This window comes from Tautonia rosea, from assembly GCF_012958305.1.
Taxonomy (GTDB): Bacteria; Planctomycetota; Planctomycetia; order Isosphaerales; family Isosphaeraceae; genus Tautonia; species Tautonia rosea.
Genome location: NZ_JABBYO010000002.1, coordinates 57,246 through 287,931, shown reverse-complemented (window position 1 = coordinate 287,931; position 230,686 = coordinate 57,246). Strand labels below are relative to the sequence as shown.

Here is a 230,686-nt window from a genome sequence, read left to right as displayed (position 1 = left end):
GCGGGCTCAAGGGGGACAAGAACGCGATCGCCGAGACGATCGAGAACAACGTCCGCCGCAAGATCATCAAGGAGCACCTCAACGACCCGGCGTTCTTCGAGAAGATGTCCGCGCTCCTGGACGAGATCATCGCCGCCCGGAAGGCCAGGGCCGTCGAGTACGAGGAATACTTGAAGCGCATCGCCGAGTTGGCGAAGAAGGTCGAGGCCGGCCAGGGCGAGGACACCCCCGCGGCTTTGGACACCCCGGGCAAGCGGGCCCTCTACAGCAACCTGAACCAGGACGAGGGGCTGGCGCTCCGCATCGACGAGGCGGTGAAGGCGAAGCGGCCCGACGGCTGGCGGGGGGTCGAGCCCCGCGAGAAGGTCATCAAGATGGCCCTCTACGATATCCTGAAGGACTTCGGGGAAGTCGAGCGCATCTTCCTCATCATCGAGGCGCAGAGGGAATACTGATGGGTATGGAGATCCGACTCGGCGACATCGCGGTGGACGTGGAGCTCAAGGACATCAAGAACGTCCACCTGAGCGTCTACCCCCCGACCGGCCGGGTCCGGATCGCCGCCCCCTCGCGCATGAGCCTGGACACCATCCGCGTCTTCGCCATCTCCAAGCTCGGGTGGATCAAGCGCCAGCAGGCCAAGATCCGCTCGCAGGAACGCGAGACGCCGCGCGAATTCATCGACCGCGAGAGCCACTACCTCTGGGGCAGGCGTTACCTGCTCGAGGTGTTTGAGCGGAATGCCCCTCCGGCCATCGAGGTGAAGCACAACCGATTGATCCTGGGAGTCCGACCCGGGACCTCCGAAGCGCGGAGAGGGGAGATCGTCGAAGACTGGTATCGCGAGCAGCTCAGGGCCGCTGCCGTGCCGCTCGTCGCGAGGTGGGAGCCCATCCTGGGCGTGCGGGCCAATCGCGTCTTCGTCCAGCGGATGAAGACCAAGTGGGGCGGTTGCAACCCCAGGACGCGGAACATCCGCCTGAACACCGACCTCGCGAAGAAACCACGCGGCTGCCTCGAGTACATCGTTGTCCACGAGCTGGTGCACCTGATCGAGCCGACGCACAACCCCCGGTTCGTCTCCATCATGGACGCCCACATGCCCCAGTGGCGGTCACTGCGCGATCAACTCAACCGACTCCCCGTGCGGCACGAGGAGTGGGGATACTGAGCTTGGGAACTTGTGGCCCATGGCCTATCACCAGGCCCTCCGAACTTCCCCCTCGTGTTTGACGGGAGTTGTCGGAATTCCTCGACGACCTGCGGCAAGAGTGAGCAAGGGTTCCCGAAAGCGCTCACATCGTCCTGCCTGACATCGTTGCGTGAGTAACCTACGTTTCGAGAAGGGAAGACCGAACGCGGCGCGTATTCAGGCACCGATCAGGCCGGCGCCCCGCCGCAATTCCCCGGGATGTGCACCGGCCGGGCGGGCCGGGGAGGGGCGGCATGTGCAACGCCTGGAATCACCACGCCGACTGCTCCTGCGGCTTCGGCGGCGAGAACTATTCGACGTCAACCACACTAACCGCAACGGGCGGGCTGACCTCCTATGAACGCTACCTGAATCCCTTCGCCAGGTGTCCCGTCTGTCAGGCTCCCGTCTTCTTCTATCAGGACACGAACGGAGGGCGAGTCTTCTTCGACGAGCTGGGCCCTCCCTGGCCCAAGCACCCGTGTACCGATCATTCCACATCTGGACTTGCCATCCCGATCGATCGCTCGCTCCGCCGCCCTCCGGACGCTCCACCCCCGGACTGGGCACGCGAGGGATGGTTACCCTTCATCCTCGTCGACGTCTCTTTGCCCAACGGGGATTGGCATTATTGTGTCGCCGGGACAGTCCTTTCAGAAGATAATTCATACTATGTCTCGATCCGCATGGACGCTCGCTACATGAGGGGCGTCAGCAAGTGGGCGACACTCTGGCAGCCTACTGATCCGACATTCTATCGCAGATCCGGCGAGGTCTGCGAAGTCTCCGGCATCACGAAGCGGGACAAGATCAGGGAGTTCCTGCTGAAAGGAACCACCTATTTCTGATATCCGGGGGGCATGGTGGCCTGAAAATCCAGGGAGAACCGGGTTAAGACCTGCAGACCATCCTCCCACCCCCCGGAGCCGTCGGGCGCAAATGGCCGTGATCACCGCATCGCTTCCGGGTCGCTCCCGCCGAATGAGCGGACGGGTTCAGGATGAATGCCGGCGAAAACGCTGGTAGAAACGCCGGTACGGAGTCTTGCCTCGCACCGGGAGGATCCCCCAGACGCTCGATGCACATTCGTCCCGAACCGACGAATCCCCGGGACTCCGGCTTATGCTCGGGCCTGATCGCACTCCGAACGCTGCCCGCACGCGCGGCACTGGGAGGGGCGGGGATCGACCGGCAGGGGGCTGGAGAGGGCCCTGCGTGCCTCCCGGATCTGCTCGGCCAGGTCGAGCACCCAGCCCCGGAGCCTCGCATCGTTCTCAATCCGGTGCCGCTTGCCCGTGCCCAGCACGACGAAGCCGTGGGACGGACGCACGCCGTAACGCTCCTCGATGAGCAGGAAGTAGACCCCCATCTGGGCGACGTGGCCGGGCCAGAGGCGTCGCGCCGACTTCCATTCCTCCGGGATGATCGCGCGGCCCACCCGCAAGATACGGTCGGGCCTCCCGGCCAGCCCGAGCCGCGCGGAGTGCAGGGTGACGTTATCAAGGGCCATGGTCCGCCCGGCGGAAAGGCCGCGCGTCCGCCTCATGCGGACAGCCGCGACCACGAACACCACCCCCAGCAGCAGAAGAACGGCGGCGAGCGGCCAAGCCCATTCGGAAGGGTAGTGCATCATCGGCCCAAGATCCAGAGGATAAGCAGCAGGATGCCCGCGGCGGCCAGGAGGCTCTTGCCGAGGGCCAGCAACCGGCTCGCGGATCGCTCAACCTCCGCCTTGCGTGCATGATGCCGGCTGCCGGTCTGCAGGGCAGGCCGGTTCTCCGGCTCCAGCCCCAGGCCGTACTCGAGCCGCCATTGCTCCGGGCAGAAGACGTAGATCCCCACCTCGTGGGCCATCACCATCTCTCCACTATTCCTCCACATACCGCCTCTTGTGCATTATTTTTCGTAATTCGTTGCAATTAAGCAAGAAGTGGCACACAAGTCGAGTGATTTCTCCGTGCTGTGGAGAGCCGCCGTCATTATCTGCGCACGGCCTGGGGAGAAACCGGGCCACGTTCATCTCGGCGAATGTTGACGAGGCATCGGGGTATCGTAAGGCGAGGGATTGCCAGATGCTGTTGGGAGGCAAATTCAGCTAGTTGGATCCCGACACCTAAACCCTGCAATCAGACTAATCGCTGTCTGCCCTCATCTTGACTAAGGGGTCTGTCCGGGCGTCTGGGCCTCCTCCAGCACCCCGTGGGTGAACTCGATAAGCCGGTTAACCATGTCGCCGTTCAGCCCGACGGGCGCAAGGCCGTGCGCCGCGGCCGTCCGCATCTGCCGCAGCATCTCGAGCCAGCGATGCTCCTCTTTCTTCAACCGTCCGGATGCAACCAGCTCGCGAAGCAGAATGTTTGGCGGGATGCCGACCTTGCCTTGCCGACCCTCCCGGATTGCCAAGCGGCGGAGGGTCGCCTCCAGGCCGGCCCAACCGATCAGGAGAGCAGCCCGGTAAGCACCAAACATCATCGCATGCTCGGCTTCGATGAGCATCCCCTGGATTTGATCGAGAGTCGCTTCCCGATCGTCAATCACGGGAGCGGGCGTCGGGGCCTTCGTTTCCCTTTGCTGTAGCCGGAGGCTGTGAAGCTTCCCGTCCGAGACCAGTGCGGCGACCCCAGACAGGAACGTGAGAGCCTTGTCGTTCGGCCCCTCAACCAAGTGGACGGGCGGGTAATCGATCCGCTTGATGAATGATCGAAACTCTGCCTCGGTAGGCGGCTCGACCGGGTTCCAATCCATGAAGGCAAGCGATTCCGGCAGGCGCTCGAACTCGGGCTGGAAGGCGATGGCGATCTCGCGGAGCTGGGGTGCCCTCCGTCCCGGCGTCTTCCAGAAGGAGAGCTGGACAGGGCCGTATTTCAGGATCAGCGGATTCGACTTACGCGAGATGTCGTCCGGGTCGCCCAGCGCCGTCATCGCGTCGTTGGACGGCATTCCCAGGACGACGGGTCCGAGGTGGCCGGTCCGCATGAATTCCTCAAGCGTTGCCATGCTTGGCCCCCCAGCGTTCGATCGCTATTCGGAGGAACTTGAATTCCAGCATACGGCCATTAGCCTTCTCTGCGAGCTCGCCCTCGTAACCATCCATATAGGCGCGTGCCATGTCCAATTTTTGGAGCCACGCCACTCGCACCCGGTCATCGGGCAGGCAGACTTCCCTTGCCTTTCTGATCGCTGCTGCCAGCCGGCTCTGATGGGTTTTCGAAAAGACTTCCCGGAATCCTATGCCCCCTTCGTGGTCGGGATAGATGTTGAGCTCGACCCCATCTACATGGATGTGACAGCCCTTGACCACCCAATCTGGGGACATCTTCGACGGCTGGCACATGGAAGCTCCACGACCAATTACCAGATCGGAAGCTCGGGTAGCGGCAAGGGTCCGGGACGTCGCTTCCCGTCCAAGTGCTTAGAAGGCTAAACCCGAAGCCACTTTAACATGCAACACGAGAGTGAGCGAGCCGGCTGGAGCCCACGGTCTGTTGCAGGCTCCCTATGCGCTCAGGCGGCTGAAGACGGCTTCATTCTGCAGACGCTCGTGGCCACTTGGAACGATGATAGTATGAATAGTCTGCGCAGAGTTGACTGGCTATTGAGAGTTCGCTGGCCCCGTCCCGTCCTTGCCCTTTTCCTTCGCACCAGGCTCCGCTTTCTTGGACTCGATAGCGTGTGATTGGGAAACGGAGGCGGGCTCCGTGTTCGGCTCTGCTCGAAACTGCACTGGGGAGGCAGCGGGCTGAGGTTGGAGGACCGGTGACGGCGGTGAGCTTGGCAATTCCTGTGGAGACTGTGTATATGCGGCTGGAGCCGCTGGATCCGGCTTCCTAAGACCCTGATAAGCGTCGTAAGCAATTCTCATCACGACACCGGAGATGATGAAGCCCATAAGCCACATCATCGTGGTCATCTGATGCTGAAGTGCATCGATTCGTTTCTTGAGTTCTGCCGGTGACGCGACCTCCCCCTGGATTTTCCTCACCCTTTCCGAGTCAATGATGTACCTGCCCGGATTCTTGTTCTTATACGGCTCGTCGTCGACGTCGTCGAGTTCGCTGAACCAGATCATGAAGACGGGCTCCCCTTGGTCCAGAACGACCTGCTGACTGCCCGCGTTGTAGACCGCAAACGTCAGGTTGCCGCTGAAGCCGGGATCGACATGGAACCCTGACACATTGACGAGTCCGCGAAACTTGATGCCTGCACGGATTGAAATGAAGGCGATCCCGTCCACCGGCACGGTAACGATCTCGCGCGTCGTCAGCAGCCCGAACTGTCCGGGCGGGATAGCAATCTTCTCGCCGAGCGGCACGCGCGTCTTCACGCGAGACTTCTTGTTGAAGTCGGAGGTGATGTAGGCCTCCCGACCCACGCCCATTTCGTATGCGGAGTGCTTTACTCGCTGCGGATCATAGGGGACGATAAGCTTCTCCGCTTCGACACGTTCCCGGAGCGTCTTGGTGCACCAAAATGCCATCGCGTGTGCCCTCGCTCGACAGACTTAAGTACGCCGCTCGCCTTCTTGTTGCGGTATCGAATTCCAACATGTTAGCGCACGGGAGCCGAAAATGATCGTCGGCCATGGCGTCGACGTCCAGGACGTCGCCAGGATCAGGAAACTCCTCGATTTCGCGGAAGAGGATTTCCTCCTGTCCACCTTCACCGAGGCCGAGCGGGCGATCGAATACGGCGATCAGGAGCGGGCCGAGTTCTACGCCGGGCGCCTCGCCGCGAAGGAGGCCATCGCTAAGGCGATCGGGACGGGGTTCGCCACAGGGGTCGCACCTCTGCAGATCCAGGTTCTGCGCAAGGACGGAGGCCAACCCGAGGTTCATTTGTCGCGGGCCGCGCTCGAAGTCGCCAACGCGCTCGGCATCAATCGCTGGGTCGTTAGCATCAGCCACAACGAAGCGGTCGCCTTCGCAAGTGCGATAGCCGTTCACGATTAAATCTCCCCGTGTTCGGTGGCGCCGGCTGTGATGGTCCTGCTGTCAAGATCGAGCGTCAGCACGCCCCCCTGGTGATTGTGGATAAGCCGCCACGCGGCGAACCCCTGGAGGATGGCGTCCTCCCACTCGCCGCTCGAACACAGTGACACCTCCAGGCCGTTTGCCATCCGCCGCACTGATCGCAGCATCTCGGAACTCACGCTCGCGTTGCCTACTAACCAGTTGTATTCCTTCGCGTGGCTGAACACGAACAGCGAGATCGCCTCCTCAGCCGCCTTCGCCCGTGCCCCGTCCTCTACCTCATCCACTTCCGGCCGAGATTTCCGCTTCCGATTTAGCAGCCATCGTGTGATCGGTGACCACCCCAGAACCGCCGCGAAGGCGAAGTGGAAGGTGTCGTGAAATCGGTACCCGTCGCCGACATAGGCGTTGTCGGTGAGGTGGTCGCCGAGGGGCTTGTCGTCGATGTAGGCGCGGCCGACCTGCTTGCCGTCCGGGGTTACGCCCGGCTTGATGACGACGGTCAGCTTCCGGGGAAGGCGCTCGTGTTCAGGGTAGGCTTCGTCGAACGCAGGGCGATCCTCTACCAACCCTGTACGGCGCCCCCACCGGTCCCTGGCTTTCTCCAGGTTCTGGGCGGCGATTTCGTCCAGGTCGAACCCCAGCTTTGTCGCCAGGTTGGCCACATACCAGAGCACATCGCCCAGCTCCTCGGCGAACCGGGCGCGGTACGGGTTCGCGGTGTCACCGTCCCGCAGCGCTTTCTTGTATTCGTTTTGGAGCTCGCCGACTTCGCCGGCCAGCCCAAGCAGCGGGACCATGACGTCCCCATCCGTTCCGAGGCAATCGGTTTGCGAAACGGCGTACTGGAAGTCGCTCAAGTCCATGGTGAGCCTCCGGTTGGGAGCGGCTGTGGTGTCATCGCTCAGTGATCTTCCCGTTGATTCCCCATTTCGGCGGATACCAATAGTCGATCGGTTCCTTTGAGGGCCGGAATTTCTGTTTGATCCGGGTCCGTCCGGAGATGCCCGTAATCTCGGGATGCCGGATACGGGCGTACTTGCTCAGTTCGCAGAAGACGTTCTGGCAGTCGATTAACTGGAGCCGCCTCCCCCAGAGCGACTCGAAATGAAGGTCCAGGCGGGCGAACTCGGCCTCTTGGCGGTCAGTCATGAACCGGATGATCTCCGGCGCGTTGAGACCGGCCGTGTCCGTGAAACACTTGCTGATGCCGTCCAAAGCGCCAGGACCGGCTACCACGAACTCCATCTCCGAGAATTGAGTTATCTCGCTGTAATTGATGTCGGTGATGTACTGGTAGGCCAGGAAGTCGCCCAGCGACGGATACCTCAGCAGCAGCTCGAAGCCGTGTTGCATATCGGTTGCGCGGGTTAGCTTGTGTGGCACGCTATCACGCATCATTCGTTCCAGCAGCGCCAGGTGGTTGCTATGTTTCCGCTCATGCCCCATCGACCCCGCCGACGGCATGATGTAAGCTGCCGAATAGACCCGCCGCCCCGCCGCCATGGCACGGCTCAGTATGGTGTCGAGCCTTCTAAAGTCGTAACCCTTCCAGGTGATCGCTCCGACCGCCTCCTCCAGCAATTCCCAAGTTTCGATCTTGTTGAAGAACTTGAACAAGATGATCCGAAAGAATGTTTCCTCGGCGGTCGCGGGCAGGTCGTCGCGGTAGATCACACGGCGGATGAGGTACTGGCTGACGCGGTCCGAAGCGCGATATGCGTTTGTAAATTTGTGTTCATTAATGATGTCGTCGTCGCTCCAGGGTGGGCGGCAGCCCCTCATCCTGGCGAAGAAGACGCGTTGTCTCTCGGCAGCGAATCGCCAGTAGCTGTCGTAGGCGACCGTCGGCTTCAGCGGTGCAATGTCAGGTGGTTCGGTTTCCGGGTAGAGCCTCAACGATCGTCCCTCGAGATCAAAGAAGGTCGATTGATCGGGGCTCGGGCGTCGCTCAACTGACATTGGCCGTCACCAGCCTCTCGGACTCGACGGGCTTTCCCATGATGGCCTCCGCGGCGCGAATGAGGCTGTCACGCTCGGCGCCACGCCTCGGGGCGTCGTCCATTTTCTGGACGCCGACGAAGCATGTGAACCGGGAAAGCCGGAGGCCAGACTGCCCGGCTACGAATCGGCCGAGCCGGCAGAGCCCCAGCCAGTTGCCGAATGCTTTAACGAATAGCTTCTGGGTGGCATAGAACGCGTTCATCGCCAGCGTCCCGGCCCGGACGTCGAGGTCGAAGGTGAGATGCTGGAGGCACGGGAACTTAGGCTGACCAGTTAGCGTAAGATCGCGAAACGGATCGAATGTCGTGGCCTGCAGCTGCATGCGCGGGACGCGACGCCCCAGCTCCACGCTCCGCTGGCAGCGTCGGATCACGTGCTCGATTTGATTGCCCTCCCTACCTAGCGTCGACGATCCGGCGGAGGGCAGTAACTCCCGCGTCTTGTGATGCACGCCGAACCCGATCAGGCGGCCGAAATACGTGCCGCCCTGGTTTTTATGCGGCTCCCACGACACATAGGTCGGCTGATCACGCAGGTATTCAGCGTAAAACTCATGGCGATCCGGGTCGAAAAATCGCCAGACGCGTTCGGGAAAAAGCGGGAAGGCGACTTCCTCAACGGGTCGCTTATTGTTCGCGCCCAGGCAGGCGTCCAACGCCCGAACAAGCGGGTGCGTCAACGTATCAGGCAGCACCAGCCCCGAATCCGAGGCAATGGTCATCGTGAACGGCGCTAGCTCACAGCTTGGGTGCGCCACGGCCTTCAAAAAGACATGCGACCACGCCCGCTCGATGCTGGATTCCCTGAAGTCATTGCGTTCCTCACTACTCATCGTCCTCGTCGCCCTCCTCGCGGGGAAAGTGCCGGTACTGGCTCAGACCGTGGTATTTGTCCTGCATGACCCGGATGAACGCCGCCCAAGAGCCGTCGGGGCAGAATACGCGGGCTGTGCCCGGCGCGGCCGCCGTAAAGAGCCGGCCACGCGGCGTGTCGACGCCATCTCCTAGAACCTTGCCTTCGGCGACCGTGCCCATCGGGAGTAGAACGCCCGTGCCGACCTCGGTGTCGATTGACTGGAGTGTCTGATGGGTATCCACCGCCAGGAGCCGAGCGGGAGCCAAGTCGCCCAGCATCACCTTGCGGATGGCCGGCAGGCCTGGCTTGTTGATGAGTTGCCGGTAGGCCGCCTCGCCGATCAAGCCGAGGCTGAAGAAACTGTGGCTCGCCAGCGTCTCGAAGCCGACTCCCAGGCTGCACGATACGACGAAGAACTGCTGGGGGTTGGCGTCTTCGATCTTCCAGGCTCGCCGGGCGAAGGCATTCAGGACCGCGATCCGCGGCATGAGAAGGAAGCCAGCGAACGTGTCGACCAAGAATTCATTGGGCTCGAACGACCGGCCGGATTCCCCCTCGGCTGTCAGCTCGTCCACCGTTGAGCCGTGGCCGAAGACGTGGTGGCCGAGCTCGTGGGCGCAATTAAACACGCGGCGTACAAGCGGCCTGTCGCCGAGCCAGATCTCCGGGGGGGTCTGCCGCAGGTAAAGCCCCTCCATGCTCTTTATGTCAGTAAATCGAATGATGATCCGCGGCTCGAATCGCTCACCGCAGAGGTCGAAGACGTTGACGGCGGATTCGGGCGAGATGTCAAACTTGTCCCGGACCTCGTCGGCCTTAATCATCGCCTTTCGCGCCAGCTCTCGCCGTGTGGGAGGCATCCGTCACTTCTCCTCGCGCCGGATGGCCGCCAGCGCCGTCAAGACCTTATCCAGATCCTCTGGCTTGAGCTTCTTCAGGTCGCGGAAAGCAAGCTGGAGACGGTCGTCATGTGGGTCGAGCTTTTCGGCGCCCTCGCCGGCGAGCCAGGAGACGCTCACCTCGTACATCGACGCAAACGCCTTCAGTTCCTCCCCAGCGACGGAGCGATGTCCGGCCTCAATCTCGGAGATCGTGGGCCGGTGCAGCCCCATTTGCGTCGCAACCTGCCCCTGCGTAAGCCCCGCTCGCTTCCTCGCCTCCTTGAGGCGGCTCGCGATGATTAGCTTCTGCTCCACTTGATCGCTCATTAGTTGCCCCCTTGTGTCCGTATCGCGAGAGGAAGCGGTCGGCCGATTCGTCGATCGTCAGCTTCCGTTGCTTGTCTTCCGAGACGAAGATGTTGACGATATCGACGTCGTCCGGGATCTGATGGCCCAGGTTCTTCGCCACCCTGCGGGCAATCGGCGGCGTAATGTCGCTCTGGAAGCCCTTCAGGCCGCCATGGGGCTGAACTGAAGGCGTTACGGCATCGGCGTCGTCGTACCCCATCTTGGTTTGAAACTCTTTCAGAACAGCGACGAGCTCGTCAACGACCTGCTGCTTGTCCATAAGACCTCCTTTGGTAAGAAAATCTTACCATCCGTAAGACGCAGGTCAAGGACCCGAGGTTCGCTTTTTCCCCGTCGGTTCAAACTGGGAAGGGCGGACCACCTTCAACGACCGCGTGGAGGCGAACAGACCTTATCGAAGCGGCGATTCCGTCTCCGTTTCTTTCCCTTCTCGAGCCAGTACCATAATTGCCCCCCTGACGGAAGGCGTCAGGAGCTGCCACCTTGCAACCAATTCCCGAAGTGCCGTGTCAGTGCAGACACTTTGCAGACAGGGGAAGGGCGGATCGCCGCAAGTTGCCTTGGGATATTGTGTTTCTTGCGATGGCTCCGCGGGTGCAATTCCCGCCGCCTCCACTCCAAAGCCCTTTGCAGCACTTGCAAAGGGCTTTCTTTGTTGAAAAAGCGACCGATCGGCGCGTTGAAATGGCTTGATCCTCTGGTCGAGGCAGCCAGCAGTTGATCGGAAGCGCGCTTCATCCTCGAATGGCTTTGACGGCTCCACGGAAGATGCGAAGGCCATCGCCTTCGGGTCGGGGAGCGATTCGGGTCCATTGAGGGTGGTGAATGAACTCGACAAACCGTTCCGGGTGAGGCATCAAGCCGAAGATTCGACCGGTTGGGTCAATCACACCCGCAACTCCAGCGGGGGAACCGTTTGGGTTACTTGGATAGGACTCGGTAGGACGATTCGAATCGTCGATGTAGCGGAGGGCAAGTTGGCCGGCAGAGTCCAGGGCGTCTAATGCCTCCTGGCTCTCCGTGACAAACTTCCCTTCGCCGTGAGCCACGGGCAGTTCGATCGGATCGCCGTCGGGAAGAAAGGGAGAGCGCCCTGGGGAACTCGCAAGGAGACGGACCCATCGGCATTCGAAACGGCCGGAATCGTTATGGGTGATCGTCGCCCGATGCCCTCCGGGCAAGAGCCCGGCCTTCACGAGAACCTGGAATCCGTTGCAGATTCCGAGAATCAGCCCTCCTCGGTCATGGAAGCGGCGCAACGCATCGTCGAGCGCTCCAAGCCGGGTAGCCAGGATGCGGCCGGCTCCCAGATCATCTCCGTAACTGAACCCACCAGGGATCGTCAGAAGTTGGAAGGCATCAAGGATTCCGGGAGACTCCAGAACGCGGTCAACGTGGGCCGTCTCAACGTCGGCCCCGGCAAGTTGCCAGGCCGCGACGGTTTCCTCATCGCAGTTCGTACCGGGAGCCCGAAGGACGATCGCGCGGGGCAAAGGCATGGTTCCACGGGGAAAAAGGCCGATCAACGAAAAAAGACGCAACGTGATCTGGATGCAGCGACGTTTGTGAGAGAAACGATGACGTCCGTCGAGACCGATTGCGTAGCAAGGGACGCAGAAGCGATGAGCCGTGAGCTTGACTCAGACTGTTTTTGTAACCCCGAACCGGCGACTACCACCACGGAGGACAGATTCAATCATCGTCTTGATCGTCGTCGAGATCAAAGCTGGAATCGAATCCTCGGTAGCGGTAGCGATTCGGGGCAGCTCTCTAGTAATCGCCCGTATTGTCGTACTCGGGATTAGCACGGTAGGAGAGATCGCGGCGAATTAGATCAGCCTCGTAGATCTGTACCACGAAGTCGGCTGCGATTTTCAGCCGAGAACTGGCCCCCTTGAGTGATTCATCGCGAGAACCGCGTCGGAATTCGACGACGCCCACGTGTTTGGCCTTGTTCTTGACATAGTTGATTCCGGGGATGCCATCAGCGTCTCCGGAAATCAAGAGAGCCACATCGTAGGTATCTTGAAGCGCGACCATATCAACAGCCATGCTGGTGTCGAGCCCCTTTTCGGTGAGATTGTGGTGCAAGAGGTCGACCTTCCAGTGACCTTCCTGACGAATCTCGACGAAGTCGGTGGCCGACTGTACCCCGTGATAAAACCGCTTCTTCCGTTCCAGGGCTCGCCGTTTTCCTTCGTACCATTCGCGTGTCTCGGCGAAGCAGAGGCCCCAGGCCTCGTCGAGTCGTCGCTCGGGGGAAATGTCGGGAGTCTTGCGAATGACGTCTTCGACGTAACTGTCTCGAAGTCTCGGATTCAATTCGAATCGGTTCCGAAGCCGGCTTTCAGCCTTGGGATCATTCAAGTCCCATTCATCCATTTTGCCGACAACGTACCAGTAGATCCGAGCATGCTGAGCCGATTCCCAGGGGGCTCCCTCGGCAAAGGTTCGTCCCCAGTGACTGACACTTTGCTCAAAAATATAGCGATAGAAGGAACCGTAGTCGTCGACGCGGAGGTTCAAATGTTTCAGGACACCGTCGAGGTTCGAGCCATCGACAAAGGTGACAAAGCGCTGCATCTGCGCATTCCTTCCGGGCGGGTCACCGGTTCAAGAGGTGATGATTAACAGAATCGAAACCATGATCATCGATCGGACGAAGCCATCGTGTCCGTAACTCAGCGACGGACGCATCGATTACCATTTGGCCAAGCAGGCCACGAACGGTCAGCCGGGGGCCGTTTTCCGGGGCGGCAACGACGGATCCGAGGCGTCCCACGGGGAGTCCCTCGAACCGGTCGAAGACCTCGGCAACGTGCTCCAGAGGAACTTCAAGGAGAAATCGTGACGGCGATTCGGAGAACAGGAGAATCGGATCGCTTGCCGCATCATTGAGACAGGGAACATCACGAATGGAGCACTCGGCCCCAAGTGAGCCGGCCAGGCACATTTCGGCGATAGCAACGGCGAGGCCTCCCTCGCTCAGATCGTGGCAAGATCTCAGCCAACCGCGAACCGTGCAATCGTGAACCGCTTTGAAGATGGCCAGCCCAAGTTCAGGGTCGACCTGAGGAACCCGGCCGCCGACCTCTCCCAGGTATTTCAGATAAGCCGAGCCTCCGACTTCATTGCGTGTTTGTCCGACGATCAGGAGGAGATTTCCCGAGGATTTCAGGTCCATCGTGAGACACTGGCGTACGTCGGGGACCTGACCGATCGCGGAGATCAGCAAGGTGGGAGGGATTGCAAGGCTTTCTCCCTGATGCGAGTATTCGTTATAAAGACTATCTTTCCCCGAAATGAACGGAGTTCGATACGAAAGGGCCAGATCGTGACACCCCTGGGCAGCCAGGACGAGTGCGCCGAGCGTTTCCGGCCGTTCCGGATTGCCCCAGCAGAAGTTGTCGAGCAGCGCGATCTGCTCGGGATCGGCACCGACGGCGACGACATTGCGAATCGCCTCGTCAATCACAGAGCCTGCCATGGCATAGGGGTCGAGATCGCCATATCTGGGGTTGAGGCCGCAACCCACTGCAAGGCCGCGGAGCGAGCCACGAACGGGCAACACGACTGAGGCGTTTCCAGGGCCCTCCTCGTGGTCGCCAACGAGCGGTTTGATCACGGTCCGGGCCTGCACCTCGTGATCGTACTGACGAATGATCCACTCCTTCGAGCAGATGTCCCAGTCGTGCAGGAGTGCGAGAAGATCGACGGTATAGTCGTTTCGCTCCGGAAGCGAGGGTACGGTCTCGACGGGAGGCGTGAAGGAAGCCTTGCGTGTGACCTTGGGCCTGCCCTCGTGGAGAAAATGCATGGAAAGATCGCCGACCACCTCACCGTGATAGCGAAGTGTCAACCGTCCGGTATCGACGAACTGCCCGAGATCGGTTGCCTCAACCCCCTCTGAGGCACAGAGAGAGACCAGCGCATCGAGATGCTCGGGGGGAACGGCAAGAACCATCCGCTCCTGAGCCTCGGAAATCCAGATTTCCGTGTATGAGAGGCCTTCATACTTGAGTGGAGCGCGTTCCAGGTCGACCTCGGCTCCGAGCTCCGCCCCCATCTCACCGACGGCCGAACTGAAGCCACCCGCCCCGCAATCGGTGATCGCGCGATAGAGGCCGCGGGATCGGGCTTGCAGGAGGGCATCGAGCACCATTTTTTCCGTGATGGCATTGCCAATCTGGACGGCTCCGCCGGAAAGCTGTTCGCTTTCTCCGGTCAATTCGGCCGAGCTAAACGTCGCGCCATGGATCCCATCCCGTCCGGTCTTGCCCCCAACAGCGACGATCCGATCCCCGGGATGGACGGCCTTGAATGCCAAGCCTTTCGGCAACACGCCGACCGTTCCGCAAAAGACGAGCGGGTTGGCAAGATAGCGTTCGTCGGTGACGACTGCGCCATTGACGGTCGGAATCCCCATACGGTTGCCGTAGTCTCGGACTCCGGCGACCACACCCTTGAGCACTCGGCGAGGGTGAAGGACTCCGGTCGGCAGGACATCGACTGGAGAATCGGGAGGGGCAACGCAGAAGACGTCGGTATTGCAGATCGGCTTTGCACCGAGTCCAGTCCCCATTGGGTCGCGAATCACACCGCCGATCCCGGTATTCGCACCGCCGTAGGGGTCGATCGCGGACGGGTGGTTGTGCGTCTCGACCTTGAAGCAAACGTCATGCTGGTCGTCGAACCGGATCACCCCGGCGTTGTCCTCGAAGACGGAGACAAGCCAGTCAAGCCCATCAGCTTCAAGATCCTTGGTTGCCTTGAAGATTGTTTGCTTGAGCAGATTCTCGATCACTTCACCTGCAAACTCGACCCGACCGCGAAGGGTCTTGTGAGAGCAGTGCTCGCTCCAGGTCTGGGCAAGGGTTTCCAACTCGACATCGGTCGGGTCTCGTCCGAGTTCAACGAAGTGAGCCTGAATCGCTCTCATTTCGTCAATCGAGAGAGAGAGTTGTCCCTCGCGACTGGTGCGCATCAAGGTCTCATCATTCATGTCCCGCAAGGGAACATCAATTCGACGAAACACGTAAGGGCTTCCCTGGCCAAGATGGTCCAGGGTCAACGGTCCGACAATGGCCTGTTCAACTGCATCGTTGGACAGGACTCGGCGGGTTAACGCTTCCAAAGAATGCTCGGGACCGTCGATCATGTACGTGCGAACCGAGCGAACCTCGGAGACGGAAAGACCCAGATCCCGAAGGACCGCCCGAGCACTTTCCGCAACCGGATCAGTAACCCCGGGTCGCGGCAACACATGAACCAGCGCATTTCCGAACGCGGCTTGAAACGCGTTCGTTGCTTCCTTCTGAGAGGCTCGGATCGCAAAGGTCTCGACGATCGGATCAGCGAGAACCTGTTCGGCCGCGCTTCGAAGATCGGATTCCGAGAGCTCTCCTTCGACGAGAAAACCGCGAGCCGAGCGTATCGTCCAGGGGCCGCCGAGTCCCAGGTCAGCGGCCTCAGCCGACACCCGATGGCCCTCGGAATCGGCCAGGCCGGGAGCGGGATCGATCTGAAGATGCCAGAGCATGAAGACGTTGCAATTCCAGGTCAGAGTCGTACAAATCGGCAACGGTTTCGATCAATGACGCTGACTCAGGCGCCGTTCCAGGATCGAATTGCCGCACGAGAGAAGCCAAACGCATGGCTCGAAACGGTTCATGGAAGGATCAATGCAAACTGAGATCGTGTCCAGGTCGCCGTTTGAAGAGCAGAGATTTCCATCGAGTATCGGTGAGGGGAAGTCTTCACGTCAAGGTCTCAGTGGATTCGAACAACGACAAAAGCCCTTCCGACACAATTGTGTCGGAAGGGCTTGATCATTCGTGATGCAATTCAGAATGAACTTATTCAGCGGCAGGCAGAATCACCGAGTCGATGACGTGGATCACGCCGTTGGAGCACTCGATGTCAGTCTTGACGACCTTGGCCTTGTCAACCATGACCGTGCTGCCGGCGACAGTGATGGTCGCCTTGACACCCGCGGCGGTATCAACCTTCTTGCCATCAAGCTTGACAACGTCAGCAGCCATCACCTTGCCAGGAACAACGTGGTAGGTCAGGATTTTGACGAGGGTTTCTTTGTTCTCGGGCTTCAGAAGGTTCTCGAGGGTACCTTCGGGAAGCTTGGCAAACGCTTCGTCGGTGGGTGCGAAGACCGTGAACGGCCCTTCGCTGGAAAGGACCTCAACGAGGTCAGCAGCCTTGACAGCGGCTACCAGGGTGCTGAAGGCTTCGTTGCCGGCGGCAGTTTCAACGATCGTCTTGTCCGCAGCAATCGCCGAAGAACCGAGAACCAGCGACAAGGTCAGGGCGGCAAGCATACGCATGGGTAACGCTCCGAGGTGTGTTGATAAAGGGACTCGTCTGGATCGCGTTCGAGGTTTTTTCCTCGAGTTCGTCTCTTACGATCAGCCGACGGTGTTGTAGTCCACCATGCGGACCCGTCCAGATTCGTGACCCGTTTTTCTCGATTTTTCTTTTCGCAAAGTCATCCCCCAGCGCGCAAAAAACGACCCCGCTCAGGGCGGGGTCTTCAGACTGAGAATCACATGTGGAGCCATGACCCGGTGCGACTACTTGGAGCGTGGCGAGCGACTCCGGGTCGGTTTTGAGGTTCCTTCGTCGGACGCAGAGGCTCGACGCCGAGAGCCGGAGGACGACTCTTTGCCTGAGGCGGGAAGAGCCTTTTCGGAGTTCACGTACCGCTGTCCGGTTGGGCAAAGCTTGACGAGCACACATTCCGGACAGTTGGGGTCGTCGGCAACGCAAGGATCATGAGCAAGTTCTTCGAGCAAGTCCGTAAACTCAGGACCTCGCGTCTTGGGAACAGCCCGTTCGAGTGTCGCACGGATGGACTCGACTGGCGTCTCCTCCTCGGCGAAACCGAGACGGACGAGGCAGCGGCGAATCGGATCGTCGACCGGCATTGCATGGCCGCCGAGGGCTTGCTGGATGACGGTCGCAAGCACAAAATCCGACTGCATCGCCTCAAACTCTTGAAGCGTCTTGATCGACTCCTTCAGAGGTTTCTTACCGAGATGGTCGAGATCGAACTTATAAGTCTTCGAGAAGAGCTGGCGAAGAAAGCGACGGATGCGCTGTGCTTTGACTTCAGGCTGGGGGAGTCCGGTCAGGGTATCTTGAATTTCACCGACGGAACTGACGCGCAGTTCATTCCAATCAAAGAAGGCATCGCGGAATCGACTCATTGCCTGGTTGGCTTGCTCGCGAGTCGTGCCCTCGTGGCAAATGCCGAACAGAACCGCTTCCAGCACCGACATCTTCGCCTCGCGCGGGCCGGGCTTATAGCGCTTGGCCAGCAGGGGCTGAATCTTGTCGAGCATCTGCGATTTGCTGGGTGCGGCCATGTGTGTGTTCGGGGTCAGTCGAGGGGGTGGGTTAAGATCGTTGTCTGCACGGTCAGTCGGTCGCTGGCTGGTCTGGGTCACTGCAAGCATCGTGGTGCGTTTGATTCGCATGATCGAGGTCTGCGTCCTCGGGACGTTCCCCACGGGCGAGTCGGTCGGCGGCGAGGGTCTCGTCGATCAGCCGAGACATGGCGACTGAATTCTTGACACCTTGATCGAGTTCGAATCGAAGGATCGGGGTATAGCGCGTCTTTAATCGAGCGGCGAGTCGCGACTGGAGAAAGCCGGCAGCCGACTGGAGCCCTCGAAGGGCAAGCCGTTGCGCGGTTTCATCTCCCATCACCGAGACGAACACGGTCGCATGCTTCAGGTCTGAAGCGACCTCGGCCTCCAGGACGGTCACCCCCTTGACCCTGGGATCGGCCACCTCGAACAGCACGGCCGAGGAGACAACCTCGCGGACGGCCTCGTTCAGGCGCTCGATGCGGTGCGAGGACATGGGAGCGAACCTCGATCGGAATCGTCAAGAAAAGGAATAAGGTGATCAGGAACCGTTACGGCCGCTCCTCACATGGCTCACCAAGGGAGCAAGAGAGGAGCGGCCGAGAAGGACAACTCTGAGAGATCAAAGGGTTCGACGAATGACTTCGACCCGGTAGGCTTCGATCACGTCGTCAACCTTGATATCGTCGAACTTGGCGATCTTGATGCCGCACTCGAAGTTCTCACGGACTTCACGAACATCGTCCTTGAAGCGCCGGAGTGCCTCGATGGCACCCTTGTAGATCTCTCGGCCTTCTCGAATGATCCGAGCCTGGCCGTTGCGTTCGATGACTCCCTGGGTGACGAAGCAACCGGCCACGGTACCGGCACCTCCCCGAGAAATCTTGAAGACCTGGCGGACAACTGCCCGTCCGAGATGGACTTCCTTGATCTCCGGTTCGAGGCGACCCTCGATGGCTTGCTTGATCTCGTCGGAAACCTGGTAAATGATGTCGTAGCGACGAATGTCGATCGACTTTTCTTCGGCGAGGGTCACGGCCCGATCTTCCGGAGCGACGCGGAAACCGATGACGATCGCCTGGCTGGCATCGGCCAGCATGACGTCGCTTTCGGTGATTCCTCCCACGCCCTTATGTAGAATCCGGACGGGAACCTCATCATTCTCAAGTTTCTCAATCTCCTTGAGCAAGGCTTCAAGTGAACCCTGCACATCGGCTTTGAGAATGACGTTGAGACTCTTGACCTTCTGCTCTGCCATCTTGCTGTAGAGATTCTCCAGCGTGATGGCTTTGGTCTCACCAAGGTTGACGCCGCGAGATCGGGTCCGACGGGTTTCGGCCACCTCGCGAGCTTGACCGATATCTTCGAGGACCGCGAATTTCTCGCCGGCGGTCGGCACGGCGTCGAGCCCGGAAATTTCCACCGGAGTCGAAGGGCCTGCTTCCTGAATCGGTTGGCCCTTATCATCGAAGAGGGCCCGAACCCGTCCGAATCCTTCGCCGCAGGCCAGAGCATCACCCACCCGCAAGGTTCCATCCTGGACCAAAACGGTGGCAATCACGCCACGGCCCTCGGAAACCTCGGACTCCAGGCAGGTGCCGGTCGCCGGTCGATCAGGATTGGCCTTGTACTCGTAAACCTCGGCGATGGTGGCCAGCGTCGCCAGCAGGTCATCAACACCCAGACCGGAAAGGGCTGAGGTACGGACCACTGGCACGTCGCCGCCATATTCTTCGGGAATCAGACCTTCGGCGCTGATTTCGCCGAGAATCCGGTTGAGATTGGCCTCAACACCGGGCAGGTCTATCTTGTTGAGGGCCACAACGATTTGAACGCCGGCAGCCTTGGCATGGGCGATCGCCTCCTTGGTCTGAGGCATCACACCGTCATCGGCAGCGACCACCACCACGGCGATGTCGGTGACATTCGCCCCTCGGGCTCGCATCGCTGTGAAGGCTTCGTGGCCAGGGGTATCGACGAAGGTTACGGGGTGGCCGTCGTGCTCGACCTGATAGGCACCAATGTGCTGGGTGATGCCACCTGTTTCACTGGCCACGACGTTCGCCTTGCGGATGTAATCCAGCAAGGAGGTTTTTCCGTGGTCCACATGGCCGAGAATCGTGACGATCGGAGGCCGGGCTTGAAGATGCTCCGGTGCAGTCTCGTCGACGCGGGCGTCTTCAAGCAGACGGTCGAACTCATCTTCAGCGGTTTCTTCGTGGGCGATCGAAAGCTCGACGCCAAACTCCATGGCCAGTTCGATGGCGGCGTCTTCTTCGAGCGAAGTGTTGATCGTCACGAGTTGGCCGGTCAGATCCATCATCCGACGCATGAGCTGGTTGGCCTTGACGCCGATCGCCTCGGAGAGGGAGCGTAGGGTGATGGGGTATTCAATCTCGGCGCTGGTCTTCCGAGGGGCGACCGTGGGACCTCGGCTCTTGTGGCGTTTCGGTCCGCGACGACGCCCACTATCCTCATCACCATCGAGCAACGCCGCAGCAGGGACCGGAGAGACCACACGATCCTTGGCCCGTTCCTGACGTGCTTTTCGACGGCCGGCACGGTCGGCTGCGCCGCCAAATCGACCACCGGGACCGGCAGCACCACCCTTGCCCTTGCGTTCTTCCTCGTCGAAATCGGCGCCAGACTTACGCGAAGGGGCACCTGGGACACCCCCTCGAGCCGTCGGACCGGTTGGCAAGGGGCCGGTCGGCAAACCTTCCGGTCGGGAACCGCGGGAAGGTCCCGCGTCTCGACCCGTGGGAGGGGCGGTGGGAAGCTGCCCTCTGCGCATCATCTCCAGCATTTCTTCGCGGGTAAACCGCTGCTGGGGTTGCACATGGCCTCCTGATGGAGGGCTGGCGGGCCTGGGTCCTGCTGGCCGTTTCGGAGGACCACCTGGGGGTGCGACCGGAGGCAACGGACGACCACCCCCCGAAGCGACTGGGGGCAAGGGACGACCACCCGGTCGGGGTCCTTCACGCCGTCCTGAAGACTCGCCCGCATCGCCTGAAGGACGACGGGGAGGCGGCGAGGCGGGACGACCCGTCGAACCGGGTCGAGTCCCGGCGGGACCGATGTAGTCGCTCCGATCGATCGGACGCGACGGCTGAGGTCCCTGACCAGGGCGGGGCCGTTGTTCTGTTGCCGTGTTGGTGGCCGGCGGGGGAGCCGGAGCAGGACCGGCAGGTCGAGCGGTCGTGCCCCGGGTATGCCCGGCCAAGGGGCCAGCTTGTCTGGAAGATTGGGAAGACGCAGGAGGAGTTTGCGACATAGGGGGAGCTGGACGGGAAGCGGGAGGACCCGCGGGCGGGGAAGCGGACGGAGTGGCACGAACGGAAGCCGAGCCGGGTTCCGGTGATTGAGTCGATTCGGCCGGGGCCGAGGCGGGTTTGGACGGCTGCGGCGGCTTGGACGCCTGAGGCGGAGCCGAATCACGCGAGTCGGCTGCCGCAGTCTTGGGAGAGGCGGCGGTCGGGCTGATGGCGGGGGCCTCCGCGGTCGGGGAATTCGGTGCCGATTCCGATTTTGGTTCCGGTGTGGGCCGGTGGGGGGGTGGTACGGCTTGGGGTGTTGGTCCCGAGGTCGATGCGATCATGCGCTGCCGGATCTCATCGGCGAGGTCGTCACCGACGCTCGCCAGAGGGCTCGCTTTGACATCAAGGCCCCATTCCTGAATACGATCGATAAGGTCTTGGGCTTTATCCAGCCCGAGTTCTTTCGCTAACGCGTGGACACGGATCGACAACGGCTCCTCCTCCTGGCTTGGGACATCCGAGCCCATCGGGATGTCCCGGTCGGTATTGTGGTTTCGACCGACCGGTCGTGCCAGGCCAATTTTCCGAAACCTCCGGGCCGCATGCTGGCCGGGAGAGCCCGGAACAGGCGGATTAGGAGGAGGGAACGGCAGGGGCGGCGACTCGGCCGGTTCGCGGCGGTCTTGGCCGGACCGTCGCGGGGATCATGGTTCTTCGCGGTCCATAGCTGAGGGCTCCGGAGAGTCCGACCCCGAACCATCGGCCGAATTGGCGGTCGGGGGTTCGGGGGCAGAATGCGGGGAGGCCGGGCGATCGTCTGATTCCGTCGTCGAGGAGTCGGTTTCAGCGTCGGCCTCGGCCGGGGGTGGGACAACGTGACCGATGCGAATCTCGAACGGTGGGACGTCGGTTTCGTCGGGGTCTTCCTCGTCATCGACCGGTGGGTGGGTCACTTCGTGGCCGCGATGCTCGAGATGTCCTGCCTCGTCGGCCAGGTCAAGATCATGCGAGTCGTAGCTCGCACTGGTTTCAGTTTCGTCAGCCGAGTCACCATACTCGGGGGCCGGGGATTCGGGTAACTCCTGAGACTCGGCAGATTCGGTTGAGGACGAAGCACTTACGGCATCTTCGGAATCGAGACCGATAGCAACAGGCTCTTGATCACCCCCCGCGGAGGGTTCCTCGGGCAGTTCGGTCGATTCATCGCCTGCCGGAGGCTCATGACGGGATTCGACCGAGGCAGCACTTGCCAGTGACCTGGCACCTTTACGGCGAGGCGTCTCGTCTTGTTCGGCCAGTTCGGCCAGGTGCTCCGCCTGTGACACAAGACTTTGAGCCAGCGGTTCGTCGAAGCCTTCCACCGTGCTGACCAGATGGTCGATCTCCATGATCGACAGGTCATCGTAACTCAAGATGCCCTGCTCGACGAGTCGGTTGGCGAGGTCGGTGTCGCAACCATCCAGGGCTGAGAAAAGGCCAACGGCCTTGTCGATCAGCTCGTCCAGCTCCTCGCTGGTCATGATCTCAATGTCCCAGCCAACGAGCTTTGATGCGAGCCGAACATTCTGACCGCGACGACCGATGGCAAGCGAAAGTTGATCATCCCGGACTAGAACGATCGCCCGGCCGAGAAGATTGCAGAGAAGGACTTCCTCGATCTCCGCCGGCTGTAAGGCGTTGGGAATGAGTACCTGAAGCGCTTCATTCCAGCGGACGATGTCAATCCGCTCGCCACCCAGTTCGTCAACGATATTCTTGATGCGGGTTCCGCGAACACCAACACACGCGCCAACCGCATCCACTTTCTGGTCGAGGGAGCTGACTGCGACCTTGGACCGATACCCAGCTTCTCGGGCAAGGGCCCGGATCTGGATTGTCTGGTCGGCGATCTCGGGAATTTCCAGTTCGAACAGCCGTCTCACGAAGTCAGGATGAGTCCGACTGAGAATGATTTTCACCCGCTGGCCGACCTTACGGACATCGAGCACAATGGCCCGGACTCGCTCGCCGGGGTGATGGCTCTCCCCCGGAATCGATTCACTACGGGGAAGCAAACCATCCGTCTTCCCGAGATTGACCGTGACGGCTCCACCTTCAAACCGCTGAATGGTCCCCGTAACCATCTCGCCTCGGAGCACCTCGAACTCATCGAACAAGGTGTCACGTTCGGCTTCGCGAATCTTCTGAATGATGACCTGTTTGGCCGTCTGGGCGGCGATCCGACCGAAGTCGGGCGGTTCGACGGAGACACCATCCTTGAGCGTCGCGATTCGACCAGTATCCGGGTCAATCGTGACCTGAATCTCCTGAGCGTCCGGATAATGCTTCCGCGCGGCCGTTGCGAGTGCCGATTGAAGCCCATCAAAGAGGACTTCTTTCGGGATGTTTTTTTCCCGATGGATACTCTCAACAATCCGGACCAGATCGACGCTCATCCAACTCCTCCGAGGCGAGTGGCGGGCAGCCTGCATAGGGGCAGCCCGACCCTCCGGTACGAAACACCAGGCCGGGCTTTATCGCGAAAGCCCAAACCCAATCTTTCGCGACCGAACGCCGCTGGAGCAGCGTTGCAGGACCTCGACCGCTCCGGCCCCCGAGCCGGGCAATCCGCCACCCGACGGTCGCCACAATACCTTCGAGAAGGTGTGTGCGACCCGAAACCAGATGCGCCCCGACCCAGAACCAAGGCTCACAATCCGAACCTCAGCCCAGCAATCACTCTACCGACGATCTGAGGACACTGTCAAGCGACGGTCCGTCACGCATTCAGGGCCTGAGCAATCCCCGCCAGAACCAGGTGATTCCAGGTCGACTCCAGGGGGCAATTCGCCAGCGGATTGCACCGTCTCTCCGATGTCGGACACGAGATCAACGGATCACATACTGCGACACGCCATGAGTCAAACCACGCCACCACCACCCCGAGAACGCACCAACCAGCCAACTGCTGAATAATTTCCACCCAATTTGCCCAATTACCCCAAATCGGTTACCTTACACCATCGTCGATGGTCGTTGCGTTGTGGTGTCTGATCAACGTCGATTGGAAAAACGGCAGGTCAATCGGATAGCATAGACCGTCTTCGATTCGGCAAGGAGGTCGAGAATGACTGCAGAAACAAGCGTCCGTGGCACAGAGGTCGTTTCGAGTAAACCTGAGGGACGGGCTGATGAGTCGAGTGATCCGGAGACGGATAAGACAGTGGATCAACTTGGAATGTTTAGAAGGACGTACACTGCTTGACGGAGGGGCTCCGAACGTCCAGTTCGCTGAAGCACTCGTCGGCTCCGGTAACTCGCAGGATCCCTTTTTCTCGGTTGGAGGCGCGATCCAAGCCACGCTCGCCGATGATCAAGGACGGTTGTATCTTGCCGGCAGGTTTGACGGCACGGTGAATTTCAATCCGTTCCTCAGCCAAGCGCCGAATTCGCTCACGAACACGTCGGGGCCTGCGGATGGCTTTTTAGCACGGTATTCCGCCGATGGGAGTTTGGACTGGGTTTATCAGATCCATGTTGGCAACGGAGAGTCGTTCAATTTTACCAACATGGCTCTCTCGCCTGATGGTGACGTGCTGGCGGTGGGTAGTGCCTCCTCGGGGGTCGACCTCAGTGGAGCAGTCCCTCCAACTGGAACACCCTTCGACGCGGGTGGATTTCTGCTGAGCGTTGACGCCGACCAGGGGCAGTTTCAGTCCGTCGCCCGCTTCCGCGATCTGGCTGGGAACGCCAACAACAACTTGCCTCAGGCGGTGGGCGTGAACTCCTCAGGGACAATCATTGTTGCAGGTCTCCTCATCGGAGGAACAACTGACTTCGATCCGGGTCAGAATGAGGAGAATATTGCTGGCAGTAACGATTCGTTCGTCGCCAGGTTAAATGCGAATGGCAATTTCATCGATGTCTCAATCCTGGCATCGGATACAGGAAGTGCCGCGAATCGATTACGTGTCCAGAATCTTGCGATCGCTTCAGGAAATTCGGACATCTATCTCGTTGGATCGTACGGTGGAACGGTTGACTTTGATCCCGGCCCGGGACGAGTGGAACGCGTAGGGTCGGGAACGAGCGATCTCTTCCTCCTCCGACTTTCCAGTACAGGCGTTTTTCAGAACGTAACGACTCTGACCGGCCCAGGGGCGGGGCTGATGTCGAATGTCGCCCTGCTCGAGACGGGAACGTCTGTTGAAGGCGTTCTTGCTGCCGGCAACTTCAATTCGAACCTGACTCTGGAGAACTCCTCGATCGTTCTGTCGAGTCAGGGTTCGATCGATACGGTTGTTGGACGTTGGAGCCCGGATCTTTCTCAGGTGGATTGGGCTCATTCGATTGGCAATGCTCAACCTGTCTTCCCCGCTCCTGCGGGAGGACTGGCCATTGATTCCGGTGGAAACGTCATCGTTGGCGGCAATTTCGAGGGCACACTCGATTTAAGCTCGATCGGGGGAGATGTCTTCGTTTCCCAAAGCCAGGTTTCGTCAGGAACCAACAGCTATTACGCAGTCTTTAACGGAGATGGCGTCTATCAGCGTGGGTTCCAATTTGGCGGTCCTTCATCCTCGGTTTTTGCAGGTTTCTCCAGTCTGGACGTGGACACGTTGCTCGTCGCCGGATGGTATTTCGGGAATCAATTCCAGGTTGCAAATCAGACCCTTGCGACCCCGACGACAGATGCACAAAACCTCTTCATATCGAGACTGACCTATCAGGATCTTCCTGATCCCAACAGGCTCATCGGCGATTACGATGGCGACGGTGTGGCCGATCTTGCCCTCTATCGGTACAACCCGGCTTCCGGAGCGGCGGTGTTCCACCTCCGACTGTCGAACAACGATAACCCGAGTGTCTCGACCGTCTCGATCCCCAACGTCAGCCCGAACGTGATTCCGATCGCGGGCGACTTTGATGGGGACGGGAAGACGGACGTGGCGGTGGTCGATCCCTTTGCCCGGCTCTTCAACAGTCCGTCTCCAAATGCGACGGAATGGATCATTCGCCTCTCCACGACGGACCAACTGCGAAGGGTTCCTTTCGGTGGTCCCGGCAGCCTCGACCGACCCGCCCCGGCGGATTTCGACGGCGACGGCAGGACCGATATCGCCACGTTCCGCGCCAACAGCGACCTTGTTCCGGGTGCCGCCCAGTGGTTCATCTTACCATCGCTAAGTAACAGTGCCTTCAGTGTTGTCTTTGGTGCACCGGGAGGCACCGACCTACCGGCACCGGACGATTACGATGGGGACGGCCGGGCCGACATTGTCACGTTCCGCCCGGTGAGGACCCCGCAAGATGTTTCGAACGGGGTGCCCAACGCCGCCCAGTGGTTTATTCTTCCGTCCGTAAGCAATGACCTCACCTTTAGTGAACGACGGGGAGCCTTCGGTATTCTCTTTGGTGCCTCGGGCAACGCTGACCAACCCTCTCCCGCAGATTTTAATGGCGACGGGAGAGCCGAGATCGTCGGATTTCGGTCAAATAGTGATTTGAATCCTGGATCCGCAGACTGGTTCATCTTGCAGTCATCACCACCTAGCCCCGGCTTTTCGAATGGTATCGGAAGAACCTTCGGGGTTGCCAATGAGATTGCCGCCGTCGCTGACTATACCGGCGATGGGACTCCCGACCTGACGGTGTTTAATCGTTCCACCGGTGTCTGGACGATCCGCAGCGGGACCGATGGTCCAACGCAGTCCATCACGTTCAATCACCCGTTGGGTCAAGCCGTGCCGGTGCTCTCTCCGTTGTTCTTCCGTCTTCAGGCCTCAGGTAATCTTCCCACGCAAACGTCCGGAGTTGCTGTGGCGGCTCAATCGTCCCGTCGGAATGATGGCCTCTTGCTGTTTGACTCGGGAGGATCAACCTCCCCCTCTCCGATCGAATCAATCCGATCGCAGCGGGGCAGTCTGATTGACTCGGCCCTTGATTCCTTGATGGACGATCCGCTGGTCTGACCTGGAATTTCCGAACGATCAAGGACTCACTGCCCGACGGACTGAGGCTCGCTCAGTCCGTCGGCGGTTGACTTGAATCGCTTCTGATTCCCACAATGAGGATCGACGAGCTTGCGCCGGGCGATGGTCCCCGCTGGCGGCGGTTTGAGCGTCCATCGACCCTAACGCCGGGCTTCCCGGTGAAGTGATGGCAGTGGATCACGATGACCTCCACCGGATGCGGTCCAGCCTGGAGTCGGCTGGCCGCCGATCAACACGCCAGCGCGAGGAGATCTACACCTATCTCCTCCGTTCCGAAGACCATCCGACAGCAGAGCAGGTGTTCGAAGCCGTCCGACAGTCGATCCCGAACCTGAGCCTTGCAACCGTTTACAATGCGCTCGAAGCTCTGGCCGACGCGGGCCTGGTGATCAAGTTACCCTCGAGCGAGGGCTCAACCCGCTACGATGGGCGAGCGGATGGTCATTATCACCTGCGATGTCTGCGCTCCGGAGCAGTTGCGGACCTCTCGACCCCGTACGAGCCGGACCTGATCGAGTCGCTTGATCCGGGCCTTGCCGACCGCCTCGGTCGGCAAGGCTTCCGGGTGACCGGCTATCGACTGGAAGTGGTCGGCTACTTTGAGGACTGCTCGACCCACAGGATCGACGACCCTCAGGAGAACTGACGCCTTGGCTGAGACTTCGATCACCGCGATCGGTCCATTGGTCGATACTCACGCCCACCTCGACGACTCAAGGATGGCCCGCGACCTTCCCGGGGTCCTTTCTCGGGCCCGACAGGCAGGCGTGACTCAGGTCGTGGCCATTGGCACGACTGCGGAGTCATCGCAAGACACGGTGGCCCTGGCCCAGGCACACCGCGGAGTCGTCGCTGCGATCGGTATCCAACCGAACCACGGGTCCGAGGCTCAACCGGGCGACTGGGAGCGGATTGTTGAACTGACCGATGCGCCGAAGGTTGTCGCCATTGGTGAGACGGGACTCGACCGCTATTGGGATCGCACCCCGTTCTCGCTGCAGCAAGACCTGTTTGACCGACACCTCGCCCTGGCCTTCGAGCATGAGCTGCCAGTGATCATTCATTGCCGCCAGTGCGAGGCCGACACTATTGCCCAGCTTGAGCGACTTGGTCGTCCCGTCTCGGGAATCCTGCACTCGTTCACCGGCAACTGGGACGATGCTCAAGCATTCCTGGCGCTGGGACTTCACCTCTCCTTTGCCGGAATGGTCACGTTCCGCAACGAATCTCTCGACCCGCTACGCGAAGTTGCAGCTCGGATGCCCATTGATCGGCTCTTGGTCGAGACCGATAGCCCGTACCTGAGCCCCCACCCCTTCCGAGGGAAGACAAATGAGCCGGCTCGGGTCGCCTTGACCTGCAGTCGAATCGCCGAACTCCGAGGAATGGGGGCGGAAACACTGGCTCTCCAGACGACCCGAAATGCGCGTCATCTGTTCCGTCTCGATGACACCGAAACGATCTGAGGGCGAACCTTCACAAACGCCACCTACTCGCATGGATGAAGGACCTCGGTCTCGATGATCGATCCCACGCACCGTCGAGACCTTCTTTCAGAAAGAAAGGCCATTACCGATCGCCACGCCGTCCGCACCAATCGGACTCGGAATGGCGATCGGCAATGGCCTGTTACGGGATTCCCCCCGTTGCAAAACGCAACTCAGGTGGGATCCGCTCAGGAACCATCCCCGAGAGAGAGTTCCGTCAACTGTTCGGGAGTCGCTTCATGAAAGCTCAACCCACGTCGACGAAGCTCAAAATGCAAGCGAAGCGCGAGCAGGTGCAACTCGGGTGAATCAATCCGCCAGGCGATGTCGACCAGGTCGGGAGGGGAAACGTCGCCGAGGGCCTGCCCGCGTCGCTCGAGCTCGGCTTCGAGCCGGAGCACCATTTCAAGGGTCTCGGCATGAGCCTGTTCCGAGCCGCCGACAATCAGGCATTGCTCGCCGTTGATGATGCGACGGGGCGCGTCAGAATCTGAGTCATCGAGGCCCAGCCCGAGCAGCATGGCGCGCATCCGTCGACGGGGCCGGTGCCCCGGGGGGTGCATCGTCATCAAAGGTCGGCCTTTCACGAGTGGGAAGTCGGTCTCGGAAACCACCAGGGAGACCCAGATCGCGGGAGAGGCACCTTGAAGAGATTCCTCTCGTGATCAGGATCACCACGGGATTCATATCGGCTCCACACCGGCGACGGGCCAGTACCGAGGCAGGGGAATCCGCCCTCCTGACCGGAACAAGGCGGAACCCTGCTCATGCCTCTTACGACCCGCCCAAGAGGTCCCGAACGGTTGACTTGGCTACCCGGTACGCATGGCGCACTGTGATCGCTCGCGCCTCAATTTGCTCCTCATTGAATAAACGACCCTCACTCGGCGGTAATCCGGCCAGTGAGATCGTCAGCGGCAAGAGATCGAGGAACTGACGATATTTCTGTTGAATATCGCTGCCGGGGGTTGGTTGATCGGCCATGGCGCGGTCGCTCCAGAAGCTCGAGGAAAGACGTGATTGAACGAGCGTATCGGCACAAGCCGTCGTCGGGTCTGAACCGCTCGCGAGAATCCATCGTACCACCTGCAAAGCCTATCGCCGCCGATAGCTGCCTCGCAAGAGGCCGACCCTCGTGAACACAGCGTGTCACCAAGACAAGGTCGAAGTGACTTGACCGTCGGTCATCGGCAGGATAGGTTGGAAGAATCGATGTGATCCGTCCCATTGATGGGGCATTGTTCGCCTCATCTTCATTTTGTTGATCCTGACCACTCCCACGAGGAGGTCTTGTTTGATTCAGCGAGCTGTTGAGGAGCCCGACCTTGGCTTCTCTGACCTGGGGCTGAGCCCCGAGATGCTCGACGCTTTGCGACGTGTCCGCTACGCAACTCCCTCCCCGATCCAGGCCGCTGTCATTCCTGAAGCCCTTGAAGGAAATGACGTCATCGGCCAGGCCAAGACCGGCACCGGGAAAACCGCGGCTTTCGGCATTCCTCTCATTGAAATGCTCGAAGAACGCGGAAAAGGGCCTCAGGCTCTGATCCTCGCCCCGACCCGGGAACTGGCCCAGCAGATTGTCAGCGAGATGCAAACTCTCGCCGTAAATCACGATGCGGCCATCTGTGCCGTCTATGGCGGCCAGCCGATCGAGAAGCAGTTGCGAGTGTTGCAGCGCGGCGTCGACATTGTTGTCGGCACCCCCGGTCGTATCATCGACCACATTCGACGCGGTTCCCTTTACCTGGGTGACGTGGTTCACGTCGTCCTGGACGAAGCCGACCGCATGCTCGACATCGGGTTTCGGCCCGACATCGAGAAAATCCTCCGGCGGGTTCCCGACCCGCACCAGACGTTGCTCCTCTCGGCCACACTGGACACGGAAATTCGTCGTCTGGCCGACAAGTACATGTACAAACCGGTCGAACTGCTTCTGTCGAAGGACGAGCCTTCCGCCGAAACCGTCAATCAGTTCTATGTGACGGTTGATCAGGAAAAAAAGACCGAACTCCTGCTGCATCTGCTTCGTCGCGAGCGACCCGAGCAATGCCTCGTCTTCACTCGCACCAAGCGTGGTGCGGATAAACTGGCTGATCGGATCAAGCGCGTGGTGAAGGGCGTGGCCGTGATTCACGGCGATTTGCCCCAGAGCGCCCGAGAGAAGGTGATGAAGGCTTTCCGGACGGGTGACATTCCTGTTTTGGTTGCCACCGACGTGGTCGGTCGAGGCATCGACGTCAACGGCATCAGCCACGTCATCAACTACGATATTCCGGACGACCCGGAGAACTACGTTCACCGGATTGGCCGGACTGGCCGGATGGGCCGTAACGGTGTCGCCTACCTGTTCGTCACCCCCGACCAGGGCGAACCGCTGACCAACATCGAAATGCTCATGAACCGAACCATTCCGCCTCTGCCGCTCGGTGAGTTCGAAGCACATGATGCCTCGGGCAAGCTTCAGCAGAAACGTGGTGCGTTCAAAGAGTTATTCAGTTATCTTTGAGCATTCGCTTTCCCTCCCTGCCCTCTCCAGGCGGCAATCGCTGCCTTGATTCGGTATCCATGCCTGCGGGCCGATGACGGATCCAGCGGATCAATTCTGCCAGGCGATCGAACCATCGGCCTTCGACTTTCGTGGGGGTCTGTCACTCCTGGTGGCCCCCACGCGGTGCCGTGTGTGTTGCTTACGATGATACCGACGACTCAGGATCGTCGGTCCCCGATCGCCCAGTGTCTGTTCGCGATGCATTCAGGCGCACCCGAGCCAGTGCCCGAAAGATTGCGGGCGCATCCTCCAGGAGCGATCGCTGAGTCTCATCGTCGGATGATCGACCGGAATAGCGCATCGCATCACTCGTCTCCATCATCGTCTTGACCCGGTCGGCGAGCGAGAGGTCGTCTGTGAGGGTCGCGATCGCCTCATGAGCCTCGGGGGGGGTCAACACCCCTTCCGGACGGCCAGTTGCCAGGTGGAGATACGCAACCAGTGAAGCCGCTGCGAAGTCGGCGCGGGCCAACCCTTCCATGGAGCGCATCGCACGCGCGGCCCGAACCGCCATTCGGTTCGGCGAACGGTGCCAGCGGCGAACGGTTCGCCACAGGACCCCCATCACGATCGTTCCGACTCCGGTGATCCCAATGGCGTTGAGGAGCCAATTCCAGTCACCCTGGCTCGCCTGAGGTTCCTCGTCGAAGTGGGCCACTTCGATCATGCCAGGGTCGAACCGAGGGGGATCGGCGACGCGAAGGGAAACACCTTCGGTACTGACGGTTTGATAACGCCGTGTTTCAGGATTAAACCAGGCTACGAGAACCGGAGCGAGCTTGAGTGTTCCAGCCTCTGTGGGCCGCACTCGATAGGAAACCGTTCGAGTCGGAGGAGAGAGATCGAGTCTCGACGCTTCCGGCTCGACCGCTGCAGGAAGCGTTCCACCGTCCGATCCTCGGAGCCTAGGCCGAACCGTCGAGCCCAGCGCTCCGTCACCCTTCATCCGAACGGAAATCAGGAAGGATTCGCCGAGACGGATTGCTCCTGCCTGGGTCGCCCATTCGAGTTCGATTGGCCCGATCCCTCCGAGAAACCAGGGGGGTCTGCCGAAGGCCGGAGGCGAGACCGCATTGAGCCGGATCGGTTTGCTTACTCCATGACGGTCGCCCACTCTCGCCCGGAACGCCGGCACAATCACACTGCCACTCGTCCTGGGAATAAGCAAGAGCTCAAAACGATAAAGATTCGTCTCGTGAACCATCGCTCCGATCGATCCGGCCGTGATCGGTCGAACATCACTCCCAACCAAGAACAGATCGACTTGGGCAACATCTGGGAGATCAATCAACGGCGTCTCCTCTTCCGCCGTGACCAGAAGTCGGACCGGGATTGCCTGGCCAACGTAATGCGGGCCTTCCGGGATGTCCTCAAGTCGAACCGGTAGCCGGCTCTCCTGAGCAGCTAGAACTCCCGATCCGAACACCATGGCCAGGATCCCTACTCTGAGCCAGCACACGCGACAAATCATCGGCGGATTCACCACTCGAGGTCGCTGGCGATACCCTTTGTTCAGCCCTCGCCTGGGGGAACCGATTCGGGAGTCGTGCATGAATTCGGCGATGTGGGGTCCGAGAAATGGTCTTCCCAATGGCCGTTACCAGTTGGGGGCGTCTCGTAGAGCTGACGGGACACGCGGCAGGTCAGGAAAACGCCGTTCTCGGGCATCTCGAATGGAATCGAGCGCGCGGGTAAGCCTGTCGGCGGGAGAGCCCGACCGGGGGGAGGAACGTCCTGAGGCGGTACCGAATCCGGGGGAAGCGGTTGTCCCAGTAGGCCCCTGACTGCCTGGATCCGTCTCCGGCAGATCGGCGTTCGCTGAATCGGCCATTCCGGCATCCTCGTCTGATGGTCGATCCTCGGGGATCTCGGAGGAGTCGTCCCGGTCAGGATCACCCGGGGTCTGAGCAGGTCCAGGCGGGGTGCCTCCCTGGGAGGGGGGCTCGACAGATTCCGACTGTCGAAGCGCAAACAACCGATTCTCTCTCGCAAAGGAGCGAATCAGATCGTAACGCTCACCGGCAACGGTTGAACCGAGGCAATCATCATAATGACCGATGGCCGCAGACAGATCACCCAGAGTGAGGGAGCAATTCCCCATGGCATAATCAATTTTGAGTTTGAGTCCTTCGTCGGCGCGATTCTGGGCAAAGCGATAACGTGCTTGGGCTTCCTCGAATCGACCGAGCTGATACAGCGTTGCAGCAACATTGTATGAAGGGATCGCAGCTTCGGGGGCAAGTCGCTCCGCCAGTTCAAAGGCGTTGAGCGCGGCGTCATAATCACCCTGATCAAACGCTGATCGTCCAGCAGTGATGGCCTCAGCCACCGATCGGAATTCATCGGAACTCTCCTGGACCATCCCCACCGAAACCGCGGTCATACCCATCACAAGCATCCAGGACGTCCACCAGGGTTTGCGCCGAGGGATGGGCTGCGGCCAGGGCCAGGCACCCATCAGACCAATGGCCAGCCCGAGGAGGAGAAACAGGCGGAAACGCTCGGACCGTTCCGGCCTTAAGAAGGCCTCTCTCGCCCGTTGTTGCACCGGAATTATGTGCTGTTCGTAGAGTTCAGAAAGGTCTGCTGAGGCAAGTCCGATCGGCAAGAAGGCGCCTCCGGTGGCCAGGGCGAGGCCTCGGAGTTCACGATCGACCCGTTGCGATTCGACCAACTCGCCGCGGAACCGCAGCAGAGGCCGATCCTCACCTCGAAGCGGACCGATGGGAATCGGATGGCCTTGATCGCGGTCACCAAGGGCGATCGTATGAACCACCACACCACGGTTCCGGGCTTGCTCTGCTCCTTGTTCCCATTGCCTCGCATGATCTTCACCATCCGAAATGATGATCGCAATACGGCCCCCGTCTCGGGGCTCATCATCGAAAGCGTCGAGTACGGTTTCGAGTGCTGCACCGAGGTTTGTTCCCGAGGGTTCGACACCGCCGGGTCGAAGGGATTGCAAGACCTCGACAACCGCTCCCAGATTGGTCGTCAAGGGGCATCGAATCACCCCTCTGTCGGAGAACGCGACGACCCCCACTCGATCGCCAGACTCGCGTCCGATGACTCGGGTCAGCCCCTCCGCGACGAACACAGCATTTCCGAGCCGATTGGGGCTCACGTCCTCGGCCGCCATGCTCCAACTGACATCGATTGCCAGGATCACATCTCTCCCGGGTGGTAGAAGCGCAGTCGGTTCTCGCCCCCAGCGAGGCTGGGCCAGTGCGACAATGAAGGTCGACATCGCCAAGAGCCACACGCCCCCCCCATCGCCTGGCGACCGCCCCGACTGCGTAAGTGCCTTCCAGGCCAATCGACGGCGGCGATCGGCAACGATGACCGTCACACCAACCATCGGCAACAGCGCAAAGCACCAAAGCCATTGAGGCTGAGCAAAGTCCAAGAGAATCGGGGCTCCCGGGTTGGCTGGATCGAAGGCCGTCATCGAGGGTTGGGCGAATCCCCAAACTCGAGGTCAGCCCCTCTGATCGGCATCGAACGTTGGTGTCGAAACGCGAATCATCGGTGATCTCAAATCAAGCATGTCCAATCGTTCTGGGCTCTGACCAAGAAAGCCTTCAGGAAACTGGCAGGCGGCTGGTGCGCTCGTCGAGTTCAGGGAAGTCGTCGGGCTCGGGTTGCGGAAGCAACGCGATCCAGCGCAAGCAGCACCAGTGCGGCGGCGACCCAGGGCGGATACTCCTCGCGATATCGGGTCAGGATTTCTCCGGTGAAGGGCCGTTGTTCCAGGGTGTTGATGCGTTCGAACACCTGTTCGAGCATCTCGGCACTCTCGGCAGAGAACGCCTCTCCATCTCCAAGTTCGGCCCAACGGTCGAGTGCGATGGGATCATACCCCTCCTGAAGTTGCTCAGGGTACGAAATCCCTGTACCGGGCACGTCGACGCGGACCATTCCTCCAGGAGCCCCAACCCCGATGGTGTAGAGTCGGGCGCCAAGTCGCCGGACCAGCGTGGCGGCCTCGTCAGGGTCGAGCCAGTCGGGTGTTGCCGCGACGTCGGGCTCATTCTGACCATCCGTCAAAAGCACAATGACTCGTTCGGACGGCTCCGTCTCAAGAACCGACTGGAGCGACCAGGCAATTGCATCGCCGATATTCGTGGCGTTCTCACCAGGGCGAGCCGGGCCAAGCGTGGCCAGGAGTGCTCGAAGCACATCATGATCAAGGGTTGGGGGACAGATCAGATCCGGGTAGGTACCGAAACCGACCAGCCCGATCAGGTCATCGGGCCGTCCCATAATGAAGCGATCAATCGTTCTCCGGGCGGCTTCGAGCCGGGTGATGAAGGTCCCATCGCCGCTCGGAACATCCTCGGCCGTCATGGTCAGGCTCTGATCGACCGCGAGCAGAATGGACACCCCTCGGCCGGCGAGAATCGTCCGACCGGCCACCGTCTGAGGCCTCGCAATTGCCACGACCAGACAGGCGATTGCCATCGCCCTGAAAGTCAAGCAAACCTGTCTGAGCCAGCCCGAACCACCCGACCTCCAGGATCGTGGAGGAATAATTCTCAGCGATGACCACTGCATACGTGGCCGAACTCGCTCCGCGACCCAGGGCATGGCCACGAACAGAAGCAAGATCAAGCACCAGGGATCGGCAAGACGCATCATTCCATCACGGTGCGGCGATCGGATCGGGAAGTCTCTTCCATTGAGGAGCCGTAAAGCTCCCGCGTGATCATGTCCAGCAATCAGATCGGCTATTGTCCAACTCTGGAGGAGTGTCGAGCAGCCAGGGCTCGGGCAAGGGCCGCCTCCGGATCGGGGTCGAGGGTCGTTAAATGGCCCATCTTGCGGCCAATCGGCGCCGCCCCTTTGCCGTAGAGATGCAGTGAGGCCGACGGGTCGGTTTTCAGAGTGTTCGACCAGTCGGGCGAACCCCCTTCCCAGAGGTCTCCAAGCAGATTGACCATTGCCGCGGGCGAGCGCAGCGTGGTTGGCCCGATGGGTAATCCGCAAAGCGCCCGGACCTGCTGCTCGAACTGACTGGTCGTCGCCGCCTCGATCGTGAGGTGACCGGAGTTGTGCGGACGAGGGGCGATCTCGTTAACCCTCAGCGTCCCCTCGCGTGCCAGGAAAAACTCAGCACAGAGGACCCCAACGTAGCCCATTGCCTCGGCAATCGTCCCGGCCATGTCTCGGGCTTCTTGCGAGACGATCGGCCCGACTGGAGCCGGCATGATCGTCGAATCAAGAATGTGCCGCTCATGGCGGTTCATACCAACGGGAAAGGTCTCGATCTGACCATCCTGCCCCCTGGTAACGATTACGGAAATCTCGGCCATGAAGCTGACGACTCCCTCGGCCACACAGGGAACCCGGCCGAGCGACTCCCAGGCAGCGATCGCCTCGCCAGGCTGCTCGATTCGAACCTGCCCCTTGCCGTCATACCCTGAAGATGCCGTTTTGAGAATCATCGAAGGCCCGACTTCAGCCAAGGCATTTGCCAGTTCGTCTTCGGAACGGACCGGCTTCCAGGGAGCTGTTGGCAGGCCATGCTGTGAGAGAAACGTTTTTTCCCGCAAGCGATTCTGGCTGATACGAACCGCTCGCCAGTCGGGCCGGGTCGGAATCCTCGCGGCAAGCCACCGAAGGGCCGCGCTGGAAACATTCTCAAACTCGACGGTGATCGCCTCAACCCGAGTGATGAAACGCTGAAGCGTCCGGAGGTCGTCGTCCTTGCCCCTGACCACTTCGTGCGCGACCTGAGCAGCCGGACTGTCGGGTTCGTCAGTCAGCACGACGGTGCGGTAACCCATGCGTTGCGCGGCCTGGATAAACATCCGGCCGAGCTGGCCTCCACCGACGACACCCAACGCCGTGGGTGGCAAAAGAATCTCGGTTCCAGCACGAGAACTCATACCGGAGACTCCGGGACCGACTCGGTTTGCGAGGCTCGAAATGCGGTCAGGGCCGCTCGGATCGCGGGATGTTGCCTCGCGAGGATCGCGGCGGCAAGCAGTGCCGCATTCGCGGCGCCGGCCGCACCGATGGCCAGGGTGCCGACGGGAATCCCTCGAGGCATCTGGACAATCGACAAAAGCGAATCGACCCCCTGAAGCGTCTTCGACTCGACCGGCACGCCAAGCACAGGCAATTCCGATACCGCCGCCAGCATTCCCGGCAAATGGGCCGCGCCTCCGGCTCCAGCGATGATCACCTGGAGTCCCCTCCCCTCCGCTTCCCGACCATAAGTGACCAGGCGATCGGGGGTTCGATGGGCCGAGACAACGCGCACCTCATGAGGAACCTCCAGACTGGTGAGGAGTTCCGATGCATGACGCATCGTTTCCCAGTCGGACGTACTGCCCATGACGACGCCAACCATCGGGTTCACAGCGTTTGGGAAAGAGTGCTCGCCCATGTAGATGCCAATCGCCTGCTCTGCTCGATCTGGGGCCAGTCCGAACCGTCTCCATCCGTCGACGGTCCTCCGTTACCCCGAGTGTCAACGTCGGGGCTGACCTACAATTCTATCAGGGAAGACGAGACGATGCCCTCTCCCTGCCTTTGCATGATCAGCCGGGCCGGTTTGACCCAAACCCAACAAATGGTTCCCGGCTCGGGATTCGGTTTGCCCAATTGCGCAAGTCCAGCACACATCAGGACCCCGGGTTCTGAGCCGTCGAAACCTAGGTCTCGCCCCCCGTCGATCGCCCTTGCCGCAGCCGGAGGTGGAGGTGTACAGTTAGCCGTAATGTTGGTCAATCGAGCGCTCAACCGAGCGTTCACCAGACCGACAATGCTCAATTGATCTCGCCAACACATCGTTCTCTCGGACCAATGCTAAAGGGGGGTTAACGACCGGAAATGTCGACCGATCTTCCCCCTTCGTTTGAGGTGTATCTCCTGGGACTTATCGATTTTGATGAGGCCCAACTGCTCCAGCAACGTCTTGTTTACGATCTGGGAGAATCGGAGGCCGCCGGAGCCCTGGTGCTCTGTGAGCATCCTCCCACGATCAGCATTGGCCGCTCGGGAAGCCGGGCGCACATCGTGGCCGACGACGAGGAACTGAAACGACTTGGGATTGGTGTGCGATGGGTCAACCGCGGCGGGGGCACCAGCCTCCACCTTCCCGGTCAGCTCAATGCCTACCTGACGCTGGATCTCTCCCGAGCGGGTCTGGACCTCCGAACCTACATCGATGGACTTCACCGGGCGATCATTGATTTACTGGCCGAATTCGACCTGAAGGGTTCAGCCCGATCTCCCCTGCCCGGTGTCTTTATCGGCAACGCTCGGGTCGCGTCGGTCGGCGTGGCCGTGAAGCGCTGGATCGCCTATCATGGATTGACGCTCAACGTTGGCCCGTATCTGGAACCATTCCAGATTCTCGACGAGCCTGGTCTTGAGGGTCGCTCGCTTCGACTGACCTCGCTGGAAGCCCAGCGACAGCGTCCTGCCCCGATGCCAAAGGTCCGGGAATCGTTGATCCGGCACCTGGAGAAGACCTTCGGGCTCAGCCGGCATCACATCTACACCGATCACCCGATGGTCCGCCGCAAGGCCCGATTGCATGCCTACGCTCAAAGCCTCGGATAAGAATGCTGTTCCCACCTCAATACCCTCCTTGCCGATCGTTGGACCCGACGGTCGAGCCGTAGCGGAGGTGCCGCATCGACGGCTTCCCTCCTGGCTCAAACGACCCTTGCCTGCCTCCGGCGGAATGGGACCAACGGCTCAATTGATCGAGGAACTCGGCCTCGAAACGATTTGCGAGTCGGGAAAGTGTCCGAACCGCTCCGAGTGCTGGACGCGCAAGACCGCCTCGTTCATGATCCTCGGCGAGGTTTGCACGCGACCTTGTGGCTTCTGCTCGGTTCCCCGAGGCAAGCCCGACGCCCCCGCAAGTGATGAGCCCGATCGCCTGGCCGAAGCCTGCGCGCGGCTCGGCCTGAGGCACGTGGTCATCACCTCCGTCACCCGAGACGATCTGCCCGACGGCGGTGCCGAGCACTTCCGCCGTTGCATTCTTGCTGTCCGAGAACGCACCGGAGCCGTCGTCGAGGTTCTGACCCCGGACTTTGATGGTGATACCACAGCCATCGACATCGTCCTGTCGGCATCTCCCGAGGTCTTCAACCACAACCTCGAAACCGTGGCTCGGTTGCAGCGTTACGTACGCCGGAAAAGCCAGTACGCCGTCAGCCTCGCCGTGTTGAACCATGCCAAGCACGCCCGGCCCGATCTTTTGACCAAGAGCGGCCTGATGCTGGGCCTCGGCGAAACAACCGAGGAGGTCATCGAAACAATGAGCGACCTCCGCGATGTTGGTTGTGACCTGCTAACGATCGGTCAATACCTTCGCCCTTCGCCGAAACACCTTCCGGTCGAGCGTTACCTCCCCCCCGAAGAATTCGACGAACTGGGCCAGATTGCCCGTTCCCTCGGCTTCCTGGATGTTGCCAGTGGTCCGTTCGTGCGCTCAAGCTATCATGCCGACCGAATGGCAGCATCGTCTTCAGGGGATCAACCTTCTGAACAACTGGCCCCCGCAACCTTTCCGATCCTTCCCACTTCGATGGAATCATGATCTCGATTCCTTCAAAGTCCCGATCGATGAGGATCGTTCCTCTCCTCTTCACATTGATCGTTTGAGGTCTCCCCGTTCAAGAGAGAGCCACAACGCCATGAATTCCCTTCTCAGAAGCTCGACCCTCCTGCTGGCCCTGCTCACGCCCATGATGCTCATCTCGGGATGTGGCGGCAACGATCCTGCGCCGATCGCCGCCGAGCCAGACGAACCGCTGAAACTTGGCGATGATTCACCGCTCGATCAGCTCGGCGCCGATCCGAATCAGAACTGAGGGTTTCCGGGCCTCCCCGTCACGATTCGCTGCTTCAAGCAGCCTCGTCAGTGAGGCCTTCCTCGAACTCTGGGTTCGATTCGTCACCGGCTCGAGGAACCGATGGGAAGCGTTGTCACTCTAGGAATCGGATCCGGAACGAATTCCTAAAACCAGCGAAACGAAGGCTGTCGATGCGTTGCCCAGCTTGCGCGATCTTCTTCAACAAATCTTCGCAGTTTGCACACACGATTCTGGCTTGAACATGGTAATTTAGTCAGACCCGAGATAAATTGGTAATCCAAGTCTCCATCCTCGAGACTTGCCTGGGCACGTTGACGGTTATCCCTCCTCGGGGTCACCCGCCTCCAGGTTTTTCTCAGGCCAGCGAGTGAGCGACGATGTTCCGAAAGATGCTGGTAATGGCAACCACGACGAGCATGCTTCTCTTGGCGTTTCTGCTTCCCGGCTGCGGTTCCAATTCAGGGCGGGCTCCGGTGAACGGTGAGCCCCCTGTTCCGACAGCTGAAGAGAAAGCAGAACTCAAGGTTGATTACAGTCAAAAGTAATTCGCAGACCGAAATTGACCGTCAGTTTTCCTGCCTCGAAGATCACTTCCCATCCTCCGCCCAAGATTCCCCGAGAGGAAACCATGAATCCTGCTGTCCGCAACCGGACCAGACGATCCGGCTTTACACTCATCGAACTTCTCGTCGTCATTGCCATCATCGGTGTCCTGATCGCCCTGCTCTTGCCGGCTGTGCAATCGGCCCGAGAGGCCGCCCGTCGCAGCCAGTGTATTAATAACCTGAAGCAACTGGCCCTTGCAGCGAACAATTACGAAAGCACCTATGGGAGCCTTCCGCCCGGCAATTTGAATCAGCGATGGGCCGGCGGCGGGAACCGTTGGTACACCGGCGTAAATAGCTTCGCCTTCATGCTTCACTTCGTCGAGGCCGGCTCACTCTTCGAAGCGTATAATTTCGATCTCTCCATGAGAGACGGTGCGAATGTCACGGCCGCGGCAACGAACCTTTCGGTTCTTTGGTGCCCAAGCGACCCGGAAGTCTCCGAACTTAATCCGTTGCACCCCTGGTACGACTTCCAGCCTCCTGGCTTTACCCAGGCTGCTCGAAGCTATGTGGGCAACCGCGGCACATTCTGGATGACCGACTTCCGCTACAACACCCTCGATCCCTGCTATGCGACCGTGACCCGAACGGCGACCGGCACGATCTATGACGGTAGCTCGGTCAAGCTTGCCGAAGTGCGAGACGGCACCAGCAACACCTTCCTGTTCAGTGAAGCTGCGTTCGGTGAACTCTGGCCCGACTCCCGCAAATACTGGAATCGTTGGTGGCACTCCGGCTGGATGGAAGATGCCTTCTTCGACACGACCGCCCCGATCAACAAGGCTGGTCGTGGTAAGACCCCCCATAGCTGGCACAGCGTGACTGCGGCCTCCAGCTATCATCCTGGCGGTGCCAACTTCGCGTTCGTCGACGGCTCGGTTCGTTTCCTCAAGGACACAATCAATACCTGGCAGCTCGGGACTGACGGTTTGCCGATTGGCCACCAGTACCAGACTTGCGGTGGCTGGGGATATTACACCCAGGGCACGGCTGTCCCGGGTGTCTATCAGGCCCTCTCGACCCGTCGAGGTGGTGAGGTCATCAGCGCCGATCAGTTCTGAAGATTCGCCTGATCCAGTTCCGCTGAATCTCTGCTGAATTCCACGCCGGGACTTCCTTGATGGCAGTCCCGGCGTGTTTTTGCGCGAACCCTGTCGTGCCCTGCGATTTCTGCTAGATGTATCCCGCGGACCAATCCGGTATGATAACCGTTGCTCTGCGTTTCGTCTGTCGGCCTATCCCCGTGATTGATCCCCAGCGAGCCTGAACGATCGAGACCCGCCCGATGCCCGCGACGCTGTTCGAGAAGGTCTGGAACCGCCACGTCGTGACCTCGACCGAGGACGCGACCTTGCTTTACATTGACCGGCACCTCGTTCACGAGGTCACAAGCCCTCAGGCGTTCGAGGGGCTCCGCCTCACGGGCCGGAAGGTTCGTCGGCCCGACCTGACCTTCGCGACCCCCGACCACAATATTCCGACCGACGACCAGCTCAACATCAAGGACGCGCTTTCTCGCCGACAGGTTGAGGCCCTTCGCGCTAACTGCCGCGAATTCGGCGTCCGCCTGTACGACGTCGGCAGCGGCCACCAGGGGATTGTTCACGTCGTCGGCCCCGAACTGGGCATCACACTCCCGGGCCTGACGATCGTCTGCGGCGATAGTCATACCAGCACCCACGGCGCCTTCGGCGCGCTCGCCTTCGGCATCGGCACCAGCGAGGTCGAGCACGTCCTGGCCACCCAGACGCTCTGGCAAGGGCTCCGGCCGAAGTCGTACGGCATCGAGGTCACCGGGCGGCTCGCTCCCGGCCTGGAACCGAAGGACATCATCCTGGCGATCATCCGGGCCATCGGTACCGGTGGCGGTACCGGGACCGTCTTCGAATACTATGGCCCGGCCATCGAAGCCCTCTCGATGGAAGGCCGTATGACCATTTGCAACATGTCGATCGAGGCCGGAGCCCGTGCCGGGATGATCGGGCCCGACGACACCACCTTTGCCTTCCTCTCACGGGAAGACCGCCCCTTTGCCCCCAAGGGAGCAGCGTTCGACGCCGCTGTCAAGGACTGGCAGGCCATCCGAACCGACGACCCTTCGGCGTTCGACAAGCACCTGACTATCGACGCCTCCTCGCTCGTCCCTCAGGTGACCTGGGGAACGAATCCTGGGATGACCGTCGATGTGACCGGCGTGATCCCCGACCCAAACGACGTTCCCTTCGCCTCTCGCGAGGATGCCGAGCGAGCCCTTGCCTACATGGGCCTGAAGCCCGGGACGCCGATCAACGAGATCCCGGTCGACGTCGTCTTCATCGGCTCCTGTACGAACGGACGCATCGAAGACCTCCGCTCGGCCGCCGCCGTGCTCCAGGGGCGCAAGGTGTGTCCGAGTGTTCGGGCCATGGTCGTACCCGGCAGCGAGGCCGTCCGCGCCCAGGCCGAGGCCGAAGGGCTCGGCCGCATCTTCACCGAGGCCGGGGCCGAGTGGCGAATGTCCGGCTGCTCGATGTGCCTGGCGATGAATCCGGACAAGCTCACCCCCGGGCAGCGATCCGCCAGCACCTCGAACCGAAACTTCGAAGGCCGTCAGGGGCCCGGAGGCCGTACCCATCTCGTCAGCCCCGCCATGGCCGCCGCCGCCGCCGTCGCGGGCCATTTCACCGATGTTCGTACGCTCCTGAACGGGGGAAACTGACGCACATGGACGCCTTCACCACCCACCTCGGCAAGGTCGCCCTGCTCGACTGGAGCGACGTCAACACCGACCTGATCATCCCGGCCCGCTACCTGAAGCGGGTTGAGCGAACCGGGTACGGCCCCCTGCTCTTTGCCGACAAGAAATACGTGCCCGGCGGTGCTCCAGAGCCTGACGCCCCCGAGCGGCACGGCCCACTTGCCGACGACTTCCCGCTCAACCGGACCGAGGCCAAGGGAGCGACCATCCTCGTCGTCGGCCGAAACTTCGGCTGCGGATCGAGCCGAGAACATGCGGTCTGGGCCGTCCAGCAAGCCGGCTATCGTGCCCTGATCGCCCCGATCAAAGGGGAGGGGTTCGCCGATATTTTCGAGGGGAACGCCTACAATAATGGTCTTCTGCCCATCGAACTACCCGAGGCCGATTGGAAAGCAATTGCCGATCTGTCTCGATCAGATCCTGATCTCGAAGCAACGATCGATCTGAAGGCTGGGACAATCCATCTTCACCCGTCAAAGGAGGGAGAGCCCGCAGCGATCTCATTTGACGTTTCCGAGGGAGACCGTCATCGCTTGCTTCTCGGACTCGACGCCATCGGCGAGACCCTGCAGCACGACGCCAAGATCACTTCCTACGAGCAGCAGGCGGCGGCCTGGGCAGCGTCTCCCGGCGCGTGATGCGATTCCAGTTCAATCAAGTATTGCTTGCGCCAAAGGCCTCCACTGTAACCACACAGCCGGCCTCCTGACGCAATCACGCGGTGGCAAGGGACTACAATCGCCAATCGATTCCGGCCGTTCGCTCGTCCCACCGCGCGAACGGCCTTCGCTCGACCAATCGATCGTGCTTGCTCGGCGTACGATCGTGTTTCGCCGTACGGAATCGCTTGCAATGCTCCCCAGGCGTCTCGTTCGAATGAAGTACCGGCAAGCACCAGGGGGATCGTAAATGCTTCACGACGTCCCTCAAAATATTCGTCCAGTTCGGTCGCAAGCTGCTCAAGGAGCAGATGAGTACCGTCCTCGACAGTACAACCCAGCCACCGCTTCGTGGCCAGAAGCTGTGCCGTTAACCGCTCGGGGTCGGTAAATTCGAGCAGCGCGAGCCCTTCGTCCGTGAGACCGGCGAGCATCGGACCGATCGGCGTGTTGAGTTGAGCCGTGGTCAGGACGGTCGGCTTCTTGAGTCCGAGGATGCGTTTTTCGAAACCTGGCATGAATCCTCGATCTCCTGGAGGAACAACGGGGGGCCTCTCTCTCGAACTTTATAGCACGAACCGAGAGGCAAACCGGTAGCGATCACCGCGCATCTGACGCTACGATCAACCTCCACACCATCCCCGAACTACTGGAGAACTTGGTCATGCGTGATCGGATTGTTCCGCCTTTCCTGCCCATCGCCCTCATTACGCTGACCATGATGACCGCAACCCGAGGCGAAGAACTCTCGGACGTGGCTCCCGGTTACGACATTCCGCTGATCGATTTGGCCGACCAATCGGACCGCCAGGTGGTCGTGGACCGTGAACCGGGTCAGTACCTCGGCCATCCGACGACCGTCCTGCTCGAAGACGGCCAGACGATGATCATCGTCTACCCCAAAGGACACGGTCGAGGACCGATCGTCATGAAACGGAGCGAGGATGGGGGCCGATCCTGGTCGGATCGCCTGCCGGTCCCCGAGAACTGGACAACCTCTCAGGAAACTCCCACGATTCACCGCGTGATCGATGATGAAGGAACCAAACGGCTGATCCTCTTCTCTGGACTCTATCCCATTCGGATGGCGGTCAGCGAAGACGACGGCCGGAACTGGACACCGCTTGAGCCGATCGGTGACTTCGGGGGCATTGTCGCCATGTCGTCGGTTGAACGCCTGAAGGACGGCAGTTACATGGCCCTTTTTCACGACGACGGCCGGTTCCTTCGAGGAGACGGTCAGCGCAAACCCTTCCAGGTCTTCAAAACCCTTTCCACCGACGGCGGCCTGAAGTGGAGTGAACCGGTGGTCATCGCCGAGCATCCGACCGCTCACCTTTGCGAGCCCGGCCTGATCCGATCACCAGACGGTTCCCAAATCGCCGTCCTTCTCCGAGAAAACAGCAGGCAGCACAATTCCTTCCTGATCGTTTCCGACGACGAAGGGGCCACCTGGAGCAAACCCAGAGAACTCCCAGGCGCATTGACCGGCGACCGCCACGTGGGCAAATACGCCCCCGATGGACGACTGTTCCTCTCCTTCCGAGACACCACACGCGAGAGTCCAACTCAAGGAGATTGGGTCGGCTGGGTCGGGACCTACGAAGACATCGTCGAGGGGCGAGAGGGTCAGTATCGCGTTCGCCTGATGAAGAACCATCGGGCTGCAGACTGTGCCTACCCGGGAGTTGAGGTCCTTCCCGATGGCACGATCGTCACCACGACGTACGGCCACTGGACCGAGGGAGAGGCTCCGTACATCGTCAGCGTTCGCTTCTCACTCGACGAACTCGACGCGATGCACAACTGATCGACACCAAGCCCCCGCGGTTGATCTCAGAGTCCGGTGAGGCAATGTGAAAAAACCGGAGAGGGATGCGAGTCGTCCAAGAGAAATGAGCAAGCTACCCGGCCAGGACTCGAACCTGGAAAAACAGGACCAAAACCTGTTGTGATACCAATTTCACCACCGGGTAAATGACGGTCAGTCAACTGAGAGATTTAGTGTATCAGATGAGGCGGGCGTCGAAAAGGTTCGACCCCTCCTCATCCGTCAACTTGCCGCGGAGATGTCACCGGCTTCTCGATTCGAGGATTGCAGGTTGTGGACGGAATAGGCCAGATGTTCCAGTTGAACACTCAGGTCGACCGCGACGACGCTGACGTCCTGCGGAACAAAGAGTGCCGTGGGCGTGAAGTTTAACAAGCCCCGGATCCCGGCGGCTACCAACTGATCCGCCACTCGCTGAGCAGACTCGGCCGGAACACAAATAATGGCCAGACGCAGTCCCTCGGATGCAACGGTCTGAGGAAGCTCGTCGAGATGTTTGACAGTCAAACCCTCAATGCAATGGCCCAATTTCTTGGGATCATTGTCAAAAAGCGAGACGATATGAAATCGTCGAACCCGGAACCCTTTATATCCGAGTAAGGCTCGACCCAGATTTCCGAGTCCCACCAGGGCGGTCGGCCAGTCACGATCCACGCCGAGTATGGTGCGAAGTTCAGTGATCAGGTCAGCAATGCGGTAGCCCAAACCGGGTTGCCCAAACTGGCCGAAATACGCCAGGTCCTTTCGAACCTGCGCATCATTGAGCCCCAAGGATTTGCCGAGTTGACTGCTCGATATTGTTTCTCGTCCTTGACGGGCAAAGGTTTCCAGCTGCCGGAGGTAAAGGCTCAATCGCCCGACCACAGCCTTGGGCGCAGGCTTGGGTGACGGATTGTCGTGATGAGGCTCCCGCACCAGACCGGACCCTCCTGGTTGGGGACGGGGCGATCGATGGCCGATTCGTTCTGCCGTTCCGTTTGCGAGGGCATCGGTCCGCCAGGATGATCGGAAACGGGCCACAACCGCGATCCTGTGTCGTGCCGCCAAAACGCGTTGTTCGCCTAACAAAAAACCAGTCTTTTCTGACGAATCAACCCTATTGAGATTATCGGGAAGCCAGGCGAGTGGTCAAGCGCTGTCGGTCAGTTGCCACCACGGGCGAGCGATCTGACCACTCAACGAAACATCGCCATCAAGCAACGAAACACGGTGTCGAGTGAGTCGAAGTGCCTCGGCCATCCGGGTCACTCCCAGGCCCCGAAAGGGAGTGAAGTGATGCGAGCCGCCTTCAAGAGTCGGCGCGATGAAGACCTCGACCGCGTCGACCTCTCCGGCGTCGAGGAAGGCACCGAGAACCCGGCCTCCCCCTTCGACAAGGACATTGGTAAGGCCACGACGCCCTAATTCGTCGAGCAAATCGGGAATCGGAATCGGGCCATCGCCCTGCATTGGAATCAGCTCGACTCCCATCTGCTGAAGCGAATGGACCCGATCAGGGGGGGCCATTTGGGAAACGACAACCCAGACCGGAACGCGAAGAGCCGTCAGGGCAAGCTTTGAATCGATCGGCAATCGAGCGGTTGAATCAAGGATAATGCGGGTCGGACTTCTCGGCCCATTGGGACGAGCGGTTAGTTCGGGATCGTCGAGCAAGACGGTGCCAATTCCGGCCAGGATTCCATCCATTCGACCTCGCAACGCATGCACAACGCTTCGGGACCTCGGGTTCGAGATCCACTTGCTGTCTCCGGATTGGCAAGCTGTTTTCCCATCGAGCGTCATGGCCCATTTGGCCGTTACGAAGGGCCGACCGACCGTTAAGCGTTTGAGATAGGGAGCATTCAGGAACCTGGCCTCCGTCTCCTCGACCCCCCATTGCACCTTCAGGCCTGCGTCACGCAGTCGGGCAAACCCACCACCGGCGACCCGTGGAAAGGGGTCTCGCATCGCGGCGACAACCCTCGTGATGCCCGAGGCAATGACAGCATCGGTACACGGAGGCGTTTTTCCAACGTGGCAACACGGCTCGAGCGTGACATAGAGCGTCGCACCTTGAGCAGCCTCGCCTGCCGCCTGCAGGGCAACGACCTCGGCATGGGGACCTCCATACCGAGCGTGATGTCCGACCGCCACCAGCTTACCGTCGCGGACGACCACGGCGCCGACCATCGGATTCGGTTCAACCCATCCAAGCCCTCGGCCTGCTTCGGCCAGAGCAAGCCGCATCCAGCGGCGGTCTTCCTCAGTGACGATTGGCACGGCAGATCCACACTCCGAACGCTTCAAAACGGCCTGACCAGCGAGGGGCGATCCTCGGAAGGCGAAGCAGTACCATCGGCTCCAGGAGCGGAGACAGGCGTAATCTGCTCAAGCCATCGCATCAGATCGGGATCGTTGAGCGCGAGTTGCCGAAGCGCTCGCAAACGCAGTCGAACGACCTCGGGAGGAAGTGGGTCGAGGAGATCACGATACCATTGGGGCAGTCGCGCCTCGAATAAGGGCAGTACGGCAAGTGCCGCCCCATCAGCCTGATCTCGAAGCACTCGAAGATATTCCATTTCGGCGATGCGGAGGAGCGATAACCGGGCCGCACTCAATCGAGCGGCATTGATTCGCATTCCCTCGGCTTGGGGCCCCGAAGGACCAGGAGGTCGTCTTGGGAAGTTGCCTGGCCCACCTCCGAAAGGCCGGTTCTCACTCGGATCTTCACCATCGAGCAGCCAGGCTCCCAGGTCGGGGACTTCGGGCAACAAACGGACTCCTCGCTGGCCGAGTCTCCCCTGGTCCTCAAGGATCGCTCGAAAGGCTTCGCGCACCTCGGGAGATGGTTCGATTTGGCGATCACGAGCAAACTGACGAAGCAAGGTGATCGTCTCGTCCAGAGAGCGCGCTACTTCGACCTGACGACGTGCCGCGTCATCGAGTAAAGCCCAGACCCGCATCAAGGTCACTGCATCGTAGAGCGGGACGGGATTAAAGGTGTCGGCCCGAAACCAGACGGCCATATCGAGTCCAGGCGACTCGGGAGCTGAGTCGGGACCAAGCTCCTGGCGGAGGATGACAAACCGATCTTCGGAGGAGGCCGACTGAAACGCGAGGCGGGTTTCTTCATCAAGTCGGTGGAACCAGGCTCCGAAGCGTCGCATCAGGTCGAGGTATCGCTTGCGCTCCTCGGGATCAAGCTTCGACAGTTCGCGGTCGAGTTCCCGGATTGCCTGTTGCTCGGCAGTCGGCAGCTGTTCAAAGCGTTCGAGTGATTTAGACAGCTCCAGCCTGGTCTGCAGCGGCATACCGGCCAATCGATCGATGGCAGGCGACAGGGGCGTCAGCACCACTGGCAACGCCGTGGCCGAGAGCATCATTGCGGCAAATGTCCGCAGACCGATCATCATCACTCCACCATCGCCGGTCAGTCCGACGCCTCCTTGAACAGGGTTGATTCGTCAAGGCGCCGGAGAAAATCGAACTGACCCACTGCTTGATAATCGTCCAGGCGTTCAGCGATCGTCAGATCATGAGCAAGCCGAGCGGTGCGATCTGGCCAGACCCATCGGGTTACGGTGTATCCAACCAGAGAACTCAGAGTCAGCACTGCGAGAACGATCAATAGACTGACACACCGACGGACAAACGTCCGAGCAGCCCCGACGAGTCGGTCATCTCCAGCAGGACGTTCCGAAGCAAGTGTGATCGTCCGTTCTGTAAACGCGTCGTCTGCCGGAGATCGAGGCAAAAGGTCGAGAAGATCCCAGGTCGATTTGAGCGATTCGATCTCCCGACGTCCCGAGAGACTCCGAGTCAGCTTCTCCTCAAGGAGACGAACCCGCTCCTCAGCGAGTTCACCATCGAGAAACGCAACGAGGTCGGCGCGCTCGTCGGCGGTAAGTCTCAGATGATCCGCCATGGTGCCAACCTCAAGACGTTCAGGAGGAAGCTTCGAACACGTTCGAATCCTTCCTCCAGATCATTCTCCGACCACTCGAATGCGATCCCATGAAGCGTTGACTTTGACCTGAGCGATTGAGTCAGAAATCGATTGGATTTCCCTTCTCGACAGATCGGATCGGCAAGAGAACGCTCACGTGCGAGGACTCAACGGAATCCCCCTCCGAATCCTCCCATTCCTCGCCCGAACCCGCCCATCCCGCCCATCCCGCCCATCCCGCCCATGCCTCCGCCCATCCCGCCCATGCCTCCGCCCATCCCACCCATGCGACCACCCATCCCACCCATGCGGCCGACGCCACGTGCCTGGGGGACCCGAGCCGACGAAGCGCCCCGTGTTTCTCCCGGTGCTCCTGTACGAGCGCCATAGAAGTAACGCTGAGATCGGCCGAAATATCCGCCGGGAGCGGGGCCAGCAGCCTGTCCGGGTAGAAGCACGGTGGCAGGGCGCGTGTATGGCCGGTCTTCGAGGGGGACCATCCGATAGGGATCCTCCATCTCATACAACGCGCTGGCACGCGCGGATTCCGCATTCGCACGCCGAGCCTGGGAATAAAGGTTAATGGCTTCGTTCGATCCACCGGCCAACTGCGCGGCGATGGCCTGGTTTCTTGGCAAGTAGTACCCGTAGTAAGCGCTGAACGGGTCGAATTGACCCGTACCAAACCCAGGAGGCAAATTCGGGATGAACTGAGCCCGAGCCGAAGGGGAGATGGCCAGAATGCCAATCGCGACGACGAGACCGATCCGGAATCGAGCCATAAGAGCCACCTCACTCGGTTCGAGGCGGGAGGGGCAATCGGCCGGGGACCATCCCCGGTTGCAAAACCTCGCCGATTTGAGCAGGACACGGTATTTTGAGTATATCGCCCACCCCGCCTCAGGCCAACCACTCCCATCGGTGTGCTTTGGGATCCGAGTTGGCGCAACGCGCGGATCATGACGGGTGAGCAGGTCATCCCTGATTGAGATCCATGATCGATGCCAGAATTTGACCCCAAGACCTGGGAATTACTCAAGGCCATGCTTCTGATGGCCACTCTACTCGTCATCGTCGCGCTGGGCATCCAGTTGATCACCATCTCTCGGAGACGGCTCACGACCCGATCGTCCGATTCCAGGGCTGAGCAGGCTGATTTGTTCCGGGATGCCTATGAATCCGGAGAAATCAGCACCGAGGAGTACCGCCAGATTCAAGATGCCCTCGACCGAGGTCAGACCCCTCCCCCAGGAGGCCTTGATTCTCTGGGCGACAGGTCTCCCTCCCCGTTGAATGACGCCGAAGCGCAGACCGAGACCGACGCAGAAAACGCCAAGAATGCTCCGGGATTGGAACCTGCTGACGAGCGCGGAACCGAAGACCCCGATTCCCTTCGGTCAGGATGACGATCGGACTGGATTTCTGCGACGAGGCGTCAGCGTCGATTCCCGTCACGTCTCACCCCGATTGACTTCCCCATCGCAGCCGTCCCGAAGGTCGCTTTAGAACGTTCGATGGATCCGGTCGGCATCTCGGGCCGGATTGATCCCAAGACTGCTCTGACGGATGAACGAGACGAACTCGGACACCTCGGCAACGTGGCCGAGATCGGCTTCGATCTGATCCATGGCTGTTGTCCGGGTCCGGCCCTCCTTGTAGAGAATCCGATACGCATCACGCAGCGCATTAATTGCTTTGACCGAGAAGCCTGCCCGTCGCAATCCAACCAGGTTCAGCCCGGAGACGGCGTTGTACCCTTGCAACAGGACAAAGGGAGGAACATCCTTGGTCGTCGAGCCCAACCCGCCGATCATGGCGAGTCGGCCGATCCGAACGTGCTGCTGCACGGCGGCGTGAGCCGAGAGAATACAACCGTCCTGAAGTTCGGCATGCCCCCCGATCAAGGCACCATTGACGATCGTACAACCGTCTCCGACGATCGCATCATGCCCGATGTGGCAACCGATCATCAGGTAGTTGCGATGGCCGATTCGGGTCTCACCTCGGGCCGCGGTGCCCCGGTGAATCGTCACATATTCCCGCATGACATTCCCATCACCTATGACCAGGCGGGTGGAATCACCAGGATCGCGACGATGCTGGGGAGCCTTGCCTAACACGGCACCATGACCGATAAAGTTGTCGCGCCCCAACTCCATCGGGCCAGTCAGGCAGGCGTGGCCTTCGATCACACACCCTGGACCGATAGAGACCGGCCCTTCAACAATTGCAAAGGGACCGACCTGGACGTCAGGGGCCAGAACGGCCTCAGCGCTAATGACGGCCGTCGGGTGGATCAGTTCCGAGTCCGCGAGTGTCATCGGCATCGCCAGTGCCTCCTGCTGCGGCCGCGGGCAACATCCTGTCGCCCTCTTGCGAACGAAATCATCGGCAGTCCGACCACCGTGATTACGACTGATTGAGACCGAGATGCGGTCTAGATCAGGTGAGTCGCTTTCGAATCACCGAACGAGGTCATCAAAAGCAATCGGTCTGACCCGCCCCCGCTCATGACAAAGGGACCGGTTGACCCGACCGGGCGCTCTGCACCTCGGCATGACAGAGGACAAGGGCTTGTCGAGCCAGTTCTCCTGAAAGTTCGGCTGCGGGCACTCCCGATTGGACCGACGCCACGGCGGCACCGATCTCCTGAGCGAACGCGTCGATCGGGTCTCCACTCCCCAGTTCCGGGTGTTCAACCTGACCATTCGGTAAGATCACCGAGACGGGCATCGCCAAATGGAACTGATCGCCGAGGGTTGCGGACTCGAAGGCGAGGGTCGCCCCTTCCAGGTAAAGTTCGTAACCGTGAGTAAAGGGGCGGCCCGACTGGCTCAAGGCCCCGGAAACGGCCGAGACGGCCAGGTCCGGATCTTCGTAGAGGTACTGAGTGGTCAGATGAAGCGCCACACCATCCTCAGACACGCCTCTGCTCTGCACGGCCTTCGGTACACCGCACACGAGTCCGATGAAATGAGTGTCGTGAATGTGCAGGTCAATCGCGGGTCCGCCGTTACTTTGAAGATCGGCCACACCGCTTGACCAGTCCGGCTTGGAGATGACTCGCTTAAAGTGCGCCGCCTTGAGCCGACCGTAACGTCCCGAGGCCACTGCGTCTCGGGCAAAGGCGAATTCCGGGAAGTATGGCAAGACGTGAGCAACCATCAAGAGTCGGCCTGCCTTCTGAGCGGCGGCGACCATGCGGTCGGCATCGTCGGTTGACAGAGCGATCGGCTTTTCGACGAGCACATGCTTGCCGGCCTCAAGGGCCTTGATCGCCATGTCCGCATGCTGCTCGTTCGGCAGGCAGAGATCGACCAGTTGAACGCGATCGTCAGCGAGGAGTTCATCGAACTCCGCGTAGGCACTGATTCCCGAAAGGTCCATCTGTGTGCCTTTCGGTCCGAAATTTCCCTGGATCCCGGTCCAGTCACCCGATCGTTTCTTGGGGTCACGGCTGCAGATGGCAACCACTTCAGCATCCGCGAGTTTGCGGGATGCCAGGAAGTGGATCATGCCCATGAAGCCGATGCCGACGATCCCGATCCCGACCATCGCACCATCCCGGAGTCGCGAGACATCGTTCGAACCGGACAGAACCTCCTCAAGAGGAAGCCCTGACCTATGATGGAGGGCACCATAGCACGCCGTCGATGCCCTGACAAGGCCGGGCGTCGGCAGGTCCGGAAGCTTCGTCTTGGAATCGGATTGCACGAGAGAAAGCCATTGGAATCTCCGGAGATCTCCTCCGGAGCCTTGCTCCCAGGGAGTCCCTCGCGATGATTTGCATCACTCGACTGGTCCTCATCATTTCCGTGGTCACACTTACCGGTCTTCCGTCCTCAGCGGTTCAAGCCGAGGATCCCGCTGCAGAACAGAATCGCCGCCTGGGTCGCGGCATCAATCTCGGCAATGCCCTGGAAGCCCCTCGGGAAGGGGAATGGGGAATGGTCCTGGAGGAATCATTTTTTGAAGCGATCCAGCAAGCCGGATTCGACTCGGTTCGTATTCCGATTCGCTGGTCGAATCATGCGAAGCGAGAGGCTCCCTACATCATCGATCCCGCCTTTTTCGATCGCGTGGACTGGGCCATTGACCAGGCGATCTCTCGGGGATTGCAAACGGTGGTCAACGTTCACCACTTCGAGGAACTTTATGAGCACCCGGAGGCCGAGCGATCGCGGTTCCTGAGCCTCTGGACGCAGGTGGCCGAGCGTTATCAGGATCTGCCCGGCTCGGTCGTCTTCGAACTGCTCAACGAGCCGCACGGCAACCTCGACACCGAGCGGTGGAACTCCTTGCTCGTCGAGGCTTTGGAGGTGATCCGCGTGTCGAATCCGGATCGGATCGTCATGCTTGGGCCCGCCTCCTGGAATAATTATCGGTCGCTCGAGTCGCTTCAACTCCCCGAGGACGACCGCCGTCTGATCGCCACCTTCCACTACTACGATCCGTTCCCGTTCACCCACCAGGGGGCCGAATGGGTCGAAAACTCCGGTCGGTGGCTCGGAACTTCCTGGGACGGTTCGGACTCGGAAAAAGCCGAGGTCACGTCGGCCTTCGACCAGGTCGTCGCGTGGGCAAAGCAGCACGATCGACCGATTTACCTCGGCGAATTCGGGGCCTATTCCAGGGCCGACCTCGCTTCTCGAGCCCGATGGACCGCGTTCATCGCCAGGCAGGCAGAAGAGCGGGGGTTTTCATGGGCCTACTGGGAGTTCGGCTCGGGCTTCGGCGCATTCGATCGGGAAGAAGGGCGCTGGAGACCGGAACTCCTGAACGCCCTGATTCCGACGAGCAGGGTGGGAGATTGCCCCTGAAGTCAAACGAAGACCGGCTCACCCATCGCTCGAAGATCAAGGGCGGTGGCGGGTTTCCTCCGACGGATTCGCGCGGGATTATGGTGCGACTTCATCCCAGGAGGAGCACCATGACCGATCCGATTTCCCGTCGCAATTTCCTCGCATCCTCAGCCCTGGCAACCGGAGCCCTTGCGGCCGGTGCCGTCTCAGCAGCAACCCCGAGTCCGCACCCGAGGCCCCGACACCCTGGGCCAAACGAGCAGATCACGCTCGGATTTATCGGCACGGGAGGCATGGGGCGAGGCTTGATCAATACGTTCAAGCGCTTCGACGACGTTCGGATTGCCGCCGTCTGCGATGTGTACGAACCGCACGCTCTGGAGGCTGTCTCCACCTCCGGCGGGAACCCGGACGTTTACGACGATTTCCGCCGCGTCATCGACCGAGAGGACATTGACGCGGTCGTCATCGCCACGCCCGACCACTGGCACGCAATCCCGAGCATCCTCGCCTGTCAGGCTGACAAGGATGTCTACTGCGAGAAGCCGCTTGCCTGGTCGATCGGCGAGGGAAGCCTCGTCGCAAAGGCTTCGGAAAAACACCAGCGCGTGACCCAGATGGGCAACCTGATCCACGCGACCGACAACTACCATCGGATCGCCGAGATCGTCCAGTCGGGCTGCCTCGGGAAGATCACCAAGGCTCGGGTCTGGATGGCCCGCGATGGCAAGAGCGACTTCCTCGGCACGCCAGAGAACGGCACGCCTCCAGCGGGATGCAATTACGACATGTGGCTTGGGCCGGCGCCTGAGCGTCCATTCAACCCCAATCGGTTCACCTTCAACTGGCGGTTTTTCTGGGACTATGGCGGCGGGTTCCTGTCGGACTTCGTCTGCCACCTGGTCGATCCGGTCCTCTGGGGGATGAAGGCCAAGGCCCCGGAATTCATCGTGGCCAGCGGAGGCCGCTACGCGCTCGATGACAACGGCGAAACGCCCGACACGCTGGAAGTCATCTACCGATTCCCGACGGACTGGCAACTCATCTGGAGTCTTCAGACCAGCGCACCCCACGGATTCCGAGGCCGATCGTCTGGGATCGAGTTCGTCGGCACCAAGGGAACGCTTCACGGCCACTACAACGATTACGTGATCATTCCCAATCCCGGCGAGGAGATCGTCGAGCCTGAGCCGACCCTGCCGCGATCTCCGGGGCACCATCGCGAGTGGCTCAACAAGATCAAATCTCGTGAACTCTGCTCCTGCAACTTCCGCTATGGCCACGAGCTGACGGCGGTCGGTCACCTCGGCAACATCGCCCTCCGAACGCAAGAGGCGTTGCAGTGGGACAGCGGAGCCGAACGCTTCACGAACTCTGAAGAAGCGAACGGCCATTTGTTCCGGAACGAATACCGCAAGCCCTGGGACTTGCCGAAGGTTTGATCCCCGAACCCTTCCCATGCCCGATGACCGCTGCCTTGGGCCAACGCATCCGGGGAGAGCCCGGCATGATCTGCCGGCGCTCCCCTGTTGACGTTTCTCAGGATTTTGAATGAGAAGGGAGGGAGAGGCTTCAGCCGGTTTTCTCGAACCCAGTGAGCGACCTCAGACGAGTCCGATGGCGAGTCATCCACCGCTCCCAGCGCTCAGACGCTTGGGGCAGTTCAACCGGGGCAGAGGCAAGGCGGCTTACAGAGGCCATCGACCCCGTCATCGCCGCGTTTCCCGAGAGCGGAAACAATCCTGGGAAGGCAGGCAAGCCGATCGCTCCGAAGCTGCCGAAGCGAACGGTTCTCGCCGGTGCTCCTCCCGAGGGAAGGATGGCAAAGCGGTGAAATCCGTTGTTCGGGCTAAAGCCGAACACAGCCAGATCGGTGCGACCGTCTCCATCGTAATCCCCGGCAACGGGCACGTCGCCCGAGCCTCCGAAGGGAAAGGTCATTGTCGGGTGGCCGGAGCTGAAAAGAATTCCGAATCGAGAAAAGTCATTGCGCGGGCTATACCCATAGACGGCCAGATCGGTACGTCCATCACCGTCAAAATCCCCAACCACGGGAGAGTCGTTCAGCCCCCCGAACGGCACAGGATAAGCGCCAACCGCCTGGGAAAACGTCAGATCATTCGGCATCGAAGGAAGAATGGCGAAGCGACTGTACCCATTCCTAGGACTGTAGCCGTAGACGGCGATGTCGGTTCGCCAGTCCCCGTCGAAATCGCCGGTCACCGGGAAATCGAATGGTCCCCCAAAAGGTCGGCTAAATGCCTGCCTGGTGTCCGAGAGCAGGATGCCAAATCGGCTGAACCCTTCATTCGGGCTGAATCCAAAAACGGCAATGTCGGTGAGTCCATCACCGTCGAAGTCTCCTGCGAGGGGAAAGTCAAAGGGACCTCCGAAGGGAATCGAACGGGTCGCTCCATCGCTTGATTGTCGATAAAGGAACCGAGCATAGCCGAGAGAAGGGGTGTAGCCGAACACAGCCAGATCGATGATCCCGTCGCCATCGAAGTCCGCGTCGACCGGAAAATCGCCCGATGACCCAAGTTCCTCGACTCGAAATCGCTGATCGGATGATTGCCAGATCTCGAAGCGGCCGATCCCTCCGACGACCGAATAGGTCGAGACATCTGAAATGCCATCGCCATCATAATCGGCCGGCACCGCCTTGCGACGGACAGAGTAGACGGTTGAGGACGCTCCTTGCCCCGGGTTTCCGGCCAGATCTTGGACTCCACTGGCATCGACCCACAGCTCGTAAGTTCCAGACCGGGCAGTTGCTTCAGAAAGTCCATCAATCCGAAAAATCGCGGGAGACCCGGGCGAGTTCACCAGAGTCACCCCGGGACCAAGAGGCACTTGTTCGCCGTTTCGAAGCAATCGGAGTGCGGAGACCTGGAAACTGGACGGGAGAATCGCTTCACTGAATTGAACGTCGACCGAGGACACAGGGAACCGCCTTACATCGGGCACAACCGGCCCAACGCGGAGGACGGTTGTTGGGCTACGGTCCACAAAAAGCCGAGTGATTCCAGCCAGCAGATCGCCTTGACCATCGTCCACCTGACCGGCAACCAGAAGGGCCCCATTACCGTCCAAACCTGCACCCCGAGTTCGGTCGTGATCAAATGATCGCGGCCCGAGATTGAACGGGATGATCACCCGGCCGTTCTGCCCGAACGTTCCCACAAGTTGGCCGGTCGAGGACAGTTGAATCACCCCAAAATCCGAATCACCACGGGCACTTTGGACGTCCCCAGCAACGAGGAGCCGGCCATCTCCCTGGTGTGCCAACGCAACGGCGAGATCGCGATCACCGGCACCGACATTGACGTGGACTCGGCCGTTCTGACCAAACGACGGGTCCGGGGTTCCGTTGGCGTTGAGCCTGAGAATGCCAAAATCGCTCTGGCCGTTGTCACGCAGGATCGTGCCGGCGGCGACAACCTTGCCATCTGGCTGGATGACAAGTGCGGTCGGATCATCATGCCGCCGATCGGGAGTGCTGCCGAGGTCAAACCCCAGAACGACCTTACCGTTTTGCCCGAACGAGAGATCGAGATCACCTTCCGGCCTCAGTCTCGCGAAACCGAAATCGCGATGTCGCTGCATGGTGCGTACGGAACCCGTGACCACAATCCGTCCATCAGATTGCACAGCCACCCCTGTTGCATCATCATCTTGATCCTCGGCAGAGGCACCGAGATCAAACGCGATGACGGCTCGACCACTCTCGGCAAAGGTCGAATCAAGGGCCCCGTCGGGGTTCAGGCGTACCAGGCCGAAATCGTTCTCGTCTCCGAGATCATCGACCGAACCTACGACCAGGATTTTGCCATCAGGCTGCACAACGACCGCCCTGGCAATGTCGTCTTGCTCGGTAACAATCGGACTCCGATTGAATCCCACCACGATGCGGCCAGCGATCCCGAACTGGAGGTCAATCTGGCCGTTGGCCTCGAGCCTCGCGATTCCAAAATCCCGCTGGCCACCCGGCTGCTCGACAGGTCCGACCACAAGGATTTTCCCATCGGGCTGGACCGCAACCCCCTGAGCACGGTCGCTCTCGTTGGCACCCAGATCAAAGGCAATGATGGTCATCCCCATCGTGCCGAAGCTCGTGTCGAGCTGACCATTTGGCTCAAAGCGGATCACGACGAAATCATCGTTTCCAGCGCGACTGATCGTGCCCACCAGAACCGAACCGCCATCAGCCTGCACCGCCATGCCCTTGATTTCCGCGAGGTCGGCAATCACCGCCGTACCCCTACCTGGAAGATCGGCCCGACCGAAGTTGAGGTCGATCGAGCCGTCGAGAAGCGTGCGTCCTTCCAGCGGCTCAAGGCATGGTCGAAGAACGTTTCGACGGCGAGAGTGGCCCCTCGAGGTCCTGGACCGTTCACGAACAACGCCCGAGCCAGTCGGCGAGGCAATCATCGAAACATTCCCGAATCAGGCGAGACGGGCGGAGGAAAGTGATCGACGTCATGCGAGCGGACAGGAAACGTGGGTCGCCATGACGCCAATGAATCACGGAACGATTGAGAGAGGTAGGGACGAAACAGTGCCGAAGCCATCGCTGGAATGGGCCGGTTGCCCATCTTTTGAATCGGCGCACCTGAAGCATCGACTAAAAGCACCCTTAATATTGATTGAGAATTCTCATCAAATCAATGGCCTTGGGTTCGACAGGTTGAAGTTCTCCGCCCGGCCGTTTTCGAATCGAACACTCACGAGTTTCTCGGAGTCGACGGCGTCCGGGCAAAGTTCCCTGTCCTGAAATCAGGTCACCCTCGAACTGATCCTCAAGACTTGGGAGCAGGAATTGCGTAAGCTGTACGACACTTCTTGGACGACTTGACCCACGAGACAAGATCCTGTGATCGAGCGACTCTTGATTCCCGCCTGGAATGCTCCCTCCCGGTCGATCGACGACTGGAAAAAACAGTTCGAACAGCTCGGATATCCGCCTTCGATTCACGCTGAGGATCATGAAGAAACCTGGCTCCTGATTGACTCGATCGAAACCCGTTTACTGGCCGTGGTCGAAGGATCGATCCTGACTGCCCTGCATGCCGAACTCCGAGCCCATGATCCCTCAATCGCACTTGGTCTGCTTGATCAAGCAGCGACCGGACTCAACTGGGAAGTCCACGACACCGAAGACGATGAGGATGACGAGAGATGACCCCTCATCGCTCAGGATTCGGGATCAAAGCGGATTCCCGGTAACTCCTGAACAGCTTGCTGCAAGGCGTGCTCCCATTGCTCATGAATGGCCGCGAGGTCTGGATCTCGTTCGGCAAAGCGACGACGACGGCACAGTTGAAGCTCGTCGCGCGTGTAGATCAAGAGGTCAATCGGGGGCCCGACGGTAACGTTCGATCGCATCGTTGAATCGAGCGAGATCAGCGCATACAAGGCTGCATCCTCAAGCGTCGTTCGCTCGAAGCGAACCCCACGATCGAGAATCGGCCGACCATATTTGCACTCACCAATTTGCAAGTAGGGCGATTCCTCGGAGGCTCGAAGCGGATTGCCCTGCGGATAGATCAGGTACAGATCGTGTGGCTGACCACGGATCTGCCCGGCGAGCACTGTGTGGACGTTGAACCGGTATTTGTCCTGTTCCAACGCGTCTCGATCCAGCTCGGCAACTCGACGTACCTTGGCACCAACCACCCGAGCGGCATCGTACATCGTCTCGCACGAGGCGAGCCCGTTCCCCTGTTCAAAATCCTGTCGAAGCAACGCCATCAGCGACTGACTGCAGGAGAGGCTCCCGCTCGTCATCAGCACGAATACCCGACTGCCAGGAACCTCAAATGTGTGCATTTTTTTACACACATTAACCTGATCGTATCCCGCATTGGTTCGTGAGTCCGACGCGACGACGAAACCGTCCTTCGTGATTATTCCCAGGCAGTACGTCATCCGGGCCATCTCCTCCGTCGTGATTGAGTCATCGCTGCTGAACGGGTCGTCGAAGTCCTTGGAGGACGCCACCCCATTTTCTCGGAGTGAAGGGTCGGGACCTTTCGTGGAATCGCCTTCACCAGCGAACCTGAATACCACGGTGCCGCCACGCTTCGCAAGCCGACGTGGACAAACGGGAACGATCTCCTCGATAAACCGCAACCTGGACGAAGGGAATGTTGAGTGCAGCACGCGTTGCAGAGTCCGGCTCGCGGAAGGGGATGAGCGGATACGTCAGTGGTGGCGAAGAAATAGGACCCCTCTGCATTCGATCGATGCAATGAACCGGCTGAACCGTTAAACTTTAATGGAGGAGACCAACCCGAGAGGACTTCGCAATGACAGCTTTGATTTCTCACGTGGCGATGGTGTCGATGATCCTGGTCGGTTCATCGAATCCCGCAACATCAACCGATGCATCGGGATGGACGAAGCACACGATCAACGACCGCAGCCCGTTTGAAGCGGCGGGCGCATTCGACGTCGACGGAGACGGCATCCTCGACGTCGTCTGTGGCGAAACCTGGTATCGAGGTCCGGAGTTTCAGACCTCGTACAAGGTTCGAGAGGTCACGCAACGAGGCACGTACTTCAACTGCTTCGCCACCTTGCCAGTCGATGTGAACGGCGATGGCTTGATGGATTACGTCACGTGCTCTTACTTCGGCCGCGATGTGGGCTGGGTCGAGAATCCGGGAGAGTTCGGAGCGCTCTGGACCTATCACGAGATCGACCTTCCGGGACCGAGTGAAGCTGCCTGGATGGTTGATCTGACCGGCGACGGCCAGCTTGAAGTCCTGCCGAACCCGGTGAACGTGGTCGTGTTCTACCGCCTTGAGAATCCGGGGCCGAACGCCTCGTGGACCAAGGTCGAGCTGGGAGCCGAGCAGGCTGGACACGGCGTTGGCTCCGGGGATGTCAATGGCGATGGAAGGATCGACATCCTCACACCAAAGGGTTGGTTCGAGTCTCCTGAAGCTCCGTTGAGCGAGTCCTGGACCTTCCATTCGGAGTGGTCCCTGCTTGGCGGCCATCCGGATCGACCCAACGATATGGCCACCGGAATTCAAATTCTCGCCAAGGACGTCGATGGGGACGATCTCTCAGATGTGATTTACGGGATGGGCCACAACTATGGCCTCTACTGGATCAAGCAAGAGCAAGACGACGAGGGCCGCCGAAGCTGGTCTGAGCCGATGTTCATTGATGATTCGATCCACCAGGCTCACACCTTGCTCTGGGCTGATCTCGACGGGAGCGGGCAAGAGGATCATCTGGTCACCGGCACCCGAATCTACGGCCACGAGGTCGAGCCGGGAGATACCGACGCGCCGATCATCGCCTCGTATCAATTCGATCGCGAGGCGGGCCAGTGGACCCGATCGCTGATCTATCAGGGCGAACCGGCGACGAATGCCCCTCCCCCAGACCGCGCCGGCGATCGGAATGCGCTCAATGATTTTCCCCGAGGTACCGCCGGGACAGGCTTACAAATGATGGCGGTCGATCTCGACGGAGACGGCGACCTCGACCTGCTCTGCCCCGGCAAGAGCGGGCTCTACTGGCTTGAGAATCCAGAGACGTCATGAACACTCTCTCCCCGCGTCGATCGTCGGTGATTCGTCCCCACCGAGGATCGACGCCTTTGAGAGCCAAGAAACCTCAGACTTGAACTGAGGTCGCACGTCACTGATCGGGTCGGTCTCCCAAACGATTCAGGGATTCCATCCCAGGGGACGAGGCATTCGATCCACAGAACGGAAAAACAGAAATCAACGCACTTTGACCTCATCTGTTTGGGTTCGGACCGACCGGCCTGGCTTCGACTCGGCTCGTCTTTTGCGGTATTGTGGAAGTTGATTCGAGGAACCGATCTTTGTTGAAATTCGCGCTCAGGAGTGTTCCAAACATGGCAACCGCCTCTGCCTCGACCCCCCTGTCAAAGCTCCAGGCCCAGAAGCAAAGCGTCTGGATTGATTTTATGAGCCGTGCGTTCGTCCGCCAGGGAGAGCTGGCCAGGCTGATTGAGGAGGACGGCCTTCAGGGAGCCACCTCGAACCCGACCATCTTTGAGAAGGCGATCGGCCATAGTGCAGATTACAACGATGACACCCGGCAACTGGTTTCTGAAGGGGCCGATGTCGACACGATTTACCAGAATTTGGTCGTCGCCGATATTCAGGGTGCGCTTGAGCTGTTCCGTACCGTTTACGACCGAACCGATGGCCTCGACGGATATGTGAGCCTCGAAGTTTCCCCTTTGCTTGCTCACGATCGCGAAAAGACGACCGAGGAGGCCAAGCATTACTGGCAACGCCTCGACCGGCCAAACGCGATGATCAAAATTCCTGGGACTCCCGAATGCGTTCCAGCTATTGAGGACTCGCTGGCGGATGGCCTCAATATCAACGTCACCTTGCTGTTCAGTGTTGAGGCGTACGAGGCCGTGGCTCAGGCCTACGTTCGTGCCCTGAAGCGTCGAATCGATGCAGGGCAATCGGTTGATCACATTGCTTCGGTCGCCAGTTTCTTCGTCTCTCGGATCGATACCGAAGTCGATAAGCGGCTCGACGCATTGATTGCCCAGGAAACGGACGAAGGCCGCAAGGCTCTTCTCGAATCGCTTCAGGGTAAAGCCGCGATCGCCAACGCCAAGAATGCCTATGCGGTTTACGAGCGAATCTTCTCCGGTCCAGAATGGGAGGCCCTGGCCGCAAAGGGGGCTCGTGTCCAGCGGCTGCTCTGGGCCTCAGTCGGCACCAAGAATCCAAGCTATCCGGATACTCTCTACATCGATGAACTGATCGGTCCGGACACCGTCAGCACCATGCCACCCGAAACGTACAACGCCTTCCGCGATCACGGCCGGATCGTCGATCAGCCCACCCTCACCACGGAGATGGCCGAAGCCCAAAGCCTCGTGGCCCAACTTGCCGAGGTCGGTATCGACCTGAACGATGTCACCGACTTCCTCTTGAAGGACGGCGTGGAAAAGTTCGCCCAGTCGTTCGACGACCTCTACGGTGCCGTCCGCGCGAAGCGTGAGCAATTCGCCCGCTGAGGAACGTCTTTACCGCATTTGAATGACGGCTTGAGCGCGACAGACAAAACGGCCGGCGAACTTCTCGATTGCTCGGGAAGGTCGCCGGCCGTCATCATGTGCGGCTCAAACTCGGAGTGATCCCGGTCCGAAATGATCAGGGACCGAGGCCACCGTGGGTCCGGAAGGGCGTCATGTGAGACGGTTGATCAAGAAACCAGAACCGCTCCCACTCGTCGCCAATTTGCCTCAGGTTTTCCGAGTCGACGAGCAATTGCTCGACTCGCCTGGGCGGATAGGCCGCGTAGCGCGGCAGGGGGACGGGCGCACAACCCTCGCTCGTGACGAGGACCGCCCCCAGCAGGGCTAGGGCCAAATACGGTTTCCGCATGAGAGATACCTCCCGCCTCCGTTCGGGATCGACCGGACCGGGGCAATCCTCCTGAACCCGGTTGCTGCCTGGTGACAGCAACCGAGCCGGTCCGGTGGGGGCGTTCCGAAATCGGGACGCGACCCGGCTGGAGCCGGTCTCGCCCATCGCGACGCACGCCCACCGCCCGATGGGCGTCCTGTCCGATCCAACCCGGCCCGGACGTCGCGAACCGCTCAGCGTTTCGCGTCTGCCCCAGCGGATGAAGGCACCCGAGGGGTTCCCGAACCCGGATCGACAGACCCGTCACCTTCAAAATCGGAATCTCCGTCGTCTTTCTCCAGCGGAAGTTTTGAAGGGTCCATGTTGCGGACCAATTCTTCCATTTCCTTGCCCGGCTTGAAGGTCACGACATTCTTGGCCGGAACCGAAACCTTGTCGCCGGTCCGAGGATTCCGTGCCTTGCGGGGAGCGCGTCGCTTGACCTCGAAGACGCCGAAGTTGCGAAGCTCGATCCGACCCTCCTCGACCAAGGTTTTTATGATCTCATTCAGCGTGCGCTGAACGATGTCTTTGGTCTTGAGCTGCGTCAGCCCGATCTCCTCGGAGATCTTCTTCACGATCTCTTTCTTCGTCACGATGGCAGTCTCCAGCGGGAGCAGCTCGGCCCGACCCCAAGGGGGACGTTCGGCTCAACTTTATTGGTCACTTGGACTAATGTCAAGCGGATCCCAACTGGGAACCGCATCTGGGCCGTCGGACTGTGCCTCGGGGAACCCGTCACCTGCCGCCTCAATCCGCAGTCGGCCCGAGGCCACGGCAGCGTGGAGGTGATGATGCAGCCTCGCATAGTTCCAGGGAAGACCAAGCGAGTCGACCAGATTCCGGACCTGAGCCAGAAACCGTTCGGTCAAGCGTTCCGCGTGTCCGTCATAATTCGGATCGCAGAAATAAACACGACAGCCCAGGGGTCGAGCAGTCCGAGCACCACAACGCCCCTGCTCATCTTGCCAGGGACAGGTCGCACCGTCGTCGAGCGGTCGCGTCGGTGGTGGAGCGTCAGCGATCAACACCGACGCTTCGGCCTCTGACAGAAAGAGCGTGTGATCGTACTCCTTGAACCGGCAGCAGCGACCACTCACCAAGCAGACGGGACCGTGGGCGGTGATCTCAGAATCGAGTTTTGCATAGAGCGCCTGGAGCGGGCCTCGGACGTGATCAGGATCAATCCACGAGCCAGTGTCTGCAATTGAGTTCTCGATCTCGCTCATGAGACCGTCCGCGATGCGGCGGCCTCAATGGCCTCGACACTGTACCATTGCCCCTGGCCGGATCCGGGGCAAGTCTGGCGGACGTCATCCCAGTCCTGGGGGGTTTCAAGATTCTCGGACCAGAAAGGCCAGGTCCGGCACTGGATCGGCCGGGCCTCGTAGACGGTGCAACCGGCGGTGCGATCCCAGAAAATACAATCGCCGTTGGGCCGCTCGACAAGACTGTAGCGCCGGCCGACCTGACGGACGTACTGCTGGGCGAACTGTTCGACCGAAAGTCCGGTCTGCTCAGCCAGCCGCGCGATTTCGTCGCCGCTGACCCAGACGTAACCGGGAGCTCCCGTACAGCAGTTGCCGCACTGAGTGCAGGTGAACCGCAAGCCGTCTCGATACCAGGGTGCGCCGGTTTCGGAGTTCATGATCGGGCCGGGATCGTGCAAGTCAATTGGGGGCGTTCTCAGGAGGAACGTTCAGCGATCCGAGCATATCAACCGCCCGCGAAAGGCTCAAGGCCGATCATCACAAGTCGTCAATTCGGAGCAGTTTGCGTACGGAAACGTCTTTCCCAGGTTGCCCGATCGACGGCGTTGATCCTCCTCACACGGCCGATCCGTCCACACGGGATTCTCCAAAGAGATCCCGAATGACCCGACACGGATTGCCGACAGCGAGAACATTCGGCGGCACGTTCTTCGTCACCACACTCCCAGCGCCGATGGTCGAGCCTTCGCCGATCGTCACCCCCGGACAGATGATTGCCCCGCCGCCGATCCAGACATCGCTGCCGATCGTCACCGGATACGCCATCTCCGGCCCCTTGCGTCGCTCGGCGGCCGAAACCGGATGTGAGGCCGTGTAGACCTGAACCGCGGGCCCGAACATCGTCCGGTCGCCGACCCGGATCCAGTTGCAGTCGAGAAAGATGCAGTGGAAGTTCAGATAGACTCCGTCCCCGAGTTCAATGAACTCTCCGTAGTCGCACGAGAACGGCGGCTCGATCCAGACACCGGATCCAACCTTTCCGATCAGCCGGCGAAGGATCTGCTCCCGCTTTTCCTCCTCGTCTGGCCCTGAACTGTTATAGGCAGCCATCAGGACCCGGGCACGCCTCCGAGCCGCCACAAGGGCCGGATCGAAACCGAGATACAGTTCTCCAGCGAGCATTTTGTCGCGTTCGGTCCGGATCGGTTCCAAGGCTTCGCTCCAAGAGGAGAACAACTGCGTCACGATCACCGAGGACCAAGTTGATCGTCAGAGTGACCGACAAGTGAACGACGGAACAAGGTCCACCAACCGATGCTTGCCGTGACAAACCCAATCAGAGCGCAGACCCCGAGAACCATGAGGAGGAGACCACCGACCAGGCCCGGAACATCCCCTCCGGACTGATAAGCCATCCCAGGAAGAACCCCGCAAGGCTGATCAGAGCGAGCAGTCTGGAAGCTCGAAAAAGGCGAAAGACGGGGAGCCTCACCGCAAGGGCAAGTCCCGTCCCGAACCAGGCCAGGAAAAACGCATATCCGAACACCGGAACACGATTGGCCCGACTCCCTCCCTCCCAAACGCTCCACGACACAAGACCGAGAGTCGCAACGATTCCCGAGACCACGATTGCCAGGGCAATCGGTTGACCAAGCATCGAGACCGCTCGGTTCATCCCAGATCCCCCCGTGTCAGCCGCCGATCGAGTGCATCAGACGCTCTGGCTTGATGAAGTTCGCCGCATTGATTTGATGCCCCTCCCATTTGGCGGCCACGCTGTCTCGCAGGGCGCTGGCCAGGTCGAGGTCGGAGGCTCCACCACGGATCAAGGCCCGTATGTCCGTTTCATCGAGGGCAAACAGGCAGTTGCGAAGCTTTCCATCGGCCGTAATCCGCACTCGGTTGCAACTACCGCAAAAAGGGCGGCTCACGGAGGCGATCAGACCGACCCGCCCACCGCCATCGACGTAATCATAGTCAACGGCTGGCGCTCTTGGATCCTGATCAGGTGCTGGGGTGAGTGGACCGAAAGTGTTTGAAAGCAACTCCAGTATCTCTGACGCAAAGAGCACCTTATCCCGCTCCCAGGCATTGCCGGCGTCGAGGGGCATGTACTCAATGAATCGAAGTTCCAGCCTGTGCTCGCGAGCGAATCGGCCCAGCGGAACGACATCCTCATCCGTCTCGCCCTTAATCGCCACCGCGTTGACCTTCACGGGGTCAAACCCGGCCTCCTTGGCAGCAAGAATGCCTTCGATGACCTTCTCAAACCCCGGTCGGCGGGTCAGCCGCTCGAAACGATCGGGGTCCATCGTGTCGAGGCTGACGTTAATCCGCCTCAGCCCCGCGTCAAAGAGGGTTCGGGCCATCGGGGCAAGGAGAATGCCGTTTGTCGTCAGACCAACATCGATGATGCCGGGTATTTGCGCCAGCTTCTCGATCAGAACAGGCAAGTCTCGACGCACAAGCGGTTCGCCTCCAGTGAGGCGAAGCTTCGTAATGCCGAGGGTCGTCGCCACCCGAACGAAACGCTCGATCTCCTCGAAGCTCAGCAATTCCTTACGCGGGAGGAACTGGACCTGCTCGGGCATGCAGTAGGTGCAGCGAATGTTGCAACGGTCGGTGACACTGATCCGGAGGTTGTTGTGAAGCCGTCCGAAGCGGTCAATGAGCCGATCGGTTGCCATGGCGTCAAGCTCGCGGTTCGGGTCGCAGTCTTGGGTCTTCGATTCGAGCCTACCTGATCTGCGCCGGAAATTCACGAATCCGCCCGACCGCTTTCGGGGCCGAGTCCCGGATGGACCCACTCTTCCGTTCCATCGGCCCAGGTCTCCTTCTTCCAGATCGGCACAACCTCTTTAATCGTGTCCATGAGCCACTGACAGGCCTCGAACGCGGCCTTCCGGTGGGGAGCGCTCACGGCGACCACAACACTGATCTCTCCCAGTTCGAGGCGGCCGACGCGATGAACCACCGCCACATCAATCAGTTCCCAGCGGCTCCTGGCCTGTTCTTCCAGGTTTCGGAGGGTTCGCTCGGCCATTCCGGGATAGGCTTCGTAATCGAGGTGATTCGTGGTCCGATCTCCGGTGAATTCGCGGGTCGTTCCCAGGAAGCTGCAGACGGCTCCTGCTCGGGTTGAGCGAACCTGTTCCGTGACGGCGGTGTGATCAATCGGCTGGTCAGTGATGGCGATCATGGGTCTTCACGACGTTGACGAGGAGACGGACGAGGGGACACAGGAAGGAATCGAACACTCGATTCACGGGTCTTGCTTCACATCGACGGATTCTTCAAACGCATCCGATCCCCCGCTCACCGGAGGAATCAAGGCGATCTCGTTGCCGTCGGCAATCGTCACGTCATCACCGACGTACGCGTTTTCGACCGCAACCATCATGGCTGGCAAGAGCAAGGCAAGATCCGGGTATTGCTCGGCCGTGGCTCGTCTCAGGTCCCCGACGGTTGCCGGTTTGGGCAGGGTGACGACAATCTCGGGACTGCCGACCCGCTGTCGGGCGATGGCAAAGAGGTGGATCGTCACGGTCACGGCATCGACTCCCGTCGTTCGATCGAGCAAGGGCGAAGATCGGGCGATCTCTTGCCGCCCCGATTCCCGCAAGGCTAGTCTGAACCGATTCTGGATCAGGTTCAATCGCCCTTCGGGAGTTGCGGACGGATGATGCAGCGGATCGGGCGATCGGACCGAGCCGAGTTCAACACGAAAGACGCGATTCTGGTCCGAGGCGCGCGGGTTCACAATCTGCGTGATCTCGATGTGGACTTACCGCGCGACCGGCTCGTCGTGCTCACCGGCGTCTCGGGATCGGGGAAAAGCTCCCTGGCCTTCGATACGCTTCACGCCGAAGGACAACGGCGCTACATCGAAGGGCTGTCAGCCTATGCCAGGCAGTTTCTCGAACAGCTTGAACCCCCCGACGTCGAGCTGATCGACGGCTTGCCGCCGACCGTTGCCATCGACCAGAAATCCGGGGCCGCCAGCCCCCGAAGTACGGTCGCCACCATCACCGAGATTCACGACTACCTCCGCCTGCTCTATGCTCGGGCCGGAACCCCCCACTGCCCGAACTGCGGTGAGGCGATTCGATCGCAAACGGCCGAGCAAATGGTCAGCTCGTCGCTCGGACTGGGAGAAGGTCGTAAGGTCATCGTGCTGGCACCCATTGTCAGAGGGCGGAAGGGCCAACATCTCGACGCCTTTCGAGCCATCCGCCGCGCCGGCCTGATCCGGGCTCGCGTCAACGGAGAAACGACTGAACTGACCGACGAGCCTCCCAAACTCGCCAAAACAAAGACCCATGACATTGAAGCTGTGGTCGATCGTCTGGTCGTTCGGGAGGGGATCCGATCGCGCCTGGCCGACAGCATCGACCTGGCCCTCTCGCTCGGCGACGGGTCGTTGATCTTGATGATCCAGCAGGACGATGGCTCGTGGGTCGATCGTTCCCTGAGTACCCGCCTTGCCTGTCTCCGATGCGACCTGGGCTTGCCGGAAATTGAGCCTCGAACCTTCAGTTTTAACAGCCCTTATGGAGCATGCCCCTCGTGCGACGGCCTCGGAATCGTCTCGGCGTTCGATCCGGAACTGGTCATCCCGGACCGATCTCGGTCGATTGCCAATGGGGCCGTCGCCGCCTGGGACGCCCTGCCGCCAAAGTCTCGCAACGAAGTCCATCAGGATGAGCGGCTTCTCGGATTCTTGAACCACCATTCGTTGACCGTCGAAACACCGCTGGCCTCCTGGCCTCCCCGCAGTGTTCGAGCGCTTCTTGAGGGAGGTTCGACGGGTAAGGGGAAACCATCCTTCAGTGGGATCCTTCGGGAATTGCAGGCCGTCTATGACGCCACGAACGAACGCCGACGAGACACGCTCAACGGCTTCCGATCGAATCTCCCTTGCTCCGCGTGCCGGGGTGCCCGTCTTCGCCCTGAAGCTCGTGCCGTGACCCTCGACGGTACTCCGATTCACGCATTGACCGCCCTGACGATCTCCCGCTGCCGGAGCGTCCTCCTCTCGCTCCAGTTCGAACCACCGCTGGACCGCGTTGGCCCCCCCTTGATTGCGGAAGTGGTCAGCAGGTTAACGTTTCTGGAGCGGGTCGGGCTCGAGTATTTGACGCTCGATCGACCTGCGGACACGCTCTCGGGTGGCGAGTTGCAGCGTGTTCGGCTGGCGACCCAGATCGGCTCGGGACTGGTCGGCGTTTGCTATGTCCTGGACGAGCCCACCGCCGGCCTCCATCCGAGAGACACCGATCGCTTGATTCAGAGCCTGTTCGACCTGCGCGACCGGGGGAACACGGTTCTTGTCGTCGAGCATGACGAATCCATGATCCGGGCTGCCGACTGGCTGGTTGATCTCGGCCCCGGTGCCGGTCCCGAAGGAGGATCAATCGTCGCCCAGGGCCCACCCGAAGCCCTCGTCGAATCCGAACCCGGAGTGTCGGTCACACTGCCCTATCTGGTCGGAGTGTCATCCCCGGCCTCATCGTCAAACGATCGTCTCTCCCGAAGTCCAGGCACCCTCACCATTCTGGGAGCCACCGAACATAACCTGAAGTCCATTGATGTCGAGATTCCCACAGGAACCCTGACCTGCGTCTCCGGTGTCAGCGGTTCTGGCAAGAGCACGCTCGTGCTGGATATTCTTGCAAACGCCGTCCGGAGAGCCCTGGAGCAGACCGGCCCCAAACCCGGTGCCCATCGCGCAATCACGGGCCTCGAACACATCGACAAACTCATTGTCGTCGACCAGTCTCCCATCGGACGCACCCCGCGATCGACCCCTGCGACATACACCGGCGTGTTTGACGAGATTCGCCGTGTGTACGCCACCACTCGTGAGGCCCGCGTCCGAGGCTATGGCCCCGGACGGTTCAGTTTCAACGTCAAGGGAGGACGATGTGGCGCCTGCGAAGGCCAGGGGGTTCGGCGGATCGAAATGACCTTTCTCCCCGATCTCGACATTCCGTGCGAGTCTTGCCGGGGGCTTCGCTTCGATCGGGCAACACTCGAATGCCGGTACAAGGGAAAATCAATTGGCGAAGTTTTGCTCATGCGAGTTGATCAGGCGCGTGATCTGTTCGACAATGTCCCCCGAGTGGCCCGAGGGTTGGAGTCCCTTCATGAGGCCGGACTTGGCTACGTCACGCTTGGGCAGTCGAGCACCACCCTTTCCGGAGGAGAGTCTCAGCGGGTAAAGCTTGCTGCCGAGTTGGGACGGGTCGCCACGGGTCGAACCCTCTACATTCTGGATGAGCCGACCACAGGGCTGCACTTCTCCGACGTGGCCAACTTGCTCCGGCTGCTCAACCGGCTTGCCGACCTGGGCAACACGGTGGTCGTCATCGAACACAATCCCGAAGTCCTTCGCGCTGCGGACTGGCTCATCGACCTCGGCCCTGATGCGGGGGAGAATGGAGGAACCGTGGTCGCCATGAGCCCCCCTCTGGCCGTCGCCGCTGCCGGAATCGGCCATACGAGCCGATCGCTCTGAACGGCTCACGCGCCGGAAGAACAGGGCGGCTCCCCTGGCTCCGAACCCCGTTTTTTCTTGATCTCTCGGAATTCTCTCGATGACCATCCTTGTCTCGCTGACCTGCAGCGCAATCCTGGCTCTGCTCGGAACGCTGCCCCAGGAAACGCAGAGCGCTCTGGAAGTCGATTCAGAGGGCTGGACCGATTTGCTCGCCGACGCCGGTCCCATGCTCAATGGCTGGACCCGCGTTCCCATCCCACCAGAGGGAACTCTCGATCCCTCATCACAGTGGGTACTCGATCCGGACACCGGGATGCTCGTCTGCACGGGAGACAAGGGCCACGAGTGGCTTCGGTGGGAAAAACCGAGCACCGACGGCATCTTCCATGTGGAGTGGCGTTTCGTTCCGGTGACCGAAGGACCAGACCGCTACAACTCCGGCGTTTATGTGCGCAACTCGATTGACGGAAGCCTCTGGCACCAGGCCCAAACCGGCGGCGCGTCGGGAGGCTATCTGTTCGGACAAACGCTCGTTGATGGCCAGGTGCAACGCGTCTCGACCCGCGAAGAGATGACTGAGCAGCGGGTCAAGCCGGCCGGAGAGTGGAATGTCTATGAAATCATCTTCGATGGACCTCGCATCGCCCTCTGGGTCAACGGAGCCATCACGTCGGAGTGGGATGCCTGCGAGGTTCGCTCCGGTCATGTCGGCCTGGAGTCCGAAGGGTACCGGATCGAGTTTCGTCGCGTCTTGCTGAAGTCCCGATAACCAGGCAAGCCAGGTCGATTGGGCTCGACTCGTCAGCGCTCTATTGCATGTCTCGACGCTCAGGAGCCCCTGTGGCCATTGAGGCGACAAAGAAACACACGGCCACCCCCCGACCGATCGTCCCGATCGGCGAGGGGGTGTGTCGTGTGCCAAGCTGGTCGATCAAATGGGGCGGGGTGCTAGCAACAACCGCCCCGATCGACAGGATGGGCCAGGGTGCTAGCAACAGCCGGCCCATATCTTCAACACCGAGATTCCTTGCCCGCGGCGACAGACCAAGAATCCCGCGTTGCAAAAACACCTCATCTGAGAGGAATGACCGATACCGTAGGTCGCTCGCGACCCACCGGCGTACCTTTTCAGCTTCCACTGTTGGCGAAGGCGTTTGTTGAGACGTGATGGACCTGGGAAGGTCCATCGGAAACTGGAGAAGCCCCCAGCGATCAGAAGGGGCTTCCGCACAGCACCCGGGTGCTGGCGTAGGGGGTGAATTCGCCGGTCCGGATGATTCCCTTGGCTTCGAGTCCCTTTTCCTTGAACTCGTGGTGGGGTTCCTCATCGACGTCGATGTCACTACCCAGCACCTCGAGCATTTGCTGGTACATCTCGGGGCTGTAGTCGTGGATCTCAGAGGGGACGGTCACAGATTCGATCACCAGTTCGTCAGCGATCGCTTTCAACACATCGAGGAACCGGGGGATGCCGGGGGTGAGGGTCAGGTCGATGACATGCCCATCCGGCGGCAGCGGGTATCCGGCGTCGACGATGAGCAACTCGTCCAGATGGCCGAGTTCGGCCAGCAACGAGCAGATCGCCGGATTAAGGATGCCGCGCTTCTTCATCGATTTCGGGTCCTCGTCGCTCGCAGAATGCAATCGCCCCAACCCAAGGGACGGTGGGGCGGAGGGAACGTGCAAGGTTTCCCCGATTCTACCGGGTTGTGGCTCGGTTCTCCATCCTCGACCGACGGACGGTGTTCAATCATCACGTGCCCCCCCGGCTCGACACACCAGTACAAACCGGCTTCTGGCAATATTGAACGTTGTTCCTAAGGGGAACGCTTCTCACGAACGTCGAGGTTCGCAGGGGGGTAAAACTGACTCTTCACCCTTGCGTCCAGTGCATTATTGATGTTTAATTTCCTTTGGGTCGAAACTGAGGCAAATGTAACACATATCCTATCTCTCGTTGTTCCGCGGAAGACCAGAGGAGTCCGTTATTGCTTGGCGATCGCGGCATCGCGAATTGCGCCTCTGAATTGCGGTGAGATCCGACGGGATGTCGGTCGACCCCCCCGTCTGATCGGGCCTCCTGATGGTTTTCTCCATTCGAGGAAGGGAATCGACCATGATCAGTGGGTTTCGTAAGCGTTCGGATTCGGGCGGCTTCACCCTCATCGAGCTCTTGGTCGTCATCGCCATCATTGGCGTCCTGATCGCCTTGCTCTTGCCGGCGGTTCAATCAGCCCGAGAAGCGGCCCGGCGCGCGCAGTGCACCAACAACCTGAAACAGTTGGCCCTTGCGGCGCACAATTATCACGACCAGGTGGGTAAGTTCCCCACGGGCATGTACTTGCACCCCGTGTTCGGACCAACGACCGGCCTGGCCTGGAATAATTCGAGCTGGCTTGTGTTGCTGCTTCCGCAGATGGAACAGCAATCGATCTTTAATGCTGTGAATTTCAGCATCATGTGGGGTGAGAACCGCGGCGGCGGCTGGCGCTGGAACCCCATTTATATGGGCCAGCAGAATTCCACCGTCCGAGTCACGGTCATTAACTCGCTGATCTGCCCGTCAGATGACAGCGAGAACATCGACACCACCAACGCCGACGACATCTGGAACGACCCGGCTGCCGGGACGTCTTACGTCGGCAACATGGGCGACAACTGCCTGGCCTGCGCCGGCAGCCTGGGCGACCCGCGCAATGGCCAGTTGATCCTCTGCAGCGATACGGGACGCCTCTGCCGTTTGCCCCAGTTGGGCCACAACCGCCTCTCCGGTGAGCAGCAGCAAAACGGGACGACCGCCGGCAGTGGCATTTTCTGGGCGTGGGGGTCGAACGTCGGGATCGAAAGCGTTCGTGACGGCACCTCCAACACGTTCCTTGCCGGCGAGCAAATCCGCCGTGTGACGCGATGGAACTCCTGGGTCCATGCCAACCAATCGGTTGGCTCGACCGCCGTGCCACTCAACTTCCGACAGGTCGGTTCTGACGGCTCCTGGCCTGTGGTCGGCAACTGGACCCGGCAAATCAGTTTCCGGAGCTTCCACCCTGGTGGTGCGAACTTCGCCATGGCCGACGGCTCGGTGAAGTTCATCAAGGAAACGATCAACTTCAATATCTACCAGGCTCTGAGCACTCGGAATCAGGGTGAAATCATCTCGGCTGATTCCTACTGAGTCCTGGAATCGGCGAAAGACCTGGCCAATCCAAGGGACGGGCTTGACCCGGTTGGGTCAGTCCGTCCTCAACGTATCGAAACCGATTCCACCCTGGTCCTTGTGTTATTCAGGAACCAGGGTGGTTTCGTAATTCTCTTAGAGGGGCTTGCTCGTGATTGCACGCACGTTCAGACGACGACCGTACCACCATCTTGCCAGTTCCGTATTCTTTAGTGTTCTTATTCTTCCCTTTGCAGGATGCGGCAGCAGTGGACCAGAAATGGCCCGGGTCTCAGGCAAGGTCACCTATCAAGGCCAACCACTGGAAACCGGGACTATCTCGTTCATTTCCACCGATCCGGCCCGACCGAATGCCAACGGGACGCTCGGTCCAGGAGGCGAATATCAACTCCAGACCCGAGAACCCTTCGATGGCGCCGAACTCGGGGAATACCAGATCGTCATCTCCGACATCGACCCCGATGCCATGAATTCCGAGTTACCAGGGGAACCACTGGAACTGACCTCGAACCTCCCGGAGAAGTACCAGAGCCCGACCACCTCGGGCCTGACCCGTACCGTGGAGCGTGGCCGGAATACGTTCGACTTCGACCTTGAGTGAGCGATCGGCCGTTGCAACCCCAACGCAACGGCCTCCTAGGTCAAAGCGTTTCTTCAAGCCAACAGAATCGTCACCCTATCTGAGGCGTGCTCCAACCGATTTCCGCTCGAATGCCGCCCTTTCGTGCTGTACGATCACTTGAATGAAGAGATTCGTCGAGGCGTTTCGATGTCCCTCTTCGAACCTCCTCCGCTCGCAGGCCGAGTACCGAGGTACGACGGTGAAGCACTCTCTCCGAATTGGCAACTGCTTGCTTGTCGCCCTCATCCTGGGACCCGGCGGCAATCATCCTGTTCATGCTCAGGAGTCCCCTTCCCCCTCTACCGACGGCGGCTTTTCAGAAACGATCCGCCCGATCCTTGAAGGCAAGTGTTTAAAGTGCCACGGTCTCGGCAAATACAAGGGTGGTCTCTCGCTTGAAAACCGCGAAGCAATGCTCCGAGGGGGTGAGGGCGGACCCGCCGCCGAACCGGGCGATCCTGAGGCAAGCCTGATCTTCGAACGGGTGATCGAATCAGACCCCCTCCTCCGCATGCCTTCCAACGGCGATCCTCTTTCCCAGGAAGAGATTGAGCATCTCCGCCAGTGGATCGAGCAAGGGCTTCCCTGGCCGAAGGATGTTGATTTCGGCTTTCGGCAAGCCTCGCTCGCCCCCCGGTCTCCCGAAGTTCCTCCTTCTCCAGGGACCATCTCTCTGGATCATCCGATCGATCGCCTGATCGCACGGCACCTGGCCGATCGAGGAGAGGCCCTTGACTGGACTCCAGTTTCCGACTCGATCTTCATGCGACGGGTGTCGCTCGATCTGGTCGGCCTGCTTCCCGATCCGGAAGACCTCGACACGTTCGAGCAGGATGACCGGCCCGACAAGCGGGAACGCCTCGTGGAACGACTGCTCAGCGATCGTCGCGCCTATGCCGATCACTGGCTGACGTTCTGGAACGACCTGCTCCGCAACGAATATCGAGGGACCGGATTCATCGACGACGGACGATCGACCATTACCGAATGGCTCTATCGAGCGCTCTATGAGAACCTCCCATACGATCAGTTCGCTCACCAGCTTGTCAGCCCGGTTCCGGGTTCGCAGGGGTTCACCAAGGGAATCATCTGGCGTGGGGTCGTCAACGCGAGCCAGGCCCCCCCGGTTCAGGCAGCTCAGAACGTCTCTCAGGTCTTTCTGGGGACGAACATCAAGTGCGCGAGTTGTCACGACAGTTTTGTCAACCACTGGAAGCTGGACGACGCGTATGCCCTGTCCGCGGTCTTCGCCGAGGAGTCGCTGGAGATTCATCGCTGCGATCGTCCCGTGGGTCGGATCGCCGAGCCCGGCTTCATCTATCCGGAACTGGGCACGATCGACCCGAACGCCCCTCGAAGCGAACGGATGGAACGGCTCGCCGACCTGCTCGTCTTACCCGAAAACGGCCGCTTCGCTCGGACAATCGTCAATCGTCTCTGGGCCCATCTGATGGGCCGAGGACTGGTTGAGCCCCTCGACGACCTCGATCAGGAACCTTGGAATCAGGACCTTCTGGACTGGCTGGCAACCGATTTCGTCCGGAACGGCCACGACCTGAAACACACGATGGTCTTGATCGCGACGTCCCGAGCCTATCAGCTTGCCGGGGCTCAACTGGATGATGGAGCGGAATCTGAAGGAAACTTCACGTTTAAAGGCCCACTGGTCAAACGCATGACCGCTGAGGAGTTTCTCGACGCCTTCTCAACCATCACCGGCTCCTGGCCAGTGGCTTCGGGGGAGATGCTCAAGGTCGATGGCCGCGGTCAAGGAGGACAGCTCCAGGCCGTCCGAGCCGCGATCGCCAGGGCTGAGGGAGCCGAAGCGACCGCTGGTCCCGTCGCCCCCAAAATCGAAGCAACCTGGATCTGGCGTCATGACAATGCGTTGAAAGACCCAGGTGGAACCATCTTCCTGCGGAAGGTCATTCAGTTGGATGAGCTTCCCGAGCGAGCCCTGATCGCCGGCACCTGCGACAACGAACTGGTCCTTTATGTCAATGGCCAACGCGTCGCTGGCGGAGACGATTGGAGTCGCCCTGTTGCCGCTGACATCAGCAGCTTGCTTCGTCAGGGAGAAAACGTGATCGCCGCTGAAGCGACTAACTGGCCCGATCCCGCGCGGGGCCGAGGGGTCCGCAAGGCGAGCGGGCCCAATCCGGCCGCATTTCTCGCCTGGGTCGGCGGTTTCAATGGCTCGAACCTCGCCTGGGCAATGGGATCCGATGAATCGTGGCTCTGGTCAACCTCCGACAACGGCGACTGGACTGAGCCCGGCTTCGACGATTCCTCCTGGAAACATGCCGTTGCCCTGCCGATGGCGCGACGCACCTATCCCGGCATCGACCTCTCGGCGACCTTGTTAGAAACCAACCGTGAGCGAAACGAACCCATTCGGGCCGTTCTGACCTTCAACGACCCACTGCTCACCGCCCTTGGCCGTCCCAACCGAGAGCAGGTCGTGACCCGCCGTGACTCGATTGCCTCGACCATTCAGGCTCTCGAACTGACCAACGGTGAGACGCTCGCCATTCGTCTCGCTGAAGGCGCACAAGTCGTCTTTGATCGCCTCGACGGCAATCCAAACGCCATTGTCCTCGACCTGTTCCGTCGGTCGTTCGGTCGACCTCCGACCGCCGAGGAGAAGGAAATCGCCCAGCAACTTCTGGGGCCGAATCCCACCTCGGAAGGGGTAGAGGACCTGCTCTGGGTGATTCTGATGTTACCGGAATTCCAACTCATTCCTTGATCCCATCCCAACCCATTCCATTCCTCCGGAATCGAGACGCTGGGGATATTGATCATGGCTCCCGATAGCTCCCGACGCGACTTCCTGAAGACCGCCAGCGCAGCGACCCTTGCCTCCCTGGCCGCTCAGCACTCCGGATCGTTGCTCGGTCAGGACGAATTGGAGATGGCCCGGCGTGAAGCCAAGGCCGACGCGGTCATCGTGCTCTGGATGGGGGGTGGTATGGCCCATGCCGAGACCTTCGATCCCAAACGGTACACCCCCTTCCGTCCTGGCATGAAGGCCGAAGAGGTCGAGAGCACCTTCCCCAGCGTGCCAACAGTCGTCGAAGGCCTCTCTTTCAGTGCCGGGCTGGAGCGAATCGGCCGGGTGATGGATCGAGGAAGCTTGATCAAGACTCACGTTGCGGCAGACCTCGGCGCGATCCTGCATTCCCGGCATCAGTACCACTGGCACACCGGCTATGAGCCACCGGTCAGTGTCGCAGCCCCTCATCTCGGAGCCTGGATCGCCCATGCGCTCGGCCCGAACAACCCGGCCGTCCCCGCGTACATCGACATCGGCCAGCGTTACGAGGGCAATGGCGAAGCCGAGGAGTTGAAAGCATTCCAAACGGGAGGCGTCCTCGGCACCGAGTTCGGTCCCTTTCGCGTCCCCAATCCGACCGATGCGGTTGCCAGTGTCCGCCCGCCGGCCGGGATGACGGAAGAGCGGTTCCGAAACCGATACGCCGCGTACCAAAAATTGCTGGCGGCCAGCCCGAGTCGTTCCTTTGGCTCCGACCTGCAAAAGGAATCGCTGCTGCGATCGCTCGAAAACGCCGACCGTCTGCTCAATTCGGAGGCCTCGCTCGCGTTCGACCTGTCCAACGAGCCCTCAACGTCGTACGAGACCTACAACACCGGCCGATTCGGGCTTGGATGCCTCTTGGCCCGACGTCTGATCGAGGTCGGGGCGCGGTACGTTGAGGTCACCAGCGAATATATTCCGTTCCTCAACTGGGACACGCACGACAACGGACACACGCGGGCTGCCGACATGAAGCATCAGATTGATGGGCCGATCGCCCAGCTTGTGCTCGACCTGGAAGAACGCGGCTTGCTCGACCGAACCCTCATTGTGCTTGCGAGCGAGTTTAGCCGATCGGTCCTGGTGGAAGGGAAAGCCGACAAACTCGTGCCGAATCAGGTTGAGCAGCCCAACGTGATCAACGAACTGGCCCACTTCGGACACCACCGGCACTTCACTGGAGCCGGCTCGGTCTTGATGTTTGGAGGCGGCGTCAAGCAAGGGCATGTGCACGGTGAAACCTCCGACGAGAAACCGTACACCTCGATCACAACGCCAGTCACCGTGACCGATCTCCATGCCACAATCTGCCACCTGCTCGGAATCTCTCCGCGATACGGGATCATTACCGAGGAACGCCCGTTTTACGTCACCCAGGACGGCCTCGGCAAACCAGTCCTTGATTTGATTGCCTGAAGCTGTTCTCAGCAACTTGGGTTACCCCCGGCCCCGCGCTGACGTTCTGCCACGCAGGATTGGATTCGCCGCACGCAACAGCAAGACACCGCCGGGACGATGGCGTACACTTATCCGAGTGCTCCCGTCTCAGGTGGAGGCGGATTCGGATCGGAGGAGAGCTCGGCCCGGAGGGAAGTTGATGGTCGGTGATCGCGCGAATCGATGGCGAAGGGGACTGCTCGCGGTCCTTTTGCTGGTGATGCTGGTCGCACCAGCCCCAGGAATCCAGGACGCGGACACCAAACCGGCCATCTCGCTCGACGATCCACGGCTCCAGCGACTGCGCCAGGCTGCGGCGGCCTGGGAATTCAGGACCGGACCTCGACGCGAGGTGGTTGACGTGGTCTGCCTCGTGCCTGACACGGCCTCATTTATCGAGGTCCTCGGCACCTGGGACAGCGGCCACTGGTTCCCCATCCTGATTGAGGACGTGGAATACACCTCCAAGTTCCTCCGCGCCTTCCGTCCCTCTCGAGTCGTTCGTTATCCAACTTCAGCCAAGCCTGTTACGGGAGAGCAATTGTGGTCAGCCGCCACCACCGCCGTCGGTCGTACCTGGACCTCCGGAGACGACCGCGACGCCAATGCCGGTAACCGACCACCGATCAGACCGCGACGGTCGCCGCCAGGCGTCGTGATTTCCAATCCCGATTCCCAATCGCTTCCCGGCGCGGCCGCGCTGGCCGCCGGAAGATTTCAACCTTTGATCCGCTGGGACGCCAAGGGACGTTTCGATTCGCTCCTCTCCAACGCAGAGGCTCAAGCGCTCGCTCGAGACCTTCAATCCACCGTGGCCCAGGTGGTGCCCGCGTTTCAGCGTCTTGGAGACGATTGTGACTTCTTGACGCTGGCCCTTGGAATCCCTTACCGCTACGAGGGCCAAGGGGTCACGGCAGAAAAGGGTCCGGCTGCCTTCGACGACCTGATCGGTCGACATCTCGATGTCGCCCAGCCAAACCATGTGCGTGAGCGATGGGCCTTTGCGGGCCGCTTACTCGGCGATGAGGTCCGCTCGGTCTATGCGGCCATGTGCAGCCTGTTCCTGCAGCCGGACGAAGCGACCCTTATCAACATTTACAACACCAATGGACACCCTTTTGGTGATTATCAGCATGGACTGGTCGCCGATCGCTTGAAGGCGTTGATGCCGGTCACGCAACGGACCAAGAATCAGACTGGCCTGACAGGATGGCACACCACCTTCGAACCGGTAAATCGCTCCAGTCTGGTAATGATCAATTCCTCTGGCGGGAACCGCCAGTTTAACCTCGGTCAATCCGAGACGGGCTGGACCTGGGATGTTCCCCTGACCGAACCCTCCATCGTGTACAAGGTTCACAGTTTCTCAGCCGCCAATCCCATGGATTCCAGCACCATCGCAGGTCGATGGTTGGCGAACGGGGCGTTCATCTATTTTGGTTCCGCGCATGAGCCATATTTACAATCGTTCCGGACTCCGGAACTGCTCGTCGATCTGATGCTCCGAGGGCTTCCACTCGGCGCTGCCGTTCGGATGTTACCCGAGGAATTGCCTCCCTTCGGGAATTGCTGGCGACTGGCGTATCTGGGCGATCCCCTGTTTCGATTCGACCCGAACCCCCTTCACCCTCGTCTCGACCAGTGGGCTCGGCTGGCCGATTGGCCAGTTTACGGACTGCCCAGCGCCCCCACTTCTCCTGACGATCCGCTCGCCGTGCTCAAATGGGTTGTTCAGCTCACGCTGGACGCATCTCGGCGCGGAGAACCGGCACCAGAAGAAGCCATAAGCAAACTTCTGTCTTTCGATCGACAACGGTTCAAGGGTCCGCTTCGAGACGTTCGAGACATGCTTATTGCCGATTCGTTCGCTCAGCGAAATCAGTGGGAAGCGTTGCGCACCGAATTTGGACGATGGCCCAGCGCCTCACTCGGTTCATCCGCAAAGCGTTGGCTGGAATCAGCTCGGGTTCGGCTCCTCCAGCGTGCCCTCGCCGAAGATGACTGGTCCGAAGCCACGTCGATCTGGATCGAGATCGTCGGCTCCGAACCTTCGGTTGCCCTACTCCGCTCCCTCTCGGAACGAGTTCGGCCCAAAAAGGATCAGGCTGATCGACTTGCAGACTGGCGAAGACTGCTTCAGTCCGCAAAACAAACGGTGAAGCGTGAGAACCTCACCAAGGTTATTGATCAGGAATGGTCACGTCTTGATGGCAAAAGTGATTGAAGGGTCATGGACCGCCAAACAGAGGAGCCTTCTGTCCGTGGCGTCCGAGGCCCGCGAAGCCGGAGACAACCTGGGGCATTGCTGCCAGGTGAAGATGAATGAGACTGCCGAACGCATTGCGACGAAAACAGACGTCGTGCTCGGCAGTCAGATACCCGGAGCGCGCTGAGCAATCATCCGGTTCGGGGGCGGGCAACAATTTCCAGCGATTTGAGTGATAGCCGCGCAGGACCGTACCCGCCTCACCGAGCATACCCGATCGGATCAAGGTACGGGAAACCGGGGTCGGAGGCTCAGGATTCGGCAAGAGGGCCGCATCGAACGGGAAGACTCCGACTCCGGGCACATTCCAATCCCCGAGCCGCATCAACCGGCCCAGGTATGCACATCCCCCCCCTTCGGCGAAGACCGGCCGGCCGCGACAGACCCACGCCCGAAGCGAGGCGATTAGGCACGCATTGGCCGAAAGTTCCTCGGCAAAGCGATCCGGGAACCCACAGCCGATCATGACCAGATCAACGCCAGGCGGGAGATCGCCATCGGAGAGCGGGGAAAACTCCACAAGTTCCGCCCCGAGCGCCTCCAGTGTTTCCAGCGTGTCGGGGAAGTAGTCGCCAAAGGCATCATCGTGGGCATAAGCGACTTTGAACCTTGGCCCGGTCGGAACCAGGGCTTCCGCGTCGAAAAGCGGGGGCAAGGGGCGGGAGCAAGCCAGTTCCCTCAGTGCTTCGAGGTCCGAGAACTGACGAAACCCAGAGACAAGGGATGCGACAACGCAAGGGTCGAGGGGGCAATCGCGGGGAGCGTCTTGAAGCGCAGCCCGCACCTCGGCGAGGGCCGGCAACGCACCCAGAACCGGTCGACCCAGGACCAGTTCCACCATGCGACGCATGTCAGCAAACTCTCGACGATCACACAACCCGTCGAGAATGACGGCTTCAACCCTGGAAGGAAGAAAAGGCAGATGGAACCGCTTGAGCCAGTCACATGAGATTGCAGCAACGATCGGAGCGTCAAGGGCTTCGGCTAACGGCATCAAGGCCCCGGGCCGACCGCAGGTTGAGGTGCAGGACTCCTCGTAACTGGACGTCGCGGCTAGCGGTCTGGGGATCGTCTCAATCGTCCCCTCGATGATAGCAAGGTCTGCTGATTGGGTCCCTCGGGCAAAGACCGAGCGACAAACTTCAGGAGGCATCAACCAGGCGTCCAGATGACGACCAGGGAGCCCGGTCAGGGCCCCGATCGCCCGGGTGCCGATCGGACACGCCCAGGACCGAAAATGTTGAACCCGCAATCCCTGTTCAGCCATCGCGGCCAGCAACGCAATCCCCACTGCAGCGGGATCGGGGCCAGAACCGGGAATTGCCAGGGCCAATCGAGTCATCAAAGGACTCATCATGAGCACCGAAGGCACTGTCGAGTGTGGATTGCCATGACGGCTGTCACTCCCGAGCAGGAACCTGGGGGGATCACACGTCTCGGTCTCACCAAGATGTCAACCGGAATCTTCCGGTCGAACTTCCTGGCCACCTCCAATGATAGAACGATCCACGAACCGGTCAAGATCGCCGCGCATCGCTTGGCCTAGCGTGCCGGGCCATTCCTGCCAATTCCTTCGATTGCATCCGAGGGGCGACCGGACGCGTTTCTGATCGTTGGTCCCACCGACGGGTTGGTCTGCCGTGGTTGCTGAGGAAGCTGCGAGGCTGCCGATTGTGGTTCTGTGGACTGATCCTCATAAAACGCTTCGCAAAGGGCCCCCAACACACGAGACGCCGAGAGATTCGTCACCCCTCGTTCGGAGGTCTCTGCTGAAGTCGGAACATCGTTCACGAAGAATGCGAAGACAAGATCGCGACCTGAGGCAGTCTCCAGATAGCCGGCAAGCGCTTTGCTCAGCAATAACGGCTTACCTGTAGCTTCATCAATCGTCCAGGCCGTCCCGGCATGAGCTCGCCCATGCCCCCGAGCGGGGCTGTCGGCTGCCACAATGTCCAGAGCCGTCCCCTCCCGACCAATCACTGGCAACGCTGTTTCGAAAGCTTGAGCGGTGGGACGCCCTTGCATCGCTCTGAGCAAGGTCACGACCGCCTGCGGAGAAACCCGATCCGTTCGATGAGTGCCAACCCCCGCGGTCAGGCTGATTCCTTCGCCCGGCACTCCCAGTTGCTGGAAGATCGTTCCCTGACGACGTAACCCGTCGGTCAAGGTGCGAGAATCATTGTTTGAGGTCAGCAGGAGCGGTAGCGACGCAGCATGAGAGTGATGTCCAACCTTGAGAATCACTCGAATATATTCCCGAAGCGGCGGTGAGGTGTAGAGAGCCACCCTGGGAAGCGAGTCGACCTCGTCGCTCGCGGGGAGACGATCCGAAGGGTTGTCGCCCAGCGGAGTCGCTTCAACCCGAACACCCCGGCCGCGGAGTTGTTCGATGAACGCGGCTCGAGCAAAATCGGCAGGCCGATCGATCTCAAACACCTGAATCATTGGCGGATGACCGACCGGCACCTGGCCCCGGATCGAGAACCGTCGCGGTCCTTCTCGGCGGATTTCGATCCGAGGAGCCTCTCCTTCGGCAACGGTGTCGATTTGAGCCTCGGCCGAATAATATCGAGACGGCGGAACGGTGCGAATCTCCGCTTGCATCCCGGGTTCCGGAGCCGGAGTGATCAAGACATCGACAAGATTGTCATTGACTGCAATGCTCGATACCTTGGAGGGCAATCCGCTCTCGATCGGAGTTTCCGGAAACAGCCGATCATCGACGATCACCTCTCCGGTGATAGTGAGAATACCGGCCGCCTTGACCTCCCTTGCCAGGTGATCGAGACCGGCAAGGGGGTCGGCCTCAACAAGCATGGCTCCGAGGGTCGTTGAGGCTCGGGAATGGTCGACGTCTCGGTAAAGGAGTGATCCGTCCTGAGGGCTCGTTCGACCTCCCAGGCTTGGGTCCCCCCCGGCGACGAGGATCAAATCCCCGTGAAGCGTTCCGTCAGGACCGACTTCGCCTCGACGAAAGACGGGGGTCTGAAATCGATAGTCACCACCCAGCCCCTCCAAAACCGCTACGGCCGAGAAAAGCTGACCGACCTCCGCCGGAACAAACAGGTGATTCGGTTGATGCTCGAAGACAACCTCTCCCGAACGGCGATCGACGACGAGCACCCCCCAGTGGCCGATCTCAAAACCTGGCGTCTCCAGAATCTTCCGAACCCGATCCGCGGTCGCATCCGTCCCGGCCATGACCGGAGTCGCCAGGAGCAACGCGATCCAGGCTCCCCATGCCCCGCGATTGCGTCGCATGTCGTCTCCTCCCTGGGTCGGATTCCCGGGTCCCGTTCGTCGTCTTAACGCGCCCCGGCCGCAATGCCTTCTTGGCCAGAATCAAATCGCAGCAAGGATGACTCGCGTCCCGTCACCCTCATCTTACCCGCGTCAGGAATCTCGGGGAGTCCGATCCTGGCTCGATTTTTCTAACGGAATCGTACGGACATCCACCCGTCCCGCCCAGGGCACCCGTGCCTGAATCTGGAGGATTCTCTGATACAACTGGGACATCGGGTATCTTGGTCGTCGCACAAATACATCACCAAGACCCTTGGCTGGTCTAAGCTCGTTCGTTAGGACTCAGAAACGGTTTCCCTCGCTTCGATACAAACCCCGGATGTAGGCCGTTTTGTTGACATAGGTTGGCGACGCGAGCAAAAACTGCACAATATCTGTTTCCGTTGCTCCTGCCTGCATCGCACCCACAAGTGCCTGAATGAGGGCCGGATCGGGATTGTTTGGTGGACTTCCTGGTGTCTCGATCGGGACGCGAAGCACCCCTTTGTCCTCGGCCGGAATGTAGCGGATCATGTGAGTGACGACGACCTTTTCGTAACCAATCGTGCTGAAGATCAGGTTTCTCGCGAGCCCGGTACGGGTCTGACGTCCTTGGTTCAGGAGCCTGACCTCGTTATCCAGGACGGACTGAGGGACTGGATCGACTCCGTAAAGGTCTCGGAATACGGCCCTGACGAAGCCGGTATTGGTGCCACCATGACGGGCGAAGTACTCCGGAGAGGCAATCAGAGCGATCTTCAGCTCCTCTCGACTCGCGTAATTTCGGAGTGACACAATCGTTTCGGGTTCGGGCTCTCGACCGAGCAAGAGGCGAAACAGATCGCGGACATACAAGGTCCGGGCTTCAGCGCTCTTGACGATCGTGGTAATGAACTGCTGAGGCGTTATTTTCCCGGTGGTGAACCCTCGAATCCAGGAGGCGACTTCGCCAGGGCCCGCCTCCCGCATGAGCACGTCGCCATAGAGTGATCGAACCAGACCAGCGGCGACCGACGTTCGTTCGTAACGGCCGCCGCTGGCAATCAGACCGGCACGGATCTGTTCCTCACGGCGACCTCCCTGGCGATCCATCAAGACGGCCGCAACCCCGGCCTCATCAAACGGAGCGTTCGGGAACTCGGTTCGGTAGGCAATCACCGTGGGAGCGGCGATCTCCAGCAAGACGAATTCCTCGGATCGTAGCAGCATCCGAGCAATTTCCGGCAATGAGACATACCCTCTCTGAACCACCGGCTCAAGGATTCCCACCTCCCGAGCGGTGATCGGCCGTCGAAGAATCGTTTCGTAAAAGCGACCGAGCACCCCCGCGATCGAACCGTCCGTTTTGGCGAGCGACTCCTCAGAGAGGAGCAACGAGCGTGCGAGTTCTTCCGCTCGATCCTGGGCCAAACGATTCTGCCCCTCCGCCAGTTCTTCGGGGCTGGGTGATCGTTGAAGGTAGCTCTGATACAGCTGGCGGATGACCACCGAGCGAGCCTCGGCTGTCAGAGCGACGGTCTCGGCCAGCGTTTTCGGTGTCCAGATGTTAGCCTGAATCAATCGAGGGAAAAAGGCCAGGTCGGAGGCACTCGCTTCCCGACCGAGCAAGGCACGGAAGGTCGCCCGGACATATCGTTCCAGGAACGCCGGGCTGTGAGACATGGCCTGTCCGCTCGGAGTCTTGCGGTGCATCGGCCAGGGAGGCGTGAGTGAACTTTCGGGAAGCTGGTAGACCCCCAGCATGCTCGGTGGGTTGGGTTCGCCATATACAAGCGTGACCGTGATAAGTTCCAGACCACCGAGACCATCAAGTTGCCCGATCGCCGCGGCGTTGGCATGTCCTCCCGGAATCCCGTTGCGCCCCTGAGGAGCCTGGAGCGTCCAGAGCCGTTCTCCCAATCGGTCCATCGCCACAAGGTACTGATCGGTCGCCACAAGGATGTCTGCGGCGCCGTCGCCATTCACATCGGCGATGATCGCTGAGGTGAAGGTATCGACCTGCAATCCTTCGGGGGGAGCAATTCGTCGGCCCCCTTCAAACCCTGGTAACGGCTGGCCGTTGGCTTTCACAACATGCACGAACCCGCCGAAATCGACCGCCACCACTTCGAGCTGACCATCACCGGTCAGATCGCCCACGGCGGGCGACCCGTACACCTGACGATTGGCTGATCCGTCACTCCAGGTCCGGTACGGCCATCCGGGAACGACCTGGCCACGATGGTCATAGGCAAGAACTTGATTGGAAAACGATCGAGCCTCGGCCTTGCGTTCTGGTGTGAACACGTTGTCAACTTGCGCGACCATCGAGAAGTGCAAGCCCGTCCCGACGACGATTTCAAGAAAGCCATCGCCGTTGAGATCCGCCAGCACCGGTGATGACCAGATGACCTCCTGCGTCGGAATGCGGAATTTGGCCGAGCCGTTGGCATTGAGGATATTGACGAAACCTCCTGCCGAGAAATAAGGGTTGTCGCTGATGTCGGACCCGAAGACCACCTCAGGTTTTCCATCCCGGTCGATGTCTCCGATCACGGCCCCAGAGAGAATCGTATCGTCGTTGCGAAACCGCCAGAGCAACGAACCGTCTTGCCGAAAGGCGCTCACGTCGCCGAAGTAGGAGATCGCGATGATCTCCGCGGTTCCGTCCCCGGTGAGATCTCCCGAGGTCAGGGGGGACGTGACTCCTCCGACCCCTGCTTGTTGGGGCCATCCGGGAAGCAATTGCCCTGTCACGGCATCCCAGGCGTAGACACGTCCATCTTCCTGAGAACCAGGATTCGAGAACTCATCCCGGCTGAGACCGGCTACGATCATCTTCGAACCGTTGCGTCGGGTGACGACAATCGGCGTCGACTTCACATCAGTGGTGGCGTTGGTCTCGTATCGGCGAAATTCGCGCAATCGGCCATCGCTGCCGGTTGTGTAAGCAATCAGCCGTCCCCCTTCAACAGCGGTGAGAATCTCCTCACGGCCATCGTTGTTGAGGTCCGCCACCACGGGAGAGCCGATGAATGGCGTGTTTCGCCAGGCCCCCTCTTGAGGAAGCTCCAGCGGGGCCCCGGGGAACGAGGGAGGCGCCGTCGTGCTGAGCACAAGGCGACGTTCCAGTGTCTCAAGCGAGAGGTGGCGATGGTGGCGATGCGTAAGCCTCATGAATCGTCCTCGTGAGCGCGCGATCATCTGAGAATTGAAGACCCGCAACGCACTTTCACTCCGTCGTCTGGGACGAGGCTTCTATTGCCGTTAACAATTCCGATACTTCGGCAAACGCAACCTCTTCAACTGCCCCTCCAACCCTAGGTTCCGATCGGTTCATCAACAACCAAGTTCAGCCGAAATTCGTTCACACCGATCGCGTTCTGCTACCTCACACCTCGCGTATCAGGAACGACCGAACCTCATCTGGGTGAGGCGGGTGTCGAGTGGACGGGGCGGATGGAAGGAAGATGAGCCTTCTCGACCTCGACGAAGTGATTCGCTTCCGGGTCGTAGGCCGAGAGTTCGCCCGTCTCGAACCGATAGACCCATCCATGCAAGTTCACCTCGCCGCGCATCAGGCGAGGGGCTACGCTGGGAAGTGTCATCAAATGTTCGAGTTGCACCAAGACATTGATCTCGATCGCAGCGTCCAGTTTCGCCTCACCTTCCAGGTCACCGTAATTTTCCTGGATGATCTGCCGGGTCGAATCGGCGTACTGAAGCCACCGGGCCACCGAAGGTAATGTGGAAAGGTGCTCCGGATTCAAGACAGCTTCCATGGCTCCGCAATGGGAATGGCCGCAAACAATGATGTGTTTGACGCCGAGCACCCGGATTGAGTACTCGACCGCCGCCTCAACACTGTTGTCCGCGCCGTGAGGCGGCACAAGATTGCCGATATTCCGAAGAATGAACAGATCCCCCGGATTGGCCTGCAACACCACCTCGGGCTGCACGCGAGAGTCACAGCAGGTGATGAACAGAAAGTCCGGATCTTGCCCACTTGCCAGCGTTTCGAAGAACGCTTTCCGATCGGGAAAGACACTTTCTCGGAAACGATGCAATCCGTCAATCAACCTGTGCATAACGTTCGATCCAGTGTGGGGGGGGGGTAGATAGGACTCCGACTTCGATCTGCATTCATCGGCGAACATCCCTCAGGCAAGAGATTGCAGGCATTCCGTATGCCAGTCCAGATGGTCGACTAACGACCGTGGCCCTGGCGGACAAGCGGTTCCGTCCGGGTACGACGGGCGAGGTACTCGACCAGATCGCGGAGATCTCGTTTCGAGAGATACTTGAGCAGGTCAACCGGCATCGCGGAAATTCCGCGTTGACTCTCCTCGATCTGCGCCTTGGCAAGAGTCAGTGTCTTACCGTCGGCATCCATCAAGGTAATGGAATCATTCGAATCGTCCTTGACAATTCCGGTCAGAACCTGACCTTCGGTTGTCGCAATCACCAACGATTCGAACCCCTCGGCAATGCGAGCGTCCGGGGCAACGATCGATTCGAGGATGTAGGTGCGATCCTGCCTGGCCCCGATGTCCGAGAGCACAGGACCGACCTCTCCCCCCTGCCCGTCGATCGCGTGGCATCGCAGACACTGAGCCTCGGTTCGCTCGAAGAAAATCTGACGGCCTCGCCGAGCATCCCCCCCGAGCAGCGTCTCGCGATAGGGTGCCAGGGGATCGTCCTCCGGTCGCGAGGCTTCAACCTGGGCAAGCCGCTCCCGGATACCTTCGGCCAATCGCTTTTCGGCCGCCTCGATCAACTCAAGCTGGATCTCACCGGGGACCTCTCCAGCCAAGTAGCGGTCAAGCCAGGAGGCGAGCACGTGATCGGCCCGTTCCGATTCCAGGGTGCCGAGTGTCTCGAAGGCCCCCTGACGCTCCGTCATCGTCCCTTGCTCCAACACCGACTCCAGGATCGGGAGCGCTTCGTCGGGGTCCAGGCCCGAGAGCAACCGCAAGCCTTCGGTGCGCACCAGGGCTTCGGGATCGCTCGTCGATCGGCGGGCAACGTCGACAAGCCGCGAATCGCCAATCGCTTCCATGGCTCGGATCGCCTCGACTCGGGCCTCGGCTCCGATCTGAGTGTTCGCAAACAGATCGAACAGCGCCGGCCCCGCCTCCGTGATGTTGAGCGAGGCAACTGTTTCGGCAGAAGCCAACCGGATCTGATCCGTCCCCGCCTCAAGCAATTCCGCTACAATCGGCCGGATCGCATCGGCCGCCGCTTCTGGCGATCGGCTCGGCACAGGACGCCAGAGACCAACGACTCGGTCGCGTCCGCTCGGATTGGCCCAGTCGGCCAGGATGTTCAGCGCTTCGACGCGGATCGGCTCCGGAATCGCGCCGTTCGCCGCGATCCGGGCGATCTGCCCGGCCGCCTCTGGCCCGCCGACCTTCAGGTTCGCGTTCAGGACCCGTCGAAGCAACGGCAAAGGCATCTCGGGGGTCAAATCCAGGGCTGCCAGCTTTGTCGTCGCGCTCTCGATTGGGGAATCGTTGATCGCTCGGGCCGCCTCCAGGACGAGCCGGGGCTCAGGGTCAGCGAGGAACCGGGCGACCTTCGGGTCGTGCTCGCGACGGTAGACCAGCAAGGTCGCTAGCCGGACGGCGGTCGAATCGTCCGTTGCCAGGCGATCGAGTTGCTCATCCCCCGCGGCGCCGAGGAGGCCCATGACACCGGCGTGGCGGAGATACGGGTCGCGGTCGGCATTCTCTCCAAGCATCGCGGCGAGGGCCGGGACCGCCTCGGTTGCTCCGATCTTGCCCAGGGCAATCGCGGCGAACATTCGCACGCGGAGCGATTGGTCGTCAAGAAGGGCGGTCAGCGCGCCGGCGGCGGCCGAGAACCGGGCGTCGCCCAGCACTCGGGCCGCCTGCCCTCGGAGGTGCTCGGAATGATCCTCCAAGCGACCGGCGACCACAGTTAGCGCCGAGGGTGACTTCCAGCCAAGCTGCCCGAGTGCCCAGACGGCATGTAACCGGGTCATCTCGTCTCCGGAGACGGCGGGGATCTCAAGCGCCTTGATCACGTCGGTCCCTCGGCTCGCCAAGGCGAATTGCGCCCGCTGCCGGACACGCTGATCGGAATGGCCGAGCAAGGCGATCAACTCGTCCGTCGCTCGCCCGTCAAACCCATCGGTCAGCAATGAAGCGACCGCAGCAGTCACCGCCTCGTCCGCGTCGTCAAAGGTCAGATGGTAAATCCGCCCTTTTCCAGGCTGGCCCCAGCCTTCGATCCAGTCACTAACGTACATACCTCCCGAAGGCGGGAAATCGACGTCGGTGGCAAGAATCGACCAGAGGAACTGGTGCTGATCAACGGGTTTGAAGCTCGCGCCGTTGGCTTCGACCGCAAACGATCGAACACCGCTGTTGCCGGGAGTCCCGCGGAAATCGGCCAGGAAGAAGTGGTCGTCGTAGCGTCCTGGAAGGCCGGCGACTCCGGGGTTGAAGGCGAGCCCCGAAGGACCGTCGCTGAAATTTGCAAGGGGGGGAAGGAGGTAGGCTGCGTCGTTTCCCTCCGACTGGGGCTTCCAAAGATTCTCCGAGTTCCAGGGGCCGCGGGCGACCGGCTCGGTGAGGTATTGCCAGCCCATGTGCCAGCCGCTGTCACCGCCTTCGACGATGTCGATCAGTCGGGCCTGGTCGCCGCCATCGCTGTTGTTGTCCACGGTGAACAGATTGCCGAAACGGTCGAAGGCCAGCTCCTGCGGGTTGCGCAGGCCGGTCGCGAAGATCTCCAGGTTGGAGCCGTCCGGATCACATCGCAGGACGGCCCCAGTATGTGGCAGTTCGAGCCGTGTGCCTTCCTTCGTTTCGACGTTCAGGCCTCGGTCGCCGATCGAGAAGTAGAGCTTCCCGTCCGGTCCGAAGACCAGGCCGTGCAGGTCGTGGCCGAGGAAGGCGACGTGGACGCCGTAACCCGTGTGGAGTGATTCGCGGACATCGGCAACTCCATCGCCTGTCGTGTCGCGGAGCTTCCAGAGGTCGGGGATGCAAGTGTACCAGACGTCGCCGTCTCGGGCGATCACCCCCGCGCCGATGCCCGCGGCCACGTCGTCAAATCCGTCGGCGAACACGGTCGAGGTGTCGGCCACGCCGTCGCCGTCGGAATCGACGACCAGACGAAGCCGATCGGTGGCGACGCCGTAGCTCTGGAAGGTCGCCTCGTCGAAGTGTTTGCGGTACATCGCCACGCGGCCTTCGACGGTCGTCAGGGCCAGATCGTCGTCGAGCCAGTACATATGACTGCGGTTGTCGGTCACCCCCTCATGGAGGCGGAAGGTCTCGGCGACGTACACCCGTCCCTGGTCATCCACCGCAAAGGCCACCGGGTTGGCCAGCAACGGCTCAGCCGCCCAGGGGCGGATCGAGGCACCATCAGGGATCCGGAATCCGGCGATGGCTCGGGTCGGCTCGTCCGAGGGGGGAGCGACGGTCTGCTCCAAGGAGTCGGTGTCGCCTGCAACGGCCAACCTGCTCCCTGCACCAGCCCAACTCACCGAAACGAACAGCCCGATCACCAGCGCTCGGGCGATGGCCCGTGACCTCGCAACCTGATGCATGGAACGCCTTAGCCTCGATCACGCGAAAGAAAAAGGAGGTGTCCCCGGCCTTCCTCAGCATCGCGGTTTCTGGCCGGGATGAGTCGAAGGCTTCGATCTTAACGGACCCCAAGACGAACTCCCACCCCCCCGCAACCTTGCCCGGCATCGACCGGAACGTCTATCATGGGATGATCGTTCACCGTGCCTCGCTTCCGGGCGGTGAAGCGTTTCTTCTCTCGACGGAGCCCAATTGACGATGCCCGTAACCGCCCACAAGACGATTCTTCTGGTGGACGACGACCCCGAGATTATCGACTCGATGCGGACAGTCCTCGAGGGTAAGGGCTACCGGGTCCTCGTCGCCCGAGACGGCAATGCCGGCCTGACGGTAGCCGAACGGGAAGAACCGGACCTGATTATCCTAGACATGATGATGCCTCGAAAAAGCGGCTTCCTTGTTCTCGAAAAGCTTCGCACCCGCCCCGAAGGTCTGATCCCGACGATCATGATCACAGGCAACGAGGGAAGTCGACACCGAGCGTATGCCGAATTTCTCGGCGTCAAGGATTACATTCGGAAGCCGTTCGCCATGGAGAAACTGCTCCGCTCCGTTGATGCCATCCTCCAGGGCACAGAGAGCACCGGAACGGCCAAGACCAAGTCGAAAAGCTGATCCTTTTGCGAATTGCAAGGTTTGAGTTCCGACTCGCTCCGATTACCATTGACGTCCAGGGCTTCAGGCGGAAGTCAACGACCGCTCCAGGCATCGTTCTCGATCCCCTGAACAACCCTTGTCAGGATTCTCAGCCGATCTCTCGCATGGTGCTTCTGCACGGTGATTCGACGACTGCATTGTGCATTGGCGTCACAGCGTTTCTGATCCAGTCGTGCATCCTCCCGACGCTGTCGAAATCGACCCGACCTTTAGACTGATTCCCGACGGCTCCTCTCAGTGCGACCCTGGATGTTCTGGACCCTGTCATCAATTACACCACGACTGGCACCCATTGCCGCATCGGGCTCATCCCCTCCGAAGCCGCACCTCGGGGCCGTCGATCAACGAATGAGCGATCGCCATGCGCGTTCTCGTCACCGGTGGAGACGGTTACTGCGGTTGGGCCACTGCGCTGCACATGGCCAACCGCGGCCACGAAGTAGCCATCCTCGATAACTTGATCCGTCGGCACTGGGATAACCAGCTCCGGATCGAAACCTTAACGCCGATTGCTCCGCTCCAGCGGCGCCTCGAACGCTGGGAACAGCTGACCGGCAAGCCAATCGAGCTGTTCGTCGGCGATTGCTGCGACTATCCCTTTCTCTCCGACGCCATCCGCCGCTTCCAGCCCGAGTCCATCGTTCACTTCGGCGAGCAGCGCTCGGCTCCATTCTCCATGATCAGCCGCGAGCGGGCGGTGGAAACGCAAGTCAACAACGTCGTTGGCAACTTGAACATCCTCTTCGCGATGCGCGACATCGTGCCCGATTGCCATTTGGTCAAACTCGGCACAATGGGCGAATACGGCACGCCGAACATCGACATCGAGGAAGGGTATATCACGATCGAACACAACGGGCGCAAGGATACGCTCCCCTATCCCAAACAACCCGGCTCGTTCTATCACCTGAGCAAGGTTCACGACACCCATAATATCCACTTCACCTGCCGTATCTGGGGCCTCCGAGCAACGGACCTGAACCAGGGTGTCGTCTACGGCGTGATTACCGAAGAAACCGAGATGGATGAACTCCTCATCAACCGTCTCGACTATGATGGCGTCTTCGGTACCGCCTTGAACCGCTTCTGCATCCAGGCTGCCATCGGCCACCCGCTGACCGTCTATGGCAAAGGGGGCCAGACCCGCGGCTTCCTCGACATTCGAGACACCGTCCGCTGCATTGAGATCGCCTGCAACAACCCGGCCGACGCCGGCGAGTTCCGCGTCTACAACCAGTTCACCGAGCAATTCTCAGTCGGAGAACTGGCTGAAAAGGTGAAGGAAGCCGGGGCCAAACTCGGCCTCGACGTCTCCATTGAGCACTTCGAAAACCCCCGCGTCGAACGCGAGGAACACTACTACAACGCCAAGAACACCAAGCTTCTCGACCTCGGGCTTCAGCCGCACTACCTTTCCGATTCCTTACTCGACTCTCTCCTGAACTTCGCCATCAAGTATCGCGATCGGGTGGACATGAAGGAGATTCTCCCGAAAGTTTCCTGGAAGACGGGGGCGGCCGAACTCGCCTCGGGAGTGAAGGTCAGCTAACGATCGGGTTTCGCTTCGGGTACCGGACACGCACGGGTCCGGCACCCGAAGCCTTCTCAATCCCCACCATGAACCGCTCCCTGTCTCCGCGCAGCGGTGAGATGTTCACGAGATCGACGGATCCCCTCTCCACCGTCCCCATTGACCCAATCTCATGCGAATCGCGCTGTTCACCGAGACGTTTCTGCCGAAGATCGACGGAATCGTCACGCGACTGACACAGACCATCACCCACCTGAAACGGGCGGGAGACGAAGTGCTCGTCATCGCCCCGGCGGGTGCCCCGAAGCGATTCGAAGGTGCGCGGGTGATCGGCGTCCCGGCAGTCCCCTTTGCCCTCTATCCTGAGCTGAAACTCGCCATCACGGGCAAGAAAATCGGTACCAGGCTCGTGAAGTTCGAGCCGGACATCGTGCACGTGGTCAATCCCGCCGTGCTTGGTGCCTGTGGGGTCGCCCATGCCATCAAGCGGGACCGGCCTCTGGTGGCATCGTATCACACTCATGTGCCGAAATATCTGAAGCACTACAAGCTCGGAGCACTGGAAGGGCTTTGCTGGAAGCTGATCCGTTCCATGCACAACAAGGCCCGCCTGAATTTGTGTACGTCGACGGCCATGATTGACGAGCTGAATGTCCGAGGCTTTCATAATCTCGCGCTCTGGCCCAGAGCGGTCGATACTGACCTGTTTCGGCCGGAGTTGAAGTCAGACGCCATGCGGGAGGAACTCTCTGGCGGGCAATCGGACGGGCCGCTCTTGCTTTACGTGGGCCGACTCGCCGCTGAGAAAGAAATCGAACAGATTCGCCCCGTCCTGAAGGCCATGCCCGAAGCGACGCTAGCGCTCGTTGGCGATGGGCCAGCCCGGGAGAAACTGAAACGTCATTTTCAGGGAACCCGGACTCGTTTCATCGGCTATCTCAGGGGAGAACGCCTGGCCTCCGCCTTCGCTTCTGCCGATGCCCTGCTCTTCCCTTCTCGGACCGAGACGCTTGGCCTGGTGTTACTGGAAGCCATGGCCGCCGGTTGCCCGGTCGTCGCCGCCAGGGCCGGTGGCATCCCTGACATCGTGACCGATGGCCTCAACGGCTGTCTGTTCGACCCGGCCGATCCCGACGGCCTGACCCGAGCCACCCGGCGCTTGCTTGAATCGTCCTCATTTCGCCAAAGTCTGCATCAGAATGCGAGGTTGGAAGCCGAGCGATGGAGCTGGGCTGCCGCAACCGATTCCTTACGATCCTTTTATCATTCCGTGCTTACGGGTGAGCCGATCTCCCCCACTTCGCACCACGAAACGTCTGTGCCTCCGGCCCATTCTGGCCCTTGATGGGCGTTCAATCGCCACCGATCGTCCTTCACGTGTTCCCATCGTCAACACGCCTTGCTCAACACAAGAGGATTCTCCTCATGGATCGAGGCTCTGAGGTGGTTCGCTACTTCCCCGATCGAGGGAAGTTCATCACGCTCGCGATCGGCTGTGCCCTGCTCAGTCTGACATGCTTGATGAAGTTGGTGATCGTAGGGTTTTCGGTGGCGGCAACGCTCGGGGCGGGGTTCTTCCTGCTCGGATCGATCAACTGTTTGCAATCGCTCGATCGCACACGATGCCATATCGAGCTTACTCCCGTCGGATTCATTGAACGCTCCCCCCTGCGACAACGGTTGGTTCGATGGTCGGAGGTTGATCGGTTCGAGCTGATTCCGCTGCCTCAGAAGTATGTCTGGGTCGGGTATCGACTGGCAGAATGCGATGACCCTCGGATTCCCCGCTGGGTTCGCCGATCGCGTCGGCGAGACGTCAGTCTGGCCGACACCTATGGTCTTGATGCGAGAGAGCTCGTCGAGCAGCTCAACACCTGGCGCCGGCAGTTTCGTCAGGGAAACGCGACGATCTCGTTCGAATGACCTGACCACGATCGTCTTGCCAACGCGAGCCTGGGCGGTTGGAATCGAGTGCGCCTCGGAACCGAGTTTCGTGCCCGCACCGGAGGACCGCCCGATGGCTTGCCACGTCCGCACCGAACAACGCGGTGACCGTACCGTCTGGATCTTGAACGACACAGAATCGGAAGCGTCGGCCTCGATCCTGCCGTCGTGTGGGTTCAACCTGTTCGACCTGAAGCTCCCGGCGGCTGGTGCGTTACGATCACTGGTCGTCGCCGAGCCAGGATGGGAACGAATCCCTCAACATCCGGCCAAGCACGGCTTCCCCGTGTTGTTTCCGTTCCCGAACCGGATCAATCAGGGACATTTTGAATGGGAGGGAACTTCGTACCGGCTCCCCCTCACCAAACCACCCCATGCCATTCACGGTTTCGCACTCGATGCCGACTGGGAAGTGACCGACCACGGCGAGGGGCCGGATGGGGCCTTTCTCAGCGGGCGGTATCGTCTGTCGAAGACCTTCCCTGGCGGCAAACCTCGATGGCCAAGCGAAGGCTACCTTGACCTCCGCTATGCCCTCTATGGGCGGACCCTGGTCTTAGACGCCACCGTGGCGAACGAGTCCGAAGGTGATCTTCCCTATGGACTGGGCTTCCACCCTTACTTCCGTTTGCCCTTCGGAAACGGAGGCGACCTGACTCGCACGAAGGTCGTGATCCCGGCCGCTCAGACATGGGTCCTCGATGAAACGATCCCGACCGGAGAAGTCCGTCCTGTTCCTGAGGAACTCGACTTCCGGCAGGGGAAGTCGATGCAGGGGCTTCAGGTCGACGCCGTCCTGACCGGTCTGGAGCACAACGCTGAAGGATTCGTCGTCTGCCGACTGATTGACGAGGCCCTGGGAGCCGAGTTCCGAATCGGTTTCGACGCCATCCCCTTCCGAGAAATCGTCGTCTTCACCCCACCCTTCGGCGACGACATCATCGCCATCGAGCCGTACACCCAGACCACCGACGCGATCAACCTGCACCAACGAGGGATCGACGCTGGCCTTCGCATCCTGAAACCAGGCCAACAGGAAAGCATGCGCATCACGATGGGAACGGTCGATTGCTGACCCAACGCTCACCAACCACGCCCCAATCCGCGGGACGACTCTTCCGAGACTCACCCATGACGCCGTTGCTCGCACCGATTGCATTCGCCGCCCTGGTTCTGACCGCTTCGCTCGCAATGGCGGACCCCCCGGTCAGGTCCAGGCGCCCGGTCGACCTGGAGGCGGCATCGAAGCATCCGGCGCCCGGCACCACGGTTCCGACGGCCCTCGCCTTCTCGGCCGACAGTGGGTTCGTTTCGTATCTCCTGCCCGAAGGAGACGGAACCGCTCGGGTGCTCTGGAGGGCCTCAGCCAGCGAGAACACGACGCCGCAAGTCATCGCCCGGCCGCCCGATGAAGGGAACACCGACGAGAACGTTTCTCAAGAAGAGGCGCTCCGCCGGGAGCGCCTTCGGCTTCGAGACACCGGGATCAGCCAGATTGTCCGTGCTCCGCAGTCCGACCGAAGCATCCTCCCCCTGAAAGGCGACCTCTATCTTCTGGAAGGAACTGAGCCGCTTCGACGATTGACCGAGTCGGACGCCCCCGAGATTGATCCCAAATTCTCACCAGACGGCAAGCGGGTCGCATTTGTTCGAGAAGGAGAACTCTTCGTTCTTGACCTCTCCTCCGGAACCGAAACCCGACTGACGCAAGGTGCCACCGAGGGGAGATCGTTTGGTCTCGCCGAGTTCATCGCCCAAGAAGAACTTGGACGATCGACCGGCTTCTGGTGGTCACCGGACGGCAACCATCTTGCCTACCAGGAAACCGACGAACGAGCCATACCCGAATATACGATTGTCCATCAAGGCGAATCAGACATTGTGACCGAGTCGCACCGCTACCCCTTCGCAGGGGCCGCCAATGCAAACGTGCGTCTCGGGGTCGTTTCCTTGTCGGGAGGGGAAACGCAGTGGCTCAAACTCTCCGACGAGGACGAGGAGTGGTATCTGGCCCGAGTCAATTGGGAAGACGCTCATCATCTGTTGGTGCAACTCTTGTCCAGGGATCAGCAATCCCTCCGCCTGATGCGGATTCATCGAAAAACAGGGGAGCGTTCGATCCTGATCGAAGAAACCGCCGAATCCTGGGTCAACCTGCACGATGATCTCACCACGGTGCCGGGGACCCGGGAAATCCTCTGGGCGAGCGAGCGATCAGGGTTCAAGCATCTCCTGCTACTCGATCGCTACGGTCAACCGCTCCGGACCCTGACTTCGGGAGCCTGGCCGGTCGATGCGGTCGTCCACCTTGACCACCTGCGTCGAGAGGTCTGGTTTCTGGCCGGGAGGGAGTCGCCTTTGGATCGAGACCTCTATCGAGTGTCGCTCGATGGAGGGCCTATCGAGCGATTTACCGAGGGACGAGGATTCTGCAGCGATGCCGTCGTCTCACCCGACGGGACGAAGGTCGCCGTGACGATCTCAAACTCCGATCAACCTCCGGTAACGACCCTTCGCGACCGTACCGGCCAGGTGCTTGCCACGCTTGCCGATGCCGGTGATGACCCGCAACTGGCCCAACTTACGCTTGTCACTCCCCAGCGAACTCAGTTCAATACCCGCGACGGAACCACTCTTTACGGCGCTTATTACGCCCCAAAAGGAATTGCCCCAAGGACGAAAACACCTCTGATCGTGCTCGTCTACGGAGGCCCCCATGTGCAACGCGTCACGAATTCCTGGGGCCTGACGGCCGACCTGACGGCGCAGTTTCTGGCAGCGCGTGGGTTCGCCGTCTGGAAATGCGATAACCGAGGATCGTCGCGTCGCGGCTTGGCGTTTGAGGCGGCCCTGAACCGTCGAATGGGAACCGTCGAGGTCCAAGATCAGGTCGACGGGGTCCACTTCGTCGCCGCAGCCTATCCGGAGGCCGATCCGGAACGGGTCGGAATTACGGGCGGAAGCTACGGCGGATACATGACCATTCGCTGCCTTCTGCTGGCTCCCGAAACCTTCAAGGCGGGGGTAGCGATCGCCCCCGTCACCGACTGGGACGGCTACGACACCGGCTACACCGAACGATACATGGGCACCCCGGAAACCAATCCCGACGGCTATGCCGAATCCAGCGTGCTCGACAAGGCCAGTCAACTGGAGGGCGCGTTGTTACTCGTCCACGGCCTGCTCGATGAGAATGTTCACTTCCGACACTCTGCCCGATTCATCGCGTCATTGATTCGGGCCAACAAGCCCTTCGAGATATTCCCGATCCCCGACGAACGGCATTCGACCCGAAAAGAGGAAAATCGGCGGGCGATCCTGGGTCGGATGGCCTCGTGGTTCGAACAGCACCTTGGGCACGATTGAGTCGTCGGATCATTTGTGACGGCAGGTCATTGCATCGTCGGCCCGGTTGTGAGAGAAGTGTGAAACCAATCGCCGAACGCTCTCCCGTTCGGTCTAAAAGACCCTCCTTCTGCTTGCCCCGGACCCCATCCAGGACAAGGAACGCCCGCCGATGGCCGAACCGGACGACGACCCCGTTTTTCGCGATTCGAAACGGGAAACCCTTATCATTTTGCTGGCCTGGGCCGCCTGCATGGTCTGGTCGGTGTCGTACTGCTACCTCAACGGTTACACCCGACACGACCGCGTGCCGGGAGAGGTCTCGGCGCTGCTGCCGACGCTCGACCAGCACGACCGGACGCTGGAATCGCTGACGACCCCGCTGGGACTGGGGATTCCCGATTGGGCCTTCTGGGGAATCGTCGTCCCCTGGATCCTCTGCGTTTTCTTCAGCGCCTGGTTTTGCTTCGTTTACATGACCGACGACCCCGAACCGCAAGACCGGGGCGAGGACGAACGGATGGTCAATCCGGCCGTCGAGGACTGAGACGCTCATGACCCACGAATTGGCGACCGGCTTGGTCTTCCTCGGTTACATGGTCGGAGTCTTCGGACTGGCGATCCTGTCCAACCGCCTATTGCAGAAGAAGTCGTTCCTGGCGGAATACTTCCTCGGGAGCCGAGGGCTTGGCGTCTGGGCCCTGGCCTTCACCTTTGCGGCCACGAGTGCCAGCGGGGGGAGTTTCACCGGCTATCCGTCGTTGGTTTATACCTACGGCTGGATCGTCGCGCTTTGGATCGGCAGCTACATGATCGTGCCCGTGGTCACCATGGGCTTGATGGGCAAACGCCTCAATCAGGTCGCCCGACGGGCCGGCGCGCTCACCATTCCCGATGTGATTCGCGAGCGATTTGCCTCGCCAGGCCTGGGCCTGTTCTCCTCGATCGTGATCGTCTTCTTCACGCTGACGAACCTGATCGCACAGTTCAAGGCCGGGGGGATCATCCTTGACGTTCTCCTTGAAGGTACACCCGGCTATCGGGATCAAATCGTCCCTTGGGTGGAGCAAACCGGGCTGCTTTCGCCACTGCTCGCCATCGCTGGGTCCAACACGGGTTATGTGATCGGCCTGCTGCTCTTTTCATTCACCGTCATTGTCTACACGGCTTACGGCGGCTTCCGGGCGGTCGTCTGGACCGACGTCATGCAGGGGATCGTCATGGGAATCGGCGTCTTGATCCTGATTCCCTTTACGATGATGGCTGTAGGCGGATTGAACAAGGCGACCAAGGATCTGGCTGAGCGTCCTCCCCGCCTGGTGGTCGGACTGGCAGCCCAAGACAACGCGATCGAGTATCTTGGCAACACTCGGTCCGATGTCATCGTTCACCACAAGACACTGCCTCCGGCCGTCGCCCTCGACATCGATGGGCCACCCCTGACGGTTGAGGTTTTTGAAGACGAGCAGGACCGCATCCAGATTGACGTCAACCTGGCTGCCCCGACGGGCAGCATCCAGGCCACCGCCCAGGACGTGGTCAAGGCGGTCAACGCCTCTCCCGAGGCAAGCAGATGGGTTTCGGCCTCAATTCCTAAACTCGAACGGTACCCCGATCTGACAGGCGGCGGGACCGCTCCCGTGATGGACGCGCCAAACCACCTGAGGCCCGGCAGCGATCTGGTCTTCGGCCCCGGTTTGAAGCAGAAAGGTCAAGGAGCCGGCGACCCGTTCCATCCGATCGGCATGGCCATCTCGTTCTTCTTCATGTGGGCGATCTCCGGCGCGGGCCAACCAGGAACCATGGTTCGCTTGATGGCCTTTCGAGATAGTAAAACATTGCGCTACGCAATGTTTACCGTCACCATCTATTTCGGCTGTATCTACCTGCCAATTATCTTCCTCTTTACTGCCGCGCAGCAGATCATTCACCCGGCCGAACTGACAGCAGGCTCTGACCAGATCATGCCCCAGCTTGCCAGCCGGGTCGCCCCCTGGTGGCTGGCGGGAATCTTGATCGCTGCCCCGTTCGCGGCGGTCATGTCAACGGTTGACTCCTTCTTGCTTCTGATCAGCTCAGCGGTGGTGCGTGATATTTACCAGAGGAGTATCAACCCCGATCTCTCCGAGCGATCCGTCAAGATCATCAGCTACTCGACGACCGCCATCAGTGGCATCCTCGTGACCCTGATGGCCCTGAACCCTCCTCGGTTCTTGCAAGATTTCATTGTGATGACCGGCGGCGGCTTTGCGGCGACCTTCCTCGCACCTGTCTTTCTCGGCATTTACTGGAAACGGATGACCCGCATCGGGGCCTGGCTGGCGATGGCTGCAGGCTTCATCACGACGGTGATCCTGTTCTCTCCCGTGCTCCTGGCCGCCCCCCTGGCAGCGTTGAATGTCAGCTGGCGAAGCGAGGAAATCCATCTGTTCGGCCTTCATCCGTTGATCTGGGGACTGATCGCCTCATTCGGCCTGGGAATCCTTGGAAGCCTGGCCAGTCCGAAGCCTCCGCAATCGCTCATCAAGCGCTACTTCGCGAATCCCGAGCAGGCGGGACTGAACGAGTCTCCGTCAGCCCAGGTTTGACCGTCTTGAGCCCTCCGCGCTACAATCAGCGAACCGATCCGCCGAACGCAACGGGAATGGTACTCGGGCGATGGCCCTGGTCTGGGCCAGGGCCATCGCCGATCGCTCGCCAGGGAAGGAGCCCCGCCCATGAGGCTAACCTTCGACGAACACGGCACGGGGCCGGCCGTCGTCTTGCTGCATGGATTCCCGCTCGATCGCTCCATGTGGTCCTCACAACTCGGAATGCTCTCCAATCATCATCGAGTGATCGCGCCTGACCTCCGAGGACATGGACAGTCTCCGACTCCTTCCGGTCCTTACCCCATGGAGGACCTGGCGGCCGATGTGATCGAGACACTCGACACCGTCGGCGTCGAACCGCCTTACGTTGTCGGTGGCCTCTCGATGGGGGGCTACGTCGCCCTGGCGATGGCCGATCGGTATCCCGATCGCCTTCGAGGGCTGATCCTCCTGAATACCCGTGCCGGAGCCGACAGCACCGAGGCCGCCGCCAATCGCGAAGTCAGGGCCGCAGCGATTGAGCGGGAAGGCTCCACCGAATCCCTCACGGCCATGGTGGATCTCCTCATTCCCGAGACGTCGCGGCAAGCACGTCCGGAACTTGTCGAGCACGTTGCGGCGATGATCCGTCAGACCTCTCCCATCGGTGCGGCCGGGGTCCTTCGAGGCATGGCCCTTCGGCCCGATCGCCTTGATGTCCTTCGAACGCTGGCCGTTCCAGTCCTCGTGATCGCCGGATCCGAGGATGCCATCGTTCCTGAGGAAGATGCCCAGGCGATGGCCGAAGCCGCTCCGCTCGGAGAGTTGATCATGATCCCCGGGGCCGGGCATCTCACCCCCATGGAAACTCCCGGCGCGACCGACGCGGCCATTCGGTCGTTTCTGGACCGACTGACATGACACGCACTCGGTCTGGCCAGGATGGCCAGCCTACGCCTCCGGCGGCCAGGACGCCGTCACTGGCCCTCGCGATGGTCCTGGCGATCTTGCCGGGTGGGATTGCCTGCGCACCGAGGGACGCTGCCTCCCGAGATCGCGTCGGGGCGCTCGCCGCGTCCAATCCCCGGGCACTGGCCCCTCCTGCAGGCCGCCCCTCGGCCATCGAAGCTCTTTCGTGGGGAGGTTCGCCCGGAGATCGCCGCCTCGGAGCACTCTTTAACGACGGTCGGTTCGCCATCTACCGCCCTATCAGTGGACCAAGTCCGGTTTCGGTCGGGTTGGTTGTCCCAGACCGAGGCACCCTGTCCAGCCTGGCCGTTTTGGCGCCTGACCGTGCCGTGACGGCAGATGACGCGGGACTCGTGCTCTGGGACACCTCCCAGGCGATGGCCCGGCCCATTGATCAAGTGGATTGCGGCTCCGTCGGGACACTTGTGGTGGAACCGATCGGACCGAACGATCTGCTTGCCGGCCTCGAAGACGGTCGGCTCCTCCGATTTCGTCCCGATCGCGACCGGATCGGTGATCCTCGGGCCGAAGCCCGTTCCTCGGGTCGAGCCTCGGGGGTTCGGGCCTTGAGCTTTCTCGACAGCGGCCGTTCCATCGTGGCACTCCGGCAAGACGGGCAAGGCGAGCGCAGACCCAGGCAGCTCAACGGCCCTCCCGAACCGATCGGTCCTGCCCTGGCCGTGACCGAGGTTCGGGATCGGATCGTCCGCATCCTCGGCCCCCTCGAAGACGGCCCAGCGCTCGTCGCGATCGAACGCGACGGAACTCCTTGCTGGAGGTTTCCGCTGCCCGCCAAGGGAGTCGACCTCGCCCCCGTTCTCGGTGGAGACGGTCTGATTGTCTGCTGTGAAGGCCGGATCTTGCTGATGAGACCACCCCGAGAAGGCCCTCCCTTGCCGGCCGAGGTCCGGGGAATCCCCGCCGAAGGCATCACTCGCGTGGCGGTCGATCCCGCCGATCCCTCCAGTCGTCGCGTCGCTCTGGCCGACGGCGGCGGACGACTCCTCGTTTACGATGCAGAGGATCTCGCCCAATCTGCTGCCCCTATTCCCCTGGATAGCGCCGCAGATCTCGCATTTCGACCCCAGCAACGAGCCTATCACACCCGGCCATTGACGGTGCCGGAGGCTTCGACCTCGAGCTCGTTCTCAACCTCCCAGCGACTGGCTGACCGGATCGCGGAGGCCCGTCGCCTGCTGGATCGAGGGGAACTGGACACCTTGCGTCCCTTGTTGCGAGATCTCGAAGCCGACCCGGCCCTTGATCGTAATACTTCGGCCGAGATCGCCACGCTGACCGCGGCCATCCGACAGGAAACTGGCTGGCCTGATCTAGCGATCCGTCATCCGCTCAACCTCGCCCGTGAAGCCTTTACGCTCCGAGGCCGGCTTGACCGCGAAGCCGATCTAAGACTCTGGTCCGGCTCCCTCCTGGTCCCCTCCTTCGACGGCCGAAGGGAGGCCGGCAATGCCGTTCGGATCGAGGAGGCTCTGACCGAGTTTCGTCTTGCCGCCGAACGATATCGCCAGGCCGACCCGAGCCTGGAACGACAGGCCCGAATCGCCGAGGCCATGACCGCCTGGGGACTCCTCGCCCTTGGACGTCCGCAAGCGGCTCAGGCGGCGTTCCTCCCGGTGGACGAGTATGCCAGGCAAGACCCCGTCCTTCGGCAAGCTCCCGAGTTCGACCGTATTGGTGCAGCGCTCGCGGTGGCCCGACGCGACTGGGAAGCGGCCGATCTGGCCAGCCATCGATTCCTCCAACGATTGAATCCGATTCGGGACCACCAACTCGGAATGGCCCGAGAAGCCACCCTGGAGCGGGTGAGTATCCTGGCTGCTCTGGGACGCTGGACCGAGGCCGCGCTCGTTCTGGAGACCGAGCGTCCCGACGACCCCGAATGGACGCTTCGACGCGAGACCGTCCGTCGCCGGGCTGGGCTTGAGACCGAGGCACCAGCCATTGCTCCACCGGAGGGTCCCGCAGATGCCCCGGAAACCGCCGCAATCGCCCACATCCGGGGACGGATCGCGGTCGCCTCCGAGTCGACTCGAGGCGCGGGTGTCTCGCTGCTCGCCGAGGCAGCTGAAGCTCATCGTCGGGCTCGTCGATCAGACCTGGCAATCGAGGCCGATCTGGAGCGTGCCGAGGCTCTGGAACGACTCGACCGCCCCGGAGAAGCCATCGAACTGTTCGCTCGGGCGGCCCGCACACTTGTTACTGAAACGGATCAGACCCGTACGAGAGGTGCGTCTCGTCCGATCGGCGTTGCCACCGGAAGGGCCTTTCGGGGCCTCGCCCGCTGTCAACTTGCCCTGGGCCAGCCCGAGCGAGCCCTCGGAGCCCTCGATCAGGCGGCCCTGGTCGACTGGTTTGAGCGATCGGGAGAGGCCCGCGTTCGATCTTCTGTACTGGTCGCTCCTCCAGGAGGCTCGACGGCTCCTCGCCTCGACGCCGCTCGTCGCAAATCGATCGGGTCCAACCCGAGGCCGTCAGTCGACTCGGATGCCGATGCCCTGGTTCGACAGCTTGAAGTCCGCCACGCCGCTGAGCATCGCGAACTGGCCCTGACCGATCCGATCCGCCCCTTCGATCTGGCCTCACTCCGTCTCTCTGATGGAGAGGCGATTCTGGTCGTGGCGGGGATCGGTCCCGAGTCGCTTAGCGGATTTCTGATCCGCCCTGCTCAGCCAGTCCTCGTCCGAACGCTTCCAATTCGACGGTCGGACCTCCGACGATCCGCGAGACTCTGGCGAGCCGCCCTTGGAGACTCTGGCCGCCCCGACGAGTTGGAACAGGCCGCTTTGCCTGACGGCCTACTTTCCCTCGCTCCCGAGCCGGACCTCGTTCTCCCTCCTACTGCAGAAATTCCAGCTCTGTCGGATGCCCCTCCCGGATCGGCGTTGACCAACGCGGTCTTCGGTCCGTTCCTCGAATCACTGGAAGGCGTTGATCGGCTGATCGTCGTGCCGGACGATGCCCTGGCCGCACTACCACTCGAAGGGCTTTGGGACGAGCGATTCTCTCAGGAATCACCGAGCCTTCAATACGTTCCAAGCCTCTCACTGCTCCGCCGATCCCGGGCGGAACTTCGTGAAGTCAAACCCGCCGGTGCATCAGTGCTGGTTGCTTCAACGGCTGATCCAGTCCTCGGTCTGGCCGTGCGATCCACCTATCGGACCGAGACGACTCAGGTCGACGTGACGAGCTCATCAACGGAACTTCTGACCCGACTAGTCGATGCCAATCGGGTACCACGTATTCTCCACCTTTCAACCATTGCCCTGCTTGATCCGGCCACCTCGCGTTTTGGTCAGCCGGAACTAGTGCTCAGCTCCGATGGAATAGTCACGACTGACACGGAGGAGTCCCGACTCTCGGACTCCGACATCCTCGGTCTCAACCTCAAAGGCTCGCTCATCTTGCTTTGGCTGGAACATCAGCCGAAACCCGCAGTCGCCGAACCGACCGCCTGGCGTGACCTGGCCGCCTGCTGGCTTGCCGCCGGGGCCGACGCCGTGATCCTGAGTCTTTGGGATCCGCCAGCCGACTCCGCTCCTCTCTTTGCCGCCGAACTGCACCAGGGGCTCTCACGGAACCTCTCTCCCGCTGAGGCCCTCGATCGGGCTCGCCAGTCGCTCTCTGCTCGATCCGCGACCGCTGATCCTGTTCACTGGGCCGGTTACGTCCTTTATAAAGCGGGCTCAAGGAATCAATAATCGATTCCTCGCCATCGTCGAGCTCTCGGCATCGCCGTGCGGGCCTTGCACGAGGGGCGCTGTCATGCGATAACGGGCCAACATCGGAACGAGATCGGCTCCTGAGTCCCACTGAGAAGTCGCGTTTCCGCTGCAAAATTGCTGGCATCGACGATCGTGTCGTCGTGCGCGGCAATTGCCGACACTTCAACCTCCTCCGATCCGGACCGCTGACCAATATCGATGCCGGGACGTCACCTCGAACCCTTGCTCTCCACCGACGCCGACCTGGCCGAACTCATCGGCCATCTCCGCGATCAGGGCCGCTTCGCCTTCGATACCGAATTCGTCTCAGAGGAAACCTTCGAGCCGGTCCTTTGTCTCGTCCAGATTGCCACGAAAGAGCGATTGGTCGCCGTCGATCCCCTGGCACGTGGCCTCAATCTCGACCCCCTCTGGGAACTGGTGCTCGACCCTTCGGTCGAGGTTGTAATGCACGCCGCTGGAGAAGATCTTCGCATCTGCCGCCTTCGCACCGGCCGATTGCCCGAGCGTGTCTTCGATACCCAGCTCGCCGCCGGACTGGCCGGTTACGGCTACCCCATGTCGCTGACTAACCTCGTCAATCAATCGCTCGGCATTGCGCTCGCAGGGAGTGAGACGCGTACCGACTGGCGCCGCCGCCCTCTAAGCGAGGCTCAAATCCAGTACGCCCTGGACGATGTCGCCCATTTGCTTGACGTGGCTGACCATCTGCTCGACCGCCTCGAACGCTTCAACCGACGCTCCTGTGCTGAAGGAGAGTTTGCTGCCTTTCTCGAATCGGTCCGCCGACGGGTCGAGGAGGATCGATGGCGTCGGCTCCCTGGTGTGGGTGGATTGAACCGCCGGTCACTGGAAATTGCGCGCCGGCTTTACGATTGGCGGGTCGAGGAAGCACGTGCCAGCAATCGCCCGATCCGCCAGATCATGCGCGATGACCTGATTGTCGGCATCGCCCGCCGTCAGCCGAAGTCGCGACGCGACCTGGAAGCACTGCGAGATTTCAATCGCCCGGCCCTGGTGGCGCGATCGCGAGAGTTGCTCGACGTGATCGCCGAGGCCCTGGCCGTTCCCGATGATCGCCTTCCCGAACCGGGTGAACGCCAAGAGGATTTACCCGGTCTGTCGATGTTGACTTCCTTGCTCAACGCGACGATGGCTCATTGCGCCGCCCGCCATCAGATTTCGACCGGGCTGGTCGGATCAACCAACGACCTGAAAGCCTTGATCCGATGGCACCTCGATGGGCAACCCGAAGGCCGAGAGCCATCCATTCTTCAAGGGTGGCGAGCCGAGGTCTGCGGACGTGTCCTGCTTGATGTCCTGTCCGGCCGCCTGGCCTTGCGCATCGATGACCTTGGCTCCGAAGTCCCGGTCGCCCTGGAGCCTGTTGTCTCCTCCCGTCCCATTGAATCGAACCCGCCCGACGGATCGCCATGAATCGCATCATCAGTTGCTTCACGAACTGCTACGGCCCCTCCGGCGTCCGCACCGCGGCCGAGAAAATCCGCGATGCCGGCATTGAGCACCTCGAACTCGCCCTCCGTGGTCACAACTTCGGCGGCCTGATCATCCCTGAGGACGTCGTCGTCACCGAAAAGGCCGACGACGCCACCGCCTCGGCCTTCTGCGACCTCTTGAACCGCCTCGGCGTGAAGATCAGCGGCTGCAACGTCGGCGGCGGCGATATGCGCACCGACGAAGGAACCGCCCTGACCGAGCGCCGGATCCGGTTCGCTCGCAAATGGTTCAACGTCGACATTGTTGTCTCCGGAGCCAGCCAGCCGACGACCCCCGAAGAGCGCCGGGCCGTCGTCGAGAACCTTCGCAAGGTCGGCGACGTCGCCCAGGAACTCGGCATTATCATCGCGTTGGAAACGCATAAAGGGCCGACCCAGAACGCGGACGAAATGCTCACCTTGATGTTCGAGGTCCATCACCCCGCCGTCCGACTGAACTACGACACCGGCAACATTCTCTACTACAACCCTGGCGCCGACGTCTACGAACAGCTTGAGCGGGTCAAGGATTACGTCCGAAACGTCCACCTGAAAGATTCTCGGGGCCAGCCCGAAGACTGGTACTTTCCCGCCGTTGGCGATGGCGGTGCCATCGATTTCCGACGCATCCGCGAGCAACTCGACGCCATCGGCTTTGCCGGCCCCTACACCATCGAGATCGAGGGGATCGGCGGTGAGCCCGAGCCCGGCCTCGACGAGCGGCATAACCGGATCCAACGAAGCGTGGAACACCTGAAAGCGTGCGGCTATTTCGACTAACTTGCCACCACTTACGCGAGAGGGGGACGGCGTGATGGATCCGGTCGATATCCTGACCATGTCGGTGCGGGTCGCGCAAAGGATCCGGTCGTCCTCCGACCCCGAGCTCACCATCCTTCATGCCTATAGTGCGCTCGGGCTCGATCCTCCGGACGATCGCGATGAGCCGATGGCCGTGCGGGTCGCTCGCCTCGTCGAATGCGCGGGAGACAACCGGCGAGAGTTAGACGAGTTCCTCCAGGAACGTTCCGGCCCCTTGCCCTGGAACCGGACCATCGAGCCCGAGCCCTCGGAACTCCTTGACGCGGACCCGGAGGCCGTTCGTCTGGTCGAGTTCGTCGAAGATCCCTCGGCCGAGGCATCTGCGTTCGATCTCTTCTCCGGTTCCTTCCCTCCCTTCAGCATCGCCGAACGCGCCGCGGTCAGCTATTTCGACCGCGAATTGATGCTCCAGCAACTGATTGAGCAAGCGGCCGGGGCGGGGGCCTCGGTCGATCCGGGACTTAAGGATCTGGCTAGTCGACCGCTCGCCGTCTCCGTTCGAGGCCTGATTGACTATCCGACTGAAATTCCGGTCCTCTTCACGATCGAGACTGGAGAGGAGCCCTGGAACGTCTGGGAGATCTGCTGTGCCTTCGCCGAGCAGTACCGCACGATATACGAGTCGGCCGGGGTGTACGGTGTTTGGGGTCATGACCTTACCGATCTCTGGATCGAACGCCTCTTTTACTATCCGACCGAGCGACTGATCTATCCGTTCATCGGCTCCTGATTGATCATCCCACCCGATTTGACCCTGACGGCTTGTCAGGTCAAGACGATCATCCAGTGCCTCGATCGGGACGACCCCTTCTGGTAAAATCAGCATTTTTCGGCGGGCCATCGGCTCGCTCCGTCGATCGCCACCGACGAGCGTCGGTCAGCGCAGAGCCCGAGTCACGAATGCCCCAAGATCGCATGCCGACCCCGACCGCCTCTCCCCAGCTTGCGAAAATGGATTACGAGGTGGTCCGGACCCTGGGGACCGGTGCAGGAAGCACCATCTTGCTGATCCGAGACACCTCCACCGGTCGCCGCTACGCGATGAAGGTCGTTCGTCGTCAGGGGCCGGACGACGAGATTTACGTCAACCAGGCGATGCAGGAGTACAACGTCTCCCGGATGCTCAACCATCCGAACATCGCCAAGGTGCTCGACTGCAGAATTCGGAAATCATGGTTTCGCACCACGGGCATCGAATTGCTGATGGAGTTTGTCGACGGTTTTGTCCTCGACGACGTGGCATCCTTGCCGATCCCGAAACTGGTCGCCGTCTTTCGCCGTGTAGCTGATGCCCTCGCCCACATGCACCGCCGAGGGGTCTACCACGGTGACCTCAAGCCGGGGAACCTGATGATCTCGAAGGCCGGTGAGGTCAAGGTCATCGACTTCGGCACCGCCTGGATTCGAGGAGAGGACAAGGCCCGTGTCCAGGGCACGCCCTACTACATGGCCCCCGAGCAAGCCTCGGATCGCATTGTCGATGAGAAAACCGATCTGTATAACTTCGGCGCGACGATGTATCGCATGTTCACTGGCGAGTATGCCAACCTCGGCATCCCGGGGCTCGACAACGGCCGGGTCAATCGAGCCCGGATGAAAACCCCCGCCTCACTGGTGGCCGCGATTCCGAAATCCCTCAGCGACCTGATCATGCAGTGCATCGCCCCGAAACCCGACCGCCGACCTTCGGGGATGACCGAGGTGCGCGACCGACTCGATGCCATCGCCTCGGAAATTGGCCCCGAAGCCGATGACCCGATCGATTCTGACGAACTTGGGTAACGTGTTGCCATGACTGCACCCTCGCATGGCATCGGTACGGGGTTCTCCCTTTGGGGGCCTTTCCTCACCGATCAACCTGTCTGTGAGTGTCATCCAGCCGATCGAATCAGGGCGAACCACGAGAGCTCTCGCTTGAGCCGAAACCCTGGGTCATGGTACAGTAAATCTCTTCCCCTTCGGCTGTAAGGGGGTTCAGACTCGTTTTGCACCGGTTTTTCTCGAGATCTTTCACACAATCCAAGGGAGGGCTCATGGCTAGCCGCCGTCGAGGCAAGGGCCGTCGCAAGGTCGGTCGCAAGAAGCGCCGCATGCGCAGCAAGATCCGTCACCGCAAGAAGTAATCTGATCGGGACGGCCCACCCCTCAGACCGGCCGCCCCGAGTCGTCACGGCACGGCCGATTCACCCGCGTCGTACCGCTCTGTCAGGAGCGAGGCCCCGTCGATGGCGGACGGGGTCCTTTCCGTGTTGGAATTCTTCCGGTTATGCAGCCGGTTCGCCCTTCGGAAGCTTCGCGGGGCAATTCATCGAGATGCTATGAATAGGTTGGTCGTTTCGGCGAAGAACTTCCGCCGAGAACCGATCGTCTCCCCACTCCAAACCGTGCGGGGAGAGTCGGTTTCCACGTCCGACCTTGGAGCACATCGATGGCATCAATTGATCGACGCGGTCCGCTTGGCCGCGGCTCAGGGGGGGCACCCTCTCGCTGGTCCGGTCTCATGGTCGGCCTGGTCGTCGCACTGGTTGTCGGCGGTTGGGTCCTGTATGGTGCATGCCGCATCGAGGTCGGCAAAGGCCAACAGGCCGTCTTAATCCGCAAGGTCGGCCACAACCTCGAACCCGGCATGGAAATCGCTGCGGCCTGGACCAAGGAGCGAGGCTATACCAAGGGCGTCCAGCCCGACGTCCTGACCGAGGGCCGTTTTTTCTATAACCCATTTTTTTGGGACTGGGAAATCACCGACCAGTTTCAGGTTCCCGAAGGGAAGTGTGCGGTGATGGTCTCGCTGGTTGGCGAGGAGTTGCCCGAAGGCCGAGTTCTGGCCGATGACACCCAGAAAGGCATCCGCCCGGGCGTCATCGAAGCGGGAGCCCGAGTGGCCTACAACCCTTACGCCACCGAGTTCCTTGTGTTCGATCCGGTCGATGTCCCGACCGGATCCCGAGGCGTTGTGACCTTGCTCTCTGGTCGATCGCCGAAAGACCCAAACGTCGTTTTGGTCGATGAAGGGGAACGTGGGGTTCAGCTTACGACGCTGCCGCCTGGGAAGTACTTCATCAACCCCTTCGAACAGCGCATCAGTGTCGTCGATTGCCGGACCCGAATTTTCGGGCTCAACGACGATGCCGACATCACCTTCCTCTCAGCCGACGGCTTCAATATCTCGCTCGATGGCGCGGTCACCTTCCGTGTTTCCGAGGAGCGGGCTGCCGAGGTTTTCGTTCTTTACAACGAGGATTTCAACGGCGACGCAATCGACGATGAAATCATTGCCAAGATCATCACACCGTACGCCCGATCCATCTGCCGGGTCAACGGCTCGAAGCTCGACGCAGTGCAGTTCATCTCGGGCGACGACCGCGAGATCTTTCAGCAGGATCTGGAGAGCACGCTCTCATCCCGATGTGAGGATCAGGGCATCGAAATTCTTCAGGTCGCCGTCACGTCAGCCTCGGCCCCCGAAGAAATTCGAGCTCCGGTCCGAGCCCGAGAAGTCGCCAAGCAGCAACTCGAGCAATTTCTTCAAGAAAAACTCCAGCAGGAATCGCAGGCGGAACTGCGGGTGAAGAACCTGCTTGCCGAGCAAAAGGCCCGCCTGATCGAGGCCGAGCAAGAGGTCGTCGAGAAGACCACCAAGGCCATGCAGGACCAACAGGTCGCTGTGACCGAGGGAGAGCAGCGGCTCTCTGTCACCCAGACCCAGCTTGAAGCAGCCAAGAACCGGGCTGCCGCCCTGCTGTCCGAGGCCCAGGCCTCGGCCGATGTCATCCGGTTCAAGAACGAGGCAGAGCTGGCTGGCCTTGCCCTCCGTGTCACCGCATTCGGCGGTGATGGCGGATCGCTTGCCCGAAACGTCCTCATCGGGAAACTCGCCCCCGCGTTCCAGTCGATCCTATCGAACTCCGACGGTCCGTTTATGGAGTTGTTCGGCTCCTTCGTCTCGGACACCCCGACTCCCGATTTGACTCCGATGCCAGCACAATCCCCCCGAACTCCCGACCCGTCCGCAGAGGTTGACCCCCTGGCCGGTGGTGACACCGGCGATTCCGAGTCGCTCCCGAAGAACCCCTTCCGAACTGCGGAGACGAACCGATGAACCCCCGAACGCTTCAACGCCTGATCGGGGTGGCCGCGGCCCTGGTGGCCCTCTTTGTCGGCGGCTACCTGATCGCCTGGAAGTGGGTCGTTTGCCGCGTCGAAGTCCCTCCTGGCGAGAGCCTCTTGCTCACCTACCGAGGGCCCTTCCCACCCCTCCGATCGGTGCCGACCGCTCCTCGAGGAACGCTCGTCGAAGTGGACACGCGCGGTCGCCCTCAACAGGTCGGCATTCTTCAAAACATGCTCGGACCGGGGCGACATTTCATCAATCCGCTTGAATACAAGTACGAGCGGATCAAGGATACCATCGTCAAGCCTGGCGAAATCGGTGTCCTTACTGCCAAGTTCGGCGAGCAATTACCACAAGGCCAGTATCTTGCCGATCGGGAAGGGCAGCGCGGGATTCAGCGTAAGGTTTTGACTCCCGGTCGATACCGGATCAATTCCTACGCCTTCGACACGGAGATCCTTCCGGTCAACGCCTGCGTCAAAACCAATGGTGGCGTTCAACACCAGGCGGGAGACGCCCTGCTGATCCCCGCAGGCTATGTCGGCGTCGTCACCAACCGCTCGGAAGATCTTCGGACCTCCGCCCGGCGAGGAACGCTCGATGACGTGCTTCAGCCTGGCATCTATTACCTGAACCCGTACGCCACTCAGATCGACATCCTCAGTATCGGCTACAACGAAACAACCCTCTCAGTCGAGCCGGAAGTTGGCCCCGATGGCAAGCCTCTCTACAAGGCAATCGATTCCGTTCGAGTCGATGCAGCAGCCCCCCTCGGCCGCGATCCGGTTTATCGGAAGGACAAAGGCATTTGGTTCCTCTCGCGCGACGGCTTCGATATCTTCCTGGACTTCACGACCATCTGGGGCATCCTTCCCGACCAGGCCCCCGACGTCATTCGACGATTTGGAAAGGCCAGTGAAGCGGAGCAAAATGTCTTGAAGGTGGTCGAGGAACAGGTCGTTCTGCCGGATATCGGATCGATTTGCCGGATCAACGGTTCTCGTCATGGTGCCGTCGATTTGCTCATCGGCGACAGCCGAGAAGCTTTCCAGACAGACACCTCCGAGGAGCTGGAAGCCTCGCTCAAGCAAAAGAATATGACACTTCTATTCGGCCTGCCTCGTCAGATTTATGTCCCGGCCGAGGTCCGCGAGCCGATTCAACGCTCGAAGATCGCGACGGAAGTGAAGCTGACCAACGACCAGAAACAGCTCACCGCCGAGGCCGAAGGCGACCTGCTGGAGGCCAAGGCCAAGGTCACCCTTGAGGAGCGTCGGGTCGCCGCCGAAACCGAAAAACTGTTCGCCTCTGCACTGGCCGAAGGCGAAAAACAGGCCCGGCAAATCGAGGCCGAAACTGAAAAACTCGTCGCCGAACTCGACGCCCAAACGGCCGCCATTCAGGCGGACATCACCACGACGATCGGCGAGGCCGAGGCCAAGAAGGTCGAGCTCACCAACGCGGCCCAGGCCGAGCGTTACCAGCGTTACGTCGAGACCCTAGGCGGCCCTGAAGCCTACAATCGTTACCTCTTCGCCGAGAATCTTCCCGACGAGCTCCGCCTCGGCATCTTCCACGCCGGGCCCGGCACGTTCTGGACTGATCTTCGGGGCTTCGAGCAAGCATTGCTCGGGAAGCTTGCATCTGACTCGATCGCGCCGGGGGCTTCGACCGACGATCTCCCGGCGGCAAGCCCACCCACTCCCCGTCCCGCATCGGTCCGTAGCTCGGATCGCCGCTAAACCACGTTGATCAAGTCAATTCGATTCGATCCGCTTCAACCCTCGGCCGGAGGCAATCCCCCCGGCCGCGGGTTGTTCACTTTCCAACATGACGGATGACTCAGGCTTCGGATGGCAGTGAAGGAACCGCCACGCCAAGCGCCTCGGCCAGTTCGACTAGCTTCGACCAGTGGCCGTCAGAAAGCGGAATCCCTTCGCGTGATCGGGTTTCCATGACCTTGCGTTCCGGATCCCCGGGCAAGGTAATCGTGTCCACTCCCTCGGCCGTCGGGGTGTTTCGGACGAACCGAGACACACAGGTCGACTCCTTGAGCATCGTCTCCCGACCTGCAAACCGCGCCGGATCGAGCAGGATAAACAACAGGTTGTTCCCTCGGGCTGGCGGAGCCCCCTCGTGGCAAGCCCTCCCCCCGGAAAAACCGGCGGCGAGCATGTCGAACACCAGGGCCAGGCCGAACCCCTTGTACGCCTGCGTTCCCCCCATCGGTAAAATCGAACCCGAGGGTTCGGTATACAAGACGCTGGGATCGGTGGTCGGCTTTCCCTGATGATCGAGCAGCCAACCCTCAGGGACCGGCTGCTTGTTAATATGATAAACACGAACTTTTCCTTCGGCAGCGACACTCGTGCCAAAATCGAGCACGACCGGCCCATCCTCCGTCGGCACAGCGGCGCACAGGGGGTTGGTCCCGAGTCTCGGCTCCAGCCCTCCCGGTGGCGACACCCGCTGACCGGCTCCATTGTTATTGACCGTGGCCAGCAAGACCAGATCGAGGGCCGCCGCTCGTTCAGCGTACTCACCCAATCGTCCGATATGTCCGCAATCCTTCGCTGCTCCGGCCGCGATCCCTAGCTCCTGCGCCTTCGGGATCAGGTGATCCAGCAATCGGTGCGCCTGCACCTGTCCGAATCCCCAGCGTCCATCGGCCACGATCAGGGCCGGTCCCTCACTCTCGATCTGGAGCGCAACGCCCGGCTTATAGGTTCCGTCTTGCACAAAGCTCACATATTGAGGCACGCGCATGACGCCATGCGAGTCGTGCCCTCGAAGGTTTGCACCGACCAGACCCTCGGCAACCACCTTCGCGTCCTCGACAGGCACTCCGACCGCCTCGAAGATCCGGACGGTGAACTCAGTAAGGGACTCGGATCGGATCGTCGGCACGGTATCGGCTCCCTGGTGGCAGTGCGAAGGATCACTTGGGCCCTCGATCATACTTCGCCTTGCCGCGATTTCAACGGCCGCCAGCAGGAGTGAGCCGATCCCCGCGCACGCCTCACGATTCCACCAACTCCCCTCGCATCACCGTGACCGCCCGACCGGCCAGCTCCACCCGATCACCAAGCACCCGAACATGAACCCGGCCACCTCGCATCGAGACCTGTTCGCCTATCAGCACACTTCGTCCCAGCCGATCGTTCCAAAAAGGGCCCAGCGCACAATGGGCCGAACCCGTCACCGGATCTTCGTCCACTCCCGCGGCTGGCGCGAAGAATCGGGAGACAAAATCAATGCCCGGCCGCTCCGCTGCCGCCGTCACGATCAATCCTCGCATCGGTAAACGTCGAAGGCGTCCCAGATCGGGCGACAGGGCGCGAACCTCGGCCTCGTTGTTCAACTCGACGAGCAGATCCATTCGGTTCCCTCCCACGAATCGAGGGGTCGTTCCCAACGCATCGAGCAGGGCGAGTGGCGCCTCTTGACTGCGAATCGGCTCGGTTGGGAAGTCCAGTGCGATCAAGTCACCCGATCGTTGGGCCGCGAGTCTCCCCGATCGTGTCAGAAACACGGCCGGCGCTCCAAGAGGAAGGTGCTGATCTTCCCAAAGCACGTGTGCCGCGGCCAGGGTAGCGTGGCCGCAGAGATCGACCTCGATCGTGGGAGTGAACCATCGCAAGCGATACACCCCGGACTCATCCAGTTTGGGTTCCGGGACCACAAATGCGGTTTCTGACAGGTTCATCTCCCGAGCAACCATCTGCATCCACGATTCGTCCGCCGGACCATTCAGCACACAGACTGCCGCAGGATTTCCCGTAAACGGACGATCCGCAAATGCATCGACCTGAACGACTCGCTGTCCCATCGTATCCGCTTTCCTGAACATACGTAATTCTGGCCCGTGCGCAGTGCACGCGCTTACGTGAAAGAACGTTACACCTCGTCCAGAAAGGGTTCGCGTGCTGGCTTTTGATTTCCCTGACCGGCCAGGAATTGGTCGAGCGCCTGGGGGATTTGCTCGGCAATCTCACGCATGGTCAGTGTGCGATGGCTGGCGTGTGGCTCAAGAGCCCTACGCACGAGATGCGCGAAGGGGGCCGGAACCTGCGCGGCCAGGGTCTCGGGTTCGATCCTGCGGATTGCGTCGAGTGCCTGTAAGATATTGCCCGCTTGAATCGTTGGGCGGCCAGTCAAGAGCTCGAATAGGATCGAGCCCATTGCGAACAGGTCCGACGCAATCGAGGAAGGTTCCCCTCGAACCTGTTCCGGTGCCATGTAACCAGGAGTCCCTGTTAAACCGGCAGAGGTCGCGAGGTCGTCGCTGTCCACCGTCTCCATCGGGTCGGTGGTATGCTCGATCCGTCGCGCTAACCCAAAATCCACGATCTTCGCATGCCCCGTGGCGTCGACCAGGATGTTTTGCGGTTTCAGGTCCCCATGCACGACTCCCGCCTCATGAGCCGCGGCCATGCCCAAGGCGACCTGTCGAGCTATCTCGACCACCTGGGCAATGGTTAACGATCCTGAAGCGATGAGTCGGTCGAGTCGCGTTCCGTCGAGATATTCCATCGCGATGATCGGAACACCATCGCTGTCGTCCACCGCATACACCGTGCAGATGTTTGGATGGTTCAATCCTGCCGCGACCCGAGCTTCATCGAGCAATGACCGCGGATGAGTGCCGACGCCTGGCCGAAGCACCTTCAAGGCCACCGGCCGTTGGAGCGTCTCATCAATGGCCAGAAAAACCGCGGCAAAGCTCCCCTCCCCCAGGTGGCGCTCAATCCGATACTGCCCCAGAACCCGGCCAGGAGCGAGAAGTCGGGTCGGGTCAAGAACCGGGTCGCCGAGTGCCCATCCCGAGGGGCACATCCCGCCGCTCTGGAATGCACCAAGCACGCGGAGCACCTCGTCCGCTCGTCGGCCAACTGCAAGCGCATGAATCGTTTGATACTGAATCCTTCCATCCGGATCAATCAGGAACAAACCTCGTAAGGCTACCCCAGGGGGGTCCTGGTACACTCCGAACTCTCGGCTGACACCTCCTCCCTCGTCGCTGGCCAGCGGAAACGCAAGGGCCCCAAGCCCCCCGCGTTCCGGATCCATTTCAAGCCATCGGCGATGCGAGTCAATGGAATCGCAGCTGATTCCGAGAACCGCGCAATTCATTCGATCAAATTGATCGATGCGATCCGCCAGTGCCGTCAGTTCGGTCGGACAGATCAGGGAGAAATCATTCGGATAAAAGATCAGTACCAACCAACGTCCCTGATAGTCCAAGAGACGGACCCGCCTTGCTCCATAATCCGCCGAGACTGCCGGCAGATCAAAGGTCGGGGCGGGGCGGCCGATCATTGGCTCGACAACGGACATCCGACCATCTCCATCGCAAACGTTTCCGAACGCTCGCTTCACGCGGGAATTCGTGCAATCGCCCTGACGGTTCTACCATAGCGCAACTTCGGTGCGTACGATCCAGCACCTGGCTCCTCACCCAGGCTCCTGATTGGAGCACAAGCGGCAAGCGATGCAGTCCCCTCGTAACTCCCGTTTCCAAAACAACGGAGTTCCCTCGAGTGGTCGCTTGGTCGATCAGCCGGGAACGACGCAGCCCACCCCCTTGTTGACAGCGAGACCTTTTCCTGGTCAATAGAATCGTGGTCAGAAAGCTTCGCTCCGTTCGACCGAAGGAGACACATACGATGATCAGACAGCGAGCATCTATTGGACTTCTTTTATTCGTTGGATCAGCCTCGATGCTTGGATGCGGGGGCAGTGGAGGCCCCAAACCTCCCATGGGCAAGGTCTCAGGAACCGTGTCCTATAACGGGAGTCCCTTGACGGAAGGATCCGTGGTCTTCTCCCCCGCCCAGGGCAAAGGCTCGGACACAGGCCACGTCGCAATCGGTCAAATCGAGACCAATGGTCGTTTTACGCTCACGACATTTAATACAAACGATGGTGCGGTTCTCGGCCAGCACGTCGTGACGATTCAAGTCAAGCCCGCTCCCAAGACGACCCCGGAACCAAATCCGGACGGCACGATTACGTTCGATTATTCCCTCGGAGACAGCTCAACGATTCCTTCAAAATATGAAAATCCCGAGCAATCCCCGCTTCGTTACACGGTCGAATCCGGCTCGAACTCGTTTGACATCGAACTGACGGACTGAACGAGTACCGTCCACGCTCCGATCAGAACGGGACGAGCGGCTTCATCTCCATTGAAGGCTGAGAAGTCCTTGCCGAGCGGCCTCGTGATTCGGGTCGCAAGCCAGCGCAGCCTGGTACCAGGCTGCTGCCATCTTCGAATCATTTAATTCGAGACAGAGGGTCCCGAGCCGATAGCGCACCTCAGCCTGTTCGGGAAACTGGTCGGCCTCCCGAATCAGGTTCGAAATGGTGGTCATCACCTCCGTTAACTCACGGGAGCGGGCCAGATCCTGGTCGGCCTGCTCCGTTTGCCCAAGGCGCCGGTGGGCCTGGCTCCGCAGATAGAACCAGTCTGCATTGGCCGGTTCCGCGGCCAGCGCCTGATCGAGCGCCTCCACCGCCGCCGCGAGGTCGGCTTCCGCCAGGTCAATTCGTGCGCGCTCGGCAAGCATGGCCGCGTTGCCAGGAGCCTCCTTCAGGCCCTGCTCAAGATGTTGCCGCGCAGTGGCTCGATCTCCCACTTCATACAGGCTTCGGGCCAACAAGACCAACCGATCGGGCTCGCTGACTCGTCCCCGACAGACTTCGAGCAAGCCGATCGCCTCCTCATGGCGGCTCAGTTCCATCAAGACTTCCGCCAGTTCCATACGCACATCCGGTTGATCGGCATTGGCCTGCAACGCGGCACGATACGCGTCGCGGGCAGCCTCAAACTCGGCATGTTCTTTTTGGATCAATCCGATGGTTCGCCATCCAGGCGCATCGTTAGGCTGGAGTTGAGTCAAGGTGTTGAGTGACTCAAGAGCAGTTGAAATATCTCCAAGTTCATACGAAGCCGCGGCCAGCCACCGAAGCGTCTCAATCTGGTCCGGACGTCTGCGAAGCGCATCTTGAAACCAGACAGCCGCACGCAGGGTTTGGCCCGCCGCCATCAGCGTTCGGCCTTTCCAGAACGCCACCTCGGCAGCCAGGGGACCCTCCGGGTCAAGCTGGTCGAGTGGCTCGACAGCCTCCGACGGTCTCCCCCGTTCCACTGCGGCCCGAGCACGAAGCAACAAGGCTCTGTCTCGTGTCTCCGGGACCTCGACGGGTACGTCAAGCCATCGCCAAGCCTGAATGGGATCCCCAGCCTCCAGCGCTCGCTCGGCACGGTCGAGATGACGCGCGGGACGCCCTCGCCACCAGAACGCTGATACGACAATCATCACGGCGACTGTAAGCACAAGCCATCCAATTCCTTTCTGAATGCACATCCGCCAATCCAAAAAAAGAGGTTAGCAAGCTTTTTTTGTTGACTCAACCGTAAGTAGGTCCCAGCATAAGTAACGCCTTTCATTATGAGTCGTGCAAGAAGGTCTGACAAGCGAATCAAGGAGACGTTTCGGCATGGTCCATACTCCTCTTCCCAGAAGGACCAAGGCGGGCTCCAGCCCCTCTCGATCCCCAGGGTTCACCTTGATCGAGCTCCTGGTTGTCATCGCCATTATTGGTGTCCTGATCGCGCTCCTGCTGCCCGCCGTCCAGGCAGCCCGCGAAGCGGCTCGGCGAGCGCAATGCACCAACAACATGAAGCAGATCGGCATCGCACTTCACAATTATCATGACACCGTCGGCGCCTTTCCGACCTCCTTTTGGCGTGCCACGCCCGTGTACAATACGGCCGCACCCGGCGTCCACCCAACGGCACGTTGGGGACATAGTTGGATCGCCATGACGCTGCCTTATCTGGAACAACAGCCGATCTTCAACGCGATTAATTTCGATGTTGGTGTCGCTGGCGGTCCGGGTGGATTGCATACACAAATGAATCATACCGGAACAATGACACCGATTAGCACCTTGATGTGCCCCAGCGACCCGTCTCCCACCTTCTCTCGCTACACCCGCGTTGACACGGGGGTCGGCTGGAACTTCACCAACAACACCGCCCTGAACTCTGGACCGAAGCTCAGCTATCTCGGCAGCCTGGGTGACAATCACCCTGATGATCCGAACTGGTGGCCGTATACCACCAGCCTTCCCGTCGCTCGAAACAATGGCTTTGGCGAAGGCAATACCCACACGGGAATCATGAATCGTTCTGGTGGAACCACTTCGATTCGAGATATCACCGACGGTACGAGCAACACGTTCGCAGTTGGTGAAACCCTCTTCGAATCGTGCGATTGGTTTACCTGGCCAAACCCGAACGGCACAACCGGCACGGTCAATGTTCCGATTAACTTCGATGTGACCCAGCATAACGGCGATGCGGGCGGCGTCCGAGACAGTCGCAACTGGCGGGTTGGGTTCGGCTATCGCAGCCAGCACTCCGGCGTCGTGAACTTCCTTTTCGCCGACGGAAGCGTGCGGGGAATCAAGGAAACGATCAATCGCGATGTCTACCGATGGCTCAGCACTCGGGCCGAGAACGAGCTGGTCTCCAGTGACCAGTACTGATCGGGAGCGCGGCGAATCATGACGCTCCTGGCGTCCTGAAAAACCGCAATTAAGATCCTACGTGAATATGATTGGCCACAACCCCATTTCCCCCGGTCGTTGTGGCCAATCGCTTCCTTCCTGGTGCAACCTCTCTCTCGCTTCTGACTTCAGGTGAACTTGCCGTGAGCCCTCTCCGAGCCCGAACGCCTGTCTTCGTGATGTCGATCTCGCTCTCGCTTCTGGTCAATGGTTGCGGTGCGCCATCGAGTGACGAGCCGTCCGCTGGCGGATCCGTGGCCATGCAATCCAATCCCGAGCTCTTTCGCGAGTTGCAGAGCGAGCTCAGTAAGATGATCAACGACATCAGCATTACCTATCAGCAACTTGACTACGATTACGCCGAAGATCTTCTCGACCGGCTCGATCAGTACGAAGCCTTTTTGGCCAGCGACGCAACCGGAGATCCACCTCGATTCATGCCCAAGCTTGAAGCTGAGGAAGAACTCGACCATATCCGAGAGGTGATTCGCCGCTGGGAAGAGCAGACGGGGAAAAACCTCCGAGAGGAGGTTGACGCCCTGAAAGCCGATGTCGCGGCCCGCACCGGCGAGGAACAATTTTATCCCGAGTTTCAGAAAAAGTTTTCTCTCGCGTTTGACGACTTCATCAAGATTGAAGTTGCTGAGATCCTTGAACGCAGGAATCGGATCATCCACCAGAAGGCCGAAACCCTCTTTGCACCTCACCGCGAATCTCACCCCGAGATCATCGAACACTTTGAGGCGATGCTCTCGACCCCTCAGTATGCCCATCCCGATCAGGGTGTTCGATCCTCTGCCCCTTGATCCTGTTCCCGGAGACCGAGGTCCAGGATTCGCCAGTAAAGAAGTGGGGGATCTCGACGTCGAGCGTCCCAAGAACAAGGTCCTTCTCCGCGTCATTGGGTTTCCCAAATGACGGCCAGGGTGTTGCACAATCAGCGATCGCGTCGCATGATCCCTCCGACGCCATGTGTTCCAGGATCGTCGTGGGGTTATTGACCGATGTCGACCGATTCGAAAGGGGAAGTCGCAAGCCTCTGGACCTTCGTGCCGTACGTTGCTCCGATGCTTGCCTATCTTCTGTTGACTCAGGCTGAAGCCTTCATCCCGGAGAATCTCCACGCGTCGTGGTACCCGGTCGCCTATGCCACGAAGGCCGTATTGACCGCGGTCATCATGGTCCTCTTCGGCCGATCGGCCTGGGCCGACCTGAAGAAGACTCCGGCGATCGGGGGATGGCTGCTTGCAGTTGTGCTCGGAGTGGTCGTCACCGCCGTCTGGGTCGGAATCGATGGCCGCTATCCCCCACTTCCTTTTCTCGGCGGGGGAACCCGCGAAGGGTTTGACCCGACCGTGCTCAGCCCGGCGGCCTACTGGGGGTTCGTCTCGATCCGCATGATCGGCCTGGTGGTGCTCGTCCCAGTCTTTGAGGAGTTGTTCTGGCGATCGTTCCTCATGCGCGTGGTGATCGATCCCGATGATTTCCGGCGTGTGCCGATTGGCCGGGTTACCCTCCTGGCCGCGGCCATCACCTCAGCCGCGTTCATGATGGTCCATCCCGAATGGCTCCCAGCCCTCCTGACCGGTCTGGCCTGGGCCGGTTTGCTCGCCCTGACTCGGAGCGTTTCGGCCTGCGTTCTGAGCCACGCCGTGGCAAATTTCCTCCTCGGAATTTATGTGCTTACCACCGGCCAGTATCATTTTTGGTAACGACCACCCATTTCCAGCTAATCAACCCATTGCTCGATGAGAGGCGATGCGATGACGCGACGATCGTCATTTCGACCCTTCTCCCCGGGCACATGCGTCGGCATAATAGAGTTATCTGGCGAGCATGCTACGTCCCCGGGCCGATTCCCTCCGATCTCGTGGTCAGCCCGCTTCTGACGTGATGGCTCCCCCAACCCCGATCTCTTCATCGAGCAGGAGGACGAAGACCGATGAGACGCATCGATGCCTGGCGGGCCGGCTTCCCGGCAATCGCCCTCTGCCTGTTCGTGGGGGGGTGTGGAGGAGGATCGGGAGAAGGTGGCGAGGTCCCGGTCGTCGATATGAGGGACCCAAGCTTTGGGGGTCCCACGGCCCCACCTCCCGCTGCAGCCCCTCCGGCTGCTGCCCCGGCGGTTCCCCAGGGGGCTCCCCTTGCCGGTGCTCCCGTCGGATTCGCTCCTGATGCCGGGAACCCCGGCCCGGGAGCAGTCAGTCCCCTTGCCGGCCAACCCGGAGCCGCAACCACCGCCGTCTCACCCATGGCAGGCGGTCTGACGGCTGCTCCCGAAGGAAACGTGGCCGGTGACGCGGCTCTGAACGAAATGCTCGCCGCAGCCAACTCCGCAAACGACCCGGCCGCCGCCCGAGGACGCAGCGGAGGCCCCCCCGCAGCAGCCCCCGGCCCGGACGGATCTGCCGGGCAAGCCGACGGCATGATGGCCATGATGATGGGCAGTCAGGGCGGTGCCATGCCCGGAGCCCCTCCCCCTGGTTATGAAGGGATGATGCCCGGCATGGGTGGCCCTCCCGGTGGCTTCGAGGCCGGTGGCTTCGGCGGGTTCGAAGCTGGTGGACCTCCCGGCTTCCCGGGCGGACCGGACGGCTTCCCGGGTGGACCCGGATCGTCTGAACCTGCGAATTTCGACTCTCCTCGCGGCGCTGTCGACGCCTTCCTCAATGCCATTAAGGCCAAGGACATCCAGGGGCTTCACGACGCCACTGCGCTTCGTGCTCCTCGCGAAGCCGAAACCGCCACTCGGCGAAAAACCTTCCAGGCGATTCGCGAAATGAGCCTCTCCGAGGAAGAACTCACCACCATTGCCGATGGGTTTGAAGGCTTTGAGGTCGCTCAGATGAGTCGCCCCACCGCCGCCGGCATCGTGAGTTTCATTCTCCGCAAACAAGGCGACTATGGCAGCATCCTTCAGCGCCGGGTCGATGTCCGCAAGGAACGGAGCGGGTGGAAAATCAACGACGTCACAGGCGTCTCCGAGATCAAGCAGATGGGCGGCCGGGCCATGGAACAGCGTTTCAATCGCAACCAAAACCAGGGCAATCGCCCTTGAGCCAACTCGCCAGCGGATTGGATAAACGAGGCTGTCTGCGCACCTTGTTCGAATGAAATCGATTGAAAGAATGACGTTGAGCGTTGTTCGAAATCGACCCCCTTTCCCTGACAAAAAAATGGGAGAGGGGGTTCTTTTTTCTCAAGAATTCCCCTTGATTTGACGGGGATGGCCTCGAACTTTCCCCCTCGACCGATTTTGGCACCGTGTCTGCTTAGGAGCCAAACATCACCTCTTGCCATTCCGACGCAGGATGCGATGGAATCGGATCACGGAGTCCGCCCCGGAGTTCTCCCGGGTCGCCGACCAACGTCTGCCCAAGGAGGGAATGCGCATGGACTTGATCCCGGTCCACCACGGTTTCGTCTTCGATTCTCTGGTCATTCTCTTTCAGGTCTTCGGTGTACTGGCCTTGTGTTTGACCCGATTGTTCGCCGGGCCTCGGTGGGTTGAACGTGGGCAGCTGGCCTTTGTGGTGGCCGTCGTGGGACTCGGCATCGCTGGTGCTTTGTGTGGTCATCATGATTCGGAATTCGGCCTGTTTGCAGGACTCACCATGACGACCTTACTGATTGGAATGACGGTCGGAGGTGGTCGAGAATCCTCCGACCCTCCGGCGGTTTGGGTCGCCCCTGAAGGATCGGCCACGTCCTGAGTCGAAGCCGAGGCCGGGGATGGATAACCGGCCAGGTCTGCCTGATCGATCCGATCCTCATCGGGGCCGCCTGGCCCCGATTTTTTTTCCGCCGACAGGGTCCATCTCGTTCCGATCATTGCAGCAGCGTTCGCTCGTCGGCTCGTTCTGTTCTCCCTCTCACTCTCGGGTGCCGGTCCCAACAGACTGCTGCGTCTGCCGAGGGATTTCGGAAGAGTCCGACATTGAGCCTTACGACCTCGGCGCGGTGCCGTCGGACTCGGCCCGGGCCGAGTCCCGGACTTTCCGGGACTGCGTGCGACGGGAACCGGTCGTCTCCCCGCTCGACGACCGGTCCCGGAGAACGATCGGCCATCGGCGGGAAAGGATGGACCTAATGATCGCGATGCTGAAACGGATTTCGATCGCATCGGGCGTGCTTGCCGCGGCCCTCGTCGCGGCGGCCCCGGCCATGGCCGGAGACCGCGTTTCGAACCAGCAAGCCGCCGATGACGTGGCAGCGGCCCTGCGTTCGCTCCCGGCGCTTACGGGGCAGCAACTTTCGATCTCTGCGAAGGATGGGGTTGTGACCCTCTCCGGCACCGTCTCGAACGCCGCACAGCGTTCGGCGGCCATCGAGCGCGTTCGTTACCTTCCGGGTGTGAACACGGTCCTCGATGGAATCCTCGTCTCCAACGACGAGAGCGTGCAGGCAACCCAGTATCAGGTTGCTCACAATGGAATGCGTTCGGCTACCACCTTCGACAGTGGTCCAATCGGCACCCCGATGATGGGAGCCTCTCCCATGATCGGTGATGCCGGCATGGGCGGTCCGCTGCCCGAAGGCCCTGCAGGATTTGGTGGTGGTACCCAGGCTTCATCTCCTGGATATCCGAACTATGCCTGGCCGAGCTACGCTCCTTACCCCAACTTCTCTGCGGTCGGCTACCCGACGGCGTACCCCTGGCAGGCATGGCCGAATATCGGCCCGATCCATCCGTATCCGGAAGTCCCCCTCGATTGGCGCGCGGTGACGCTGCGGTGGGATGACGGCATTTGGTTCCTCGACTTCAAGAAGCACTACACCCGGCCGTTCTTCACGCCCTACCCGTTCGGCTTGTTCGCGTACTGAGATCGGACCCCGGACCCGATCCGACAAGAATGTGTCTGATGAGTCGTTTCCCAACGAAATGTCAGGTCTCTTGTCCTCGGAAATGGACCGGTCTGCCGTGCGGGGCCCCGTGCAAGAGCGGGGGGAGGCACTTCCGAACCCGAGGGTCAGGCATCGCTTTGGCGGTGTTCTGGCCCTCGGGTCGTTTCTCGGAATCAACTGAGTGGTCATCGCCTCAGCTCAACGAGCGTTGGACACTCGCAAAACGAAACGACCCGCTCGAGGAAACCTCGGGCGGGTCGTCGCATTCCTGGATGTCCCGACACCATCAGTCCAATCAATCCGGGAGAGAGCGATCGATCGAAGGTTTCGGAAGCGTGCCAAGCATTCCAATCAAGGGGTTTCGGCCTCGGCTTCCGGAACGTCCAGGGCGTCGAGATCGCCCGCAGGACCTTCCATCGCCTCGGTTTCGCCGGTCCCTTCGAGCATGATTTCATCGCCGGGCATCGGCTCGATCGTGGCCCCTTCATCGGCGGGAGGAACGGCTTCATCGCTACCACCACAACCGGGCAGGACGACCAGGGCGGCAAACAAGGCAGCGATCGAGAATGCGGAGGTAAGAGCCTTCACGGTGCACCTTCTTGAGTCAAGGATCGATCCGGGGAAGACGCCACCCTTTCCAATTCAGGTGGTCTTCTCTCTCCCCAGGCATAGTAGCTTGGCGACCCCAGACCTGTTCCGCAAGGCTCGACCCGGCCTTTTCTCGCGGGATTTCGTTCCTTTGATCCGGAACCTGTATTCCATAATCCTGATCGGCGAGGACCCCTCGACCAAGAATGGCCCCACCATTCGGTTCATCTCACGCGGCCACCCAACGACCGACCGCCAACGAAAAAGCCCCGGACACCTCGTTCGACGAAGCATCCGGGGCCATAAGGATCGTCACAGAAACCAGGCTCAGAACTGGTCGCTGCTGACCACCTCGCCGCCATCTCGGGAGCCGAGCGACATCCAGACATTAATATTGACGGTGTCTTTCACAAAGCGTACCGAACCATCGGCGAACAGCACATTGATGCCGCCGGGATGGAGACTGGACGGCACAAAGAGGTGTCCGAAGTCCGTCCCGCAGCCTGGGCCGCAATCCCAACGACAGGCGCTGAACGGAAATTGGTCCGAGTTCGGCGTGAGGATGATGTTGGTCAACGTCAGCCCCGGGGAACCGGTCTGCCAGCGGGCGCCTCGGTTGGAATTCGAGCCGGGGGTCGTCCGCATTCTCTGCAGGCACTCCTGACCCTGTTCAAAGATCAGCTGCATGTTCTGCCGGGCGTCGAACATCAGCATGTTCGAAGGCAGGCCACCGCCGGGCACACCGGAGGCCATCATGCGATAATTCTGGCCGAGCCTCCGGTAATCGCCGGTCAGTGCCTCGACGTGGGAGATCGTGTTGGAGCTTCCGTCGACGAGGTCTTGCACCCCGTAGGCGGTGAACCGCGGCGCGAACACGCCATTGGTCTGCGTCGCCCAGGGGTCGGTTCCCGTGCCGAAATTGCCGTGATAGTTGTTGAAGTGGTCTTTCCCGGAATTCGGATCCGAGGGGCACTGGAAACTCGAAACCCGAACATTCCAGACCGTGAGGTTGATCTGGTTCCCCACGCCGTACCAGACGGTCCAGTCGAAGTTGCAAGCCTGGGCCACCTGGTTCTGTTCCAGGAACGGCAACATCATGGCGTGAGCGCTGAAGGTGCCCCAGTCGGTGACCACACCGGGGTTGGAGAACGCTCGGGCATTGCCCATCGGAAACACGCCGACCGCCTGGTGATAATTATGCATGGCCAGGCCCATCTGCTTCATGTTGTTGACGCACTGTGAGCGTCGAGCGGCTTCACGGGCCGATTGTACTGCCGGAAGCAAAAGTGCGATAAGAACGCCAATAATGGCAATGACCACCAGAAGCTCGATCAGTGTGAAACCGCGGCGGCGAGAATCTGTCATAGGGAAAAGCTCCGTGGATTGAAATGAACGACGTATCCCCTGAGGAAGCTCAGGGTTGACCACCGGGCATGGACTTCATGTACTCTTCCATGGCCTTCTGACCGGCATCGTCAGCCGCTTCGGCCTCGGGAGACACCTGAATGTCGCCAACTTCGGTCCCGCCACCACAACCGGGAAGAATCGGGAGCAGAAGCATCAATGGCAGGAAGCCTGCAGACAGCAGAAAGCGACGCATCGCGTAAAGGCTCCAGGAAGACGTAGAAAATGCGCGGTCCATTCTCATCGATGAGAGAATGGGATCTCATGATCGACATCGACAACGAGAATTCCGCTTCCGACCCTGCAATGCACTTCTCTGAAGAATTGAAGTACTAACTTCAATCCTATCCAGAATGGTCACAAATTCCTCTACTATTTTCCTCTTTTTTTCGACAAAGTGAGATTTTCCACACTCCCACACGCAACGCATCACTGATGAGTCGAGGTCAACCAACCCAGGTCGCGCTCGGCGAATCCTCAAGTGCTCGGTTCCCCCCCTTTGGAGTTGATCTGGAATTCGATCTCGGCAAGAGCCTCTTGAGTCGCCGCGTCGAACGGATCACGAGCCAGGGCGAGTTGAAACCAGGCACGCGCCTCGGGCCGCAACTCGGCCGCCCGAGCGGCCTCGCCGAGGCGGCGGTACAGTGCGGCGTCGTCGTCCGATCGAGGCGCGCTGACGACCACCTCGACCAGTTGATTGAACCGGGTCAACGCCTCGGCCCGATCAAGAGCCGCTCGGGCTTCCTCTTCCTGACCCAGGCGTCGCATCGCCGTTGCAAGATTCCGAAGAATCTTCTCTTGATCGAGTGGGCCGGCGTTTAGTGCTTGCTCCAGCGCCTCGAAGGCTTCGGCATCACGACCTCGGGCCAGGGCAAGTCGGCCCCGGACATACTCCAGCTCGGGGTGGCCCCGAGGGGCCTCCGCGAGCAAGGCTTCTGCCCGATCGATGTGCTGTTCCTCCAGAGCCAATTCCACGCGCAATGCAATTGCTTCGGGATCAGAACCCGAGAGCTGTTCCAGATGTCTGCGTGCCTCATCGAATCGGACCAAGGTCAATTCATTCCGGATCAGCGCCAGCCGAGACCAACGATCTCCGCGATCGGCCTCGACGGCTCGGGCAAGCGTCTGCGCAGCCTCCTCCGGGTTCCAGGTAGTTCGTCGAAGCAAGCACCAGACAAGGACTTCTGACGGCTCAAGCCGCATGGGATCGGCCAGCTCGAGAAATTGCTCGCGAGCCTCGCCGCGGCGAAGTTGATACCCATAGAGGTAAATCAACTCTCGCCGAGCGGGATCGATCGTCGGGTCGATGCGAAGTGCCTCGGCCAGGGCGAGTTCCGCCTGTCGGAAGCGGTGGTTGCGCAACTCCGTCTGGCCGGTGCGAAGCCAGGCAACCGCAATCGTCGGGTGATCGTCGGGAACGCGTCGAAGCCAGTCTTGGACCTCCTCAAACCGATCCCGGCCCAGCGCAATGCGAGCCCGAAGAATCCACTCCTCCGGGCTCGAAACGCCTGTGCTTAGCAATTGATCGAGCAACACCTCGGCCTGATCCAGCTGATCGGCCTGGATCAATTGCTCAACCTGAGTCCTGACGGAAACCGGGTCGCGATCGCCCCAAGCGATCCAGAACAGAACGACCCCGACAATCGCCAGCGCGATCGGCCAGACCCACGATGAATAACGTGTCCGCTGTTGTCGAACAGGTTGCCGATCCCCGGACGCCGTCGTACCTGATCGCCCCTCGCCCGACATCCTGGGGCCTCCGATCGGTCGGATCATGGCGGTACGTCATCGCGAATGCCATGAGCCGATCCGCCCATCGGCTCCCAGCATCCTGCGGTCTCTCCTCAGAGAACCCCGGCTGTCATCTCCGTGAGTGCCTTGAGCAGCATCTCGATGTCTTCCGAGGTATTGAACGGTCCAGGACTCACCCGCAACGTCCCGTCGGGATAGGTCCCGAGTGCCCGGTGGATATACGGAGCACAGTGCAAGCCGGCCCGCACGGCAATGCCGTGGCTCGCATCCAGGCCGAGCGCCAGATCCTGCGAAGGAAAGACATCCTGATCAGGGGGAATGAGCGACAAGGCGCCGACATGAGTGGCCGGCTCCCATCGGCCGGCGACCCGCCAGCCATCGCCGTTGCCTTCGACCCAGTCGACCACCCGTTGCAACAGATCGACCTCGTGGCGGCGGTTGGCCTCGATCGTCTGACCGGCCACCCAGCGAACCCCCTCCGCCAGGCCGGCGATTCCCAGGACGTTCGGCGTGCCACCTTCCAGGCGATAAGGAAGCTCCTCCGGCTGGACCGGATGCTTCGAATCACCACCCGTGCCGCCTTCTCGCCAGACTCGGACCGAGGCCCGAGAACCGACGTAAAGCACCCCCGTCCCTGTCGGTCCGTAAAGAGCCTTGTGCCCGGGGAATGCCAGCAGATCGATCGGCGTCTTCCTCAGGTCAATCGGCACGACCCCAGCCGACTGTGCGGCATCGACCAGAAGAAGCGCATTGGCCTCCCGGACGACCGGAGCGATCAGCTCGATCGGCTGGACGGTCCCGAGCACGTTGGCGGCATGAGTCAGGGCCACCAGCTTCGTCCTGGGCGTGATCGCTGCCCGAAGTTCGTCCGGGTCGAGGTAGCCATCGTGCGAGCTGAGCCGGGTCAAAGAAATCATCCCGGATCGTTCCATCGCGACCAGGGGGCGACTGACGGAATTGTGCTCCAGATCGGACGTGATCACATGATCTCCCGGATTGACCACCCCCTTGATCGCCATGTTCAGCGCATCGGTGCAATTGAGGGTGAAAATCCAGCGCTCCGGTTCCTCGCCGTTGAAGAATTGGTTGAGCGTGTGCCGGGCCTGATCAAGCGTCCGCTCGGCTTCCGTCGCCATCCGGTGTCCCGACCGACCCGGGTTCGCCAGTTGCGTCCGGGCGAAGCGGTCGAGTGTCTGATAGACCGGTTCAGGCTTCGGGAAGCTGGTTGCGGCGTTGTCGAGATAAATCATCAGCGCAATCCCAGAAAGGATGGTCCGGGCGGGGACGGCAAGGCAGCAGCGAGGTCGAGATTACGATCGTCAACTTCCAACGAATTGAGCGTAAAGCGTCCGAGCCTTGGCAATGTCGTTCGTTCCCTTGATGATGGCCCGACCATCCGGAAACACCGTGAACTCGTAGCCCTCGGTCGCGAACCGAAGCATATAGGCATTATGCCGCACCTCACCAAGCGGCGAGAGCCGGCCGCCGAGTTCGGCGAAATCGAGGGGCGAATCCCGCCGAGCGGCCACCTGGACGGCATTGCGACCGCAAAGGGCCGTCGTATGCGATCCCATCCTCCCTTCGAGCCACTCGAAGTTCTGTTGGCCGCAACAAGGGCAGTCCACCTTTCCCTTCAGCGAAGCAATCTTCAGGCGGCGGAATGACCAGTCCCAGATGTCAAACATGATCAACTCTCGGTTGATCGACGTATGCTTGTCGCCCAGGATCTTGATCGCCTCGACCGCCTCGAACGACGCCACCACCGCCACCGCCGGCCCGAGCACTCCGGCCGTCTCGCAGGTCGGTGTCATTCCCGGAGGAGGGCTTGTCTCGACGACGCATCGCAAACAGGGTGTCTCGCCGGGCAAGATCGTCATCGTTTGCCCTTCGCTGCCGATCACCCCACCGAAGACCCAGGGCTTGCCCAGCTTGACGGCCGCGTCGTTGATCAGGTAGCGCGTCTCGAAATTGTCGGTCCCGTCGAGAATCAGATCCGCGTCGGAAACAAGATCGAGAATGTTCGTATGATCGATGTCCGTGACAACCGGCTCGATCGTCACCTGGCTATTGATTGCCCGCAGCTTCCGAGCGGCCGCTTCGGCCTTGGGCAGATTGTCGGCAACGTCGTTCTCATCAAAGAGAATCTGACGTTGCAGGTTGTGGGTTTCGATGAAGTCGCGATCGACCACTCGCACGAAGCCGACCCCGGCCCGCACCAGGTGATTCGCCAGCACGGTGCCAAGCGCCCCGCAGCCGCAAATGGTCACCCGACTGTTGATCAGTTTGCGCTGGCCGTCCTCGCCCAGGTTCTGGAAGCGAATCTGACGGCTGTAGCGTTCGAGTTCGGCGGGAACGTCGGCAAAGGGTTGCATGGTCAGTGTCGATTCAATTCGGTTCGGGAAAATGAGTGTTCCGCAGCAGCCGATCGCTCAGGCCAGACACAATGTCCCGACGGAGCAGATCGGACCTTCCCCGTCGGGCTTCGTCCGAGCCGAGCGCGGATCAGCCACCGGCAATCGCCGGAATGATGCCAATCTCGTCGCTCTCCTTCACAGGAGTGTCCAGCTCGTCCATGAATCGAATGTCCTCGTCGTTCACGAAAACATTCACATACTGATGCAATTGCCCCTCTGCCGCGAAGAGCCGCTTGTGCAGGTCAGGATACTGACGACCGACATCGGCGAGAACCTCGCCAACGGTGGTTCCAGCGCCTTCGAGCGACGCCTGGCCATCGGCTGCCGGGCGGAGGGGGGTGGGAATGCTAACCTTGGCCATCGGGGGCGCTGCCTCACTTCAATGAGCACTTGAGAGCGATTCTTGAAAAACCGTGCCAACGTGGCTTCGCGGTGGGTCCCCTCCCAGGCCAGGGGCTTGGCTCGACCAGGAGGGAACCAACCCTCGGAACTCAGGCACCGACCGGGGCCAGTTCCGAATCGGCCGGGGCGGACGCTCCGACCAGCGATTCAAACTCGGCCAGGTTCGGCGCGATCACCGGGGGAAGGGCAATGCGGTCGATGATGGCTTCCTGCGTCTTCAAGCCGTTCCCCGTGATACAGATGACCGTCGAGCCGTTGCGGTCGATCTTCCCCTGCTCGATCAGCTTCCGGGTCACCGCCAGGGTCACGCCGCCGGCCGTCTCGGCCCAAATACCTTCAGTCTCGGCCAGCAGCTTCATGGCGTCGACGATCGCATCATCGTCCACGTCTTCACCCCAGCCACCGGTTTCCCTCATCAGCTTCGACGCGAAGAAGCCGTCGGCCGGATCGCCAATGGCCAGGCTCTTGGCGATCGTCTGCGGGTCTCGAACCGGCTTGACCCGTTTGGCGTCGGTTTTGACCGTGTTCGTGATCGGATTGCAGCCGGTCGCCTGGGCGCCGAACATCCGGGTCTTGACCGGATCGACCCAGCCCAACCCTTCCAGCTCCTTGAATGCCTTGAAGATCTTGCCGATCAGGCTGCCACCGGCCATCGGCGCGACGACGTGGTCCGGCGTTCGCCAGCCCAGGTCCTCGGCAATCTCGAAGCCCATCGACTTCGACCCCTCGGCGTAGAACGGCCGGAGATTCACGTTGACGAACCCCCAGCCGAACCGGAAGGCAATCTGCGAGCAAAGCCGGTTGACGTGGTCGTAATTTCCCTTGATCGCCACAACCTTGGCGCCGTAAATCGTCGCGCCCAGGACCTTTCCTTGCTCCAGGTTGTCCGGGATCAGGACGTAGGCATTCAGCCCCGCCGCCGAGGCGTTCGCGGCCACTGATCCGGCCAGGTTCCCTGTCGAAGCGCAGCCGACGGTGTCGAAGCCCAGTTCCACGGCTTTCGACAGGGCAACGGCCACCACCCGATCCTTGAACGAGAGGGTCGGATGATTGACCGCGTCGTTCTTGATGTACAGCTCTCGAACCCCGAGGGCCTCGGCCAGGCGCCTGGCCTTGATGAGCGGTGTGCAGCCGACCTGTAAGCCCACGGTCGGCTCGCCGTCGATTGGCAAGAGCTCCTTGTAACGCCACATCGTCCGAGGGCGGCGCTCGATCGCCTCGCGGCTCAGGGCTCGGCCAATCGCCTCGTAGTCGTATTCGACCTCAAGCGGGCCGAAGTCTTCCGTGCAAAAATTCAGGGCTTCCTTGGGGTACTGCTTCCCGCAAAGGCGACAGGTCAGGCCGCGGACGAATTCGGAACTCACCGGTGGTTCTCCCGAGGTCGGCTCGGCAGCTCCAGCACGTGTCACTCAACACCGAGACGACGTGGACGTATCTCGGTCGCACGAGGGGAGCGCCGGCACGGGTCCGGGCGCCGGCCATCACGTCGCGGAACGTTTCCGCAACGGAACCAGACGCCATGATCCGTTCCGATCCGGCAGCGCCGTCTCAATCCAGAGTTGATGGTGGGCAGGGCGGCGAGTCGATGGGGCAGGGCTGATCCGGGAGACCTGTGGGTCGAAGCCGACGGGTCATGGAAGCCATCTCATCTCTCCCCAAGAAAACAGCCGACACGGCGACCCGCTGGGGTCGATCGTTCGGTGGGCGGGAATTAGCACCAGCATCCGCCCAGGTTGGCGGATCGGTTGCTGTGGCGTCGCAGGGCCCGTCCCTCAGCCACTCTGGATAAGATGCGTGCCGGATTGAGAAAGTTGCACAAGAGTACCGCGGCGGAGGGCGGAGAGTCAAGGGCTCGGCACGCTCGCGACTCTCGGCCGAGGCCCTCCAATCGGTCCCCGAGCCTTGGTCGCGGTCCCCTTTTGCTCGCCCGGGCTGTCCGAAGCCGGCCAGGTAAACAGGTAGCGGAACCCGATCGCCTTGCTGACCGCCACCAAGGCTAGCGGCACGATCAACCCAGCCGCAGTCCCCAGGACGATGTGCATCGGCAACCCCGTGAAATTCAACCCACGAGACAACAGAATCCTGGTCGCCACCGACGCATGACCGCTTGCCACATAGATTTGCAGCGAATGTCTCCCGCAATACCGCAACGCCTCGACCCCCGGCAAGCGATCCAGCACCATCGCCACCCCGAACATCCCGAGTGTTCCAAAGAGGGCGGGAACCAGATCCAGCCAGGCATGTTCGTCCCATCCCATCGCCACGGCCCCCTTCATCAATCCGAAGGCCAACGGCACGAACCAGACGAGCCGCCGAGGCTTGAGCCACTCGCCGAGCAACCGGATGTGATCGGCCACAACCAGGCCCAGACCAAAATACACAGCGAACAGTCCGACCTGCACCAAGAGTGACGGAGCGCCGACCCAGAGCGGTACCAGGAAGTGCAAGACCACCCCGATCGCCAGGAAGCCTGCCCGGTTCCCCCCCTTTGCCGTCCAGAGGCCAAAGGCCATCATCACCGCAAACAGGACGTACAGGAACCAGACCCCCTGCATCGGGTCGTAGAGCATCTTCAGCGGGGTCAGCGGGTCGGCCTGCGAGTTAGTCATCCCCGAGACGAGGGAGTGGCATCCCCAGGCGATCAACGACCAGAGCAAGTACGGATAGGCCAGTGTCCGGGCCTTGTCTCCCGCGAATTTCGGCCACCCTTTTCGCACCGATCGCGCGGCAAAGAGCCCCGACGCCAGAAACAAGGCGGGCATTCGAAACGTGTAAAGCAGGTCATACGCCGCCCAGAGCCGCTCCTTGCCCGCTTCAGGGACGAACGCCGCAAACGCCAGTCCCCCAAGCACGTGGCCAAGCACGACCAGGACGATGGAGAGCCCCCGGAACGTGTCGATCCAGCTCATCCTTGGGTTCGCCGGGGCCGGCGATACCGGCGGAGCGATCTCGGGAGCCGTTGCGGTACTCATCGGCGGGGACCTCCGTGTCGCGCGTCGTCGAGTCAGATCAAGTCGAGGGGATTCCCTTCCGGCCGCGGCATCCGTTCCTCGCGGCCCAAGGTCTCGGAAGATTGACTTCTGCAGCGTGCGGAGACGCCGCCGCATCGGGTTATCGCGGCGACGCCCTCAACCGTCAAGGCCAGTCGGGCCGTGACAGATTAGTCGGCCGCGTTGCCTTTCTTCTTGGGCGGCGTCACGGTGATCTTCGATGCCACGCCGTCTTTGTGCTCGATCCTGACCTTGGCTTTCCCCTCGCGCTTCTTGAAGTTTTTGAGATCGAACTTCTTGGCCTGCTTGCCCTTGGCGTTGATGAACACGGTCTCGTTCGTCACCGTGACTGTGACCTCGTTACCGGTGGTCTTCTCGACGACGATCAGGGTCTTCTCGTCCGGATTGACCGTCTTCACCGTGCCAAACAGCTCGGCCGCGAGGGCCGGAACCACGGCCACCAGCAACGCCATTCCCGTCGTTGCCGCCACCATCAGCCAGGATCGTCGGTTACGCATCGGGATCGTTGAAACCTCCACACGCTCGGCATTCCCCTTGCCTGTTCGGCCAGGCTCCCCCCGAACTGGGGAGAAGATACTCCGGCTCAAACCGTAGGGCAAAGGGTCCTTGAAGAGGAACACCGCCGACCGGCCCAGGGTAGCGGGCTTCCTCGAAGCTGGCACGATTTTCTCTCCACCATTCTCGCTCCCCGACGCTTGCAACGCCGATCCGAAACCCTCCCCGAAACGTACAATAACCAGAGAGCTTGCCCGGCGAAGACCTGGAAGGGGTGATTGTGATGGCGACCGTTGTGAAAACACCACCTGTCCCCGGATCACACGCCGTCGAGGAGCGCACCCGGGAAATTGGCCGCGCCTTGTTTCGGCAAATCGGTCGAGGCCCCTCCCCCTTCGATCGTTCCTGGTGGGACGATCAATTGATGGGCCTGACGATGGAGGATCCCGAGGTCAAGGTCCAGCTCTTTCGATTCATCGATGCCTTGCCGACGCTCGTCGAGCCAGCCTCCGTCCGCCGCCACCTGAATGAATATCTCCAGGAGGCGGGCGACCGCGTCCCAAACCTCATCTCCATGCCCCTCTCCCTGGCCCCTTCCGGCGCCGTGGGCGACCGAATGCTTGCCCGAATGGCCCGAGCCGCCGCGACGCGGATGGCCCGACGGTTTATCACCGGGAGCACTCCCGAGGAAGCCTTTCGAACCGTCCTCAGTCTCCGCCGCAAGGGCGTTGCCTTCACCGCCGACCTGCTCGGCGAGGCTGTCATCACCGATCGCGAGGCCGAGGTCTATCAGCGCACCTGTCTTGAGTTGATCCAGGGGCTCGCCGAACCGCTCGCCGCCGAGCCCGAAATTCCGAGAATCGACCGCGACAATCGTGGCCCGATCCCCCGCGTCAACCTCTCGCTGAAGCTGACGAGCCTCACCCCTCGCTTCGACCCAACCGCTGCCGAGGCCACAACCGATCGCGTGCTCAATCGCCTTCGACCGATCCTTCGGGAAGCCATGACTTGCCACGCGTTCGTCAACGTCGACATGGAGCAGTACGCGTTCAAGGACCTGACTTACGCGATCTTCCGCCGCGCCCTCGACGAGCCCGAGTTCCGCGACTACCCCCATTTCGGCATCGTCTGCCAGGCCTACCTGATCGACGCCGAGACCGATTTGCGGAACCTCCGCGACTGGGCCGAGACCCGAGGCACTCCGATCACAATCCGCCTAGTCAAGGGAGCCTACTGGGATTACGAGGTCCTGCTTGCCCATCAGGTCGGTTGGCCACTGCCTGTTTATTCCCGGAAGTGGGAAACCGACGCCTGCTTTGAACGCTGCTCGGAGTTCCTGCTCGATCATCACCAGTGGCTCCGCCCCGCCTTCGGCAGCCACAACGTGCGAAGCCTCGCCCACGCGATGGCCTCGGCCGAGGTCCGTGAGATTCCGATCGACGCCTACGAGGTTCAGATCCTTCACGGCATGGGTGATCCGATCCGCCGCGCCCTGGTCGGCCGGGGCCATCGGGTCCGCGTTTATTCCCCGTACGGAGCCATGTTGCCCGGCATGGCCTACCTGGTCCGTCGCCTGCTCGAAAACACGTCGAACGAGTCGTTCCTCCGGGCCAGTGCCCACGGCGACGTGCCGGTCGAGGAACTCTTGAGAAACCCCCAGGAGGTCGGAACCATGCGAGCCGTCGTCACCCGGCCTCGGAACGAGGCCAAGCCTTCAGGCAAGCTTCCTCCCTTTACCAATCAGCCCCCGATCGACTTCGCGAGAGCCGAGAATCGGGATCGCATGCGATCGGCCCTCGATCACGTCCGTGCTCAGCTCGGCCGCGAGTACCCGTTGCAAATCGGCCGCGATGAGATTCGGACCGATGATCGACTCGTCTCCGAGAGCCCCAACGACGTGTCCCTCATCGTCGGACGCACCGCGAAGGCCAAACCTGAACACGCCGACCGCGCATTGACGATCGCCGAATCGGTCTATCCGTCCTGGTCTTCAACCCCCGCCCAAACCCGCGCCGACGTCCTGTTCAAGGCCGCCGCGATCATGCGAGCCCACCTCTTCGAGCTGGCCGCCTGGGAAGTCTTCGAGTGTGCCAAGCCCTGGGCCGAGGCCACCTCCGACGTCGACGAGGCGATCGACTTCTGCGAGTTCTACGCCCGTCGGATGCTCGACCTGGCCGACCCACGTCATCGAGACGTTCCCGGCGAAACGAACCGCCTCGAATACTTCGGCCGAGGGGTCGCTGTGGTCATCCCTCCCTGGAATTTTCCGCTGGCCATCCCTTGCGGCATGACCGTCGCGGCCCTGGTTGCCGGATGCCCAGTGATCCTAAAGCCGGCCGAGCAATCGCCGATCATCGCCTGGCACCTTGTCCAGATTCTCCGAGAGGCCGGTGCGCCTCCCGAGGTCATCCAGTACCTCCCCGGCGTCGGCGAAGAGGTCGGGGCCGCCCTCGTCGATGACCCGAGAACCGCCGTCGTCGCCTTCACCGGCTCGAAGGCCGTCGGCCTGACCATCAACCGCGTTGCCGCCGAGACCAAGGCCGGCCAGTCCCACGTCAAGCGCGTCATCGCCGAGATGGGGGGCAAGAACGCGATCATCATCGACGACGACGCCGACCTCGACGAAGCCGTCGTCGGCGTGCTCACGAGCGCCTTCGGCTACGCCGGCCAGAAGTGCTCTGCCGCCTCCCGAGCCATCGTGCTCGACGGTATCTACGACGCCTTCGTTCAGCGACTGGCCGAAGCCCTGCCCTCCTGGACCGTCGGCCCAGCCGACGACCCCGATCCGGCCATCCCCCCGGTCATCAGCGCCGAGGCTCGTCATCGGATCAACGATTACAAGCAGATTGCCCGCTCCGAGGGCCGCGTCGTCGCTGAGCTCGACATCGGCTCGCTCGCCGATCGCGGCCACTACGTCGGGCCGATGATCGTCGCCGATGTGGCCCCGAAGGCCCGGATCGCCCAGGAAGAAGTCTTCGGCCCAATCCTAACGGTCATCCGCGCGCGGGATCTCGACGACGCCCTGCGGATCACCACCGAGGTTGAATACGCCCTGACCGCCGGCCTCTATTCCCGGAGCCCCGCGCACATTGACCGCGTCTCGCGATCGCTTCGGGTTGGCAACCTCTACATCAACCGCCCCTGCACCGGCGCGCTCGTCGACCGCCAGCCATTCGGCGGTTTCAAGATGTCGGGCATCGGCACCAAGGCCGGAGGCCCCGATTATCTCCTCGAATTCCTGCTCGCCCGCTCGATTACCGAGAACACCATGAGGCGAGGATTTGCTCCCGACATCGAGGAGCTGGCCGATCGCGAACCCTCGACCTTCGCCCAGCCCTGAGCCAATCTCATCCTCCCCAATCGTCCCCCGAGCCCCATTGTCGATTGGCTCGGGGGCATCCACGTTGCCCAACCAATTCGTTGGCGCAAACCATCCGTGCCTCACAATCCGCTGCGATCAACCGGCCTGACGCCCGGCGGATCGCGACCGCTTCGGAACAATCGGCCTGGCAAACCGAGCCCGGAGCGGTTCCTCAACCGCCTCGTAATCCCGGTACCGCAGCCTCAAATCTTCATGCCTGAGATTGGCCTCAACCACAATCTCGGCCCACGCCGCCAGACTGGTGTCGACCACCGTCATGACTCCGTAGAGCCTGCCGAACGGAGGCACAGCTCCCCGCTCGCAATCGACAAACACCTGGCTTACCTCATCCTCGGTCGCCAATCGAACACGGTTTGCCTCCAATACCAGGGCCAGTCGTTCCAGGTCCACCCGGTGCGTGCTTGGCAAGACGGTCAGCACGAACCGATCGTCTGCCCGAATCAAAACCCCTTTGGCCACCTGATCCCCTGGAACATGGACACTGTGCGCCCGTCGCGATGCGGTCGATTCAGGGCGGTGGAGCATCGCCTCAAATCGCACCCGGTGCTGTTGCAAGTATCCCTGGATGCACATCGTACGACCCTCCCAATCGGTGCGGTTACCCCTTGTCAGTATAGTCGATCTAGGAAGTTTGGGTAACATTTTTTGCCATACAAGTCACAGTTCAACTCAGATTTCTGCAATGGGTGACCGATTCAAGAACCGATCACTGGGTTGAATTGCTCCGGGCCCTCCCGGCTGCTAAAATGATTATACGGTTCGAGACGGGCTGATGACCGCCTCGGGGCCTGGGATTCGTTTGAAAAACAACGGGCCAGGACCATCCCGGGGAGGAAAGTCCGGACTCCTCAGGGCACGATGGTGGGTAACGCCCACCGCTCGGTCTGGAGACGGATCGGGCAGGGACAGTGCAACAGAAAGGAAACCGCCTCCCCGACCCTTTTTTGGTGTCGGGGCGGTAAGGGTGAAACGGTGAGGTAAGAGCTCACCAGCAGGTCGGGTGACCGACCTGGCTCGGTAAACCCCATCGGGAGCAAGACCAAATAAGGGGGCAGTGGAGAGTTCGAGCAATCGGACACTTCCGCGGGTTAGCCCGACCCGCTCACGACTCCCGGGTAGGTCGCTTGAGGCGCCGGGTAACTGGCGTCCCAGAGAAATGGTCATCCGGCCGCCGTTTCGGCGTCCGACAGAATCCGGCTTACTGCCCGTCTGGAACCGATCCAACTGTCTGAGAATCCCGGTCTTCCTTCCGACGACCAGGATGGTCACGATCCTTGCCGACTCCTGCTCACCACGACCGCGATTGCGGAGCCTCGATCGCTCTCCGGACTTTCCGCTTGTCGAGCCGACGACCGCGCACTATGATGGATGCATCAGGGACCGAGAGTTCTGATTCCCCTGTTCAATCTTCCGAGTGCCGGTCCGATCAGCAAGGAGCTCGTCGCATGAGTGCACTCGCACCCAGCGCTGTTGATCGAATGGTTCGACCGACTCCCTCCACGTCCTCCTCCTTGAGTGTGGAATTGCGGGTCATCGGCGCGATTGTGGATTCCTGGGTCGAGCCGGCGGGGCGTTGCGACTGGAATTCCAAAGTTGTTCTCCAAATCGCTCCCCGGGGCAGAAGCCGAGAACTCGTCATCGCCGAGGCGAAGGCTACCCTCGTGCCCGATCTGGGATGGCTGGCCGATCTGGCGGAGAACCTATGTCACGGCAGCCCGGTTTCCATCCGGCTTCGCCGAGGTCCGGATGGTGTGTTGCAGGTCACTCAACTTGAACTCGACCGATAAGCGTCTCCAGCCCACCCCAGGAACGCCTTCTGCAAACGCCGCCTGGCCCGAAATTGCTTGACTCCCCTGTTCTGTTCCCTAAAACAGACTTGAGAAGAATGCGACCGTTCGCCGAGATTCCAGTTCTCGTCCGATCGTCGTCCGCCACAATCTCCTTCCCAGTTCCGCCCTTCCCCGTGATGACCTCGCGACGTTTCACCGAGCGATGGTAATTCGGTCGACGACGCATTACGATACGCAAAGCAACCTCTCGCCACTCCGGGTGATCGCATGCTCCGCCGCCCCTTCAAGGTGGATCGGGGTCGATCCGTCCATCGAGGCCGACGACGGCTTCGCGTCCGCGACGTTCGGAAGTCCGGCTCAATCCCAGGTTCGGGAGGCTGCTCGGTATCGGGGATGTTTTCCTCTGTAGGGTGCTGGCATGATCCGCTCATCGATTGCGAAGAAGGCCGTGGTGGCGATCACCGGCCTCTTGCTGTTTGGCTTCGTCATTGGCCACATGGTGGGGAACCTCCAGATCTTTCTCGGCCGCGAGACGATCAACAACTACGCCGAGTTCCTCCACTCCATGCCCGAATTGCTCTGGGTCGCCCGCATCGGCCTGCTCGTTGCCGTGACCTTGCACATTACCTTCACCATCTGGGTCTGGCGCGAGAATCGCTCCTCTCGACCCCAACGCTACGTGATGGAGCGCACCACGCGAGCCTCCTCCGCCTCGCGATGGATGCTGCTCTCCGGCAGCCTGGTCCTGTTCTTCATCGTTTATCACCTGCTCCACTTCACCGTCCAGTGGACCAATCCTGACTACAAGCAGTACTACGAACATCACGGCCAGCCCGTTACCCTCGTCAGCTTCGAGCCCAATCAAATCGGCCCCGGCCAGGAAGCGGCCGACCTCAACGCCGCCGTCGAGGCTCAAACACCAGGCGACGACATCGCCTCCGAGGCTGCCCGAGCCATTCAGGAAATTCCAGCCGATTCCGTCGCCGAATCGGAACGCCGAGAATACCGCCGAGATGTCTACCGAATGGTCATCCTCGGATTTCGCGACCCCTTGATCGCCTTGACGTACATCGTCGCCCAGGTCTTGCTCGGCTGGCATCTCAGCCACGGGGCCAGCGCCATGTTCCAGACCCTCGGCCTGACCATTCCCAAGTACCGCCGAGGCATCTTCCTCGTCGGTCCAATCGCCGCGACGATCATCGTCCTGGGGAACGTCTCCATCCCGGCATTCATCCTGCTCGACTACTGGACCAACTTCGGCTACTTCACCATCTGAGCCTGAGGCCGTGGCCGAGCCCCGCCCGATCCCGCCCAAGATCGCCTCGCCGGGCCGCTCTGCTTCGCTCAACTCGACCGATCAGGAAAGGCACGCGTATGAAGGTCCTTGAAGAGACGCTCGACGCCCGGATCCCCGACGGTCCGATCGACCAGAAATGGACTCGGCGCCAGGGCGAACTGAAGCTGGTCTCGCCGAACAACAAGCGAAAGTACTCGGTCATCGTTGTCGGCACCGGGCTGGCCGGAGGCTCCGCCGCCGCCACTCTGGCCGAACTCGGCTACAACGTCCGGGCCTTCTGCTACCAGGATAGCCCCCGACGCGCCCACTCGATTGCCGCTCAGGGTGGCATCAACGCTTGCAAGAACTATCAGAACGACGGCGACTCCATCCAACGCTTTTTTATCGACACCATCAAGGGTGGCGACTTCCGCAGCCGAGAAGCCAACGTCTACCGCCTCACCGAACTCTCGACCAACATCATCGACCAGTGCGTCGCCCAGGGCGTCCCTTTTGCCCGAGAGTACGGCGGCACGCTCGATAACCGCAGTTTCGGCGGTGCTCAGGTCTCCCGAACCTTCTACGCCCGAGGCCAGACCGGCCAGCAATTGCTGCTTGGCTGCTACCAGGCGATGATGCGGCAGGTCAACGCGGGTAAGATCAAAATGTACCCGCGCACCGAGATGCTTGAGCTCGTCATCGCCAACGGACGCGCGATCGGCATCATCACTCGTGACATGGTCACCGGCAAAATCGAAAAGCACTGCGCCGATGCCGTCGTCCTGGCCACTGGCGGCTACGGCAACGTCTTCTACCTCTCAACCAACGCCAAGGGGTGCAACGTCACCGCCGCGTTCCGTGCCTACCAGCAAGGGGCCTATTTCGCCAACCCCTGCTACACCCAGATCCACCCGACCTGCATCCCCCCGCACGGCGAGCACCAGTCAAAGCTGACGTTGATGAGCGAATCGCTCCGCAACGACGGCCGCGTCTGGGTTCCGATCAAAGTCGGCGACAAGCGCCACCCCGACCAGATCCCCGAGAACGAACGCGACTATTACCTCGAACGCCTTTACCCTTCCTACGGCAACCTCGCTCCCCGCGACATCTCCAGCCGGGCCGCCAAGAAGGTCTGCGACGAAGGCCGAGGTGTCGGCCCCTCCGGCGTCGGGGTCTACCTCGACTTCCGAGACTCGATCAAGCGCCTCGGCCAGAAAACCATCGCCGCGAAGTACGGCAATCTGTTCGATATGTATCAGCGCATCACCGACGAGGACCCCTACAAGGTCCCCATGCGCATCTACCCGGCCAGCCACTACACGATGGGCGGGCTCTGGGTCGATTACAACCTGATGAGCAACATTCCCGGTCTCTTCGTTATCGGCGAGGCAAACTTCTCCGATCACGGCGCCAACCGGCTCGGCGCCAGTGCGTTGCTCCAGGGTCTGGTTGACGGTTACTTCGTCCTGCCCTACACAATCGGTGATTATTTCGCCCGCTTCAAAAAGCTCGACGCCAGCGTCGATCACCCCGAGTTCGACCAGGCCGAAGCCCGCGCCAAGGATCGGGTCCGCACCTTGCTCTCCATCGATGGCAAGCGCACGCCCGACTCCTTCCACCGGGAGCTTGGCAAAATCGTCTGGGACAAGTGCGGCATGGCTCGCAACGCCGACGGCCTTCGCGAAGCCATCGCCAGGATCCCCGAAATCCGCCAGGAATTCTGGGAAAACGTCAAGGTCACCGGCTCCGGTGAGGAGTTGAACATCGCCCTCGAACAGGCTGGCCGCGTGGCCGACTTCATCGAACTCGGCGAACTGATGTGCCGAGACGCCCTCGCCCGAGAAGAAAGCTGCGGTGGACACTTCCGCGAGGAACACCAAACCGATGAAGGCGAGGCGCTCCGCGATGACGAACATTTCTGTCACGTCTCGAACTGGAAGTCCAACGGCCCCGACGCCGAACCTGACCTGGTGATCGAACCCCTCGTTTTCGAGAACGTCGAACTTGTGACCCGGAGCTACAAGTAATCCCATGAACCTGACACTGCACATCTGGCGGCAGAAGGGCCCCTCCGATCCGGGCCGCATGGTCACGTATCAGGCCAAGGACGTCAGCCCCGACCAGTCGTTCCTCGAAATGCTCGATCGCCTCAATGAGGACTTGATTCTCCGAGGCGAAGACCCGGTCGTCTTCGACCACGACTGCCGCGAAGGCATTTGCGGCTCCTGTGGCATGGTCATCAACGGGGTCGCCCACGGCCCCGAGCAAACCACCACCTGCCAGCTCCACATGCGGAGCTTCAAGGATGGCGAGTCGATTTACATCGAACCCTGGCGCGCCGATCCGTTCCCGGTCATTCGCGACCTGATGGTCGATCGCTCCGCCTTCGACCGTGTCATCTCGGCCGGCGGCTACGTGTCGATCAATACTGGCTCGGCCCCCGAAGCCAACTCCATCCCTGTCCGCAAGGAAGACGCCGACCTCGCCTTCGACTCGGCCACCTGCATCGGATGCGGGGCCTGCGTCGCGGCCTGCAAGAACGCCTCGGCCATGCTCTTCACCTCAGCTAAGGTCGCCCAGCTTTCCCGACTGCCTCAGGGACAGGTCGAACGCAAGCGCCGCGTCCTCAACATGGTCGAGCAAATGGACAAGGAAGGCTTCGGCAACTGCTCCAACTACCAGGAGTGCGAGGCCGTTTGCCCGAAGGGCATCAGCACCCAGAACATCACCGTCATGAACCGCGAATATCTCCGCGCGAGTCTCTCCGGCGCCTGAGCCGGGCCTCAGCCCCTCACAGTTTGTTCCGATCTTCCTCGGGGTCGTCCTTCTCTTGGGTGAAGGCCGACCCCGATTTCGTGCGTAGGGACGGGGCGATCGCCGTTTCGGCCTCAGGACCGATCAATCGATCCTTGGTCAGCCGACCATCTTCGGTGGCCGCTCGAACGCGACGAGCTGTTGCCTCAGAATGCGCAGGAGTGACACAAACACCGCCGCCACGATCGGCCCGACGAAAATCCCCACCACTCCCAGCAATTGCACCCCACCTAGAATCGAGATTAATCCCATCAAGGGGTGCATTTGGGTGGTTCCCTTCAACACCATCATCCGCACCAGATAATCCAGGTTTCCGATCACAACCGCTCCCAGGACGCTCAAGATAATCGCCGGAGCATACTTTCCCTCGTACAGCAGATAACCCGCCAGCGGAATCCAGACCACCGGGGGGCCAACGAAGGGAATCATCGCCGCAATCGCCGTCAGCAGCATCAGCAGAAAGATCCAGGGTCCGATCCCGATCCCGAAGATCAGATCGAGGATCGCAATGATCAGGCCTAGACCGATGGATTGCACCATCGCCGCCAGCAAGATCGCCAGCACCACCCCCCGGCAGACCTCGGCAAATCGCCAGCGAATCTGACGGTCTTGCTCCGGATCAAGCGGCGTCAGTTCCTCCCAGGCCTTCAAGAGCGCTTCACCATCCTTCAGGAAGAAAAAGCCCGAGATCAAGAACAGCAGCGACCCGATGACAAACGCCGTTGCGCTGCCGAGCGCTTTCATGGCCCGCTGGAACAGCAGCGCCTCGCCATCACGCAAGAGCCGCACTACCTGCTCCTCCAGGGTCTCGGCGTCGATCGGCAACCGATTCCCGACCAATTCCAGCAGTCGCTCACGAGCAACCGGATCGAGTGCTGCCTGCTCAACCTGATCGATGGCTCGTTGCGCCTGGTCCTTGATCAAAAAGAACCCGGCCGTTGTCGGAATCACCACCACCAGAACCACCACCACCGTGATGATGAGTGAGGCCAGCCAGGCGGGCATTCGCCCCCGTCGGATCAGATCGCGCTGAAGCGGCATCGCCAGCAGAGCGAAGACCGCCCCCAGAAACAACGGCAGAAACAGCGGCCGGATCACCTGATAGAACAGAACCGCGACAGTCAAGCTCACCCCAATCAGCATAACAAGCGAGACGATCTGGCGTGATCGACTCGGTCGTTCCACAAACTTCGGTGAACTCGAATCGCTTGGCTGTGTCATGATCAACCTGACTCTTGCAAACGATGGACCACGCCCCTCGGCAACCGGACCCACTCAAACCAAAGTCCACTGCGCGACAGTGTGATTTGAACTCAACCGTCCAGGGATCCGCGAGGCTGATCCCTCGTCAAGCAGTGCAACGTCCCCAGACCCCAGACCAAATCGACGGCATGAATCCCCACCACTGTCCGATCGGGAAACACCTCCGCGAGAATCCCCAGTGCAACGCGGTCCTTCGGGTCATTGAACGTCGGGACCAGCACTACGGAATTTCCGACGTAAAAATTTGCATAACTTGCCGGAACCTGCTGCCCGTCGAACACGACCGGCTCGGGCATCGGTAGCTCAACAATGCGTAACGGCCGGTTGTCCTGATCGGTGGCGTCTCTGAGCCGTTCCAGATTCTCCTGAAGCCTCGCGTGGTTCGGATCGTTCGGGTTCTCCTCAACACACGTCACCACCGTCGTCGGATCTACAAATCGCGTGATGTCGTCGACATGCCCGTGTGTATCGTCTCCCTCGATCCCCTGCCCCAGCCAGATCACCTTCGTCACGCCGAGGTACTGCCCCAGCAACCGCTCGTAATCCGCTCGGTCAAGCCCGGGGTTGCGTTCCTGTTGCTTCGAGAGCAAGCATTCTTCGGTCGTGATCAAGGTTCCTCGACCGTTGACATCAATCGCCCCGCCTTCCAGAACGATTCGCTTGGGCGTCCCGTCGATCGGAGTCCGTGGCTCCCATCGGGTCAAGGCAAGTGTCTCGGCTACGACCCGAGGGACGCGGTTGTCCCGCTTGAATTGGTGGTACTTGGACCAGGCGTTGAACTTCCAGTCGATCAGCGAGACAGGAGGCAATTCCCCGTTCTCGCCGTGCGAGCGGTCCCGCACCACGAACATCGGCCCCGAGTCGCGCAGCCAACCTCGATCGGTCTTTTTCCTCACCCACTCGACCCGGCTCAGATCGACCCCCGACTTTGTCAGGGCCTCATTCGCCTTCCGCTCGACCTTCTTCGAGCCGACAAAAATTCGGACCAGCTCCGATCGGCTGAGATGTCGCACAATCTCCGCATAAACCCACCGAATCGGCTCGAATTTTCCCGGCCAATCCTCCCGATTCTGCGGCCACGCAATCCAGGTCGCCTCGTGAGGTTCCCACTCCGCGGGCAAGCGATAGCCGAGCGCAGCCGGGGTCTCGGTGGTGGTCGGTTCGTCACTCAACGATTCGTTGCTCATTGACATGATTCGGCCCGTTCGAGACAAGGTCGCGCGAGGGTCCCGTCTGCCCAGCCTCCGCGATCGGATCATCCTAACCGATCATCCGTCTTCGGTCATTGGTGCGTCTCTTCCCTCTGGGTTCCTCGCGCTGATGGTCGATCATCGTTGGCTTCCCGGGCAATCGAGTCGCTGCCTTCGACTCCCAATCATCTCAGAGTTCCCCTTGCCACGAATCGCCATCAGACTAGACTGGCGTCATCGAGAATCAAATCGCGTGCCTTTTTTTCTGGCCGAGGAGCACGGAGGCTTCCCGATGGACGACCTGCTCACCCCTGCCCAGCGCTCCTGGTTCGACGCTGCCGTCACCTTCGCCCGCTCCGAACTTTGCGACGACGTCGCCGGTCGCGACCGCCTCGGCACCTTCCATCGCGAGGGCTACCGCAAGTGCGGATCGCTCGGCCTGCTCGGCCTTCCCGTGCCCAAGGAATATGGAGGTGGTGCGGATGACCTCGTCTCCGCCGTCGCCGCCGTCGAGGGACTCGGCTACGGCTGCCACGACACTGGCCTCGTCTTCGCCCTCGGCGCCTCGCTCTGGACGGTGACGATGCCGATCCTCGCCTTCGGCACCGAGGAGCAGAAACGCCGGTGGCTCCCCGGCCTCTGCGACGGCTCCCTCTTCGGCGCCAACGCCGCCAGCGAGCCCGAGGCCGGCTCCGACATCTTCAGCATGAGCACGAAGGCCGATCGCCGCGGCGACCGCTGGGTCCTCAACGGTCGCAAGGTCTGGATCACCGGCGGCGCGATCGCCGACGTCCTCGTCGTCTTCGCCACGGTCGATCCCGGCAAGGGAGCACTTGGCCTCACCTCCTTCATCGTCCCGAAGGACACCCCCGGCCTCCGCGTCGTCCGCGAGATCCCGAAGCTCGGCATGCGCACCGCCCCCATGGCCGAACTTGCCTTCGAAGACTGCGAGCTACCGCTCGACGCCATCCTCGAACGCGAAGGCCGAGGCGCCCGCGTCTTCAACGCCGCGCTCGAATGGGAACGCGGCGCGATTCTCGCCGGCACGCTCGGCACCATGCGACGACAACTCGAACGCTGCGTCGATCACGCCCGCAAGCGCAAGCAGTTCGGCCAGTCGATCGGCAAGTTCCAGGCCGTTTCCCATCGACTCGTCGACATGAAACTCCGCTACGAAACCTCTCGCCCCCTCGTCTACGGTTTCGCCCGCAAGAAAGCCCGAGGCGAGGACGCCACACTCGAAGCCGCCATGGCCAAGCTCCACGTCTCCGAGTGCTTCGTCGCCAACTCCCTCGACGCCGTCCGCCACTTCGGTGCCCAGGGCTATGTCACCGAGAACGGCATCGAACGCGACCTCCGCGACAGCGTCGGCGGCGTCATTTTCTCAGGCACCAACGACATCCAACGGAACATCATCGCCGCCCGAATGAAAATCTGATCATGTGATTTTCCACCCAGCCGAGTCGACCTGATCGATTTTCCCTCAACCAGAGGCCAGCGAATCGATCCCCTGGCCTCTCTCGATCTCACGACAAGAATCGCTCCACGATCGGCGCATACGCGTCGATCCTCCGATCCCTCAAGAACGGCCAGTGCCGCCGTGTCGTCTCCATGAGCTTCGGGTCGCACTCCACGACCAGGACCTCCTCCGTGTCGTGCCCCGCCTTCGCCAGAATACGGCCGAACGGATCGGCCAGGAACGAGCCGCCCCAGAACTCGATCCCGCCGGCCGGGTCCCCCTCGTGGCCGATCCGGTTCACGCCGGCGACGAACACGCCGTTGGCGATTGCGTGGGCACGTTGCATGGTCATCCAGGCGTCGGCCTGGGCCTCGCCGTACTCGTCCTTCTCGCTCGGATGCCAGCCGATGGCCGTCGGATAGAACAAAATATCCGCACCCCTCAGCGCCGTCAGGCGGGCCGCCTCGGGATACCACTGGTCCCAGCACACCAAGGTCCCGACGTTCGCCCGGCTCGTCCGGAACGACTGGAACCCGAGGTCGCCGGGCGTGAAATAAAACTTCTCATAGTAGAGCGGATCGTCGGGAATGTGCATCTTTCGATACCTCCCTCGGATCGACCCATCGGCATCAATCACCACCGCCGTATTATGATAGAGTCCCGCCGCCCTCCACTCAAAGAGCGAAGCGACGATCACCATGCCCGTCTCCTTCGCCACCGCGCCGATCGCCTCGGTCGAGGGGCCGGGAATCGGCTCGGCCAGGTCGAAATTGGCGTGATCCTCGGTCTGGCAGAAATACTGCGATCGGAACAGTTCGGGCAGGCACGTCACCTGCGCCCCCTTGCTCGCGGCCTCTCGAAGGAAATCGCAAGCACGCTGGAGATTCTCGTCCGGGTCGGTCGAACAACGCATCTGCACAAGACCGACGGTGAAGGGCTGGGGCGATCGGCTCATCAAAAGGGCTTCCGTCGCGAGAGATCGAGGGACCAGGACATACATCCTACCACGAATCGCCATCGCCCGCGTAAACAGCACCGCCGAGACTGCTGGCAGCCACTCAGCTTGATGGCGTGGTGAGAGGACGACACAGCTCTCAGCGGCAGCCCCCGAAGGTCTCGGCCAGCGTCACAAGATCAGGAAACACCCCCGGCCGATCCCCTTGCCTTCCCGACCGATCCACGAGCGCCGCCTGAAGGCCTGCCCTCCCGGCTCCGGCAACGTCATTCTCGGGGTCGTCGCCCACCGACAGCACCCGGTGCGGAGGCATGGCCAGATGGTCGCACGCGGTCCGATAGAACGACGGGTGCGGCTTCCGATAGCCGACCTCCGACGAGATCAAGACCGCCTCGGCCAGCTCCGCCACCTCGGGCAATCCTCGCAGCACCCCTCGCAACCGCCCGTCGAAGTTCGAGCCGACCCGGATCGCCAGCCCGACCGCTCGCAAGGACCGCAGTGCCGGGGCCACGTCCTCGAAACATCGCCAGGCATCGGCGCGGCCGAAATGCTCCCAGAGTTCCAGGAAGGCCCGGTCCGGATCGGGCAAATCGGGCAAGACCCCGCCGACGATCCTCCGCCATCGGCGATACTCGATCGCCTCATCCGTGACCATCGGACCGCGCAGGTCATCAAGCTCATCGCGCCGGAAATGCTCCTTGAAACGCACCCGCACCACGTCGGGATCGGCCTCGATCCCCTGCCGATGAGCTGCCGCGGCATAGACCTCCGCCACCGAGGGGCTCGGCTCGATCAAGGTGCCCACCGCGTCGAGCACCACCGCGTCGATTCCGTCGAACCTCCTCCCGTCATCGGCCATCGCTGCTCCCTCGCCCTGCGTCAATGGGTCGCTGCAATTGCCCGCAATCGCAGCCTCAACTTCCTATTGTGAACCCTCTCAGCCAATCGAAAAGGGTTCCGGGACTCCGACATCGAGCCCAGGATCGAGGAATACTCCCCGCTTCCGCACTTCCCGGCCGGGTCAGTCAGCGACGGGTCGGCCGCACGAGTCCGGCGGTCACGTCGATGTCAAGCTCGGCCCCCTGGCCTGCGGCGAGCTTTGGGAACGCGACGCCGAGCATCGCTGCGTTGTCGGTGCACAACGCCATCGGCGGGATGAACAGCTCAATTCCTTCATCGCTCGCCATTGCGGCTACCTGATCACGGAACCTCCCATTTGCCGCGACCCCACCGCCGATCCCGAGCTTCCTCAGGTCCGTCTGCTGCAAGGCCTGGCGGCACTTCGCCACCAGGACCTCCACCACAGCCTCCTGAAAACTCGCCGCCAGATCGGCCACGACCTCCGGCGAGGGAGTTCCCGGATCGGCCCCCGTCCGCCCCCTCGAATCCTGCCCTCGAAGGGCATATAGCACGGCCGTTTTCAGGCCCGAGAAGCTGAAATCGAGCCGATCCTCACGCAGAAAGGCCCTCGGAAACGCATAGGCTTTCGGATTTCCGCCCTTCGCGGCTCGCTCGACCCCGGGCCCCCCCGGATATCCGAGGCCCAGCAGACTGGCGACCTTATCAAACGCCTCTCCCGCCGCGTCGTCGATCGTGCCGCCGAGCAGTTCCGCCTCAATCGGCCCTTCGCATCGAAAGAGGCTCGTATGCCCCCCCGACACCACCAGGCCGACGCACGGATACACCACCCGCTCCGGCGCTGCCAACTGACAGGCATACAAATGCGCTTCCAGATGATCAACTGCCACCAGTGGGACGTCGAGCGTCATCGCCAGCATTTTGGCCGCCGTCAGGCCAACCACCAACGAACCGACCAGACCGGGACGAGTCGCTACCGCCACCGCGCCGATCTGATCAAGCCCAACCCCCGCTTGCCGAAGCGCCTCGTCCACAATGGGCAACAGCTGCCTCACATGCTCTCTTGAGGCAATCTCGGGGACCACACCGCCAAAGCGGTCATGCAATTCCACCTGAGACGCCACGACGCTCGACCGCACTCGCGGCACCCCGCCTCCCGGGGGCCTCGGGCCTTCGAGCACGGCGGCACCGGTTTCATCACAAGTTGTCTCAATCGCCAGGAGCAAGAGGGGATCGGTCACGGTCGCATTCGGCTCGCAGGTTACGGCATCAATCCACAATTCCCGACTGAACATCCGGCTCGAGCAACAACCCGTCAGGACTCCGGATCAGAAATCGGGCTCCTCGACGAAGGGAGTCAAGCTGGCGGTCCGCTTCCTCGCCTCGCCAGCTTGTCACGAGAAAATCCGCCTGGAGCTCCTAATCCACCACCTCCTGCAAGCCATCCGGCTGCTGGATCACCGGCAGGGCTCCCTCCGTCATCGCCTGGGCCTGGGCATGATCGAGCGGGAGACCAGTCGACGGAATGCGAAAGCTCCAGAAGGGACGATTCGTCGGGCTTCCGACCACTCCGGATCGTGATCCACGCGGTCCTGGAACCGTCGAGCGACCACCAGCTGGTCCTGCAGGAATCGCCAGATGTCGAAAGCCTCATCCATGGGTCGCCTTGCTCTCCGATCGGTCCAGGAACGCTGGCAGAGAGGCCCCCCAGGAATCGCTCGGGGCGCGGGCCCCGAGCGTTCTTCCGCTCAACGCGTCGACGGTTCGGGCTCCTCCTCCGTCACCGAGTCGTCCGACTCCTTGGCCTGATCGTCCGATTCCGGCCCACCCAGCTCAGCACGGAGGAATTCCAGGGCCTTGTCAAGTTGACGGTCGGCCGTTACTTCACCTTCGTCCTGTTCTTCTTCTGCCACCCGTCGCGCAATTCGTGAGGTGACGTCCTTGCGCCGTCGGGAGAGTTCCCAACGAACGTATTCCTCGGGCGACAATTCGACGGCCAGCCCTTCGCTGGGAGAGACACCCCACTCATCCTCGTCGGTCATGTCCGGGAACTTGTGGATGTTCCCTCCCGATGGGCGGAAGTAGCTCTCGACCGTCAGCTTCAGGAAACTGGCCCCGCCTTCGAGTGGGATGATGTTCTGCACCGACCCCTTACCGAACGATCGCTCCCCCACCACCTTCGCCCGGCCGGCGTCTTGCAGGCAGGCCGAAACGATTTCCGCGGCCGAGGCCGAGTGGCTGTTCACAAGGATGACCATCGCGAAGCCGTCGTAGGTACCGCTGCTGTTGGCCATGAAACGACGCTCTCGCGTATTCCTCCCCTTCGTGCTGACGATCACGCCCCCGTCAACGAACAGGTCGGACACCTCCACCGCCGCCGAGAGGAGGCCGCCGGGATTGGTCCGCAGGTCGAGAATCAAGGCTTCCATTCCTTCGCTCTTGAGCTGTTCCAGGGCGCGGCGGATATCGGCCGCGGTCGACTGGTAGAAGCTGCTCACGCGGATGTAGCCGATCTTCGCCTCGGGATCGACGAAGTATTCCCAGGAGTCGTCCGCCCGGCGGTCCACGCCCAGCACACTCTCCGAGGCAATCACCTCGCGGGTCACTTCCAGGGTTTCCGACTTCTCGCTCCCCGGATGCAAGACTGTCAATTTCACCGAGGTCCCCGGCCTTCCCTGGAGCATCTCCACGGCCTTGTCCTGGGTGATCCCTTCGGTCGATTCGCCATCGACCTCGAGAATCAGGTCGCCAGCCAGAATTCCCGCCTGATAGGCAGGAGTCCCGATGAGCGGCGCAAGCACTTTCAACCGCTTGCTCTTGGCGTCCACCTCAACCTGAATGCCAATCCCGCTGAAGCTGCCTTCAAACGTGCGCTGAAACTTCTTCCACTCCGACTCGCTGTAATAGGTCGAGTGCGGGTCGAGGTTCTGGAGCATCCCTTGAAGGGCCGATTCCAGAAGCTCCCGTCGCGAGACGTCCCGGACGTAATTCGACTCGACCTGTTCAACGGCATCAATGAAGACGCCGTACAGCTCCATCAGCTCATCTTTCGAATCCTTCGAATCACCCCGGCTCGTCTGCCAGCAGGCGATCGAGGCAAGGCCGACGGCCGCGATGGCCAGCAGGTTGCGTTGCGGCATGGGCCGGAATCCTCCTCAATGAGGGGCCGATCAGGTCGTTTTGCGGTCGTCGAGACGCTCCCCGATCATCCGATCACGCCTCAGGGTGGTGCGATTCTCGACGGTCGAACGTTATAATCCTAGTCTTCAAAGGGCAGGACGGGCAAGCGCTCGCGAAAAGGACCTGGATGGATGACGGAACGAACCAGGCGAACCATTCCCGACCTTCCCCCGCTGACCGAGGCGGACGTGACCCGGTTGCTTCGAGCCATCCACGGCTCGACCGAAGGCCTCTGGGAGTGGGACGTGCCGACCGGGATGGTCTGGTTCTCCCCTCGGGCCTCGGTGTTGCTCGGAGGTTCCTCCTCTAGCCCCTTGCCTCCCACCTGGGATGCCGTCCGGAGTCGAATGCTCGCGGACGATGCCGCCGCCTTTGAGTCGGCACTCGATCATGCGACAACCCGAGGCGAGCTGGACGTCACCTTCCGCCTTCAGACCGAATCCGGAGCCCAGTGGTTCCGCGTCCGGGGTGCTCCACCTTCCGAGGATCGCCCCATCGTCACGTTTGCCGGCTCCATCCAGGATACGGACGATCTGCGCCGCGCTCTCGACCGCAACGCCTACCTCGCCGCGATCATCAACGCGGACGACGACGCCATCCTCGGCCTCGATCATGACGGCGTCGTGATTGCCTGCGATGGCGGGTCCGAACGCCTCTTCGGCCAACCTTCCGACATCATGCTCGGTCAGTCGGCCGCCTCGCTCGCCCCCTGGATCCGGCTCGATCTCTTGCCCGATCTCCTCCCTCGAGTCCTTCGCGGCGAAACCATCTCGGGGCATGTCGTCGAACATCGCCGAGACAACGGCGACCGCCTCGAACTCTCGCTTCGCATGGCACCGATCCGAGATACTCGCTCGGCAATCGTCGGCGCTTCAATCATTGCCCAGGACGTGACCAGCCGCCGAGCGATGGAACGTCGGCTGGTCTCCATCGGCCGCGATCTTCGTCGCCGGAGCGACGAGCTGGAACAGTTCGTCTACACCGTCTCGCACGACCTGAAAAGTCCCCTGGTCACCTGCACCGGCTACGTCGGACTCCTCGAAGAAGACCTCGAAGCCGGCGACACCGAATCGGCCCTCGACGCCGCCCGACGGGTCCGGAACGCCGTGACTCGAATGAACCAGCTCATCGACGACCTGCTGGAACTGAGCCGAATCGGCCGCTCCGACTCCCCGCCGAAATCGCTCGACCTGCCCCGACTCGTCCACGAGGTCGCCGAAGTCTTGCGCCCTCGATTCGAAGAACGCGAGGCCCGGCTGGAGGTCGATCCCGAGCTACCCGAGGGGGTCTTCGCCGTCGATCGCGACCTCTCCCGAGCCCTCGAAAACCTCCTTGAAAACGCCCTGAAATACGCCTGCGATCAACCCGGCACGCTCGTGACGCTCGGCGGTCGTCACGAGGAGGGTCAGGTCCTTATGTTCGTCCGCGACACCGGACCGGGCATTGCCCCGGAATATCATCAGAAGATCTTTGGTCTGTTCCAGCGGCTCGATACCGCCAAGCCTGGCACTGGTGTCGGCCTGGCCTCGGTGGCCAAGGTTGCCTCGGTGCTTCGCGGCCGCGCCTGGGTCGATTCCGAACCGGGCCAGGGAGCAACCTTCTGGATCGCCTTGCCTGATCACTCCGATCCCGACGGCCCGGAATGTGGATCGCCGTGATCGGAACCCTGCTCCTGTCCCGGTGTTCCTCCCCAATCCCCTCAAGCCGTCGCCTCGCCGAGCAATCGTGTTCTCCTGGAAAGGATCTCCTCACCAATGAGCCGCATGGTCAAATTCCTGCTCGTGGAAGACGACGAGGACCACGCCGAACTCGTCAAACGAAACCTCCGACGCGCCCGGGTGGCCAACTCCGTGACCCACGTCTCCGATGGGGTCGAGGCCCTGGCCTTCCTCCGCCGCGAAGAAAAGTACCCCGACGCCGAGCGGCCCGACGTCGTCCTGCTCGACCTGAAGCTGCCAAAGCTCGACGGCCTTGAAGTCCTCGCTGCCATTCGGGCCGACGACGACCTGCGCGACCTGCCCGTCGTCATCCTTACCACCTCCGACGCCGAGGCCGACCGCGAACGGGCCTACGAGCACCACGTCAACAGCTATCTGGTCAAGCCCGTCGACTTCGAGAAATTCCGCCAGATGGTCAATGACCTCAGCCTTTACTGGGGAGTCTGGAACGTCCTCCCACCCCGGACCGACGAGTGAAACCCCTCATGGCCTCGCAACCCCTGCGCGTGCTGCTCGTCGAGGATGACCCGGACCACGCCGACTTGATCCGACAGCATCTTGTCCGATCGCGGCCCAAGGGTCGTCCCGTCATCCTCGAACACGTTGATTGCCTCGCCGGAGCCCGGCAACGCCTGGCACAGGCCGACGAGTTGCATGCGCTGCTTCTCGACCTGGTCTTGCCCGATAGCAGCCTCGCCCACACACTTGCCGCTGTCCTGGAAGCCCGACCCGAGCTGCCGGTCGTCGTCCTGACCTCGCTCGATGATCTCGATTTCGCCGCCGATGCCCTCCAGCGCGGCGCGCAAGACTTCCTCGTGAAATCCGAGATCACCGGCGCGATCCTCTTGCGATCAATCCGCTACGCCATCGAACGCAAGACCGCCCAGCGCCAGCTTCAGGACTATGCCGCCCAGCTCGAACGCCGCAACGAGGAGCTGCGACGCTTCGCCCACCTGATGGCTCACGAGGTCCGCAACCCTCTGAATGTCGTCTCGCTGAACCTCATGCTCGCCCGACGCGCCGCCGACGATCCGAAGCGTCTTTCCGACGTCCTCGGCCAGGCCGAAGGATCGATCCGAAGCCTGAGCGAACTCGTCGCCGAACTGCTTCGCTTCGCTGATGCCGAGAACGACGAACGCCAGGGAACCGAGATCGTTCCCATGGAGCGTGTCCTCTCCGACGCCTTGAAGGTCCTTTGCGAAACCCTCCGCGAAGGTCGAGCGTCCGTCTCAAACGGTCCCTTACCCGCCGTCCGAGGCCAGCGCACACAGCTTGACCACCTGATGCAGAACCTCATCGGCAACGCCGTCAAGTACCGCAGCGATGCCCCACCCTCCATCCGCATCGAGGCCGAGCCTACCGAGGGCAGCTTCACCCGCTTCCGCGTCATCGACAACGGGCTTGGCATCAACCCCGAAGATCGCGAACGTGTCTTCGAGATGTTTTGCCGCCTCCACCAGCCGACCCGGATTTCCGGCACCGGCATCGGCCTGGCCTTCTGCAAGCGCGTGGTCGAGGCTCACGGCGGACGCATCTGGGTCGAACCTTCCCCGTACGGCTCCGGAAGCGCCTTCTGCTTCACCCTCCCCACCGTCGATTGACCACTCGGCCCGACGCAGCGCAGATCGTCAACGCTCCCCTTCAGACATTTCCAGATATGAGGCCGGGACCCGATCCGTCAGCCAGACCCCGTTGTCCGATCGAAAGAACACAAACCCATCGGCGACCATCCTCCCGGCCGCCACCCGCAGAATCACCGGTGCTCCATGCCGTCGGCCGACCGTGACGGCCGTCCCCTCATCGCCCGAGAGATGGACGTGCTGCCTCCCCGACGGCCGGAGCCCTTCTCGCAGTATCGCGTCAAGGAATCGCGTCGCCGTGCCATGGTAGAGCACTTCGGGGGGCGAAACCGGTTCCAGCCCCAGATCGACTGCAATCGAGTGACCCTGGCTCGCCCGGATGCGCAGCCCGTCGTCGCTGATGCGGAATCGCTGCTTGTCGTTCGACGCGACAACCTTGGCGATCAGATCCCGATCGAGCTTCGTCCCATTTCTCGCGGCGCAAGAGATCAGCTCATCGACCGACGCCCAGCCCCCCTCGTCGAGGGTCAGGCCGATCGCCTCCGGCTGATGTCGCAGAACAAGGCTCAGGAATTGACTCACCCGGATCATTTGCGACGACATGGCGGAAGGCCCTCCCTCTTCTCAGGGACTCGCAAAGGCGCTCCAGGGTTCACCAGGATCGTCATTCGTCCCCAAGGGCTGATTCGAGCCGATCCAGGAAGACCGGCTCCTGGCAGGTGAAGTTCTCGCAAACATAGATCGTTGTCTTCCCCTCCCTCACTGGCCGATCCGCCAGCAACGGCACGATCTGCGCCGCTTCGGCCTGCTCGCCCTCATCCGGAGCCGTCGGCGCGACAACCGCATGGGGGAGGAAGCGCCCTCGAATCCGCCGCAAGACCTCAACCAGTTCACCCCGATCCTCTCCCGCCACGACGGCAATCTCCTTCGATCGGGAGAGCAGGAAATCCAGCGCAATCAGGCTCTGCCCCGCCGCCGTCGGGGCCTTCTCCAGGACCAGGCGCACGGATTGAATCGTCCGACGCGCAAGTTCGTCCAGATCACCTCGACCCGTCAATGCGGCCAGCCGAGCAAGCGCCGTCGCGGCCATCGCATTGCCCGAAGGGGTTGCATTGTCATATGCATCTTTCGTCCGGGTAATGAGTGCCTCGTGATCGACGCCGGTATAGAAGAACCCGCCGTCTTCCGCATCGAAGAACTGAGCGATCATCACCTCCGTCAAATCCAGAGCCAATGCAACCCAGCGCACCTTCCCCGTCGCCTCGTAAAGCCGAGTCAGACCGTCAATCAAGTTCGCATAATCGTCGAGATACGCATTGAACTTTGCCTGACCATCCTTGAAGCTATGCAGCAATCGGCCGTCGTCGCCCCGCATCCGATCCAGCAAGAAGGCTGCCGCCTTCTCTGCAGCGTCGAGGTAGCGATCGTCCCTCAAGGCATGACCTCCGTCGGCCATCGCGGCAATCATCAATCCGTTCCACGACGTAAGTACCTTCGTATCCTTCCCCGGCGGGATCCGTTGCTCCCGGACGGCCAGGAGCATTGCCTGATCCTCATCCAGCTCGGAGCGGAGTTCGTCCACGTCTCGGCCAATTGCCGCCGCAGCCTGATCTAGCGGTTTGGGCATGTTCAAGATGGTATGCCCCTCCCAGTTCCCCTGCTCCGTCACGTCAAAGACCATCGCGAACGTCTCGGCCCGATCGGCCCCGAGCACCTCTCGAATCTCATCGAGCGTCCAGACGTAGTATTTCCCTTCCTCGCCTTCGCTATCGGCGTCCTCGGTAGCGTAGAAGCCCCCCTCAGGATCCGTCATTCGCCCGAGGGTGTAGTCGAAGATCTTCCGAGCCACGCGGGCGAACTCCGGATCCTTCGTCAATTGATACGCCTCGATGTAGGTCGAGGCCAGCAACGCATTGTCATAAAGCATCTTCTCGAAGTGGGGCACTAACCACTCGTTGTCGGTCGAGTACCGCGCAAAGCCGCCGCCAAGGTGGTCGTAGATTCCTCCTCTCGCCATCTTCCCAAGCGTGTGGCGAACCATGTACAGCGAGTGGTCATCTCCTTTGTACCGATGCAAACGCAACAGTAAACGCAAATCCATCGGATGCGGAAACTTGGGCGCCGATCCGAACCCCCCGTCCTTCGGCTCAAACGCCCGCTCCAGTTGCTTGAGCGCATGATCGAGCAAGCCCGAGTCCAGTTCCCCCTCCGACGGCGGCACCCGGCCTGCGGCTCCCAGGTGGTCGGTCAATTCCCTGGCCGAGTTCATCAGGGCCTCGCGGCGATCGGTCCAGGCATCATGAATACTGGTCAAGACGCGGGCAAACCCCGGCATCCCCCGAGCGTCTCGGGGAGGGAAATAGGTCCCCCCCCAAAAGGGCTTTCCCTCGGGTGTGAGAAAAACCGACATCGGCCAGCCGCCATGACCGCTCAGGGCCTGGATCGCCGCCATGTAGATCTGATCCACGTCGGGCCGTTCTTCCCGATCAACCTTCACGTTAATGAAGTGCTCGTTCATGATCCGAGCGATCGCGTCATTCTCGAAGCTCTCCCGCTCCATCACGTGGCACCAGTGGCAGGCCGAGTAACCGACCGACAGGAAGATCGGCTTGTCCTCGGCCCTGGCCCTGGCAAAGGCTTCCTCGCCCCAAGGATACCAGTCCACCGGGTTATACTGATGCTGAAGCAGGTACGGACTCGTCTCCCCGGCAAGGCGGTTGGCGGGTCGGTCGGCAGCGTGGGTCATGGCAATCGCCTCGTCGTCAGAGCCAAAGTCCCCACCACTCGCGGCCGATCAGACCGGATCGAACCTCCTTGGCGGGCCTTCGTGACAGAGTCACCTTGATAAGTCCCGGTTTCCAGGTCATCCTGAAACGACGTTCGGGACGATCTGATTATAGTCAGAGGACGCGGCCGGACTCGCCCCCCCTTCATGTTTCCCTCGGGCCGTCCTCGTCCCCAGCGATTCCGAGGTCGTGCGCAACGATCATCTCAGGTGACGGACGCCCTGTTCCTGTCTCCCAGAGTTCCGTGAAAACGGTCGCGGGAGCCGCTTCGAGGAACGGCCCCCCGTCTCGACCCCTCATCTCGGTCCCAGGTCCAGCAGGTCGCCATGTCCTTTCGCGGTGTCTTTCTTGCCGTCTTTCTCGGCACGGCCATGATCGTGGCCGCCTTTGTCGTCAACAGCCGCCGCCCGGCCGTCGAGGTCGCCCGAACCACCCCGGCGATGGTCAAGGCCACCGGCCGCTGTGCTCAGTGCCACGAACACGAAACCGGCGCGGTCGTCCATGAATTCGAGATGAGCGCCCACGCTTCCGCCGGACTCAACTGCATGGATTGCCACACCCCCCAGGAAGGCCAGGAGGTCCTGCCGCATCAGGGCTTCGAGATCGTCAAGCAGGTCACCGCCCTGAACTGCTCCGGCTGCCACAAGGACCAGTACGATCAGTACCTCCGCAGCCGGCACGCCGCCCCCTCCTGGGCCGCCGTCACCGGCGCCGAGGATTTCACCGCCGAGCAAATCGCCTTTGCCGAGCAGTACCACCCCGGCTGGGTCGATCGCGAGCCGAACGCCCTGGCCATGCTCCAGGGTCCCGCTTCGATCACCAAGGGCTGCCAGAAGTGCCACGACATTGGGAAGCCGAACGCCGACGGCTCGATCGGCTCGTGTACCTCGTGCCACGCCCGCCACGTCGCCTCGGTCGAGCTGGCCCGATCTCCCCAGACCTGCGGCCAGTGCCACATGGGGCCCGATCATTCGCAGCTCGAAATCTACAACGAATCGAAGCACGGCGTCCTCTTCCACGCCCAGCGCCACGACATGAACCTCGGGGCTGATCCCAAGACCCTCACCTCGAAGGACATGCCAGTCCCCACCTGCTCCACCTGCCACATGAGCGGCATCGGAGATCGCCTCGACCCCACCCACGACGTCGGCGAACGCCTCTCCTACTTCCTCTTTGCCGAGGTCTCCGACCGTCGCGACGACTTCCGCAAAAAGCAGATCGAGATGAAGGCGTCCTGCCTCGAATGCCACACGAACAATAACATCAGCACCTTCTACCGAGAGGCCGAAAGCGTCCTCAAGTCCACCAACTCCCTCGTCAAGCAGGCCCGAGAGGTCATGGAAGGGCTTTACGAGGAAAATCTCCTCACCCCCGCCCCCTTCGACGAGCCAATCGAGTTCCTCTACTTCGACCTCTGGCACTACTACGGCCGCACGGCCAAACACGGCGCCTTCATGGGCGGAGCCGACTTCGTCCAGTGGCACGGCTTCTACGAACTCGTCGCCAAGCTCGCCGAAATCAAGCACCATGCCGCCGAGTTGCGCGGGGAGGGCAAGGAGGATGCCGACTCATCCGACACCGCCACCGACGCCGAGTGAGATCGTCACCCACGCCGACTCCTCCGCCCCCTGGTGGACCCGCCCTTTGCCCTGGCTCGAACTGTTCGCCGCCGGAAACTTTGCCTTCCTGGCGCTTGATATTTTCATGGCCCACTCGATGAACCGCTTCGCCGAGGCGAGCGAGTGGATCCCCTTCCTTTTCTCCCTCGCGGCTCCTCCGGTCCTGGTCGTCTGCTGGCTGCTCCAGGGACGGCTCCGCCCGTACCTTTCGACCGACCCGATCGCTGACGGCCCCCCCGGCTGGCGTCGATGGCTCGCCCGATGGCTCGGCCACCTTGTCGGAGCCCTTGCCATCGTCGTCGGGGTGGCCGGCATGCTCCTTCACCTGCAAAGCCACTTCTTCGAATCGCAGACAATCCACAACCTCGTCTACACCGCCCCGTTTGCCGCCCCCCTGGCCTATGCCGGCCTCGGCCTGCTCGTCATCCTCAACCGGACCGAGCACGCCCCAAGCCTCGAATGGGCCCGATGGGTCGTCCTGCTGGCGATGGGGGGCTTCCTCGGCAACTTCGTCCTCTGCCTGGCCGACCACGCCCAGAACGGTTTCTTCTACTCCTCCGAGTGGATCGGCGTCATCTCCGCCGCCTATGCCGTGGGAGCCCTGTTCGCCGTCGCCACCTTCCCCACCAGCCGATTGACCTGGCGATTCGCCGCCGTCGTCATGATCACCCAGGTGATCGTCGGCCTCGTCGGCTTCCTCTTCCACCTGATCCCCAACCTCCGCAGCCCGATGCCCACCTTCTGGGAATCGTTCGTCTACGGCGCCCCGATCTTCGCCCCCCTGCTCTTCGCCGACCTCGCCATCCTCGCCACCTTCGGCCTCTGGGCCATCGCCCTCGCGTGCCCCGAGGTCCTCAGCCGCTCCGCCACCTCCCCCTCACCGGAGATCGCCCCCTCGTAGTCATCAGTCAGACTTGCTGGGCCTGAATTCAATCCGTCATGGGGAACAACAACCTGGGTGTTGAGGACTCTCGCTTCAGGATGTCTTGCGCGATCTTGATTGCAAGTCTCGAGGCCTTCGGGTCGGGATTCGCCACCGCAAAGCAAAGCAGGAATAGTGGCACTCCGCGCGTGTTCCTGAGCGTGTACGGATTCGACGCAACGTCGGCGAAAATCGTACTGAGGCGATCGTTAAAATACTTACCGATTAGTGTCATGTCGGCCAATTTCCGACGCGAGTCAATGTTGTCAAAAAGAGTTGCCCTTGGCCTAGGGAAAAACACATCGTACCAGTCGGGTTCGCCAAACATACTGTCAAGACGGTAACGCCATGAGTCACGCATCTCACCGTCCCGTTTAAGCAAACGGTTCACAGCGCTAACTGGGAACAGGATCCACGTATCGATGGCCTCAGTGACCGCTACGGCTTTCAGAGTCTCCCAGGAAAGCTGCATCCCGAACGGGTCGATGAACATCACGGCTCGATGCTGCCGAGAACCAGTCCGCCATGGCGTTATTCGGCAAATATCTTGAAGACAAGCGTTGGCCTCAACCGGCTTGATTTCGATGTCATCGCGTTTATCAGGAAACTCATCACGCAACTTGTGAAGTTCCGCGGCCTTTTTTCGACTCTTTTCTATGAACACATATCTCTGAAATCGAGGTTCCACCTGAAGGGCAATGCGGGCCGAGCCGTCGAGAAACTTCTTGACTTCGGGCTCCTCGGCCTCTGGAAAGAGGCGATCGCCTCCGTCATCTTTTTCCTGCTTCAACTCGTGATAGCCGGTACCCGCAAAACCATCTATATACATATAATTAAAATTTAAATTATTCATGATTTTGCTGTAGGCGACCAGATACTTCCGCACACGTTCCAGTTTGTCCTGGGTCCAGCTCTGGTTGCCGAATTGTTGCAAAGACGAAATCAAGGGGTCACCCTCCGTAAGCCCGAGTTCCTACCAAGATGGTATTGAAAATCGTTTATCATTGAGAGGCGTTCCTCGGTCGTTGCCATCGCCACCCGACTTGCTTCAGGCCGATCATCGTGGGTCCGCCCATCGAGTTCCCGCCCCGCCACCTTCTTCCGCACGCCGCCCCACTGCTTGAAGAAGAACGGCACCCCCGCCGCTGCGCACTGATCGCGAACGTTCCTCACCCACTCCGCCTGCATCGGTCGAGCACCATGCCCGCTCTCCCCGCCGACGATCACCCACGCAATCCCCGACAGATCCAACTCGCCCAGGTCTTCCAGCAACGGTTCCACCGAGAGAAACCTGACCGCGCCCGGCGCCTCTCTCAAATGCTCAATCCTCGGCAAGCCGTGCTTCCTGTTCTCGACACTCACCCCCCACCAGATGTGCGATGCGCCCGCGAGGTCGCTCAAGCTCGTCCGCAGCATTTCCCTCAACCGTTCCGATCGTTTCGTCAACACCTGAAACGTATGCCACTTCGCCTGCCTCATCACCTCCGCGACCGCTCGCACATACTCCTCGGGCACATCTTTGTGAAACAGGTCGCTCATCGAGTTCACGAACACCATCTTCGGCTTCGACCACCTCAGTGGCTCCACCAACTTCCCCGGAATCAGCTTCAGATCAAACCCCTGCTCATACGGATGCCCCCGCACCCCCCGGAACCGCTCCGCAAACGTCTCCGCATAGCAATGCGCGCACCCCGGACTGATCTTCGTGCACCCCCTCACCGGGTTCCACGTCGCATCCGTCCATTCGATCTTCGAGTGATCCGCCATCCCACCCTACCTTGCTGGTCGCGACGAGGCATGGAGAACCATTGATCAATGCACCTCATCCCGACATGCTCACCAGGCCACTTCCGATCAAGAGAGGCGGCCAAACACCTGAATTCACTCCGAGCCTCTCCCGGGAATCTCGGTTCCGTTCAGAACAGACTCGCCACGGGCACCTGGAATCGCGGCAGGAGGGGCTCGGCGGTCAATTCGTGCGTCTCATTGAACTGCTCTGGGGGAGCGTCGGGTCGGTAAACCGTCACCGTCTTGAACCGGGGGTTGATGATCCAGACCCGCGCAACCCCCGTCTCCAGATACAGCACGATCTTCTCATCAATCTCCTGCTGCGTGTCCGACGGCGACAGGATCTCCACCGCCAGCACCGGCGGCCCTTCAAAATACGCCCCTTCCGGATCCCTCGCCGTCACCTCGGCCGACACATACGCCACGTCGATCCCCACCCCCGAATCCGGATCGCGCTGCAAGATGAACCCCGCCTCCCCCGAGACGATCAAACCCCTCGGCTCCGGCTGCGTGTCGAGCCAGACGGAAAGTGCCGCGACCACCCGGCTCTCCACACTGCTATGCCATCGATTGCGACGGGGCATCTCCTTCTCCCGCAGCTCCCCCCGGATCAGTTCCCGCCGCATCCCATCCTCGGGCAGCGCCAGGAACGCCTCGATCGTCATCAGCTCCGATGGGGTCGCGGTGGTCATGATGTCATCTCCCCAAAGAGACGTTCTGGAGCGGGATTCTTATGATGCGTTGATCATGCCGGATCAAGCTGATAAGGTCCAGGGTTCCTCCGGTCCGGCCCGGGACCCTCGGTTTTGGGGCAGCGCGCGAGTTGCCCCGCGCATCACAGCGATTGACAGTCCCGTCTTCAACACGCTGCAATGAAGTTGAGGGACCGGCCAGTTCTCTGGGCTCCTCAGCGTCATCCCTCCGAGACGTCCCGGTTCTTTCGCCAGTCAAGGACAGTCCATCATGTCGATCACAGTGGTCGAGGCAGTCTATCAGAACGGCGTTCTCCGCCTGGCGAAGCCCATCGACCTGGCCGAAGGCACGAGGGTTGAGGTCGTCGTAACCCCGAAGGCCGTGGAACAGCCCTCCTCCCGCAACGTGAACGAAATCCTCGACGAACTGACCTCGCTTGCCCGGGTCGAACACGTACCGACGCAGGTCGGACGTGACCACGATACCCACCTCTACGGCGAGGGGGACGCACAATGATCTTCGTGGATACCGGGGCCTGGTACTCCAGGCTGGTACCCTCGGAGGTGGATCATCTCCAGGTTGTTCGCTGGCTTGCAACCCAGACCGAACCACTCCTGACCACAGATTACGTGGTGGATGAAACGCTGACTCTCTTCCGATCGCGAGGGCACACAACCCTGGCGATCGCCTTCGGTGATCACATCTTCAGAGGGGATCTGGCCCGACTTTACGTCCTGAGTGAGACGGAAATCCGCCTCGCCTGGGAGACATTCCGTCGCTTCGACGACAAGGGATGGAGCTTCACCGACTGTACAAGCAAGGTGGTGATCGAGCGCCTTGAGATCACGACAGCGCTCGCGCTCGATCAGCACTTCCGACAGTTTGGCTCCGTCACCGTCGTCCCCTGATGGTTCACGAACCCAATCCTTCGGGTCGATTCTCGCGCCGGACCACCCGCCCGAGCGCAATGACCTCCGCAAACGCCGGCTCGTCCTTGAACGCCCCCCGAAATCGCTCGACCCAAGCCGCCTCGGGCTCGTTCCCTTTCAGCCGTCGGTGAATCTCCGCGATCGCGACCTCCACCGCCGCGACCCGCTGCTCAAGCACCTCATCCGTCGGCATGTTCACCTCCTCGGCACCGAACCGTCATCGGCAAGGATCCGGTCGCCCTCACCACCTTTGATCCGAAGCCGCCTGCCCGACCAGGCCAAGTAGTCGTCGCATGTTCAAGGGTGCCCCTCAACCCTCCGCGCCGCCATTGGCGAGGATCGCATCGGCAAACTCGCAAAACTGCCGCAAATCGTTCGCTCGATCGGTCGGCATGGCGTTGGCCTCCTCGTTCGGATTCCTCGGAATGAGTTTCTCATCACCCCCGACGGCTCGGAAACGCCAGGACTCCCCATTCCCTTTTGCCGAGTCTTCCCGCTGGGCGCGTCAGGTCCCTGAGAATCGTCCTCGGGGATCGACTCAGAACCCGGTTCCTCCTCCCTCGTCCCCGGCTGGGTCCGGTTGTGGCTCGATCCGCTCCATCAACGCATCCAGCTTGTCTTCCAGCCTTCGCATCGTCCGCTCGACTTCCGGCAGGGTCATCTCATTCGTTCCCGGATCGCCCAAGGTCTCCGCCGGCGCATCCCTCGACTCATTCTCGATGGCCGGCGGACCACCTTTCATCCAGACCGGGTCCCAGTCCAACCCGAACTCGTCGGCAAGCCTGGAGCGATATTCAGGCTCCCGAGCGGACCAAAGGTCAAAATACCGTTTCAACCGAAATTGGCGATCGACTTCCAGGCGTTTGAAGGCCGGGGCATCCGTATTGCGAGTGCGTTGTCGGGTCTCCTGATATTGACGATCGAGGTCAAGCACCGCCTCCCGCGTGCTCCGAACCTCCTCATCCTCCAGGAACCAAGCCTCAACGATCTGCCGGGCGTCGGGCTGCTCGGTCTTTCGACCCACCAGGATGCGATCCCCCGGCTTCAGCGTGTAGTTCGTCTCGGATTCGCCCCGCTCGACGATCCCCTCCCAGTCGATCGGCAGCACCTCGGCCTCTCCCTCGCCCCTTTCCGAAGGAGGCCGGACCAGCCGGATGTTCCCCGGATCGGCCGACGGCAGAAGGCCGCCCGCCTGGATGATCACGTCGAGGACGGTCTCCCGGAAATTCATCACAATCCTGCCCGGCTGGACCACGTCTCCATGGAGGTAAATCACCTTGCTGTTGTATCCGGTCACATCCACGAACACGCGGTTCGTGTCTCTTGGGTGGATCATCACATATTCGGATGTCCTCGGATTAAACTCGATCAGCCCGAGCGAATCGTCGCTCAGGAACCGACGAAGGTGGAGGACCACCTTCTCCTTGATCTCCGGCACGGTCAGTCCCTCGACGTACAGTTCTCCGTAGAATTCGAGCGACACCCTCCCGTCGGGCTGCACCAGACGTTCCCCGGTGATCGGCCGACCCGGCAACGCCTCCAGGACCTCAACGCGGAGCAGGTCCGGCGGTTCCACCACGTACTCGGGAGCGGCATTCTCCGATCGCTCCCACTTCCGAGGAGCCTCGGGCGACACCCACTCCGGCGGTTCGGGCAATCGGCCCTTCTCCCGATCCGCCTCGGGGTTCCGCCGGGCGCCGATCTCGGGCTTCACATCGTCCTCATCGAAGGGTGATCGTTCCGGCGGCAGATCGAAGGGACCATCCCCTTGCCCGGCCGGTGGCATTGCCTCTCGCTCCGCCTTCTGAAGGTCGTTCAACTCCTCTTCGAGGTCACGAATCTGGATCTCCAGAGACTCGATCTCCAGTTCTCCCAGACGTTTCGACCGTTCGAGGAGTTGGAGGTTCTTCTGAACCTCGGCCAGTAACTCCTTCCTGAACTCGATTTGATCGGCAACAAACGCCGCATCTCGAGGCGGGATCTTATTCCCGTCGACGGGCGAGACTCCCGCCGGTTGACCCGTCCCCTGGGGGACGGCAACCGCGTCCCCAAGCTCCCCGTCCCCCCCTCCCGCCGTCAGGCCCCCGACCGCCGCGACCGTCACCCCGAGCGAAAGCAACGCCACGCCCGCGCCCTGAACCTTCGCCCATGCCATCATCGTGATTGCTCCTTCCGCAAGTGTGACCACCGCCCCGGAACCGAACGCCCCCAACCCCGCCACCCCGGCCGATCGGAAGGTGTCCACCGCCACCACCCGGACCGTCCGGGCGATCAAGGCCGCCGGCACGACCGGCAGGGGATCGGGGGAAAGCCCCCGACGACTCAATCGAACGCGAAGCAAGGCCCGAGCCCGAGCCAGGCGGACCTTGATCGTCCCGCTCGGGCGGCCGAGCGCCGCGGCGGCCTCGTCGATGCTCTGGCCTTCCAGGTGGCACAGCTCCACCGCCTGCCGGTAATGCTCCGGCAGCCGAGCCACCTCGTTCCGCAGCAGGACGGCCCGCTCCCGAGACTCCGCCGCCTCGATCGGCCCCGAGGCCGTCGACACGACCTCGGGCACGATCGATCCGCGACCGTCCGGCCGCCGCATCGCCTGACAATGCGCCTTGCGAGCCACCTTCCGCGCGACGCCTCGGAGCCACGGCCCGAGCGATCCATCCCTCACCCGGACCGATCGGGCCTTTCTCGCCAGCACGAGGAACGTCGCCTGGAAGGCATCCTCCGCGTCGGCCGGGTCCGAAAGCGATCGTCGGCAGACGGACAGGACCATCGGCCCGTGCCGGGTGACGATCGCCTGGAAGGCGGCCTCGGCCACCGCGCGGTCGTCCCGATCGACGAAGCGCTCCAGCAGCTCCTCATCCCCGAGGCCCACGACCGTGCCCCCTCGGAAGATCACCCCGATCTGCCGGATCACATCCCCCGACAACCGTCTTGACATCCGGCCGCCCCCTTGTTGCCGATCACCCCCACGCCGATCCACGACGCCCGGCGCTGGTGCTCGTGTGCGCTCCTCCCTTTGCTATGCCCGGTTCTCCTCCTCCGGTTTCAAGGAATGCGGCATGATCCTTCGATCCGAGTTCCAGGGATTCTCCCGATTTTCCTATTTTGGCTGCCCAAAATCACGATACTTACAATGACGGACGATTCCCACTGTTTCCTGATCAGGACACCCCTGCTCCCTTGCCAACCGATCGTCCTCGGAACCCCGATCACCTCTCAACCGTCACCCTCGCGAGTGACCTCATCGCTCTTTGAAAACCCGGAGCAGCCTACCTTGCAACCTCCACCAGAGGCGCAGCCGTCTGCGCCCACAACGCGTACCCGACGGCGCACCGAACACGCCCCAGCCAATGATCGAGCGCACCGAGAGCCCATCCGATCCAAGCCGACGTCTTCCGTCCCGATCCTTCCCTTCACCGACAACCCTGACTTCAGCGCACCGTGACGGAGCGAACCCATTTTCGCGCCGCAACCTCGTACGAGACAAAAGATTCCCTTCGGAATCTTCAGCGCACCGACCCGCGCACCGGCCGCGTCGAACCCCGCTCGGGATCGATTTCCGCGAAGGATCGGGCCCCTGGCTCCGGATCAACCCGGCCTGGACCGACCCTCACAACGCTTCCCCAGTGCACCGTGACGGAGCGAACCCATTATTGCGACGTAAGTCCTTTCCAGGACACAAAGTCGCCCTGCGCACCGAAGCGCACCGATCCCGTTCCCAGCCCCGTTCACACCGGCTCGTCGCTCGCAGCCGGAAGCTCGATCAGGAAGCAGGCCCCGGAGCCGTTGGACGGAGCGAGGCTAAGGGTCCCGCCCTGGGCCTGGATGGAGTCGGAAGCGATCGCCAGGCCTCGGCCGCGACCAGCACCCTTGGTGGAGGTGCCGGCCTGGAAGAGGCGGGGGGCGACGGCATCGGGAACGCCGGGGCCATTGTCGCGCACACCGATCCGGACGAGGGGGCCGTGCCGGTCGCTCGAAAGGGTGATCCGGGGCGGGGCGCCGGACGGGGTCGTCGAGGTGGCCTCCAGGGCGTTCTTGAACAGGTTGACCAGAGCATGGACGAGCAACCGACGATCGGCCCGGACCCGCAGCTCAAGCCCCTCGGCCGAAGGGCGATCGACCGTGGCCGAGGCCGACTCGATCCGGGGGCCGAGCAGGGTCAGGGCCTCGTCGATCGCCTCGCCCACGGGCATCGGCACCGGCTCGACCGGAAGGGATGACTGCTTCAGGTAGCCGTCCAGTTCCCGGACCGTCAGGGCGATGTACTGCGAGCAGACGCTGATCTGTCGGGCCACGTCTCGGGCAATGTCCGAGCCGGTCCGCAGATCCACCTCGGGGTCGAGCCCCTCGTCGGCCAGGCGACGCTCGAAGGCGCGTCGGACCCGGGTGACCTTCGAGGGGTCGATCCCGGCATCGAGCAGGGCATCGGCCAGGGCATCGGGGAGGCGGTCGAGCAGGAGGTCGAACTGGTCGAGGTGGTTGGCCAGGTTTCGGCGCTCGTTGGCCAGGACGAAGACGACGTTGCCCAGCTCGTGACAGGTCCGATCGGCCAGGTCGAGCGTCGCCCGCTGGGCCGACTCGCGGGCCGCCCGGTCACTGAGCACCCGGACCTGAAGGACCATCGCCAGCAGGCAGAGCAACGAGTATCCCGACAACCCCAGCACCGCCAGCAGGAGCCTCCGATACGACGTTTCCAGACCCGCAAGCGTCTCCTCGACCAACGCCCCCGCTCGGTAGCTGACGACCAGCCCGACCGCCGGCACCGCCCCCGACTCCGACTGGCCGTCGAGCAGAATCAACCGACGTTCCTCCGCCGCGATCCCCGGCATCGAGGGGGTCTGGCTGAACCACGAGGCCTGCGGAGTGCCGTCAGCAAGCGTCAGCTCCAGCCGCTCGATCGCCACAACCGCAAACCGAGGGTCGCTCAGCTCGGCCGACCCTCCGAGGGCGGCCAACGCTTCGCGAACCCGACCGAGCAAGACCGGGTCGTCCGGCTGCGATCGCCAGGCGTCGGCATAATCGGCCAGGGTCCGGCCCACCTCATCGACCGGAGTCGCCCGAGCCCACGACTCGATCGAACGCTCCGAGACCTCGCGCCCGGTTCTCCGCAGCCGGTCGTACTCACGGGCCAGCACGATCAAACTGAACCCGAGGGCCGCCACCGAGACCACCCCCACGATCATCCCCGGCGCACCGAGCGTCTCCACCGGTTTCCGGGTCGCAGTCGCCAGGCGTCGCGCAAGAGACATCGGGCAAAGGTCCAGGCCGAGGAGCAGCCATCGGGGCCCTCGAACGGATCACCACCGAACGGAGCCAGACCCCGAACGAGAACCGCAACCCCAATGAACCCGTACCAGTCTACTGGGTTGGATCGCTTCGCGGAGGATCCCACCCGTCCCTTCTCACACTCCCAGGTCGAGGTCCGCTCAACGGGTCGCCCGGGAGGGATTATCCGGAGAGGCTCCGGCCAGCGATCGGCGGGATCGCGGCTCACCCCCCAGGTCTTCCACGCGAGGAGGTCCAAAGGCAAGCACTTCGGATTGACCCGGCACAATCGCCAGGACATGCCCCAGATCCGCTGCCCGGCGCTCTCCCGAAGGTTCGAAGGCCAGCGATCGTCCAAAGGCTGCCGGGTCTTCGGCCGACAGGTCCAGTTCGGCCAGAGCCGAGGCCAAATCCGGCGGCGAATCGGGCTGATCGAGCACCCGAACCAGGGCAGCAATGATCTCGGCCGGAATCTGAGCGGCCCCCAGGTCAAGCATTGCTCCTTCGACCTCGGGCAGTGTCCCCGACGAGACGCACCAGACCGGCAACGTGCAACGACCGGCCAGCGTATCCAGGGTCGTCCGACCGATCCCGTCGCCGCAAAGCACCTGCAACCGCGAGAGGTCTCGAGGACCAATCGGCCCGGAACGATCGACCAACGCCCGGATCATCCGGCGAGTCGGACTCCCTTGCAACGGCAAGACGGCCCAGACCGGCTCCTCTCCCGGCGATTCGGCCACGAACCGCCAGATGCGGTCGGCCTCCTCCAGCTCGGCAGGCCCCGGTCGGTCGTCCGAGCCCAGCAGGCCGGGAGACGACAGGTCGAGCCGTCGGATCACCACCTTCGCCTCCGGAGCGACCAGGCCAATCGCTCGCTCGAACCCCTCGGCCAGATCGCGGGAGTACGGGTCGTTACCATCGACCATCAAAACCACACCGGTCGGTTCCCCCTCCTGATCCGCCACGACCCGAGAGACCAGCTCCGCCTCCTGCCGGTTGTTCGGGCAGAACCGGAAGGTCCGCCCCGGGTACAGGTCGAGCAACGGCAAGGACGCCGCCCCCGGCCGGTCGACCCGGACCGTCGTTGCCCAGGGAACCAGCAAGACCGGGTCCGGCCGCAGACCCGACCCTCGTCGGCGATCGACCGCCCCGTGAAGCGCCTCAGCCAGCCCGGCGGTCAGCACCGTGTTGTTGGACCCGATGAAGGCGATGGGTGCGATCGGCCGGTCGATCAACCGATTGACCCGATCCCGAGTCGTGACCACCCCCGAACCCTCAAACCAGGAGAGTCGCACCGCTCGGCCATGCTCGGCGGTCCGGAAGGTCATCGTCTCGGGTTGCTCCACCACGTCGCCGAGCAATCCCCGGCGCTGGCTGATGAGCACTCCCTCACGGAAGTCGGCCCAGTCGGAGCGGTCGGGGAGAAAGACCGCCACGTCTACCACGCCGCTCGCCCGGCGATCGGAGCCGGACGACTCCCCCTGGTAGGTCAGGGCATAGCCCATCCAACCCACCAGGGCCAGTCCGCCGATCAGCAGGAGCAGAGTGCCGGCTCGGCTTCTCAGGGGCATGGCTCGGACCTCGTTCGAGGAACTCAACTCATCCGACGGATCCGGTCGCGATCGCGGCATCGCGACCCAGCCGGAAGATCCGTTTCCTTCCGCTCCGAAAGCATAAGGCAGGAGTTGTGCCGAGCCACCGAACATTCGGTTGCCCACCCTGGCGGCTGCGCCCAACCCCTTGCTGTTCCAGCAGTTGGGCATGGTCGAATTCTCGAAGACTTCGGCCAAGACCCTTGTGGCTTCCAACGCCACGCAAGCTTTCTGGTGCCGACACCCGGAATCTCACGAGAGCACCAACCAAAGGCCTGCCGGCTCGATGGCTTGAGGTCGCCATTGGCTTGCCCGTTCGGGGCACCGTTTCTTAGAGTTTGGTGAGTGGGTCCGACCGGGTCGGCTCGGCCCGCGTCTCTCCGAAAGGCAGCAAGGCATGGGGACTCGGATCGCCAGCATCTCGGGACTTCGAGGGATCATCGGTGATGGCCTCGATCCGGTCGACGTGACCGCCTTTGCGGCGGCCTATGCGGCCGAGGTTGTCGCCCGGTCGGGCAAGGACGCTCCCACGATCCTCGTCGGTCACGACGGCCGACGATCGGCCGAGATGATGCTCGGCGCCGTCCTGTCGGGCCTCTCCGCCTCGGGTTGTCACGCCCAGGCACTTGGTCCGGCCATGACACCGACGGTTGGTTTCCTCGTCCGGGAGGAGGGTGCCGACGGTGGGATCCAGATCTCCGCCTCGCACAACCCGAGCGAATACAACGGCCTGAAATTCTTCCAGGCCAGCGGCTCGGTCCTCGGCCGGGACGCGGGGCGGGCCATGCTCGACCGCTTCGAGCGTCGGGCGTTCCGATGGGTTCCCTTCGACCGCCTCGGACGGATTGATCGCGACGCCGGCGACCAGGCCATTCACGCCGCGAAGGTCCTTGGGCTGATCGATCCGCTGGCAATCACCCGACGCCGGTTCCGGGTCGTGGTCGATGCCAACCACGGCGCGGGGGGGTACCTGGCCTCGTGGATGCTCCGACAGCTCAACTGCGACCTTCGCCTCCTCGGAGGCGATCCGGACGGCCTGTACGACCACACTCCAGAGCCGACCGAGGAGAACCTCCGCGAGTTGACGGCCATCATCCCGGCGATCGGGGCCGACATCGGCTTCGCGCTCGACCCCGATGCAGACCGGCTGGCCATCATCGACGAGACCGGCCGTTACATTGGCGAGGAACTGACGCTCGCCCTGTGCGTCCGGCATCGACTCGGCCAGCAGACAGGCCCGGTCGTCATGAACCTCTCGACCTCCCGAGCCGCCGAGGAGGTCGCCCGTGGGTTCGGTTGCGAGGTGATCCGAACCCCGGTGGGTGAAATCAATGTGGTCGAGGGAATGCAGGCATCGCAGGCCGTGATCGGGGGCGAGGGTAACGGAGGGGTGATCGACCCCCGGATCGGTTGGGTCCGCGATTCGCTGGTGGGCATGGCCCTGGTGCTCGACTTGATGGCAGCGATCGGCAAACCCCTCTCGAACCTGGTCGATGAATTGCCGCGGTTTTCCATGCTCAAAACGAAGTTCCCGACCGGATCGGAGCCGATCGCCGCGATTCTCGATCGCATTTCCAACACCCACCCCGAGGCGACCGCCGAGCGTCGCGACGGTCTTCGGCTCGACTGGCCGGACGCCTGGGTCCACATCCGAGCGAGCAACACCGAGCCGATTATCCGGGTTATCGCCGAGGCCGCCGAGGCCGATCGCGCCCGGAGCCTGGCCGAGACAATTGGTCGTCTCGCGGGCGGCGGGGGAGGGTCATCGTGACCTGGCCAAGCTTTGACGCTCCCCCTGCGGTGGCCTTTCTTGACGTCGATGGCACCTTGCTGGCCGAGACGACCAGTTATCTCTACGGCAAGCTGCTCCGACGCCGAGGGATGATCGACCAGTCGCTCCTGTTTCGGGCCGCCCTGCACGGGTTCCGGCACAAGTTCGGTCGGCTCGACTACGGCAGGTTGCTCGACTACGGCTTACAACTCATCCGGGAGATTCCCCTGGTCGAACTCGAACGTGCGGCCTATGAGAATTTCAAGCACCATGTGAAGCCCAGGCTCTACGAAGGCGTGGTCGAGCATCTGAACCACCTTCGCTATTCCGGCACGCCGCTGGTGCTCGTCTCATCGTCTCCGGCCCCGGTCATCGCCCCGCTGAGCATCTATCTCGGATGCACCGACATGTTGACCACTCCGTTCCGAGTCGAGCAAGGGAGGATCGCGGGCATCGGCCCCGGCCCCCCCTGTTATGGCGAAGGGAAACTGCACTGGGCCGAACGCTGGGCCGAAGAACGCGGGATCGACATGGACTTGGCGGTCGCTTACGCAGATAATTGGAGCGACCGAGCCTTGCTGCAGCGCGTTGGACGTGCAGTAGTCGTACGTCCCGGGCGCAAGCTCAGGAAACTCGCCCTTCAGCAAGACTGGACGATCGTGACCCCCCGACGCCCCCGACTCGATCGTCAATTCCCCTCGGAGGATTGAAGCTCACTGGGCAGTCTTCCCTTGACTTCCCGAGAAAACCCCGGACAAATCAGCCAGATTGAGCGGTCAGGCTGTCCGATGGATCCGAGGACGGCTCAGGACCGCAACGGTCGCACGACGCGGCCCCTGATCGGATCGAGGAGGAGTTCAGCGATTGATGAGTGATTCACCCCAACACCCTCCAGTGACGAAGCCTTCGCCGTCGAGTCCAAGCCCGAGCCGGAGCATTCGCCAGTCGGCCCCGGCCGTCACGGCGCTGGTCATCGGCCTGGCCGCCTTCACGGCGAACGCCCGGGAATCGGACCTGGTGCGCGACATCCAGCGGTACTGCACCGTCTGCTGGAAGAACGCGCACCTGGACCCGAGCCTCTGGGACGATTGCACCCAGGAGGTCTGTGTCCGATTGCTGGGCAAGGCCCGCGATGGGCAGCTTGACCTGAACCTCGTGCTGGCCGACGACACCCCCGAGCGTCGCGAGCTGGTCCGGGCTATCGACATGGTCCGCAAACGTGTGCAACGGTCGAAGAAGTATCAACCGCTTGATGAGACCGCCTCGGCCTTTGCTTCGGACGACGACCGCAATCGTCTGGAGTTGGGTGAGATTCTGGAAGCCGCCCGCCGAGCCGTGCTGTCTCCTCGACAGGATCGGATCGTCGAGTTGTGGACCCGCGGCTGGACCGTTCCCGAGATTGCCGAGACGCTCGCCCTGAATCCGGCCCGCGTCAGCGACGAGAAGTACAAGGCGCTCCGAAAGCTCGAACGCCACCTGGCCGGTCGTCGCGACGAGTTGGACCTGCCCGTTGCGATCGACGCGGAAGACGAGTACGTCCGATTCGTCGGCTGACGGATCGACGAATCGATCAAGGCTGGTCTCGACCGAAGCCCCTCGCTGTTTTCGAACGGGCCGGCGAGGGGATCCCTTCGAGAGGTCAGCGTGATTCTCATGCCCTTGCTCCCTCGCACCCCATGCCGGCGGCGACCGGGCTTCACGCTGATCGAGCTGCTGGTGGTCATCGCGATCATCGGTGTCTTGATCGCCCTGTTGCTGCCCGCCGTGCAGGCCACCCGAGAGGCAGCGAATCGGATGCGGTGCGCCAACCACCTGAAGCAGATCGGCCTGGCGATTCACAACCGCTCCAAGTTCCCGGCCGGCTATGCAAGCGCTGTCAGCCCGGACACCAACGCGGACCTCGGCCCCGGATGGGCCTGGGGGACGGAGATCCTCGGGCAGATCGAGCAAGAGGCGCTGTACGACGCAATCAACCTGGAGCTGCTCCCGGCCAACCCGGCCAACTGGACGCCCCGGACGGTGCGGGGCTCGACATTCCTCTGCCCCTCGGACGACATGCCGTCCCTCGTGCCGGTCCGAGACGCGGACAACTCGGTGACGCTCACCGAGCTGCCGGCATCGAACTACGTCGGCGTTTATGGCATAGGCCGGATCGCCGATGCGCCCGGCGAGGGGACGGGAGTCTTCTACCGTAACAGCGGCGTCCGCTTCCGAGACATCCGAGACGGGACGAGCCAGACGATCGCCGTCGGCGAGCGGAGCCAGGAACTGAGCTATGCCACCTGGGCCGCCCGCCAGCGGGGCGGCTGGCTGTACAAGACCTCGATGATCGTCGGAAGCGGTGGCGACACGTTTGTTCCCGAGCCCGAGGAAGCGTGGGCGATGGTCCTCGGCACGGCGGGGATTATCCGACCCTCCCCGCACGCCGAATCACCCGAATCGTCATGTCGAGGACTTCGGGAGCCGGCATCCCGGAGGGGCCAATTTCCTTCTTGCCGATGGCTCGGTCCGGTTCATCAAGGAAACGATTCGGCAACAGACGTTCCAGGCGCTCTGCACTCGGGATGGCAACGAAGTCATCTCGGCTGATGAGTTCTGAGACGCCCGTCCAGGGTGATTCGAGCTGAGGGGGGGTATCCCACGCTCCCAGGAGATCGAGCCGCTCAGAGGCAAGGGCCGACGGGGTCTTCTGTTGCTCTTTGGCTGCCACTGGCCCAGACTGGGTCCTCGAACACTGCCGCCCTTGGCGTGACTCGGCAGTGAGAATTCGTGACTCGTCTCCCAAAAAGGGCCTTGATGATGAGACGTTCGAGTTGGGCACCGATGCTCGGTATCCTGGGGCTGTTTCTCTCCACAAGCTCGGCCATCGCCGCCGATCCGGCACAGGAAGGTGAGCGCTACCTGCGGTTTCAGGTGGGGGAAACCACAAGTTATGGCATTCTGGAAGGGGACCGCGTTCGAGCGCTGGACGGTGACCTGTTCGGCTCCTTCTCCAAGACCGACCGCACCTATGCGCTCGAAGATGTGACGGTCTTGATCCCGACCGAGCCGACGCAGGTGCTCGCCCTGGCCGGCAACTACCGGAGCCACCTGGGAGACGAGGAAATCCCGCCGCTTTTCCGCATCCCGCAGCCGTTCTACAAGAGCCCGTCGAGCCTCGTGGCCGACGGCGGGAACATTGTCATTCCCAAGGATTCCCCCGGCCCGGTCCACTTTGAGGCCGAGCTGGTCATCGTCATCGGCAAGACCACCCGCAAGGTGTCGAAGGAGGAGGCGCACGAGTACGTCTTCGGGGTGACCTGCGGCAACGACGTGAGCGAGCGTTACTGGCAGAACGACCCCGAGAACAAGGACGTGCAGTGGTGGCGAGCCAAGGGGGCCGACACCTTCGGGCCGGTCGGGCCTTACATCGCCACGGGGCTGAACCCGGACGACCTGCTCATGACGCTGCGTCTGAATGGTGAGGTGATGCAGCAAGAGCGAACCGACCACCTGATCCACGATGTCGCCACCATGGTCAGCTACATCAGCCAGTACGTCACCTTGCAACCGGGCGACCTGATCTTCACCGGAACGCCAGGGGAAACCTCGGAGATCAAGCCGGGAGACGTGGTTGAAGTCGAGTTGGAAGGGGTCGGCGTGCTCCGCAATCCCGTGGTGGGCGAAGAGTAACCGGATGGACGCTCACTCCAAGAGGCCGGGCCTGGCCCCACGGGTCGCCCGACCTGATCAGGTCCTTGGATGACACGATTCCGAGAGGCAGGGGGAGCATGACGCCCCCTGCCGAGGCCCCAGAGGGCGACGCGAGGCCGCCGGCTGGACCTCGGTGGCCTCCTCGACCAGCGTCTCGGGCACGAGGGCAAGTCCTCGGCCCCTTCCTACTGTCGCCGGATGGCCGGGGCCGACCTCAGAGCGTCTGCAGGACCTCAAGGATCTTCTCACTGTGTCCGTCAACGCGGACCTTCGGAAAGATCTTTCGGACGACTCCCTTGCTGTCAATGACGACAGTGGTCCGCTCCACCCCCATCGACTTCTTGCCGTACATGTTCTTCTCCTTCCAGACCCCATAGGCCTGGATGACCTCCTTGTCCGGGTCGGCCAGGAGGGTGAACGGCAGTTCGTACTTCTCGGCGAACTTCCGATGCGACTCGACGGTGTCGGGGCTAACGCCGAGCACCACGGCTCCGGCCGCCTCGTAATCGGCTCGGGCATCGCGAAAGGCACAGGCCTCCTTGGTACAGCCGGGAGTGTCGTCTTTCGGGTAGAAATAGAGGACGATGACCTTTCCCTTGAGCTTCTTGAGCGAAACCTTCTTGCCGTGCTGATCGGCCAAGCTGAAATCGGGGGCAGCGCTGCCTTCTTCGATCATCGGGAATCCCTCCCTGGTGGGGGTGTGTCCGACACCTTGGGCCGCCGTGGCCCAGGTCGGAACTCGGACTTAATCTAGTCGGTCGACCAGCACTCGGAAAGGATCGGGACGACTCCCTGGAGGACGGACAATGCCGAAGACAACGGTTCGTATCGGTCCGGCCGATCACGGCCAGCGCATGACCCTCGACGAGTTCGAGCTTGCCGAGGTGGTGGAGGGCTATCACTATGAACTGGGCAAGGGAGCAATCGTCGTGACGGATCTTCCGAAGCCGAAACATCTCCGCATCCTGACCGCAATCCGCCGACAGTTCGCGGCTTACGATCTTGCCCATCCAGGGAGCATCGATACGATCGCCGGGGGAGGCGAATGCAAGATTCTCCTCGAAGACCAGCAATCGGAGCGGCATCCGGACCTGGCGGTCTACCTGACCCCGGCGCCGGTGGAAGGCAATGCGGTCTGGGGTCTCTGGATTCCGGAAGTGGTTGTCGAGGTCGTCTCTCCCGGTTCGGAAGAGCGGGATTACCGGGAGAAGCGCGAGGAGTATCTGGCATTCGGAGTCAAGGAGTACTGGATCGTTGATCCGGGGAAGCGGTCGATGCTCGTCCTTCGTCGCGAGCGGGGGCGCTGGACTGAACAGCGGTTTGGTCCGTCGGAAACGTGTGAGACGCCGCTGCTGCCGGGCCTCCGGTTTGCGTGTGGACCGGTCTTCGAAGCGGCAGGCGAGTGAGACGTGAGGGGAGCCGAGTCATGGGGACCGTTGAGCATTTCGAGCACACGGCCGACGTCGGGTTTCGGGTCCGAGCGGGGGACTTGACCGACCTGTTCCGGACGGCCGCCGAAGGGCTCTTTGATTACATCGTCGTGAACCGAGCACAGGTGCGAGCGGCCGAGACCGAGACCGTTTCTCTTCAGGCTGACACGCCGGGCGATCTGCTCATCGACTGGCTCAACGAGCTGATCTTCCGGTGTGAGACAACGCACCGACTCTATACCCGGTTTGAGCTGACGCTCTCTGAGGACGGCCGGGACCTCCAGGCCACGATCGCCGGAGAACCGATCGACCGCGAGCGGCACGTCCTGGATCACGAGGTCAAGGCCGTGACCCAGCATGGGGCATCACTGACGCTCGACGGGGCCGATTGGGTTGCGGAGCTGATCCTGGATATCTGAATTGGAACCGATCGCGGCAAGGCACTTGACCGGGTGAGAACGCGGTCAGATCGACTCGACCGGCAAGTCGTGCTCGGCGATGAAGCGGTCGGCCTCGGCTCGGGAGAAGATGCCGGCGGTGGTGCCGACGGCCCGGACGCAACTGGCACCGAGAGCGCTGGCGAGCTTCAGGCAACCGGGCTCGTCGAGGCCGGAGATGATCGCGGCGATGTAACCGGCGTCGAAGGCGTCGCCGCTGCCGGTGCCGTCGACGTAATCGACCGGGTAGACGCCGAGCTTCAGGCGGTGGGAGTCGGAGAGGGAGATCGAGCCGTGCTCGCCTCGGGTGATCACGACTCGAGCGGCACCGAGGGCGCGGAAGGCCTCGGCCTGTCGGATCGCGTCGGTCTCGCCGTTGAGGATGAGGGCGGCCTCGTCGGAGTTCGGCAGAAAAACATCGGTGTGAGGGAGGACCGGCTTGAGTTTCGAGAGGTAGTCGGCCGGGCCGGGACAGGCGACGTCGAGGACGGTGGTGATCCCCTGGGATCGGGCCCGGGCGAAGCGGTCGGCGAGGGCGTCCGGGTCGAGGCCGGGGAGGATCAGGTAGCCGCCGACGTAAAGAACGCGGGCCTCGGGGGTGATCGCCGCATCGAGGTCGGCGGCCGAGAGGGCGGCATTGGCCCCAAAGCTGTGGATGAACCGGCGATCCTCACCCTTGACGTTGACGATGAGGGTCTGGCTGGTGTCGCGGTCGGGGTCGACGATGAGGCTCGACGTCTCGACGCCGGCGTGTTCCAGGGTTTCCGCGACGAATCGGCCGAAGGCGTCGCCACCGACCCGGCAGCAAATGCGGGCCCCTACACCGAGCTTCGAGAGGACGACGGCCACATTTGCGGCCAGGCCGCCGATGTTCAGGACGAGTTCGTCAACCTTGACGAGCTCTCCCGGTTGGGGGAATCGGTCGATGGGCGGGGTCAGGTGATCGGCGACGATCACCCCGGCGCAGACGACCGGGGTGCCCTTCGGAGCGGTTGCGGACATCGTAAACTCGGACCTCGCACGGTGCGGGGGGCAGGGAGCAAGCCAACGCCCCCAAGGCTACCAAGCGGGGAGGGAGTCGGGAAGCGTTTGGCCCGGCCTCTCGGTTGAGTGCCAGGCCAAGAGCCCTTTGATTAACCCGCCGCGCCGTTCTGATCGACGGATCGGGGGGAGAGGTTGCCGGGATGGGCGTCGGTCGAGGCGACGACCTCGTCGGAGCGCTGGTCGGCCGGGTCGAGGGCTCGCTTGCCGATCATCTCCTCGATCTCGACGTCGGTGATGACCTCGCGTTCGATGAGGGAATCGGTCATGCGTTCGAGATGTTCTCGGTTGTCTTCGAGGAGGCGGAAGGCGCGGGTATCGGCCTCGCGAAGGATGCGGGCAACCTCCTCGTCGATGACCTGCTGGGTGTGCTCGGAGTGGTCGCGGGCCTCGGTCATTTCGCGGCCGAGGAAGGGGTGTTCCTCGGCCCCCTGAACGTAAACGGGTCCGACGCGGGGACTCATGCCCCACTGGGTGACCATCATCCGGGCCAGCCGGGTCGCTTGTTTCAGGTCTTCGGCCGCGCCGGTGGAGAGGTCGTCGTAGACGAGCTTCTCGGCGGCTCGACCGCCGAGCAAGACATCAAGGCGAGCCTTGATCTGGCTCTCGGAGTAGCCGAGGCGATCTTCTTCGGGAATGAACTGGGTGACGCCGAGCGATCGGCCTCGGGGAATGATCGTGACCTTGTGAACGGGGTCGGTCTTGGGCGTCATCCAGGCGACAAGGGCGTGCCCAGCCTCGTGGTAGGCAGTGGCTCGCTTGTCTTTCTGGGTGATGAATTCCTCACGCTTGGCGCCCATCATGACCTTGTCTCGGGCGGCCTCGAAGTCCTGCATATCGACCTTGTCTTTGTTTTCCCGGGTGGCGATGAGTGCCGCCTCATTGACAAGGTTGGCCAGATCGGCGCCGGACATGCCAACGGAACCGCGGGCGATGGAGTCGAGATCGACCTCGTCGGCCAGGGGAACGTTTCGGGTGTGGACCTTGAGAATTTCAAAGCGTCCCTTGCGGGTCGGGCGATCGACGGTGACATGACGATCGAAGCGGCCGGGACGCAACAGTGCCGGATCGAGCACGTCGGGCCGGTTGGTGGCGGCCAGGACGATGACGGTTTCGCTCGGGGTGAAGCCATCCATCTCGGTGAGAATCTGGTTGAGCGTCTGTTCGCGTTCGTCGTGTCCGCCGCCAAGGCCAGCCCCCCGGACGCGACCGACGGCGTCGATCTCGTCGATGAAGAGGATGCAGGGTGAGTTTTCCTTGGCGGTTTTGAACATGTCTCGGACGCGGCTGGCACCGACGCCGACGAACATCTGGATGAATTCCGAGCCGGAGATCGAGAAGAACGGCGCACCGGCTTCGCCAGCGACGGCCCGGGCGAGCAGAGTCTTTCCCGAGCCGGGAGGGCCGATCAGGAGGACACCCTTGGGAATCCGGCCTCCGAGGCGCTGGAATTTTTCGGGGGTCTTGAGGAACTCGACGATTTCCTGGAGCTCGGCCTTGGCGTTCTCAAGGCCGGCGACCTCGTCGAACGTGGTTCGCTGCTTGGACTTATCGTGACGCTTGGCCTGGCTTTTTGTGAAGTTGCCGAGGATGCCCCCGTCGAACTGATCACGAGCGCGACGCATCATGAAGAAGATCAGGCCGCCGATCAGGAGCATTGGCAGCAGGAAGCTGAGCCAGAGCAAGGTGGTAGGGGCCTGCGGCTCAAGGACCTCGATCCGAGGCGGGGGGTTCGAGCGGACCTCACCGGAGGCGGGGATGGTCTCGCCCTGGAGTACCGCCATGACCCGATCGAGCGCGTCTTCGGTCGGAATGGTGGTGGTGAACTGAGAGACGGTCTGAGCCTTGGCGCTGTCGGTGGCCTTGTATTGCTCGTCGGGGGTGCGGAGTTTGCCGCGAACGTCGCGTCCCTGGAAGGTGATCGACTCGACGTTGTCGGTGTTGACCTGATCGAGGAACCAGGGGTAGTAGCTGACGCGGATCTCGGACTTGAACGGGTTCCACATCAGGAAGACGAGAACCATCGCCGCGATCAGGAACAAGAGCGACCACGGGGGGGTCGGCGTGCCGGTCGCTCCGCCACCACTGCCGCCGCCGTTGCTACCGGGCTTGCGGCGATCAGCGGGCTTGCGGTCGGTGTCGCCGTCTTTGGGGGTTCTCGAATTCTCCATCGGCTCGTTGTTCCGTCCTTAAATGGGGCAGCCCGACGGGGGCACTTCGGGCGCGTGGCTGGCGTGCGAGTGGGTTGCCGGCCGTTCCTCGATATCACAATTGTAGACCGGGCGGCGTTCCAGGTCGACCGCCGCCGGGTGTTCGAAGCAGAATCAAGGGATCAATGACCGGCGCCGGTGGCTTCGAGCCATTTCTCGGCATCCATGGCCGCGGCACATCCGGAGCCGGCGGCGGTGATCGCCTGTCGATAATGGGTATCAACCACGTCTCCGCAGGCGAAGACCCCCTCGACATCCGTGGCGGAACTGTAGTTGGGCATCCGATCGCGGAGATCGGCCGGGGCCTCGATCCCGTCCCAGGCCAGGGCGGCGCGAGTCAGGAGGTAGCCCTCGGGGGTCGTGGCCAGTTTCCCCTTGAAGATGCCGGTGTTCGGGATGTGGCCGATCGCCAGGAACAGGCCGGAGATGTTCAGATCGGAAACGGCGTCGGTGTCCTCGGTTGAGCGGAGCTTGACCCCTTTGAGTACTGGCCGGGGGTCGGTCTCGCCGTAAACCTCGTCGACCACGGAGTTCCAGGCGTAGGCGATCTTTTTGTTGGCGAAGAGCTTGTCCTGCATGATCTTCGAGGCCCGCAGCTCCTCGCGGCGGTGGATCAAGGTGACCTTCGAGGCGAAGCGGGTGAGGAAGGTGGCTTCCTCGACCGCCGAATCGCCGCCGCCGACGACGGCGATTTCCTTTCCCTTATAGAAGTGGCCGTCGCAGGTGGCACAGGTGCTCACACCGGCCCCCTTGAAGGGGCCTTCGTTGCCGAGCCAACGGGCCGAGGCGCCGGTGGCGACGATCAGGGCGTCGGCGGTGTACTCGGTGATGGTGCCGCTTTCGGGGTCGCCGCTGGGGTCGTCGGTCGTCTTGACGCGAAAGGGGCGCTTCGAGAGATCGACACCGACGACGGTTTCCCAGCGGGTGTCGGCCCCGAATCGCTGGGCCTGCTCGCGCATCTTGTTCATCAGGTCGGGGCCGTTGATGGCCTCGGGGAAGCCGGGAAAATTCTCGACGTCGGTCGTTAGGGTGAGCTGGCCACCGGGCTCTCGGCCTTCGAAGACGATCGGGGAGAGGTTGGCGCGGGCCGAGTAGAGCGCGGCGGTCAGGCCGGCGGAGCCCGAACCGATGATGATCACGGCGGAGTGCTGCGGCATCGTTTCCTCACCTTGATTCGATCGATCGACGAGCCATCGGCGGCCCGATTCTCCGTCACCAGAATCTCGACGCGAGTACCTTGGAGACCGGATGAACGGTCCGGGGACTCGACGACCTGCGACCGGACTGCAAGCCGATCCGACCAGGCGGCGGCCGTTGGGCCGGATCGCGTCAGCGAGCATTATACGGGAATTCGAGGGCCTTCGCCCAGAGATGGCCGGCAAGAGTCGTAGAGAAGTGGGAGAACGGAGCGATTGCGTTGACCAAGCGTGACCTAGGGTTCCTGAAGACTCACCTCGACCCCGCGAGCACGAACCACGATTTGCCCTTGCCGCAGGGGTGGCAGGGCGGCCGGTTTGTGGCTCCCAGGAGCATGCCAACGATGCTCGTTCTGACGCGCAAACGCATGGAAAAACTCTACATCGGCCGCGACATTTGTGTCACGGTCGTGCGGCTCGAAGGCGGACAGGTCCGCCTCGGGATCGACGCACCAAGACATGTGCCCGTGGTGCGGGCCGAGTTGCGGCAGCGAGACGAGGCCGAGGCGGCCCTGGCTCGCCTGAGCGGTGAGATGGTCACAATCGAGGAACCGACGGCTGTTGCAGCGACCGCGGCGGAATGCTGGCCGTCGATCGAGGCCCCGCTGGGACATCGGCTCAGGGCCGAACCGGGACCGGCCAGTCCTCAGTCGTGCGCCACGAGATCGGCTTCTCGGAAGCGATAACCGACGCCCCGGACCGTTTCGATCAGATCGGAGCCGGCGCCGAGCTTCTTTCGAAGGCTCTTGATATGGACATCAATGGTCCGCTCCAGAACCATGGCATCTTCGCCAATCGCGGCGTCCATCAATTCGTGACGGGTGAAGGCCCGACCGGCCTGTCGTAGCAGGACCTCCAGAAGCCGGAACTCGGTGGGGGTCAAGGGTAGCTCCGCGCCTTGAAACAAGGCGCGGTGACGATGCTTGTCGATCGTCACCCCCTGGACCTCGAAGACGACGGCCGAGGCGGTCGCCGCGTGGCTGGCACGGCGGCGGAGGACGTTCTTGATGCGTTGGATGAGGACCTTGAGGCTGTAGGGCTTGGTGACATAGTCATCGGCCCCGACGGCCAGGCCGATCAGTTCGTCACTTTCCTCGGCCTTGGCCGTGAGCATGAGAATAGGGATGTCTCGGGTCTGGGAGCCGGATCGGAGTTCTCGGCAGACTTCCAGGCCGGGTTTGACCGGGAGCATCAGGTCGAGCACGATCAGGTCGGGCAGTCGGAGCTGGGCCTGTCGAAGACCGTCCTGGCCATCGTAAGCGATTAGGACATCAAAGCCTTCGCGGCGGAGGTTCATCGCCAGCGTGTCGGCCAGGTGATGTTCGTCTTCGACGATCAGAATTTGCGTGTTGGCCATGGAGGAATCCGTCGCCCGGAGGTTGCGGACCGGAGGAATTGAGAGGCTTCGGATCGATCGGGCGGCGAATGCTCGTCCCGAGGGCTCCGGGAACGAGGGGCTCCGTCCCTCGATCAGGCCTCGACGGCCACCGTCCACTCCGACCAATCCCTCGTTATCGTACCCGGAGACGAACAGGCATCTTATGAAAAACGCGCGAAGAACTCATGAAGTCACCAGAGGCTCGAAGGGTCGTCTGTCGAGCATCTGACGGACGACTTCCTGGAGGTCGCCGGTCTGCTCGAAGATGGCGACCTGGCGTTCGGAGCCGGTCGGCTGCTCCGCCATGTCGAGGACCATTTCGAGTTCTCGAAGGCAGCCGAGTTCCTCGGGGACACCGCGACGGACCAGGGTTTCGACGAGATCGGCGACGATCCGGCGGGCGGGCCGGGCCTCGGCGGTGAAGGGGTCGACCAGTTCGGCGGCCATGCCGTAGCGGCACGCACGCCACTTGTTCTGGCGATTCATGAAGGGGTGGCCGTCGGGAAGGTAGGTTCCCTCGTCGATCTGCCGGGAAAGGTCGTGAACGATGCACTGGATCAAGGCGGCGAGGCCGACGACGGTCGGCAGGTCGGGCGGCATGTCGCAGACGCGGACCTCGACCGTGCCGAAGTTATGGTGCGGGCGGATATCCCACCAGACTTCTCGCAAGGTGCGGATGAAGCCGGTGTCGATGAGGTGGTTGAGCAGCCAGACGTATTCGCTCCAGTTCCGCATCACGGGAGGGAGTCCGGCCGTGGGCAGGTCGTCCATAACCTTGCTGCGCTGCGAGTGCAGGCCAGTATTGCGACCGGACCAGAAGGGGCTGTTGACCGAGAGGGCAAGCAAGGTCGGCAGGTGCCGGAGCATGCGATCGCAAATCATGATGGCCTTGTCGCCCGAATCGACCCCAACGTGAACATGGAGGCCGAAGGTGACCAGGCGTCGGGCCGTTTCCTGAAGCAAGTCGACGAGACCGTGATATCGGTCATCGGGCGAAATCTGCTGCTCGTGCCAGTGGGAGAAGGGATGCGTGGCGGCCCAGAACAGGCGAAGTCCGTGACGATCGACAATTTGCTCAACGACGCCGAGCTTCTCGGAGAGATCGCGGTTGACGTCGGCGGCGGTCTGGCAGATCTCGGTGTTGATCTCCAGGTAGCACTGCATGATCTCGGGCTTGACCCGCTCGGACAGGGCGGCGGGGACCTCGGGGAGAATGTCGCCGATCGCATTGCGCAGGGCGAGGGTCTGCGCGTCGACGAGCTGGAGCTCGATCTCAACGCCCAGGCTCGGCCAGTTGTTGCGGACGAATTCCAGGCGATCGGCCATGACCTCACCCCTTTTCGGAAAGCAAGACAACGGAACGGGCCAGGATCTTGGCCCCCAGAACCAGAGCCCGCTCGTCGATGTCGAAGCGGGGGGAGTGCAGCGTGGGCCATCCGGCGGCCCCTGCCACACCGAGGCGAAGCATCGCACCGGGGGCAAGGGCCAGGTAGGCTGCAAAATCCTCGCCACCGAGACTCGGGTGAGGGATCGCTCCGACCCGATCCGCCCCGAGGATCTCGGCCGAGGCATGGGCCATGACGGCAATGACCGACGGATCGTTGATCACCGGATCGATGCCGTGGAGGAACTCGACATGCACCTCGGCCCCGGTGGCAACGCTCACGGCCCGGGCAACGCTCTGAATGGCGGCACTGGCACGTTCACGGGCCGACTGGCTGAGCGATCGAATGGTGCCGTCGATCTCGACATGATCGGGGATGACATTATTGGCTTCCCCGCCGTGAATCGAACCGAAGCTCACGACAACCGGCTCTCGCACATCAACAGCTCGGGGCACGCACTGGTACACACCGGTGATGAACTGAGCGGCCGCGGCGATCGGGTCGATGGACAGGTGAGGCCGAGCGGCGTGGCCCCCGCGTCCCCGAATGATGATCCGGATGTCTCGGCAATCGGCCGTCAGGACCCCGGCACGCTGGGCCACGCGGCCGACTTCCAGCTCCGGATCGACGTGCAGCGCGACGATGGCACTGACCCCTTCCATCGCACCAGCCCGGATCATCTCAACGGCCCCTTCGGCCGTTTCCTCCGCGGGCTGGAAGATGGCTCGCCAGGCGATCGGCCGAGGCAAGTGGGCCTGGCAGCGATGCAGCGCCAGGGCGGCGCCGAGGGCCATGGTCGAATGCGCGTCGTGACCGCAGGCGTGCATGACGCCATCTCGGGTTGAGCGATAGGGGACGGCAAGCTTTCCTTCTTGCAAGGGAAGGGCGTCCATATCGGCCCGAAAGGCGATCCGAGGTTGGCCGTCGATTCCGATTTCCGGTCCGGCGATGATGCCCCGGCCGGTGGGGGCGATTTCGTGGGGAATTCCGGCGTCGGTCAGATGGCGGGAGAGTTCCAGAGTTGTCTGATACTCTTCCCGGCTCGGTTCGGGATGCGCATGAAAATACCGCCGGACGGTCCGGAGGAACTCTCCCATTTCGTCGATCGAGGCGTCGAGCGCCTCGCAAAGCGTTTTGACCATGAGTCCATGTTAACCGGGAATCTGGTAAGGACGGAAGCGGACCGAGCCGCCGGATCCTCCCGAAGGTTGTCTTCGGACCTCGATCGGGCAATCATCAGAGAGAGCAATGGACCGGAACCGTCGCCCCGGCCGAATCGAAAGAGGAAGAGGGACTGTTGTAGCATCCCGATGTTCTGATCGGCCTTCGACCTGCACGAGATGCGACGATGACCGAGATTACCTACTTCGAGGAAGTCCGTTGCGAACTCTCTCCCGGCCTTCGGGACGACCACCTGACCGCCTGCGTGACCGACGAGGACGGCCGGACCCAGTATCTTGACGTGACACCGACCTTGATCAATCGGCATGAAGGGGTTCCGTTCCTGCCGGTCGGATTCGTGCAAATCGACCGAGAGCGGCGACGAGTTCTGGTCGAATTTCCGTGTGAGGCATACTCCGGGGCCAATCGGGCCTGGATTAGCTTCGAACACCTGAGACACGTGGACAGGCCCATCCCATGATTCTCTCGGACCGGGAGATCGAGGCGGCGATCCGACACGGATTTCTCAGGATCGACCCGGTTCCCGACGAGCATCTCTGGACCTCGACGGCGGTCGATCTGACGCTCGACGCCACCCTCGTCCGCTGGAAGCCGGGAGGCCCGGCGGTGCGACCGGGAATGCCAGGGTTCAATGTCCGTCGCTTGCTCGAAGACCCAGATCGGGCCGAGCGCGTGCCGATCTCAACCGAAGGGTATGAACTCCAACCGGGGCAGTTTGTGCTCGGTTACACGCAACAGGCGATCCATCTGCCCAAAGGCGCTCGACTGGCGGCGCGCGTGGAGGGAAAGAGCAGCCTGGCGAGGCTGGGCGTCGGGGTTCACGTGACCGCGCCAACGATTCACGCCGGGTTCGGCGACAATCCAGAAGACCCGAACGAGCGAGGCCTTCCCATTCAGCTCGAAATCTTCAACCTCGGACACCTGATCGTCGCCCTGGATGTGGGGATGCCGATCTGCCAGGTCATTCTGGAGGAAGTTCGAGAGGCCCCGGTCAAAGGGTACGCGGGGCAATTCTCAGGGCAGAAAAGTTTTACCGAGCTGAGGCCCTGAACGGGGACCGGGGGTGGGGTTCTCAGCCGATGCGGCCGGTGATGTAGGCTTCGGTGCGGCGGTCCTTGGGGGTGGTGAAGAGGAGATCGGTTGGGCTGAACTCGGCCAAGACGCCGGGGCGGTGGGCGTTGCCACGGTCCTCGTCAAGCATGAGGCAGGCAGTCATGTCGCTCGTGCGGCGAGCCTGCTGCATGTTGTGGGTGACGATGACAATGGTGTAGTCGTCCTTCAGGTCTTCCATCAGGTCTTCGACGCGGGCCGTTGAGATGGGGTCGAGTGCCGAGCAGGGTTCGTCCATGAGGATCACCTCGGGCTCGACGGCCAGGGTGCGGGCGATACAGAGGCGCTGCTGCTGGCCCCCGGAAAGATCGAGGCCGGAGCGATGGAGCTTGTCCTTGACCTCGTCCCAAAGCGCGGCCCGCCGGAGGGACCGCTCGACGAGTTCATCCATGTCTCCGATATAGCCGTTGATGCGGGCTCCCCAGGCCACGTTCTGATAGACGGTTTTCGGGAACGGATTGGGCTTCTGGAAGACCATCCCCACGCGACGACGAAGCGCGACCGGATCGACCTGATCGCCGACAATCTCTTCGCCGTCAAATTCCAGTCGGCCTTCCATGCGGAAGGTCGGAATCAGGTCGTTCATCCGGTTGAAGCAGCGCAGCAAGGTGCTCTTGCCGCAGCCTGACGGACCGATCAGGGCGGTGATCCGGTTGCGAGGGATGGCGATATTGATCTGGTGGAGGGCCTCCGTGGAGCCGTACCAGACGCTCAGATCGCGTGCCTCAAGAACCACGGCCGACGTCTCGGGCGAGGGAAGGTCGAGCGAGGTGGGGGGCGACTGCTGATCAATGCTCATTTCGAATGCGGATCCCCAGGGTTGGTGATCGAGGGATTCGAAGGAGGTCCGGGGACGCCAAGCTCGGAGTCACCGTTTGCAAAGGTTCGCTGCGAGGGGTGCAAGCTCTGGCTCACGGCCCAGCCCATCCGGCTGATTTGAGTGATCCCCCGTCCCGCGAGCCGACGACCGGTCGGGGTTCTCAGGAAGATGGCCACGGCGTTCATGGAAAGCAACAAGGCGAGCAAAATCAGAATGCCACCAGCGGCAACGGTCCGGAACTCCTCTCGGGGGAGCGTGGCGAAATTGTAGATCTCGACCGGTAAGGCCGTGTAGTAGTCCGACGGACTCGACGGGGTGTAGAGGATCGAATTTGCGGCTCCGACCATCAAGAGCGGGGCCGTCTCCCCAATGGCTCGGGAGACGGACAGAATCGTTCCGGTGAGAATGCCTGGTAAGGCCGAGGGCAGGACGTGATCGCGGATCACCTGCCAGCGGGTCGCCCCGAGCGCCAGGGCGGCCTGACGAAGTGACGACGGCACGGCACGGAGCGATTCCTGAGTGGCGATGACCACGATCGGCAGGACAAGCAGGCTGAGCGTCAGGGCTCCGGCCCAGAGCATCTTGCCCAGGGCGAGGGGGTCGAACCCGAACGCCCGGCTGAAAACGACCAGGCCAAGAATGCCGTAGACAATTGACGGCACGCCGGCCAGGTTGGCAATGTTCGTCTGGATGATCCGCCGGATTCGGCCAGGAGGGGCATATTCCTCCAAATAAAGCCCGGCACCGACCCCGGTTGGAATGGCGATCAGGGTCACCAGGACGAGGAGCCAGAGACTGCCGACGATCCCGGCCTTGAACCCAGCCTCGCTGGGCTCGGGAGAGTTCGTCGAGGTCGCGATCCGGGTCATGAAGCGCCAGAACTCAGTGACGTGGTGCCCCAACTCGTACCAGGGAGGGTTCGGCGGATGAGACAGCGCCTTGGCCAGCACCGAACCGAGCAAGACAGCCAGGATGACCACCCCGCTGAGTGTGGCCACCAGGCAAAGCCCGGCGAACAGCACGCCAAAGAGGCGGCGGCGGACCTGGCGGGGCCGGTACATCCGATCGCTCGGCCGGCTCACTGGTACTCCTCCCGGAAGTGCCGCAGGATGATCCCCGAGATGATATTCATCACCAGCGTGACCACGAACAGCGCCAATCCCACGGCATAAAGTGAAAGATGCTCGGGGGTTCCGACCGCGGCTTCACCCTTCATCGTGTTGACGATGTAGGCGGTCATTGTCTCGACCGATCGCAGGGGGTTGAGCACGATCTGAGGTTTCACTCCCGCGGCCAGTAAGACGGCCATCGTCTCGCCAACGGCTCGGCTGATCGCCAGGATGAACGAGGCGAGGACCCCCGAAAGCCCGGCCGGCAAGACCACCCGCGTCGAGACCTCGAATTTGGTGGCCCCGAGACCATAGGCCGCCTCGCGCAGCCCCCGAGGGACGGCCGACAGGACGTCTTCGGAGAGGGACGAGACCATCGGAATGATCATGACCCCCACGACGATGCTCGCGCTCAGGGCGTTGTAGAATTCGACCCGGACCATCGGCTCCAGCACCGCCTTGAGCACGGGAGTCACCAGCAGCAAGGCGAGGTAGCCATAGACGATCGACGGCACCCCGGCCAGAAGCTCCAGGGTCGGTTTCAGCACCGCCCGGAGCCGAGCGGGAGCGTACTCGCTGAGATAGATCGCGCTGAGCAGGCCAATCGGCAAGGCCACCACCGAGGAGCCGAGGGCGATGACGAACGTTCCCCAGATCAACGGGAGGATGCCGAACTTCGGCGGGTCGGCCTTGGGATTGAGGGTCGTCCCGGTCAGGAATTCGAGAACGCCCACGCCGGACATCTGAAAGAACCGGATCGACTCAACGCCGAGTACCGCGACGATCCCGATGGTCGTCAGCACCGTGACGAGGGCACAGAGAAAGATCAACGGGGGGATGATGAATTCCTGGCCCTTCTGGAACCAGGACTGCCCCATCCAGAAGCGTCTGGGGGGCAGGCTGGGAGATCCCGGAGTGGTCTGAGGCAGTTGGGTCACGGCCGGCCTACAGGGGAAAAAGTGGCCTCAAGCACGAGGAGGGAGGGAATCGGGTCAGTCGACTGGGGTGGAGGTCGTCTCGGCCATCGAGATCGAGGCCTTCACCTGACTGAGGGTGGCCAGATTCTCGGATCGTTCCTGCGAGTTCGGTGGGACATAGCCAGCTTGTTCGGCAAGTTTCGCAACATGATCGAGGTAAAAGGTGACGAACTCGGCGGTGACGGGGCGTTTCATCGCCTCGTCCTTGACATAGATAAACAGAGGGCGGGAAAGGGGGACGTACGAGCCGTCGTAAATGGTCTCGATCAAGGGGGCGATCGGCTCCGCGTCGTCGGACTTTCGAATCGGGACAGCCCGGAGGCGGTCCTGATTGGCCATGTAGTACGCGAACCCGAAGTAACCGAGCGAGTTCACATCACCGGCGATCCCGTTGACGAGCACATTATCGTCGGCGCTCGGCTGGATGTCTTCACGTTGCTCGGAGAGGTCGAGGGCTTCGTGCACGAACGTGTCGTAGGTGCCCGAATCGGGATCGGGGGTGTAGAAGGAGATCGGCTGATCGGGCCACTCGGGGTTCAGGTCTCGCCAGGTTGTGATGGTGCTGCCTCGCTCAAACAGGGCTTGAAGCTGAGCGATGGACAGGGCGTCGACGAAGGTGTTTGCCGGGTTGACCGCGACGGTGATTCCGTCGTGACCGACCAGGTAACGAGTCCAGAGGAATCCTCTGGCCCAGGCCTTTTCTTGCTCGATGGCCTTGGCGGGCCGAGAGGCGTTGACAATATCGACCTCACCCTCGATGTAGCGTCCGAAGCCGCCCCCGGTTCCATGGTAATCGACCGTGATCTTCGGCACACCCTCGACGGCCCTTGTATACGCGACCTGAGCGGCAACGCTAATCGGAAAGACCGTGCTCGACCCATCCACAACGACCGGGAGTTCTCCTCCGCATCCGGACACGACCCCCAGAGACAAGGTCATCACGACGAGGGTCGAGCGCACGCCGAACCTCCGACGAAGGCAAGCACCACGACGATTGAAGATGGCCAACTCTTGCATGGAATGAGAGGCGATCGTCGCCATGAAGGACTCGCAAAGATAGGACAGCGATCTCGACCGCCCAACAACCACGGACCTGGGATCGGAACGCCCTGGAAACCCGAGCCGATGGAATCAGGCTACCAGAAGAGCTTAACGAAAGACGGTGAATATCTTATGAAGAACCAGGCCGATCGGAAAACCGGGGCGAACTTCGACCGTGCAATCCCGTCAATCCGGCTGCGGCTCGGCTTGCCAAGCGGCAACGGGTCGCGATAATCGGTCGAAAGCCAACGGGGGTTCCGAGATGAGAGACTTGGTCTCGCCAGGATGACGGGGAAAGGGACGGATCGGCCAGGCGGTTCCGATTTCGTCTTCACCGTCGACGATCAGGGAGGTGATCTGGTGCGCGTTGAACTCCGATCCTCCGACTGGCAGCGACCGTCGGTGGCGGGAGCGATCTTCGTGGTCGTATTGCTAGCCGGATCGGCCGTGATGGGACCGGCGGTCGAGGCCCAAGGTCCGGTCTCGCCTGCTCGGACCGAGGCCGAGGCGGTGCCCGAGGCACTCAACTTCGCCAACGGACTCTTCCGAGCCCGTCGATTCGATCTGGCGGTCCAGGAATATCAGGCGTTTCTCGCCACCAATCCGTCCGCTTCCTTTCGGGCTGAGGCCCTTTACGGCCTGGCGAACGCGCATCACTTTCTTCAAGAATATGCAGAGGCCCGCGCCACCTTCGAGCAGTTTCTGGAGGTCGCGCCGAAGGACCACCCGAGCGTGCCAACGGCCCTGTTCCGGGTCGGAGAACTGGCTTACGTCCTCGGTGATCTGCCCGTCGCGCTCAAGGCGTTGGAATCGTACACGAAGGGTTCGCAGAACCATCGGTATCAGGAGCTTGCCTGGCCCTACCTCGGCGATGTCCGGTTTCAGCGAGGTGATCTTCAAGGGGCTCGGGCGGCTTACGAACACGCATTGAGCACCTTCCCGGACGGTCGGCTCTCAGACCGAGCCCGGCTGTCTCTGGGGCGTGTGCTGGTTCGCCAGGGAGAGTCGAAGCTTGCTCTCACTCGGTTTCGGGAGCTGCTCGACCGCCCCGAGGCCCCCCAGCGCGACGAGGCCTTTTATCAGGTTGGTCGCCTCCAGTTGGAGGCTGGGGCCTTTGAAGAGGCCATTACCGCCTTTTCGGCGCTGGAGAAGGCGATTCCTCAAAGCGCGTATGTCGCTCGGAGCCGCCTGGGTAAGGCCGAGGCCTTGCTGGCGCTCGATCGGTTTGACGAGATGATCGAGGTGCTCGAACCGCTCCGGAACGACCCGTCTCCCGAACTGGCTGCGAGGGCCTCGTACACGGTCGGCCTCGGAGCGTTGAAGCAACGTCGGCTGGATGAGGCGATGACCGTTCTCGACGAGGCCCTGCAACGCTTCCCGGAAACCTCGACCGCCCCGGCGCTGCTCTTTCGATCGGCCGAGGCGGCGGAACGATCCGGTGATCTTGCCGACGCTCTCACCCGATTCGAGCGGTTAGTGGCGACCTACCCTGAAGATCGATGGGTCGATGACGCGCTGCTTCAGGCCGCTTCACTGGCTCTGAAGCTCGGCAAGAACGAACAGGCAATCGAACTGGCCCGACGGGTTCGGCAGGAGTCGAACGACGGCCCACTCAGCTCCCCTGCGCTTTTGATTGAAGCCCGAGCAACCCTCGATGCCCAGCACGCCGAAAAAGCTATTCCCTTACTCGACCTTTTACTGGACCGTGAGGATGCCGCTCCGGAGACGGCGCAGGCCGCCCGTTATTATCTTGGGCTCGCCTACAAAGCAGCCGGACGGGAGGAGGAGGCGATCCGACACCTCGACGAACTAGCGAAAGCACCCGACACCCCCTATGCGGTCGATGCGCTCTACCTGGTCGGTCAAGGGCACTTCGATGCCGGTCGGTACGAGGAAGCTATCGCGGCCCTGAGCCGATTTGTCGAAGCTCGCCCCGATGGTGAAGCGGCCGACCACGCGATGGCTCGGATCGCCCTCGGACTGTCAGAAACCGGCCAGGAGGATCGGGCAAACGAGACGATCGCCCAGCTCTCTGAACGCTTTCCCGACAGTCCGGTCGTGGGACCAACCCGTCTCCGTGTGGCGGAGACAGCCCTGGCAGCCGAGCAGTGGGACCGGGCCGAGCAGCACTTTCGCGCCCTGGCCGAAACAGAGCACGCCGATCCGAATCAGCAGACACGAGCCTGGTCGGGCCTCGGATGGGCCTTGATGGGTTCGGGCAAGCTGGAACAGGCCATCAAGGCGTTTGACGAGGTTCTCAAGAGAGCTCCGGAAGACCCTCTCGCAGCCGAGGCGTCCTATGTCCGAGGGCGAGCGCTACGTGATCTCAATCGGCCCAACGAGGCGATCGAGGCATTCGCCTGGGTGGTCTCGCACCATCCCGGTTCGATCGATGCTCCCAAGGCCGACCTTGCCCGTGCCCGATTGCTGGTCGAGACGGGCCAGCCGGATCAGGCAATCTCACTCTTTGAAACGCTGCTTGATTCGGAGCATCCCGAACCAGTCGAGGCGACCGATCTCTTGCTCGCAGAGTTGGCCTGGGCCTTGCTCGATGGAGATCGGGTTGAAGAAGCCGATCAGGTGTTTGAGCGTCTGCTCAGGGAGTATCCGGAGTCTTCCCAGGCGGAGGACGCCAGGTTGAACCTGGCAGAATCGGCCTTTCAAGCAGGACAGTTCGAGGAGGTTCTCAGCTGGCTCGAACCCCTGACGGATGAGACCGAAGAGACGGAGCCTCGGATTCGTCAGGCCGCGCTGTACCGGGCAGGGCGGACTCGGGTCGAGCGGCAGGAGTGGGACGAAGCAAGCCAAGCCTTCGATCGGCTAGTGAGCGGTTTCCCAGACGGAACGTACGTGCGGGAGGCCGGGTTCTGGTCGGCCGAGGTGGCGTTCCGACGAGGTGATCCCGAGGCGGCCGAGGCCGGATTCCGAACGTTAATCGAGGCGACCCCAGAGGATCGGGAGTCGGAATCGTGGCTGCCAACCGCCCGGTTGCGACTCATTCAGGCTCTAGTGCAGCAAGAGCGCTGGTCGGATGTGTTGACGCTGGCCGATTCGCTCAAGGCCGAGGTTCCCGACCTGCCGCAGATGGCTGACCTCGACTATGCGAGGGGCCGAGCCTTGCAAAGTCAGGCCCCTCCTCAGTTCGAAGAGGCCCGAGAAGCCTACCAGGCGGTGATCGACGCTCGCAAAGGAGGAGAGCTGGCGGCAATGGCCCAGTTCATGAGGGGAGAAACCTTCTTCCATCAAAAGCGTTACGACGAGGCACTCCGCGAATTCCTCAAGGTCGATATTCTGCCCTCGTACGACGACGCGCCGAAATGGCAGGCGCTGTCTCTGCTGGAAGCAGGGAAAGTTTACGAACAACTCGACCGCTGGGCCGACGCCGCCGACATTTATGAGAGGCTCCGCTTGCGATTCCCGGACGAACCGGCCTCGGCCGAGGCCAATCGCCGTCTTGTGATCGCGAGGGGACGAGTCTCGGGAGAGGCGGTCGGCGAGGGGTCGGGGCGGCGAGGCTAATCGCTGTCACTCGCAACGCCCCGCGCACAGGAATAAGGACGTTCGCCATGCGTCGGAATGCGTTCGAAAGCCGCCTGGTGTCGCGTCGGAGGCTCATCGGCCCGGCCCTGGCAATGGGTCTGGTGGTGCTGCTTGGCGGGGCTGACCGTCCGTCGAACCTGGAACGAGCCTCGACCGTTGCGTCTGAGCAACTCCAGTGGTTCGCCCGGCAGGCACGCTCCTGGTATCGCAGCACACCGCCCGCCGACCGGATGACCTGGGGAGGGCTGGCCGCCTGCGGATTACTCGGACTCAGCGTCCTCGGTGAACGATCGCTCCGATTACGAAAAGGTCGGGTGCTGCCGACTCGCTTTGTCGATCGGTTCCGCGACCGCTTGCAAGACGGCCAGCTCGACAAGGGCAAAGGGACGGATCTCTGCGAAATGAACCCGAGCCCGGCGTCGCGGATCGCCCTTGCCGCCATTCGGCGTTGGGGACGGCCCTCTCCGGATCTCGAACGCGCGGTGAGCCTGGCCCGGCAGGTGGAGGCCGATCGGCTTCGCCGGAACGTCGGGACCTTGCGTCGGATCGCGGCGCTAGCTCCGCTGGTGGGATTGCTGGGGACACTCATGGCCGCGGGCCGAGCCTTGTCGGGCCTGGAAGGGGCGGAAGCCTCTGCAGCATGGGGTCCGGCGCTGGGAGGAGCTCTGGCCCCGTTGACGGCGGGCGTCGCAGTGGCCATCCTGGCATTGGTGGCCTACGACGGCCTGATGGGCCGGGTCGAAACGCTCGAAAACGCACTCGATCGCCTCGGAGCCGAGACGGTGGACGCCATCTCCGTGCTGGCGGCCACTCAGGCGAGCCGGGCAGAGAAGAGTACGTCCGCCGCGGCGGCAAATCCCCATCGCAATGCGTCGGCCGGCCCCCACTTCGGGATCGGGGGCCAGTCCCGGGGCTCTCAGCCAATCCGGGTCGAGATCCCTGACTCCTTGCGAAACTTCTGACGTTTGCCTCGGCGGGCAGTGGATGCTGCCTGGCTCCCTTCCCGCCAACGCCCCTTGACCCGGAGGGTCGAGGACTCTTGAGTCGACGACCGGAGGAGTGATGACCGGCCTGAATCTGGAACCGTTCCTCCGATTGCTTCAGGCCGACATCGGCGCCTGGATGACTCTGGGCGTGATCGCCCTGCTCTTGGTCCTGATTGTCTGGACCGGTTGGGGCTCGCGTCGGGTCCTGAGGAAGTGTCTCGTACTCTCGGTCCTGGCCCATGTGGGCCTGGTGTTTTCCAGTGGCGAGGAACTCTCGAAGCTCATCACGCCCGGAATGCCCGATGGTCAGGTGATCGACGAGCCGGGAATTCGAGCAATCCGGGTCACCATCCCCCCCCTTTCGATTGCGGAGGGGGCCAATGCGTTCGACGCCTCAGGAACCGGACCGAACGGACGGGGAGGAGGTCTTGCGGCCGACCAGGATTTGGCATCGCTTGCCTTGCTCGACACGATCGAACCGGAAGGACGAGGGGCCGCTCGCCCAAATGTGATCCGAGACGAATTGCCTCAGCCTCTGGCGCTCGATCGCATCGAAGGCCCGGAGCTTTCCGACCTCGACCTTGCTCCCGAGCCGAGCCTGCCCAGCAATCTTGTCGAACGTGATCGAGACTTCGAACCGGTCTCGGATTCGAAGCCGATCGTCGAACCATCGACCATCGACCCGGCCGACGTGGCTGCTGTCATCCGCAGCGATCGTCCTGCAAATCGCCCCGTCGACGTTCCTCTGCCTGATCCGGATCGTCTGGCGACCCGGCCAGGATTTCGCGACGAGCGAATCGAGCTTCGCCCTTCGCCTCGATCGGACATTGCCCCCCCCCTGCCCGACCTCGATCTGCCCGATCCGATCCTCGGCCTGGCCGGTGATCGCTTCGACGACCCGAGCGAAACGGCTCCGATGGTCCCACGACCGGCCGGCGAAACGGCTCCCGAAGCGTCGGAGGTTGCCGAGGCTCGACCACGAGCACGACCGGATGCGCGAACGTCGCTCCCGAGTCCCTCGCTCCCCCTCGATCCCGATCGAGGGGGATTCCGCCCTGCTCCGGAGCCGCGAGTCGAGACCGATCTTGCTGATCGAGGACCGAGTACCACGGCAGAGCCAGTTCCGCTTCCCGATCTGAATCGTTCGGAGACGGCGCCGTTTCCGCTGCCAGTCGCCGAGTCAAGGCCCGGCAACGTCGACGGGATCGTGCCCGAGTTCGAGTCTCCCTCGGAAGCTGACCCGGAGGCGGTGGCGAGACCAGATCGGCGTCCGGTAGCCCGCCGTGCTGAAGAAGCACCGCTCGAATTGCCTGAGGCGGATCTTCGGGTTGCGGCCCGTCCCACTCCCGAACGCGCTGCGCCTCGGATTGTTGAGCGATCGGCACCAGTAGCGGCCGTGGACCTTGATCGTCTCAACCCCAGAGCGCTGCCTGATCTGCCCATCGTCCGAGGTGCAATCGAAGGGCGGACGCTGGAGGATGTTCCCGAAGTTTATCGACCCCGGCTCGATCCAAATCGCCCCGCACTTGCTCGGCGAGCTGGGGCCAGCGCTGCCAGCGAAGAAGCGGTCGAACTGGCCCTCGACTGGCTCGCCCGGCACCAGGATGCGGACGGCCGCTGGAACGCGGGGACGGCCCGATATCGCGACGGCTCTCCGGCCCCCGGAGACACCAATTTCACGAGCCATTGTCCACCGGGAGACATCTGCCACGGCGAGTGCTTTTACTGGGAGGCGGATACGGCGGTCACCGGGCTGGCCCTGCTGGCATTCCTTGGATCCGGCTACACGCATCTCGACGGCAAGTACGCCCCGGTTGTCGGCCGGGGAATCGACTACTTGCTGACCATCCAGAAGGGCGATGGAGACCTGAGAGGCCCGAGTCGGGCCGTGGGGATGTACTGTCACACGATGGCGAGCCTGGCCCTCTCGGAAGCCTACGCCCTGAGCGGCGACCCGAAACTCAAAGGGCCGGTCGAGCGTGCCGTCTCCTTCCTGGTCGAGGGCCAGTACCCGGGGTTGATGGGCTGGCGTTATCTGCCCCGGAGCGAGATTCGTCGGACACCCGCCGAGGGAGGTCGAGGCTGGGATTACGAGCCGCATCCTCCGGTTGGCGACACGAGCGTACTCGGCTGGGTGGTGATGGTGCTCAAGTCGGCGTCGGAAGTCGGCATCGAGGTGCCTTCGAATGCGGTACAATCAGCCCGGAACTGGCTTCAGCGGGTTGCGGACGGCGACGCGGAAGGGTTGGCTCGCTATCAGCCGTCCCGACCAGCCGATCCGGTCATGTCGGCTGAAGCCTGGGTCTGTCGGCAGTTTCTTGGTTTCGGCGGCCCCGGAGCGGCCAGCAACGAAGCGGCCGCGTACCTATTGCAACATCCTCCTTCGGCAGACTCGTTCAACAGTTACTACTGGTATTATGCGACGCTGGCGATGTATCAGAGCGGTGGCCCTGCCTGGGATCGATGGAATCCGCTCGTCCGGGACACCCTGGTCAGCCTTCAGCATCGCGAGGGGCACAAGGCCGGGAGCTGGGATCCCGACCCGACACGCTACGGAACGCACGGCGGCCGGGTCTACGCAACCGCCCTCGCCGCGATGACCCTGGAAGTCTATTATCGATACCTCCGGCTCTATGTCTCCGAAGCAGGAGTGGTGGGGGGTTCTCCTCTCGCTCCCGCTCCGTTCCGATCGCGTGACGACGCCCTGAGGCGAGCCGGGGGAGCCGCCCCTCGCTAATTCTCGGGAATCGCCACCGAGTGGCCGATGAATAACCTCTCGGTCTGGGCAGCCCCATGCCCGGAACGATCAGGACCGTTACAATTGTCGTCGACCAGACGATGCGTCTCCGATTGAGGCGGATCGCCGACGGCCCGCACACCGCTGTGCTCGGGAGACGACGCCTTGAATCTGCTGTTGCTTCGATTGCCGATCTTCTGGGCACAAACCGTACCCGACGAATTCGAGATGCCGTTGCTGGCGCTTCGTCGCTGGTTCTGGGGTCAGACCCTCTCCTCGGCCAGGGCAGTCCCCGGCTCGGAGGGATTCTGGGCCTGGATGCTCGGCTTGCTGGTGCTCTTGCTGGTGGCGATGGTCGTTCAGGGACCGGTCCGAGCACTGGGGCAATTGTTCAATCTGCCGGGGCATATCCGGTTGCTCGGCTCGGCAGTGGAACGGTTGCGAGCCTCGGCCAGGCTGGTGATGATCTTGCTGGGAGCGTCGGTCATTTCGTGGACGTCGGCGCTGTTGATGCGCTACAAACGTCCCTTGGGCCTGGCGGATCTGTCCTTGCTTTCACGGACCCGATCGGTCCCGGAGGCGGCCGCGGAACAAGGGATTCTCGCCGCGTTGACACCGCTTCGCGATCTGTTCAGCCTGGCGGACCTGCTCGTCTTGCTCGGGATCGCCATCTTTGTGGCGTTTCGATTTTCGGCCGATCGGTGGGGAACCGATGCGATTGAAGAACGGGACAAAGTGAAACCGGGGTGGGTGACCCTCTCGTGGATCGCAGCCTCGTTGTATGGCTTGTATCGGCTGGTTGCGATCGTGGTGTCTCCCGACGATCTGCCGATCGGCGGAGGGTTTTACGTCGAGCCGTTGGTGGTTCCGGTCGTGATGCTGATTTCCGACGGTCTGCTGGCGGCCTGGGTTCTGGTCGAACTGCGTCGGGCCGAGCGTTCCAGCGATGTCGAACCGATCGAGGTTGCAGCCATCTTCGCCCTGCTTCCCGCAGCGATTTTGGGATGTCTGGTCGTAATGCCGGCTCGCTATTTGGCCACGATGGGCTATCTGTCGCTTCCCTATGTTCCGGATGGCTTTGCCCGATCAGTGCTGGCTCCAGTCCTGGGAGGCTGGGGCCTGGTGTCGATCCAGGGAGCGGCCGTGGTTCTGGTGGGTCTCGTCGGCGCGGCTCCCTGGTGTCGAGGGGGGTGGCGAGACACGCTGAAGGGGTACGTCCGACTGGTCCGAGCCGAGGGAGGACACCTGGTCGCGACGCTCTTTCTGGGAGGGCTTACGGCGGCATTTCCAGTGGGTCTGGCGTACCTCCTTGTTCTGTCCTTGCCTCCGCAGCCCTGGGTCTTGCCGGCGGCTGACAGCTACGCACACTACATCACGCTGGTGGCCGGTTTGGGCCTGCTTGCAGCCCTGGTTGAGCTTGGAAATCGCTCACTGTTTGAGCCGGATTCGTCTCCCTCCGCGGATGATTCTCAGTCACATCCGATCGTCTCGTGAGCGGGGCTCATTGACGCTCACGATCACCACGGTTGGCGTGTTGCGCTTGACATGAACGCCACCGGGTGTGAGGATTAGAGGAGTCGATCAGGCCCGGGTTTGACAACCGAGCAGCCAGTCCTGATTCCGCTGCTCCAGCTGTACTGCCCGCCATCGTGACCAGCTTTTTGCGTTTCATCATTCGTTGCTTGTCGCCCGGGCCGGGCCCATCCCCCACGACACATTTGACAATTCGGAATTGCCTCAGTTCGAGGTTGATCGCCCCCTGCGCAGGCGCCGGTTGGCTCGTGGGAGTAGGCTCTCGCTGACTCCCCGCCGCGTTCGTGCGCCCCAATGCGTCGTCCAACGCGTCGCCCGTCGCGTCCGGAGGCATCCAGCAGTCAGGAGGGACACCGCATGACGGCCGGATCGGACTTGATTGCCAAGATCGCTCGCCGCCAGAACCTGGCGGAATACCAGAAGAAGCACTGGACAGGGACGTTTTCGGAATATCTTGAGATCGTCGCCCGAGACCCCAAGGTCACGCGTAATGCGTACCAGCGGGTCTACGATATGATTCTGAGCTTCGGCACCGAAGAGATCATCATCCACAAGGAGAAGTTGGTCCGTTACAAGTTTTTTGATGACCCGATCGAAGACGGACACGACGCCATTTTCGGCCTCGAAAAGCCGTTGATGAATCTGGTCAACGTGCTCAAGAGCGCCGCGTTGGGCTATGGAACCGAACGCCGCGTCCTTCTGCTACACGGACCTGTTGGCAGTTCCAAGAGCACGATTGCCCGATTGCTCAAGAAAGGAATGGAAGCGTACTCTCAGACCGACGACGGAGCGCTCTATACCTTCGACTGGAAAGAGGAAGGTCCCGAAGGAGAGCTTCACTGGGTTCCTTGCCCGATGCATGAGGAACCCCTGCACCTGATTCCTCCGGAGTATCGAGCCGATTTGCTGGAGGAATTGAACGCCGGACGTACCCCGGACGACTTCCAGGTGCGGATCATCGGTGAGCTCGATCCGTATTGCCGTCAGATGTTCAAGGAACGACTGGAGCGGTACGGAGGCGATTGGACCCGAGTCCTTGAAGACATCCGAGTTCGTCGTGTCTTGCTCTCAGAGCAGGATCGCGTGGGAATCGGTACCTTCCAGCCGAAGGACGAGAAAAACCAGGACGCCACCGAACTGACCGGTGATATCAATTATCGAAAAATCGCCGAATATGGTTCTGATTCAGACCCGAGGGCCTTCAACTTCGATGGCGAATTCAACATCGCCAACCGAGGGATCATCGAGTTCATCGAGGTCCTGAAGCTTGACGTGGCGTTCCTCTACGATCTCCTCGGCGCGAGTCAGGAACACAAGATCAAGCCGAAGAAGTTCGCACAAACGGACATCGACGAGGTCATCATCGGGCATACAAACGAGCCCGAGTATCGCAAGCTTCAGTCAAACGAGTTCATGGAAGCCCTGCGAGACCGGACCGTCAAGATCGACGTGCCTTACGTCACAAAGCTCTCAGACGAGATCAAGATTTACGAGAAGGACTACAACAGTCGTCGCGTGACCGGCAAGCGCATCGCGCCTCACACGCTGGAAGTGGCGGCCATGTGGGCCATTCTCACTCGTTTGGAGGAACCCAAGAACGCCGGCCTGACCTTGATGCAAAAGCTGAAGCTCTACAACGGCAAGACCCTGCCGGGCTTCACCGAAGACAACATCAAGGAACTCAAAGAAGAGGCTGAGCGAGAGGGGATGCTCGGGATCAGCCCTCGATACGTTCAGGACAAGATCTCCAACGCGCTGGTCGCCCACGCCGAGGAGCGTTCGGTTAACCCGTTCATGGTGCTCAACGAGCTGGAATCGGGCCTGAGGCACCACTCGTTGATCAACAACGAGGAAGTCCGCAAGCATTACAAGCACTTGCTCGCGGTCGTCAAGGAAGAATATGAGGATGTCGTCAAGAACGAGGTTCAGCGTGCCATCGCCGCCGACGAGGAGGCGCTGACAAGGCTCTGCGGCAACTACATCGACAACGTGAAGGCCTACACCCAGCGGGAGAAGGTCAAGAACAAGTACACCGGCCAGCCGGAAGAACCCGACGAGCGCCTGATGCGGTCGATCGAGGAGAAGATTGATATTCCCGAGAGCCGAAAGGACGACTTCCGGCGCGAGATCATGAATTACATCGGTGCTCTGGCACTTGATGGAAAGACGTTCGACTACAAGACCAACGAACGGCTTCAGAAGGCCCTGGAACTAAAACTCTTTCAGGACCAGAAGGACACGATCAAGCTGACGAGTCTGGTCTCCAGCGTGGTCGACAAGGACACGCAGGAAAAGATCGATATCGTCAAGGGTCGCCTGATCCGAGACTACGGCTACGACGAGGATTCGGCCACCGACGTCTTGAACTACGTGGCCAGCATCTTCGCCCGAGGAGACGTGAAACGCGGCGGCGGCTAAGCCAGCCAAACCTTCTCCGAGGTGGCCCGCGGTGCGTTGCAAGACCGAGACCGCGGCCCCCTCGATCGATCGGCGGTGGACGTTAGCTCCCCGGTTCTTTCGCATCGAGCAGGCAGGGCGGGTTGTCCCGGCGAGGGATGGCTCTTGCCGCGCCGACGGGCGTCGTCGCGCCGGCGTTCGACCCACCCGATCTCTACAGTGGCGAGGGGCGTGGGCCTTGGTACGGAAAATCGAGCGGGACCAGAACCGCTTCCGACAGATTGTCCGCGGCAAGATCAAGGCGGACCTGAAGAAGTACATCACTCACGGCGAGATGATCGGCAAGACCGGCGGCGAGTTGGTCTCGATCCCGATGCCGTCGATTGACCTGCCCGAATTCCGCTACGGCCCGAAGGGGTCCGGCGGGGTCGGCCAGGGTCCCGGCGACGTCGGCCAGCCGATCGGTCGATCCGGAGACGGCGAGGAAGGGGCTGGCCAAGCAGGCGACAGCCCCGGCCAGCACATCCTCGAAGTCGAGCTGACCATGGACGAGCTGGCCGAGATCCTCGGCGAGGAACTGGAGCTTCCCCGCATCCAGCCCAAAGGGCAAGCCAACATCATCGAGGAGAAGGATCGCTACACCGGCATCCGGCAAGCCGGCCCCGAGAGCCTTCGACACTTCAAGCGGACCTACAAGAAAGCCCTGAAGCGACAAATCGCCTCGAACACCTACAACCCGGACGATCCGATCGTCATTCCGGTTCGAGAAGACAAGCTCTACCGATCCTGGAACCCGATCTACTTGCCACAAACTAACGCCGTCGTCCTCTACCTGATGGACGTCTCTGGCAGCATGACGGACGACCAGAAGGAGATTGTCCGGATCGAAGCGTTCTGGATCGACACCTGGCTCCGAAGCCAGTACGACGGCGTGACCACCCGCTACATCATCCACGACGCGGGGGCCAAGGAGGTCGACGAGCACACCTTCTACCACACGAGAGAGTCAGGCGGTACGCGAATCAGCTCGGCCTACCGACTGGCCCACAAGATCATCGAGGCCGACCACCCGCCGGCCGACTGGAATATCTATGTCCTGCACTTCTCCGACGGGGACAACTGGGGAGAAGACAATCGTCATTGCGTGGAGCTTTTGCGCAAGGGTCTGCTTCCGAAGTGCAACCTCTTTGGCTACGGCCAGGTTGAGAGTCCCTACGGTTCGGGCGAGTTCATTCGGGAGCTGGAAGACGCCTTTGAGAACGAGCCGAACCTGGCCCTCTCGGAGATTCGAGACAAGGAAGGAATCTACGACTCGATCAAGGAGTTCCTCGGTCGTGGCCGTTGATCACTCGACTTGCCTGGGGTTCGGCACTCGAACCCGGTCGTGACACTCAGCCTCGGATTGGATCATTCTGCAACGGTTTGCCTCCAGAGGAAGCGAAGACCTTGATGTCCGGATCGGCCTTGCCACCGGATGCCGATCTAGACTGGAACGTCTCGCGGAGCACGACTCATCATGTCTTTCGTCAGCACCCAGCACGACTTGCCGGCGGACCTCCGGGCCTTACAGGTGGAGATCGAAGAGCACGCCCGTTCCTTCGGGCTCGATTTCTACGACACGATCTTCGAGGTTCTTGACTACGACGAGCTTTCCGAGATCGCCGCGTTGGGAGGGTTCCCGACCCGATACCCGCACTGGCGATTCGGCATGGAATATGAGCAGCTCTCCAAAGGCTATCGCTACGGATTGCAGAAGATCTATGAAATGGTCATCAACAACGACCCGTGCTATGCCTACCTGCTACGCTGCAATATGCCCGTCGATCAGAAGCTCGTGATGGCTCATGTCTACGGACATAACGACTTTTTCAAAAATAACATCTGCTTCGCACCGACAAATCGCAAGATGATGGACGAGATGGCCAATCACGGCAATCGCATTCGGTCGTTCATGGAACGATTCGGAGAGGAAACCGTCGAAAACTTCATCGACAGTTGCCTTTGTCTCGATAGCCTGATCGACATTCATTCCCCGTTCATCAAGCGACGCGACGCGCCGAATCGTTACGACTTCTCGAACGAGGCCGATCAGACGCCGCCCTCAGACAAGTTCCGCAGCAAGGATTACATGGACAGCTTCGTCAACCCGCCGGAGGCCCTCAAGGAGGTCGCCCGGCAGCGCGAGGCGGAAAATGCCAAGGCCCGACGATTCCCGGAGCAACCGGAACGAGACATCCTGCTCTTTCTCCTTGAGCACGCCCCCTTGACGGCCTGGCAGCAAGATGTGCTGGCAATCATCCGGGAGGAAGCGTATTACTTCGCCCCCCAGGGTCAGACGAAGATCATGAACGAGGGCTGGGCCTCCTACTGGCACTCGACCATGATGACCACCCGCTTGCTCGACGGCTCGGAACTGGTCGACTACGCCGACCACCACTCCGGCACGATGGCTACCCAGCCCGGACGCCTCAACCCGTACAAGCTGGGGATCGAACTGTTACGCGACATCGAAGAACGCTGGGATAAAGGTCAGTTCGGCCCTGAGTATGACGCCTGCGACGATTACGAAACGCGGCGGACGTGGAATACCGGGGCCGGCCTGGGCCGACAAAAGATCTTCGAGGTGCGGCGGATTCATAGCGACGTGACGTTCATCGACACCTTCCTGACGCCCGACTTTTGCCGAAGGCAACAGATGTTTAGCTTCCGGCACAACGATCAGGCCGAGTTGTATGAAATCGAGAGCCGAGAGTTCAAGAAGATCAAGGAGCGATTGCTCTTTGGCCTGACCAATTTTGGTCGACCGATCATCCGCATCAAGGACGGGAACTATCGGAACCGAGGTGAACTGTACCTGGAGCAAGAGTATTTCGGCGTTGACCTGAAGCTCGACCATGCCCAGGACACGCTCCGGCATTTGCATCGCCTCTGGACGCGTCCAGTCCAGCTGGAGACCTGCGTTGAGGGGCGTCCCACCCTTCTCTCTTTCGACGGGACGGATCACACGATCCGGCCCCTGGGAGGCCAGTCCCATGAGCCTGAGCACCGCGATCGCCGCCGAGCTTGATGCTCGCCCCGACCAGCCCGGCATCGTCTCGGCCCAGGACGGGCCAGATTCGCTGGCGCTGCACGTCCTGTCCAATACACCGGTCGGTGTGAACCTGGAACACCTCGACTTTGCTGTCATCGACCCGAACCAACCCGAGTGGACCATTGACGAGCTGCGAGCCTGGGGAGACCGCCTCGCCCAGAACGTCACCTATCTGATGGAGCCCCTGGTCGTCATCGAGGTGGACGCCCAGGGAGGTGAAGTCGAGTTACGTAGCCAATCTCCAACGCCGAGGGGGCAGTTACGCTCTTACTACGAAGTTCGGCTGAACAAGACCGGGACCCTTCGGATCGATCGCCTTTCCTTCGACGCCCAGACCCGAAAACGGCAGGCAAGCCCCTTCCAGCTCACCCGGGAAGTCCTCGAGCGTCTGGCCGACGATCTGGTAGAGACTGCGCACAAACGTTGACCCGAGCCCACATCCCTCAACAACGATTTCCGAGGATTCGAGGAGGCGATCGGCAGACATCGGTCTTCGGACGGCTCGCTTAGGTCGAGCTTCCTGGTATGATGGGCTCGATTCGGTCGGGCCGAAGGTGCCCGACCACTTCGGCTCGACCCTCGGAGGCCCTTCTCGCCGATGCTCCACCCCTGGCACGACGTGACCCCAGGCGAAGATCTGCCCATGGTCTTCAACGCCATCGTCGAGATTCCGACGGGGGCGAACATCAAATACGAACTGGACAAGCGCACGGGCTTGCTCCGCATGGACCGGGTGCTTTACTCGGCCGTCTATTATCCCGCGAATTATGGCTTCATCCCCCAAACGTACGCCGAGGATGACGATCCGCTCGACGTCCTGGTGCTCTGCCAGGAGTCTCTGGCGCCGATGACCCTGGTCACCGCCCGAGCCATCGGATTAATGACGATGATCGATTCGGGCAAGAAAGATCACAAGATTCTTGCCGTGGCCGTCGGAGATCCTGAATTCAATAGCTTCCGAGAGGCCGATGAACTGCCTCCCCACCGGCTTCAGATGCTCCGTCGGTTCTTCCAGGACTACAAGTACCTGGAGGGCAAAGCTGTCGAGGTCGATGAATTTCAGCCGGCGGCGACCACTTCTCCCATCATCGAGGACTCGCTCCAGCGTTATAGCTTCCTGCGACGCAAAGGGTTCCGATCGTAATGAAGGCGATTGTCATTGGCGGCTCGGGTCAGATCGGCGGCTGGCTGCTCCGGCACCTGGCCGATCGCGGCAGCGATGCGGTGGGCACCTTTGCCACGGTCGCCTACCCGGGCCTCTACCCGCTGAAGGCCTCGGACCGAGAGGCGGCGGCGTCTTGGCTCCGCCAACAGGCTCCGGATGTCGTCTTCTACCCGGCCGGGTTTACCTGGGTTGATGGTTGCGAACACGACCCGGCCACGGCCCGGGCGTCGAACCTGGAAGAACCGCTCAATCTGGCTCGGGTCACGGCGGATATTGGGGGCCGGTTCGTCTACTTTTCCACGGATTACGTTTTCCGAGGCGTCAACGGGCCGGATTCCGAGGAATCTCCCCCCGATCCTCCCAACGTCTACGGCACAGCCAAGCTTGACGCAGAACGTGCGATTGCCGGGGAACTGGGAGATCGCGCCCTCATCGTCCGGACCAGTTGGGTCTACGGGCCGGAACGGCAGGGGAAGAACTTCGCCTATCAGGTCATCCGACGTCTGATTGCGGGCGAGCCCGTGATGGTTCCCTCGGATCAGCGATCCAGCCCAAGCTACGGCCCTGACGTTGCACTGGCCGCGATTCGACTGGTCGAGGATGGTCACTCTGGCCTCTTCCATGTGGCTGGGCCCGAGGTTCTCAGCCGCCCCGACTTCGCCAGGGCAATTGCCAAGGGGTTTGGATTCGACCTGGAGCCGATTGGCTCCAAGCCCACCGCGGAGTTGGGTCAAGGTGCCCCGCGCCCCTTGCAAGGAGGGCTGTTGACCCCTCGACTCGATGCGGTCCTCCCCGGCCTGATGCGTCCCGTCTCGACCTCCATCGACGATTTTCTTCGACGCCTCAACCACGATGACGGCTGGAACGATCCGAGAGTCATTTCCTCGGCGTGACCAAGTATCCTCCTACTCCTCGATCGCAAGCTTGCCTTCCTCCCTGGGCACCTCCCGGATAGGATAACGCCTGAGGGCGAAGAAATTCGATCGGAAACCGGAGCACGGAGGGTCCGGATGACGCCTTACGATATGGCCATGGTGGCGGTGATCGTCGCTGGGATGATCTGGGGAGCCTGGCGAGGGATTACCTGGCAACTGGCAAGCATCCTCTCCCTTGGGCTCGGCTATGCGGTCGCCGTGCCCGTGTCGGCGCAACTTGCCCCTCAGTTTCCAGGGCAACCGATTGTTGCTCGGGCGCTGGCGATGCTCGTGCTTTACGTCGCGGTTTCGGCCGGCGTGTTTGGAGTCGCCTGGTCAATCCGGGCGACCTTAAGGCGTTTGAAATTTGAAGCGTACGACCGACATCTCGGCATGCTGCTTGGAGGAATCGAGGGGGCGATTCTTGGGATCGTGGCAACGGTCTTTGTCGTCAGCCTCGCCCCGCAGAGCCGGACTCCGATATTGACCAGTCGCGCTGGCCAGGCAGTCGACCACACCTTGAAACTTGCCCAACCAGCCCTACCAGACGAACTCCGGACCATCCTTCAACCCTATTGGGATGCGCTCGACCGTGGAACCCCTCAGGATGTGATGCCGAACTGGGAGATGGCAACTGACGCCTCTCAAGATCAACCCGGTCGTGAGGTCCTGCGTCTTGATCCCAAGAGTGATCCGGACCTGCTGCGGAGCATGTTCGATCGGGCCGGAGCAGAAGCCGGGAAGGCATTCGCCGATCAGTTGCAAGGCGACTGGAGTGGAGCATCGGGCCCTAGCCATGAACGAAATCCCCGTCGGTGATCGACCGATCAACCTGACTCAGGTCCTCAAGCGTATCGGTTGGGTCGACAACGGCGGTCAGGCCAAGGCCCTGATCGCCGAGGGCCTGGTTCGAGTCAATGGCGAGGTCGAATTCCGCAAACGTCGCCAGATGGTGGTCGGCGACTCGGTCCAGCTCGACATTGATGAGCCCCCCCCACCGATTCGCCTGGTCTGACCGCGTCGAGTCCTCGTCGCAACTCGCCTCGATGGCGACCTATTTGCTCGCTTGCCGATCACGTCGGCCCGCGGATCCTTCTCCCGCCAGCGGGTCAGGTTTCACCCACTGTCACGCCGACCGGAGCAGGAATCATGAAACGCATCGGGATCTTGACCGCGGGAGGGGATACCCCTGCCCTCAATGCGACGATTGCAGGTGCGGTGACCCGCGCCAATCAACTCCGCATCGAAATCTTTGGGTTGATCAAAGGCTATGGGGGCCTGCTCAACCCTGAAGTACCCCACGTTCACCTCAATCCTTTGTTCCAGAGCATTCCGGAACTGGACCCGGCTCGGGGAGGCACGATTCTTGGGGCATCGCGCGATTACGTCTCGGCCAACGATCGGGTGATGATCGAGCGTGTCGTCCACCGCCTGAATCGCCTCGGGATCGAAGGGCTCGTCTGCATCGGCGGTGATGGCACGCTCAACGGCATGCAAGCCCTTTGCGACTACCTTCCCGTGGTCCTGGCACCGAAGACGATCGACAACGACCTCGGTCTGAACTACCCGGACGAACCGTACGAATTTGTTCGGGAGCCCGACCCCAACAACGCCGTCGGGTTCCGTTACTCGAAGCAGCCGGGGCGCCCCTTTGAGTTAGAGGAGATGGTCAACTTTGCCACGCCAGGCTACGCCACCTCTGTCTTCGTCTCGGTTCAGAACGTGCTCCGGATCCGAACCACCGCCGAAAGCCACCGACGCATCGCGATCATCGAAGTCATGGGCCGGGATTGTGGCATGATCGCCCTCGGAACCGCCTTTGGCCAGCCAGACATGATCCTGGTCCCCGAGGTTGCCGTCGATCCCGAAGCCGTGGTGGCCCGCGTCACCGAGATCCTCGATCGTCAGAAACACGCCTTGATCTGCGTTTCCGAAGGCATCAAGGACGCACAGGGAAACAATTTTGGAGCCGTCCGCCAGGTGAAAGACCCGGCAGGCAACCTGCAGTACTCAGGAGCAGCCGAGGCCGTCAAGCAGATCCTCGTCGATCATCTGGGAGACGCTTTCTTCACCCGAAAGCGTCGCAACGAAAGCGCCGATGCGGCGATTTTCTGCCGGAAAATCGGCCACACCCAGCGCGGTGGGCGACCGATCCTCTTTGATCGCTTTCAGGCGTCGCAACTCGGCGGTGAAGCCGTCGATCTTCTCGTCGACGGCCGCCATAACCATATTGCCACCCTCCAATATCGCAACGGAGGCTTCGTTCATGAAGGAATCGACGCGAACCGCCTTCGAGATCGTTGGGGAGTAATCCACGCTCGGCCCCTCTCCGGATGCTTTTACGACGAAAAACGATTCCAGCCCTCGGCCAAAGGGGTCTCCTATCTTCAGGCCATTTTCTCCGAAGCGCTCGGTTCCGAAGACCTGGAAAGTCAGCGTCCCCTGTTCGACTCCGGGCACCTGGTTCGCCCTTACGATTCGGTCAACTTCCACATCAGTAAACGCATCCGGCGCCTGGATCCTGATGTCGAGAGATGACACGTTGAGTACGCGCTCCGATGCGTCTTTGCTCTCTTGCACACGCAAATACAGATCAGTCAATTGTTCGATTCTTTAACCGAACACTTGCCGCCTGCAGATTGATTGCTTAGGTTTGAGAGAGCCATGCGATCAAGCGCGATCCCCAATGTCGAGTGATCTTGGGTCTCACTCGGGTTGTAGCTCGGTGCTTCCTCGGAGCACGACCATACCACTAGGTGGCGACTTCACTTGGCATCATGATCCGCTTGAAGGTCTCGTGAACCAATGGAAATTGGTTCGACAATCTGTCCGCCGATCACATCGCTGACGAACGATTGCAACGTTCTTCGAGGTTCATTTTGTCGATTCAGACTTCTCATCCGAAGCAACACCGCCTGGAAATGATCCGCGTCAAACCCTCGGAACTGTTCGAATCCGAGACGCTCCAAGCAACGGTGAAACGCGGCTTGACACATCAACCCAAATATTTACTCTGCCGTTTCATCTATGACGCGATCGGTTCGGAGTTGTTCGAACAGATCTGCGATCAACCGGAGTATTACCTGACTCGTACCGAGGACGCGATTCTTCGCGACCACGCCGACGACATGGTCGATGGTTGGGCCCAAGCCCCGATCATGATCGAGTTGGGCAGTGGCAGTTCGACGAAAACGCGTCGCTTGATCGAGGCTGCTCTCGATCGCTACGAGTCCCTTCATTACGTCCCGATCGACATTTCGGAAACGATTCTGGAAGAATCGGCTCGGAACCTGATTCGCGACTATTCCTCGTTGAAAGTCACAGGGATCGCGTCGGACTATGACACCGCGTTGCGAGTCGTGGCTGATCGCATGAAAGGGCCGAAACTTCTCGTTTTCCTTGGCTCAAGCCTCGGAAACTTCGACGACGGTGATGCCGTCAGACTTCTGCAACGGATTCAGGGAACCCTTTCGACTGATGACCGATTTCTTTTCGGTACAGATCTGGTCAAGGATGCGAAGGTTCTGGAGGCCGCCTATGACGATTCCGCAGGCGTGACCGCTCGATTCGGAAAAAACATCCTTACTCGGATCAACAGGGAACTGGGGGGGAACTTCGATCTCAATCAGTTCCGATATGAGGCTCGGTTTTCTCCGGAACATCATCGTGTTGAAATGCGACTGATCAGTGAGCAGGAACAAATCGTGACCATTCCGGGAGTCGATCTGACCGTTTCGTTCAGCGCGGGCGAATCCATTCATATCGAAAATTCGCACAAATACACACCCACAATTCTTGATCAATTTGCCAAGCAATCTGGCTTTGTCGAGGAACGCTCATGGACGGATCCGGATCAATTTTTCCGAGTCCAGCGTTGGCACGTCTGATTTGCGCTTTGCAGTAATTGACGTTTGAGAAAGGACGGGCGATCGGGGCTCGTCCTTTCTCAGTTCGTGCCCATGCTCACAGCCCAGGCATTGAAAACTGGGCGATCAGGACGAATCAGAGAGACTGGGCGAGTCGGATTCCAGAAAACTGCCAACGAGCATCCGCATAAAAAAAGTTGCGATAGGTTGGTCGAAGATGACCTCGAGGAGAGGCACAGGATCCTCCCCTCAAAACATGCTGATTGCACATAAACTTGCCGTTATATTCTCCGACGGCTCCTGAGGCGGGTTGGAATCCGGGGTAAGGAAGGTATGCGCTCGCAGTCCACTCCCAGACATCGCCGAAAATTTGAAGCGGTTCAATGTCTGTTCCGGCAACGGCTGGAGTGGGATGGTATCGGCTCGATTCCAGAAAATTTCCGGTAATCGAAACATCTGCTGCGGTTTCCCATTCGGCCTCGGTGGGCAACCGAGCTCCAGACCAGCGGGCGAAGGCATCCGCCTCGTAGTAACTGACGTGACAGACAGGTTCAGCCAGATTGACCGGCTGCATTCCCGCAAGCGAGAAGGTCCACCACTGGTCTCCTTGACGCTCCCAGTAAAGTGGGGCATCCCACCCCTGGCTCTGAACGGTGGACCAGCCATCCGATAGCCAGGCATCAGGCCGGGAGTAACCGCCATCCTCGATGAATTCAAGGTACTCCCCGTTCGTGACCGGGCGGGACGCGATGCGGAAACCGTCGACAAATTCCCGGTGCCTGGGTCCTTCATTATCGTAAGCAAATCCCTCGCCTTCAAAGCCAACCCATCGAACCCCTTCCGGGTAGGCCAACCAGCGCATGGGGAGAGCCGATTCAACCGGCTCTGCATTTCGGTGTTTGAAAACCGGGTGAAGCGGATTGTGCCAGAGTGCGTGTTTCACATCGGTCAGCAGGAGTTCTTGATGTTGCTGTTCGTGGTTCAGGCCAAGCGTCAGCAACGAGACCATGCGTTGAATCAGATCCGGTTCAGCTCCGCCCAAGAACTCATTCATTCGTTGATCGACGGCCATTCGATAGTCGAATACCTCCTGGACCGTCGGGCGGGTGATGAGTCCTCGCTGTGACCGGGAAAGCCGCTGGCCAACCGCGTTGTAATAAGAATTAAACAAATATGAAAACTGAGGGTGATAAACGCGATAGCCTGGGACAAACGCGGAGAGGATGAATTCCTCAAAGAACCAGGTCGTGTGTGCCAGATGCCATTTGACAGGGCTGGCGTCCGGCATCGACTGGACCACGAAGTCCTCAGGCTCCAACGGATCACAGAGGGCAATCGAGGTTTGTCGAACTGCGTTGAAGTCTCGGACCAAGACGCTGAAGGAAGCAAGGTCGTCGGTCGAGCCGCCAGGTGCCGGAACCGGGGTGCGAGGAGATGACATCATTGCGGAACTCCGGATGGCTGACCTTCGAGGAGAGTCTCCCGACCTGTTCTAGAGCCGCCCGCCGGAGGCGTCAAGCCGTCCACGTCCGACCAGTTGATCTGGCGCGACGCGGAAACTTGAGAAAGATTTTCGGAAAAACGCAATTAAGCCTGCCCTTTCTCACGATGATGAAGAATAGAACGCTACGACGGACGGACCAATCACGAGGGACAAGTCAGGTGGAAACGATTTCCTCGTTCAACAACAACTGACTCCCGCAACGATTGCTCGCTTCCGTTCGACGCCGATTGTCGAGCGGTGCCTCTGAGGAATCCGAGGGTGTGGGAACGATCACCGTCAATGCCACAACCGGGGGATCCCTCGCAGCTGATCAGATGTGTTCCTCGATTGCCGTGCAGATCACGTTCCGAAGGGTTATGGCGATTTTGACACGGCCCCATTCACGAACCAGGCGAGACGCCGCAACCACGATCGCTCGAAGGTCGACCTCCGATCCTCGACCTGTCAGGTTCAGAGAAACTCAACCATCGTTTCTGGAAACCAACGTGTACGACACCAAGAACGATTTCTCCGGCCCGTCTCTGATGAGTTGGGCCGCGTCCACGATGCCCTATCGGTCACCTCCTGCTGAGGAGACGGTGCCGGTTCGGCCAAGGTCCGACCATGCCGAAACGAACACGAGATGTCCCCGACTCGCTCGCCATCGGGCTTGAGTCGCGTCCCGACTCTGAGCGGAGCTTGCGGCGATGGGTTCGAACCTACGCCGGCCTCCGCATCCCGCACCGAGCGGTGTGCCGCGGGCATCAGTCACCCTGGCGATTTTTCGCCGATGTCTTCCTGAAGCGGCCTCCCGTGGCGCTGGTTCTTGGACCGAGAGGAGGTGGCAAATCGTACCTCTCTGCCCTTGAAACCCACCTGACCAGTCGGTTCGATCCCAACCACGGTACCAGGCTCCTGGGAGGAAGTCTCGCTCAGTCGCAGCAGGCTCACGAAGCCCTGGCTCAGTTGGCCCGAGACGACCCGGCCCTGGAAAAATTGACCGAATCCAGGGCGATCTATGTCAACGGTGCCGAGGTCCGCGTGCTGGCCGCTTCACCCACCAGTGTCCGAGGTCCGCATGTGCCCAGCCTGAAGCTCGACGAGGTCGATGAGATCGATCCCGACTGCAGAGATGCCGCGCTGGGCATGTGCATGAACCGAGGGAAAATGTCTGCATCAGTCCTGATGACCTCAACCTGGCACCGCGTCGATGGGCCGATGTCGAAACTCATCGAGCGAGCACGAGCCGGGGAATTCCCCTTCTATTCCTTCTGCATCTTCGAGGTCTTGCAACGCTGTCCCGAGGAACGAAGCGGCGAAAAGCTGGAAAAATGCCCCGAATGCCCGCTCGTCTCCTGGTGCCACGAAGACCGAGACGACGACCCGCTTAACCGCCCCAAAGCCAAAAGAGCGACCGGCCATTACGGCATCGATTCCTTGATTCAGAAGGCCCGAGTGGTCAGCCATCGAACCTTCGAAGCCGACTACCTCTGCCGCGGCCCCAAGGCCGATGGCCTCTGGTTCGCCGAGTTTGATCCCGTGGTCAATGTCTGCAAGTCGGCCGAATACGACCCAAGCTGGCCCGTCCATCTGGCCGTCGATTCAGGAGTGTACACCGGAGCCGTCTTTTTCCAGGTCGTCCCAAAACCGACCCCCACCGGCATGGTCGACGAGGTGCACGTGTTCGCCGAATACCTTCAAGACAACACCCCTGCCGAGCACGACGCGAGGGCCATCCTCGAAGTGGCCCGACAGCACTGCAACGGCCGAATCGCCATCGCCTCGACCGATCCGGCAGGCAACTCCCGGACACCCATCGGCCCGACGGTCCTGGGTGAATACGAACGAGGAGGCCTGAAAAACCTTCAGTGCTGGCCAAGCGGCGCCTCCGTGACCGACGGCCTGGCCCTGGTCGAATCGTTCCTCAGGCCAGCCGACGGGGGAACGCGATTGCTCGTGCACCCCCGTTGCGAAGACACGATCCGGGCCTTCCAGCATTACCGCCGGGCCAAGCGAAACGGCCAGTGGACCGATCAACCCGAAGACCCCCAGCACCCTCACGAGGATCTCCTTGATGCACTTCGAGGAGGGCTCCGGCTCCGATACCCCGAGGGCCGGTGCCCACCTCCGACGATGAACCGCATTCCCGCCCGCAACGTCTTCTGACGCGAGAACAACTCGATCACACAGGATGGAAACCCTGAATCGACTGACCACTATCCCGTTCGCTAGCCCCAAAGACTTCCATGATGCACAACCGCGAATCACTCGAACTGATCAGCCGCAGACACGTGGAGTGGCAAGAGCACCACCAGCGATGGCGCTGGCTGCTTGACTCGCTCGAAGGTGGCGAGCGCTACCGACACGCCGTCTATGGCTACGACCGACGCGGGTTGCCCGTTCGCAACCTGATTCGTCACAAACGTGAATATCCCGATCCGAGAGAAGCGAGTAATTTCGCTCCCATTCCGGGATCGGCCCCGTTCTCGCCACTCTCGGGCTTCGGAACCGATGCTGCCACTCTGGCTACCGACGACGATTACGAACTCCGACGCGCCCGGACTCCCGTTCCCACCTTCCTGGCCGAGGCCATCGAAACGCACCTGGCTCGCCTGTTTGCTCGTGAGGTCAAGCGTTCCGGACCAGGCGTTTTGCTGGACTGGTGGCAAGACGTGGATGGCTGCGGCACCACGATCGACCAGTGGATGGCCGAAACCGTCGCCCCGCTCCTGCTCACCCTTGGCCAGCTCGACATCTGCTTCGATCATCCCCCCGCCCCTGCGGGCGAGCCAATCGAAACCGGAGCCGATGTCGTTCGCCTCGGGCTCGACACCTGCGTGGCCTCCTGCATCTTGCCGGAGAACATGCTTTGGTGGCGGCTCGATGACCAGGGGAAACGCTACCTCGAATGCCTCGTGCTCGAACGCCACGATTCCGGTGACGAAATCATCACTTGCTATCGTCACTGGACGGCCGAGGGGTCAACGCTCTACACCGAGGACGGCGAAGTACTTGCCCAGACGCCACATACCTTCGGCCAGGTGCCGATCATCCGGCTCTTTGACCGACGCAAGCCCCGATGCCGCAACATCGGTCAATCACGATACGAAGGGATCGCCGAACGTCAGCGCGAATATTATAACCGCGACTCCGAGTTGATCCTCTCCGACACGACTCAGGCCCATCCCTTGCTCCAGGGACCTGAAGACTACGTTCAGCCGGACGGCTCCGTGCCGATCGGACCGGGATGGCTCTTGCCCAAGAAAAAGAACTCTCAGGGTGGCCAGACTACCTATGAAGGGTTCGACATCGTTGAATTCCCGAAGGATAGCGCGGAGTCGATCCGACGAAACAAGGCCGACCTTCGCGACGACGTCGACCGTGATGCCTCATTAATCCGTACTCCCGTTCGCGAGGCCGGTGCCCAGTCGGGCCTGGCCAAGATGCTCGATCAGGCCGACGGGAATAACCGTCTGGCCAAGATTGCCCGGGTCCTCGCTCAGGCCGAACGCGTGGTGGCCGAGTTCGCGCTGACGGTCCTGAGTGATGGCCCACCTTCGACCTCAGTGGTGGCCGCGATCCAGATCGTGTATCCCGCCGAGTTCGACCTCTACACCGCCGATGCGGTGGCACGGGCCACGGCCGATTTCCAGGCCCTCACCACCCGGGCTGGTGCCCTACCCACCTGCGAAGGATTGATGCTGGCCCGACTACTTCGCCTCTGCCTGCCTGGTCTCAGCGACCCCCAGTATGCCGAGTGCGAAGAGGAGATTGCCAACTACCTTGCCCGAAAAACTCAGGGGCAAGACGCAGGCATCCCCTACGACCAGATCGACCGCCGCGATGTCTTCCAGGACATCAACGTTCTCTAACTTATTTCATGTTTCACGATGGAGCCTCGAGGCAACCTTCCTTTGTGAAAGAACCGTTTTATTAACACAAATCGTCCGGATCATTCGACTCGTGCCAGAGCCGGAGCCGTTCCGGAACCTCGAAACGAGGGCAATGTCATGGCTCACGAGTTTGTCCCGCAACTGCTCACCGCTATGGTCGTCAGCCTTTTCCTGATGTCGACCCTGACTTCGCTGGTCATTCCCATGGTCTTCGGGTTCTTCGACCGCCGCCCCTGATTCTTTTGAACTTCGAGTATGGATCATGACGATGTATCGCATCCTGTTGAATCCAGACACCATCGACGAAGGGTCTCCTGCCGACGCTGAGATGGTCAGCATCTCAGCGTCAGAGCTGGAAGCCCTCCGGGCGGCCGCCGCGAGTGCGACGAAGATCTCCGAAGCAAAGGAACGCGCCGCCGAGCGATCTCTCGCAGACGATCGCCTGCGAGCGGAGGAAATCGGCCGCTGGTCGAAGAAGGCCGAAGACTGGGAACGAGCCTTCAAAGCCGCCACGAAGGAAAAAGAGCTGGCCACCGTCCTGGCCAGCCGCCCCCTGGTTCAGGGGGCCGCCCCTCAGCTCATCAAGCTCTGGCGAGACGAGCTGGAGGTCATCGACGAGGCCGGCCAATTCCGCGTTGCAACCCGCGATGGGCGTTCCGTCGCAGAAGCCGTCAACGCCTGGCTGGCCAGTTCCGAGTACGCCCACTTCTCCCGGCCTACGTCTCGGGGAGGGACCACGCCTCCCGGCGACTCCCGATCCACCTCGACCGCAACGGCCACCCCCCCACCGAAGAACCTGGGGGAAGCGGTCTTGATGCGATGGCGAGAAGCCCTCCAGGGTCATCGCCAAAACCCCGATGCTCCCATCGGGCTTGGACGCCGTCGCTTTTGAACGGATGATCCCCTGACCGTTTGTCCGATCGATTTCATGGTTTCCTTGAACTTCACTTGAGAAAGACAGACTCATGTCCACCACGTTCCTGCAAGGCATTCAGCGCGCGTCCGACCACCAGGCCCAGATCCGCAACGACGTTCACGTCGTCGCCACCAACTGGTTCGTCAATCGGTGTCCCCTCGTCACCCGATTGCCGCGCCTCCCGGTCGGCTCCACGACCTTTTCGATGGTCAACCGAGCCTTCCGCAAACGGCTGGCCACCGTTACTGCCACCGCAACGATCAGTGCCGAACTGTTCACGTTCGATGATGCCAGCTCCTTCATGATCGGAGACGTGCTGGAACTGCCTTCGGGCGAACGCATCGAAATTCTTGAGTTCCCGAACGGCTCCACCGTCACTGTCAAGGTCCGCCGAGCCGTCGAGGGAACCACCGCGGCCGCCGCGGCCATCGACGACGAGGTCCGACTGATCGGCAACAGCCGATCCGGCTCCGAGATCAATCAGAGCGCCGTTGCCCTGCAGCCGACCGGCATCGCTCAGTACTGCCAGACCTGGCAGCACCCGGTTCAGGTCGGCGGCTCGCTCCAATCGAGCCTCGGCTATCAGACCACTCCCGGCATCCAGACCCCCTTCGATCAGCACCGGATGGATGCCTTGCAGAACTTGCTCGATGACATGGAAGTCTCCTGCTACTACGGCCTTGGTGAATCTCCCACGGTCTCCGGCCGGCCCAAGCAGCGAGGATTGCGGGCCTTGCTCTCGACCAACCGCATCACCACGCCGACCAGTGGCAGCGGCTACAAGCCGAGCGACCTCGTCCGAGACACCCTGGAACGCTGCCGGGCCAATGGCGGCTCGCCCGACGTCCTGATCGTCTCGACCAACTTCATGACCGGCCTGGCCATCTGGGGACACGCCGCCCAGCGCATCGACGCCGGCGTCAACGTCTTCGGCTTGCCGATCGACGTCTTCGAAGCCCCCTTCCTCGGTGGCATCTCCCTCATCGAAGCCCCCCTGCTCCGACCCTTCACGGCGATTGCCCTGACCAGTTCTGAGGTCCGGCTCCGCATGAAGCGCAACGAGTATTGGAACCCCCGAGGCAGCCGCGGCGATGCCCTCGAAGGCGACTGGATCGCAGAAGGGGCCATCGAGGTCGAGAACGAGGCACACCACGCCTGGCTCGAAGGCATCACGGCCTTCTCGGCAAGCTGATGTCCAGCCCCTCCCGTTAGGAAACGCTTTCGCTGGGGACCCGATCGTCGGGTCCCCAGCATTCGCTCGCAACGCGAAGCCGCGATCACGCAAAGGACGCGATCATGACTCCATTCCAATTTCATTTCCGTGGCTATCCCGAATTCCTCGCCGCCGCCGCCAAGCACGCCGGCCGACCCGACCTCGCCGGTCCCGCCGGTCGGGTCGAGGCGTTGGCTGCCCTCTCAGTCCTTTGTTCCCAGGCGGTCGAAGCCGACCGCGATCGAGCCAAAGCCATCCTGCAGCAGGCGGCCGAGTTCCGCCACCAGCTCAAGATCTCATTCGAAGCCGCAGATGCCATGCTTCGAGCCGTGGCAACCGCCTGTGGCGCCGAATGTGTTCTTGGTGCTGCGACGGATTCGACCAAGAACTCCTCAGGGAAACGATCTCGACGCCGAAAACCGTCACCCGATTTGACTCCTCACGAGGCACCATGAACACCACGTACACCAACTACGCAAGCGACGAAGATGTCGCCTTGCTCTCACCATCCGACGTGGGTCCCCTGTTCCCAGACGATCAGCTCATCGCGGCTGGCACCGATGGAAGCTTCGACCCTTCGGATCGCTGGACACTTCATTCCAGCTCAGTCACGTTTACCGACTCGGGACTTTGCCCGGGTCATGTGGTTCGATTGATCGCCCCCGTCGAGCGGTTCCGATCGCCCGGGGCCCTCTTTGGGGTGGCCGAGGTCGCTGCCCATTCGGTCAAACTCCGCCGCCTCGGCATGGCGTCTGGACTGGGTGAACCGGTCGCGCCCCCCGAAGGATTGACCAATGTCTCGTTCCTGATCATGACCCTCGACCCTCAGATCAGTCAGGCAAGCCGAGAGGTTGACGCGTTACTCGGCATCCGAACCACCTCTCCTTCGCTTCCTGGCCTCGACGGGATCTCCCTGCGCGATGCCGTCGTCCGGTTGGTCTTGGCCCGTCGCTATGCGGCCATCACGCGAGACGGCGACACGGCCTTCGCAACCCGGGCCAGGCTTTTCGAAGCCAGCTTCGAACGATTGATGACGCGGTTGATCATCAGTGAAAACCTCATCCATCCCGATCGGATTCCTCGCCTCGGAACACGTCTGATCCGTTGATCCGAGCCGGGCACCTTCATCCTCCCCGCGTCGCAACCTTTCGTCTTGGCACGATCGTTTCCTGACCTGCCCGAGGCTCTACCTCGGGTAGGTCAAACCTTACAGGTTTACTCATGAGCGCAACCGACTGCGATGCTTACGACGCGATGATCTCGTGTCTGGCTGCAACCCGTCTCTTCGGCTCCCTCAGGCTCGACGACGTCGAGCGCAGCAATGAAGCGTCGATCGCCAGTCCCCTGGCAATCATTTCTCCCGGTTCCTGGACGGAATCAAGAACCGACGATCCCACCCGTCTGATCCGTCGCATCACCTATCGGGTCACCCTTCGCGTCCGAGGCGATGATCTCCGAACCAGGTTTCTCGAAACCGATCGCCTGGCTCACGAAGTGATCGCCCGGTTGAACGGGGCAAACTTCGGTGAAGGGTGTGTCCCGAGTCTCTCCACCATCCAGCGCGGCGAGTCGCGACTCTCGGCGGGCAACGGAGAAGCAATCTGTGAGTTGGTGGGAACATTTTCGTTCCTCGTTCCCGCGTCGTTCCCCTCCTCAATCACGACCACGTAATTCCGATTCTTTACAGAGTGAAGCCTCACCCAAACCGCGAACAGAACGAATCAAACATCTATTGATACGCTTGCAAATCTGCTGGGCAGTGGCATCGAACTGGGAGTACGCTCATGAATCTGGTCCGAATCGGTTCGATCTTCGTGAATTTCGATCGCGTCACGATGATCCGGAACCTGACCCCCGATCCTGAACACACCCAATTGCTCGTTCGCCTCGACTTTAGCGAAGGCCATCATCTTGACGTCACCTCCCATGCAACAGAGTTGCTGCAATGGGTTGAGCAACGGATGACCGACGTGAGTGACCCGCCGGTGGTCACCTGAGCCGCGATTGGCTCCAGACGCTCCAAACACATTCCTCAACGCGATCGGACCCGCGCTGGCGGGCAGATTCGGCCCTTGGTCAAGAGCAAGCATGCCCAATCTCCCGCCTCCGCGTCGTGCTTGACCGCTCAAACGGGATCGACCTTGGCAGCTCCCGCCTTCACACAATCAAGTTCCGAGAGGGAGTGGCACCCCTCTGGGAGTTCGGCCTCCTCGACCAGCATGTTCGGAATATCATCCTTGATGGCGAACCGGACCCCACACCGGGTGCAGACGAGGGTCTGATCTTCCAGCCGCAACGGAGCTTTGCCCATCGGGCAAACAAGTAAAGATAGCAATTCCTCGCTGATCATTGGAGCCTCGTTCCTCTTGGCTGGCGACCCCGCTCGGGCGGTCGTCGCTTCCCGTCGATGGCGTCTGGCCGTCATTATGGAGAACCAGGCCAGCCGACGGAAGTCGAATCTGGCCCTTGAGGAGGCTAAACGTGTTTGGCCTCTCGTCCTAGTCGCCCAGGTAAAGTTCCCAAGCGAGCAGCAATGCGCAACGTGCCGATTCGGCGAGTGGTCGTCACAGGATTAGGTGCCCTCAGTCCCAACGGTGTCGGAATCGACGCCTTCCGAAGCGCCCTCCGCGAGGGACGCAGCGGAGTGACGAGCGTCCAGGAGTTCGACACCTCTGCTCTCGGAAGCCGGATTGCCGGCGCAATCCGAGGGATCGACCTCCGCGACGCCATGGAGCCGAAACAACTCAAGGTCGTCAGCCGAACGGTCCCTCTGGCGATCCTCGCAGCCCGAGAGGCCATGACCGACGCCGGCTTCCCCCCGAACGACCTCGACCTCGACACGCGTCGCCAGATTGGTGTCTTGCTCGGCACCGGCGGTGGCGGCATCGCCTTTGTTGAGGAGCTATACGGCTACTACTACAAGGGGCAGCTCGAAAAAGCCACCGCCCTGGCCGTTCCGGCGGGAACGCCTGGGAACATCTCGTCGGAACTCTCCATCCAGCTCGGGGTCCGCGGCCCTTCTCACGTCATTTCGACCGGATGTACCTCCAGCACCGACGCCATCGGCTACGCCTTCCGCCGCGTCCAGTACGGCGAAACGCCGATCATGCTCACCGGAGGGTCCGATGCCCCGATCGCGCCGGCCATCATGCTCGGTTTCGATGTCATGGGGATCGTCTCCCGCAACTGGAACGACCAGCCCGAGCGCGCTTCCCGCCCCTTCAGCCGCGACCGCGACGGCTTCGTGCTGGGTGAGGGATCGTGGATGCTCTTGCTGGAGGAGCGCGAACACGCCCTCGCTCGCGGAGCCCGGATTTACGGTGAACTGCTCGGCTACGCCAGCACCTGCGACGCCTGGCACCGGGTCTCGATGTCGAGCGACCTCGACGAGCCGGTCCGCGCCGTCCAGCTCGCCCTGCAAGACGCCGACCTCTCGCCCACCGACATCGACTATGCCAACCTCCACGGTACCGCCACCCCCTTGAACGACCGGGTGGAAACCGCCGCCCTGAAGCGAGGGCTCGGCCCGCATGCCAGTGCCATCCCTATGTCCAGCACCAAGAGCATGATCGGACACCCCCAAGGAGCCTGCGGCGCCGCCGGCCTGGTCGCGACCCTACTCAGCCTCAATGCCGGATTCCTTCCGCCGACGATCAACTGCGAGGAACCCGACCCCGAATGCGATCTCGACTACATTCCCAACCAGTCCCGACCCGCCCAGGGCGCTCGGATCGCTCTTTGTAATTGCATGGGATTCGGATCAAAGAACTCCGTCCTGATCGTCCGTCAAGGAGACGAATCCTGAACGCCGTCCTTCTGCCCTCCTCGGCTCGATCGCCGGCAACGTTCGCTGCAATACACGACCTGTTCCCAGCAATCGCGCCATTTCCGACGATTCGAGAACGGCCGCCGGCACACCGGGCAGACCTTCGATTCGCCCGATGGCTCCGCTCGATCTCGCTTCCGCTGACGATCGGGCACGGTCTTGACCAGATACAACGCCTTTGAGACACGAACAGACCCATTCAAACCCGTTCGCTCGGCTCCACGAACGGGGGACAATCTGCTAGACTACCGCGACTCGGACCCGCGTGGAACGGCCAGAGGATTATTCGACGTTCGACCCAGAGGGCGATCATGAGTTTCCGCGAAGCGTTGGCCGGCGCGGTCGTCCGCGACCCTCGCTACACTGTTGATGCCTACGAGTTCGTCTTCGCCGCCCTCGACCTTGCCAAGGTCCGCAAGCGCAAGGCTCGCCGAGCCCGTGGCCTCGGCCAGAAACCTCGGGGAAAAGGTGAGTCCCGGCACGTCTCAGGCCGGGAGCTGAGCGAGGCCGCCCGAGACCTGGCGCTTGACCTCTACGGCCGACTTGCCCTCACCATTCTGTCGAGCTGGGGGCTCCGATCGACCTCGGATCTCGGCGAGATCGTGTACAACCTGATCGCTTCCGGCGACTTCGAACGCTCTGACGAGGACCAACGCAGCGACTTCGACAACGTCTACGACTTCGAGGCCGCACTCTGCCACGACTACGTCATCCCAATCGAGGAGTCGGAGGAAGAATCATGACCAAGGCTCAAGGTCAAGGCTCAATCACGCCTCCCCCCCGATCGTCCGGGCCGATCGTGACCCGCGTCCAGCGGCTTCGATTCTCGGCAACCCTGGTCGTGTTCGTGGCCTGGGTGGCGGGGCTCGGATTACTCGCGATCCGGTCCGACCCTCCTCGAACGCTCTCAGCCGACGATCGGGCACCCGGGGCGGCGGCGGCTCCAGATCCTCGGGAGGGATAATGCCCCGATCGCGCTCCTGGCTCGTTCCCGATCGCCGCTCCGACCCCGAGCTGATGGACGCCCCAGGCCTTCCCGCCGAGGAGGTGGCCGACGCCTACGCCGTCCTCCGTCGGGTCAACCGCCACCTTGGAAACAACCGGGTCATCGACCGCGAGGTCGCTCGCTTTCGAACCGAAGACCCGATCGGCACGACCGTCTCGCTGCTTGATGTCGGCTCAGGTTCGGGAGACATCCCGAGGCGGATCACCCGCCTGCTCGATCACCTCGGCCTCGACCGGCTCGTGCCGATCGCGCTCGACCGCGACCCAGTCGCCACCTCAATCGCCGGTTCCTCCTCCTTCGAGGGTCCGCCCGTCCATGTGGTTCGCGGAGACGCCCTGCGGCTGCCGTTCTCCGATCATTCGGTCGACCTCGTCACGGCGGTCAAGTTCGCCCACCATTTTGAAGGGAAAGCGCTGGCGAGGCTTCTCTCAGAAATGGCCCGGGTGGCCCGATGCCGGGTGGTCGTGCTCGACATCCGACGGCACTGGCTCGCCTACTGGGGGTTCGTCGCCTGGAGCCGCGTCTTCACCCGTAACCGTCTGGTCCGCTTCGATGGCCCCCTGTCCGTTCTCCGAGGGTTCACCGATCACGAACTGACCGAACTCGCCGCGACCATCGATGGATTTCAATGGTCTGTTCGACGCAATCTGGGATTTCAGATTTCTCTGATTGGAAAACGTAAATAATTAAAAAACATTTTTTAATATTCAACATGAAATTTTCCTTGGATCACGTGTCGCAGCGAATCCGAAGGAAAGTAAGGCATTGCCCCATCGGCCCAGAAGCGAGGCGGTGTCGATGAGCGACGGTTGGACCAGGGCATGATGGAAGGCGCGGCAGAGCATCACGCGGCGATCGAACCGGGCGTGCCAGGCCTGTTGCGCGGCTCGAAACGTGTCGGGTTGCATGTCGTTCCGGGCGAGGGCTTTGAGGACGAACGGAGCGATGACCTCGGCCCCCAGCATCGCCATCGTCAGGCCCTGGCCGCCGAGCGGATCGACGGTACCTCGGGCGTCTCCGCAGTAGAGAATGCCGGGCAGACGGGGCGAGGAGGCCTCAACCCGGACTCCGGCCACGGTCTTCCAGGGGCCTGTCGGCTCAGCGGCCTGCCAGAGTGCCGAGAGGGTGCGGTTGCCGGGGAAGACCGACGCGGCGAGGGCGTCGAGGTCGCCGCGATACGCTCGGGAGAGCCGTTCGGGAAGCAAGCCGCAGAGGTTCGTTCGGCCCCCTTCCACTCGGCAGGCCCCCACGTAACCGCCGGGCAAGAGATGCAGGCCGACTGTCCCCGACGGCTCGTCCCGGGCGTCGTCGGAAATTGTCAAATGCCGCTTCAGTCCGAACAGCCGGGGCCGAAGACCGGGCACGCTTCGGGGTCGTGTGGTTCCCGAGCGTCGGGTCAGGGCCGAGTGGCGGCCGTCGGCGGCGATGACCACCGAGGCCCGAGCGGCCACCGGCTTCCCCGAATCGCCTCGTCCCGAGACGCCGACGACCCGATCGCCGTCGAGGATCGGCCCCGAGACTCGGGTTCCTTCGAAGACCTCGACCCCAAGCGACCGCGCCTGATCGAGTAGAAGGGCGTCGAGCGCCGATCGGCTCAGGCCAAGCCCGACGCGGCCATCAGGACCGGCGACCTCGGCTTCGAGGGCCCGACCGCGGGGTGTGGTCAGACGGACGGCTCGGATCGGTCGGCCGCCGGATCGGGCCAGGCGATCGCCCGGAACGAGCCGATCGACCGCCTCGACCCCTTCGGGGCTGAGGTACTCGCCGCAAAGCTTATCTCTCGGAAATCGCCCGGCGTCGATCAGGGCGACCCGAGCCCCTGCCCTCGCCAGCAGGATCGCCATGGCCGATCCCGACGGACCCGCGCCGACGATCACCGCATCGAATGGACGACCGGCGTCGAGGCGATCGGCAGTAGCGGAGAAGGCGGTCGGGTGGTCAATCATCGGCAACGGCATCTCTCAATCAGTATCGCGCGGAATGATGATCTCTCGGATGCGCTGATTGACGCCAAGACCTCGGGCGTTCAAGGCGGTCCGAATCAGGTTGAATCCGCCGTAGCAGCGCTGGGCGGTTGGATAGCTGAGCCAGCCTTTGAAGGTGGTCGCCCCCTCGTCCTGCCAGCTACTGGTCGGCTGAGAGCGGACGAGGACATCGTTGAAGACCGCGGCGACCTTCGGGGCGATGGTGGTTCGGTCGGGTCCGGGCCCGGCCTCGTCGGGGATCGTGATGGGCCAACTGACGTTCAGGCTGCAACTGAGGTTGCGCTCGGAGGCGGGCAGGGCGATCACGTCGTAGGGATTTTCCAGCTCCATCCGGAGCAGCAGGAGTTCGACATCGACGAGCAAGGCGGGGTGCTCGACCTGGTCGCGGACCCCCTTGCGGACCGAGGCCCCTTCGGTGTCGGTCGGACGAGTCGTGACCGGATCGACAGTCGGGGCCGATCGAGGAGTCGGCGCGGAGGCTTCGGCGGCAAATCGTCCCGAGACCCGGGCTCGGCTGAGCACCTCGTACGACCGGGCGACGAGGCGGAAAGCCCACTCGTCTCCACCGAGATCGGGGTGATATTTCTTGCTCCGGGCCCGGTAGGCGTCTCGGATCTGCTCCAAGGATGCGTCGGTCCGCACCCCGAGCACCTGAGCGGGGTCGATCTCGAAGGTGTACGTCATGGTGGGTTCGGGACGATTTCACACAAAGGGAAGATGGAGGACAAGAAACGACGACGGAGATGCAACCGAATTCTCAGAAGCACTCAGTGTACGCAACCTCTAAGGTCTCGGGGAAGCCAAACCAATCTGTATCACGCATGTTGGATGCCACGGATCGACAACGGATGGTCTCGACGCGTCGAGCCGAAGGAAACGGAACGGAGCAATCGATCTGTCGCACGGGGAACGCTCATGGTACAGTAACCCCTTTGCCAGAACGGCAATGCCCCTGCCCGAACCTTCCCGGT

At 61.5% G+C, this 230,686-nt stretch carries 197 protein-coding genes, 1 tRNA gene, 1 other RNA gene, 2 pseudogenes and 1 riboswitch (1 of these 202 running past the window's edge); of the genes and pseudogenes, 102 read left to right on the top strand and 99 right to left on the bottom strand.

Annotation, left to right across the window (positions count from 1 at the left end; all coding sequences use genetic code 11):
• The 3 genes from HG800_RS03945 to HG800_RS03935 all read left to right on the top strand — a co-directional run.
• Positions 1–455, top strand: partial view of a type I restriction endonuclease subunit R gene (locus HG800_RS03945; protein WP_169973970.1) — the 3' end only. 2,596 nt of this gene lie to the left of the window's left edge; 455 of the gene's 3,051 nt are visible here — the last part of the coding sequence; its start codon lies off the left edge, out of view; its stop codon occupies positions 453–455.
• On the top strand, positions 455–1,171 hold the full coding sequence (locus tag HG800_RS03940; RefSeq protein WP_169973968.1) for a M48 family metallopeptidase: 717 nt from the start codon (positions 455–457) through the stop codon (positions 1,169–1,171). Before HG800_RS03945 ends, HG800_RS03940 begins: the two co-directional genes overlap by 1 nt.
• A 275-nt stretch (positions 1,172–1,446) precedes the next feature.
• A complete protein-coding gene (locus HG800_RS03935; RefSeq protein WP_169973966.1) occupies positions 1,447–2,040 on the top strand; it encodes a hypothetical protein in 594 nt (197 codons plus the stop codon).
• Between the two features lie 272 nt (positions 2,041–2,312).
• Here HG800_RS03935 and HG800_RS03930 read toward each other — a convergent pair whose 3' ends face one another.
• From HG800_RS03930 to HG800_RS03910, 5 genes are all read right to left on the bottom strand, one after another.
• Positions 2,313–2,825 (bottom strand): CRISPR-associated protein Cas4, encoded by a 513-nt coding sequence (locus tag HG800_RS03930; protein ID WP_235963243.1) that lies wholly within the window; start codon positions 2,823–2,825, stop codon positions 2,313–2,315.
• The gene (locus tag HG800_RS03925; protein WP_235963242.1) at positions 2,822–3,046 is read right to left on the bottom strand and encodes a hypothetical protein; all 225 of its coding nucleotides are present in this window, start codon (positions 3,044–3,046) and stop codon (positions 2,822–2,824) included. The genes HG800_RS03930 and HG800_RS03925 overlap by 4 nt, the downstream gene beginning before the upstream one ends.
• Before the next feature lie 303 nt (positions 3,047–3,349).
• Positions 3,350–4,189 (bottom strand): hypothetical protein, encoded by an 840-nt coding sequence (locus HG800_RS03920; protein ID WP_169973962.1) that lies wholly within the window; start codon positions 4,187–4,189, stop codon positions 3,350–3,352.
• The gene (locus HG800_RS03915; RefSeq protein WP_169973960.1) at positions 4,176–4,526 is read right to left on the bottom strand and encodes a hypothetical protein; all 351 of its coding nucleotides are present in this window, start codon (positions 4,524–4,526) and stop codon (positions 4,176–4,178) included. The genes HG800_RS03920 and HG800_RS03915 overlap by 14 nt, the downstream gene beginning before the upstream one ends.
• Positions 4,527–4,784: 258 nt before the next feature.
• Positions 4,785–5,669, bottom strand: a complete 885-nt coding sequence (locus HG800_RS03910) for a dCTP deaminase domain-containing protein (RefSeq protein WP_169973958.1) — start codon at positions 5,667–5,669, stop codon at positions 4,785–4,787.
• Positions 5,670–5,760: 91 nt separating this feature from the next.
• Between HG800_RS03910 and acpS the strand changes: the two genes are divergently transcribed.
• Complete coding sequence (gene acpS / locus HG800_RS03905; RefSeq protein WP_169973956.1) at positions 5,761–6,141, top strand: holo-ACP synthase; 381 nt, start codon at positions 5,761–5,763, stop codon at positions 6,139–6,141.
• Here acpS and HG800_RS03900 read toward each other — a convergent pair.
• From HG800_RS03900 to nusA, 14 genes are all read right to left on the bottom strand, one after another.
• A complete protein-coding gene (locus tag HG800_RS03900) occupies positions 6,138–7,028 on the bottom strand; it encodes a nucleoside triphosphate pyrophosphohydrolase family protein (RefSeq protein WP_169973955.1) in 891 nt (296 codons plus the stop codon). The genes acpS and HG800_RS03900 overlap by 4 nt on opposite strands.
• Before the next feature lie 31 nt (positions 7,029–7,059).
• Positions 7,060–8,124 carry a nucleotide kinase domain-containing protein gene (locus HG800_RS03895; RefSeq protein ID WP_169973953.1) on the bottom strand — a complete coding sequence of 355 codons (1,065 nt, stop codon included), beginning with the start codon at positions 8,122–8,124 and terminating at the stop codon, positions 7,060–7,062.
• Positions 8,114–8,998 carry a hypothetical protein gene (locus tag HG800_RS03890; protein ID WP_169973951.1) on the bottom strand — a complete coding sequence of 295 codons (885 nt, stop codon included), beginning with the start codon at positions 8,996–8,998 and terminating at the stop codon, positions 8,114–8,116. Before HG800_RS03890 ends, HG800_RS03895 begins: the two co-directional genes overlap by 11 nt.
• The gene (locus HG800_RS03885; protein WP_169973950.1) at positions 8,991–9,845 is read right to left on the bottom strand and encodes an ImmA/IrrE family metallo-endopeptidase; all 855 of its coding nucleotides are present in this window, start codon (positions 9,843–9,845) and stop codon (positions 8,991–8,993) included. The genes HG800_RS03890 and HG800_RS03885 overlap by 8 nt, the downstream gene beginning before the upstream one ends.
• 39 nt (positions 9,846–9,884) lie before the next feature.
• Positions 9,885–10,217, bottom strand: a complete 333-nt coding sequence (locus HG800_RS28370) for a helix-turn-helix domain-containing protein (protein WP_315851974.1) — start codon at positions 10,215–10,217, stop codon at positions 9,885–9,887.
• On the bottom strand, positions 10,099–10,530 hold the full coding sequence (locus tag HG800_RS27200; RefSeq protein WP_235963240.1) for a hypothetical protein: 432 nt from the start codon (positions 10,528–10,530) through the stop codon (positions 10,099–10,101). Before HG800_RS27200 ends, HG800_RS28370 begins: the two co-directional genes overlap by 119 nt.
• 475 nt (positions 10,531–11,005) lie before the next feature.
• Complete coding sequence (gene purQ / locus HG800_RS03870) at positions 11,006–11,770, bottom strand: phosphoribosylformylglycinamidine synthase I (protein ID WP_169973944.1); 765 nt, start codon at positions 11,768–11,770, stop codon at positions 11,006–11,008.
• A gap of 271 nt (positions 11,771–12,041) precedes the next feature.
• Positions 12,042–12,854: an NYN domain-containing protein gene (locus HG800_RS03865; protein ID WP_169973942.1), complete on the bottom strand. Its 813-nt coding sequence runs from the start codon at positions 12,852–12,854 to the stop codon at positions 12,042–12,044.
• Between the two features lie 22 nt (positions 12,855–12,876).
• Complete coding sequence (purL, locus tag HG800_RS03860) at positions 12,877–15,810, bottom strand: phosphoribosylformylglycinamidine synthase subunit PurL (RefSeq protein ID WP_169974539.1); 2,934 nt, start codon at positions 15,808–15,810, stop codon at positions 12,877–12,879.
• Between the two features lie 316 nt (positions 15,811–16,126).
• Positions 16,127–16,603, bottom strand: coding sequence for a fasciclin domain-containing protein (locus HG800_RS03855; protein WP_390622615.1), 477 nt, complete (start codon positions 16,601–16,603; stop codon positions 16,127–16,129).
• A gap of 252 nt (positions 16,604–16,855) precedes the next feature.
• The gene (locus tag HG800_RS03850; protein WP_169973938.1) at positions 16,856–17,650 is read right to left on the bottom strand and encodes an endonuclease III domain-containing protein; all 795 of its coding nucleotides are present in this window, start codon (positions 17,648–17,650) and stop codon (positions 16,856–16,858) included.
• Between the two features lie 52 nt (positions 17,651–17,702).
• Positions 17,703–18,149 (bottom strand): 30S ribosome-binding factor RbfA, encoded by a 447-nt coding sequence (gene rbfA, locus HG800_RS03845; RefSeq protein ID WP_169973936.1) that lies wholly within the window; start codon positions 18,147–18,149, stop codon positions 17,703–17,705.
• A 126-nt stretch (positions 18,150–18,275) separates the two neighbouring features.
• Positions 18,276–20,492: a translation initiation factor IF-2 gene (gene infB / locus HG800_RS03840; protein WP_315851966.1), complete on the bottom strand. Its 2,217-nt coding sequence runs from the start codon at positions 20,490–20,492 to the stop codon at positions 18,276–18,278.
• Between the two features lie 1,122 nt (positions 20,493–21,614).
• Positions 21,615–23,345: a transcription termination factor NusA gene (nusA, locus tag HG800_RS03835; protein ID WP_169973932.1), complete on the bottom strand. Its 1,731-nt coding sequence runs from the start codon at positions 23,343–23,345 to the stop codon at positions 21,615–21,617.
• Between the two features lie 1,113 nt (positions 23,346–24,458).
• Between nusA and HG800_RS03830 the strand changes: the two genes are divergently transcribed.
• From HG800_RS03830 to HG800_RS03820, 3 genes are all read left to right on the top strand, one after another.
• Complete coding sequence (locus HG800_RS03830) at positions 24,459–26,861, top strand: FG-GAP repeat domain-containing protein (protein WP_169973930.1); 2,403 nt, start codon at positions 24,459–24,461, stop codon at positions 26,859–26,861.
• Positions 26,862–27,048: 187 nt separating this feature from the next.
• Positions 27,049–27,528: a Fur family transcriptional regulator gene (locus tag HG800_RS03825; RefSeq protein ID WP_169973929.1), complete on the top strand. Its 480-nt coding sequence runs from the start codon at positions 27,049–27,051 to the stop codon at positions 27,526–27,528.
• 4 nt (positions 27,529–27,532) lie between these two features.
• Positions 27,533–28,348 (top strand): TatD family hydrolase, encoded by an 816-nt coding sequence (locus HG800_RS03820; protein ID WP_235963237.1) that lies wholly within the window; start codon positions 27,533–27,535, stop codon positions 28,346–28,348.
• A gap of 209 nt (positions 28,349–28,557) precedes the next feature.
• Here HG800_RS03820 and HG800_RS03815 read toward each other — a convergent pair whose 3' ends face one another.
• Positions 28,558–28,890 (bottom strand): hypothetical protein, encoded by a 333-nt coding sequence (locus HG800_RS03815; protein ID WP_235963235.1) that lies wholly within the window; start codon positions 28,888–28,890, stop codon positions 28,558–28,560.
• A gap of 253 nt (positions 28,891–29,143) precedes the next feature.
• Positions 29,144–29,353 (bottom strand): hypothetical protein, encoded by a 210-nt coding sequence (locus HG800_RS03810; protein ID WP_169973924.1) that lies wholly within the window; start codon positions 29,351–29,353, stop codon positions 29,144–29,146.
• A gap of 310 nt (positions 29,354–29,663) precedes the next feature.
• Between HG800_RS03810 and HG800_RS03805 the strand changes: the two genes are divergently transcribed.
• Positions 29,664–30,875 (top strand): DEAD/DEAH box helicase, encoded by a 1,212-nt coding sequence (locus HG800_RS03805; RefSeq protein ID WP_235963234.1) that lies wholly within the window; start codon positions 29,664–29,666, stop codon positions 30,873–30,875.
• Between the two features lie 181 nt (positions 30,876–31,056).
• On the opposite strand, the gene HG800_RS03800 is transcribed toward HG800_RS03805, so the two are convergent.
• The 5 genes from HG800_RS03800 to purE all read right to left on the bottom strand — a co-directional run bounded on the left by HG800_RS03800 (position 31,057) and on the right by purE (position 37,308).
• Positions 31,057–32,346 (bottom strand): BatD family protein, encoded by a 1,290-nt coding sequence (locus HG800_RS03800; protein ID WP_169973922.1) that lies wholly within the window; start codon positions 32,344–32,346, stop codon positions 31,057–31,059.
• Between the two features lie 168 nt (positions 32,347–32,514).
• Positions 32,515–34,323: a VWA domain-containing protein gene (locus tag HG800_RS03795; RefSeq protein WP_169973920.1), complete on the bottom strand. Its 1,809-nt coding sequence runs from the start codon at positions 34,321–34,323 to the stop codon at positions 32,515–32,517.
• Positions 34,324–34,535: 212 nt separating this feature from the next.
• Entirely contained in the window at positions 34,536–35,378 is an 843-nt protein-coding gene (locus tag HG800_RS03790) for a VWA domain-containing protein (RefSeq protein ID WP_169973918.1), read from the bottom strand.
• A gap of 266 nt (positions 35,379–35,644) precedes the next feature.
• Positions 35,645–36,805, bottom strand: coding sequence for a 5-(carboxyamino)imidazole ribonucleotide synthase (locus HG800_RS03785; RefSeq protein WP_169973916.1), 1,161 nt, complete (start codon positions 36,803–36,805; stop codon positions 35,645–35,647).
• Positions 36,802–37,308 (bottom strand): 5-(carboxyamino)imidazole ribonucleotide mutase, encoded by a 507-nt coding sequence (gene purE / locus HG800_RS03780; RefSeq protein ID WP_169973914.1) that lies wholly within the window; start codon positions 37,306–37,308, stop codon positions 36,802–36,804. The genes HG800_RS03785 and purE overlap by 4 nt, the downstream gene beginning before the upstream one ends.
• Before the next feature lie 446 nt (positions 37,309–37,754).
• Between purE and lipB the strand changes: the two genes are divergently transcribed.
• From lipB to leuD, 6 genes are all read left to right on the top strand, one after another.
• Complete coding sequence (gene lipB / locus HG800_RS03775; protein ID WP_169973912.1) at positions 37,755–38,489, top strand: lipoyl(octanoyl) transferase LipB; 735 nt, start codon at positions 37,755–37,757, stop codon at positions 38,487–38,489.
• Positions 38,464–39,480, top strand: coding sequence for a lipoyl synthase (gene lipA, locus HG800_RS03770; RefSeq protein WP_169973910.1), 1,017 nt, complete (start codon positions 38,464–38,466; stop codon positions 39,478–39,480). The genes lipB and lipA overlap by 26 nt, the downstream gene beginning before the upstream one ends.
• Positions 39,481–39,577: 97 nt before the next feature.
• Entirely contained in the window at positions 39,578–39,754 is a 177-nt protein-coding gene (locus tag HG800_RS03765; protein ID WP_169973908.1) for a hypothetical protein, read from the top strand.
• A gap of 631 nt (positions 39,755–40,385) precedes the next feature.
• Positions 40,386–41,426 (top strand): DUF1559 domain-containing protein, encoded by a 1,041-nt coding sequence (locus HG800_RS03760; RefSeq protein WP_169973906.1) that lies wholly within the window; start codon positions 40,386–40,388, stop codon positions 41,424–41,426.
• A 224-nt stretch (positions 41,427–41,650) separates the two neighbouring features.
• Entirely contained in the window at positions 41,651–43,063 is a 1,413-nt protein-coding gene (gene leuC, locus HG800_RS03755; RefSeq protein WP_169973904.1) for a 3-isopropylmalate dehydratase large subunit, read from the top strand.
• A 5-nt stretch (positions 43,064–43,068) separates the two neighbouring features.
• Positions 43,069–43,740 (top strand): 3-isopropylmalate dehydratase small subunit, encoded by a 672-nt coding sequence (gene leuD, locus HG800_RS03750; protein WP_169973903.1) that lies wholly within the window; start codon positions 43,069–43,071, stop codon positions 43,738–43,740.
• On the opposite strand, the gene HG800_RS03745 is transcribed toward leuD, so the two are convergent.
• The gene (locus HG800_RS03745) at positions 43,695–44,279 is read right to left on the bottom strand and encodes a methylated-DNA--[protein]-cysteine S-methyltransferase (RefSeq protein WP_169973901.1); all 585 of its coding nucleotides are present in this window, start codon (positions 44,277–44,279) and stop codon (positions 43,695–43,697) included. The two genes, leuD and HG800_RS03745, sit on opposite strands and share 46 nt — an antisense overlap.
• Before the next feature lie 146 nt (positions 44,280–44,425).
• On the opposite strand from HG800_RS03745, the gene HG800_RS03740 reads away from it, so the two are divergent.
• A complete protein-coding gene (locus HG800_RS03740) occupies positions 44,426–45,571 on the top strand; it encodes a sialidase family protein (protein WP_169973899.1) in 1,146 nt (381 codons plus the stop codon).
• Positions 45,572–45,665: 94 nt separating this feature from the next.
• Here HG800_RS03740 and HG800_RS03735 read toward each other — a convergent pair.
• The 6 genes from HG800_RS03735 to HG800_RS03710 all read right to left on the bottom strand — a co-directional run bounded on the left by HG800_RS03735 (position 45,666) and on the right by HG800_RS03710 (position 50,299).
• Positions 45,666–45,737 (bottom strand) — tRNA-Gln (locus HG800_RS03735).
• A 77-nt stretch (positions 45,738–45,814) separates the two neighbouring features.
• Positions 45,815–46,507 (bottom strand): redox-sensing transcriptional repressor Rex, encoded by a 693-nt coding sequence (locus tag HG800_RS03730; RefSeq protein ID WP_169973897.1) that lies wholly within the window; start codon positions 46,505–46,507, stop codon positions 45,815–45,817.
• Between the two features lie 213 nt (positions 46,508–46,720).
• Complete coding sequence (gene ribD / locus HG800_RS03725; RefSeq protein ID WP_315851964.1) at positions 46,721–47,851, bottom strand: bifunctional diaminohydroxyphosphoribosylaminopyrimidine deaminase/5-amino-6-(5-phosphoribosylamino)uracil reductase RibD; 1,131 nt, start codon at positions 47,849–47,851, stop codon at positions 46,721–46,723.
• A 23-nt stretch (positions 47,852–47,874) separates the two neighbouring features.
• On the bottom strand, positions 47,875–48,984 hold the full coding sequence (locus HG800_RS03720) for a hypothetical protein (protein ID WP_169973895.1): 1,110 nt from the start codon (positions 48,982–48,984) through the stop codon (positions 47,875–47,877).
• Between the two features lie 17 nt (positions 48,985–49,001).
• Positions 49,002–49,496 (bottom strand): hypothetical protein, encoded by a 495-nt coding sequence (locus HG800_RS03715; RefSeq protein WP_169973893.1) that lies wholly within the window; start codon positions 49,494–49,496, stop codon positions 49,002–49,004.
• 188 nt (positions 49,497–49,684) lie between these two features.
• Positions 49,685–50,299: a hypothetical protein gene (locus tag HG800_RS03710; protein ID WP_169973520.1), complete on the bottom strand. Its 615-nt coding sequence runs from the start codon at positions 50,297–50,299 to the stop codon at positions 49,685–49,687.
• A gap of 219 nt (positions 50,300–50,518) precedes the next feature.
• On the opposite strand from HG800_RS03710, the gene HG800_RS03705 reads away from it, so the two are divergent.
• Positions 50,519–50,923 (top strand): hypothetical protein, encoded by a 405-nt coding sequence (locus tag HG800_RS03705; RefSeq protein ID WP_169973890.1) that lies wholly within the window; start codon positions 50,519–50,521, stop codon positions 50,921–50,923.
• 96 nt (positions 50,924–51,019) lie between these two features.
• Here HG800_RS03705 and lpxA read toward each other — a convergent pair whose 3' ends face one another.
• Together lpxA and HG800_RS03695 are read right to left on the bottom strand one after the other, a co-directional pair.
• Positions 51,020–51,844 (bottom strand): acyl-ACP--UDP-N-acetylglucosamine O-acyltransferase, encoded by an 825-nt coding sequence (gene lpxA / locus HG800_RS03700; RefSeq protein ID WP_235963233.1) that lies wholly within the window; start codon positions 51,842–51,844, stop codon positions 51,020–51,022.
• Positions 51,845–52,025: 181 nt separating this feature from the next.
• The gene (locus HG800_RS03695; protein WP_169973888.1) at positions 52,026–53,072 is read right to left on the bottom strand and encodes a Gfo/Idh/MocA family protein; all 1,047 of its coding nucleotides are present in this window, start codon (positions 53,070–53,072) and stop codon (positions 52,026–52,028) included.
• 224 nt (positions 53,073–53,296) lie between these two features.
• Between HG800_RS03695 and HG800_RS03690 the strand changes: the two genes are divergently transcribed.
• Both HG800_RS03690 and HG800_RS03685 read left to right on the top strand, forming a co-directional pair.
• A complete protein-coding gene (locus HG800_RS03690; protein ID WP_169973886.1) occupies positions 53,297–54,337 on the top strand; it encodes a glycoside hydrolase family 5 protein in 1,041 nt (346 codons plus the stop codon).
• 110 nt (positions 54,338–54,447) lie between these two features.
• Positions 54,448–55,761 carry a Gfo/Idh/MocA family protein gene (locus tag HG800_RS03685; RefSeq protein ID WP_169973884.1) on the top strand — a complete coding sequence of 438 codons (1,314 nt, stop codon included), beginning with the start codon at positions 54,448–54,450 and terminating at the stop codon, positions 55,759–55,761.
• 130 nt (positions 55,762–55,891) lie between these two features.
• On the opposite strand, the gene HG800_RS03680 is transcribed toward HG800_RS03685, so the two are convergent.
• The gene (locus tag HG800_RS03680) at positions 55,892–58,570 is read right to left on the bottom strand and encodes an FG-GAP-like repeat-containing protein (protein WP_169973882.1); all 2,679 of its coding nucleotides are present in this window, start codon (positions 58,568–58,570) and stop codon (positions 55,892–55,894) included.
• A gap of 622 nt (positions 58,571–59,192) precedes the next feature.
• Here HG800_RS03680 and HG800_RS03675 point away from each other — a divergent pair.
• Entirely contained in the window at positions 59,193–59,501 is a 309-nt protein-coding gene (locus HG800_RS03675) for a hypothetical protein (RefSeq protein WP_169973880.1), read from the top strand.
• A gap of 11 nt (positions 59,502–59,512) precedes the next feature.
• Here the strand turns inward: HG800_RS03675 and HG800_RS03670 are convergent, their stop codons facing one another.
• Positions 59,513–60,319, bottom strand: coding sequence for a peptidase (locus HG800_RS03670; RefSeq protein WP_315851963.1), 807 nt, complete (start codon positions 60,317–60,319; stop codon positions 59,513–59,515).
• Between the two features lie 308 nt (positions 60,320–60,627).
• On the opposite strand from HG800_RS03670, the gene HG800_RS03665 reads away from it, so the two are divergent.
• Both HG800_RS03665 and tal read left to right on the top strand, forming a co-directional pair.
• Positions 60,628–61,878, top strand: coding sequence for an FG-GAP repeat domain-containing protein (locus HG800_RS03665; protein WP_169973878.1), 1,251 nt, complete (start codon positions 60,628–60,630; stop codon positions 61,876–61,878).
• A gap of 320 nt (positions 61,879–62,198) precedes the next feature.
• Positions 62,199–63,350, top strand: coding sequence for a transaldolase (gene tal, locus HG800_RS03660; RefSeq protein ID WP_169973876.1), 1,152 nt, complete (start codon positions 62,199–62,201; stop codon positions 63,348–63,350).
• A gap of 136 nt (positions 63,351–63,486) precedes the next feature.
• On the opposite strand, the gene HG800_RS03655 is transcribed toward tal, so the two are convergent.
• The 9 genes from HG800_RS03655 to HG800_RS03615 form a co-directional block, all read right to left on the bottom strand.
• Entirely contained in the window at positions 63,487–63,720 is a 234-nt protein-coding gene (locus HG800_RS03655; protein WP_152051901.1) for a hypothetical protein, read from the bottom strand.
• 215 nt (positions 63,721–63,935) lie between these two features.
• Entirely contained in the window at positions 63,936–64,337 is a 402-nt protein-coding gene (locus tag HG800_RS03650) for an HU family DNA-binding protein (protein ID WP_169973874.1), read from the bottom strand.
• Between the two features lie 60 nt (positions 64,338–64,397).
• Complete coding sequence (locus HG800_RS03645) at positions 64,398–64,970, bottom strand: hypothetical protein (protein WP_182830348.1); 573 nt, start codon at positions 64,968–64,970, stop codon at positions 64,398–64,400.
• Positions 64,967–65,389, bottom strand: a complete 423-nt coding sequence (locus HG800_RS03640; RefSeq protein ID WP_169973872.1) for a YkgJ family cysteine cluster protein — start codon at positions 65,387–65,389, stop codon at positions 64,967–64,969. Before HG800_RS03640 ends, HG800_RS03645 begins: the two co-directional genes overlap by 4 nt.
• Before the next feature lie 178 nt (positions 65,390–65,567).
• Positions 65,568–66,155 carry a maltose acetyltransferase domain-containing protein gene (locus tag HG800_RS28135; RefSeq protein WP_390622614.1) on the bottom strand — a complete coding sequence of 196 codons (588 nt, stop codon included), beginning with the start codon at positions 66,153–66,155 and terminating at the stop codon, positions 65,568–65,570.
• A gap of 133 nt (positions 66,156–66,288) precedes the next feature.
• The gene (locus tag HG800_RS03630) at positions 66,289–66,609 is read right to left on the bottom strand and encodes a hypothetical protein (RefSeq protein WP_169973870.1); all 321 of its coding nucleotides are present in this window, start codon (positions 66,607–66,609) and stop codon (positions 66,289–66,291) included.
• Between the two features lie 34 nt (positions 66,610–66,643).
• Positions 66,644–67,639, bottom strand: a complete 996-nt coding sequence (gene moaA / locus HG800_RS03625) for a GTP 3',8-cyclase MoaA (RefSeq protein ID WP_169973868.1) — start codon at positions 67,637–67,639, stop codon at positions 66,644–66,646.
• A 71-nt stretch (positions 67,640–67,710) separates the two neighbouring features.
• The gene (locus HG800_RS03620; protein WP_169973866.1) at positions 67,711–68,151 is read right to left on the bottom strand and encodes a molybdenum cofactor biosynthesis protein MoaE; all 441 of its coding nucleotides are present in this window, start codon (positions 68,149–68,151) and stop codon (positions 67,711–67,713) included.
• A 63-nt stretch (positions 68,152–68,214) separates the two neighbouring features.
• Positions 68,215–68,532: a MoaD/ThiS family protein gene (locus HG800_RS03615; RefSeq protein WP_206352118.1), complete on the bottom strand. Its 318-nt coding sequence runs from the start codon at positions 68,530–68,532 to the stop codon at positions 68,215–68,217.
• A 99-nt stretch (positions 68,533–68,631) separates the two neighbouring features.
• Here HG800_RS03615 and uvrA point away from each other — a divergent pair, with 99 nt between their 5' ends.
• Both uvrA and HG800_RS03605 read left to right on the top strand, forming a co-directional pair.
• Positions 68,632–71,469: an excinuclease ABC subunit UvrA gene (gene uvrA / locus HG800_RS03610; RefSeq protein WP_235963232.1), complete on the top strand. Its 2,838-nt coding sequence runs from the start codon at positions 68,632–68,634 to the stop codon at positions 71,467–71,469.
• Positions 71,470–71,548: 79 nt separating this feature from the next.
• On the top strand, positions 71,549–72,220 hold the full coding sequence (locus HG800_RS03605) for a 3-keto-disaccharide hydrolase (protein WP_169973864.1): 672 nt from the start codon (positions 71,549–71,551) through the stop codon (positions 72,218–72,220).
• 443 nt (positions 72,221–72,663) lie between these two features.
• On the opposite strand, the gene rbsD is transcribed toward HG800_RS03605, so the two are convergent.
• Positions 72,664–73,062, bottom strand: a complete 399-nt coding sequence (gene rbsD, locus HG800_RS03600; protein ID WP_169973862.1) for a D-ribose pyranase — start codon at positions 73,060–73,062, stop codon at positions 72,664–72,666.
• 505 nt (positions 73,063–73,567) lie between these two features.
• On the opposite strand from rbsD, the gene HG800_RS03595 reads away from it, so the two are divergent.
• The 5 genes from HG800_RS03595 (at position 73,568) to HG800_RS03575 (ending at position 81,727) form a co-directional block, all read left to right on the top strand.
• Complete coding sequence (locus HG800_RS03595; protein ID WP_169973860.1) at positions 73,568–74,623, top strand: DUF1559 domain-containing protein; 1,056 nt, start codon at positions 73,568–73,570, stop codon at positions 74,621–74,623.
• A 262-nt stretch (positions 74,624–74,885) separates the two neighbouring features.
• On the top strand, positions 74,886–75,227 hold the full coding sequence (locus HG800_RS03590) for a hypothetical protein (RefSeq protein WP_169973858.1): 342 nt from the start codon (positions 74,886–74,888) through the stop codon (positions 75,225–75,227).
• A 220-nt stretch (positions 75,228–75,447) separates the two neighbouring features.
• Positions 75,448–77,997 (top strand): DUF1549 domain-containing protein, encoded by a 2,550-nt coding sequence (locus HG800_RS03585; RefSeq protein WP_169973856.1) that lies wholly within the window; start codon positions 75,448–75,450, stop codon positions 77,995–77,997.
• Between the two features lie 54 nt (positions 77,998–78,051).
• The gene (locus HG800_RS03580; protein WP_169973854.1) at positions 78,052–79,482 is read left to right on the top strand and encodes a DUF1501 domain-containing protein; all 1,431 of its coding nucleotides are present in this window, start codon (positions 78,052–78,054) and stop codon (positions 79,480–79,482) included.
• Positions 79,483–79,663: 181 nt separating this feature from the next.
• Complete coding sequence (locus HG800_RS03575; protein WP_169973852.1) at positions 79,664–81,727, top strand: hypothetical protein; 2,064 nt, start codon at positions 79,664–79,666, stop codon at positions 81,725–81,727.
• 4 nt (positions 81,728–81,731) lie between these two features.
• Here HG800_RS03575 and HG800_RS03570 read toward each other — a convergent pair whose 3' ends face one another.
• From HG800_RS03570 to HG800_RS03550, 5 genes are all read right to left on the bottom strand, one after another.
• Positions 81,732–83,111, bottom strand: a complete 1,380-nt coding sequence (locus HG800_RS03570) for a cobyrinic acid a,c-diamide synthase (protein ID WP_169973850.1) — start codon at positions 83,109–83,111, stop codon at positions 81,732–81,734.
• Positions 83,112–83,311: 200 nt separating this feature from the next.
• Positions 83,312–85,030 (bottom strand): D-alanyl-D-alanine carboxypeptidase/D-alanyl-D-alanine endopeptidase, encoded by a 1,719-nt coding sequence (gene dacB, locus HG800_RS03565; RefSeq protein ID WP_169973848.1) that lies wholly within the window; start codon positions 85,028–85,030, stop codon positions 83,312–83,314.
• Positions 85,031–85,354: 324 nt separating this feature from the next.
• Entirely contained in the window at positions 85,355–88,207 is a 2,853-nt protein-coding gene (locus HG800_RS03560) for an FG-GAP repeat domain-containing protein (RefSeq protein WP_169973846.1), read from the bottom strand.
• Positions 88,208–88,452: 245 nt separating this feature from the next.
• Complete coding sequence (locus HG800_RS03555) at positions 88,453–89,118, bottom strand: carbonic anhydrase (protein ID WP_169973844.1); 666 nt, start codon at positions 89,116–89,118, stop codon at positions 88,453–88,455.
• 119 nt (positions 89,119–89,237) lie between these two features.
• On the bottom strand, positions 89,238–92,612 hold the full coding sequence (locus HG800_RS03550; protein WP_169973842.1) for a PVC-type heme-binding CxxCH protein: 3,375 nt from the start codon (positions 92,610–92,612) through the stop codon (positions 89,238–89,240).
• A gap of 238 nt (positions 92,613–92,850) precedes the next feature.
• Here HG800_RS03550 and HG800_RS03545 point away from each other — a divergent pair, with 238 nt between their 5' ends.
• From HG800_RS03545 to HG800_RS03470, 16 genes are all read left to right on the top strand, one after another.
• A complete protein-coding gene (locus HG800_RS03545; protein ID WP_169973840.1) occupies positions 92,851–93,267 on the top strand; it encodes a response regulator transcription factor in 417 nt (138 codons plus the stop codon).
• Positions 93,268–93,670: 403 nt separating this feature from the next.
• On the top strand, positions 93,671–94,858 hold the full coding sequence (locus HG800_RS03540; protein WP_169973838.1) for an NAD-dependent epimerase/dehydratase family protein: 1,188 nt from the start codon (positions 93,671–93,673) through the stop codon (positions 94,856–94,858).
• 154 nt (positions 94,859–95,012) lie between these two features.
• The gene (locus HG800_RS03535; RefSeq protein WP_169973836.1) at positions 95,013–96,185 is read left to right on the top strand and encodes a glycosyltransferase family 4 protein; all 1,173 of its coding nucleotides are present in this window, start codon (positions 95,013–95,015) and stop codon (positions 96,183–96,185) included.
• Between the two features lie 80 nt (positions 96,186–96,265).
• Complete coding sequence (locus HG800_RS03530; protein ID WP_169973834.1) at positions 96,266–96,763, top strand: hypothetical protein; 498 nt, start codon at positions 96,266–96,268, stop codon at positions 96,761–96,763.
• Positions 96,764–96,857: 94 nt separating this feature from the next.
• Positions 96,858–97,859 carry an aldose 1-epimerase gene (locus HG800_RS03525; RefSeq protein WP_169973832.1) on the top strand — a complete coding sequence of 334 codons (1,002 nt, stop codon included), beginning with the start codon at positions 96,858–96,860 and terminating at the stop codon, positions 97,857–97,859.
• A gap of 56 nt (positions 97,860–97,915) precedes the next feature.
• On the top strand, positions 97,916–100,150 hold the full coding sequence (locus HG800_RS03520) for a S9 family peptidase (protein ID WP_235963230.1): 2,235 nt from the start codon (positions 97,916–97,918) through the stop codon (positions 100,148–100,150).
• Positions 100,151–100,301: 151 nt separating this feature from the next.
• Positions 100,302–100,676 (top strand): hypothetical protein, encoded by a 375-nt coding sequence (locus tag HG800_RS03515; RefSeq protein WP_169973830.1) that lies wholly within the window; start codon positions 100,302–100,304, stop codon positions 100,674–100,676.
• A gap of 7 nt (positions 100,677–100,683) precedes the next feature.
• Entirely contained in the window at positions 100,684–102,717 is a 2,034-nt protein-coding gene (locus HG800_RS03510; protein ID WP_169973828.1) for a sodium/pantothenate symporter, read from the top strand.
• Positions 102,718–102,846: 129 nt separating this feature from the next.
• Positions 102,847–103,620: an alpha/beta fold hydrolase gene (locus HG800_RS03505; protein WP_169973826.1), complete on the top strand. Its 774-nt coding sequence runs from the start codon at positions 102,847–102,849 to the stop codon at positions 103,618–103,620.
• Positions 103,617–107,387 carry a CHAT domain-containing protein gene (locus tag HG800_RS03500; RefSeq protein WP_169973824.1) on the top strand — a complete coding sequence of 1,257 codons (3,771 nt, stop codon included), beginning with the start codon at positions 103,617–103,619 and terminating at the stop codon, positions 107,385–107,387. Before HG800_RS03505 ends, HG800_RS03500 begins: the two co-directional genes overlap by 4 nt.
• Before the next feature lie 222 nt (positions 107,388–107,609).
• Positions 107,610–108,848 (top strand): ribonuclease D, encoded by a 1,239-nt coding sequence (locus HG800_RS03495; RefSeq protein WP_169973822.1) that lies wholly within the window; start codon positions 107,610–107,612, stop codon positions 108,846–108,848.
• Positions 108,845–109,687 carry a sugar phosphate isomerase/epimerase family protein gene (locus HG800_RS03490; protein WP_169973820.1) on the top strand — a complete coding sequence of 281 codons (843 nt, stop codon included), beginning with the start codon at positions 108,845–108,847 and terminating at the stop codon, positions 109,685–109,687. The genes HG800_RS03495 and HG800_RS03490 overlap by 4 nt, the downstream gene beginning before the upstream one ends.
• A gap of 34 nt (positions 109,688–109,721) precedes the next feature.
• Positions 109,722–110,459: a hypothetical protein gene (locus HG800_RS03485; RefSeq protein WP_169973818.1), complete on the top strand. Its 738-nt coding sequence runs from the start codon at positions 109,722–109,724 to the stop codon at positions 110,457–110,459.
• Between the two features lie 170 nt (positions 110,460–110,629).
• Positions 110,630–111,511 carry a serine/threonine-protein kinase gene (locus tag HG800_RS03480; protein ID WP_235963229.1) on the top strand — a complete coding sequence of 294 codons (882 nt, stop codon included), beginning with the start codon at positions 110,630–110,632 and terminating at the stop codon, positions 111,509–111,511.
• Between the two features lie 646 nt (positions 111,512–112,157).
• Positions 112,158–113,828, top strand: a complete 1,671-nt coding sequence (locus tag HG800_RS03475) for an SPFH domain-containing protein (RefSeq protein ID WP_169973816.1) — start codon at positions 112,158–112,160, stop codon at positions 113,826–113,828.
• Positions 113,825–115,582 carry an SPFH domain-containing protein gene (locus HG800_RS03470; RefSeq protein ID WP_169973814.1) on the top strand — a complete coding sequence of 586 codons (1,758 nt, stop codon included), beginning with the start codon at positions 113,825–113,827 and terminating at the stop codon, positions 115,580–115,582. The genes HG800_RS03475 and HG800_RS03470 overlap by 4 nt, the downstream gene beginning before the upstream one ends.
• Positions 115,583–115,682: 100 nt before the next feature.
• Here the strand turns inward: HG800_RS03470 and HG800_RS03465 are convergent, their stop codons facing one another.
• The 3 genes from HG800_RS03465 to HG800_RS03455 all read right to left on the bottom strand — a co-directional run bounded on the left by HG800_RS03465 (position 115,683) and on the right by HG800_RS03455 (position 119,177).
• Positions 115,683–116,747 carry an Ldh family oxidoreductase gene (locus tag HG800_RS03465; protein WP_169973812.1) on the bottom strand — a complete coding sequence of 355 codons (1,065 nt, stop codon included), beginning with the start codon at positions 116,745–116,747 and terminating at the stop codon, positions 115,683–115,685.
• A gap of 112 nt (positions 116,748–116,859) precedes the next feature.
• Positions 116,860–117,669: a PhzF family phenazine biosynthesis protein gene (locus tag HG800_RS03460; RefSeq protein ID WP_169973810.1), complete on the bottom strand. Its 810-nt coding sequence runs from the start codon at positions 117,667–117,669 to the stop codon at positions 116,860–116,862.
• A 68-nt stretch (positions 117,670–117,737) separates the two neighbouring features.
• On the bottom strand, positions 117,738–119,177 hold the full coding sequence (locus tag HG800_RS03455; RefSeq protein WP_169973808.1) for a protein kinase domain-containing protein: 1,440 nt from the start codon (positions 119,175–119,177) through the stop codon (positions 117,738–117,740).
• Between the two features lie 479 nt (positions 119,178–119,656).
• Here HG800_RS03455 and HG800_RS03450 point away from each other — a divergent pair, with 479 nt between their 5' ends.
• Positions 119,657–119,977, top strand: a complete 321-nt coding sequence (locus tag HG800_RS03450; protein WP_169973807.1) for a hypothetical protein — start codon at positions 119,657–119,659, stop codon at positions 119,975–119,977.
• 42 nt (positions 119,978–120,019) lie between these two features.
• Here HG800_RS03450 and HG800_RS03445 read toward each other — a convergent pair whose 3' ends face one another.
• On the bottom strand, positions 120,020–121,210 hold the full coding sequence (locus tag HG800_RS03445; protein WP_169973805.1) for a tetratricopeptide repeat protein: 1,191 nt from the start codon (positions 121,208–121,210) through the stop codon (positions 120,020–120,022).
• Positions 121,211–121,343: 133 nt separating this feature from the next.
• On the opposite strand from HG800_RS03445, the gene HG800_RS03440 reads away from it, so the two are divergent.
• The 6 genes from HG800_RS03440 to HG800_RS03415 all read left to right on the top strand — a co-directional run bounded on the left by HG800_RS03440 (position 121,344) and on the right by HG800_RS03415 (position 127,241).
• Entirely contained in the window at positions 121,344–122,396 is a 1,053-nt protein-coding gene (locus HG800_RS03440; RefSeq protein WP_169973803.1) for a DUF1559 family PulG-like putative transporter, read from the top strand.
• Positions 122,397–122,677: 281 nt separating this feature from the next.
• Complete coding sequence (locus tag HG800_RS03435) at positions 122,678–123,223, top strand: hypothetical protein (RefSeq protein ID WP_169973800.1); 546 nt, start codon at positions 122,678–122,680, stop codon at positions 123,221–123,223.
• Between the two features lie 198 nt (positions 123,224–123,421).
• Positions 123,422–124,129 carry a CAAX prenyl protease-related protein gene (locus HG800_RS03430; protein ID WP_169973798.1) on the top strand — a complete coding sequence of 236 codons (708 nt, stop codon included), beginning with the start codon at positions 123,422–123,424 and terminating at the stop codon, positions 124,127–124,129.
• Positions 124,130–124,359: 230 nt separating this feature from the next.
• On the top strand, positions 124,360–125,475 hold the full coding sequence (locus tag HG800_RS03425; protein WP_169973518.1) for a hypothetical protein: 1,116 nt from the start codon (positions 124,360–124,362) through the stop codon (positions 125,473–125,475).
• Positions 125,476–125,809: 334 nt separating this feature from the next.
• Complete coding sequence (locus tag HG800_RS03420) at positions 125,810–126,130, top strand: hypothetical protein (RefSeq protein ID WP_169973796.1); 321 nt, start codon at positions 125,810–125,812, stop codon at positions 126,128–126,130.
• Between the two features lie 376 nt (positions 126,131–126,506).
• On the top strand, positions 126,507–127,241 hold the full coding sequence (locus HG800_RS03415; protein WP_169973794.1) for a BON domain-containing protein: 735 nt from the start codon (positions 126,507–126,509) through the stop codon (positions 127,239–127,241).
• Positions 127,242–127,613: 372 nt separating this feature from the next.
• Here the strand turns inward: HG800_RS03415 and HG800_RS03410 are convergent, their stop codons facing one another.
• From HG800_RS03410 to HG800_RS03365, 10 genes are all read right to left on the bottom strand, one after another.
• Complete coding sequence (locus HG800_RS03410; RefSeq protein ID WP_169973792.1) at positions 127,614–127,850, bottom strand: hypothetical protein; 237 nt, start codon at positions 127,848–127,850, stop codon at positions 127,614–127,616.
• Between the two features lie 327 nt (positions 127,851–128,177).
• Entirely contained in the window at positions 128,178–129,215 is a 1,038-nt protein-coding gene (locus HG800_RS03405; RefSeq protein ID WP_169973790.1) for a DUF1559 domain-containing protein, read from the bottom strand.
• Positions 129,216–129,264: 49 nt separating this feature from the next.
• Positions 129,265–129,450, bottom strand: coding sequence for a hypothetical protein (locus HG800_RS03400; RefSeq protein ID WP_169973788.1), 186 nt, complete (start codon positions 129,448–129,450; stop codon positions 129,265–129,267).
• A 281-nt stretch (positions 129,451–129,731) separates the two neighbouring features.
• The gene (locus HG800_RS03395) at positions 129,732–131,030 is read right to left on the bottom strand and encodes a hypothetical protein (protein ID WP_169973786.1); all 1,299 of its coding nucleotides are present in this window, start codon (positions 131,028–131,030) and stop codon (positions 129,732–129,734) included.
• 68 nt (positions 131,031–131,098) lie between these two features.
• On the bottom strand, positions 131,099–132,256 hold the full coding sequence (locus HG800_RS03390) for an aminotransferase class V-fold PLP-dependent enzyme (protein WP_169973784.1): 1,158 nt from the start codon (positions 132,254–132,256) through the stop codon (positions 131,099–131,101).
• A 69-nt stretch (positions 132,257–132,325) separates the two neighbouring features.
• Positions 132,326–133,378 carry a ThiF family adenylyltransferase gene (locus HG800_RS03385; RefSeq protein WP_169973782.1) on the bottom strand — a complete coding sequence of 351 codons (1,053 nt, stop codon included), beginning with the start codon at positions 133,376–133,378 and terminating at the stop codon, positions 132,326–132,328.
• Positions 133,379–133,508: 130 nt separating this feature from the next.
• Positions 133,509–133,781: a ubiquitin-like small modifier protein 1 gene (locus tag HG800_RS03380; RefSeq protein WP_169973780.1), complete on the bottom strand. Its 273-nt coding sequence runs from the start codon at positions 133,779–133,781 to the stop codon at positions 133,509–133,511.
• A gap of 130 nt (positions 133,782–133,911) precedes the next feature.
• Positions 133,912–135,186, bottom strand: a complete 1,275-nt coding sequence (thrC, locus tag HG800_RS03375; RefSeq protein ID WP_169973778.1) for a threonine synthase — start codon at positions 135,184–135,186, stop codon at positions 133,912–133,914.
• A gap of 278 nt (positions 135,187–135,464) precedes the next feature.
• Positions 135,465–135,614, bottom strand: a riboswitch (SAM riboswitch).
• Between the two features lie 52 nt (positions 135,615–135,666).
• A complete protein-coding gene (locus tag HG800_RS03370) occupies positions 135,667–136,794 on the bottom strand; it encodes an acyltransferase family protein (protein WP_169973776.1) in 1,128 nt (375 codons plus the stop codon).
• A gap of 188 nt (positions 136,795–136,982) precedes the next feature.
• Complete coding sequence (locus HG800_RS03365; RefSeq protein WP_169973774.1) at positions 136,983–137,330, bottom strand: hypothetical protein; 348 nt, start codon at positions 137,328–137,330, stop codon at positions 136,983–136,985.
• 281 nt (positions 137,331–137,611) lie between these two features.
• Between HG800_RS03365 and HG800_RS03360 the strand changes: the two genes are divergently transcribed.
• Entirely contained in the window at positions 137,612–140,668 is a 3,057-nt protein-coding gene (locus HG800_RS03360; protein ID WP_169973772.1) for a proline dehydrogenase family protein, read from the top strand.
• Between the two features lie 117 nt (positions 140,669–140,785).
• On the opposite strand, the gene HG800_RS03355 is transcribed toward HG800_RS03360, so the two are convergent.
• Entirely contained in the window at positions 140,786–141,283 is a 498-nt protein-coding gene (locus tag HG800_RS03355; RefSeq protein WP_169973770.1) for an aminoacyl-tRNA deacylase, read from the bottom strand.
• 187 nt (positions 141,284–141,470) lie between these two features.
• Here HG800_RS03355 and rnpB point away from each other — a divergent pair.
• From rnpB to HG800_RS03330, 5 genes are all read left to right on the top strand, one after another.
• Positions 141,471–141,927: RNase P RNA component class A (rnpB, locus tag HG800_RS03350), an RNA gene on the top strand.
• 228 nt (positions 141,928–142,155) lie between these two features.
• Entirely contained in the window at positions 142,156–142,497 is a 342-nt protein-coding gene (locus HG800_RS26890) for a hypothetical protein (RefSeq protein ID WP_182830347.1), read from the top strand.
• Between the two features lie 421 nt (positions 142,498–142,918).
• A complete protein-coding gene (locus HG800_RS03340) occupies positions 142,919–143,776 on the top strand; it encodes a succinate dehydrogenase cytochrome b subunit (protein ID WP_169973768.1) in 858 nt (285 codons plus the stop codon).
• Between the two features lie 98 nt (positions 143,777–143,874).
• Entirely contained in the window at positions 143,875–145,803 is a 1,929-nt protein-coding gene (locus HG800_RS03335; RefSeq protein ID WP_169973766.1) for a fumarate reductase/succinate dehydrogenase flavoprotein subunit, read from the top strand.
• Between the two features lie 4 nt (positions 145,804–145,807).
• Entirely contained in the window at positions 145,808–146,551 is a 744-nt protein-coding gene (locus HG800_RS03330; RefSeq protein WP_169973764.1) for a succinate dehydrogenase/fumarate reductase iron-sulfur subunit, read from the top strand.
• Positions 146,552–146,689: 138 nt separating this feature from the next.
• On the opposite strand, the gene HG800_RS03325 is transcribed toward HG800_RS03330, so the two are convergent.
• Positions 146,690–147,733 carry an AI-2E family transporter gene (locus HG800_RS03325; RefSeq protein WP_261345885.1) on the bottom strand — a complete coding sequence of 348 codons (1,044 nt, stop codon included), beginning with the start codon at positions 147,731–147,733 and terminating at the stop codon, positions 146,690–146,692.
• A gap of 170 nt (positions 147,734–147,903) precedes the next feature.
• Entirely contained in the window at positions 147,904–149,025 is a 1,122-nt protein-coding gene (locus HG800_RS03320; protein ID WP_235963228.1) for an agmatine deiminase family protein, read from the bottom strand.
• Between the two features lie 310 nt (positions 149,026–149,335).
• Here HG800_RS03320 and HG800_RS03315 point away from each other — a divergent pair, with 310 nt between their 5' ends.
• Positions 149,336–150,481 carry an acyl-CoA dehydrogenase family protein gene (locus tag HG800_RS03315; RefSeq protein ID WP_169973758.1) on the top strand — a complete coding sequence of 382 codons (1,146 nt, stop codon included), beginning with the start codon at positions 149,336–149,338 and terminating at the stop codon, positions 150,479–150,481.
• An 88-nt stretch (positions 150,482–150,569) separates the two neighbouring features.
• Here HG800_RS03315 and HG800_RS03310 read toward each other — a convergent pair whose 3' ends face one another.
• The 5 genes from HG800_RS03310 to HG800_RS03290 all read right to left on the bottom strand — a co-directional run bounded on the left by HG800_RS03310 (position 150,570) and on the right by HG800_RS03290 (position 155,455).
• Positions 150,570–151,457, bottom strand: a complete 888-nt coding sequence (locus HG800_RS03310) for a carbon-nitrogen hydrolase (protein ID WP_169973756.1) — start codon at positions 151,455–151,457, stop codon at positions 150,570–150,572.
• A 139-nt stretch (positions 151,458–151,596) separates the two neighbouring features.
• The gene (locus tag HG800_RS03305) at positions 151,597–152,316 is read right to left on the bottom strand and encodes an HAD family hydrolase (RefSeq protein ID WP_169973754.1); all 720 of its coding nucleotides are present in this window, start codon (positions 152,314–152,316) and stop codon (positions 151,597–151,599) included.
• A gap of 166 nt (positions 152,317–152,482) precedes the next feature.
• Positions 152,483–153,556 (bottom strand): tRNA (adenosine(37)-N6)-threonylcarbamoyltransferase complex transferase subunit TsaD, encoded by a 1,074-nt coding sequence (gene tsaD, locus HG800_RS03300; RefSeq protein WP_315851961.1) that lies wholly within the window; start codon positions 153,554–153,556, stop codon positions 152,483–152,485.
• Between the two features lie 178 nt (positions 153,557–153,734).
• A complete protein-coding gene (locus tag HG800_RS03295; protein ID WP_169973750.1) occupies positions 153,735–153,884 on the bottom strand; it encodes a hypothetical protein in 150 nt (49 codons plus the stop codon).
• A gap of 179 nt (positions 153,885–154,063) precedes the next feature.
• On the bottom strand, positions 154,064–155,455 hold the full coding sequence (locus tag HG800_RS03290) for a S41 family peptidase (RefSeq protein ID WP_169973748.1): 1,392 nt from the start codon (positions 155,453–155,455) through the stop codon (positions 154,064–154,066).
• Positions 155,456–155,626: 171 nt separating this feature from the next.
• Between HG800_RS03290 and HG800_RS03285 the strand changes: the two genes are divergently transcribed.
• The 3 genes from HG800_RS03285 to HG800_RS03275 all read left to right on the top strand — a co-directional run bounded on the left by HG800_RS03285 (position 155,627) and on the right by HG800_RS03275 (position 158,814).
• Positions 155,627–157,153 carry a sensor histidine kinase gene (locus HG800_RS03285; RefSeq protein ID WP_169973746.1) on the top strand — a complete coding sequence of 509 codons (1,527 nt, stop codon included), beginning with the start codon at positions 155,627–155,629 and terminating at the stop codon, positions 157,151–157,153.
• 96 nt (positions 157,154–157,249) lie between these two features.
• Positions 157,250–157,690: a response regulator gene (locus HG800_RS03280; RefSeq protein WP_169973744.1), complete on the top strand. Its 441-nt coding sequence runs from the start codon at positions 157,250–157,252 to the stop codon at positions 157,688–157,690.
• A gap of 8 nt (positions 157,691–157,698) precedes the next feature.
• Positions 157,699–158,814: a sensor histidine kinase gene (locus HG800_RS03275; protein WP_169973742.1), complete on the top strand. Its 1,116-nt coding sequence runs from the start codon at positions 157,699–157,701 to the stop codon at positions 158,812–158,814.
• Between the two features lie 27 nt (positions 158,815–158,841).
• On the opposite strand, the gene HG800_RS03270 is transcribed toward HG800_RS03275, so the two are convergent.
• Both HG800_RS03270 and HG800_RS03265 read right to left on the bottom strand, forming a co-directional pair.
• Positions 158,842–159,396 (bottom strand): RNA 2'-phosphotransferase, encoded by a 555-nt coding sequence (locus HG800_RS03270; protein ID WP_169973740.1) that lies wholly within the window; start codon positions 159,394–159,396, stop codon positions 158,842–158,844.
• A gap of 61 nt (positions 159,397–159,457) precedes the next feature.
• On the bottom strand, positions 159,458–161,539 hold the full coding sequence (locus HG800_RS03265) for a thioredoxin domain-containing protein (protein ID WP_169973738.1): 2,082 nt from the start codon (positions 161,537–161,539) through the stop codon (positions 159,458–159,460).
• A gap of 366 nt (positions 161,540–161,905) precedes the next feature.
• Between HG800_RS03265 and HG800_RS03260 the strand changes: the two genes are divergently transcribed.
• Positions 161,906–163,177 (top strand): multiheme c-type cytochrome, encoded by a 1,272-nt coding sequence (locus HG800_RS03260; RefSeq protein ID WP_169973736.1) that lies wholly within the window; start codon positions 161,906–161,908, stop codon positions 163,175–163,177.
• On the top strand, positions 163,140–164,099 hold the full coding sequence (locus tag HG800_RS03255) for a hypothetical protein (protein WP_169973734.1): 960 nt from the start codon (positions 163,140–163,142) through the stop codon (positions 164,097–164,099). The genes HG800_RS03260 and HG800_RS03255 overlap by 38 nt, the downstream gene beginning before the upstream one ends.
• Before the next feature lie 28 nt (positions 164,100–164,127).
• Here HG800_RS03255 and tcmP read toward each other — a convergent pair whose 3' ends face one another.
• From tcmP to HG800_RS03240, 3 genes are all read right to left on the bottom strand, one after another.
• A complete protein-coding gene (gene tcmP, locus HG800_RS03250) occupies positions 164,128–165,066 on the bottom strand; it encodes a three-Cys-motif partner protein TcmP (protein ID WP_206352116.1) in 939 nt (312 codons plus the stop codon).
• A complete protein-coding gene (locus HG800_RS03245; RefSeq protein ID WP_169973732.1) occupies positions 165,063–165,887 on the bottom strand; it encodes a DUF5131 family protein in 825 nt (274 codons plus the stop codon). Before HG800_RS03245 ends, tcmP begins: the two co-directional genes overlap by 4 nt.
• 149 nt (positions 165,888–166,036) lie before the next feature.
• Complete coding sequence (locus tag HG800_RS03240) at positions 166,037–166,600, bottom strand: Uma2 family endonuclease (RefSeq protein ID WP_169973730.1); 564 nt, start codon at positions 166,598–166,600, stop codon at positions 166,037–166,039.
• Between the two features lie 271 nt (positions 166,601–166,871).
• Here HG800_RS03240 and HG800_RS03235 point away from each other — a divergent pair, with 271 nt between their 5' ends.
• Together HG800_RS03235 and HG800_RS03230 are read left to right on the top strand one after the other, a co-directional pair.
• Entirely contained in the window at positions 166,872–167,117 is a 246-nt protein-coding gene (locus HG800_RS03235) for an antitoxin family protein (RefSeq protein WP_169973728.1), read from the top strand.
• A complete protein-coding gene (locus HG800_RS03230) occupies positions 167,114–167,509 on the top strand; it encodes a type II toxin-antitoxin system VapC family toxin (protein WP_169973726.1) in 396 nt (131 codons plus the stop codon). Before HG800_RS03235 ends, HG800_RS03230 begins: the two co-directional genes overlap by 4 nt.
• 4 nt (positions 167,510–167,513) lie before the next feature.
• Here HG800_RS03230 and HG800_RS03225 read toward each other — a convergent pair whose 3' ends face one another.
• The 4 genes from HG800_RS03225 to HG800_RS03210 form a co-directional block, all read right to left on the bottom strand.
• Positions 167,514–167,723 (bottom strand): hypothetical protein, encoded by a 210-nt coding sequence (locus tag HG800_RS03225; protein WP_169973515.1) that lies wholly within the window; start codon positions 167,721–167,723, stop codon positions 167,514–167,516.
• Between the two features lie 345 nt (positions 167,724–168,068).
• Positions 168,069–170,465, bottom strand: a complete 2,397-nt coding sequence (locus HG800_RS03220) for a sigma-70 family RNA polymerase sigma factor (RefSeq protein ID WP_169973724.1) — start codon at positions 170,463–170,465, stop codon at positions 168,069–168,071.
• Between the two features lie 790 nt (positions 170,466–171,255).
• On the bottom strand, positions 171,256–172,776 hold the full coding sequence (locus HG800_RS03215; RefSeq protein WP_169973722.1) for a sensor histidine kinase: 1,521 nt from the start codon (positions 172,774–172,776) through the stop codon (positions 171,256–171,258).
• A gap of 177 nt (positions 172,777–172,953) precedes the next feature.
• Complete coding sequence (locus HG800_RS03210) at positions 172,954–174,363, bottom strand: ABC transporter substrate-binding protein (protein ID WP_169973719.1); 1,410 nt, start codon at positions 174,361–174,363, stop codon at positions 172,954–172,956.
• Positions 174,364–174,781: 418 nt separating this feature from the next.
• Between HG800_RS03210 and glmM the strand changes: the two genes are divergently transcribed.
• The 6 genes and pseudogenes from glmM to HG800_RS03185 all read left to right on the top strand — a co-directional run bounded on the left by glmM (position 174,782) and on the right by HG800_RS03185 (position 179,827).
• Positions 174,782–176,155 carry a phosphoglucosamine mutase gene (glmM, locus tag HG800_RS03205; RefSeq protein WP_169973717.1) on the top strand — a complete coding sequence of 458 codons (1,374 nt, stop codon included), beginning with the start codon at positions 174,782–174,784 and terminating at the stop codon, positions 176,153–176,155.
• Positions 176,152–176,865, top strand: coding sequence for an HAD family hydrolase (locus HG800_RS03200; protein WP_169973715.1), 714 nt, complete (start codon positions 176,152–176,154; stop codon positions 176,863–176,865). The genes glmM and HG800_RS03200 overlap by 4 nt, the downstream gene beginning before the upstream one ends.
• A 157-nt stretch (positions 176,866–177,022) precedes the next feature.
• Positions 177,023–177,709 carry a sigma-70 family RNA polymerase sigma factor gene (locus tag HG800_RS03195; protein WP_169973713.1) on the top strand — a complete coding sequence of 229 codons (687 nt, stop codon included), beginning with the start codon at positions 177,023–177,025 and terminating at the stop codon, positions 177,707–177,709.
• Between the two features lie 99 nt (positions 177,710–177,808).
• Positions 177,809–178,651 (top strand): annotated as a pseudogene (locus HG800_RS03190) (DUF1559 family PulG-like putative transporter); the annotation flags it as partial.
• A pseudogene (locus tag HG800_RS27195) lies at positions 178,593–178,754 on the top strand (H-X9-DG-CTERM domain-containing protein); the annotation flags it as partial. The pseudogenes HG800_RS03190 and HG800_RS27195, both read left to right, overlap by 59 nt.
• 224 nt (positions 178,755–178,978) lie before the next feature.
• Entirely contained in the window at positions 178,979–179,827 is an 849-nt protein-coding gene (locus HG800_RS03185; protein WP_169973711.1) for a fumarylacetoacetate hydrolase family protein, read from the top strand.
• Positions 179,828–180,062: 235 nt separating this feature from the next.
• On the opposite strand, the gene bcp is transcribed toward HG800_RS03185, so the two are convergent.
• A complete protein-coding gene (bcp, locus tag HG800_RS03180) occupies positions 180,063–180,524 on the bottom strand; it encodes a thioredoxin-dependent thiol peroxidase (protein WP_169973709.1) in 462 nt (153 codons plus the stop codon).
• Between the two features lie 130 nt (positions 180,525–180,654).
• Between bcp and HG800_RS03175 the strand changes: the two genes are divergently transcribed.
• Together HG800_RS03175 and HG800_RS03170 are read left to right on the top strand one after the other, a co-directional pair.
• On the top strand, positions 180,655–181,254 hold the full coding sequence (locus HG800_RS03175; RefSeq protein WP_206352115.1) for a Uma2 family endonuclease: 600 nt from the start codon (positions 180,655–180,657) through the stop codon (positions 181,252–181,254).
• Between the two features lie 20 nt (positions 181,255–181,274).
• Entirely contained in the window at positions 181,275–181,697 is a 423-nt protein-coding gene (locus HG800_RS03170) for an archease (protein ID WP_169973707.1), read from the top strand.
• 45 nt (positions 181,698–181,742) lie between these two features.
• Here HG800_RS03170 and HG800_RS03165 read toward each other — a convergent pair whose 3' ends face one another.
• From HG800_RS03165 to trxB, 3 genes are all read right to left on the bottom strand, one after another.
• Positions 181,743–182,717: a carbohydrate kinase family protein gene (locus tag HG800_RS03165; RefSeq protein ID WP_169973705.1), complete on the bottom strand. Its 975-nt coding sequence runs from the start codon at positions 182,715–182,717 to the stop codon at positions 181,743–181,745.
• Positions 182,718–182,848: 131 nt separating this feature from the next.
• The gene (ftsH, locus tag HG800_RS03160; RefSeq protein ID WP_169973702.1) at positions 182,849–184,927 is read right to left on the bottom strand and encodes an ATP-dependent zinc metalloprotease FtsH; all 2,079 of its coding nucleotides are present in this window, start codon (positions 184,925–184,927) and stop codon (positions 182,849–182,851) included.
• 161 nt (positions 184,928–185,088) lie between these two features.
• Positions 185,089–186,123 (bottom strand): thioredoxin-disulfide reductase, encoded by a 1,035-nt coding sequence (gene trxB / locus HG800_RS03155; protein WP_169973700.1) that lies wholly within the window; start codon positions 186,121–186,123, stop codon positions 185,089–185,091.
• 260 nt (positions 186,124–186,383) lie between these two features.
• Here trxB and HG800_RS28365 point away from each other — a divergent pair, with 260 nt between their 5' ends.
• Positions 186,384–186,848, top strand: a complete 465-nt coding sequence (locus tag HG800_RS28365; RefSeq protein ID WP_390622606.1) for a carbon storage regulator — start codon at positions 186,384–186,386, stop codon at positions 186,846–186,848.
• On the opposite strand, the gene HG800_RS03145 is transcribed toward HG800_RS28365, so the two are convergent.
• The 3 genes from HG800_RS03145 to HG800_RS03135 all read right to left on the bottom strand — a co-directional run bounded on the left by HG800_RS03145 (position 186,809) and on the right by HG800_RS03135 (position 190,067).
• The gene (locus HG800_RS03145) at positions 186,809–187,519 is read right to left on the bottom strand and encodes a winged helix-turn-helix domain-containing protein (protein ID WP_169973698.1); all 711 of its coding nucleotides are present in this window, start codon (positions 187,517–187,519) and stop codon (positions 186,809–186,811) included. The two genes, HG800_RS28365 and HG800_RS03145, sit on opposite strands and share 40 nt — an antisense overlap.
• Before the next feature lie 204 nt (positions 187,520–187,723).
• On the bottom strand, positions 187,724–188,866 hold the full coding sequence (locus tag HG800_RS03140; protein ID WP_169973696.1) for a carboxylate-amine ligase: 1,143 nt from the start codon (positions 188,864–188,866) through the stop codon (positions 187,724–187,726).
• 4 nt (positions 188,867–188,870) lie between these two features.
• Complete coding sequence (locus HG800_RS03135) at positions 188,871–190,067, bottom strand: M20 metallopeptidase family protein (protein WP_169973693.1); 1,197 nt, start codon at positions 190,065–190,067, stop codon at positions 188,871–188,873.
• Between the two features lie 206 nt (positions 190,068–190,273).
• Between HG800_RS03135 and HG800_RS03130 the strand changes: the two genes are divergently transcribed.
• Both HG800_RS03130 and HG800_RS03125 read left to right on the top strand, forming a co-directional pair.
• On the top strand, positions 190,274–190,567 hold the full coding sequence (locus tag HG800_RS03130; RefSeq protein WP_169973691.1) for a hypothetical protein: 294 nt from the start codon (positions 190,274–190,276) through the stop codon (positions 190,565–190,567).
• Entirely contained in the window at positions 190,564–191,157 is a 594-nt protein-coding gene (locus HG800_RS03125) for a dCTP deaminase (RefSeq protein WP_169973688.1), read from the top strand. Before HG800_RS03130 ends, HG800_RS03125 begins: the two co-directional genes overlap by 4 nt.
• Before the next feature lie 22 nt (positions 191,158–191,179).
• On the opposite strand, the gene pstB is transcribed toward HG800_RS03125, so the two are convergent.
• The 4 genes from pstB to HG800_RS03105 are packed head-to-tail and all read right to left on the bottom strand — an operon-like array spanning position 191,180 to position 195,083.
• Positions 191,180–192,016 carry a phosphate ABC transporter ATP-binding protein PstB gene (pstB, locus tag HG800_RS03120; RefSeq protein WP_169973685.1) on the bottom strand — a complete coding sequence of 279 codons (837 nt, stop codon included), beginning with the start codon at positions 192,014–192,016 and terminating at the stop codon, positions 191,180–191,182.
• Positions 192,013–193,119, bottom strand: coding sequence for a phosphate ABC transporter permease PstA (gene pstA / locus HG800_RS03115; RefSeq protein WP_315851960.1), 1,107 nt, complete (start codon positions 193,117–193,119; stop codon positions 192,013–192,015). Before pstA ends, pstB begins: the two co-directional genes overlap by 4 nt.
• A complete protein-coding gene (pstC, locus tag HG800_RS03110; protein ID WP_315851959.1) occupies positions 193,116–194,084 on the bottom strand; it encodes a phosphate ABC transporter permease subunit PstC in 969 nt (322 codons plus the stop codon). Before pstC ends, pstA begins: the two co-directional genes overlap by 4 nt.
• Before the next feature lie 54 nt (positions 194,085–194,138).
• Positions 194,139–195,083 carry a PstS family phosphate ABC transporter substrate-binding protein gene (locus tag HG800_RS03105; protein ID WP_169973683.1) on the bottom strand — a complete coding sequence of 315 codons (945 nt, stop codon included), beginning with the start codon at positions 195,081–195,083 and terminating at the stop codon, positions 194,139–194,141.
• A gap of 441 nt (positions 195,084–195,524) precedes the next feature.
• On the opposite strand from HG800_RS03105, the gene HG800_RS03100 reads away from it, so the two are divergent.
• The 14 genes from HG800_RS03100 to egtD all read left to right on the top strand — a co-directional run bounded on the left by HG800_RS03100 (position 195,525) and on the right by egtD (position 215,414).
• Positions 195,525–198,683: a tetratricopeptide repeat protein gene (locus HG800_RS03100; protein WP_169973681.1), complete on the top strand. Its 3,159-nt coding sequence runs from the start codon at positions 195,525–195,527 to the stop codon at positions 198,681–198,683.
• Between the two features lie 47 nt (positions 198,684–198,730).
• A complete protein-coding gene (locus HG800_RS03095) occupies positions 198,731–199,666 on the top strand; it encodes a MotA/TolQ/ExbB proton channel family protein (RefSeq protein WP_169973678.1) in 936 nt (311 codons plus the stop codon).
• 100 nt (positions 199,667–199,766) lie between these two features.
• Positions 199,767–202,427 carry a prenyltransferase/squalene oxidase repeat-containing protein gene (locus HG800_RS27185; RefSeq protein WP_235963226.1) on the top strand — a complete coding sequence of 887 codons (2,661 nt, stop codon included), beginning with the start codon at positions 199,767–199,769 and terminating at the stop codon, positions 202,425–202,427.
• Positions 202,428–202,592: 165 nt separating this feature from the next.
• Positions 202,593–203,921, top strand: a complete 1,329-nt coding sequence (locus tag HG800_RS03085) for a hypothetical protein (RefSeq protein WP_169973675.1) — start codon at positions 202,593–202,595, stop codon at positions 203,919–203,921.
• Between the two features lie 396 nt (positions 203,922–204,317).
• A complete protein-coding gene (locus HG800_RS03080) occupies positions 204,318–206,378 on the top strand; it encodes a PrkA family serine protein kinase (protein WP_169973672.1) in 2,061 nt (686 codons plus the stop codon).
• A gap of 217 nt (positions 206,379–206,595) precedes the next feature.
• Positions 206,596–207,702 carry a DUF444 family protein gene (locus HG800_RS03075; protein WP_152053619.1) on the top strand — a complete coding sequence of 369 codons (1,107 nt, stop codon included), beginning with the start codon at positions 206,596–206,598 and terminating at the stop codon, positions 207,700–207,702.
• Between the two features lie 171 nt (positions 207,703–207,873).
• A complete protein-coding gene (locus HG800_RS03070) occupies positions 207,874–209,424 on the top strand; it encodes a SpoVR family protein (protein WP_169973670.1) in 1,551 nt (516 codons plus the stop codon).
• Positions 209,390–209,875 (top strand): hypothetical protein, encoded by a 486-nt coding sequence (locus tag HG800_RS03065; RefSeq protein WP_169973668.1) that lies wholly within the window; start codon positions 209,390–209,392, stop codon positions 209,873–209,875. The genes HG800_RS03070 and HG800_RS03065 overlap by 35 nt, the downstream gene beginning before the upstream one ends.
• A 171-nt stretch (positions 209,876–210,046) precedes the next feature.
• Positions 210,047–210,592 carry an inorganic diphosphatase gene (locus tag HG800_RS03060; RefSeq protein WP_152053622.1) on the top strand — a complete coding sequence of 182 codons (546 nt, stop codon included), beginning with the start codon at positions 210,047–210,049 and terminating at the stop codon, positions 210,590–210,592.
• Positions 210,592–211,506 carry an SDR family oxidoreductase gene (locus HG800_RS03055; protein ID WP_169973666.1) on the top strand — a complete coding sequence of 305 codons (915 nt, stop codon included), beginning with the start codon at positions 210,592–210,594 and terminating at the stop codon, positions 211,504–211,506. Before HG800_RS03060 ends, HG800_RS03055 begins: the two co-directional genes overlap by 1 nt.
• 117 nt (positions 211,507–211,623) lie before the next feature.
• On the top strand, positions 211,624–212,346 hold the full coding sequence (locus HG800_RS03050; protein ID WP_169973664.1) for a CvpA family protein: 723 nt from the start codon (positions 211,624–211,626) through the stop codon (positions 212,344–212,346).
• Positions 212,324–212,542, top strand: coding sequence for an RNA-binding S4 domain-containing protein (locus HG800_RS03045; protein WP_169973662.1), 219 nt, complete (start codon positions 212,324–212,326; stop codon positions 212,540–212,542). Before HG800_RS03050 ends, HG800_RS03045 begins: the two co-directional genes overlap by 23 nt.
• 134 nt (positions 212,543–212,676) lie before the next feature.
• Positions 212,677–214,065 carry a 6-phosphofructokinase gene (locus tag HG800_RS03040; RefSeq protein ID WP_169973660.1) on the top strand — a complete coding sequence of 463 codons (1,389 nt, stop codon included), beginning with the start codon at positions 212,677–212,679 and terminating at the stop codon, positions 214,063–214,065.
• 341 nt (positions 214,066–214,406) lie between these two features.
• Positions 214,407–215,414 (top strand): L-histidine N(alpha)-methyltransferase, encoded by a 1,008-nt coding sequence (egtD, locus tag HG800_RS03035; RefSeq protein WP_169973658.1) that lies wholly within the window; start codon positions 214,407–214,409, stop codon positions 215,412–215,414.
• Positions 215,415–215,529: 115 nt separating this feature from the next.
• Here egtD and egtB read toward each other — a convergent pair whose 3' ends face one another.
• A complete protein-coding gene (egtB, locus tag HG800_RS03030; protein ID WP_182830346.1) occupies positions 215,530–216,837 on the bottom strand; it encodes an ergothioneine biosynthesis protein EgtB in 1,308 nt (435 codons plus the stop codon).
• Between the two features lie 663 nt (positions 216,838–217,500).
• On the opposite strand from egtB, the gene HG800_RS03025 reads away from it, so the two are divergent.
• From HG800_RS03025 to HG800_RS02990, 8 genes are all read left to right on the top strand, one after another.
• Positions 217,501–219,042, top strand: a complete 1,542-nt coding sequence (locus HG800_RS03025) for a hypothetical protein (RefSeq protein ID WP_169973656.1) — start codon at positions 217,501–217,503, stop codon at positions 219,040–219,042.
• A gap of 80 nt (positions 219,043–219,122) precedes the next feature.
• Positions 219,123–220,748, top strand: a complete 1,626-nt coding sequence (locus HG800_RS03020) for a hypothetical protein (protein WP_169973654.1) — start codon at positions 219,123–219,125, stop codon at positions 220,746–220,748.
• A gap of 283 nt (positions 220,749–221,031) precedes the next feature.
• Positions 221,032–221,661, top strand: coding sequence for a hypothetical protein (locus HG800_RS03015; RefSeq protein ID WP_169973652.1), 630 nt, complete (start codon positions 221,032–221,034; stop codon positions 221,659–221,661).
• A gap of 73 nt (positions 221,662–221,734) precedes the next feature.
• The gene (locus HG800_RS03010) at positions 221,735–222,877 is read left to right on the top strand and encodes an SU10 major capsid protein (protein ID WP_169973650.1); all 1,143 of its coding nucleotides are present in this window, start codon (positions 221,735–221,737) and stop codon (positions 222,875–222,877) included.
• Between the two features lie 104 nt (positions 222,878–222,981).
• Positions 222,982–223,353: a hypothetical protein gene (locus tag HG800_RS03005; RefSeq protein WP_169973648.1), complete on the top strand. Its 372-nt coding sequence runs from the start codon at positions 222,982–222,984 to the stop codon at positions 223,351–223,353.
• Entirely contained in the window at positions 223,350–224,006 is a 657-nt protein-coding gene (locus tag HG800_RS03000; protein ID WP_169973646.1) for a hypothetical protein, read from the top strand. The genes HG800_RS03005 and HG800_RS03000 overlap by 4 nt, the downstream gene beginning before the upstream one ends.
• 113 nt (positions 224,007–224,119) lie before the next feature.
• Positions 224,120–224,569: a hypothetical protein gene (locus HG800_RS02995; RefSeq protein WP_169973644.1), complete on the top strand. Its 450-nt coding sequence runs from the start codon at positions 224,120–224,122 to the stop codon at positions 224,567–224,569.
• A 113-nt stretch (positions 224,570–224,682) separates the two neighbouring features.
• Positions 224,683–224,895, top strand: a complete 213-nt coding sequence (locus HG800_RS02990; protein ID WP_169973642.1) for a hypothetical protein — start codon at positions 224,683–224,685, stop codon at positions 224,893–224,895.
• 128 nt (positions 224,896–225,023) lie between these two features.
• Here HG800_RS02990 and HG800_RS02985 read toward each other — a convergent pair whose 3' ends face one another.
• Positions 225,024–225,248 (bottom strand): Trm112 family protein, encoded by a 225-nt coding sequence (locus tag HG800_RS02985; protein ID WP_169973640.1) that lies wholly within the window; start codon positions 225,246–225,248, stop codon positions 225,024–225,026.
• Positions 225,249–225,431: 183 nt separating this feature from the next.
• On the opposite strand from HG800_RS02985, the gene HG800_RS02980 reads away from it, so the two are divergent.
• Positions 225,432–226,703: a beta-ketoacyl-[acyl-carrier-protein] synthase family protein gene (locus tag HG800_RS02980; protein ID WP_169973638.1), complete on the top strand. Its 1,272-nt coding sequence runs from the start codon at positions 225,432–225,434 to the stop codon at positions 226,701–226,703.
• On the opposite strand, the gene HG800_RS02975 is transcribed toward HG800_RS02980, so the two are convergent.
• Positions 226,685–226,879: a DUF2256 domain-containing protein gene (locus HG800_RS02975; RefSeq protein WP_169974505.1), complete on the bottom strand. Its 195-nt coding sequence runs from the start codon at positions 226,877–226,879 to the stop codon at positions 226,685–226,687. The two genes, HG800_RS02980 and HG800_RS02975, sit on opposite strands and share 19 nt — an antisense overlap.
• 156 nt (positions 226,880–227,035) lie before the next feature.
• Here HG800_RS02975 and HG800_RS02970 point away from each other — a divergent pair, with 156 nt between their 5' ends.
• The 3 genes from HG800_RS02970 to HG800_RS02960 are packed head-to-tail and all read left to right on the top strand — an operon-like array spanning position 227,036 to position 228,416.
• Positions 227,036–227,467 carry a Minf_1886 family protein gene (locus HG800_RS02970; RefSeq protein ID WP_169973636.1) on the top strand — a complete coding sequence of 144 codons (432 nt, stop codon included), beginning with the start codon at positions 227,036–227,038 and terminating at the stop codon, positions 227,465–227,467.
• A complete protein-coding gene (locus HG800_RS02965) occupies positions 227,464–227,688 on the top strand; it encodes a hypothetical protein (RefSeq protein WP_169973634.1) in 225 nt (74 codons plus the stop codon). The genes HG800_RS02970 and HG800_RS02965 overlap by 4 nt, the downstream gene beginning before the upstream one ends.
• Positions 227,688–228,416 (top strand): methyltransferase domain-containing protein, encoded by a 729-nt coding sequence (locus HG800_RS02960; RefSeq protein WP_169973632.1) that lies wholly within the window; start codon positions 227,688–227,690, stop codon positions 228,414–228,416. Before HG800_RS02965 ends, HG800_RS02960 begins: the two co-directional genes overlap by 1 nt.
• A 21-nt stretch (positions 228,417–228,437) precedes the next feature.
• On the opposite strand, the gene HG800_RS02955 is transcribed toward HG800_RS02960, so the two are convergent.
• Together HG800_RS02955 and HG800_RS02950 are read right to left on the bottom strand one after the other, a co-directional pair.
• Entirely contained in the window at positions 228,438–229,688 is a 1,251-nt protein-coding gene (locus HG800_RS02955) for an NAD(P)/FAD-dependent oxidoreductase (protein ID WP_169973630.1), read from the bottom strand.
• 3 nt (positions 229,689–229,691) lie between these two features.
• The gene (locus HG800_RS02950) at positions 229,692–230,399 is read right to left on the bottom strand and encodes a J domain-containing protein (protein ID WP_169973627.1); all 708 of its coding nucleotides are present in this window, start codon (positions 230,397–230,399) and stop codon (positions 229,692–229,694) included.
• Positions 230,400–230,686: the final 287 nt, after the last annotated feature.

What these genes read in the sequence shown, in the direction of transcription:
- HG800_RS03940 (WP_169973968.1), top strand. Translation starts at nt 455, where the DNA reads ATGGGTATGGAGATCCGACTCGGCGACATCGCGGTGGACGTGGAGCTC.
- HG800_RS03935 (WP_169973966.1), top strand. Translation starts at nt 1,447, where the DNA reads ATGTGCAACGCCTGGAATCACCACGCCGACTGCTCCTGCGGCTTCGGC.
- HG800_RS03930 (WP_235963243.1), bottom strand. Translation starts at nt 2,825, where the DNA reads ATGATGCACTACCCTTCCGAATGGGCTTGGCCGCTCGCCGCCGTTCTT.
- HG800_RS03925 (WP_235963242.1), bottom strand. Translation starts at nt 3,046, where the DNA reads ATGGCCCACGAGGTGGGGATCTACGTCTTCTGCCCGGAGCAATGGCGG.
- HG800_RS03920 (WP_169973962.1), bottom strand. Translation starts at nt 4,189, where the DNA reads ATGGCAACGCTTGAGGAATTCATGCGGACCGGCCACCTCGGACCCGTC.
- HG800_RS03915 (WP_169973960.1), bottom strand. Translation starts at nt 4,526, where the DNA reads ATGTGCCAGCCGTCGAAGATGTCCCCAGATTGGGTGGTCAAGGGCTGT.
- HG800_RS03910 (WP_169973958.1), bottom strand. Translation starts at nt 5,669, where the DNA reads ATGGCATTTTGGTGCACCAAGACGCTCCGGGAACGTGTCGAAGCGGAG.
- acpS (WP_169973956.1), top strand. Translation starts at nt 5,761, where the DNA reads ATGATCGTCGGCCATGGCGTCGACGTCCAGGACGTCGCCAGGATCAGG.
- HG800_RS03900 (WP_169973955.1), bottom strand. Translation starts at nt 7,028, where the DNA reads ATGGACTTGAGCGACTTCCAGTACGCCGTTTCGCAAACCGATTGCCTC.
- HG800_RS03895 (WP_169973953.1), bottom strand. Translation starts at nt 8,124, where the DNA reads ATGTCAGTTGAGCGACGCCCGAGCCCCGATCAATCGACCTTCTTTGAT.
- HG800_RS03890 (WP_169973951.1), bottom strand. Translation starts at nt 8,998, where the DNA reads ATGAGTAGTGAGGAACGCAATGACTTCAGGGAATCCAGCATCGAGCGG.
- HG800_RS03885 (WP_169973950.1), bottom strand. Translation starts at nt 9,845, where the DNA reads ATGATTAAGGCCGACGAGGTCCGGGACAAGTTTGACATCTCGCCCGAA.
- HG800_RS27200 (WP_235963240.1), bottom strand. Translation starts at nt 10,530, where the DNA reads ATGGACAAGCAGCAGGTCGTTGACGAGCTCGTCGCTGTTCTGAAAGAG.
- purQ (WP_169973944.1), bottom strand. Translation starts at nt 11,770, where the DNA reads ATGCCTTTGCCCCGCGCGATCGTCCTTCGGGCTCCCGGTACGAACTGC.
- HG800_RS03865 (WP_169973942.1), bottom strand. Translation starts at nt 12,854, where the DNA reads ATGCAGCGCTTTGTCACCTTTGTCGATGGCTCGAACCTCGACGGTGTC.
- purL (WP_169974539.1), bottom strand. Translation starts at nt 15,810, where the DNA reads ATGCTCTGGCATCTTCAGATCGATCCCGCTCCCGGCCTGGCCGATTCC.
- HG800_RS03855 (WP_390622615.1), bottom strand. Translation starts at nt 16,603, where the DNA reads ATGCTTGCCGCCCTGACCTTGTCGCTGGTTCTCGGTTCTTCGGCGATT.
- HG800_RS03850 (WP_169973938.1), bottom strand. Translation starts at nt 17,650, where the DNA reads ATGGCCGCACCCAGCAAATCGCAGATGCTCGACAAGATTCAGCCCCTG.
- rbfA (WP_169973936.1), bottom strand. Translation starts at nt 18,149, where the DNA reads ATGTCCTCGCACCGCATCGAGCGCCTGAACGAGGCCGTCCGCGAGGTT.
- nusA (WP_169973932.1), bottom strand. Translation starts at nt 23,345, where the DNA reads ATGAGCGTCGATCTGGTCCGGATTGTTGAGAGTATCCATCGGGAAAAA.
- HG800_RS03830 (WP_169973930.1), top strand. Translation starts at nt 24,459, where the DNA reads ATGGCTCTCTCGCCTGATGGTGACGTGCTGGCGGTGGGTAGTGCCTCC.
- HG800_RS03825 (WP_169973929.1), top strand. Translation starts at nt 27,049, where the DNA reads ATGGCAGTGGATCACGATGACCTCCACCGGATGCGGTCCAGCCTGGAG.
- HG800_RS03815 (WP_235963235.1), bottom strand. Translation starts at nt 28,890, where the DNA reads ATGCTGCTCGGGCTGGGCCTCGATGACTCAGATTCTGACGCGCCCCGT.
- HG800_RS03810 (WP_169973924.1), bottom strand. Translation starts at nt 29,353, where the DNA reads ATGGCCGATCAACCAACCCCCGGCAGCGATATTCAACAGAAATATCGT.
- HG800_RS03800 (WP_169973922.1), bottom strand. Translation starts at nt 32,346, where the DNA reads ATGGTGTTCGGATCGGGAGTTCTAGCTGCTCAGGAGAGCCGGCTACCG.
- HG800_RS03790 (WP_169973918.1), bottom strand. Translation starts at nt 35,378, where the DNA reads ATGGCAATCGCCTGTCTGGTCGTGGCAATTGCGAGGCCTCAGACGGTG.
- HG800_RS03785 (WP_169973916.1), bottom strand. Translation starts at nt 36,805, where the DNA reads ATGAGTTCTCGTGCTGGAACCGAGATTCTTTTGCCACCCACGGCGTTG.
- purE (WP_169973914.1), bottom strand. Translation starts at nt 37,308, where the DNA reads ATGGGCGAGCACTCTTTCCCAAACGCTGTGAACCCGATGGTTGGCGTC.
- lipB (WP_169973912.1), top strand. Translation starts at nt 37,755, where the DNA reads ATGTCGACCGATCTTCCCCCTTCGTTTGAGGTGTATCTCCTGGGACTT.
- lipA (WP_169973910.1), top strand. Translation starts at nt 38,464, where the DNA reads ATGCCTACGCTCAAAGCCTCGGATAAGAATGCTGTTCCCACCTCAATA.
- HG800_RS03765 (WP_169973908.1), top strand. Translation starts at nt 39,578, where the DNA reads ATGAATTCCCTTCTCAGAAGCTCGACCCTCCTGCTGGCCCTGCTCACG.
- HG800_RS03760 (WP_169973906.1), top strand. Translation starts at nt 40,386, where the DNA reads ATGAATCCTGCTGTCCGCAACCGGACCAGACGATCCGGCTTTACACTC.
- leuC (WP_169973904.1), top strand. Translation starts at nt 41,651, where the DNA reads ATGCCCGCGACGCTGTTCGAGAAGGTCTGGAACCGCCACGTCGTGACC.
- leuD (WP_169973903.1), top strand. Translation starts at nt 43,069, where the DNA reads ATGGACGCCTTCACCACCCACCTCGGCAAGGTCGCCCTGCTCGACTGG.
- HG800_RS03745 (WP_169973901.1), bottom strand. Translation starts at nt 44,279, where the DNA reads ATGCCAGGTTTCGAAAAACGCATCCTCGGACTCAAGAAGCCGACCGTC.
- HG800_RS03740 (WP_169973899.1), top strand. Translation starts at nt 44,426, where the DNA reads ATGCGTGATCGGATTGTTCCGCCTTTCCTGCCCATCGCCCTCATTACG.
- HG800_RS03720 (WP_169973895.1), bottom strand. Translation starts at nt 48,984, where the DNA reads ATGATGATCGGTCTGCGGACATTTGCCGCAATGATGCTCTCGGCCACG.
- HG800_RS03715 (WP_169973893.1), bottom strand. Translation starts at nt 49,496, where the DNA reads ATGGCGGATCATCTGAGACTTACCGCCGACGAGCGCGCCGACCTCGTT.
- HG800_RS03710 (WP_169973520.1), bottom strand. Translation starts at nt 50,299, where the DNA reads ATGGCTCGATTCCGGATCGGTCTCGTCGTCGCGATTGGCATTCTGGCC.
- HG800_RS03705 (WP_169973890.1), top strand. Translation starts at nt 50,519, where the DNA reads ATGCCAGAATTTGACCCCAAGACCTGGGAATTACTCAAGGCCATGCTT.
- lpxA (WP_235963233.1), bottom strand. Translation starts at nt 51,844, where the DNA reads ATGCCGATGACACTCGCGGACTCGGAACTGATCCACCCGACGGCCGTC.
- HG800_RS03695 (WP_169973888.1), bottom strand. Translation starts at nt 53,072, where the DNA reads ATGGTCGGGATCGGGATCGTCGGCATCGGCTTCATGGGCATGATCCAC.
- HG800_RS03690 (WP_169973886.1), top strand. Translation starts at nt 53,297, where the DNA reads ATGATTTGCATCACTCGACTGGTCCTCATCATTTCCGTGGTCACACTT.
- HG800_RS03685 (WP_169973884.1), top strand. Translation starts at nt 54,448, where the DNA reads ATGACCGATCCGATTTCCCGTCGCAATTTCCTCGCATCCTCAGCCCTG.
- HG800_RS03665 (WP_169973878.1), top strand. Translation starts at nt 60,628, where the DNA reads ATGACAGCTTTGATTTCTCACGTGGCGATGGTGTCGATGATCCTGGTC.
- tal (WP_169973876.1), top strand. Translation starts at nt 62,199, where the DNA reads ATGGCAACCGCCTCTGCCTCGACCCCCCTGTCAAAGCTCCAGGCCCAG.
- HG800_RS03655 (WP_152051901.1), bottom strand. Translation starts at nt 63,720, where the DNA reads ATGCGGAAACCGTATTTGGCCCTAGCCCTGCTGGGGGCGGTCCTCGTC.
- HG800_RS03645 (WP_182830348.1), bottom strand. Translation starts at nt 64,970, where the DNA reads ATGAGCGAGATCGAGAACTCAATTGCAGACACTGGCTCGTGGATTGAT.
- HG800_RS03640 (WP_169973872.1), bottom strand. Translation starts at nt 65,389, where the DNA reads ATGAACTCCGAAACCGGCGCACCCTGGTATCGAGACGGCTTGCGGTTC.
- HG800_RS03630 (WP_169973870.1), bottom strand. Translation starts at nt 66,609, where the DNA reads ATGCTTGGTCAACCGATTGCCCTGGCAATCGTGGTCTCGGGAATCGTT.
- moaA (WP_169973868.1), bottom strand. Translation starts at nt 67,639, where the DNA reads ATGGCAACCGATCGGCTCATTGACCGCTTCGGACGGCTTCACAACAAC.
- HG800_RS03620 (WP_169973866.1), bottom strand. Translation starts at nt 68,151, where the DNA reads ATGATCGCCATCACTGACCAGCCGATTGATCACACCGCCGTCACGGAA.
- uvrA (WP_235963232.1), top strand. Translation starts at nt 68,632, where the DNA reads ATGATGCAGCGGATCGGGCGATCGGACCGAGCCGAGTTCAACACGAAA.
- HG800_RS03605 (WP_169973864.1), top strand. Translation starts at nt 71,549, where the DNA reads ATGACCATCCTTGTCTCGCTGACCTGCAGCGCAATCCTGGCTCTGCTC.
- rbsD (WP_169973862.1), bottom strand. Translation starts at nt 73,062, where the DNA reads ATGAAGAAGCGCGGCATCCTTAATCCGGCGATCTGCTCGTTGCTGGCC.
- HG800_RS03595 (WP_169973860.1), top strand. Translation starts at nt 73,568, where the DNA reads ATGATCAGTGGGTTTCGTAAGCGTTCGGATTCGGGCGGCTTCACCCTC.
- HG800_RS03590 (WP_169973858.1), top strand. Translation starts at nt 74,886, where the DNA reads ATGGCCCGGGTCTCAGGCAAGGTCACCTATCAAGGCCAACCACTGGAA.
- HG800_RS03580 (WP_169973854.1), top strand. Translation starts at nt 78,052, where the DNA reads ATGGCTCCCGATAGCTCCCGACGCGACTTCCTGAAGACCGCCAGCGCA.
- HG800_RS03575 (WP_169973852.1), top strand. Translation starts at nt 79,664, where the DNA reads ATGGTCGGTGATCGCGCGAATCGATGGCGAAGGGGACTGCTCGCGGTC.
- HG800_RS03570 (WP_169973850.1), bottom strand. Translation starts at nt 83,111, where the DNA reads ATGACTCGATTGGCCCTGGCAATTCCCGGTTCTGGCCCCGATCCCGCT.
- dacB (WP_169973848.1), bottom strand. Translation starts at nt 85,030, where the DNA reads ATGCGACGCAATCGCGGGGCATGGGGAGCCTGGATCGCGTTGCTCCTG.
- HG800_RS03560 (WP_169973846.1), bottom strand. Translation starts at nt 88,207, where the DNA reads ATGAGGCTTACGCATCGCCACCATCGCCACCTCTCGCTTGAGACACTG.
- HG800_RS03555 (WP_169973844.1), bottom strand. Translation starts at nt 89,118, where the DNA reads ATGCACAGGTTGATTGACGGATTGCATCGTTTCCGAGAAAGTGTCTTT.
- HG800_RS03550 (WP_169973842.1), bottom strand. Translation starts at nt 92,612, where the DNA reads ATGCATCAGGTTGCGAGGTCACGGGCCATCGCCCGAGCGCTGGTGATC.
- HG800_RS03545 (WP_169973840.1), top strand. Translation starts at nt 92,851, where the DNA reads ATGCCCGTAACCGCCCACAAGACGATTCTTCTGGTGGACGACGACCCC.
- HG800_RS03540 (WP_169973838.1), top strand. Translation starts at nt 93,671, where the DNA reads ATGCGCGTTCTCGTCACCGGTGGAGACGGTTACTGCGGTTGGGCCACT.
- HG800_RS03535 (WP_169973836.1), top strand. Translation starts at nt 95,013, where the DNA reads ATGCGAATCGCGCTGTTCACCGAGACGTTTCTGCCGAAGATCGACGGA.
- HG800_RS03530 (WP_169973834.1), top strand. Translation starts at nt 96,266, where the DNA reads ATGGATCGAGGCTCTGAGGTGGTTCGCTACTTCCCCGATCGAGGGAAG.
- HG800_RS03525 (WP_169973832.1), top strand. Translation starts at nt 96,858, where the DNA reads ATGGCTTGCCACGTCCGCACCGAACAACGCGGTGACCGTACCGTCTGG.
- HG800_RS03520 (WP_235963230.1), top strand. Translation starts at nt 97,916, where the DNA reads ATGACGCCGTTGCTCGCACCGATTGCATTCGCCGCCCTGGTTCTGACC.
- HG800_RS03515 (WP_169973830.1), top strand. Translation starts at nt 100,302, where the DNA reads ATGGCCGAACCGGACGACGACCCCGTTTTTCGCGATTCGAAACGGGAA.
- HG800_RS03510 (WP_169973828.1), top strand. Translation starts at nt 100,684, where the DNA reads ATGACCCACGAATTGGCGACCGGCTTGGTCTTCCTCGGTTACATGGTC.
- HG800_RS03505 (WP_169973826.1), top strand. Translation starts at nt 102,847, where the DNA reads ATGAGGCTAACCTTCGACGAACACGGCACGGGGCCGGCCGTCGTCTTG.
- HG800_RS03500 (WP_169973824.1), top strand. Translation starts at nt 103,617, where the DNA reads ATGACACGCACTCGGTCTGGCCAGGATGGCCAGCCTACGCCTCCGGCG.
- HG800_RS03495 (WP_169973822.1), top strand. Translation starts at nt 107,610, where the DNA reads ATGCCGGGACGTCACCTCGAACCCTTGCTCTCCACCGACGCCGACCTG.
- HG800_RS03490 (WP_169973820.1), top strand. Translation starts at nt 108,845, where the DNA reads ATGAATCGCATCATCAGTTGCTTCACGAACTGCTACGGCCCCTCCGGC.
- HG800_RS03485 (WP_169973818.1), top strand. Translation starts at nt 109,722, where the DNA reads ATGGATCCGGTCGATATCCTGACCATGTCGGTGCGGGTCGCGCAAAGG.
- HG800_RS03480 (WP_235963229.1), top strand. Translation starts at nt 110,630, where the DNA reads ATGCCCCAAGATCGCATGCCGACCCCGACCGCCTCTCCCCAGCTTGCG.
- HG800_RS03475 (WP_169973816.1), top strand. Translation starts at nt 112,158, where the DNA reads ATGGCATCAATTGATCGACGCGGTCCGCTTGGCCGCGGCTCAGGGGGG.
- HG800_RS03470 (WP_169973814.1), top strand. Translation starts at nt 113,825, where the DNA reads ATGAACCCCCGAACGCTTCAACGCCTGATCGGGGTGGCCGCGGCCCTG.
- HG800_RS03460 (WP_169973810.1), bottom strand. Translation starts at nt 117,669, where the DNA reads ATGGGACAGCGAGTCGTTCAGGTCGATGCATTTGCGGATCGTCCGTTT.
- HG800_RS03455 (WP_169973808.1), bottom strand. Translation starts at nt 119,177, where the DNA reads ATGTCCGTTGTCGAGCCAATGATCGGCCGCCCCGCCCCGACCTTTGAT.
- HG800_RS03445 (WP_169973805.1), bottom strand. Translation starts at nt 121,210, where the DNA reads ATGTGCATTCAGAAAGGAATTGGATGGCTTGTGCTTACAGTCGCCGTG.
- HG800_RS03440 (WP_169973803.1), top strand. Translation starts at nt 121,344, where the DNA reads ATGGTCCATACTCCTCTTCCCAGAAGGACCAAGGCGGGCTCCAGCCCC.
- HG800_RS03435 (WP_169973800.1), top strand. Translation starts at nt 122,678, where the DNA reads ATGCAATCCAATCCCGAGCTCTTTCGCGAGTTGCAGAGCGAGCTCAGT.
- HG800_RS03430 (WP_169973798.1), top strand. Translation starts at nt 123,422, where the DNA reads ATGTCGACCGATTCGAAAGGGGAAGTCGCAAGCCTCTGGACCTTCGTG.
- HG800_RS03425 (WP_169973518.1), top strand. Translation starts at nt 124,360, where the DNA reads ATGAGACGCATCGATGCCTGGCGGGCCGGCTTCCCGGCAATCGCCCTC.
- HG800_RS03420 (WP_169973796.1), top strand. Translation starts at nt 125,810, where the DNA reads ATGGACTTGATCCCGGTCCACCACGGTTTCGTCTTCGATTCTCTGGTC.
- HG800_RS03415 (WP_169973794.1), top strand. Translation starts at nt 126,507, where the DNA reads ATGATCGCGATGCTGAAACGGATTTCGATCGCATCGGGCGTGCTTGCC.
- HG800_RS03405 (WP_169973790.1), bottom strand. Translation starts at nt 129,215, where the DNA reads ATGACAGATTCTCGCCGCCGCGGTTTCACACTGATCGAGCTTCTGGTG.
- HG800_RS03400 (WP_169973788.1), bottom strand. Translation starts at nt 129,450, where the DNA reads ATGCGTCGCTTTCTGCTGTCTGCAGGCTTCCTGCCATTGATGCTTCTG.
- HG800_RS03395 (WP_169973786.1), bottom strand. Translation starts at nt 131,030, where the DNA reads ATGATCCGACCGATCGGAGGCCCCAGGATGTCGGGCGAGGGGCGATCA.
- HG800_RS03390 (WP_169973784.1), bottom strand. Translation starts at nt 132,256, where the DNA reads ATGATTTATCTCGACAACGCCGCAACCAGCTTCCCGAAGCCTGAACCG.
- HG800_RS03385 (WP_169973782.1), bottom strand. Translation starts at nt 133,378, where the DNA reads ATGCAACCCTTTGCCGACGTTCCCGCCGAACTCGAACGCTACAGCCGT.
- HG800_RS03380 (WP_169973780.1), bottom strand. Translation starts at nt 133,781, where the DNA reads ATGGCCAAGGTTAGCATTCCCACCCCCCTCCGCCCGGCAGCCGATGGC.
- HG800_RS03370 (WP_169973776.1), bottom strand. Translation starts at nt 136,794, where the DNA reads ATGAGTACCGCAACGGCTCCCGAGATCGCTCCGCCGGTATCGCCGGCC.
- HG800_RS03365 (WP_169973774.1), bottom strand. Translation starts at nt 137,330, where the DNA reads ATGCGTAACCGACGATCCTGGCTGATGGTGGCGGCAACGACGGGAATG.
- HG800_RS03360 (WP_169973772.1), top strand. Translation starts at nt 137,612, where the DNA reads ATGGCGACCGTTGTGAAAACACCACCTGTCCCCGGATCACACGCCGTC.
- HG800_RS03355 (WP_169973770.1), bottom strand. Translation starts at nt 141,283, where the DNA reads ATGTGCATCCAGGGATACTTGCAACAGCACCGGGTGCGATTTGAGGCG.
- HG800_RS26890 (WP_182830347.1), top strand. Translation starts at nt 142,156, where the DNA reads ATGAGTGCACTCGCACCCAGCGCTGTTGATCGAATGGTTCGACCGACT.
- HG800_RS03340 (WP_169973768.1), top strand. Translation starts at nt 142,919, where the DNA reads ATGATCCGCTCATCGATTGCGAAGAAGGCCGTGGTGGCGATCACCGGC.
- HG800_RS03335 (WP_169973766.1), top strand. Translation starts at nt 143,875, where the DNA reads ATGAAGGTCCTTGAAGAGACGCTCGACGCCCGGATCCCCGACGGTCCG.
- HG800_RS03330 (WP_169973764.1), top strand. Translation starts at nt 145,808, where the DNA reads ATGAACCTGACACTGCACATCTGGCGGCAGAAGGGCCCCTCCGATCCG.
- HG800_RS03325 (WP_261345885.1), bottom strand. Translation starts at nt 147,733, where the DNA reads ATGCTGATTGGGGTGAGCTTGACTGTCGCGGTTCTGTTCTATCAGGTG.
- HG800_RS03315 (WP_169973758.1), top strand. Translation starts at nt 149,336, where the DNA reads ATGGACGACCTGCTCACCCCTGCCCAGCGCTCCTGGTTCGACGCTGCC.
- HG800_RS03310 (WP_169973756.1), bottom strand. Translation starts at nt 151,457, where the DNA reads ATGAGCCGATCGCCCCAGCCCTTCACCGTCGGTCTTGTGCAGATGCGT.
- HG800_RS03305 (WP_169973754.1), bottom strand. Translation starts at nt 152,316, where the DNA reads ATGGCCGATGACGGGAGGAGGTTCGACGGAATCGACGCGGTGGTGCTC.
- HG800_RS03290 (WP_169973748.1), bottom strand. Translation starts at nt 155,455, where the DNA reads ATGCCGCAACGCAACCTGCTGGCCATCGCGGCCGTCGGCCTTGCCTCG.
- HG800_RS03285 (WP_169973746.1), top strand. Translation starts at nt 155,627, where the DNA reads ATGACGGAACGAACCAGGCGAACCATTCCCGACCTTCCCCCGCTGACC.
- HG800_RS03280 (WP_169973744.1), top strand. Translation starts at nt 157,250, where the DNA reads ATGAGCCGCATGGTCAAATTCCTGCTCGTGGAAGACGACGAGGACCAC.
- HG800_RS03275 (WP_169973742.1), top strand. Translation starts at nt 157,699, where the DNA reads ATGGCCTCGCAACCCCTGCGCGTGCTGCTCGTCGAGGATGACCCGGAC.
- HG800_RS03270 (WP_169973740.1), bottom strand. Translation starts at nt 159,396, where the DNA reads ATGTCGTCGCAAATGATCCGGGTGAGTCAATTCCTGAGCCTTGTTCTG.
- HG800_RS03265 (WP_169973738.1), bottom strand. Translation starts at nt 161,539, where the DNA reads ATGACCCACGCTGCCGACCGACCCGCCAACCGCCTTGCCGGGGAGACG.
- HG800_RS03260 (WP_169973736.1), top strand. Translation starts at nt 161,906, where the DNA reads ATGTCCTTTCGCGGTGTCTTTCTTGCCGTCTTTCTCGGCACGGCCATG.
- HG800_RS03255 (WP_169973734.1), top strand. Translation starts at nt 163,140, where the DNA reads ATGCCGACTCATCCGACACCGCCACCGACGCCGAGTGAGATCGTCACC.
- HG800_RS03245 (WP_169973732.1), bottom strand. Translation starts at nt 165,887, where the DNA reads ATGGCGGATCACTCGAAGATCGAATGGACGGATGCGACGTGGAACCCG.
- HG800_RS03240 (WP_169973730.1), bottom strand. Translation starts at nt 166,600, where the DNA reads ATGACCACCGCGACCCCATCGGAGCTGATGACGATCGAGGCGTTCCTG.
- HG800_RS03235 (WP_169973728.1), top strand. Translation starts at nt 166,872, where the DNA reads ATGTCGATCACAGTGGTCGAGGCAGTCTATCAGAACGGCGTTCTCCGC.
- HG800_RS03230 (WP_169973726.1), top strand. Translation starts at nt 167,114, where the DNA reads ATGATCTTCGTGGATACCGGGGCCTGGTACTCCAGGCTGGTACCCTCG.
- HG800_RS03225 (WP_169973515.1), bottom strand. Translation starts at nt 167,723, where the DNA reads ATGCCGACGGATGAGGTGCTTGAGCAGCGGGTCGCGGCGGTGGAGGTC.
- HG800_RS03220 (WP_169973724.1), bottom strand. Translation starts at nt 170,465, where the DNA reads ATGTCAAGACGGTTGTCGGGGGATGTGATCCGGCAGATCGGGGTGATC.
- HG800_RS03215 (WP_169973722.1), bottom strand. Translation starts at nt 172,776, where the DNA reads ATGTCTCTTGCGCGACGCCTGGCGACTGCGACCCGGAAACCGGTGGAG.
- HG800_RS03210 (WP_169973719.1), bottom strand. Translation starts at nt 174,363, where the DNA reads ATGCCCCTGAGAAGCCGAGCCGGCACTCTGCTCCTGCTGATCGGCGGA.
- glmM (WP_169973717.1), top strand. Translation starts at nt 174,782, where the DNA reads ATGGGGACTCGGATCGCCAGCATCTCGGGACTTCGAGGGATCATCGGT.
- HG800_RS03195 (WP_169973713.1), top strand. Translation starts at nt 177,023, where the DNA reads ATGAGTGATTCACCCCAACACCCTCCAGTGACGAAGCCTTCGCCGTCG.
- HG800_RS03185 (WP_169973711.1), top strand. Translation starts at nt 178,979, where the DNA reads ATGCTCGGTATCCTGGGGCTGTTTCTCTCCACAAGCTCGGCCATCGCC.
- bcp (WP_169973709.1), bottom strand. Translation starts at nt 180,524, where the DNA reads ATGATCGAAGAAGGCAGCGCTGCCCCCGATTTCAGCTTGGCCGATCAG.
- HG800_RS03175 (WP_206352115.1), top strand. Translation starts at nt 180,655, where the DNA reads ATGCCGAAGACAACGGTTCGTATCGGTCCGGCCGATCACGGCCAGCGC.
- HG800_RS03170 (WP_169973707.1), top strand. Translation starts at nt 181,275, where the DNA reads ATGGGGACCGTTGAGCATTTCGAGCACACGGCCGACGTCGGGTTTCGG.
- HG800_RS03165 (WP_169973705.1), bottom strand. Translation starts at nt 182,717, where the DNA reads ATGTCCGCAACCGCTCCGAAGGGCACCCCGGTCGTCTGCGCCGGGGTG.
- ftsH (WP_169973702.1), bottom strand. Translation starts at nt 184,927, where the DNA reads ATGGAGAATTCGAGAACCCCCAAAGACGGCGACACCGACCGCAAGCCC.
- trxB (WP_169973700.1), bottom strand. Translation starts at nt 186,123, where the DNA reads ATGCCGCAGCACTCCGCCGTGATCATCATCGGTTCGGGCTCCGCCGGC.
- HG800_RS03145 (WP_169973698.1), bottom strand. Translation starts at nt 187,519, where the DNA reads ATGGCCAACACGCAAATTCTGATCGTCGAAGACGAACATCACCTGGCC.
- HG800_RS03140 (WP_169973696.1), bottom strand. Translation starts at nt 188,866, where the DNA reads ATGGCCGATCGCCTGGAATTCGTCCGCAACAACTGGCCGAGCCTGGGC.
- HG800_RS03135 (WP_169973693.1), bottom strand. Translation starts at nt 190,067, where the DNA reads ATGGTCAAAACGCTTTGCGAGGCGCTCGACGCCTCGATCGACGAAATG.
- HG800_RS03130 (WP_169973691.1), top strand. Translation starts at nt 190,274, where the DNA reads ATGACCGAGATTACCTACTTCGAGGAAGTCCGTTGCGAACTCTCTCCC.
- HG800_RS03125 (WP_169973688.1), top strand. Translation starts at nt 190,564, where the DNA reads ATGATTCTCTCGGACCGGGAGATCGAGGCGGCGATCCGACACGGATTT.
- pstB (WP_169973685.1), bottom strand. Translation starts at nt 192,016, where the DNA reads ATGAGCATTGATCAGCAGTCGCCCCCCACCTCGCTCGACCTTCCCTCG.
- HG800_RS03095 (WP_169973678.1), top strand. Translation starts at nt 198,731, where the DNA reads ATGCGTCGGAATGCGTTCGAAAGCCGCCTGGTGTCGCGTCGGAGGCTC.
- HG800_RS27185 (WP_235963226.1), top strand. Translation starts at nt 199,767, where the DNA reads ATGACCGGCCTGAATCTGGAACCGTTCCTCCGATTGCTTCAGGCCGAC.
- HG800_RS03080 (WP_169973672.1), top strand. Translation starts at nt 204,318, where the DNA reads ATGACGGCCGGATCGGACTTGATTGCCAAGATCGCTCGCCGCCAGAAC.
- HG800_RS03070 (WP_169973670.1), top strand. Translation starts at nt 207,874, where the DNA reads ATGTCTTTCGTCAGCACCCAGCACGACTTGCCGGCGGACCTCCGGGCC.
- HG800_RS03065 (WP_169973668.1), top strand. Translation starts at nt 209,390, where the DNA reads ATGAGCCTGAGCACCGCGATCGCCGCCGAGCTTGATGCTCGCCCCGAC.
- HG800_RS03060 (WP_152053622.1), top strand. Translation starts at nt 210,047, where the DNA reads ATGCTCCACCCCTGGCACGACGTGACCCCAGGCGAAGATCTGCCCATG.
- HG800_RS03055 (WP_169973666.1), top strand. Translation starts at nt 210,592, where the DNA reads ATGAAGGCGATTGTCATTGGCGGCTCGGGTCAGATCGGCGGCTGGCTG.
- HG800_RS03050 (WP_169973664.1), top strand. Translation starts at nt 211,624, where the DNA reads ATGACGCCTTACGATATGGCCATGGTGGCGGTGATCGTCGCTGGGATG.
- HG800_RS03045 (WP_169973662.1), top strand. Translation starts at nt 212,324, where the DNA reads ATGAACGAAATCCCCGTCGGTGATCGACCGATCAACCTGACTCAGGTC.
- HG800_RS03040 (WP_169973660.1), top strand. Translation starts at nt 212,677, where the DNA reads ATGAAACGCATCGGGATCTTGACCGCGGGAGGGGATACCCCTGCCCTC.
- egtB (WP_182830346.1), bottom strand. Translation starts at nt 216,837, where the DNA reads ATGATGTCATCTCCTCGCACCCCGGTTCCGGCACCTGGCGGCTCGACC.
- HG800_RS03025 (WP_169973656.1), top strand. Translation starts at nt 217,501, where the DNA reads ATGCCGAAACGAACACGAGATGTCCCCGACTCGCTCGCCATCGGGCTT.
- HG800_RS03020 (WP_169973654.1), top strand. Translation starts at nt 219,123, where the DNA reads ATGATGCACAACCGCGAATCACTCGAACTGATCAGCCGCAGACACGTG.
- HG800_RS03015 (WP_169973652.1), top strand. Translation starts at nt 221,032, where the DNA reads ATGACGATGTATCGCATCCTGTTGAATCCAGACACCATCGACGAAGGG.
- HG800_RS03010 (WP_169973650.1), top strand. Translation starts at nt 221,735, where the DNA reads ATGTCCACCACGTTCCTGCAAGGCATTCAGCGCGCGTCCGACCACCAG.
- HG800_RS03005 (WP_169973648.1), top strand. Translation starts at nt 222,982, where the DNA reads ATGACTCCATTCCAATTTCATTTCCGTGGCTATCCCGAATTCCTCGCC.
- HG800_RS03000 (WP_169973646.1), top strand. Translation starts at nt 223,350, where the DNA reads ATGAACACCACGTACACCAACTACGCAAGCGACGAAGATGTCGCCTTG.
- HG800_RS02995 (WP_169973644.1), top strand. Translation starts at nt 224,120, where the DNA reads ATGAGCGCAACCGACTGCGATGCTTACGACGCGATGATCTCGTGTCTG.
- HG800_RS02990 (WP_169973642.1), top strand. Translation starts at nt 224,683, where the DNA reads ATGAATCTGGTCCGAATCGGTTCGATCTTCGTGAATTTCGATCGCGTC.
- HG800_RS02985 (WP_169973640.1), bottom strand. Translation starts at nt 225,248, where the DNA reads ATGATCAGCGAGGAATTGCTATCTTTACTTGTTTGCCCGATGGGCAAA.
- HG800_RS02980 (WP_169973638.1), top strand. Translation starts at nt 225,432, where the DNA reads ATGCGCAACGTGCCGATTCGGCGAGTGGTCGTCACAGGATTAGGTGCC.
- HG800_RS02970 (WP_169973636.1), top strand. Translation starts at nt 227,036, where the DNA reads ATGAGTTTCCGCGAAGCGTTGGCCGGCGCGGTCGTCCGCGACCCTCGC.
- HG800_RS02965 (WP_169973634.1), top strand. Translation starts at nt 227,464, where the DNA reads ATGACCAAGGCTCAAGGTCAAGGCTCAATCACGCCTCCCCCCCGATCG.
- HG800_RS02960 (WP_169973632.1), top strand. Translation starts at nt 227,688, where the DNA reads ATGCCCCGATCGCGCTCCTGGCTCGTTCCCGATCGCCGCTCCGACCCC.
- HG800_RS02955 (WP_169973630.1), bottom strand. Translation starts at nt 229,688, where the DNA reads ATGCCGTTGCCGATGATTGACCACCCGACCGCCTTCTCCGCTACTGCC.
- HG800_RS02950 (WP_169973627.1), bottom strand. Translation starts at nt 230,399, where the DNA reads ATGACGTACACCTTCGAGATCGACCCCGCTCAGGTGCTCGGGGTGCGG.